Annotated in this window: 222 protein-coding genes, 3 tRNA genes, 1 other RNA gene and 5 pseudogenes (2 of these 231 running past the window's edge); 137 read left to right on the top strand and 94 right to left on the bottom strand. The window is 58.3% G+C overall.

The window, feature by feature from the left end; genetic code table 11:
- Together VW41_02475 and VW41_02470 are read left to right on the top strand one after the other, a co-directional pair.
- Positions 1-413: the 3' end of a peptide ABC transporter ATP-binding protein gene (locus VW41_02475; protein ID AJZ87994.1), read on the top strand. Its footprint begins 421 nt before the window's first position; 413 of the gene's 834 nt are visible here — the last part of the coding sequence; its start codon lies beyond the left edge, outside the window; the stop codon is at positions 411-413.
- Positions 400-1,122 (top strand): peptide ABC transporter ATP-binding protein, encoded by a 723-nt coding sequence (locus VW41_02470; protein AJZ87993.1) that lies wholly within the window; start codon positions 400-402, stop codon positions 1,120-1,122. The genes VW41_02475 and VW41_02470 overlap by 14 nt, the downstream gene beginning before the upstream one ends.
- Positions 1,123-1,126: 4 nt before the next feature.
- Here the strand turns inward: VW41_02470 and VW41_02465 are convergent, their stop codons facing one another.
- Positions 1,127-2,026, bottom strand: a complete 900-nt coding sequence (locus tag VW41_02465) for a GGDEF domain protein (protein ID AJZ87992.1) — start codon at positions 2,024-2,026, stop codon at positions 1,127-1,129.
- Between the two features lie 446 nt (positions 2,027-2,472).
- On the opposite strand from VW41_02465, the gene VW41_02460 reads away from it, so the two are divergent.
- On the top strand, positions 2,473-3,897 hold the full coding sequence (locus tag VW41_02460) for a putrescine--2-oxoglutarate aminotransferase (protein AJZ91824.1): 1,425 nt from the start codon (positions 2,473-2,475) through the stop codon (positions 3,895-3,897).
- 39 nt (positions 3,898-3,936) lie between these two features.
- Here VW41_02460 and VW41_02455 read toward each other — a convergent pair whose 3' ends face one another.
- The 6 genes from VW41_02455 to VW41_02430 are packed head-to-tail and all read right to left on the bottom strand — an operon-like array spanning position 3,937 to position 9,680.
- Positions 3,937-4,227: an autoinducer-2 (AI-2) modifying protein LsrG gene (locus VW41_02455; protein AJZ87991.1), complete on the bottom strand. Its 291-nt coding sequence runs from the start codon at positions 4,225-4,227 to the stop codon at positions 3,937-3,939.
- Positions 4,224-5,114: an autoinducer 2 aldolase gene (locus VW41_02450; GenBank protein ID AJZ87990.1), complete on the bottom strand. Its 891-nt coding sequence runs from the start codon at positions 5,112-5,114 to the stop codon at positions 4,224-4,226. Before VW41_02450 ends, VW41_02455 begins: the two co-directional genes overlap by 4 nt.
- 11 nt (positions 5,115-5,125) lie before the next feature.
- Positions 5,126-6,145 carry an autoinducer 2-binding protein lsrB gene (locus VW41_02445; protein AJZ87989.1) on the bottom strand — a complete coding sequence of 340 codons (1,020 nt, stop codon included), beginning with the start codon at positions 6,143-6,145 and terminating at the stop codon, positions 5,126-5,128.
- Between the two features lie 2 nt (positions 6,146-6,147).
- A complete protein-coding gene (locus tag VW41_02440) occupies positions 6,148-7,149 on the bottom strand; it encodes an autoinducer 2 import system permease LsrD (GenBank protein AJZ87988.1) in 1,002 nt (333 codons plus the stop codon).
- Complete coding sequence (locus VW41_02435) at positions 7,150-8,184, bottom strand: ABC transporter permease (GenBank protein ID AJZ87987.1); 1,035 nt, start codon at positions 8,182-8,184, stop codon at positions 7,150-7,152.
- Positions 8,181-9,680 (bottom strand): ABC transporter ATP-binding protein, encoded by a 1,500-nt coding sequence (locus VW41_02430; GenBank protein ID AJZ87986.1) that lies wholly within the window; start codon positions 9,678-9,680, stop codon positions 8,181-8,183. The genes VW41_02435 and VW41_02430 overlap by 4 nt, the downstream gene beginning before the upstream one ends.
- A 215-nt stretch (positions 9,681-9,895) precedes the next feature.
- On the opposite strand from VW41_02430, the gene VW41_02425 reads away from it, so the two are divergent.
- From VW41_02425 to fadH, 7 genes are all read left to right on the top strand, one after another.
- On the top strand, positions 9,896-10,867 hold the full coding sequence (locus tag VW41_02425; GenBank protein ID AJZ87985.1) for a transcriptional regulator LsrR: 972 nt from the start codon (positions 9,896-9,898) through the stop codon (positions 10,865-10,867).
- 41 nt (positions 10,868-10,908) lie between these two features.
- Positions 10,909-12,489, top strand: a complete 1,581-nt coding sequence (locus VW41_02420) for an autoinducer kinase (protein ID AJZ87984.1) — start codon at positions 10,909-10,911, stop codon at positions 12,487-12,489.
- A gap of 717 nt (positions 12,490-13,206) precedes the next feature.
- Positions 13,207-14,190 (top strand): alpha/beta hydrolase, encoded by a 984-nt coding sequence (locus tag VW41_02415; protein ID AJZ87983.1) that lies wholly within the window; start codon positions 13,207-13,209, stop codon positions 14,188-14,190.
- A 77-nt stretch (positions 14,191-14,267) separates the two neighbouring features.
- Positions 14,268-15,008 carry a chemotaxis protein CheY gene (locus VW41_02410; protein ID AJZ87982.1) on the top strand — a complete coding sequence of 247 codons (741 nt, stop codon included), beginning with the start codon at positions 14,268-14,270 and terminating at the stop codon, positions 15,006-15,008.
- Positions 15,005-16,306 carry an ATPase gene (locus VW41_02405; GenBank protein AJZ87981.1) on the top strand — a complete coding sequence of 434 codons (1,302 nt, stop codon included), beginning with the start codon at positions 15,005-15,007 and terminating at the stop codon, positions 16,304-16,306. The genes VW41_02410 and VW41_02405 overlap by 4 nt, the downstream gene beginning before the upstream one ends.
- 128 nt (positions 16,307-16,434) lie before the next feature.
- Positions 16,435-17,625: a cytochrome C biogenesis protein gene (locus VW41_02400; protein AJZ87980.1), complete on the top strand. Its 1,191-nt coding sequence runs from the start codon at positions 16,435-16,437 to the stop codon at positions 17,623-17,625.
- A 132-nt stretch (positions 17,626-17,757) separates the two neighbouring features.
- Positions 17,758-19,776: a 2,4-dienoyl-CoA reductase gene (gene fadH, locus VW41_02395; GenBank protein ID AJZ87979.1), complete on the top strand. Its 2,019-nt coding sequence runs from the start codon at positions 17,758-17,760 to the stop codon at positions 19,774-19,776.
- Here the strand turns inward: fadH and VW41_02390 are convergent.
- A complete protein-coding gene (locus VW41_02390; protein ID AJZ87978.1) occupies positions 19,773-20,909 on the bottom strand; it encodes a ribosomal RNA large subunit methyltransferase G in 1,137 nt (378 codons plus the stop codon). The two genes, fadH and VW41_02390, sit on opposite strands and share 4 nt — an antisense overlap.
- Positions 20,910-20,993: 84 nt before the next feature.
- Here VW41_02390 and VW41_02385 point away from each other — a divergent pair, with 84 nt between their 5' ends.
- The 4 genes from VW41_02385 (at position 20,994) to VW41_02370 (ending at position 25,265) form a co-directional block, all read left to right on the top strand.
- Entirely contained in the window at positions 20,994-21,494 is a 501-nt protein-coding gene (locus tag VW41_02385) for a metal-dependent hydrolase (GenBank protein ID AJZ87977.1), read from the top strand.
- Positions 21,495-21,543: 49 nt separating this feature from the next.
- Complete coding sequence (locus VW41_02380; protein AJZ91823.1) at positions 21,544-22,542, top strand: oxidoreductase; 999 nt, start codon at positions 21,544-21,546, stop codon at positions 22,540-22,542.
- 243 nt (positions 22,543-22,785) lie between these two features.
- Entirely contained in the window at positions 22,786-23,754 is a 969-nt protein-coding gene (locus VW41_02375) for a membrane protein (protein AJZ87976.1), read from the top strand.
- A 266-nt stretch (positions 23,755-24,020) separates the two neighbouring features.
- Positions 24,021-25,265, top strand: a complete 1,245-nt coding sequence (locus tag VW41_02370; GenBank protein AJZ87975.1) for a serine/threonine protein kinase — start codon at positions 24,021-24,023, stop codon at positions 25,263-25,265.
- 105 nt (positions 25,266-25,370) lie between these two features.
- Here the strand turns inward: VW41_02370 and VW41_02365 are convergent, their stop codons facing one another.
- Together VW41_02365 and VW41_02360 are read right to left on the bottom strand one after the other, a co-directional pair.
- A complete protein-coding gene (locus VW41_02365; protein AJZ87974.1) occupies positions 25,371-26,858 on the bottom strand; it encodes an altronate hydrolase in 1,488 nt (495 codons plus the stop codon).
- A 7-nt stretch (positions 26,859-26,865) separates the two neighbouring features.
- Positions 26,866-28,278: a glucuronate isomerase gene (locus VW41_02360; GenBank protein AJZ87973.1), complete on the bottom strand. Its 1,413-nt coding sequence runs from the start codon at positions 28,276-28,278 to the stop codon at positions 26,866-26,868.
- Between the two features lie 375 nt (positions 28,279-28,653).
- Here VW41_02360 and VW41_02355 point away from each other — a divergent pair, with 375 nt between their 5' ends.
- The 11 genes from VW41_02355 (at position 28,654) to VW41_02305 (ending at position 35,978) form a co-directional block, all read left to right on the top strand.
- Complete coding sequence (locus VW41_02355) at positions 28,654-29,955, top strand: hexuronate transporter (GenBank protein AJZ87972.1); 1,302 nt, start codon at positions 28,654-28,656, stop codon at positions 29,953-29,955.
- Positions 29,956-30,062: 107 nt separating this feature from the next.
- Entirely contained in the window at positions 30,063-30,839 is a 777-nt protein-coding gene (locus VW41_02350) for a transcriptional regulator (GenBank protein ID AJZ87971.1), read from the top strand.
- Between the two features lie 319 nt (positions 30,840-31,158).
- Positions 31,159-31,821 (top strand): membrane protein, encoded by a 663-nt coding sequence (locus VW41_02345; protein AJZ87970.1) that lies wholly within the window; start codon positions 31,159-31,161, stop codon positions 31,819-31,821.
- Between the two features lie 9 nt (positions 31,822-31,830).
- Entirely contained in the window at positions 31,831-32,208 is a 378-nt protein-coding gene (locus VW41_02340; protein AJZ87969.1) for a Modulator protein MzrA, read from the top strand.
- 174 nt (positions 32,209-32,382) lie between these two features.
- The gene (locus VW41_02335; GenBank protein AJZ91822.1) at positions 32,383-32,751 is read left to right on the top strand and encodes a hypothetical protein; all 369 of its coding nucleotides are present in this window, start codon (positions 32,383-32,385) and stop codon (positions 32,749-32,751) included.
- A gap of 50 nt (positions 32,752-32,801) precedes the next feature.
- The gene (locus tag VW41_02330) at positions 32,802-33,107 is read left to right on the top strand and encodes a hypothetical protein (protein AJZ87968.1); all 306 of its coding nucleotides are present in this window, start codon (positions 32,802-32,804) and stop codon (positions 33,105-33,107) included.
- Between the two features lies 1 nt (position 33,108).
- Complete coding sequence (locus VW41_02325) at positions 33,109-33,507, top strand: membrane protein (GenBank protein AJZ87967.1); 399 nt, start codon at positions 33,109-33,111, stop codon at positions 33,505-33,507.
- Entirely contained in the window at positions 33,504-33,794 is a 291-nt protein-coding gene (locus tag VW41_02320) for a membrane protein (protein AJZ87966.1), read from the top strand. The genes VW41_02325 and VW41_02320 overlap by 4 nt, the downstream gene beginning before the upstream one ends.
- Before the next feature lie 249 nt (positions 33,795-34,043).
- Complete coding sequence (locus VW41_02315) at positions 34,044-34,436, top strand: membrane protein (protein ID AJZ87965.1); 393 nt, start codon at positions 34,044-34,046, stop codon at positions 34,434-34,436.
- A 73-nt stretch (positions 34,437-34,509) separates the two neighbouring features.
- Positions 34,510-35,502, top strand: a complete 993-nt coding sequence (locus VW41_02310; GenBank protein AJZ87964.1) for a glutathionyl-hydroquinone reductase YqjG — start codon at positions 34,510-34,512, stop codon at positions 35,500-35,502.
- Positions 35,503-35,606: 104 nt separating this feature from the next.
- Positions 35,607-35,978, top strand: coding sequence for a membrane protein (locus VW41_02305; GenBank protein AJZ87963.1), 372 nt, complete (start codon positions 35,607-35,609; stop codon positions 35,976-35,978).
- A gap of 51 nt (positions 35,979-36,029) precedes the next feature.
- Here the strand turns inward: VW41_02305 and VW41_02300 are convergent, their stop codons facing one another.
- On the bottom strand, positions 36,030-37,415 hold the full coding sequence (locus VW41_02300) for a UDP-N-acetylmuramate:L-alanyl-gamma-D-glutamyl-meso-diaminopimelate ligase (GenBank protein ID AJZ87962.1): 1,386 nt from the start codon (positions 37,413-37,415) through the stop codon (positions 36,030-36,032).
- Between the two features lie 175 nt (positions 37,416-37,590).
- Between VW41_02300 and VW41_02295 the strand changes: the two genes are divergently transcribed.
- Positions 37,591-38,589 carry a fructose 1,6-bisphosphatase gene (locus VW41_02295; GenBank protein ID AJZ87961.1) on the top strand — a complete coding sequence of 333 codons (999 nt, stop codon included), beginning with the start codon at positions 37,591-37,593 and terminating at the stop codon, positions 38,587-38,589.
- Positions 38,590-38,631: 42 nt separating this feature from the next.
- Here the strand turns inward: VW41_02295 and VW41_02290 are convergent, their stop codons facing one another.
- Together VW41_02290 and VW41_02285 are read right to left on the bottom strand one after the other, a co-directional pair.
- Complete coding sequence (locus tag VW41_02290; GenBank protein AJZ87960.1) at positions 38,632-39,129, bottom strand: hypothetical protein; 498 nt, start codon at positions 39,127-39,129, stop codon at positions 38,632-38,634.
- A 137-nt stretch (positions 39,130-39,266) separates the two neighbouring features.
- Positions 39,267-40,820, bottom strand: a complete 1,554-nt coding sequence (locus tag VW41_02285; protein AJZ87959.1) for a chemotaxis protein — start codon at positions 40,818-40,820, stop codon at positions 39,267-39,269.
- Between the two features lie 283 nt (positions 40,821-41,103).
- Here VW41_02285 and VW41_02280 point away from each other — a divergent pair, with 283 nt between their 5' ends.
- Positions 41,104-41,634: an inorganic pyrophosphatase gene (locus VW41_02280; protein AJZ87958.1), complete on the top strand. Its 531-nt coding sequence runs from the start codon at positions 41,104-41,106 to the stop codon at positions 41,632-41,634.
- A gap of 123 nt (positions 41,635-41,757) precedes the next feature.
- Here VW41_02280 and VW41_02275 read toward each other — a convergent pair whose 3' ends face one another.
- From VW41_02275 to VW41_02265, 3 genes are read right to left on the bottom strand one after another with little or no spacing between them, the layout of a single operon-like run.
- Entirely contained in the window at positions 41,758-42,102 is a 345-nt protein-coding gene (locus VW41_02275) for a gamma-glutamylcyclotransferase (GenBank protein ID AJZ87957.1), read from the bottom strand.
- A 2-nt stretch (positions 42,103-42,104) separates the two neighbouring features.
- Positions 42,105-45,881, bottom strand: a complete 3,777-nt coding sequence (locus tag VW41_02270; GenBank protein AJZ87956.1) for a translocation and assembly module TamB — start codon at positions 45,879-45,881, stop codon at positions 42,105-42,107.
- Positions 45,878-47,614 carry a membrane protein gene (locus tag VW41_02265; protein ID AJZ87955.1) on the bottom strand — a complete coding sequence of 579 codons (1,737 nt, stop codon included), beginning with the start codon at positions 47,612-47,614 and terminating at the stop codon, positions 45,878-45,880. Before VW41_02265 ends, VW41_02270 begins: the two co-directional genes overlap by 4 nt.
- 214 nt (positions 47,615-47,828) lie before the next feature.
- Between VW41_02265 and VW41_02260 the strand changes: the two genes are divergently transcribed.
- Entirely contained in the window at positions 47,829-48,464 is a 636-nt protein-coding gene (locus VW41_02260) for a methionine sulfoxide reductase A (GenBank protein ID AJZ87954.1), read from the top strand.
- A 47-nt stretch (positions 48,465-48,511) separates the two neighbouring features.
- Here VW41_02260 and VW41_02255 read toward each other — a convergent pair whose 3' ends face one another.
- Together VW41_02255 and VW41_02250 are read right to left on the bottom strand one after the other, a co-directional pair.
- Complete coding sequence (locus tag VW41_02255; protein AJZ87953.1) at positions 48,512-49,360, bottom strand: hypothetical protein; 849 nt, start codon at positions 49,358-49,360, stop codon at positions 48,512-48,514.
- Between the two features lie 404 nt (positions 49,361-49,764).
- A pseudogene (locus tag VW41_02250) lies at positions 49,765-50,568 on the bottom strand (hypothetical protein).
- A gap of 500 nt (positions 50,569-51,068) precedes the next feature.
- On the opposite strand from VW41_02250, the gene VW41_02245 reads away from it, so the two are divergent.
- The gene (locus VW41_02245; protein ID AJZ87952.1) at positions 51,069-52,406 is read left to right on the top strand and encodes a membrane protein; all 1,338 of its coding nucleotides are present in this window, start codon (positions 51,069-51,071) and stop codon (positions 52,404-52,406) included.
- Between the two features lie 58 nt (positions 52,407-52,464).
- Here VW41_02245 and VW41_02240 read toward each other — a convergent pair whose 3' ends face one another.
- The gene (locus VW41_02240) at positions 52,465-52,671 is read right to left on the bottom strand and encodes a hypothetical protein (GenBank protein ID AJZ87951.1); all 207 of its coding nucleotides are present in this window, start codon (positions 52,669-52,671) and stop codon (positions 52,465-52,467) included.
- A 325-nt stretch (positions 52,672-52,996) separates the two neighbouring features.
- Here VW41_02240 and VW41_02235 point away from each other — a divergent pair, with 325 nt between their 5' ends.
- Complete coding sequence (locus VW41_02235; GenBank protein ID AJZ87950.1) at positions 52,997-53,554, top strand: hypothetical protein; 558 nt, start codon at positions 52,997-52,999, stop codon at positions 53,552-53,554.
- Here the strand turns inward: VW41_02235 and VW41_02230 are convergent.
- Positions 53,544-54,290: an adenosine-3'(2'),5'-bisphosphate nucleotidase gene (locus VW41_02230; GenBank protein AJZ87949.1), complete on the bottom strand. Its 747-nt coding sequence runs from the start codon at positions 54,288-54,290 to the stop codon at positions 53,544-53,546. The two genes, VW41_02235 and VW41_02230, sit on opposite strands and share 11 nt — an antisense overlap.
- Before the next feature lie 201 nt (positions 54,291-54,491).
- On the opposite strand from VW41_02230, the gene cpdB reads away from it, so the two are divergent.
- On the top strand, positions 54,492-56,423 hold the full coding sequence (gene cpdB, locus VW41_02225) for a 2', 3'-cyclic nucleotide 2'-phosphodiesterase (GenBank protein AJZ87948.1): 1,932 nt from the start codon (positions 54,492-54,494) through the stop codon (positions 56,421-56,423).
- A 5-nt stretch (positions 56,424-56,428) separates the two neighbouring features.
- Here the strand turns inward: cpdB and VW41_02220 are convergent, their stop codons facing one another.
- Positions 56,429-56,824: an HxlR family transcriptional regulator gene (locus VW41_02220; GenBank protein ID AJZ87947.1), complete on the bottom strand. Its 396-nt coding sequence runs from the start codon at positions 56,822-56,824 to the stop codon at positions 56,429-56,431.
- A gap of 92 nt (positions 56,825-56,916) precedes the next feature.
- Here VW41_02220 and VW41_02215 point away from each other — a divergent pair, with 92 nt between their 5' ends.
- The 3 genes from VW41_02215 (at position 56,917) to VW41_02205 (ending at position 59,711) form a co-directional block, all read left to right on the top strand.
- Positions 56,917-57,765 (top strand): quinone oxidoreductase, encoded by an 849-nt coding sequence (locus tag VW41_02215; protein ID AJZ87946.1) that lies wholly within the window; start codon positions 56,917-56,919, stop codon positions 57,763-57,765.
- A 78-nt stretch (positions 57,766-57,843) separates the two neighbouring features.
- Entirely contained in the window at positions 57,844-58,665 is an 822-nt protein-coding gene (locus tag VW41_02210) for an AraC family transcriptional regulator (GenBank protein ID AJZ87945.1), read from the top strand.
- A gap of 80 nt (positions 58,666-58,745) precedes the next feature.
- A complete protein-coding gene (locus tag VW41_02205) occupies positions 58,746-59,711 on the top strand; it encodes a membrane protein (protein ID AJZ87944.1) in 966 nt (321 codons plus the stop codon).
- A 63-nt stretch (positions 59,712-59,774) separates the two neighbouring features.
- On the opposite strand, the gene VW41_02200 is transcribed toward VW41_02205, so the two are convergent.
- Entirely contained in the window at positions 59,775-61,430 is a 1,656-nt protein-coding gene (locus tag VW41_02200) for a chemotaxis protein (GenBank protein AJZ87943.1), read from the bottom strand.
- 244 nt (positions 61,431-61,674) lie between these two features.
- On the opposite strand from VW41_02200, the gene VW41_02195 reads away from it, so the two are divergent.
- Positions 61,675-62,340, top strand: coding sequence for an iron-sulfur cluster repair di-iron protein (locus tag VW41_02195; protein ID AJZ87942.1), 666 nt, complete (start codon positions 61,675-61,677; stop codon positions 62,338-62,340).
- 69 nt (positions 62,341-62,409) lie between these two features.
- On the opposite strand, the gene VW41_02190 is transcribed toward VW41_02195, so the two are convergent.
- Positions 62,410-63,822 (bottom strand): amino acid permease, encoded by a 1,413-nt coding sequence (locus tag VW41_02190; protein ID AJZ87941.1) that lies wholly within the window; start codon positions 63,820-63,822, stop codon positions 62,410-62,412.
- 278 nt (positions 63,823-64,100) lie between these two features.
- Positions 64,101-64,721 carry a peptidylprolyl isomerase gene (locus tag VW41_02185; protein ID AJZ87940.1) on the bottom strand — a complete coding sequence of 207 codons (621 nt, stop codon included), beginning with the start codon at positions 64,719-64,721 and terminating at the stop codon, positions 64,101-64,103.
- A 271-nt stretch (positions 64,722-64,992) separates the two neighbouring features.
- On the opposite strand from VW41_02185, the gene VW41_02180 reads away from it, so the two are divergent.
- Positions 64,993-65,586, top strand: a complete 594-nt coding sequence (locus VW41_02180) for a hypothetical protein (protein AJZ87939.1) — start codon at positions 64,993-64,995, stop codon at positions 65,584-65,586.
- A 69-nt stretch (positions 65,587-65,655) separates the two neighbouring features.
- On the opposite strand, the gene rplI is transcribed toward VW41_02180, so the two are convergent.
- From rplI to rpsF, 4 genes are read right to left on the bottom strand one after another with little or no spacing between them, the layout of a single operon-like run.
- Entirely contained in the window at positions 65,656-66,105 is a 450-nt protein-coding gene (gene rplI, locus VW41_02175; protein ID AJZ87938.1) for a 50S ribosomal protein L9, read from the bottom strand.
- A gap of 41 nt (positions 66,106-66,146) precedes the next feature.
- Positions 66,147-66,374 carry a 30S ribosomal protein S18 gene (gene rpsR / locus VW41_02170; protein AJZ87937.1) on the bottom strand — a complete coding sequence of 76 codons (228 nt, stop codon included), beginning with the start codon at positions 66,372-66,374 and terminating at the stop codon, positions 66,147-66,149.
- Between the two features lie 4 nt (positions 66,375-66,378).
- Positions 66,379-66,693, bottom strand: coding sequence for a primosomal replication protein N (locus tag VW41_02165; GenBank protein AJZ91821.1), 315 nt, complete (start codon positions 66,691-66,693; stop codon positions 66,379-66,381).
- Between the two features lie 8 nt (positions 66,694-66,701).
- Complete coding sequence (gene rpsF, locus VW41_02160) at positions 66,702-67,097, bottom strand: 30S ribosomal protein S6 (GenBank protein ID AJZ87936.1); 396 nt, start codon at positions 67,095-67,097, stop codon at positions 66,702-66,704.
- A gap of 347 nt (positions 67,098-67,444) precedes the next feature.
- On the opposite strand from rpsF, the gene VW41_02155 reads away from it, so the two are divergent.
- Positions 67,445-67,720, top strand: a complete 276-nt coding sequence (locus VW41_02155; GenBank protein ID AJZ87935.1) for a membrane protein — start codon at positions 67,445-67,447, stop codon at positions 67,718-67,720.
- Between the two features lie 88 nt (positions 67,721-67,808).
- Here VW41_02155 and VW41_02150 read toward each other — a convergent pair whose 3' ends face one another.
- Positions 67,809-68,537 carry an esterase gene (locus VW41_02150; GenBank protein AJZ87934.1) on the bottom strand — a complete coding sequence of 243 codons (729 nt, stop codon included), beginning with the start codon at positions 68,535-68,537 and terminating at the stop codon, positions 67,809-67,811.
- A 166-nt stretch (positions 68,538-68,703) separates the two neighbouring features.
- On the opposite strand from VW41_02150, the gene VW41_02145 reads away from it, so the two are divergent.
- Both VW41_02145 and VW41_02140 read left to right on the top strand, forming a co-directional pair.
- Entirely contained in the window at positions 68,704-69,033 is a 330-nt protein-coding gene (locus tag VW41_02145) for a biofilm stress and motility protein A (GenBank protein AJZ87933.1), read from the top strand.
- Between the two features lie 157 nt (positions 69,034-69,190).
- Positions 69,191-69,466 (top strand): membrane protein, encoded by a 276-nt coding sequence (locus tag VW41_02140; GenBank protein ID AJZ87932.1) that lies wholly within the window; start codon positions 69,191-69,193, stop codon positions 69,464-69,466.
- A gap of 15 nt (positions 69,467-69,481) precedes the next feature.
- Here VW41_02140 and VW41_02135 read toward each other — a convergent pair whose 3' ends face one another.
- From VW41_02135 to VW41_02065, 15 genes and pseudogenes are all read right to left on the bottom strand, one after another.
- A complete protein-coding gene (locus tag VW41_02135) occupies positions 69,482-71,116 on the bottom strand; it encodes an isovaleryl-CoA dehydrogenase (protein ID AJZ87931.1) in 1,635 nt (544 codons plus the stop codon).
- 108 nt (positions 71,117-71,224) lie between these two features.
- Positions 71,225-71,956, bottom strand: coding sequence for a 23S rRNA methyltransferase (locus VW41_02130; protein ID AJZ87930.1), 732 nt, complete (start codon positions 71,954-71,956; stop codon positions 71,225-71,227).
- A gap of 124 nt (positions 71,957-72,080) precedes the next feature.
- Positions 72,081-74,528: pseudogene (locus VW41_02125) on the bottom strand (exoribonuclease R).
- A gap of 38 nt (positions 74,529-74,566) precedes the next feature.
- Positions 74,567-74,992 (bottom strand): transcriptional repressor NsrR, encoded by a 426-nt coding sequence (locus VW41_02120; protein ID AJZ87929.1) that lies wholly within the window; start codon positions 74,990-74,992, stop codon positions 74,567-74,569.
- A gap of 177 nt (positions 74,993-75,169) precedes the next feature.
- Positions 75,170-76,468, bottom strand: a complete 1,299-nt coding sequence (locus tag VW41_02115; protein ID AJZ87928.1) for an adenylosuccinate synthetase — start codon at positions 76,466-76,468, stop codon at positions 75,170-75,172.
- A 102-nt stretch (positions 76,469-76,570) separates the two neighbouring features.
- Entirely contained in the window at positions 76,571-76,768 is a 198-nt protein-coding gene (locus tag VW41_02110) for a membrane protein (GenBank protein ID AJZ87927.1), read from the bottom strand.
- A gap of 62 nt (positions 76,769-76,830) precedes the next feature.
- A complete protein-coding gene (locus VW41_02105; protein ID AJZ87926.1) occupies positions 76,831-77,835 on the bottom strand; it encodes a cell division protein FtsH in 1,005 nt (334 codons plus the stop codon).
- A gap of 2 nt (positions 77,836-77,837) precedes the next feature.
- The gene (locus VW41_02100; protein ID AJZ87925.1) at positions 77,838-79,097 is read right to left on the bottom strand and encodes a cell division protein FtsH; all 1,260 of its coding nucleotides are present in this window, start codon (positions 79,095-79,097) and stop codon (positions 77,838-77,840) included.
- A gap of 210 nt (positions 79,098-79,307) precedes the next feature.
- Positions 79,308-80,588, bottom strand: coding sequence for a GTPase HflX (locus VW41_02095; protein AJZ87924.1), 1,281 nt, complete (start codon positions 80,586-80,588; stop codon positions 79,308-79,310).
- Positions 80,589-80,663: 75 nt separating this feature from the next.
- Complete coding sequence (gene hfq, locus VW41_02090) at positions 80,664-80,975, bottom strand: RNA-binding protein Hfq (GenBank protein AJZ87923.1); 312 nt, start codon at positions 80,973-80,975, stop codon at positions 80,664-80,666.
- A gap of 101 nt (positions 80,976-81,076) precedes the next feature.
- Entirely contained in the window at positions 81,077-82,021 is a 945-nt protein-coding gene (gene miaA, locus VW41_02085; GenBank protein ID AJZ87922.1) for a tRNA delta(2)-isopentenylpyrophosphate transferase, read from the bottom strand.
- Positions 82,014-83,891, bottom strand: a complete 1,878-nt coding sequence (locus VW41_02080; protein ID AJZ87921.1) for a DNA mismatch repair protein — start codon at positions 83,889-83,891, stop codon at positions 82,014-82,016. The genes miaA and VW41_02080 overlap by 8 nt, the downstream gene beginning before the upstream one ends.
- A gap of 9 nt (positions 83,892-83,900) precedes the next feature.
- Positions 83,901-85,241, bottom strand: coding sequence for an N-acetylmuramoyl-l-alanine amidase II (locus VW41_02075; protein ID AJZ87920.1), 1,341 nt, complete (start codon positions 85,239-85,241; stop codon positions 83,901-83,903).
- Positions 85,242-85,254: 13 nt separating this feature from the next.
- The gene (locus VW41_02070; GenBank protein AJZ87919.1) at positions 85,255-85,716 is read right to left on the bottom strand and encodes an ADP-binding protein; all 462 of its coding nucleotides are present in this window, start codon (positions 85,714-85,716) and stop codon (positions 85,255-85,257) included.
- 4 nt (positions 85,717-85,720) lie between these two features.
- On the bottom strand, positions 85,721-87,232 hold the full coding sequence (locus VW41_02065; GenBank protein AJZ87918.1) for a carbohydrate kinase: 1,512 nt from the start codon (positions 87,230-87,232) through the stop codon (positions 85,721-85,723).
- Between VW41_02065 and VW41_02060 the strand changes: the two genes are divergently transcribed.
- On the top strand, positions 87,231-88,370 hold the full coding sequence (locus VW41_02060; protein ID AJZ87917.1) for a [Fe-S]-binding protein: 1,140 nt from the start codon (positions 87,231-87,233) through the stop codon (positions 88,368-88,370). The two genes, VW41_02065 and VW41_02060, sit on opposite strands and share 2 nt — an antisense overlap.
- Positions 88,371-88,642: 272 nt before the next feature.
- Here VW41_02060 and VW41_02055 read toward each other — a convergent pair.
- A tRNA-Gly gene (locus tag VW41_02055) sits at positions 88,643-88,718 on the bottom strand.
- Between the two features lie 827 nt (positions 88,719-89,545).
- On the opposite strand from VW41_02055, the gene VW41_02050 reads away from it, so the two are divergent.
- The 11 genes from VW41_02050 (at position 89,546) to VW41_02000 (ending at position 99,668) form a co-directional block, all read left to right on the top strand.
- Entirely contained in the window at positions 89,546-90,298 is a 753-nt protein-coding gene (locus VW41_02050) for a hypothetical protein (GenBank protein ID AJZ87916.1), read from the top strand.
- A gap of 118 nt (positions 90,299-90,416) precedes the next feature.
- Entirely contained in the window at positions 90,417-90,629 is a 213-nt protein-coding gene (locus VW41_02045; GenBank protein AJZ87915.1) for a transcriptional regulator, read from the top strand.
- Between the two features lie 42 nt (positions 90,630-90,671).
- Positions 90,672-91,547: a cobyrinic acid a,c-diamide synthase gene (locus VW41_02040; protein AJZ87914.1), complete on the top strand. Its 876-nt coding sequence runs from the start codon at positions 90,672-90,674 to the stop codon at positions 91,545-91,547.
- Positions 91,531-91,779, top strand: coding sequence for a cobyrinic acid a,c-diamide synthase (locus VW41_02035; GenBank protein ID AJZ87913.1), 249 nt, complete (start codon positions 91,531-91,533; stop codon positions 91,777-91,779). Before VW41_02040 ends, VW41_02035 begins: the two co-directional genes overlap by 17 nt.
- The gene (locus tag VW41_02030) at positions 91,772-93,430 is read left to right on the top strand and encodes a hypothetical protein (protein AJZ87912.1); all 1,659 of its coding nucleotides are present in this window, start codon (positions 91,772-91,774) and stop codon (positions 93,428-93,430) included. Before VW41_02035 ends, VW41_02030 begins: the two co-directional genes overlap by 8 nt.
- Before the next feature lie 15 nt (positions 93,431-93,445).
- On the top strand, positions 93,446-94,006 hold the full coding sequence (locus VW41_02025; protein ID AJZ87911.1) for a coproporphyrinogen III oxidase: 561 nt from the start codon (positions 93,446-93,448) through the stop codon (positions 94,004-94,006).
- Between the two features lie 3 nt (positions 94,007-94,009).
- A complete protein-coding gene (locus VW41_02020; GenBank protein AJZ87910.1) occupies positions 94,010-95,242 on the top strand; it encodes a hypothetical protein in 1,233 nt (410 codons plus the stop codon).
- A gap of 318 nt (positions 95,243-95,560) precedes the next feature.
- Complete coding sequence (locus VW41_02015) at positions 95,561-96,340, top strand: conjugal transfer protein (protein ID AJZ87909.1); 780 nt, start codon at positions 95,561-95,563, stop codon at positions 96,338-96,340.
- Positions 96,337-96,864: an integrase gene (locus VW41_02010; protein ID AJZ87908.1), complete on the top strand. Its 528-nt coding sequence runs from the start codon at positions 96,337-96,339 to the stop codon at positions 96,862-96,864. Before VW41_02015 ends, VW41_02010 begins: the two co-directional genes overlap by 4 nt.
- A gap of 71 nt (positions 96,865-96,935) precedes the next feature.
- Positions 96,936-97,376: a single-stranded DNA-binding protein gene (locus VW41_02005; GenBank protein ID AJZ91820.1), complete on the top strand. Its 441-nt coding sequence runs from the start codon at positions 96,936-96,938 to the stop codon at positions 97,374-97,376.
- Positions 97,377-97,655: 279 nt separating this feature from the next.
- Complete coding sequence (locus VW41_02000; protein AJZ87907.1) at positions 97,656-99,668, top strand: DNA topoisomerase III; 2,013 nt, start codon at positions 97,656-97,658, stop codon at positions 99,666-99,668.
- Between the two features lie 255 nt (positions 99,669-99,923).
- On the opposite strand, the gene VW41_01995 is transcribed toward VW41_02000, so the two are convergent.
- Positions 99,924-100,187: a hypothetical protein gene (locus tag VW41_01995; protein AJZ87906.1), complete on the bottom strand. Its 264-nt coding sequence runs from the start codon at positions 100,185-100,187 to the stop codon at positions 99,924-99,926.
- On the opposite strand from VW41_01995, the gene VW41_01990 reads away from it, so the two are divergent.
- The 45 genes and pseudogenes from VW41_01990 to VW41_01770 all read left to right on the top strand — a co-directional run bounded on the left by VW41_01990 (position 100,186) and on the right by VW41_01770 (position 138,818).
- Positions 100,186-101,793, top strand: a complete 1,608-nt coding sequence (locus tag VW41_01990) for a DNA methyltransferase (GenBank protein AJZ87905.1) — start codon at positions 100,186-100,188, stop codon at positions 101,791-101,793. The genes VW41_01995 and VW41_01990 overlap by 2 nt on opposite strands.
- Positions 101,794-102,036: 243 nt before the next feature.
- Positions 102,037-102,594 (top strand): hypothetical protein, encoded by a 558-nt coding sequence (locus VW41_01985; protein AJZ87904.1) that lies wholly within the window; start codon positions 102,037-102,039, stop codon positions 102,592-102,594.
- 329 nt (positions 102,595-102,923) lie between these two features.
- On the top strand, positions 102,924-103,136 hold the full coding sequence (locus tag VW41_01980; GenBank protein AJZ87903.1) for a hypothetical protein: 213 nt from the start codon (positions 102,924-102,926) through the stop codon (positions 103,134-103,136).
- Positions 103,137-103,157: 21 nt separating this feature from the next.
- A complete protein-coding gene (locus VW41_01975; GenBank protein ID AJZ87902.1) occupies positions 103,158-103,550 on the top strand; it encodes a hypothetical protein in 393 nt (130 codons plus the stop codon).
- A gap of 174 nt (positions 103,551-103,724) precedes the next feature.
- Positions 103,725-104,411, top strand: a complete 687-nt coding sequence (locus VW41_01970; protein AJZ87901.1) for a hypothetical protein — start codon at positions 103,725-103,727, stop codon at positions 104,409-104,411.
- 80 nt (positions 104,412-104,491) lie between these two features.
- Positions 104,492-105,229 carry an ABC transporter substrate-binding protein gene (locus VW41_01965; GenBank protein AJZ87900.1) on the top strand — a complete coding sequence of 246 codons (738 nt, stop codon included), beginning with the start codon at positions 104,492-104,494 and terminating at the stop codon, positions 105,227-105,229.
- 96 nt (positions 105,230-105,325) lie between these two features.
- Positions 105,326-105,604, top strand: a complete 279-nt coding sequence (locus VW41_01960) for a uridylate kinase (GenBank protein ID AJZ87899.1) — start codon at positions 105,326-105,328, stop codon at positions 105,602-105,604.
- 283 nt (positions 105,605-105,887) lie between these two features.
- Positions 105,888-106,700, top strand: a complete 813-nt coding sequence (locus VW41_01955; GenBank protein AJZ87898.1) for a GTPase — start codon at positions 105,888-105,890, stop codon at positions 106,698-106,700.
- Positions 106,701-106,823: 123 nt separating this feature from the next.
- Complete coding sequence (locus tag VW41_01950; protein AJZ87897.1) at positions 106,824-107,177, top strand: hypothetical protein; 354 nt, start codon at positions 106,824-106,826, stop codon at positions 107,175-107,177.
- Positions 107,178-107,543: 366 nt separating this feature from the next.
- Positions 107,544-108,461, top strand: a complete 918-nt coding sequence (locus VW41_01945; GenBank protein ID AJZ87896.1) for a hypothetical protein — start codon at positions 107,544-107,546, stop codon at positions 108,459-108,461.
- Positions 108,462-108,518: 57 nt separating this feature from the next.
- A complete protein-coding gene (locus VW41_01940; protein ID AJZ87895.1) occupies positions 108,519-109,211 on the top strand; it encodes a hypothetical protein in 693 nt (230 codons plus the stop codon).
- Between the two features lie 94 nt (positions 109,212-109,305).
- A complete protein-coding gene (locus VW41_01935; GenBank protein AJZ87894.1) occupies positions 109,306-109,632 on the top strand; it encodes a hypothetical protein in 327 nt (108 codons plus the stop codon).
- Positions 109,633-109,733: 101 nt separating this feature from the next.
- Positions 109,734-110,141: a hypothetical protein gene (locus VW41_01930; protein AJZ87893.1), complete on the top strand. Its 408-nt coding sequence runs from the start codon at positions 109,734-109,736 to the stop codon at positions 110,139-110,141.
- A gap of 16 nt (positions 110,142-110,157) precedes the next feature.
- Positions 110,158-110,418, top strand: a complete 261-nt coding sequence (locus tag VW41_01925) for a signal peptide protein (GenBank protein ID AJZ87892.1) — start codon at positions 110,158-110,160, stop codon at positions 110,416-110,418.
- Positions 110,419-110,491: 73 nt separating this feature from the next.
- Positions 110,492-111,139, top strand: coding sequence for a hypothetical protein (locus VW41_01920; GenBank protein ID AJZ87891.1), 648 nt, complete (start codon positions 110,492-110,494; stop codon positions 111,137-111,139).
- A gap of 64 nt (positions 111,140-111,203) precedes the next feature.
- Positions 111,204-112,313: a methyltransferase gene (locus tag VW41_01915; GenBank protein ID AJZ87890.1), complete on the top strand. Its 1,110-nt coding sequence runs from the start codon at positions 111,204-111,206 to the stop codon at positions 112,311-112,313.
- 50 nt (positions 112,314-112,363) lie between these two features.
- Positions 112,364-112,684, top strand: a complete 321-nt coding sequence (locus tag VW41_01910; GenBank protein ID AJZ87889.1) for a methyltransferase — start codon at positions 112,364-112,366, stop codon at positions 112,682-112,684.
- A 90-nt stretch (positions 112,685-112,774) separates the two neighbouring features.
- Positions 112,775-113,080 (top strand): hypothetical protein, encoded by a 306-nt coding sequence (locus tag VW41_01905; protein AJZ87888.1) that lies wholly within the window; start codon positions 112,775-112,777, stop codon positions 113,078-113,080.
- 135 nt (positions 113,081-113,215) lie between these two features.
- Positions 113,216-114,250 (top strand): annotated as a pseudogene (locus VW41_01900) (DEAD/DEAH box helicase).
- Positions 114,251-114,867: 617 nt separating this feature from the next.
- Positions 114,868-116,586, top strand: coding sequence for a DNA polymerase (locus VW41_01895; protein AJZ87887.1), 1,719 nt, complete (start codon positions 114,868-114,870; stop codon positions 116,584-116,586).
- 46 nt (positions 116,587-116,632) lie between these two features.
- A pseudogene (locus tag VW41_01890) lies at positions 116,633-117,913 on the top strand (DEAD/DEAH box helicase).
- Positions 117,914-118,025: 112 nt separating this feature from the next.
- Positions 118,026-118,508 (top strand): hypothetical protein, encoded by a 483-nt coding sequence (locus tag VW41_01885; protein ID AJZ87886.1) that lies wholly within the window; start codon positions 118,026-118,028, stop codon positions 118,506-118,508.
- 160 nt (positions 118,509-118,668) lie between these two features.
- Positions 118,669-119,268, top strand: a complete 600-nt coding sequence (locus VW41_01880; GenBank protein AJZ87885.1) for an integrating conjugative element protein pill, pfgi-1 — start codon at positions 118,669-118,671, stop codon at positions 119,266-119,268.
- On the top strand, positions 119,265-119,906 hold the full coding sequence (locus VW41_01875; GenBank protein AJZ87884.1) for a membrane protein: 642 nt from the start codon (positions 119,265-119,267) through the stop codon (positions 119,904-119,906). Before VW41_01880 ends, VW41_01875 begins: the two co-directional genes overlap by 4 nt.
- A 14-nt stretch (positions 119,907-119,920) precedes the next feature.
- The gene (locus tag VW41_01870) at positions 119,921-120,646 is read left to right on the top strand and encodes a conserved protein, ly exported (GenBank protein ID AJZ87883.1); all 726 of its coding nucleotides are present in this window, start codon (positions 119,921-119,923) and stop codon (positions 120,644-120,646) included.
- Positions 120,628-121,233 carry a lytic transglycosylase gene (locus VW41_01865; GenBank protein ID AJZ87882.1) on the top strand — a complete coding sequence of 202 codons (606 nt, stop codon included), beginning with the start codon at positions 120,628-120,630 and terminating at the stop codon, positions 121,231-121,233. Before VW41_01870 ends, VW41_01865 begins: the two co-directional genes overlap by 19 nt.
- Positions 121,230-121,769 carry a hypothetical protein gene (locus VW41_01860; GenBank protein ID AJZ87881.1) on the top strand — a complete coding sequence of 180 codons (540 nt, stop codon included), beginning with the start codon at positions 121,230-121,232 and terminating at the stop codon, positions 121,767-121,769. The genes VW41_01865 and VW41_01860 overlap by 4 nt, the downstream gene beginning before the upstream one ends.
- Positions 121,770-121,773: 4 nt before the next feature.
- Positions 121,774-123,963, top strand: a complete 2,190-nt coding sequence (locus tag VW41_01855; protein ID AJZ87880.1) for a conjugal transfer protein TraG — start codon at positions 121,774-121,776, stop codon at positions 123,961-123,963.
- On the top strand, positions 123,960-124,709 hold the full coding sequence (locus VW41_01850; protein AJZ87879.1) for a membrane protein: 750 nt from the start codon (positions 123,960-123,962) through the stop codon (positions 124,707-124,709). The genes VW41_01855 and VW41_01850 overlap by 4 nt, the downstream gene beginning before the upstream one ends.
- 98 nt (positions 124,710-124,807) lie before the next feature.
- Positions 124,808-125,191 (top strand): RAQPRD family plasmid, encoded by a 384-nt coding sequence (locus tag VW41_01845; protein AJZ87878.1) that lies wholly within the window; start codon positions 124,808-124,810, stop codon positions 125,189-125,191.
- The gene (locus VW41_01840) at positions 125,188-125,421 is read left to right on the top strand and encodes a hypothetical protein (GenBank protein AJZ87877.1); all 234 of its coding nucleotides are present in this window, start codon (positions 125,188-125,190) and stop codon (positions 125,419-125,421) included. The genes VW41_01845 and VW41_01840 overlap by 4 nt, the downstream gene beginning before the upstream one ends.
- 16 nt (positions 125,422-125,437) lie before the next feature.
- Positions 125,438-125,797, top strand: coding sequence for a conjugal transfer protein (locus VW41_01835; protein AJZ87876.1), 360 nt, complete (start codon positions 125,438-125,440; stop codon positions 125,795-125,797).
- Positions 125,798-125,808: 11 nt separating this feature from the next.
- Complete coding sequence (locus VW41_01830; GenBank protein ID AJZ87875.1) at positions 125,809-126,207, top strand: hypothetical protein; 399 nt, start codon at positions 125,809-125,811, stop codon at positions 126,205-126,207.
- Positions 126,204-126,893, top strand: a complete 690-nt coding sequence (locus tag VW41_01825) for a hypothetical protein (GenBank protein ID AJZ87874.1) — start codon at positions 126,204-126,206, stop codon at positions 126,891-126,893. Before VW41_01830 ends, VW41_01825 begins: the two co-directional genes overlap by 4 nt.
- Positions 126,890-127,816, top strand: coding sequence for a hypothetical protein (locus VW41_01820; protein AJZ87873.1), 927 nt, complete (start codon positions 126,890-126,892; stop codon positions 127,814-127,816). Before VW41_01825 ends, VW41_01820 begins: the two co-directional genes overlap by 4 nt.
- Positions 127,806-129,236, top strand: a complete 1,431-nt coding sequence (locus VW41_01815; protein ID AJZ87872.1) for a conjugal transfer protein — start codon at positions 127,806-127,808, stop codon at positions 129,234-129,236. The genes VW41_01820 and VW41_01815 overlap by 11 nt, the downstream gene beginning before the upstream one ends.
- Positions 129,217-129,657, top strand: coding sequence for a conjugal transfer protein (locus VW41_01810; protein ID AJZ87871.1), 441 nt, complete (start codon positions 129,217-129,219; stop codon positions 129,655-129,657). The genes VW41_01815 and VW41_01810 overlap by 20 nt, the downstream gene beginning before the upstream one ends.
- Entirely contained in the window at positions 129,657-132,524 is a 2,868-nt protein-coding gene (locus VW41_01805; GenBank protein AJZ87870.1) for a conjugal transfer protein, read from the top strand. The genes VW41_01810 and VW41_01805 overlap by 1 nt, the downstream gene beginning before the upstream one ends.
- Before the next feature lie 13 nt (positions 132,525-132,537).
- Positions 132,538-133,302: a DSBA oxidoreductase gene (locus VW41_01800; protein AJZ87869.1), complete on the top strand. Its 765-nt coding sequence runs from the start codon at positions 132,538-132,540 to the stop codon at positions 133,300-133,302.
- Between the two features lie 175 nt (positions 133,303-133,477).
- A complete protein-coding gene (locus VW41_01795; protein AJZ87868.1) occupies positions 133,478-133,972 on the top strand; it encodes a DNA repair protein RadC in 495 nt (164 codons plus the stop codon).
- A 162-nt stretch (positions 133,973-134,134) separates the two neighbouring features.
- The gene (locus tag VW41_01790; protein AJZ87867.1) at positions 134,135-134,581 is read left to right on the top strand and encodes a hypothetical protein; all 447 of its coding nucleotides are present in this window, start codon (positions 134,135-134,137) and stop codon (positions 134,579-134,581) included.
- Positions 134,578-135,525 (top strand): conjugal transfer protein, encoded by a 948-nt coding sequence (locus VW41_01785; protein AJZ87866.1) that lies wholly within the window; start codon positions 134,578-134,580, stop codon positions 135,523-135,525. Before VW41_01790 ends, VW41_01785 begins: the two co-directional genes overlap by 4 nt.
- A gap of 9 nt (positions 135,526-135,534) precedes the next feature.
- Complete coding sequence (locus tag VW41_01780) at positions 135,535-136,929, top strand: conjugal transfer protein (GenBank protein ID AJZ87865.1); 1,395 nt, start codon at positions 135,535-135,537, stop codon at positions 136,927-136,929.
- Positions 136,926-137,282, top strand: a complete 357-nt coding sequence (locus tag VW41_01775; GenBank protein ID AJZ87864.1) for a hypothetical protein — start codon at positions 136,926-136,928, stop codon at positions 137,280-137,282. The genes VW41_01780 and VW41_01775 overlap by 4 nt, the downstream gene beginning before the upstream one ends.
- Before the next feature lie 15 nt (positions 137,283-137,297).
- The gene (locus tag VW41_01770) at positions 137,298-138,818 is read left to right on the top strand and encodes a membrane protein (protein AJZ87863.1); all 1,521 of its coding nucleotides are present in this window, start codon (positions 137,298-137,300) and stop codon (positions 138,816-138,818) included.
- 11 nt (positions 138,819-138,829) lie between these two features.
- Here the strand turns inward: VW41_01770 and VW41_01765 are convergent, their stop codons facing one another.
- The 3 genes from VW41_01765 to VW41_01755 form a co-directional block, all read right to left on the bottom strand.
- The gene (locus tag VW41_01765) at positions 138,830-139,195 is read right to left on the bottom strand and encodes a hypothetical protein (GenBank protein AJZ87862.1); all 366 of its coding nucleotides are present in this window, start codon (positions 139,193-139,195) and stop codon (positions 138,830-138,832) included.
- Between the two features lie 85 nt (positions 139,196-139,280).
- Positions 139,281-139,913: a hypothetical protein gene (locus VW41_01760; GenBank protein AJZ87861.1), complete on the bottom strand. Its 633-nt coding sequence runs from the start codon at positions 139,911-139,913 to the stop codon at positions 139,281-139,283.
- A 12-nt stretch (positions 139,914-139,925) separates the two neighbouring features.
- Positions 139,926-140,552, bottom strand: a complete 627-nt coding sequence (locus tag VW41_01755) for an integrase (GenBank protein AJZ87860.1) — start codon at positions 140,550-140,552, stop codon at positions 139,926-139,928.
- 317 nt (positions 140,553-140,869) lie between these two features.
- On the opposite strand from VW41_01755, the gene VW41_01750 reads away from it, so the two are divergent.
- Positions 140,870-142,708 (top strand): relaxase, encoded by a 1,839-nt coding sequence (locus VW41_01750; protein AJZ87859.1) that lies wholly within the window; start codon positions 140,870-140,872, stop codon positions 142,706-142,708.
- An 80-nt stretch (positions 142,709-142,788) separates the two neighbouring features.
- On the opposite strand, the gene VW41_01745 is transcribed toward VW41_01750, so the two are convergent.
- The 12 genes from VW41_01745 to VW41_01690 form a co-directional block, all read right to left on the bottom strand.
- Positions 142,789-145,440: an excinuclease ABC subunit A gene (locus tag VW41_01745; protein AJZ87858.1), complete on the bottom strand. Its 2,652-nt coding sequence runs from the start codon at positions 145,438-145,440 to the stop codon at positions 142,789-142,791.
- A 25-nt stretch (positions 145,441-145,465) separates the two neighbouring features.
- Positions 145,466-147,331 carry a sodium:proton antiporter gene (locus VW41_01740; protein ID AJZ87857.1) on the bottom strand — a complete coding sequence of 622 codons (1,866 nt, stop codon included), beginning with the start codon at positions 147,329-147,331 and terminating at the stop codon, positions 145,466-145,468.
- A 60-nt stretch (positions 147,332-147,391) separates the two neighbouring features.
- Positions 147,392-148,705 carry a recombination factor protein RarA gene (locus tag VW41_01735; protein AJZ87856.1) on the bottom strand — a complete coding sequence of 438 codons (1,314 nt, stop codon included), beginning with the start codon at positions 148,703-148,705 and terminating at the stop codon, positions 147,392-147,394.
- Positions 148,706-148,756: 51 nt separating this feature from the next.
- A complete protein-coding gene (locus VW41_01730; protein AJZ87855.1) occupies positions 148,757-150,064 on the bottom strand; it encodes an NADH dehydrogenase in 1,308 nt (435 codons plus the stop codon).
- A gap of 18 nt (positions 150,065-150,082) precedes the next feature.
- On the bottom strand, positions 150,083-150,913 hold the full coding sequence (locus VW41_01725; protein ID AJZ87854.1) for an S-formylglutathione hydrolase: 831 nt from the start codon (positions 150,911-150,913) through the stop codon (positions 150,083-150,085).
- 58 nt (positions 150,914-150,971) lie between these two features.
- A complete protein-coding gene (locus VW41_01720; GenBank protein AJZ87853.1) occupies positions 150,972-152,306 on the bottom strand; it encodes an Egg lysin in 1,335 nt (444 codons plus the stop codon).
- A 182-nt stretch (positions 152,307-152,488) separates the two neighbouring features.
- Positions 152,489-152,887, bottom strand: a complete 399-nt coding sequence (locus VW41_01715; GenBank protein AJZ87852.1) for a glyoxalase — start codon at positions 152,885-152,887, stop codon at positions 152,489-152,491.
- 43 nt (positions 152,888-152,930) lie between these two features.
- Complete coding sequence (locus VW41_01710; protein ID AJZ87851.1) at positions 152,931-154,040, bottom strand: S-(hydroxymethyl)glutathione dehydrogenase; 1,110 nt, start codon at positions 154,038-154,040, stop codon at positions 152,931-152,933.
- Positions 154,041-154,099: 59 nt separating this feature from the next.
- Positions 154,100-154,375 carry a regulator gene (locus tag VW41_01705; GenBank protein AJZ87850.1) on the bottom strand — a complete coding sequence of 92 codons (276 nt, stop codon included), beginning with the start codon at positions 154,373-154,375 and terminating at the stop codon, positions 154,100-154,102.
- Between the two features lie 282 nt (positions 154,376-154,657).
- Positions 154,658-155,548: a nitrilase gene (locus tag VW41_01700; protein ID AJZ87849.1), complete on the bottom strand. Its 891-nt coding sequence runs from the start codon at positions 155,546-155,548 to the stop codon at positions 154,658-154,660.
- Positions 155,545-156,153, bottom strand: a complete 609-nt coding sequence (locus VW41_01695; GenBank protein AJZ87848.1) for a GNAT family acetyltransferase — start codon at positions 156,151-156,153, stop codon at positions 155,545-155,547. The genes VW41_01700 and VW41_01695 overlap by 4 nt, the downstream gene beginning before the upstream one ends.
- 1 nt (position 156,154) lies before the next feature.
- Positions 156,155-156,562: an isopropylmalate/homocitrate/citramalate synthase gene (locus VW41_01690; GenBank protein AJZ87847.1), complete on the bottom strand. Its 408-nt coding sequence runs from the start codon at positions 156,560-156,562 to the stop codon at positions 156,155-156,157.
- Between the two features lie 154 nt (positions 156,563-156,716).
- Here VW41_01690 and VW41_01685 point away from each other — a divergent pair, with 154 nt between their 5' ends.
- Complete coding sequence (locus VW41_01685; GenBank protein ID AJZ87846.1) at positions 156,717-157,622, top strand: LysR family transcriptional regulator; 906 nt, start codon at positions 156,717-156,719, stop codon at positions 157,620-157,622.
- Positions 157,623-157,772: 150 nt separating this feature from the next.
- Here the strand turns inward: VW41_01685 and VW41_01680 are convergent, their stop codons facing one another.
- Positions 157,773-159,749, bottom strand: coding sequence for an excinuclease ABC subunit B (locus tag VW41_01680; GenBank protein AJZ87845.1), 1,977 nt, complete (start codon positions 159,747-159,749; stop codon positions 157,773-157,775).
- 375 nt (positions 159,750-160,124) lie between these two features.
- A complete protein-coding gene (locus VW41_01675; GenBank protein AJZ87844.1) occupies positions 160,125-160,556 on the bottom strand; it encodes a hypothetical protein in 432 nt (143 codons plus the stop codon).
- Positions 160,557-161,041: 485 nt separating this feature from the next.
- On the opposite strand from VW41_01675, the gene VW41_01670 reads away from it, so the two are divergent.
- Positions 161,042-161,983, top strand: coding sequence for a LysR family transcriptional regulator (locus VW41_01670; protein AJZ87843.1), 942 nt, complete (start codon positions 161,042-161,044; stop codon positions 161,981-161,983).
- Positions 161,984-162,449: 466 nt separating this feature from the next.
- On the top strand, positions 162,450-163,664 hold the full coding sequence (locus tag VW41_01665) for an aldehyde dismutase (GenBank protein ID AJZ87842.1): 1,215 nt from the start codon (positions 162,450-162,452) through the stop codon (positions 163,662-163,664).
- Between the two features lie 31 nt (positions 163,665-163,695).
- Here the strand turns inward: VW41_01665 and VW41_01660 are convergent, their stop codons facing one another.
- On the bottom strand, positions 163,696-163,920 hold the full coding sequence (locus VW41_01660; protein AJZ87841.1) for a hypothetical protein: 225 nt from the start codon (positions 163,918-163,920) through the stop codon (positions 163,696-163,698).
- A gap of 228 nt (positions 163,921-164,148) precedes the next feature.
- On the opposite strand from VW41_01660, the gene VW41_01655 reads away from it, so the two are divergent.
- The 3 genes from VW41_01655 to VW41_01645 all read left to right on the top strand — a co-directional run bounded on the left by VW41_01655 (position 164,149) and on the right by VW41_01645 (position 167,214).
- Positions 164,149-165,039 carry a D-alanyl-D-alanine endopeptidase gene (locus tag VW41_01655; protein ID AJZ87840.1) on the top strand — a complete coding sequence of 297 codons (891 nt, stop codon included), beginning with the start codon at positions 164,149-164,151 and terminating at the stop codon, positions 165,037-165,039.
- 434 nt (positions 165,040-165,473) lie between these two features.
- The gene (locus tag VW41_01650) at positions 165,474-166,127 is read left to right on the top strand and encodes a LysR family transcriptional regulator (protein ID AJZ91819.1); all 654 of its coding nucleotides are present in this window, start codon (positions 165,474-165,476) and stop codon (positions 166,125-166,127) included.
- A gap of 118 nt (positions 166,128-166,245) precedes the next feature.
- Complete coding sequence (locus tag VW41_01645; GenBank protein AJZ87839.1) at positions 166,246-167,214, top strand: peroxidase; 969 nt, start codon at positions 166,246-166,248, stop codon at positions 167,212-167,214.
- A gap of 37 nt (positions 167,215-167,251) precedes the next feature.
- Here the strand turns inward: VW41_01645 and VW41_01640 are convergent, their stop codons facing one another.
- The 4 genes from VW41_01640 to VW41_01625 form a co-directional block, all read right to left on the bottom strand.
- Positions 167,252-169,195, bottom strand: coding sequence for an integrase (locus VW41_01640; protein AJZ87838.1), 1,944 nt, complete (start codon positions 169,193-169,195; stop codon positions 167,252-167,254).
- A gap of 226 nt (positions 169,196-169,421) precedes the next feature.
- Positions 169,422-169,497 (bottom strand) — tRNA-Gly (locus VW41_01635).
- Between the two features lie 36 nt (positions 169,498-169,533).
- Positions 169,534-169,609 (bottom strand) — tRNA-Gly (locus tag VW41_01630).
- A 185-nt stretch (positions 169,610-169,794) separates the two neighbouring features.
- Positions 169,795-170,340 carry an oligoribonuclease gene (locus VW41_01625; protein AJZ87837.1) on the bottom strand — a complete coding sequence of 182 codons (546 nt, stop codon included), beginning with the start codon at positions 170,338-170,340 and terminating at the stop codon, positions 169,795-169,797.
- 113 nt (positions 170,341-170,453) lie between these two features.
- Between VW41_01625 and VW41_01620 the strand changes: the two genes are divergently transcribed.
- From VW41_01620 to VW41_01610, 3 genes are all read left to right on the top strand, one after another.
- Complete coding sequence (locus VW41_01620; protein ID AJZ87836.1) at positions 170,454-171,509, top strand: GTPase RsgA; 1,056 nt, start codon at positions 170,454-170,456, stop codon at positions 171,507-171,509.
- Positions 171,510-171,586: 77 nt separating this feature from the next.
- Positions 171,587-172,546, top strand: a complete 960-nt coding sequence (gene psd, locus VW41_01615) for a phosphatidylserine decarboxylase (GenBank protein AJZ87835.1) — start codon at positions 171,587-171,589, stop codon at positions 172,544-172,546.
- 145 nt (positions 172,547-172,691) lie between these two features.
- Entirely contained in the window at positions 172,692-176,030 is a 3,339-nt protein-coding gene (locus VW41_01610) for a mechanosensitive channel protein (protein AJZ87834.1), read from the top strand.
- A gap of 47 nt (positions 176,031-176,077) precedes the next feature.
- Here VW41_01610 and VW41_01605 read toward each other — a convergent pair whose 3' ends face one another.
- Positions 176,078-176,968, bottom strand: a complete 891-nt coding sequence (locus VW41_01605; protein AJZ87833.1) for a LysR family transcriptional regulator — start codon at positions 176,966-176,968, stop codon at positions 176,078-176,080.
- Between the two features lie 105 nt (positions 176,969-177,073).
- Here VW41_01605 and VW41_01600 point away from each other — a divergent pair, with 105 nt between their 5' ends.
- The 6 genes from VW41_01600 (at position 177,074) to VW41_01575 (ending at position 185,901) form a co-directional block, all read left to right on the top strand.
- Positions 177,074-177,775, top strand: coding sequence for a pirin (locus tag VW41_01600; protein ID AJZ87832.1), 702 nt, complete (start codon positions 177,074-177,076; stop codon positions 177,773-177,775).
- 1,160 nt (positions 177,776-178,935) lie between these two features.
- Positions 178,936-181,602, top strand: a complete 2,667-nt coding sequence (locus VW41_01595) for a glycosyl transferase (GenBank protein ID AJZ87831.1) — start codon at positions 178,936-178,938, stop codon at positions 181,600-181,602.
- Complete coding sequence (locus tag VW41_01590; protein AJZ87830.1) at positions 181,602-183,050, top strand: coproporphyrinogen dehydrogenase; 1,449 nt, start codon at positions 181,602-181,604, stop codon at positions 183,048-183,050. Before VW41_01595 ends, VW41_01590 begins: the two co-directional genes overlap by 1 nt.
- A 3-nt stretch (positions 183,051-183,053) precedes the next feature.
- Entirely contained in the window at positions 183,054-183,845 is a 792-nt protein-coding gene (locus tag VW41_01585) for a hypothetical protein (GenBank protein AJZ87829.1), read from the top strand.
- Between the two features lie 81 nt (positions 183,846-183,926).
- Complete coding sequence (locus tag VW41_01580; GenBank protein AJZ87828.1) at positions 183,927-185,090, top strand: MFS transporter; 1,164 nt, start codon at positions 183,927-183,929, stop codon at positions 185,088-185,090.
- Between the two features lie 16 nt (positions 185,091-185,106).
- Entirely contained in the window at positions 185,107-185,901 is a 795-nt protein-coding gene (locus VW41_01575) for a hypothetical protein (protein AJZ87827.1), read from the top strand.
- A gap of 41 nt (positions 185,902-185,942) precedes the next feature.
- On the opposite strand, the gene VW41_01570 is transcribed toward VW41_01575, so the two are convergent.
- On the bottom strand, positions 185,943-187,040 hold the full coding sequence (locus VW41_01570; GenBank protein AJZ87826.1) for a RecF/RecN/SMC N-terminal domain protein: 1,098 nt from the start codon (positions 187,038-187,040) through the stop codon (positions 185,943-185,945).
- A gap of 280 nt (positions 187,041-187,320) precedes the next feature.
- On the opposite strand from VW41_01570, the gene VW41_01565 reads away from it, so the two are divergent.
- Complete coding sequence (locus VW41_01565) at positions 187,321-187,689, top strand: hypothetical protein (GenBank protein AJZ87825.1); 369 nt, start codon at positions 187,321-187,323, stop codon at positions 187,687-187,689.
- A gap of 81 nt (positions 187,690-187,770) precedes the next feature.
- Complete coding sequence (locus tag VW41_01560; GenBank protein ID AJZ87824.1) at positions 187,771-188,247, top strand: hypothetical protein; 477 nt, start codon at positions 187,771-187,773, stop codon at positions 188,245-188,247.
- Between the two features lie 125 nt (positions 188,248-188,372).
- Here VW41_01560 and VW41_23690 read toward each other — a convergent pair.
- Together VW41_23690 and VW41_01555 are read right to left on the bottom strand one after the other, a co-directional pair.
- Positions 188,373-188,749: bacterial RNase P (locus tag VW41_23690), an RNA gene on the bottom strand.
- 59 nt (positions 188,750-188,808) lie between these two features.
- Positions 188,809-189,618 carry a transcriptional regulator gene (locus VW41_01555; protein AJZ87823.1) on the bottom strand — a complete coding sequence of 270 codons (810 nt, stop codon included), beginning with the start codon at positions 189,616-189,618 and terminating at the stop codon, positions 188,809-188,811.
- A 251-nt stretch (positions 189,619-189,869) separates the two neighbouring features.
- Here VW41_01555 and VW41_01550 point away from each other — a divergent pair, with 251 nt between their 5' ends.
- The 9 genes from VW41_01550 to VW41_01510 are packed head-to-tail and all read left to right on the top strand — an operon-like array spanning position 189,870 to position 198,066.
- The gene (locus VW41_01550) at positions 189,870-191,162 is read left to right on the top strand and encodes a tagatose-bisphosphate aldolase (protein AJZ87822.1); all 1,293 of its coding nucleotides are present in this window, start codon (positions 189,870-189,872) and stop codon (positions 191,160-191,162) included.
- A 24-nt stretch (positions 191,163-191,186) separates the two neighbouring features.
- A complete protein-coding gene (locus tag VW41_01545; GenBank protein ID AJZ87821.1) occupies positions 191,187-191,660 on the top strand; it encodes a PTS system N-acetylgalactosamine-specific transporter subunit IIB in 474 nt (157 codons plus the stop codon).
- A 10-nt stretch (positions 191,661-191,670) separates the two neighbouring features.
- On the top strand, positions 191,671-192,453 hold the full coding sequence (locus VW41_01540; protein ID AJZ87820.1) for a PTS system N-acetylgalactosamine-specific transporter subunit IIC: 783 nt from the start codon (positions 191,671-191,673) through the stop codon (positions 192,451-192,453).
- Positions 192,443-193,312 carry a PTS system N-acetylgalactosamine-specific transporter subunit IID gene (locus tag VW41_01535; GenBank protein AJZ87819.1) on the top strand — a complete coding sequence of 290 codons (870 nt, stop codon included), beginning with the start codon at positions 192,443-192,445 and terminating at the stop codon, positions 193,310-193,312. The genes VW41_01540 and VW41_01535 overlap by 11 nt, the downstream gene beginning before the upstream one ends.
- Before the next feature lie 12 nt (positions 193,313-193,324).
- The gene (locus tag VW41_01530; protein AJZ87818.1) at positions 193,325-193,759 is read left to right on the top strand and encodes a PTS N-acetylgalactosamine transporter subunit IIA; all 435 of its coding nucleotides are present in this window, start codon (positions 193,325-193,327) and stop codon (positions 193,757-193,759) included.
- Positions 193,760-193,803: 44 nt separating this feature from the next.
- Positions 193,804-194,097, top strand: coding sequence for a hypothetical protein (locus VW41_01525; GenBank protein ID AJZ87817.1), 294 nt, complete (start codon positions 193,804-193,806; stop codon positions 194,095-194,097).
- 10 nt (positions 194,098-194,107) lie between these two features.
- The gene (locus VW41_01520) at positions 194,108-195,265 is read left to right on the top strand and encodes an aldose isomerase (protein ID AJZ87816.1); all 1,158 of its coding nucleotides are present in this window, start codon (positions 194,108-194,110) and stop codon (positions 195,263-195,265) included.
- 10 nt (positions 195,266-195,275) lie between these two features.
- On the top strand, positions 195,276-196,154 hold the full coding sequence (gene kbaY / locus VW41_01515; protein AJZ87815.1) for a tagatose-bisphosphate aldolase: 879 nt from the start codon (positions 195,276-195,278) through the stop codon (positions 196,152-196,154).
- 22 nt (positions 196,155-196,176) lie between these two features.
- A complete protein-coding gene (locus VW41_01510; protein AJZ87814.1) occupies positions 196,177-198,066 on the top strand; it encodes an enterotoxin in 1,890 nt (629 codons plus the stop codon).
- A 50-nt stretch (positions 198,067-198,116) separates the two neighbouring features.
- Here VW41_01510 and VW41_01505 read toward each other — a convergent pair.
- Together VW41_01505 and VW41_01500 are read right to left on the bottom strand one after the other, a co-directional pair.
- A pseudogene (locus VW41_01505) lies at positions 198,117-198,733 on the bottom strand (hypothetical protein).
- A 142-nt stretch (positions 198,734-198,875) separates the two neighbouring features.
- The gene (locus VW41_01500; GenBank protein ID AJZ87813.1) at positions 198,876-199,742 is read right to left on the bottom strand and encodes a 16S rRNA methyltransferase; all 867 of its coding nucleotides are present in this window, start codon (positions 199,740-199,742) and stop codon (positions 198,876-198,878) included.
- A 61-nt stretch (positions 199,743-199,803) separates the two neighbouring features.
- Between VW41_01500 and VW41_01495 the strand changes: the two genes are divergently transcribed.
- Genes VW41_01495 through VW41_01480 form a run of 4 tightly spaced genes read left to right on the top strand, consistent with a single transcriptional unit; the run spans position 199,804 to position 203,470 of the window.
- Positions 199,804-201,897, top strand: coding sequence for a penicillin-binding protein (locus VW41_01495; protein ID AJZ87812.1), 2,094 nt, complete (start codon positions 199,804-199,806; stop codon positions 201,895-201,897).
- Positions 201,855-202,250 carry a hypothetical protein gene (locus VW41_01490; GenBank protein AJZ87811.1) on the top strand — a complete coding sequence of 132 codons (396 nt, stop codon included), beginning with the start codon at positions 201,855-201,857 and terminating at the stop codon, positions 202,248-202,250. Before VW41_01495 ends, VW41_01490 begins: the two co-directional genes overlap by 43 nt.
- Positions 202,251-202,271: 21 nt before the next feature.
- Positions 202,272-202,862, top strand: a complete 591-nt coding sequence (locus VW41_01485) for a DnaA initiator-associating protein DiaA (GenBank protein ID AJZ87810.1) — start codon at positions 202,272-202,274, stop codon at positions 202,860-202,862.
- 32 nt (positions 202,863-202,894) lie between these two features.
- A complete protein-coding gene (locus VW41_01480) occupies positions 202,895-203,470 on the top strand; it encodes a membrane protein (GenBank protein ID AJZ91818.1) in 576 nt (191 codons plus the stop codon).
- Between the two features lie 60 nt (positions 203,471-203,530).
- On the opposite strand, the gene VW41_01475 is transcribed toward VW41_01480, so the two are convergent.
- The 10 genes from VW41_01475 to VW41_01430 all read right to left on the bottom strand — a co-directional run bounded on the left by VW41_01475 (position 203,531) and on the right by VW41_01430 (position 212,286).
- On the bottom strand, positions 203,531-205,441 hold the full coding sequence (locus tag VW41_01475; GenBank protein ID AJZ87809.1) for a transcription antiterminator BglG: 1,911 nt from the start codon (positions 205,439-205,441) through the stop codon (positions 203,531-203,533).
- 46 nt (positions 205,442-205,487) lie between these two features.
- Positions 205,488-206,639, bottom strand: a complete 1,152-nt coding sequence (locus VW41_01470; GenBank protein AJZ87808.1) for a 6-phosphogluconolactonase — start codon at positions 206,637-206,639, stop codon at positions 205,488-205,490.
- Between the two features lie 124 nt (positions 206,640-206,763).
- Positions 206,764-207,504, bottom strand: coding sequence for a 2-dehydro-3-deoxyphosphooctonate aldolase (locus VW41_01465; GenBank protein AJZ87807.1), 741 nt, complete (start codon positions 207,502-207,504; stop codon positions 206,764-206,766).
- Between the two features lie 2 nt (positions 207,505-207,506).
- Positions 207,507-208,619, bottom strand: coding sequence for an L-seryl-tRNA selenium transferase (locus tag VW41_01460; GenBank protein AJZ87806.1), 1,113 nt, complete (start codon positions 208,617-208,619; stop codon positions 207,507-207,509).
- Positions 208,603-209,736, bottom strand: coding sequence for a dihydroorotase (locus VW41_01455; protein ID AJZ87805.1), 1,134 nt, complete (start codon positions 209,734-209,736; stop codon positions 208,603-208,605). Before VW41_01455 ends, VW41_01460 begins: the two co-directional genes overlap by 17 nt.
- A gap of 55 nt (positions 209,737-209,791) precedes the next feature.
- The gene (locus VW41_01450; GenBank protein AJZ87804.1) at positions 209,792-210,433 is read right to left on the bottom strand and encodes a membrane protein; all 642 of its coding nucleotides are present in this window, start codon (positions 210,431-210,433) and stop codon (positions 209,792-209,794) included.
- Between the two features lie 11 nt (positions 210,434-210,444).
- Positions 210,445-211,221, bottom strand: coding sequence for a membrane protein (locus tag VW41_01445; protein ID AJZ87803.1), 777 nt, complete (start codon positions 211,219-211,221; stop codon positions 210,445-210,447).
- A gap of 83 nt (positions 211,222-211,304) precedes the next feature.
- Positions 211,305-211,601, bottom strand: coding sequence for a cytoplasmic protein (locus tag VW41_01440; GenBank protein ID AJZ87802.1), 297 nt, complete (start codon positions 211,599-211,601; stop codon positions 211,305-211,307).
- A gap of 2 nt (positions 211,602-211,603) precedes the next feature.
- Positions 211,604-211,966 carry a hypothetical protein gene (locus tag VW41_01435; protein ID AJZ87801.1) on the bottom strand — a complete coding sequence of 121 codons (363 nt, stop codon included), beginning with the start codon at positions 211,964-211,966 and terminating at the stop codon, positions 211,604-211,606.
- A 17-nt stretch (positions 211,967-211,983) separates the two neighbouring features.
- Entirely contained in the window at positions 211,984-212,286 is a 303-nt protein-coding gene (locus VW41_01430) for a glycine dehydrogenase (protein AJZ87800.1), read from the bottom strand.
- A 494-nt stretch (positions 212,287-212,780) separates the two neighbouring features.
- Between VW41_01430 and VW41_01425 the strand changes: the two genes are divergently transcribed.
- A complete protein-coding gene (locus VW41_01425; protein AJZ87799.1) occupies positions 212,781-213,413 on the top strand; it encodes an antibiotic acetyltransferase in 633 nt (210 codons plus the stop codon).
- 37 nt (positions 213,414-213,450) lie between these two features.
- On the opposite strand, the gene VW41_01420 is transcribed toward VW41_01425, so the two are convergent.
- Both VW41_01420 and pmbA read right to left on the bottom strand, forming a co-directional pair.
- Positions 213,451-213,837, bottom strand: coding sequence for a cytochrome b562 (locus tag VW41_01420; protein AJZ87798.1), 387 nt, complete (start codon positions 213,835-213,837; stop codon positions 213,451-213,453).
- A 183-nt stretch (positions 213,838-214,020) separates the two neighbouring features.
- Positions 214,021-215,373: a peptidase PmbA gene (gene pmbA, locus VW41_01415; GenBank protein ID AJZ91817.1), complete on the bottom strand. Its 1,353-nt coding sequence runs from the start codon at positions 215,371-215,373 to the stop codon at positions 214,021-214,023.
- 100 nt (positions 215,374-215,473) lie between these two features.
- Here pmbA and VW41_01410 point away from each other — a divergent pair, with 100 nt between their 5' ends.
- Positions 215,474-216,028 (top strand): hypothetical protein, encoded by a 555-nt coding sequence (locus VW41_01410; GenBank protein ID AJZ87797.1) that lies wholly within the window; start codon positions 215,474-215,476, stop codon positions 216,026-216,028.
- A gap of 58 nt (positions 216,029-216,086) precedes the next feature.
- Here VW41_01410 and VW41_01405 read toward each other — a convergent pair whose 3' ends face one another.
- From VW41_01405 to VW41_01395, 3 genes are all read right to left on the bottom strand, one after another.
- A complete protein-coding gene (locus tag VW41_01405) occupies positions 216,087-216,716 on the bottom strand; it encodes a lysine transporter LysE (GenBank protein ID AJZ87796.1) in 630 nt (209 codons plus the stop codon).
- Positions 216,717-216,788: 72 nt separating this feature from the next.
- Entirely contained in the window at positions 216,789-217,319 is a 531-nt protein-coding gene (locus VW41_01400; protein ID AJZ87795.1) for an acyltransferase, read from the bottom strand.
- 47 nt (positions 217,320-217,366) lie between these two features.
- A complete protein-coding gene (locus VW41_01395; protein AJZ87794.1) occupies positions 217,367-218,329 on the bottom strand; it encodes an AraC family transcriptional regulator in 963 nt (320 codons plus the stop codon).
- A gap of 139 nt (positions 218,330-218,468) precedes the next feature.
- Between VW41_01395 and VW41_01390 the strand changes: the two genes are divergently transcribed.
- The gene (locus tag VW41_01390) at positions 218,469-219,170 is read left to right on the top strand and encodes a cysteine hydrolase (GenBank protein ID AJZ87793.1); all 702 of its coding nucleotides are present in this window, start codon (positions 218,469-218,471) and stop codon (positions 219,168-219,170) included.
- A 33-nt stretch (positions 219,171-219,203) separates the two neighbouring features.
- Here the strand turns inward: VW41_01390 and VW41_01385 are convergent, their stop codons facing one another.
- From VW41_01385 to VW41_01375, 3 genes are all read right to left on the bottom strand, one after another.
- Positions 219,204-220,181: a poxB regulator PoxA gene (locus VW41_01385; protein AJZ87792.1), complete on the bottom strand. Its 978-nt coding sequence runs from the start codon at positions 220,179-220,181 to the stop codon at positions 219,204-219,206.
- A 104-nt stretch (positions 220,182-220,285) separates the two neighbouring features.
- Positions 220,286-221,332 carry an XRE family transcriptional regulator gene (locus tag VW41_01380; protein ID AJZ87791.1) on the bottom strand — a complete coding sequence of 349 codons (1,047 nt, stop codon included), beginning with the start codon at positions 221,330-221,332 and terminating at the stop codon, positions 220,286-220,288.
- Positions 221,319-222,092, bottom strand: coding sequence for a carboxyvinyl-carboxyphosphonate phosphorylmutase (locus VW41_01375; GenBank protein AJZ87790.1), 774 nt, complete (start codon positions 222,090-222,092; stop codon positions 221,319-221,321). The genes VW41_01380 and VW41_01375 overlap by 14 nt, the downstream gene beginning before the upstream one ends.
- A gap of 332 nt (positions 222,093-222,424) precedes the next feature.
- Between VW41_01375 and VW41_01370 the strand changes: the two genes are divergently transcribed.
- From VW41_01370 to VW41_01355, 4 genes are read left to right on the top strand one after another with little or no spacing between them, the layout of a single operon-like run.
- Positions 222,425-224,215, top strand: coding sequence for a fumarate reductase (locus VW41_01370; GenBank protein AJZ87789.1), 1,791 nt, complete (start codon positions 222,425-222,427; stop codon positions 224,213-224,215).
- Complete coding sequence (locus tag VW41_01365) at positions 224,208-224,942, top strand: fumarate reductase (protein AJZ87788.1); 735 nt, start codon at positions 224,208-224,210, stop codon at positions 224,940-224,942. Before VW41_01370 ends, VW41_01365 begins: the two co-directional genes overlap by 8 nt.
- A 10-nt stretch (positions 224,943-224,952) precedes the next feature.
- Entirely contained in the window at positions 224,953-225,348 is a 396-nt protein-coding gene (locus tag VW41_01360) for a fumarate reductase (protein AJZ87787.1), read from the top strand.
- Positions 225,349-225,358: 10 nt separating this feature from the next.
- Positions 225,359-225,718, top strand: coding sequence for a fumarate reductase (locus VW41_01355; GenBank protein AJZ87786.1), 360 nt, complete (start codon positions 225,359-225,361; stop codon positions 225,716-225,718).
- 41 nt (positions 225,719-225,759) lie between these two features.
- Here the strand turns inward: VW41_01355 and VW41_01350 are convergent, their stop codons facing one another.
- On the bottom strand, positions 225,760-226,617 hold the full coding sequence (locus tag VW41_01350) for an AraC family transcriptional regulator (protein AJZ87785.1): 858 nt from the start codon (positions 226,615-226,617) through the stop codon (positions 225,760-225,762).
- A gap of 124 nt (positions 226,618-226,741) precedes the next feature.
- On the opposite strand from VW41_01350, the gene VW41_01345 reads away from it, so the two are divergent.
- The gene (locus VW41_01345) at positions 226,742-228,067 is read left to right on the top strand and encodes a pyridine nucleotide-disulfide oxidoreductase (GenBank protein ID AJZ87784.1); all 1,326 of its coding nucleotides are present in this window, start codon (positions 226,742-226,744) and stop codon (positions 228,065-228,067) included.
- A gap of 25 nt (positions 228,068-228,092) precedes the next feature.
- Here the strand turns inward: VW41_01345 and VW41_01340 are convergent, their stop codons facing one another.
- Positions 228,093-228,971 (bottom strand): LysR family transcriptional regulator, encoded by an 879-nt coding sequence (locus tag VW41_01340; protein ID AJZ87783.1) that lies wholly within the window; start codon positions 228,969-228,971, stop codon positions 228,093-228,095.
- Positions 228,972-229,103: 132 nt separating this feature from the next.
- On the opposite strand from VW41_01340, the gene VW41_01335 reads away from it, so the two are divergent.
- Together VW41_01335 and VW41_01330 are read left to right on the top strand one after the other, a co-directional pair.
- Complete coding sequence (locus VW41_01335) at positions 229,104-230,252, top strand: beta-lactamase (protein ID AJZ87782.1); 1,149 nt, start codon at positions 229,104-229,106, stop codon at positions 230,250-230,252.
- A gap of 107 nt (positions 230,253-230,359) precedes the next feature.
- On the top strand, positions 230,360-230,686 hold the 5' portion of the coding sequence (locus VW41_01330; protein AJZ87781.1) for a membrane protein. It continues 207 nt past the right edge of the window; the window shows 327 of its 534 coding nt (coding positions 1-327); it begins with the start codon at positions 230,360-230,362; its stop codon lies beyond the right edge, outside the window.

Raw genomic sequence — 230,686 nt, 5'->3', positions numbered from 1 at the left:
TACAGCGCTACCCCGGCGAGCTGTCCGGCGGCATGGGCCAGCGCGTAATGATAGCCGTTGCTCTTGCCAATAATCCCAAAGTGCTGATCGCCGACGAACCTACCTCGGCGCTGGACGCCCGCCTGCGCAACCAAATCCTTGAGCTGCTGGTGGCGCAGTGCGAACAGCGGCAAATGGCACTGCTGCTAATAAGCCACGACCTGCCGCTGGTGGCTGAGCACTGCCACCGCGTGCTGGTGATGTACCAGGGCCAAAAAGTCGATGAAATGGCCGCAGGCGAGCTGGCACAGGCCACGCATCCTTACACCCGCACGCTCTGGACCTGCCGTCCAAATGCCGGCACCTACGGGCAGATGCTGCCGACGCTGAACCGCGGCGAATTCCAGCAAGGAGAAACCCATGGCGATCGTTAAGGTTGATACTCTGAACGTGCAGTTTGCCGCCAAAGGCGGGGTCAAAACCGCCGTCGCCGGGGCCAGTTTCGCCATTGAACAGGGCGAAACATTTAGCCTGATTGGCGCTTCCGGCTGCGGAAAGTCGACCATCCTGCGCGTGCTTGCCGGGCTACAGCGTGACTGGAAAGGTGACGTGGAACTGCTGGGCAATAGCATTGCAGCAGGGAAACGCTTCCAGGGGGCGCTCCGCCGCGAAGTGCAGATGGTCTTTCAGGATCCGTACGCTTCGCTGCACCCCAACCATACGATTTGGCGCACGCTGGCCGAGCCGCTGAAAATTCACGGCGAAAGCGAGATTGAAGCCCGTGTGGCGGAAGCCTTACGGCAGGTCGGGCTGCCGGCAGACGCGGCGAAACGCTACCCGCACCAGCTTTCCGGCGGTCAGCGCCAGCGAGTGGCAATTGCCCGTGCGCTGCTGTTGCGCCCGAAGATTCTGCTGCTCGACGAACCGACCTCCGCGCTGGATATGTCGGTACAGGCTGAGATCCTCAACCTGCTTAACCGCCTGAAACAGCAGCACGGCATGACCTATCTACTGGTCAGCCACGATGCCGACGTGATTGCGCATATGTCAGACCGGGCGGCGTTTATGGCCAACGGGGTGATTGAGCGCAGCTTCGATCGTGCTGCGCTGGTGAACGGCGAACACAGAATGGCGCACGCGTAGCGTATTATTCCAGCGTCACCATCTCTGCATCAGACAAGGCCAGAATACAGCGATTACGACCCGTGTTTTTGCCGTAGTACATGGCTTTGTCTGCCCGACCAATAGCGCTGTGCAGGGAGTCGTCGGTACTGACGAGGGTCAACCCACCGGTCACCGTCACGCGAATAGCCTGGTCGTCCACGCTGACCGGGTGGCTGGCTAAGTGCCTGCAAATGCGTAGCCCGGCCCGCTCGGCCTGCTCGCGGCTGGTCGCCTCAAGCAGCATGATGAACTCCTCGCCTCCATAGCGATAAATGCGCTCTTCGTTGCGCGTGGCCTCTTTTAGAATGGAGGCAACATTACGCAACACATCATCGCCGGCGTTGTGGCCCCAGGTGTCATTGATCGTTTTGAATCGGTCAATATCCATGATCAGCAAATAAAGGCTGCGCTCCGCCCGTTCGCAGCGGGTGCGTATTAGTGGAAACTCCTGGTACATTAAATGTCGGAGCGGCAGGCCCGTTAAAGCGTCGTACAAATTACGGTAGGAAAAAAGGTATTCTTTATATTGATCGATACTGGAAATAAACTTTTGTTGCGCTTCATTGTAATGATTCAGTAATTCTTCGCTAACCTGTCTGGCGATAATAGATAACATTAATGCCCGGGCGGCATCATGCATAGCCGTGTGATATTTATCGATCTGCAGAATCAACTCCCGGTCCAGGCTCGCACCTTGCATACGCTGGTTCAGCCAGCGGCTGAAGCGACAATGCCGGTGGGAGTGTGAATCGTTTATTTCTTTATCGGGCTCACCGCCCAGCAGGCTGAGACGCAGGCATTTATTTGCCCAGTTATAATGATCGCGGATGGCAATATTCAGCTCTGATAAAGAGCTATCGATGTCCTTTATATTGATAGTCACGCTGTGCTCGCCTTATGTTTAACGGGTCAAGTTAATATCCACCACCTGATGATAACGAACATCCAGGGTTAATTTTCACGCCAGACTATAACTTAAACGAATCATAAACGGAGAGCTCATATTAAAAACTTTACGATTAAAGACATTTATTGCCACAGGCTAGCCGCAATAAATAAGCATCTATTAACCATTAAGAAATATTAAACAATAATATGTGCCGCTTTTATTTTCCTTTTGCGCCAGAGGGAAACATTTCGCCCCAAAACGGTGCACGACTCTTTTCAGCCAGGCGGTGCTCATCCGACGGGCCTTCAGCATTAAAACACGCAAAATGTAATCTATTGTGATTAATTATTGCACAGATGCAGTCCTGCGGGCGTTTATCCCGATTTCACTTACGGAGCGCTACCTGGCGCAATCCCTGCAATACTTATTTTGTGTATCGCGTGATACGCCACACCCAGGAGCACATTTTGAACAGGTTACCTTCCAGCGCCTCGGCCCTTGCCTGTACGGCGCACGCACTGAACATTATCGAAAAGAAGTCACTTACCCATGAGGAGATGAAGGCGCTAAACCGGGAGGTTGTGGATAGCTTCCAGCAGCATGTTAATCCAGGTTTTCTTGAGTACCGCAAGTCCGTTACCGCCGGCGGGGATTACGGAGCCGTAGAGTGGCAAGCGAGCAGCCTGAATACGCTTGTCGACACCCAGGGGACAGAGTACATTGATTGCCTGGGTGGGTTCGGCATCTTTAACGTGGGGCACCGTAATCCAGTCGTTGTTTCCGCCGTCCAGCATCAGCTAGAAAAGCAGCCCCTGCACAGCCAGGAACTGCTCGACCCCCTGAGGGCGATGCTTGCCAAAACGCTTGCCACACTTACCCCGGGTAAACTCAAATACAGCTTCTTTAGCAATAGCGGCACCGAGTCCGTCGAAGCGGCCATCAAACTGGCAAAGGCGTACCAGTCACCACGAGGGAAATTTACCTTTATTGCCACCAGTGGCGCATTCCACGGCAAGTCTTTGGGTGCACTTTCCGCCACGGCGAAATCCACCTTCCGCAAGCCGTTTATGCCGCTGCTGCCGGGCTTCCGCCACGTACCATTTGGCAATATCGAGGCATTGCGCACGCAGTTCAGCGAATGTCGCAAAACCGGTGATGATGTCGCCGCGCTGATCCTGGAGCCTATTCAGGGGGAAGGTGGGGTGATTCTGCCGCCTGCGGGCTACCTGCCTGCGGTACGTCAGCTTTGCGATGAATTTGGCGTGTTGCTGATTCTGGATGAGGTGCAAACCGGGATGGGCCGTACCGGCAAGATGTTTGCCTGCGAGCACGAAAACGTGCAGCCAGACATTCTCTGCCTTGCCAAAGCGTTAGGCGGCGGCGTGATGCCGATTGGCGCCACGGTCGCGACGGAAGAGGTGTTTTCCGTTCTGTTCGATAACCCGTTCCTGCACACCACCACGTTTGGCGGCAACCCGCTAGCCTGTGCGGCGGCGCTGGCGACCATTCATTACCTGCTGGAAGAAAACCTGCCTGCGCAGGCGGCGCAAAAAGGGCAGTTGCTGCTGGATGGCTTCCGGGCGCTTGCCCGTGAGTTCCCGGACCTTGTTGTTGAGGCGCGCGGCCAGGGGCTGTTAATGGCGATTGAATTCCGCGATAACGACATTGGCTACGACTTTGCCAGCCAAATGTTCCGCCAGCAGGTACTGGTGGCCGGGACGCTGAATAACTCGAAAACTATTCGCGTGGAGCCACCGCTGACGCTGACCATTGAGCAGTGTGAGCATGTGCTTGAGTGCGCCAGGCGCGCGCTTTACAGGCTGAGAGTGACGCAGACTGAGACGGCAGAGGCGCAGGAAAGCTGATTAACCCTCCCCTCTCCCTAAAAGGGAGAGGGGCAATCCCTACGGCAGCAGCCCAATAAAATTTTGCTTCTTACGCGGCTCAGACATCATCTCATCCAGCTTCTCAACGCAGGCAAGATAGTGCGGCGTTTTCTTGTGCGCCAGCACCGCAGCCTCATCCTGATATGCCTCATAAATAAAAAATCGCGTCGAAATATCCGGGTCCTGCAGTACGTCAAAACGTAAATTACCCGGCTCTTTGATGGCGCCTTCATGATTCGCCCGAAACACGCCCAGAAACTCATCGACCCGTTCGGGCTTAATGTTGATCTCCACCAGCGTTACGTTCATGCCTTACCTCCCTGATGTTTCGCTTCAAGCCAGAACTGATAAGCCTCGCGGGCAGACACATTCTCATGCACCACCTTCTTCACCGCCTGCAGCATCGCCAGTGGCGCTTCAGACTGGAAGATATTGCGCCCCATATCCACACCGGACGCACCCTGGTCTATCGCCTTAAAGCACATCTCCAGCGCCTCCTGCTCGGGCAGCTTTTTACCTCCGGCGATAACGATCGGCACCGGGCAGCTGGCGGCAACTTTCTCAAACCCTTCCTCGACAAAGTAAGTTTTTACAAACTGCGCCCCAAGCTCGGCGGCGATACGGCTGGCCAGCGAGAAGTAGCGCGCGTCCCGGGCCATTTCTTTGCCCACGCCGGTGACCGCAAGCGTAGGAATGCCGTAGCGCGTCCCCTCGTCCACGAGCTTGATGATGTTGTTGATTGACTGGTGCTCATACTCACTGCCGATGTAAATCTGCGCGGCTACCGCGCAGGCGTTGAGGCGTAAAGCATCCTCCATCGTTACGGCGACGCTTTCGCGTGAGAGTTCGCTGAGGATCGAGTTACCGCCGGAGGCGCGCAGCACGACTGGCTTGTTGGTCGCGGGCGGAACCACGCTGCGCAAAATGCCACGAGTACACATCAGCACATCGGTTTCAGGGAACAGCGGCGCAATAGAGAGATCAATGCGCTCCAGCCCGGTGGTCGGCCCCTGGAAATAGCCGTGGTCGAAGGCCAGCATTACGGTGCGCCCGGTATTGGGATGAAAGATCCTCGCCAAGCGAGACTGCATGCCCCAGTCCAGGGCTCCGCTTCCCTTCAGGTAAAACGCCCGGTTTTCCTGCGGCTGGCCAATACCGAAGTCTTTTCCATCTTTAATATCATCCAGATCTGCCATGGTTTCCTCCCTCAGAAATCGTAGTTACCGATATTGTCTTTCGTGAACACGACGCGCTCCGGCAGCAGCACAATCCCGTTGCCTTTCGCTTCATACTGGTAGCCCTGCACGCTGTTTGGCTCGACTTTTAGCGGGCCGATTTTCGCCACTTCCACGCTGTCCCCGACGTTAAGATCGCCTTTCTTCAGCAGCGCATTGGCGACGTTGACCGCAATCTCGCCCTGTTGCACAACGTCCCACAGGCCAAAAGCTTTTACCGTGCCGCGCTCAACATACGGGCGCATTACGTTCGGCGTACTAAATCCAACAATGGCCACATCGCTGCGCTTCAGGTTCTCTGCCGCCTGAGCCGCGGCGGGCAGCGCATTAGCATCCGGCGCAATAATCGCGTCCAGATCCGGGTAAGCTTTTAAAATCCCTTCGGCGGTTTGCAACGACTTGGTGGCATCGTTATAGCCAAACTGCGTGGTCACGATTTGCCACTGCGGATGCTCTTTTTCGATCTTCGCTTTCGCCTCTTTGACCCATTGGTTCTGGTCAGTCACCGTTGGGCTGGAGTAGAAAAAGGCCACCTTAGCCGCCGGTTTCGTGACCTGTTTTGCCGCCATTTCGACCAGCATGCCGCCAAGCTGCTGGGGCGTACCCTGGTTGATATAGATGCTGCGGCAGTCCGGCTTGGTGTCTGAATCCCAGGTCAGCACTTTCACGCCCCGCTGCATCGCGCGCTTCAGCGCCGGGCACAGGCCGTCCGGCGAAACGGCGGAGACGATAATGGCGTTATAGCCCTGGTTGACGAAGTTGTTGATCAGCTGCACCTGCCCCGCCACGCTGGGCTCGGTCGGGCCGTCATAGGTCACCGGCACACCGAGATCCTTCCCGGCCTGCTGGGCACCGTTACCGCCGCTGGTAAAGAAGCCCACGCCCACCAATTTTGGAATAAAGGCAATACGGTCTGCCGCCTGAGCCGCAGCGGCGCTAAGCACCAGCGCCAGCGCGCTCAGCTGCAGGATGCGTGTTGTTGCATGCTTCATACTTAAACCCCCGTTAGTTTTTTCTGCCCGCGCAGACGACGCCAGGTCACCCGGATCATTTCGCGGTGTAAACTCAGCGAACGGCCAATCACCACCACAATCAACAACGCACCGGACAACGCGCTCGATACCTGATTGGGGATACCAACCATCTGTAATCCCTGCTGCAAATACCCCACCAGCAGCGCGGCCAGGGCGGTTCCCAACATCGAACCTGACCCGCCGTAAATATTCGCGCCGCCTAAAACCGCCGCCGTCAGGGCCGGCATTAATAAATCCCGCCCGAGATCGGAGCGGGCAGAGCCAAAATAGGAAACCAGCACCACCGCAGCGATGGCCGAGGCCAGCCCAACCAGCCCATAAACGCCGTACAACATGCCGTTGACCGGCATAGCTGCATACCGAGCCGCGCGTGGGTTCTGGCCGATTAAGAAGACGTGGCGGCCAAAGCGAGTGCGGTGCGCAAGCAGCCAGAACAGCAAAGTAATCACCGCGAATAGCACCAGCGGCACCGGCAGCCCGAACAGCGTTTGGTTGGCAAAGTTAGTGAAAGCGTCCGGGAAACCACCTATGCCTTCATAGCCCGTCGCCCCCGCCATGCCGGAAAGCAGCAGCGCTCCGCCGCCGTAGAGGTAGAGGGTGCCCAGCGTGATAACCAGCGGACTAATGCCGGTGTAGTGGATCAGCGCCGCGTTCAGGGCTCCGCACAGCAGCCCCAGCGCCAGCGTGAGCACCACGGCCAGCGGTACGGGCAGCCCCGCCTGCATCATGACCCCAAGCGCGATAGCACATAGCCCGATAGTTGACCCGAGTGAGATATCAATCCCACCGCTGACGATAGCCAGCGTGAGCGGCAAGGCGACGATGCCAATACAGATAAAATCGCTGGTACTGAACAGCAGCATGTTGATGTCCAGCATCCGCGGGTTCAGAGCACCAAACAGCAGGATTTCTGCCACCAGCAGCAGGAGTAAAACGCTTTCCCAGCTAAGACGCAGCTTCATTTAAGCGACCTCTTTCTTTTTACGCGGAGGAAAGGGGGCCACGTTTTTACCCCCGTGCGGAGGAGGAACAAAACGCGCATATTTCTGCGCGCGCTGGTGGCGCATCAGCGCCTGCCGCAGGCGGCCATCCAGCACCAGTACCCCCAGCAGTACCAGCCCGGCGATAAAATCGTTCCACCAGGCCGGGAGCTTAAACAGCACCAGCACGGTGTCGATTTGGGTCAGGAAGAAAGCCCCCAGGCACGCGCCTATCAGGGTGCCGGTGCCTCCGAGCAGCGAGATGCCACCCAACACGCAGGCGGCAATGGCCTTCATCTCCAGGCCGCTGCCGGTTTGATTGGGCACAAAGCCTATCTGAGAGGCAAAAAGCACCCCGGCCAGCGCGGCCAGCACCCCGTTGAAGGTAAAGGCCAGCAGTCGGGTACGATTCACCGACACGCCAAGTTGCCGGGCGGCGGCGAGGTTGTCCCCCACGGCGTAAAAATCACGCCCGAACGCGGTTTTCGCCAGCCCCCACGAGCCGAACGCCAGCAGAGCGATAACCAGCAGACCAAAGAAAGAAACGCCGAGAACAATCGGTTCAGACAGCGATTTGAGCGTGGCCGGCAGCCCTTCAATCCACTTCCCGCCCGTCCACAGCAGCATGCCTCCGCGATACAGCCCCAGGGTGCCGAGCGTGGCAACAATCGCCGGAATACGTAACCAGACCACCAGCACGCCGTTAAAGAAGCCCGCCGCCGCGCCCATCGCCAGAGCAAAGAGGATAGCCAGCGGCAGGCTGTAACCGGCGTTCAACGCCACACCGACGGCAATCGCACAAAGCCCCACGGTTGAGCCCACGGAAACATCAATATTTCGCGTCAGCATCACAAGCGTAGCCCCCATCGCCAGCAGGATCAGGATCTGCGCGCTGGTAAAGATCATGCTGACGGTTTGCAGGCTAAAGTAGGCGTGGTTTAGCGTCACCAGCCCCACAAACAGCGCCAGGATCGCCAGCAGAGCGCTTAGTTCGCGGTTTTTCAGCAGTTTCCTCATGGTTTCCCCCCGCCAAATGCCATATTCATCATGCGATCCACGCTGATCGCCGGCCTGCGGATTTCCCCGCCGATCTCCCCCTGATGCATCACCAGCACTCTGTCTGCAAGCGGCGCAAACTCATCCAGATCGCTGGAGATCATCAACACCGCCACGTTTTGCTGCGCCACGCTTTTGATCAGCTGATAAATATCCGCCCTCGCCGCCACATCAACGCCCCGCGTCGGTTCATCCACGATCAGCAACAGAGGATTAGCCTCCAGGCACCGGGCCAGCAGCACCTTTTGCTGATTGCCGCCGGACAGCGTGCGTACAGCCTGATCGGCGTCGTTCAGCTTGATCCCCAACGCGCGGTGGTAGCGCTCCACCACAGCCGCTTCACGCTTCGGCTGAAGCCAGAGCCCGGGTTCATTTAACGCCACCGTGTTCCAGCGGATGGGGGCGTCAAGAAATAGTCCGGAAACCTGCCGATCCTCAGGCAAATAAACCAGCCCGCGATCGAGCCGAGATTTCGTGCCGCTTTCGGTGATGTCAGTGTTTTCGAGAAAAACTCGCCCCCCTCGCGCCGGGCGCAGGCCGTACAGCGTCTCCGCCAGCTCGGTTCGCCCGGAGCCAACCAGCCCCGCAAGGCCGACGATTTCTCCGGCATAAATCTCAAAGCTCAGGTCGATAAAGCCTTCCCCGGTTAGCCCGTCCACGCGCAGCACCGGAAAGTCCTGCGGCTGAGTGCGACGGTTTCCGGGGAGCGACAGCCAAAGCTTCTGGGTATCACTCAGCGTGTGCTCGCGGCTGCCCGGCGTCATCGCCGTAATCAGTTCGTGGTCGGTAAACGCCAGCGTTTCTCCCTGCAGCACGACCGCGCCGTCCCGCATCACGGAGATATGGCTGGCAATCTGGTGGATTTCCGGCAGCTTGTGGGAAATGAATATAATGCCCACCCCCAGCGCCTGAAGGGCGCTGATTTGGCGAAAAAGACGCGCCGTCTCTCCCGGAGTTAAAGAAGCCGTGGGCTCGTCGAGGATCAAAATTTTGGCCTCATGCATCAGGCCACGCAGGATCTCCACCATCTGCTGATCGGCCACTTCCAGCGTGTTCGCGGCGGCAGAGAGGGGGATAGTGCAGTCCAGCTGCTGCATTTTTTCCGCCAGTTTTGCCAGCAGGCTGTCCGTGCGAGGCAGGCGGAACAAAATGTTTTCCTGCACCGTTAAGTTAGGAAACAGCATCGGTTCCTGCGGCACCAGGTATACACCCAGCTCATGCGCCTGAGCGGGCTTCAGCCTGCCATAGCGCTTGCCGTGCAGCTCAAGCTCGCCGCCGTCGGGCGTTTCAACCCCGGCGATAATTTTCATCAGCGTCGATTTGCCCGCGCCGTTGCCTCCCATCAGGGCGTGCACCTGGCCGGGCAGCAACGTAAAGTCGATGCCTTTCAATACGCTAACGCCGGAGAATTGTTTCCGGATCTGATGAACCTGCAGCAGCGGCGTGGCGTTTGGCATCGGGACTCCACATTTGAACAAAAGAGAAATTGAATTAATAATGTTCAAAAGCGTAGACGGGGATATATGATTACAACCGGGCGGCGATCACAAAATTTTTAAATAGATCGGCTAAATCATCCGGGAGTAATAAATGATCTGTTTTGCCGGGCGCTTCACATTTTATTTCCGGGTGACCGCGAACATCTGATCTAAATTTTAATAAGAGTTCATCTATGAGCGAGAAACGTTCGACAGAAGAAAGTCAGTTCTCCGGGCTGCCGATGGCGGAAGAAGAGCTGCTGGCGCGAGTGGCCTGGTCCTATTACCACGACGGCCTGACTCAGAATGATATCGGCGAGCGGCTGGGGCTGCCGAGGCTCAAAGTCTCGCGCCTGCTGGAGAAGGGCCGCCAGTCCGGGGTGATTCGCGTCCAGATAAACTCCCGCTATGAAGGCTGCCTGGCGCTGGAAACGGAGCTGCAGTCGCGCTTTAACCTGAAGTTAGCGCGTGTCCTGCCGGCCCATAGCGCGCCGCCAATGAGCACGCGTCTGGGCATTGGCGCCGCACAGTCGCTGATGGGGCTGTTAACGCCGGGGCAGTTATTAGCCGTAGGATTCGGTGAAACCACCATGAGCTGTCTGCAGCACCTGAGCGGCTTTATTAGTTCTCAGCAGATTGGGCTGGTCACGCTTTCCGGCGGCGTAGGGCCGTATATGACCGGCATCGGGCAGCTGGATGCCGCCTGTAACGTCAGCCTGATCCCGGCGCCGCTGCGCGTGTCTTCGCCGCAGGTTGCTGAGATTTTAAGGATGGAGTCCAGCGTGCGGGACGTGATCCTTGCGGCGATGGCGGCAGATGTCGCGGTTGTCGGGATCGGCGCGATCAATCAGAAGCGCGACGCCACCATCATGCGCTCCGGCTACATCAGCGAAGGCGAACAGCTGATGTACTCACGCAAAGGTGCAGTCGGCGACATTCTCGGCTACTTCATGCAGGCCAATGGCGAGATGGTCGCAGGCCTGGAGATCCACCGCGAGTTGCTTGGGGTCCGCCTTAACGATCTGGCGCAATTGCCCACCATCGTTGGCGTCGCGGGCGGAGAGGATAAAGCAGAGGCGATTTACGCCGCACTGTTGGGCCGCCACATTAACGGCCTGGTGACGGAAGAAGAGACCGCGCGGGCGGTGTTGAAACTGGCGAGTTAGATTTAACCCGTCGCCGACCGCGCTCACAATGAGGAAAGGCGATGAGTTATCTACTTGCACTGGATGCCGGAACGGGCAGTATCCGCGCCGTAATCTTCGATACTTCAGGCCAGCAAATAGCCGTTGGCCAGGCCGAATGGAAGCACTTAAGCGTGGCCGACGTGCCGGGATCGATGGAGTTCGATCTCGCCGTTAACTGGCAGCTCGCCTGCCGCTGCATCCGTGAGGCCCTGCACAAGGCAAACCTCTCCTCTTCGGCGATTAGCGCCGTTTCCTGCTGTTCTATGCGTGAAGGGATTGTGCTTTACGATCGCCACGGCGAGCCTATCTGGGCCTGTGCAAACGTGGATGCCCGCGCCAGTCGTGAAGTCAGCGAGCTGAAAGAGATCCACGACTTCCAGTTCGAGTCCGAGGTGTACCACGTTTCAGGCCAGACGCTGGCGCTGAGCGCCATGCCGCGCCTGCTTTGGCTGGCGCACCATCGCCCGGACATTTACCGCAAAGCCGCCACCATCACCATGATCAGCGACTGGCTGGCGGCTAAACTGTCCGGCGAACTGGCGGTTGACCCGTCTAACGCCGGCACGACCGGCATGCTGGACCTGGCAACCCGCGACTGGCGCCCTGCTCTGCTGGATATGGCGGGATTACGTGCCGACATTCTTTCTCCGGTCAAAGAAACCGGCACCGTGCTGGGCGGCATAACCCCGCAGGCGGCCGAAGAAAGCGGGCTGCTGAAGGGCACGCCGGTGGTGATGGGCGGTGGCGACGTACAGCTTGGCTGCCTTGGACTGGGCATCGTCAGGGCCGGGCAGACGGCGGTACTGGGCGGCACATTCTGGCAGCAGGTGGTGAACCTGCCGGCAATCAAAACCGACCCGGACATGAATATCCGCATTAACCCACACGTCATTCACCACATGGTGCAGGCGGAGTCCATTAGCTTCTTCACCGGCCTGACGATGCGCTGGTTCCGGGACGCCTTCTGCGCGGAAGAAAAGCTGCTGGCCGACCGCCTCGGCGTGGATACCTACGCGCTGATGGAAGAGATGGCGGGCCGCGTACCCGCAGGCTCCCACGGGGTGATGCCTATTTTCTCTGATGCCATGCATTTCAAGCAGTGGTATCACGCCGCGCCATCGTTCATTAATCTTTCCATTGACCCTGAGAAGTGCAACAAAGCGACGTTATTCCGTGCCTTAGAGGAGAATGCGGCGATTGTCTCCGCCTGTAATCTGGAGCAAATTTCCGGCTTTTCTGGCGTGAAGTTCGACTCGCTCGTTTTTGCCGGGGGAGGATCAAAAGGCGCGCTGTGGAGCCAGATTCTTAGCGACGTAACCGGCCTGCCGGTGCGGGTGCCGGTGGTAAAAGAAGCGACGGCGCTGGGCTGTGCCATTGCCGCTGGCGTTGGCGCCGGGCTTTTTGATTCGCTGGCCAATACCGGCGAGCGTCTGGTGCAGTGGCAGCGAGAGTTCACGCCGAATCCGGCGCACCGCGAGCTTTACGACGAGATGAAGCACAAATGGCAAAAAGTGTATGCCGACCAGTTAACGCTGGTGGACAGCGGCCTGACGACGTCGATGTGGCAGGCACCGGGGCTTGCACCGAGAGTGGCAGGGTAATTTCCCCCTCACCCCGACCCTCTCCCCAGAGGGGAGAGGGGGAAAACAAACAACCTGGAATATTCGTCATCCCCTCTCGCTGAAAACCAAGGAGAAAACAAACAGCTCGGAATATTTGTTATCCCCTCTCCCTGAAAACCGAGGAGAAAACAAACAGCTCGGAATATTTGTTATCCCCTCTCCCTGAAAACCAAGGAGAAAACAAACAGCTCGGAATATTTGTTATCCCCTCTCGCTGAAAACCGAGGAGAAAACAAACAGCTCGGAATATTTGTTATCCCCTCTCCCTGAAAACCAAGGAGAAAACAAACAGCTCGGAATATTTGTTATCCCCTCACCCTGAAAACCGAGGAGAAAACAAACAGCTCGGAATATTTGTTATCCCCTCTCCCTGAAAACCAAGGGGATAACAAACAGCTCGGAATATTTGTTATCCCCTCTCCCTGAAAACCGAGGAGAAAACAAACAGCTCGGAATATTTGTTATCCGCTCTCGCTGAAAACCAAGGAGAAAACAAACAGCTCGGAATATTTGTTATCCCCTCTCCCTTCCAGGGAGAGGGTTAGGGTGAGGCTCAAACAAGCCACTTTGTATCACACTGTATCTGCAACACCTCCAGATACGCCGCCATGCAAAAAAGGCGGTTTGGAAAACACCCCGCCTACAATCCCGTGATGTGATACCCGAACATTTTCTAATGGCTTCGGAGAAAACATCATGTTCAACAAACTGACTCGGTCTGCACTGATAGCCCCTCTTTCCCTCTCGGTGGTCTTCGCCTGCCAGGCTGAAGCGGCGGGCTTTGATGCCGGGCAAATAAAACAGATAGACGCGGGCGTGCTGAACGTCGGCTATGTCGATATGGGCCCGAAAGACGGGCAGCCGGTTATTCTGCTGCACGGCTGGCCTTACGACATCAACAGCTTTGATACGGTGGCGCCTGAACTGGCAAAACAAGGTTACCGGGTTATCGTGCCTAACCTGCGCGGCTTCGGCAGCACCCGCTTCCTTTCCTCTGCCACGCCCCGCAACGGCGAACCTGCCGCGCTGGCTCAGGATACGGTTGCGCTGATGGATGCGTTACACATCAAACAGGCCATTTTCGCCGGCTATGACTGGGGAGCGCGCACGGCGGATATCGTGGCTGCTCTGCACCCTGAACGCGTGAAAGCCCTGGTGTCGGTCAGCGGCTATCTGATTAGCAGTCAGGAAGCAGGGAAAAAACCGCTGCCGCCGCAGGCCGAGCTCCAATGGTGGTATCAGTTCTATTTCGCGACCCCACGCGGCGCGGCGGGCTACGAGAAGAACACGCATGACTTCGCCAGACTTATCTGGCAGCAGGCTTCACCGGGCTGGAAGTTCAGCGATGAAACTTTTAACACCAGCGCCAAATCGCTGGATAACCCGGACCACGTCGCCATTACCCTAAGTAACTATCGCTGGCGGCAGGGGCTGGAAAACGGCGAACAGAAGTATGCGGCAGATGAGAAAAAGCTGGCCGCACTGCCGAACATCACCGTGCCAACCATCACGATTGAAGGCGACAACAACGGGGCTCCACACCCTGCACCTGCGGCCTATGCTGCAAAATTTACCGGCAAATATGAACACCGAACCTTCAGCGGAAATATCGGCCATAACCCGCCGCAGGAAGCGCCGGAAGCCTTTGTGAAGGCGGTGGTAGATGCGGGTAAGCTGTAGTAAAAAAAGAGGCATAGCCGTTCACTCACGAGCGGCTATGCTAGTTTTACCCTTCACTTTAGCGCCGGGAGCCCCAGGTGGAACATATCGATCATATTCTCGTGGTGGACGATGACCGCGATATTCGCGAGCTTATCGTCAGCTATCTGGAAAAATCCGGCTATCGGGCCAGCGGCGCAGCCAACGGCAAGGAGATGCGCTCGGTTCTGGATAAGCAGCACGTCGATTTGGTGGTACTGGACGTAATGATGCCCGGCGACGACGGGCTGACGCTGTGCCGCCAGTTACGCAGCGATAAGCACAAAGATCTGCCTATTTTGATGCTGACCGCCAGAAACGAAGATAGCGACAGGATCCTGGGCCTCGAAATGGGCGCGGACGACTACGTAGTAAAACCTTTTGTCGCCCGCGAACTGCTGGCGCGGATCAAGGCGATCCTTCGTCGCTTCCGCGCGTTGCCGCCCAATTTGCAGGTGACCGAAGCCGGCAGAATCATCGCTTTTGGCGAGTGGCAGCTTGATACGTCGGCCCGGCATCTGATTGATTTACAGGGCACGATCGTCGCCCTGAGCGGCGCGGAATACCGCCTGCTGCGGGTGTTTTTGGATCATCCGCAGCGCGTGCTGACCCGCGATCAGCTACTGAACCTGACGCAGGGCCGCGATGCCGAGCTGTTTGAGCGCTCGATCGATTTGCTGGTCAGCCGCGTGCGTCAGCGTTTAAACGAAGATGCCCGCACCCCGGCCTACATCAAAACCGTGCGTAGCGAAGGCTATGTGCTTTCCGTTCCCGTGACGATCGTCGAGGCGAGAGAATGAGGCTGTGGCCCCGCTCCCTGCTTTCCCGCCTGTTTCTTATCGTTCTTGTCGGCTTGCTGCTGGCTAACGGCCTGACCCTGGCGCTAACCACTCTTGAGAGAATGAACAGCGCCCGCAGCGTGATGCTGGATAACCTGCAAAACAACGTCTCTACCAGCGTCGCGATACTCGACAAGCTGCCGGCCGCCGAGCGCCCGGCCTGGCTGGACCGGCTCGCCCGGGAAAATTATCACTACATTCTTGGGTCAGGTACGCCGGGCAAACCGCCTGCCGACGAACGTTCGAAAGATGCCATCGCGTCCCTGAAAGAGGCGCTGGCCGAGCGCTACAGCCTGACTTTCACCGCCATTCCCGGTATGCGCTCCCATATTCAGGCTCATTTGACGCTGGCTGACGGCTCGCCGCTGACCATCGATCTTACGCCGCGCATGCCACCGATTGAAAGCTGGCTACCGGTGGTCATTGCTATTCAACTTGTCCTGCTGGCGCTTTGCGCGTGGTTTGCCGTGCGCCAGGTGGTGCTGCCATTTACCCGTTTTACCCGCGCCGTTGAAGCGCTGGAGCCCGCCAGCTCCAGCCCCGTGGACATGCAGGAAAGCGGCCCGGTTGAGGTGGAGCATGCGGCCAAAGCCTTTAACGCGATGCAGGCCAGAATCCAGGGGCACCTGAAAGAACGCACGCAAATTCTGGCGTCTATTTCACATGATTTGCAGACGCCCATCACCCGCATGAAACTGCGCCTGGAGATGAGCGATGAGCCGGAACTGCGCGATAAACTAATGCAGGATTTGGACAACATGACGCACCTCGTCCGCGAGGGGATCGCCTATGCGCGGTCGTCAGAAAATCTGGAAGAAACAGTGCAGCGTATTGAGCTTCGGGCCTTTGTGGACAGCATTACCTGTGACTACCAGGACGTCGGTAAAGCGGTGACGTTTGCCGCGCCGGAGGTAGCACTTCCGCTTTCAACCCGCCCCCAGGCGCTGCGCCGCATCCTGACTAACCTGCTGGATAACGCCCTGAAATTCGGCTCCGCCGCAGAAGTCAGCCTGACTGCAGGGGCCAGCCAGATAACGCTGGCAGTTGGCGATAACGGGCCGGGGATCCCCGAAGAGGAGCTGGACGCCGTGTTGCAGCCTTTTTACCGCGTGGAAAGTTCCAGAAACCGCGACACCGGGGGCACCGGGCTTGGTCTGGCGATTGCCGCCCAGCTTGTCGGCCAGTTAGGCGGAAAGTTAACGCTGGCCAACCGGCCGCAGGGCGGTTTGAAAGCCAGCATCACGCTGCCCGTAGCCTGATTGTATCGCTCTGTATGCGGCCAGGTAGCCGACAAACAAACTGACAATCAGGACGGTTTTCCCACACATCACGAACACATCAGGCGGGTTAAATAGCCAGAAATCATCCTGTAACCGTGAGGTGTGTTATGCCCGTTCTGATTGCCTTTCTTGGCGGTATTCTCAGTTTATTAAGCCCCTGTACGCTGCCCGTCATTCCTCTGCTTTTCGCTGCATTTCGTGGCAAAAAACGCCAAATCCTCGCCCTGCTTGCCGGCATGGTGACGATGTTCACAACCGTGGCTTTGCTGGTCGGCGCTGCCGGGGAATGGATCGTGCGCGCCACGCTGGTTGGCCGCTGGCTGGCGCTGGCGATGCTGGCACTTGCCGCGCTCACGCTCATCTTCCCCGGGCTTGCCGAGCGGCTGATGCGCCCGGCGGTGCAGGTGGGGAATGCAATCAACAATCAAAGCTACCGCACTCACGGCACGCTGTCGGCTTTTCTGGCCGGGCTTGCGGTGGGGCTGCTTTGGTCGCCCTGCGCGGGGCCGATTCTGGGGGCTATTCTCGGCATTGGTTTGTCCGGCCCTTCGGCAGTCACCACCGGCGTGCTGCTGGCGGCCTACGGCAGCGGCTGCGCGCTGATGCTGGCGCTGCTGTGGTTCTGCGGTCACCGGTTGCTGGCCAGCCTGCGTGAGAAAATGGCGCTGATGGCGCAGCTTCGTCGCGCGGCGGGCGTGGCAATGCTGGCCACGGTGGCGTTTATCGCCTCCGGCACCACGGCGGTGCTGCAAAACGCCAACGGCTTCGGCGCGAAGCTGGAACAGCATCTGCTGGCCTTCTCCCCCACCGCCACGCCAGCCCCGAAGCTGCAGCCTATTGTGGATCCCGCGCCCACCAGCGCAATGCCGCCACTTTCCGGGGGAACCGCATGGATTAATAGCCCGCCGCTGACGCCAGAGTCGCTGAAAGGCAAAGTCGTGCTTATCGATTTTTGGACCTTCGACTGCATTAACTGCCAGCACGCGCTGCCGCACGTCCGGGAATGGGCCAACAAGTATAAAGATCAGGGCCTGGTGGTGATTGGCGTGCATACGCCGGAGTACCCGTGGGAAAAAGATCTCAACTCGGTGAAAAAGGCGGTAGGTAAATGGCAACTGCCGTACCCGGTCGTCACCGACAATAACTACCAGATCTGGAATGCCTTCGGAAATCAGTACTGGCCAGCGCATTACTACTTCGACGCTCGCGGGCAGCTACGCAATGTCTCTTTCGGCGAGGGTAATTATGAACAGCAGGAGCAGGTTATTCAGAGGCTGCTGAAAGAGGCGCGCGCCTGATTCACCTTCCGGGGAGGCGGGAATATGACTCTCATCACATTCGCCGCACTCCCCTTTTCCCTTTTGCCCCGCGACGGCTAAATTAGAACTCATCCGACCACATAACAATAAAATTACATTTTGGACACAATCATGAGCTACTCGTCGCTGCTTGCCCCGCTGGATCTTGGCTTTACCACTTTGAAAAACCGCGTGCTGATGGGGTCGATGCACACCGGGCTGGAAGAGCTGCCGGACGGCGCTGAGCGCCTCGCCGCTTTCTATGCCGAGCGCGCCCGACACGGCGTGGCGCTAATTGTGACCGGTGGGATTGCCCCTTCGGCCTCCGGGGTCACCGTCGCCCACGGCGCGGTGCTGAACGACAAAAGCCAGCTGGCGCATCACCAGATTGTGACCGGGGCGGTGCACCGCGAAGGCGGCAAGATTGCCCTGCAGATCCTGCATACCGGGCGCTACAGCTACCAGCCTAAGCTGGTCGCCCCGTCGGCCATTCAGGCGCCGATCAACCCGTTTAAACCCCACGAACTGAGTCACGAAGAAGTTCTCACCCTGATTGAAGACTTTGCCCACTGCGCCAGCCTGGCGCGGGAGGCCGGGTATGACGGCGTAGAGGTCATGGGTTCGGAAGGCTACCTGATAAACCAGTTTTTGGCCGCGCGCACCAACCAGCGCGATGACGAATGGGGCGGGGACTACGCGCGCAGAATGCGCTTTGCCGTCGAAGTCGTTCGCGCCGTAAGGGAACGCGTTGGCAAAGAATTTATTATTATTTACCGCCTGTCGCTGCTCGACCTTGTCGAAGGCGGCGGCAACTTTGAGCAGGCCGTCACGCTCGCCAAAGCGATAGAAAAAGCGGGTGCAACGCTGATTAATACCGGCATCGGCTGGCACGAAGCCCGTATTCCTACCATCGCGACCTCCGTGCCGCGCGGCGCGTTTAGCTGGGTAACCAAAAAACTGAAAGGTCATGTTGCGCTCCCGCTGGTAACCACCAACCGAATCAATACCCCGGAAACCGCCGAGCAGATCCTGGCCGACGGCGATGCGGATATGGTGTCGATGGCGCGTCCTTTCCTGGCTGATGCTGAGTTTGTCTCTAAGGCCGCCGCGAACCGCGGCGATGAAATCAATACCTGCATCGGCTGTAACCAGGCCTGCCTGGATCAGATATTCGTGGGCAAAGTCACCTCTTGCCTGGTCAACCCGCGCGCCTGCCATGAAACCACAATGCCGGTTGTGCCCGTAGCACAACCGAAACGCCTTGCGGTGGTTGGCGCCGGCCCCGCCGGGCTGGCTTTTGCGGTCAACGCCGCCGGGCGAGGCCATAGCGTCACGCTGTTTGACGCTGCGGCGGAGATCGGCGGGCAGTTTAATATCGCCAAGCAGATCCCCGGCAAAGAAGAGTTTTTCGAAACGCTGCGCTACTACCGTAGGAAGCTGACCCTCACCGGCGTGGACGTTCGCCTGAATCAGTACGCCACCCCGGAGATGCTGCACGACTTCGACGAAGTTATTCTGGCCTGCGGGATTGAGCCGCGCCTGCCGGAGATAGACGGCATCGGGCATCCGAAGGTGTTGAGCTATGTCGATGTGCTGCGCGACAAAGCCCCGGTGGGCAAGCGCGTGGCTGTCATTGGCGCGGGCGGGATTGGGTTTGATACTTCGATGTACCTGAGCCAGGAGGGCGCATCCACCAGCCAGAGCATCGCCGAGTTCTGCGTGGAATGGGGGATTGATACCAGCCTGCAAACTTCAGGCGGCCTGCGCCCGGAAGGGCCGCATCTGCATAAAAGCCCGCGCAGTATCTTCCTGCTGCAGCGTAAAACCAGCAAACCGGGCGAAGGCCTGGGGAAAACCACGGGCTGGATCCACCGTACTACGCTTGCCGCGCGCGGCGTGAAAATGATAGCGGGCGTGAGCTACGAGCGTATTGACGATGCCGGGCTGCACATCACCGTTGGCGGGGAACCGCAGTTGCTGGCGGTGGATAACGTGATTATTTGTGCCGGGCAGAATCCGCGTCGCGAACTGGCTGAGCCTTTACAGGCTATGGGTAAAACCGTGCATTTGATTGGCGGGGCCGATGTGGCAATGGAGCTGGATGCCCGGCGCGCGATTGCGCAGGGCACCCGTTTAGCGCTGGAGATTTAGCGGCGACGGCCTAACTTCACCGCTTTAAGCACCACGAACTTGTTGTTCGTTGCCACCGTGGTGCAGTTGCCGAAGATCTTCTTCAGCTTGCGGAAGTAGTCCAGGTGGCGGTTGGCCACGATGTACAGCTCGCCGTTGATTTTCAGGCAGCGGCGAGCGTGATGGAACATCTCCCACGCGATCTGATCCGTCAGGGCATGCTGCTGGTGGAACGGCGGGTTGCAGAGTACGGCATTAAAGCGGAAAGGCTCCACGCCGGACAGCGCGTTGTTAATCATGAACTCACAGCGGTCGATGTCGCCCGGTAGGTTGGTTTCAACGTTCAGGCGCGCGGAGGCCACCGCCATCGGCGACTCATCCACAAACACCACCTGCGCCAGCGGGTTTTTCTCCAGCAGCGTCAGGCCAATCACGCCGTTACCGCAGCCGAGATCGACAATCTCGCCTTCCAGATCTGACGGCAAACTTTCAAGGAAGAAGCGCGCGCCGATATCCAGCCCGGTGCGGGAGAAGACATTCGCGTGGTTGTGAATCGTCCACTCGGTTCCCTCCAGCTTCCAGCTCAGCGTTTCCGGCACGTCCGCCAGGTCTGGCCTGGTGAAGGTCGGGTTAATCAGGCGCGCTTTTTTCCACGCCAGCGTGGTCGTGGTTGGCCCTAAAATCTTTTCAAAAAGCTCCAGCGTGGAATTGTGAATATCCCGCGCTTTCGCGCCCGCAATGATGCGGGTTTCCGGCGTGACCACTTTACGCAGCGCACGCAGCTGCTGCTCTAGCAAGGCCAGCGTTTTAGGAATTTTAATCAGCACCAGCCCCGGCGCCTGCGGGTAAGCCGCGGTGCTGTCGAGGAAGGTGACGCTATTTTCCGGAATTTCGTTCTCGCGCAGGTTTTCCCGCGTGGCCAGCTCGCTTAAGTACGAGTCGCCAATGCTGTAAGGCTTGTGTTCGGCCAGCACGCAGGCCAGCGCACCGAACGTATCGTTAAAAACAAGAACGGGGCCGACTGGCTCAAGTTCGTCTACCTGCTGCAACAGGTAGTCATCTGCCGCTTCCCACGCCTGCAGCGGGTTTACGTCGTCCGTTTCCGGAAAACGCTTCAGCGTCAGTGAACGAAAACCGTTGTCTAATTGGCTCATCGGCCCTCCTGGATGGTAAAGTTTGGTGATATCCCCATAGCGGGGGCGAGAGTATACCTTTTTTTCCTTCAACCTGAGACAAGCATGAGCGAACTGATTTATTTAAGCGGCTATCCGGAGCATTTGCTCTCGCAGGTGCGTACCCTGATTAGCGAGCAGCGCCTCGGCGCGGTGCTGGAAAAACGCTACCCGCAGGGGCACAACATCGCGACCGATAAAGCGCTTTACGCCTATACTCAGGAGTTGAAAAACCAGTTTCTGCGCAATGCCCCACCGATAAATAAAGTCGCTTATGACAGCAAGATCCACGTTCTGAATAACGCGCTGGGGCTGCACACCGCGATTTCTCGCGTGCAGGGCAACAAATTAAAAGCCAAGGCGGAAATTCGCGTAGCGACCGTGTTTCGCACCGCCCCTGAAGCCTTTCTACGCATGATAGTGGTCCACGAACTGGCGCATCTTAAGGAGAAGGATCACAACAAAGCGTTTTACTCCTTGTGCTGTCATATGGAACCGCAGTATCACCAGTTAGAATTCGATACACGACTTTGGCTTACGCAGCTGGCGCTTAGCGGCACGGCCTGATAATGCCCCCGATTTATTGATTATCGACTTCCGGAGAATGCACCCGTTTATGATACGTTTCGCTGTGATTGGAACCAACTGGATCACCCGCCAGTTCGTGGATGCCGCCCATGAGAGCGGCAAATATAAGCTGACTGCGGTGTACTCCCGTAGCCTCGAGCAGGCGCAAAGCTTTGCCAACGATTACCCGGTCGAACATCTGTTTACTTCGCTGGATGAGCTGGCGAAGAGCGATGTTATCGACGCGGTGTATATCGCCAGCCCGAACTCGCTGCACGGCCCGCAGAGCCTGCTGTTTCTGAGCCACAAAAAACACGTCATTTGCGAGAAGCCGCTGGCGTCTAATCTTGCGGAAGTTGAAGCGGCCATCGCCTGCGCCCGCGAAAATCAGGTGGTGCTGTTCGAGGCGTTTAAAACCGCCAGTCTGCCGAATTTTATCGCCCTGCAGCAGGCGCTGCCGAAGGTGGGTCAAATCCGCAAGGTGCTGCTCAACTACTGCCAGTATTCTTCCCGCTACCAGCGCTACCTGGACGGCGAAAACCCAAACACCTTTAACCCGGCGTTTTCTAACGGTTCGATCATGGACATCGGTTTCTACGTGCTGGCCTCGGCGGCCGCATTGTGGGGCGAACCGCACTCCGTTCACGCCACGGCTTCCCTGCTGGACAGCGGGGTGGACGCCCACGGCACCGTTCAGCTGAACTACGGTGATTTTGACGTCACCCTGATGCATTCCAAAGTGAGCGATTCAACGATCCCAAGCGAAATTCAGGGCGAAGCCGGATCGCTGGTGATCGAAAAAATATCCGAATGCCAGCGGGTAACCTTTATCCCGCGCGGCGGCAAACCTCAGGATCTGAGCCAGCCGCAGCATATCAATACTATGCTGTACGAAGCGGAGACGTTTGCCCGCCTGGTGGAAGAGAATGCGGTCAATCACCCCGGGCTGGTGACCTCATGCATCACGTCGGCGCTGGCGACCGAGATTCGCCGCCAGACAGGGGTTAAGTTCCCGGCTGACGATGTGGGCCAGCCGGCCACGGCATAAGGTATTTTGCAGAAAACCAGGTGGCAGATATTGACCAAAGCTATTGCTTGTCATATTTTGTTACCTGCAAAGGGGAGTAACTTCATTGCCGGTTAATCGTCATTACGATGCGCAAGCATCCGGTTGCCGGGCGACGTGAAAACGTCGTAAGTGAGACCTTGCCGGAAGGCGAGATCCCTGTTGCAAGCGAAAGCGGCTGGCGTCTTCTGATGTTGGCCGTTTTTGTTTTCAAGGAATCTCATTATGCATACTGTCGGTACTCCGCTGCTCTGGGGCAGCTTCGCCGTCGTGGTCGCCATTATGCTGGCGATCGATCTGCTGGTTCAGGGCCGCCGTGGCTCGCAAACCATGTCAATGAAACAGGCAGCCGTCTGGTCGCTGGTCTGGGTTTCACTTTCTCTGCTGTTTAACCTCGCCTTCTGGTGGTACCTCAGCGGCACCGCCGGGCGCGAAGTCGCCGATACCCAGGCGCTGGCCTTCCTCACCGGTTACCTGATTGAAAAAGCGCTGGCGGTCGATAACGTCTTCGTTTGGCTGATGCTGTTTAGCTACTTTGCCGTGCCTGCGGCGCTGCAGCGGCGGGTGCTGGTTTACGGCGTGCTGGGCGCAATCATTCTCAGAACCATCATGATCTTCGGCGGCAGCTGGCTGATTACCCAGTTCGAGTGGCTGCTTTACGTGTTCGGGGCTTTCCTGCTGTTCACCGGTGTGAAAATGGCGCTGGCAAAAGAGGATAATACCGGCATCGGTGATAAGCCGCTGGTCCGCTGGCTGCGCGGCCATCTGCGAATGACGGACAAGATTGAGAACGAGCATTTCTTCGTGCGTCAGAATGGCCTGCTGTATGCGACGCCGCTGCTGCTGGTGCTGATTCTGGTCGAGCTGAGCGATGTAATTTTCGCAGTCGACAGTATCCCGGCGATCTTCGCGGTCACCACCGATCCGTTTATCGTGCTGACGTCTAACCTGTTCGCGATCCTCGGCCTGCGTGCCATGTACTTCCTGTTGGCGGGCGTGGCGGAGCGCTTCTCGATGCTGAAGTATGGCCTGTCGGTGATTCTGGTGTTTATCGGTATCAAGATGCTGATAGTCGATTTCTACCATATTCCTATCGCCGTTTCGCTGGGCGTGGTGGGCGGTATTCTGGCGGGCACGCTGATTATTAACGCCTGGGTGAACCACCGTAACGACCAGAAGAAGTCGGCGGAATAAGCCAACATCTCACCACCAAAAAAGGGGCGTAATGCCCCTTTTACGTTCTGGCAATCCGCCATCGCATCAAACTGCTGAATATGTCACAAGAATGTTAATGATCAGTTACGAAATCTAACACTGAACGCAATTCCAGCTTGAAATGCTTTTTCCTTCACCACTTTTCCTTATACTCACCGGGCAAACACATTTTCTTACAACCGCAAAGACGTAGCCCACTACGCACGCGGCACAGCACGACATCACTGAAACACAGGAAGGTATTCATGAGTTCGCAAGCTTCTGGACTACTGCAGCGCTTTGCCCGCGGCAGCCTCGTAAAACAAATTCTCGTTGGCCTGGTGCTGGGCATTCTGCTCGCGCTGGTCTCAAAACCTGCTGCTATCGCAACCGGCCTGCTCGGCACGCTGTTCGTCGGTGCGTTGAAAGCCGTGGCGCCGGTGCTGGTACTCACGCTGGTGATGGCTTCCATCGCCAATCATCAGCACGGCCAAAAAACCAATATCCGCCCAATCCTGGTGCTCTATTTGCTGGGGACCTTCTCCGCCGCGCTGACCGCGGTCGTCGTTAGCTTTATCTTCCCCTCCACGCTTCACCTGACCAGCAGCGCCACGGACATTTCGCCTCCATCAGGTATCGTCGAAGTCATACACGGCCTGCTGATGAGCACTATTGCCAACCCGATACACGCCCTGTTGAACGCCAACTACATCGGAATTCTGGTTTGGGCGGTAGGCCTGGGCTTTGCGTTGCGCCACGGAAACGAAACGACCAAAAACCTGGTGAACGACCTGTCTGACGCGGTGACCTTTATCGTGAAGGTGGTGATCCGCTTCGCCCCTATAGGGATCTTTGGCCTGGTCGCCTCCACGCTTGCCACCACCGGTTTCTCCACGCTCTGGAGCTATGCCCAGCTGCTGCTGGTATTGCTGGGCTGCATGTTCGGCGTGGCGCTAATAATCAACCCGCTGCTGGTGTTTATAACCACTCGCCGTAACCCGTATCCGCTGGTGCTGGCCTGCCTGCGCGAAAGCGGCGTGACCGCGTTCTTTACCCGCAGCTCCGCGGCCAACATTCCGGTCAACATGAGCATGTGCCAGAAGATGAACCTGGATCGCGATACTTATTCGGTGTCGATTCCGCTGGGGGCAACGATCAATATGGCCGGGGCAGCCATCACCATTACGGTGCTGACGCTGGCGGCAGTTCATACCCTGGGCGTGCCGGTGGATCTCCCGACCGCTCTGCTGCTGAGCGTGGTGGCTTCACTTTGCGCCTGCGGGGCTTCTGGCGTGGCGGGTGGCTCGCTGCTGTTGATCCCGCTGGCCTGCGGCATGTTTGGTATCCCGAACGAGATTGCCATGCAGGTGGTGGCGGTCGGCTTTATCATCGGCGTATTGCAGGATTCCTGTGAAACCGCGCTGAACTCTTCTACCGACGTTATCTTTACCGCTGCCGTTTGCCAGGCAGAGGATGCTCGCCTGGCGAAGACCGATTTGTTACGCGGCTAATATTAACGAGCCCCGCTGTGTGTTCGGCCCAGGCTTAAGCCACAGCATCGTTTCTGGTTTTTACCCTCACCCTCTCCCTAAAAGGGAGAGGGTGAGGCCGGGAATTCATAGCGTGACCCCACTCTTAAACAGCGCCAGCTCGCGAAAATCATTTTTTTCGTTGCAGGTTGGCGCGCCGTTCACTTTCTCAACGAGAGTCTCAATAAACTGCGCCAGCAGCTCGGGCATGGTACTGCCATGCAGCAGCCTGCCCGCGTCAAAGTCTATCCAGTGCGGTTTCTTCGCGGCCAGTTCGCTGTTGGTGGCGATTTTTAGCGTCGGCACAAAGCCGCCGTAGGGCGTCCCTCGCCCGGTGCTGAACAGCACCATATGGCAGCCCGCTCCCGCCAGGGCGCTGGTGGCCACCGCATCGTTGCCCGGTGCGCTCAGCAGGTTTAGGCCGGCCTGTTTTAGTCTTTCGCCATAGCGAAGAACATCCACCACCTGGCTTTCACCGGCTTTTTGCGTACAGCCGAGGGATTTCTCCTCAAGCGTGGTGATCCCGCCCGCTTTATTCCCCGGGGAAGGATTCTCATAGATTGGCTGCCGGTGTTCGATAAAGTAGCGTTTGAAGTCGTTGACCATTGCCACGGTTTTCTCAAACGTGGCTTCGTCACGGCAATGGCTCATCAGCAGCCGCTCCGCGCCAAACATTTCCGGCACTTCCGTCAGCACGGTCGTGCCGCCGTTGGCCACCATATAGTCCGAGAACCGGCCCAGCATCGGGTTCGCGGTAATGCCGGACAGGCCGTCCGAACCGCCGCATTCCAGCCCGAATTTCAGCTCGCTCAGTTTGCCCGGTTCGCGCCTGTCGTGGCGCATGGCCTCATACAAAGCACGCAGATGCTCAAGCCCGGCTTCAATTTCATCGTCCTGCTGCTGCAGCGCCATGAAGTGGACGCGACCGGGATCGTATTCCCCTAAGGTTTCGCGGAACGCGCTAATCTGGTTGTTCTCACAGCCCAGCCCCACCACCAGCACAGCCCCTGCGTTCGGATGATGCACCATATTTTGCAGCATGGTGCGGGTGTTGAGATGGTCATCCCCCAGCTGGGAGCAGCCAAACTGATGGCTGAACAGCCAGGCACCGTCAATATCTGGCGCGTTACTGGTTTCCTGCAGGAAGCGGCTCAGCATCTGCCGGGCAATGCCGTTCACACAGCCGACGGTCGGCAGGATCCATAGCTCGTTACGCACGCCAACCGCGCCGTTGCTGCGGCGATAGATGCTGACTTCACGGTCGCCGAAAGATTTCGCCGCGGGCACAACTTCAGGCTGATAGCGATATTCATCGACATCGTTAAGGTTGGTGCGCAGATTATGGGAGTGGAGGTGCTCCCCGGCGGCAACATTGCAAAGCGTGTGTCCAATGGGCAAGCCATACTTCACGACGTTTGCCCCTTCGGCAATCGGCTGGATCGCGAACTTGTGGCCACGGGCAATAGGCTGTCGCAGCCTGAAGGCTTCCGCCGCAACACTCACCTCTTCGCCCTGCGCAAGGTCCACCAGCGCGACCGCAACGTTATCCAGCGCATGGATCCTGATATATCGCATCCCGGCCTCAGTTCAGCTCAATGGCAAAGTAGTCGCGGGCGTTGTTGAAGCAGATGTTTTTCACCATCTCACCCAGCAGCGGGATATCTGCAGGCACTTCCCCCGCCTGAACCCAGTGGCCAAGCATGCGGCACAGAATACGGCGGAAGTATTCGTGGCGCGTGTAGGAGAGGAAGCTGCGGCTGTCGGTCAGCATACCGACGAAGCGACTCAACAACCCAAGCTGGGCAAGCTGAGTCATCTGCCGCTCCATGCCGTCTTTCTGATCGTTAAACCACCAGCCGGAGCCGAACTGCATTTTGCCCGGCATGCCTTCCCCCTGGAAGTTCCCGACCATGGTGCCAATCACTTCGTTGTCCCGCGGATTGAGGCAGTAGAGAATGGTTTTCGGCAGCAAATTTTCTTCATTCTGCTTGCTCAGTAGCTTCGACAGCGGCTCGGCCAGCGGGCGATCGTTGATGGAATCAAAGCCTACATCCGGCCCCAGCAGGCGGAACTGCCGCTGGTTATTATTGCGTAACGCCCCGATATGGTACTGCTGCACCCAGCCGCGACGGGCATATTCGGTGCCGAGCCAGGCCAGCACAGCCGTTTTAAACTGTGCCACTTCGGTGTCGTTAACCGAGCCACCCGCCAGGCGTCGGGCAAGAATGGTATCCAGCGTTTTTTCATCCGCTTCGGCAAACACCACCACGTCCAGAGCGTGATCGGCAACCTTGCAGCCGTGGGCAGCAAAATGGTCGAGTCTTTTGCTCAGCGCCGCCTGGAGGTCGCTAAAGCGACGAATATCGGTATCAGACACGGCGGCCAGCGTCGAAATGTAGTCGCTGAATGTCGCCTGCTCGATATTAAAGGCTTTGTCCGGCCGCCAGCTCGGCAGCACTTTAATGTCGAAGCCGCCCTCTTTGGCTACGGCGGCGTGGTGTTCCAGAGAGTCCACCGGATCGTCAGTGGTGCCGACCATTTTCACGTTCATTTGCTGCATGATGCCGCGGGCAGTGAACGCATCTTGCTCCAGCAAGGCGTTGCACTGCTGCCAGATCTCCTCCGCCGTTGCCGGCGAGAGCAACTTCCCGGTAATGCCAAACGGGCGGCGCAGCTCCAGATGCGTCCAGTGATAGAGCGGGTTGCCGAGGGTATGCGGCACGGTGGCGGCCCAGGCATCAAACTTTTCACGGTCGCTGGCGTCACCGGTACAAAGCCGTTCGGCCACGCCGTTAGTCCGCATCGCACGCCACTTGTAGTGATCCCCTTTCAGCCAGATGTCATACAGATTTTTAAAGCGATAGTTGTCGGCAATTTGCTGCGGCGGCAGGTGGCAGTGGTAATCAAAAATGGGCTGCGATTTCGCGTAGTCATGGTACAGGCGGCGAGCGAATTCGGTATCCAGAAGAAAATCGTCAGTCATAAAGGGGGTCATAGGGGCATCCTCTGCAGATAACGGCACCAGGTATTCGAATCATAATTGCACAAAGTTATCACACCAATTTTTATGCAACGACCTCAATTTTGCGTCAGTGGTCACAAAACCAACACGTAATCATCTCCTACATGCACATAAAACGGGCTAAACCCCGCGCCAATACTGGCCTGAGAGCAAGGTACCGCCCGGCATTACGCGAAAATGCTTTTGTGATATCACTCAACTTATAAAGCTGTATGACAAGTTATCGTTCAAGCCGTCGAAGTCCCTCTCGCCCGGCAGCGTGCGCCGAGGCCTATGGGTGACAAGAGAAGGAACGGAAGCCGGTTTATCGGGAACAACGTTCACAATAAAGACGGGATGGGGTTAGAAATGCGAAAAATAAAAGGTTTACGCTGGTACATGATAGCGCTGGTGACGCTGGGCACCGTGCTGGGCTATCTGACCCGCAATACGGTGGCCGTTGCGGCCCCAACTCTGATGAGCGAACTGAATATCACCACGCAGCAATACTCGTGGATCATCGCCGCCTATTCGGCTTGTTATACCGTTATGCAGCCTGTTGCGGGCTACCTGCTTGATGTGCTGGGTACCAAAATTGGCTATGCCGTGTTCGCTGTCGCCTGGGCAATTTTCTGCGGAGCAACTGCGCTGGCGGGCAGCTGGGGCGGTCTCGCACTTGCCCGCGGTGCCGTGGGTGCTGCCGAAGCAGCGATGATCCCCGCCGGATTGAAAGCCAGCAGCGAGTGGTTCCCAGCCAAAGAACGTTCCATTGCGGTGGGCTACTTTAACGTCGGCTCTTCCATCGGGGCGATGATTGCTCCCCCGCTGGTTGTCTGGGCCATTGTGATGCACAGCTGGCAGATGGCGTTTATGTTAACCGGCGTGCTGAGTTTTATCTGGGCAATGGTATGGCTGTGGTTTTACAAAAATCCGCGTGACCAGAAAAAGCTCTCCAGTGAAGAGCGCGAGTACATCATTAGCGGGCAGGAAGCCCAGCATCAGACCGATAACACGAAAAAGATGTCGGCCTGGAAGATCCTGCGCAATCGCCAGTTTTGGGGCATCGCCCTGCCGCGCTTCCTGGCCGAGCCCGCGTGGGGGACGTTCAATGCCTGGATCCCGCTGTTCATGTTTAAAGCCTACGGCTTCAATCTGAAAGAAATCGCGATGTTCGCGTGGATGCCCATGCTGTTCGCCGACTTTGGCTGCGTCCTTGGGGGCTATTTACCTCCGCTGTTCCAGCGCTGGTTCGGTGTGAATCTGATTGTTTCGCGTAAACTGGTGGTCACCATGGGAGCCATCCTGATGATTGGGCCGGGCACGATAGGCCTGTTTACCAGCCCTTATGTGGCTATCGCTCTGTTATGTATCGGTGGGTTTGCTCATCAGGCGCTCTCCGGAGCATTAATTACCCTGTCGTCCGACGTTTTTGGCCGGAATGAGGTCGCCACCGCCAATGGTCTGACGGGCATGGCGGCCTGGACTGCCAGCACGTTGTTTGCCCTGGTCGTTGGTGCCCTGGCTGACACGATGGGCTTCAGTCCGCTTTTCGCGGCGCTTGCCGTGTTCGATCTTCTGGGCGCGATAGTTATCTGGACGGTGCTGAAAAACCAGTCTGCCAGCGAACTCGCAGCCGTTGCCCCCGCCCCAAATGCCGTGACACAGTCTTGAAGGAAAAGCCGCCTTCGGGCGGCAATTCTCACTTGGGTTGCTAGAGCGCTACCGGGAAAAGTGGTATAACAAATTTATTCACGTACAGCCTTCTCCCGGAGCAACTTATGGATGCCGTAGAACCCCGCCGCCTTTATCAGCAGCTTGCCGCCGAATTAAAACAGCGTATTGAATCCGGTGTTTATCAGGTCGGGGAAAAACTGCCTGCGGAGCGGTTTATCGCAGAAGAGAAAAATGTCAGCCGCACCGTGGTCCGCGAAGCGATTATCATGCTGGAGGTTGAAGGTTACGTTGAAGTTCGTAAGGGCTCAGGCATTCACGTTATGTCTAACCAGGCAAAATACATGACCGTGCCGGATGAGCGCTTTGAGTTCGCCAATTATGGCCCTTTTGAGCTGCTGCAGGCGAGGCAGCTTATTGAAAGTAATATCGCAGAGTTCGCCGCAACCCAGGTCACCAAGCAGGATATTGTGAAACTGATGGAGATCCAGGAAAAAGCGCGAAAAGAGCAAACTTACCGTGATTCTGAGTGGGATCTACAGTTTCACGTTCATGTTGCGCTGGCGACGCAGAACGGCGCACTGGCCACCATCGTCGAAAAAATGTGGAGCCACCGCATCTACAACCCGTACTGGAAAAAACTGCACGAACACATTGATATGCGCCCGGTAGACAACTGGTGTGATGATCACGACCAGATTCTCAAGGCACTAATTCGTAAAGACCCACATGCAGCCAAACTGGCGATGTGGCAGCATCTCGAAAACACCCGCCAAATGCTGTTTAACGCCACCAGCGATGATTTCGAATTCAATGCCGACCGCTATTTTTTTGCAGAAAATCCCGTCATTCACCTTGATCCAGCCGCAAACGGTCAAAAATAGTCATTTTTCCGGCCGAGGGTAAGCAAACCATAAATAGTGTCAGCGTTTGTAAATACCCTCGCCAGCCTCCCCCCCAGTAAGCAAAATCATTGCTCAACAAACTGCAAATACTATGACGTGTAACGCGTAGTTTTGTTACAATTAGATGCAATTTCACCGCCTGTGTGGGCTCAGCGCTCTCCCGCTGCCGTTTCACATAATGTTAGTCCGATACAGCAGCACGGGCAGTGGGTTGTAGCCAGCAAATGAGAATAAAAACAATGCTGCATTCTGCTCACCCGTTTCACCGGCGGCCCAAACGAAGTGCCAGGAACCCTGAATGGAACTACTGACTCAACTGCTTTCCGCTCTCTGGAGCCAGGATTTTGAAACGCTCGCCAATCCGTCGATGATTGGCATGCTCTATTTTGTACTGTTCATGATTTTATTTCTTGAGAACGGCATACTGCCGGCGGCGTTCTTACCCGGCGACAGTTTGCTCGTGCTGGTTGGCGTTCTGATTGCTAAAGGCGCGATGGGTTTTCCGGAAACCATCGCGCTGCTGACCATAGCCGCAAGCCTGGGCAGCTGGCTGGGCTATATCCAGGGGCGCTGGCTGGGAAATACCCGCCTCGTCCAAAACTGGCTCTCACACCTGCCGGCCCATTATCACCAGCGCTCACACCAGCTTTTCCATAAGCACGGGCTGTCGGCGCTGCTCGTAGGCCGCTTTATTGCTTTTGTTCGTACCCTGCTACCAACTATTGCCGGATTATCAGGTCTTAATAGCGCACGCTTTCAGTTCTTCAACTGGATGAGCGGCCTGTTGTGGATATTGATTCTGACGACCCTGGGCTATTTGCTGGGCAAAACGCCGGTCTTCCTGAAGTATGAAGACGCTTTGATGTCGTGCCTGATGCTGATCCCGGTGGTGCTCCTGGTCATCGGTCTGGTCGGTTCGTTAATCGTGCTTTGGCGTAAAAAACGCAGCCAAAGTCGCTAGAGGGATTCGATGAAATTAGCTTTCACCCGCCGCCTCAGGGCGGCGCTGCTTGTTGGTGCCCTGGCGATTGCGTCGCTGATGGTGTGGTCCGGCATGCAGAATAAGGATTCCACTCTCGAAATTCGTGCCTCACGGCAGGGCGGGAGTATTCCCGACGGCTTTTATGTCTGGCACCATCTGGATGCTAACGGTATTCGCTTTAAAAGCATTACGCCGCTCAATAACACGCTCCTGGTCACGTTTGACTCCAGCGCGCAGAGTGAGGCGGCAAAAGAAGTCCTCAATCGCACCCTGCCCCAGGGGTATGTCATCGCCCAGCAGGAGGGTGATAAAGACGCGCTTGCCTGGCTTTCTATTCTTCGCCCAGACCACAACCACCTGGGTTAATCCCCTTCTTTCAGTCTGAATTTGCTATCATCTTCTGGGTTTTTAGCAGATTCATGACTATGCTTTAGCTGTTTTTAGCACTCTCTATCTGCGCTTTTTCGACACTCAGGAACGACGCATGGAGTATGATCGCCTGATACTTTTATGATTCGTCTTACAATGGAAGCTTTAACCATGAATTACCGCACCGTACTGGCACTTGCTTTACTCACGCTAACCTCTGTCGCACAGGCAAACACCTTGTGTAGCGAGAAAGAGCAGGATATTCAACGCGAGATTGGCTATGCGGAAAAACACAATAATCAGCACCGTATTGATGGCCTGAAAAAAGCCCTGAGTGAAGTGCATGAAAACTGTAGCGACGCTGGCCTGCGCGCTGAACACCAAAAGAAGATAGCCAAACAAAAAGCTGAAGTCGAAGAGCGTAAAGCCGATCTGATCCAGGCCCGTCAGAAGGGCGATCCGGACAAAATCACCAAACGCGAGAAGAAACTTGCGGAAGCAGAAGATAGCCTCAAAGCTTTAGAGAAGCGTGATTACTGATTGTGTAGTCGCAGACTTTAAGGATCCACCTCAAACACTCGGAGAGAACTATGTCAAAAGATACTACGTCAGAACATTTACGCGCTGAGTTGAAATCCCTGGCAGATACGCTTGAAGAAGTCCTGAGTGCGTCCACGGATAAGTCAAAAACTGAACTGGACAAACTGCGTGCCAAAGCGGAAAAAACGCTAAAAGAGAGCCGCGATCGCCTGGGTGAAACCAGCGAGGCCATAGCCAAACAAACCCGTGAGGCGGCCGCTAAAGCGGATGATTATGTTCGCGAGAACCCGTGGACCGGCGTAGGCATTGGTGCGGCGGTCGGCGTCGTACTGGGTGTGCTGCTGGCACGTCGTTAAGATGGCAGACTCTCACCAAAGCCAGGGGCCGGGCAAAAGCGTGCTCGGCATTGGCCAACGGCTGGTGACTATTCTGGTCGGCATGGTCGAAACGCGTGTGCGTCTTGCGGTTGTCGAACTGGAAGAGGAAAAAGCACACATCGTTCAGCTGCTGCTGATGCTTGGGCTGACCATGCTGTTCGCCGCCTTTGGCTTAATGAGCCTGATGGTGCTGATTATCTGGGCCGTTGATCCGCAGTATCGTCTTAACGCCATGATTGCTACCACGGCCGTCCTGCTGTCGCTGGCATTGATTGGCGGTATCTGGACGCTGCGGAAGTCCCGTCAATCAACCCTGCTGCGCCACACCCGGCGTGAGCTGGAAAACGACAGGGCTCTGCTGGAAGAGGATAAGCGATGAGCGACGCAGAACGTGTCAAACGTAAAGCGTATCTGCTCAGCCAGGTTCAGCAGCAGCGGCTCGATTTAAGCGCTGCAAAACGCGACTGGCTGCAAGTCACCAGCCCCTACGATCGCGGCTGGAACACCTTAGTCAGCCTGCGTAGCTACGCCATGATAGCCAGCAGCGTGTTGGCTATCTGGACGGTGAAGCATCCCGGTAAGCTTATGCGCTGGGCAAAACGAGGATTTGGCGCCTGGAGCACCTGGCGGCTGATTCGCAATACGCTTAACCCACCCGTACGCTAATGTTCAAACACCGCCTCTGGCGGTGTTTTTATTTGCTGACGCCGCCCTTCAAAACCTCGTGTTTTTACTTTTCCCACTTAGTTCGCTCAGGATATTTGAAGAACTTAGACAGTTTTCCTTGCTAACAATCTTTTTCCACCCCGTCTATTATCCTCCCCATCGACAGCAAACATCGGTAATTACTGGAGTTTGCGCACCTTTTAAGCCCTGGCCGAGTAAGCCGGAAAAGAAGAACCGCTGGAGAGTAAAATGAAAAAATTAGAAGATGTTGGCGTACTGGTTGCTCGTATTCTGATGCCAATCCTGTTTATTACCGCTGGCTGGGGCAAAATCACCGGTTATGCAGGCACACAGCAGTACATGGAAGCGATGGGCGTGCCGGGAGCACTGCTGCCGCTGACCATTCTGCTTGAGTTCGGCGGCGGTCTGGCCATTCTGTTCGGCTTCCTGACCCGCACGACCGCGCTGATTACCGCGCTGTTTACCGTGCTGACCGCGTTCCTGTTCCACAGCAACTTTGCGGAAGGCGTGAACTCCATTATGTTCATGAAAAACTTCACCATCGCGGGTGGCTACCTGTTGCTGGCGGTCTTCGGCCCAGGCGCAATCAGTCTTGACCGTGTACTGAATAAAAAATGGTAAGCGTTCTATACTGATGAACACTGAGAAAGCGAAGACACCGTCTTCGCTTTTTTGCTATTGAGGAGGAGAAAAAATGGGACAACTCATCGACGGCGTCTGGCATGACGTCTGGTACGACACCAAATCGACCGGCGGCCGCTTTAAACGCTCTGAATCCGCCTTCCGCAACTGGCTGACTGCCGACGGTGCAGCGGGCCCCTCAGGAAAAGCGGGATTCGCCGCAGAGAAAGATCGCTATCATCTGTATGTGTCTCTCGCCTGCCCCTGGGCGCACCGGACGCTTATCGTGCGTAAACTGAAAGGCCTCGAGCCCTTTATCTCCGTATCCGTCGTTAACCCGCTGATGCTGCAAAACGGCTGGACGTTTGCGGAGGATTTCCCGGACGCAACCGGCGACACGCTTTACCACCATGAGTTCCTCTACCAGCTTTACCTGCGGGCCGATCCTCATTACACCGGCCGTGTGACGGTCCCCGTGCTTTGGGATAAGAAAAACCAGACCATCGTCAGCAACGAGTCCGCCGAAATCATTCGTATGTTTAATACGGCCTTTGATGCCCTTGGCGCACGAAGCGGAAACTTTTACCCTGACGCGCTAAAGCGCGAGATTGATGAGCTAAACGGCTGGATTTACGACACGGTAAATAACGGCGTGTACAAAGCGGGCTTTGCCACTTCTCAGGAAGCCTACGATGAAGCCGTTGAAAAAGTCTTTATCTCCCTGGCACGTCTGGAGCAAATTCTTGGTCAACATCGCTACTTAACCGGCCCGCAGCTAACCGAGGCAGACATCCGCCTGTGGACGACTCTGGTGCGTTTTGACCCGGTGTATGTCACCCACTTTAAGTGCGATAAATACCGCATCAGCGACTTCCCTAATCTTTACGGCTTCCTGCGCGATATCTATCAGTTACCCGGCATCCGTGAAACAGTGAGTTTCCCGCATATCCGCACACACTATTATTGCAGCCACAAAACGATCAACCCAACCGGCATTATTTCCATCGGCCCTGCACAAGATTTAGACGAGCCGCACGGGCGCGATGAGCGGTTTAGGAAGAGTTAAGAATATTCAGCACAACAACGATTTACGGCCTATGCATTCACGACTATTCTTGAATCGATCGCTTACCGTTCAGGTGATTGTCGGATAATCAAGGCAGGCCTTAAATGGATTGGTATTTCAAAGTATTAAGAAATTACATTGGGTTTGGTGGGCGAGCCCGCCGCAAAGAGTACTGGATGTTTCATCTGGTGAACTTCATCCTGGCGGGTGTGCTGAGCGTGCTGGATAAAATCCTTGGGCTGCACATCGCCAAGGATGAAGGGGCGCTCACCACGATTTATACCGTTTTGGTTTTACTGCCGCTTTGGGCAGTCCAGTTTCGTCGCCTGCACGACACCGACCGCTCAGCCTGGTGGCTGTTGCTGCTGTTAATCCCGATTGTCGGCTGGCTGATTATTCTGGCATTCAACTGCCAGGACGGCACGCCGGCAACCAATCGCTTCGGGCCAGATCCTAAAGCCCCTGAGCTCTACTAAACAAAAAGGGCGTACCGTAAGGCACGCCCTTTTTCTCATCAGACTCTGCGCTTAAAGCGCATGTTCACTCTGCTGTTCTGCTTTCTTTGCCAGGCCATCCAGCAGTTTTTGATGAATACCGCCGAAACCGCCGTTGCTCATAACCAGAATATGGTCCCCAGGCTGCGCCGTTTTCACGACCATCTCCGCGAGCGTGTCCACGTCTGCGCTCCAGTGGGCCGGCTGCACACAGGCTTCGGCCACTTCTGCGACCTGCCACGGAATGTGCTGCGGCTGAAGCAGAAAGACTTCGTCCGCGCGTCCCAAAGAAGGAGCAAGATCGTCTTTGCAGACGCCCATTTTCATGGTGTTAGAGCGAGGCTCCAGCACGGCCAGAATGCGAGCGGTGCCGCCCACTTTCCCACGCAGAGCAGCAAGCGTCGCCAGAATCGCCGTCGGATGATGCGCAAAGTCGTCATAAACGGTGACGCCATGCGCCTCACCGCGCAGTTCAAGACGGCGACGAGCGTTCACAAAACTACCCAGCGCCTGAGCAGCATCAGCCGGCGTGACGCCAACGTGGCGAGCCGCGGCAATCGCCATCAGCCCGTTATGCATGTTGTGTTCACCGACCAGCTGCCAGTTCACGGTGCCCACGCATTCGCCGTCCAGATAAACTTCCCACTGCGAAGCATCGGTCGTCAGCTTCTTCGCTTGCCAGTGCCCCTGGTCGCCCACCAGCTCCTGCTCACTCCAGCAGCCCATTGCCAGCGTTTGTTTCAGATTAACGTCATTTTCCGGCCAGATAATTTTGCCCTGACCCGGGACAATGCGTACCAGGTGATGGAACTGCTTCTGGATCGCTTTCAGATCGTCAAAGATATCCGCGTGATCGAACTCAAGGTTATTGAGGATCAGCGTCCGCGGGCAGTAATGGACAAATTTGGAACGCTTGTCGAAGAACGCGCAGTCATATTCATCGGCTTCAATGACGAAGAAGGGGCTATCGCCCAGGCGCGCGGAGACCTCAAAGTTGCCCGGTACGCCGCCGATGACAAAGCCAGGCTTATAGCCACAGGCTTCAAGGATCCAGGTCGCCATACCGGCGGTTGTGGTTTTCCCGTGCGTCCCCGCCACCGCAATCACCCAGCGGTCGCGCAGCACAAAGTCATGCAGCCATTGCGGGCCGGACATATAGGGAATGCCCTGCTCCAGAACGGCTTCCACGCACGGATTACCGCGCGTCATCGCGTTACCGACGATCACCAGATCCGGGTGTGAGTCGAGCTGGCTTGCGTCATAACCTTCGATTAACGAGATCCCCTGCTCTTCGAGCAGCGTACTCATCGGTGGGTAAACATTGGCGTCCGAGCCAGTCACTTCATGCCCTAAAGAGCGTGCCAGCATCGCCAGGCCGCCCATAAAGGTGCCACAGATCCCTAGAATATGAATGCGCATACGAAACTATCCTTTCTTTGTTTGGCGCACATTCTAACCGCATGACTGCGGAGGCGAAACGCATTTCAGGATATTCCTTATCTTGCTGGCGCGATTCACCTGTGCGCGACAATTTGAAAATTTGTTAAGATTGTTGCGATCGCTTTATCCAACATAATGATGCAGGGAAAGTGTTATGAAAACGTTAGGTGAATTTATTGTCGAAAAACAGCATGAGTTTTCTCATGCTACCGGTGAGCTCACGGCTTTACTGTCGGCAATAAAGCTGGGCGCTAAAATCATCCACCGCGATATCAATAAGGCCGGACTGGTCGATATCCTGGGGGCGAGCGGTGCCGAAAACGTACAGGGCGAAGAGCAACAAAAACTCGACCTGTTCGCGAATGAAAAACTGAAGGCAGCGCTGAAAGCACGCGGTATTGTGGCCGGTATCGCCTCCGAAGAAGAAGACGAGATCGTGGTCTTTGAGGGTGCCGAGCAGGCAAAATATGTCGTGCTGATGGACCCGCTTGACGGCTCTTCTAACATTGATGTCAACGTGTCCGTTGGCACCATTTTCTCTATCTACCGCCGCATTACGCCGGTCGGCACGCCGGTCACCGAAGAAGACTTCCTCCAGCCTGGCAATCAGCAGGTTGCCGCCGGTTACGTGGTTTACGGCTCATCCACGATGCTGGTTTACACCACCGGCTGCGGTGTACACGCCTTCACTTACGATCCTTCTCTCGGCGTGTTCTGCCTGAGCCAGGAACGTATGCGCTTCCCGGAGAGAGGCAACACCTACTCCATCAACGAAGGCAACTACATTAAATTCCCGAACGGTGTGAAGAAGTACATCAAGTTCTGCCAGGAAGAAGATACGGCCAGCAAGCGTCCTTACACCTCACGCTACATTGGTTCCCTGGTGGCGGACTTTCACCGCAACCTGCTGAAAGGCGGGATTTATCTCTACCCAAGCACCGCCAGCCACCCGGAAGGCAAGCTGCGTTTGCTGTATGAAGGCAACCCAATGGCGTTCCTCGCGGAACAGGCCGGCGGTAAAGCCAGCGACGGGAAAGAGAGAATTCTGGATATCATCCCAACCACGCTGCACCAGCGCCGCCCGTTCTTCGTCGGCACGAAACACATGGTCGATGACGTAGAGCGTTTTATTCGCGAATACCCGGACGCCTGATGAGAACAGCGTGCCGCAACCCCGGTAGCGGCACGCTGAAAATCAACGAACAAAAGTGCGCTTAACGCGTTCTGAAACGCAGAAATAAGGCACCCAGATACAAGCCCCCAGGAAACTACGCATCAGCGCTTTTGCGTTGTCAAAATCGAACGGCACATCGAATAAAACTCTGGCGAGATAGAGATCCAATACCTGGAAAACGATCCCAGCCACCATAAAAACAATGTAGTAACGTGGTAACTGACGTTTTTTGCGGAAAAAGAGGCTGGAAACGTAAATGGCCGCGACAAACAACCCCGCAAATCCTACGACCTCGAAAAGCACGGTCCACCAGGCTTCCCCGGTTAAAACACTATAATTATTTATCAATATTTTCAGTGTATTAACGAAAGCGATAAAGTTAAACAGCACCGAAAGCACCAAACCCAGCGCCGGGACATAAAGCCAGCCACGGATGCGTTTAAACTCTTTCTCTTCACACGCAGGGCAGTAATCACTGCCTTTTATCGCTTCGTTATCGCATTGAATACAGGTAGCCATAGATCCCTCTCAATTATCCTTGAAGATTTTTATCGGTTTGTTTTTTATGTTAAAGCGAAACGGGGAGATGGAACACCCCCGCTCAAATGGGTAGCGGCGACGCCAGACGGCCGTTCACCGCTACGAATGCCCGCTGATTAATATCGGAAGGAGGCCATGGCTGCGACCAACTGCTGCGACTGCTCTTCGAGAGAGTGCGTTGCCGCGGTGGACTGCTCAACTAAAGCCGCGTTCTGCTGTGCCGCCTCATCCATCTGGCTTACCGCAATATTCACCTGCTCAATACCGTGGCTTTGCTCGTTAGACGCGTTGGCAATTTCGCGAACCAGTTTGGTCATGCGCATAATTTCTTCGGCGATTTCATCCATGGTTTCCCCGGCCTGCTGCGCCAGCTCGCTGCCCTCACCCACATGAGTTTGCGAATCGGAAATCAATGTGCGGATCTCTTTTGCCGCTTCGGCGCTGCGGCTTGCCAAAGTACGAACCTCTCCGGCAACCACGGCGAACCCACGGCCTTGCTCACCCGCGCGAGCGGCTTCTACCGAAGCATTAAGCGCCAGAATATTAGTCTGGAACGCAATGCCGTCGATAACGCTCAGAATATCAGCAATTCGCCCTGCGCTACCGGATATATCACGCATTTTTTCAATTACGTAGCACACCATCTCACTGCCGCGGTCGGCGGTATCGGAGACGACTTTCGCCAGCTTGTGCGCCTGCTCGGCGTTATCAGCGTTTTGTTTCACCGTTGCGGTAATTTGCTCCATGCTGGCCGCAGTTTCCTCCAGCGAGGTTGCCGTAGACTCCGTGCGCTGGGAAAGATTAAGGTTGCCTGCAGCCAGTTCACGACTGCCGGTATCAATCTGGGAAGAAGCATCCCGCACGCGGCTGACCGACTCCACCAGGGAGGTTCTCATCGCCACAATCGCGCTGGCAAGACGGCCAAATTCGTTGTTACCCGTCTGAGGGAGCGGTTGGGTTAAGTCGCCATCGGCCACGTACTCCAGTTGGTGAATCGCCTCATCCAGCGGCTTCAACAGCAGGTGACGCAGCGCCAGCCAGACCAGCACAATAATCGCGGCGGTCAGCAGCGCAGCGAGAATAATAAAGCCCAGGACAATTTTCTTGTGCAGTTGAACGGCGGCCACTTCGCTATTACCGCGCGTTTCACCCCAGCGCTGGAAAGCCTGCACGTCATTATCAAACTTCAGCCCCAGCGGGATCAGACTTTTTTCCAGCAGGTCGTAATAGTCGTCCGGGCTTTGTTTTTGCAGCGCGGCTAACATCGGCGTAATACCCTGCGTCTGATAGGCACCAAAGCTTTGCGCCAGGCCAGCAAGCAGGGCGTTGCCCTGGTCGTCATTTACGCCGCCGTCGATAACGGACTTCAGGTTTTTCTGCGCCAGCCCAACTTCACCCACGATCTTCTGCGTGGCTTTTGTCGCGTCGTCCAGCATGCCAATTTCCATCTGGCGTACCGCCTGGCTTGCCTCGTTGCGGGCACGAAGCAGCAAAATATAGCCATCGCTAATACGCACCATTTGCTCCCCCTGCAGGCGGTTGATGCGCTCAAGAGAGGTGGAACTTTGCTGCAGGGCATAAATGCCGATGCCGCTTACAACCAACAGCAAGAACGTCATAACCGCTAACAGCGTCAGCAGCCCCGTGCGAATCGACAAATTTCTCAACATGCTTAATTCCCGGTTTAACGATGGCTCATGAATAAAGTAGTGAGCGTGTTATCGGCAATTTTCGGAAAATGTTTAATCAATTTGCGTTATTTACGTTCGTTAAGTGCTTGTTGCCGTGGTGTTTAACCCAATTATGACAATGAAATGACTCAAGATTTGAATAGCCTAAAGCAGGACATTTGGCCCATCGGGGGGCTAGCGTTCAAAAAACAGCAAAAGACATTTAACCGCAGTTGGCTATAATATCGGGCACTTGAAATACACCAGGTTAAAGGAAACAGACATGAGCTTACTCAACGTCCCTGCGGGTAAAGATCTGCCGGAAGACATCTACGTTGTTATCGAAATCCCTGCTAACGCCGATCCAATCAAATACGAAGTAGACAAAGAGAGCGGCGCGCTGTTTGTTGACCGTTTCATGTCTACCGCGATGTTCTATCCGTGCAACTACGGCTACATCAACCACACCCTGTCTCTGGACGGTGACCCGGTTGACGTGCTGGTTCCAACGCCATACCCGCTGGAGCCAGGTAGCGTGATCCGTTGCCGTCCAGTTGGCGTTCTGAAAATGACCGACGAATCTGGCGAAGACGCAAAACTGGTTGCGGTTCCGCACACCAAACTGAGCAAAGAGTACGATCACATTAAAGATGTGAACGACCTGCCAGAACTGCTGAAAGCGCAGATCACTCACTTCTTCGAGCACTACAAAGATCTCGAGAAAGGCAAATGGGTGAAAGTTGACGGTTGGGATAACGCCGAAGCAGCTAAAGCTGAAATCATCTCTTCTTTCGAACGCGCTGCTAAGAAGTAAGTTAGCTCGCCTGAAAGAAAAAAACACCGCCTGAGGGCGGTGTTTTTGTTTCTGCCTCTCACCTCACCAGGCGGCAGGCAGGCAAAAAAACGGCCACGTGTTGGCGTGGCCGCTTGGGTGTACTTAATACTTTTCTCGATCCAGCCAGTTCCCGCTGTCGATACGGGTTAACCCCTCGACAGGACGCTGATACACATACATCCACGCGCCGCCGTATGGGGTCTGAATCAGCTGACGGCTGTACTCTCCCCCTTTGGTGCGCAGCGCGTCGAGCTCAGAGAGCGTAGAGGCGTCTATCCGGTAAACTTCACCCGAGACCACGCCATCACCCGGCACGGCGCCTGGATAATGCCCAAGGCTATACAACACGTAGTTTTCCTGCGTGTGGTCGCCCAGCCACTGAGCGTTGGTCATCCAGTGGCTGTTGCCTTGTTTGCGTCGTAAACTGCCGTAAACAAATATTCGCATTGCTAAAACTCAAACTGATAGAGCAGATCTAGTGCCTGATCTACGCCAGACACCGCTTCCAGATATAGCTTAGGCATCAGACGATAACGCAAAGTTAGCGTCGCCAGAGAGTCAAAAATACCTACGCCATATTTAACCTGTAGACCCGGCAGTACATAGCCGCTGACCACCACCTGAGAGGAATCACCCACCCCCGCGGTGTCGAGCGCCAGATTGCTTACGCCAAACGTCTCGCCGATTTTACCCACAACCTGACCACTTTGTGCAACCCCCAGGCCCACAAGCATTGACGTCATTGCATCACCATCGTTGCCGGAAGTGTCTAAACCCTGGCCGCGAAGCAGGTAGGACAAGGCCTGCTGCTGCGACATCGCCGGATCGGAGAATATCTCAGCCTTTGGCTCATCGGCAGGGCCGGTCACACGCACGCCTGCCGTGACGTTATTTTCAGTCGCCTCTGGATTACGGATAGCTTCAATATTCAGATACGGGTTATCCGGTGGACCGGAGAACAGCAGCTCGCCTTTGCGGACGATAAGATCCTGGCCGTAAGCGTGGAAACGCCCCTGCGGGATACTTATCTGGCCGTTCAGGCCCAGCCCTTGCTTATCCTGAACCATTTTCAGGTCGCCGGTCAGGCGCGCTTTCAGGCCAAAGGCATCAAGCCGCACGTTGTTGCCGACATGAATAGTCAGGTTGCTGTTGATAGGGATCCCGGCTGACTTAGGATTCACCGGTTTCAGATCTTTATCCAGCATAACTTCATCACTGGAGACGCCCACGGCGCTGTCCGGCACATCGTGCACCACAATACGCGCCCACGGTACATCGACGTTCCCGTTCAGGGTAAACAGACTTGGCGTTGCCACAAATTCAATATCCGGGGAAACGTCCAGGCGCACCATCGGCGGCACGGTAATGCGCACTTTGCTGCCCTTCGCGGCTATACGCGCCCGCCAGTTGTCGATTTGCGTCCAGTCGGCATCGCCGCTTAACACAATCTGCCCCTGCTTCGTGCGCACCACGCCCTGCAGGGTGGAGTTCATCCCGTTGAAGTTCATGGCAATCTGGCTCGGCTGCATGTCGAACGGCATAAAGTTACCTGAAACGTCTACGCCGTTAAGCTGCATTTGCCCGAACATCTGCGGCCGCTCGAGGTTGCCACCGAGGCGCAGGTTCGCGTTCAGCGTACCGTCTGCCTTTTCACCTTTAGAGAAGATGGCGTTGGCAATAGCCAGGGAGAAGTTGCGAATATTGACGTTGCCGCCAAGATTCCGTCGCCCCTGCGGATCGGTGATTTGAACCTGGCCGTCAAACTGCCCGTTATTGGCCACCTTAACCAGCCAGCCAAGCTGGGCACGGTTATTCTTCAGTTCGGCATTGAGGTTCAGCGTGTCGAAGGCAACCGGCAAGGTATTACCGTTGACTACCTGCGCTACCTTCACGCCGCGCCCGCTGAGCGTCACCTGCCCTTGCGGCAGGCCGCCGGCTTCGCTGTCCCAGCTAACGTCTGCTTTGCCGGTAAACACGCCGCTAGCCTGAGTCTCCTCAGGCATCACCGGTTTCAGCATGGCAAGATCGAAGCGGTTGAGGTTAACCAGCGCCCGGCCTTTCGCCCCGGCGTCGATAGTTTGCGGCACGCAAAGCTCGGCGTTCGGGTTCACCCAGCAATGCGGGCCAATCGCGATTTTCTGTTCTTTGTTGCGGAAGTCCAGCGTCAGCTCACGGGTAAGCGCCCACGGCCCCACTGGGGTATCAAAGCGGGTGTCGCTTAGCTTGCCGCGCCAGCGCTCTTCGTTGCGGTCAAAGCTGCCGCTCAGGTTCAGACGCCCGGAAACCGGATCGCCCTGAACGCGCAGCTGAAGCTGGTGCTGTTTCTCATCGCCCCTGGCGTCGAGCGTCACAAGGTCAACCTTCACCCCCGGCTGAGCCACTCGTTCTACGCGCAGGTTAAGGTTCCCGGCAATTTGGTCGCTCGATTTCACATCGCCCTTCAGCAGGACACGGGCAATCGTCAGCTCCTGCCAGCGCAGGCCATTTGCGGTCAGGTCAGCCAGCAGCTGCGGCGCTTTCACGTCGCCGCGAACCTTGACGATACCTTTCGCCGTGCCGCCGAGTCCCGGCAGGGCGTTGTCCAGATTCGGCGCATTAATATTGGCATCAAGGTTAAGATCTTTTTCGCCCAGCTCGCCTTTCACCTCCACCGTATTGCGACCCAGTTCCAGATGCAGGTTTGGCACCTTCCACTGCATATAGCTGTTGCCCTGCAGCGTCCCCTGCACATTAACCTTATTCTGCTTCACATTACCGGCAAGCTTCAGCTCGGGAATATCCAGCTGCCAGCTGCCGCCATACAGGCTGCCGCGGGTTTTGATATTGCCGTCCAGTTTCGCAGGCCAGTCCGGGAATTGCTTCGCGGTGTTGATTCCGGCAAGCGTTAATTCGCCCTGCCAGCTAATGGCTTTGCTCCAGTCCACCAGCGCTTTCAGGTCAGTATTGCCCTGCAGCGCGGCCACGCGCAGCTTATCGAGGCTAAACTGCTGTTCGTTGCCTTTGCCGTCCAGCGTGATGGTGGCAGGTGGTACCTGGTCGCCCTTCACGGCGGTGCTAAAGGCGAGTTTGTAGTCGGTTACTTTGCCGGTCAGGCGCAGTTTAAGATCGTCGGCCTGATACTGCTTCGCGCCGGTCAGCGGCCAGGAAAGCTGCTTGCTGTCCAGCTCAACATTCAACGGCAGCCCGGCTTCGGCCAGACGGGTTTGGGCATTAAGCTGCATGCCTACTGGCCCCGAAAGATTGACGCCCACTTTCAGCTCGTCGCGCAATGCGCCGCCAACCGTCATCTTCACTTTTTCGCCTTTCAGCGGCTCGATGTTCAGTGTGCTGTTGAGCGTTAAATCAACCGGCCAGTTGTCGCGCAGTTGGGCGCTGCCGGTGGCGTTCACCAGCCCCTGAGAGGAGTCCACATCCAGCGCATCCAGCTTGAGATTGCCGTCAATACTGCTCACTTTCAGCAGCAGCGAGTTGACCATCAAATCCGTATCGCCGGTCAGGCGCAGGCGCGCGCCGCGAAACTCCTGAATATTCAGATTCACCGGCAGGTTAACGTCGGTCATTTCCGGCAGCAGCGGCTTCTCAAACAACGTTTTCAGCGTTTCCCCGAGCGGAGCTTCTTCCGGCTGAGGGTTTTGAATTTTCGGCTCAACAATCTCTTCTTTTGCCACCTGCGCGGCTTTTGGCAACGCAATCAGCAAGCCTTCCAGCGATGTCGGGGTCAGCGTCAGATTGCGCTGCTCCCATGTCAGGCCGCTGGTGAAGTCCATCACCGAGACGGTGGTATCGTCGATTTTCACATTGACGTTGTTCAACGCCACGCGACTCAGGGTTATCGGGTACGGCGTGGAGAGGTTCAGCGGGCCGCTGTCCTCTTCCTGCACCGGGGCAGACGGCGGCATTTTTTTCGTGTCGACCGCAACATCCACATCCTTCAGCGAGAAATCATTGACGCACAGGCTGCTGTGCCACAGGCAGTTTAGCTGCACGGCAAGGTGAACCTCACCCGCACGTACCGCGACGCCAGGCTGCTCATAGCGCAGGTTTTTCAGCGTCAGATTGCGCCAGCCGCCGTCAACCTGAGCGATATTCAGCCCCGGTACCCAGCGATTAGCGCCTTTAAACAGTAAATGCAGGCCAGGCGTAGTCCCCACCAGGAAACCGACTGCCGCGATCAGCAGCACAATCACAGCCAGCACCGCGAGGCTTATTTTCTTCCAGCGACTCATAGTTCAGGCCCCAAACCGATGTAAAACTGTAAACCGTGCTCTTCCTTGTCACCCACCGGTACCGCGAAGTCGAGCTTGATAGGCCCAACCGGGGACTGCCAGCGCACGCCAACGCCTGCGCCGGTTTTGAAGTTGCTTCGTTTGATGTCGTTCACCGCTTCACCGGAGTCAACGAACGCCGCGCCCCACCATTTGCCGGTCACGTTGTACTGATACTCCAGCGAGCCGGTCGCCAGTTTGGAGGCCCCGGTTAACTTGCCGTTGCTGTCCTCCGGCGATATCGACTTGTATTTATAGCCGCGAATACTGCGGTCGCCCCCGGCGAAGAAACGCAGATCCGGCGGCACTTTTTTAAAGTCGTTGGTTTCGATCCACCCCACATTGCCGCGCACCACAAAACGGTGTTTTTCATACAGCGAACGGATCCAAACGTTTTGTGCCTGGAAAACGCCGAAATCGACGCCAGAACCCCAGGCCGTATTAGAAACATCGATTGAGTAGCGCTGTGAGTCACCCCACGTTGGCATCAGGCCCCCGCGTGAGCGGGTACGGTTCAGGCTAACGCCAGGGTAAAGCAGCATTGTCGTGTTGGTAACGTCGGCCTGAGTAAAGTGGTCGAGGCTCCAGCGCAGGTTAACCGCGCGTTGCCAGCCGCTCGACATGTCCCAATAGCGGGACAGCGCCACGGTGGTGGAGTCTGATTTGGTGTCGTTAAGATCGGTTCGCTTAAAACCGCCCTGCACAAGGTAATACTGCTCCAGCGGGCTCTTCAACAGCGGCATTTTGTAGCTGAAGTCGAGCGTCTGTTCAGGGCCAGAAAGGCTCGTGCTGGTTGTCAGGCTATGGCCGTAGGAGTTCATCCACGGTTTTTTCCAGCTAGCCTTCACTCGCGGCCCTACGTCCGTGGAGTAGCCCACGCCGGTTTCAATGGTGTTTTCGGTGCGCGGCGTCACCACCCCCTGTAGCGGCAACACTTTGGTCTGGCGTGATTTATCAAACTCGGGCGCTACCACCACGGAATTAAACCAGCCGGTGGCGGACAGGCGGCGGTTCAGCTCGGCCAGGTCGCTCGACTGGTAATAGTCCCCCTGCTTAAATGGCACAAGGTTTTGCAAATACTCTTCGCGAATTTGGGAGCCCTGAAAAGTCACTGCGCCAAAGCGGTAGCGCTCCCCGCTGTCGTAGTCGATATCCCAGAATGCCTGATGTCTTTCCAGAGAGACGCCTAGCTGGCTCTTACGGAAATCGCCGTCAAAGTAACCCTTACGCAGCGCAATACTGGAGAGGCTTTTTTTGAAGTTATCGTAGTCAGCGTGATCGAGCACGGTGCCGATTTTTGGCCGCTTGGGCAGCAGCGCCAGATAGTCTTTATCGGTCCGTGCGCCGCCGCGCAAAATCACGTCGGTGCCGCCAATTAACACCGGCTGACCGGCATCGACTTTTACCAGCAGAACCTGCCGCCCTCCGTTCTGCGGAGGCGGTTTAAGCGTAAAACCGATGGTTGGCTCGTAGTAGCCCAGCGCTTTTAGCCCTGCGCGAATAGCATCATCAACGCGCGCCTGGAAGCGACGATCCGGCGTCACTTCATCGCTTTCGATGGTTGAAAGCTGAGCACGTACGTTTTTTTGCAGTTCGCCGCTGAGTCCTTCAACCTGCAAGCGCACGCTCGCGGCGTTTGCCCATGTACTCGCCACACACAGGCCTGTGATACATAAAGTACGGATTCCTGGCACGTTTTCTCCTGAATATCCTTGTTCCCACCCCTGGAAGGAAACGTCATTACCGCTCCGCGGATTAACAAAACCCTAACATCTAGGGTTGAAAATAACTCACTAGCCTAAATCTTTCTTATATGTAATGTAGTCTGTAACTCGGATGTATTGTCTGCAATTGCAGGTCTGATGACAACCGCTCGCTTTTTTGCCGATTTTCGGGAGATCCAACACCATGTCATTCTTCGACAAAACTCACACTGTGACGCAGGCCGATGCCCTGCCCGGCCGCAACACGCCGATGCCCGTCGCCACGCTTCACGCGGTTAACGAACACTCAATGACAAATGTACCAGATGGGATGGAAATCGCGCTGTTTGCGATGGGATGTTTTTGGGGCGTCGAGCGCCTGTATTGGGAGATCCCTGGCGTTTACAGCACGGCCGCTGGCTACAGCGGCGGCTACACGCCAAACCCAACCTACCGTGAAGTTTGCAGCGGCCAGACCGGCCATGCGGAAGCCGTGCGCGTCGTTTATGATCCGAAAGTCGTTAGCTACGAGCAGCTTTTACAGGTGTTTTGGGAAAATCACGATCCGGCTCAGGGGATGCGCCAGGGCGGGGACGTCGGCACCCAATACCGCTCGGCAATTTACCCGCTAACGCCGGAACAGGACAAAGCCGCCCGCGCCAGCCTGGAGCGTTTCCAGGCCGCAATGGATGCCGCCGGTGATAAACGTCAGGTCACCACTGAAATCGCCAACGCAGGTCCATTCTACTACGCGGAAGACGACCACCAGCAATACCTGTTCAAGAACCCGCACGGCTACTGCGGCATTGGCGGCATCGGCGTTTGCCTCCCGCCCCAGTAAGCGCTCCCTAAAAGCCAGTCAACCGACTGGCTTTTTCTTTGGCACCGTTAGCCAAAGCCAACCCAGGCTCTCTGATTATTCACATCCAGCGTCGCGGAAGTATGACCATTCCCGAGACTTGCCATGCAGATGTTATTTGCCACGCCATGCTTGTTCAGCGCCGCCAGCATCGCCCGCACGTTACCCGCCGCCCCCTGATCGTTAGCCCCCACCAGGAACACCTCGGTTTTATGCGCTGACGGATGCAAATGCCGGGACAGCATATCCTCCAGAGGAATTCCCCCTGAGCCGCTGCGCTGCGGGTTATCCATATGCAGCGCCAGGCTTTTCCCATCCTGGACAATCATCGCCGCCAGGCAAGGTGCCAGATCGGTTGTGAACAATGCGGTTTTCTGGCGAGGCGGCTGGTGAATCACCTGCGCACGGTTATTGCCCTGGGCAAAAAACTGCAGTTTGTATCCCTCATCCGCAAAACGCTCGTGTGAACGACGGAACGGCACGCCCTGGTTTTGCTGATTCATCGCCAGCTGCAGCGTTTGCAGGGAACCCAGCTGTAAAAGCGCTTTGGCCGGAAAGGTCTGCAGCGGGTTGCCGGACACATTCAAATGTTTGAGATGCGTCAGCGCGCCCAGCGATTCGGGCAGCGCCGTCAGGCCTCGTTCGCTCAGATCTAATGTTTCCCCCCGGCACTGAAAGTTATTCATTATTTCACTGCTGGCAGCCGCCCTGGCCTTGCTTTCTTCCGCCGAAGGAGCCGCCGCGGCCCAATTTTTGAGATCGCCGTGTAAATCACTGGCGTGCAGGCCAGAGGAAGCGACCTGAACCGACGCCGTTGAAGGTGTGCTGGTAAGAGACGGCATGCCCGAAGGCCGCGCCGCCGTAGAATTAATATGCATAATCAGGCTCCGACATAAACTGCCAGTATGTGGCCGTAACTCCCCTATCGGTTCCTTTACACCTGCTGCTCAGCGGCATTAAGGGTGGTTACCGGCCGACGATTTAAGGCCGCCTGGAGCTGATGCCCTATCCAGCCTGCCGCGGAGTTCACGGCCGCCGGAACGCTTTCCTGCAGCGTTTGCGTCATTTTATCCGCCACCGAGTCAGCGAGAATTTCTGCCGCAGGAACGGCGAAAAACACCGGGGCAGAAGCCACCACGTTGGTCGCATGGCTGATGGCGCTTAGCGAAGCGGCATTCACTCTTGGAAAGGCGCTCGCCACAGCGCCGCTAATGGCGCTGCGCAGGCTTATCACACCGGCAAAACCACCGGCCAGCATCGCCGTTTTTCCCAGGCTCGGCGCAGAGAGAACGCTGGCCGTCGCTTTCAGGCTGTCCGTTGCAATATCCAGGGGCAGTTTTGCCACGCGCTGAGCCGCATTTTTTAGCGTATCGCCCACCACATGCGTATTTTTTAACTCCGTGAACCGCGACTGCCAGTCATGGCGCCCCAGTAAAAACTCCGGCCCGGTTCGGCCTTTGCTTTCATCCACCGCATGCAAAATGGCGCTCATCGCGCCGCCCGCCACCAGCCCACCCGCCGCAGACAGCCACGTATCGGCTTCACCGGCCACTTTCGCCCCGGCAAAATGCGTCAATGTTGCCGCCGTCGCCAGGCGCGCAAGATTGCGGGCCGAATAGGTCTGGATGGCTAACCCGGTTTCTGCCACCGTCGTCAGCAAGCTCGCTTTTACCTCTTTTACCGCTTCGCGCATGGCCGGATGCAGGTCGCTGTCTTTGGCGGACAGCCACTGATTAGTTGCCGTGGCGCGGTTAAGCAGCGTGGTGCCTATCGTGTCGGCGATGCTGGACTGCAGGCCAGCATGGAGGCCAATTTCCGCCGCTGTGTGGGCAAAGGCGCTCAACAGCGGGACTTTATCGTAGGCGACCGAAGCGGCAGCAAACGGAATCGCTCTTACCGCCCCTCGTGCGATTTGTCCCAGCCTGTCCAGCTGGTGCCCTTTCGTCAGCACCGCCTCAACGGAGGCCGGCGTTTCCCCCATTTTATGTAATTCCCGGGTTCTCGACTCAATCAGGTCATGCATTTCAGCATGGTTATCGCCGTTAATGTGCTTGCCGAATAACGCCCCAAGCTGATGATGAATAGCGGCTTCATTGGCCGAGCCATAAACGCTGTCTCCCACAAAATGCAGGCTTTCATGCGCGCTTACGGCGGCAGAAGTGGCCACAGATGAGCGGGAAGCAATCGACGCAGGCCGCTGACCGCTGTGTTCCGGTAATGGAGGAAGTTCCGCCGCATGCCTGTGCGCGGAAGTAACGGAATTGACCATGTGAACGCTCTCCTGATAGTGGGCTAACCGGTCAGGTGAGTGGCCAAAAGAGAAGAAAAGTTCCGGGGATAAAAAGATGCAAGACAGCTTATACAGCACGCCAAACGTTAAGTGCATTAATCAAAAAACAGATCAGTTAAAAGGCGGCTTACCGCCGGTTAAATTACAACCTCTGGTAGCACATCCCATCCTTACGCTATACTACTCCTTGAATTTGCTGGCTCGTTCACAAAAGCGGCCAGCATTTCTTGTGTTTGACCCCTTAGATTTATCCACTTTTCCCTTCCGAGGACCTGGCCACAACAGCCAGATAAATTATGTTAAACAGTATTTTGATAATACTTATCCTTATTGCTATTAGTGCCTTTTTCTCAATCTCTGAGATCTCGCTTGCCGCCTCTCGTAAAATCAAACTTAAGCTGTTGGCCGATGAAGGCAACGTAAACGCGCAGCGCGTGCTGAAGATGCAAGAAACGCCGGGCACCTTCTTTACCGTGGTGCAAATAGGCCTGAACGCCGTGGCAATTCTCGGCGGTATCGTCGGGGATGCGGCCTTCTCTCCAGCGTTTAAAACGATGCTGGAGCGCTTCCTGTCGCCGGAGCTGGCCGATCAGCTCAGCTTTATTTTGTCGTTCACCCTCGTGACCAGCTTGTTCATTCTGTTTGCTGACCTTACGCCGAAACGCATCGGTATGATTGCGCCTGAAACGGTCGCTCTGCGTATTATCAACCCGATGCGCTTCTGTCTGTTTGTTTTCAGACCTTTGGTGTGGTTCTTCAACGGCCTGGCTAACGTTATTTTCCGCATCTTCAAGCTGCCGATGGTGCGTAAGGACGACATTACTTCTGACGACGTTTACGCGGTATTTGAAGCCGGTGCGCTGGCGGGCGTGCTGCGTAAGCAGGAACACGAACTGATTGAAAACGTCTTTGAGCTAGAATCCCGTACCGTACCGTCTTCCATGACCTCCCGCGAAAACGTGATTTGGTTCGACCTGCATGCCGACGAACAAAGCCTGAAGTCCACCATCGCCGAACATCCGCACTCCAAGTTCCTGGTCTGTAACGGCGATATCGATCACGTCGTTGGCTACGTTGATTCCAAAGAGCTGCTGAACCGCGTGCTGGGCAACCAGAGCATGGCGCTGAACAGCGGCGTGCATCTGCGTAACGCCCTGATTGTACCGGACACATTGACGCTCTCCGAAGCACTGGAAAGCTTTAAAACCGCCGGGGAAGACTTCGCGGTCATCATGAATGAATACGCGCTGGTGGTGGGCATCATTACCCTGAATGACGTGATGACGACGCTGATGGGTGACCTGGTCGGCCAGGGCATGGAAGAACAAATCGTGGCCCGTGATGAAAACTCATGGCTGGTGGAAGGCGGCACGCCGATTGATGACGTCATGCGCGTGCTGGATATCGACGAGTTCCCGCAGTCCGGTAACTATGAAACCATCGGCGGGTTCATGATGTTTATGCTGCGTAAAATCCCGAAACGCACCGACTCGGTGAAGTTCTCCGGCTATAAGTTCGAGGTGGTGGATATTGATAACTACCGCATCGACCAGCTGCTGGTGACGCGTATCGACAATAAGCCTGTCGCGCTGTCGCCAAAGCTGCCTGATGGCGAAGAGCCTCAGGAGCAGTAAGCTAGCTGCAGAAACACTAACGGCCCCTTCGGGGCCGTTTTTTTTACAACTTTTGGGCCTAACCCATATCCGCCTGTAAGCGCATTACCTGGCGGTTAACCTCGGACATCACCGAGTAGTGCTGCTTATCCTTAACTTTCGGGACAAGGATTTTGCCCTTATCAAATTCGAAAGCGCCAACGTCCTTGATATACAACCGTCCACGGAACAGGATCTTCACGTACTTCGCCACCTGAAGGGGGTTGTAACGTTGGAAAATTTTCATTGTTCTTTACTCCTGCATGTTAACGCCTCTGCGAGCTACATTTGGCCCGACAAAATGAGGCGAAAAAGTTTGGTGCTCGAAAACTATAGTCCAGATATCGAAGGTCACCTAGTGTGTAGAAGTTTTTTTACTAAAAGATTACAAAGTTGCAGAACAATATTTTTAATTGTAAAAAACGGCAGCGTAAGCCTTCAAATTTCAGGGTTATGTGCGTCAGCCCGCAAACTGGCACTTTGCTTGCGGGACAGATGCTTATTCAGCACATATGCTTAAAACATCGACCCAAGTGGTCGGATCACCTGCTAACAACAATAAGGAGTCACCGATGACCCTGCGCAAAACGCTGGCGCTGTCTTTGCTGCTGCTGCCGCTCATGGCCTCAGCCCATAACTTTGAAAATAACCAGCGAGTTTCCCCTATTGGCATAACCGACAAGGGCGAGCTGGTGCTGGATAACAATAAGTTTAGTTATAAAAACTGGAATAGCGCGCAGCTCCCTGGGAAAGTGAGAGTCCTGCAGCATATTGCCGGCCGCTCGAGTGCCAAAGAAGAAAATGCGGCCATGGTCGAAGCCATCAAAGCGGCAAAATTCCCGCACGACAAGTACCAGACCACCACCATTGTGAACACCGACGACGCGATTGTGGGCACCAGCATGTTCGTGCGCAGCAGCATCGAAAGTAATAAGAAAGAGTTTCCGTGGTCGCAGTTTATCGTCGACAGCAACGGCGTAGCGGCGAAAGCCTGGCACTTGCAGCAGGGCGGCTCAGCTATTGTGGTGCTGGATAAAGAAGGCAGGATTCAGTTCGCCAAAGATGGCCCGTTAACCCAACAGGAAGTGCAGCAGGTGATTAGCCTGCTGCAGGGGTTACTCAGTAAATAGAAACGCGGAAACCGGGATTCAGGAACGACTCGCGCGGGGTATAGTCCAGCGGCTTACCCTGCCAGTCATGAACGTGCGCTCCGGCAGCGACCGCCACGGCGTGTCCTGCCGCAGTGTCCCAAATGTTGGTTGGCCCAAAGCGTGGATAGAGCTGGGCCTGGCCGTCGGCCACCAGACAGAACTTCAGCGATGAGCCAATGGCCGTGGTCTGGTGCTCGCCCATCTGCTGGAGATACTCTTTCAGCTCGCTATCGTTGGCGGCATGGGACCGGCTAACCACCACGCGCGGTGGGCGGGCATCACGGACATGAATCTGATTTCGCACCCCGCACTCTTCCTTCCAGGCCTTCCCATCTGCGGCGCTGTACATAATCTTCAGCACCGGCGCGTAGACAACGCCCATCACCGCTTTCCCACCTTCAATGAGCGCGATATTCACCGTGAACTCGCCGTTACGCTTCAGGAACTCTTTTGTGCCGTCCAGCGGATCGACCAGCCAGTAGCGCTGCCAGCTTTGACGGGTATCCCACGACTGGGGATCTTCCTCTGACAAGACGGGGATATCCGGCGTCAACGTCTTCAGCCCTTTCAAAATAATGTCGTGGGCGGCGAGATCCGCCGCCGTCACCGGAGAGTCATCAATCTTATGCGTCGCTTCAAGCGGCTTCTCTCCCTCATAGACCTGCATGATAGCGGCCCCGGCCTCGCGGGCCAGCTGGCAAATTTGTTCTAACATTCTCCACCTCGTGTTGTGTCTCAGCGCTACATCGAGCGAATAACTTATTGTTTTACTTATATCTCATTGCACCACGATGCGCTATCTGTGAAGCATTTCTGGTTTACCGGACTCAATTTCTGGCAGACTTCACAAAATTGTAAGCAACAGTCTGTATATACATTGCCCTTTGTGGCGTACCTCTAAAAAGGACATTTAAACATGATTAAGTTTAGCGCAACGCTTCTGGCGACGCTGATAGCCGCCAGCGTCAATGCGGCCACCGTTGACCTGCGGATCATGGAAACGACCGATCTGCACAGCAACATGATGGACTTCGATTACTACAAAGATACGCCTACTGAGAAGTTCGGTCTGGTACGCACCGCAAGTTTGATCAATGCCGCGCGCGGTGAAGTCACCAACAGCGTGCTGGTGGATAACGGCGATATTATCCAGGGCAGCCCGTTGGGCGATTATGCCGCCGCCAGGGGGCTGAAAGCCGGGGAAATCCATCCTGTCTATAAGGCGCTGAATACGCTCGACTATACCGTTGGCAACCTGGGCAACCACGAATTCAACTATGGCCTCGACTTCCTGCATAAAGCCCTGGCAGGTGCCAGGTTCCCGTACGTGAACGCCAATATCATCGATGTAAAAACCCAAAAACCGATGTTCACGCCGTACCTGATTAAAGAAACCGAAGTCAAAGACAAAGACGGCAAAACCCAGACGCTACGCATCGGCTACATCGGCTTTGTACCGCCGCAAATCATGACCTGGGATAAGGCCAACCTGAGCGGCAAAGTGACGGTGAACGACATCACCGAAACTGCGCGGAAATACGTGCCGGAAATGCGCCAACAGGGTGCGGATGTGGTGGTAGTGATTGCCCACTCGGGGCTTTCCAGCGAGCCTTATCAGGCGATGGCCGAAAACTCCGTTTATTACCTCAGCCAGGTGCCAGGCGTGGACGCCATTATGTTCGGCCATGCCCACGCCGTATTCCCTGGGAAAGATTTTGCCAACATTAAAGGGGCCGATATCGAAAAAGGCACCCTGAACGGCGTGCCTGCCGTGATGCCGGGCATGTGGGGCGACCACCTTGGCGTGGTAGATCTGGTGCTGAGCAACGACTCCGGCAGCTGGAAAGTCACCAGCAGCAAGGCAGAAGCACGGCCAATTTATGACAGCGTAGCCAAAAAATCCCTGGCGGCAGAAGACCAGAACCTGAAGAAAGTGCTGGAGCACGATCACACCGCAACCCGCGAATTTGTCAGCAAGCCAATCGGTAAATCGGCGGATAACATGTACAGCTATCTGGCGCTGGTGCAGGACGACCCAACCGTTCAGGTAGTGAATAATGCGCAGAAAGCCTACGTTGAGAAATACATCCAGGGCGACCCGGACCTTGCGAATCTGCCGGTGCTCTCCGCCGCCGCCCCGTTCAAAGTGGGCGGACGTAAAAACGATCCGGCCAGCTTCGTTGAGGTCGAAAAAGGCCAACTGACCTTCCGCAACGCCGCCGATCTCTACCTTTACCCGAACACCCTGGTGGTCGTGAAAGCGACCGGTAAAGAGGTCAAAGAGTGGCTGGAATGTTCCGCCGGGCAGTTCAACCAGATCGACGTAAACAGCACCAAGCCTCAGGAATTAATCAACTGGGACGGCTTCCGTACCTATAACTTCGATGTGATCGACGGCGTAAATTATCAGATCGACGTCAGCCAGCCGGCCCGCTACGACGGCGAATGCCAGATGGTGAACCCGAAGGCAGAGCGCATCAAAGATCTCACCTTCAAGGGCAAACCTATCGACCCGAACGCCATCTTCCTGGTCGCGACCAATAACTATCGCGCTTACGGCGGCAAGTTTGCCGGAACCGGCGACAGCCACATCGCTTTTGCTTCACCAGATGAGAACCGCGCGGTACTGGCCAACTGGATAGGCGCCCAGGGCGAAATTCACCCAGCGGCAGACAACAACTGGCGTCTGGCCCCCATCGCCAGCCAGCAGCCGCTGGATATCCGCTTTGAAACCTCCCCTGGCGACAAAGCCGCCGCCTTTATCAAAGAAAAAGGCCAATACCCAATGAAAAAAGTCGCTAACGACGACATTGGTTTTGCTATCTATCAGCTTGATTTAAGCAAGTAACTCTCTCAGGCGTCCCGTTTCTCTCGGGACGCCATCACCTGCGGCAAATTCTCTTCTATCCAGTCGGCTAGCGAGGCCACTTTATCGGCAATTTCATGGCCCATCGGCGTCAGCGTGTACTCCACGTGAGGCGGCACAACCGGGTAAGATTTGCGATCCACAAAGCCGTCCGCCTCCAGCCACTGCAGCGTCTGCGCCAGCATTTTCTCGCTCACGCCGCCCATCTTGCGCCTTAAATCGCTAAAACGATGAGTGCCATCCTGTAATGCCACTAAAATTAAGACACCCCAGCGGCTGGTCACATGTTTCAGCACATCCCGGGAGGGACATTTTTCGCTGAACAGATTGCCGTTGCGCAGTTGTTCGCTCAGCGTCATGGGCGCTTCGATGATTTCACTCATTTAATACTTACCTTTTTGTACGTACTTACTAAAAGTTAGTTAGGGTGCTAGTGTGGCACAACTTGTTCGAAACATCACTCAGGAGATTGATCATGATTGCGATTACCGGCGCATCCGGCCAACTGGGCCGCCTTGTCATTGAAAATTTATTGCAAACGGTGAAAGCCGAAGAGATCGTGGCCGTTGTGCGTAACCCGGCCAAAGTTGACGATTTTGCCAGCCGTGGCGTACAGGTTCGTGCGGCGGATTACGGGGATGTAGCTGCGCTGGCAAAAGCTTTCTCCGGCGTGGAAAAAGTGCTGCTCATCTCCTCCAGCGAAGTTGGCCAGCGCGCCGTTCAGCACAGCAATATTATTACCGCGGCGAAGCTTGCGGGCGTGAAACTCATCGCCTATACCAGCCTGCTGCATGCCGATAAATCGCCTCTGGCCCTCGCCGAAGAGCACATTGTCACGGAGCAACAGCTCAAGGCCTCCGGTGTTCCGTTCACGCTGCTGCGTAACGGCTGGTATACCGAAAACTATCTGGCCAGCGTGCCGCCTGCAATTCAGCACGGCGTGTTTATCGGCAGCGCCGGTGAAGGCAAAATTGCCTCAGCAACGCGGGCTGATTACGCGGCGGCGGCCGCTAAAGTGCTGACGCTGGATAATCAGGCGGGCAAAGTTTATGAGCTGGCGGGAGACCACGGCTGGACGCTCGCAGAACTGGCGGCGGAAGTAAGCCAGCAAAGCGGCAAGCCCGTGGTTTATCAGAACCTGAACGAGGCCGATTTTAAAGCTGCCCTGCAGGGTGCTGGCCTGCCGGAGGGCTTCGCCGCGCTGCTGGCGAACTCAGATGCAGGCGCGGAAAAAGGCGGACTGTTTGACGACAGCCACCAGCTTAGCAAGCTGATTGGTCGCCCAACCACCTCGCTTCGCGACAGCGTGAAAAGCGCCCTTTAATTGTTAAAAACTGGTTAATAACTAGCCCTGTACGCGGACATCTCTATAATAACGGGAGTATCCGCGTGGAGAGAAAGCGTGCAGGGAGTTCCCGAGCAGTTTAGCGATGAGAGAGACAGCGCCCAGTTCCGGCATTTGCCGCACCTGCCGGGCGTTGAGCTTTATCATGCCCATATTGCGAAATACGCCTTTGAGCCACACACCCACGAAGCCTTCGGCATCGGCGCCATAACCTGGGGCGCAGAGCGCTTCCGCTACCGGGGTGAACAGCTGGTTGCCCCCACGGACTCGCTGGTGCTGATGAACCCGGACGAGCTGCATACCGGCGAAGCCGCCAGCGAAGATGGCTGGCAGTACCGCATGATTTACCTGGATCCTAATCTGCTGGAATCGCTGACCGGGGAAAGAAGCTGGTGGTTTAACGCCGCCGTCAATCACGACCCCGCCCGCGCCCGCCAGGTTTCGCAGTTTATCGCGGGCCTTTGGCAAGCCGAAGACACGCTCACCCAGCAAGGGCTGCTGCTAAATCTCGTCGAGGCTTTTCGCCCCTACGCCCGTCACCTTCCTGGGCTTCACGAGGCGGCAAACCGCTTCGCTCTCGTGCGCGAATACCTTTACGACAACTATATGCATACCATCACCCTTGAAGATTTAGCGGCGCTGGTCTCCCTTAGCCCTTACCATTTCCAGCGGCAGTTTAAAGCCTGCTACCACGTCACTCCCCACCAGATGCTGATGGCGATTCGCCTGTGGCACGCCAAACAGTTCCTCACCAGCGGCATGCCGGCCGCCCAGGTTGCCGCCGCCAGTGGCCTGACGGATCAGGCGCACCTGACCCGTGCGTTTGCCCAGCGCTACGGCATTACCCCCGTGCGTTACCAAAAGCAGGTTACCCGCTAACAAGACAGCAACCTCGTACAATACTCTGCCGCGCTGCCCCCCTACACTGCGGCTAAATTGTGCTGTTGCAGGAAATGAAGATGTTAAGTGGTGTGCTGTATGCTCTGCTGGCGGGGCTAATGTGGGGATTAATTTTCGTTGGGCCAATCATCGTTCCGGATTACCCGGCGGCCCTGCAGTCGACCGGGCGTTATTTGGCCCTCGGGCTGATTGCCCTTCCCATCGCCTGGCTTGGGCGAAAACGCCTGCGCGAGCTGAGCCGCCAGGACTGGTTTACCGCCCTAAAGCTTTCGAGCGTGGGGAATCTGATTTATTACGTCTGCCTGGCGAGTGCCATTCAGCGTACCGGCGCGCCTATTGCGACGATGATCATCGGCACACTGCCGGTGGTGATCCCTATTTTTGCTAACCTGCTGTACAGCAAAAGGGATGGGAAGCTGCCGTGGCGCCGCCTCGCCCCAGCGCTGGTAGTGATTGCCGCCGGGCTGATCATGGTGAATACCGCCGAGCTGCGCGGTGAGCAGGCCGATTTTAGCTGGTGGCGCTATGTCAGCGGCATCCTGCTGGCGTTTGTTTCGGTCGCCTGCTGGGCCTGGTATGCCCTGCGCAACGCCCGCTGGCTGCGGGAGAACCCGGACAAAAACCCGATGATGTGGGCGACGGTTCAGGGGCTTTCCACGCTGCCTTTCTCGCTGATCGGCTATATCGGCGTGTGCATTTGGATGGGGAGTCAGGATGCGGGCTTTACCCTGCCCTTTGGCCCACGCCCGGCGGTGTTTATCACGCTGATGCTGGCCATTGCCATTCTCTGTTCGTGGCTGGGGAATCTGTGCTGGAACATTGCCTGCCAGCGCCTGCCGACGGTAATTGTCGGTCCGCTGATTGTCTTTGAGACCTTAGCTGGCCTGGCTTATACCTTTATGATTCGCCAAAACTGGCCCCCGCTGCTGACGCTGTGCGGAGTGCTATGCCTGACAACTGGGGTGGTGCTGGCGGTGCGCTCTAAACCAGAAAAAGAGACAGTGGTTCAGGTTTCCGAAGCGTAAAAAAGCCGGGGCTTAGCCCGGCCTGAGAGAATGAGATCCCGGCCTAATATAGCCGGGATTTTTTTAGAAAGTTTCCCAGTTTGCATCCGAAACCGGCATTGCCGGTTTTGTTTTCAACTGCGGCGTTTGTACCTGCGTGGCTTTTGCCAGTGCCTGCGCGCGGCGGTGGATTTTAAACACCGCTACCGCTTCATTGAGGCGCGAGGCCTGCTCTTCAAGCGCAGCCGCTGCTGCCGCAGATTCTTCGACCAGCGAGGCATTCTGCTGGGTGACGCGGTCCATCTCCGCCACGGCCTGTCCAACCTGATCGATACCCCGGCTTTGCTCGTCCGATGCGGATGCAATTTCACCCATAATATCGGTAACCCGGGTTACGGCGCTGACGATTTCCGCCATCGTTTTACCGGCCTCATTCACCAGGTCCGAGCCCGCGTTGACACGCTCGCCGGAATCATCGATCAGAGCTTTAATCTCTTTTGCCGCCTGGGCGCTGCGCTGGGCAAGCGTACGCACTTCCCCAGCGACCACCGCAAACCCGCGGCCTTGCTCACCCGCTCTTGCCGCTTCTACCGCTGCGTTCAGCGCCAGAATGTTAGTCTGGAAGGCAATACCGTCAATCACGCTGGTGATTTGGGCGATTTTGCTTGAGCTGGTGGCGATTTCATCCATCGTCCGCACCACGCCGGCCACCACATTGCCGCCTTTTTTCGCGGTTGTGGAAGCGTCCAGCGCAAGACGAGAAGCCTGGCGCGCGTTGTCGGCGTTTTGCTTCACCGTGGCCGTCAGTTGTTCCATGCTGGCCGCCGTTTCTTCCAGCGAAGCCGCCTGCTGTTCGGTGCGGGAAGAGAGATCGTTGCTGCCGGCAGAAATTTCACCGGCGCCGGTGTAAATGGTATCGGCCCCATCGCGTACCACGCTGACGGTATTCGCCAGTGCGGTTTGCATTTCTTTCACGCTGTTAGCCAGCCGGGCCATTTCGTTTTTGCCTTCTGCCTCAATGGGCCGGGTCAGGTCGCCTGCGGCAATGGCACGAATATGATCCATCACATCACGCAGCGGCATCAGCAGGACGCGACGCATCGCTACCCAACTCACCACAATCACGCCGATTACGCCAAGCATGACGATGCTAAGAGTCCACAAAATCCGCTGGTAGTCGGCCTGGTTATCGCGAACGCCCTGGCTGGAGAGTTCGGCCTGCTCATCGCGCCATTCGCGGTAAACCTTCTGCATCGCCACCTGCTTTTGTTCCGCATTTTGCTTGAACATTTGCTCCAGGTCGCTCTGGGCCAGGAAGGTGTTCATTTTGCTGAGCGTAGAAGCGTAGTTATGGTACTGCGCTTCCAGTTCATCGCTCAGGTGCGGCCGTAAGCCAGGCGTATCGGGTAACGCCCGGTACTTTTCAAAATGGCTTTGGGCTTCCGCCAGCAGCGAATTAGCCGTGGCGACTAACTCCTGGAGCTGGCCGCCGTTAATCTGATTCGCCATGCTGCCCTGAATACGCAGCATGCCGCGGTTCAGCGTGACGCGAGCCTGGTTGAGGCCGATCCAGGCATCGGTAAATTCGGCCACATTCTGGCTGGAGAGCTGGGAGACAGTGAAGTTGTTCTTATCGTTATTGAGGGCATTGATGAAAACCGTGGCTGACAGCAGTTGCATGAGCCCTAGCGCAATCAACACGGAAACCAGTAAGGTGATAACTTTCATTCTTTTAAACATATATAGCCCTTTATTATGCAGATATTGTCCGACGTCTAACTATCGGCAGCGCCTCCTGGTTATTTATGCTTCGTCCACCAAAAACCACCATTTTTGGGGATTTTTTGTAATCATTCAGTATGTTAAGTGGAAAACATTTTTTGTGATCTACATCTCGCTATGATCGCTGCCCCGAAAGGGTTATAGTGCGCACATAAAGATGCATTTAGAATACATCTTATATTTCATTGTGAGGAATCAAGCTATGGCCTACCGCGATCAACCTTTAGGTGAACTGGCGCTGACTATTCCACGCGCTTCCGCGCTGTTTCGTAAACTGGATTTAGATTTTTGCTGCGGCGGAAAACAAACGCTGCTGCGCGCGGCAACGCGTAAGGAACTGGATCTGGAAGAGATTGAAGCTCAGTTGGCCGCCCTGGCCACAGAACCGGCAGAGAAAGACTGGCGTGCTGCGCCGCTGGCAGAAATCATCGATCACATCATTGTGCGCTTCCACGACCGCCATCGCGAGCAACTGCCGGAGCTGATTCTGCAGGCAACCAAAGTCGAGCGCGTCCATGCCGATAAGCCCAATGTGCCGAAAGGGCTGGCGAAATATCTCACCATGCTACATCAGGAACTGAGCAGCCACATGATGAAAGAGGAACAGATCCTGTTCCCGATGATTAAGCAGGGCATGGGCGCTCAGGCGGGTGGCCCGATTAGCGTGATGGAAAGCGAGCATGATGATGCGGGCGAACTGCTGGAAGTGATCAAGCACACCACCAATAACGTAACGCCGCCGCCGGAAGCCTGCACGACGTGGAAAGCGATGTATAACGGGATTAATGAACTGATTGAAGATCTGATGAACCACATCAGCCTGGAGAATAATGTCCTGTTTCCACGGGCGTTGGGCGGGGAAAAATAAGCACTTGGCCTTACAAAAATGCCCTCTCCCTTTGGGGAGAGGGCATTTTTTCACGTATACACTGCCCGCTTACTTGCCGATATTCGCCAGGCGTTTTTTGCCCACGAACAGCCAGCCAGCACCCAGCACAATGAACCACAGCGGCGTCACTATCAGCGCCTGACGGGTATCATCTTCCAGCGTCAGCAGGACAATCACAAAGACGAAGAATGCCATGCACACCCAGCACATCAGCTTGCCCAGAGGCATCTTATAGATCGACTTCTCATGCAGGTGAGGACGCTGTTTACGGTACACCAGGTATGAGCAAAGAATGATGGTCCAGACGAACATGAACAGAATCGCGGAAACCGTCGTGATCATAGTAAAAGCCGCAATCACGTTCGGGTTGACATAAAGCATCACCACGCCGCCCAGCAGGCAGATACAGGAGAAGGTTAACCCTTTCGCCGGTACCGCACGTTTGGAAAGCTTAGCGAAGGCTTTAGGCGCCACACCGTCCTGCGCCAGGCCGAACAGCATACGGCTGGTGGAGAACACGCCACTGTTGGCAGAGGAAGCGGCGGAAGTCAGCACCACAAAGTTGATGATACTCGCCGCCGCCGGTAGGCCAACCAGCACGAAAAGCTCTACGAATGGGCTCTTGTTTGGCACAACGGAGCTCCACGGCGTCACCGACATGATAACTATCAGCGAAAACACGTAGAACATAATGATACGCACCGGGATCGAGTTAATCGCCCGCGGCAGTGATTTTTCAGGATCTTTGGTTTCCGCGGCGGTGGTGCCCACTAGCTCAATACCCACGAAGGCAAAGACCGCTATCTGGAACCCGGCAAAGAAACCGCTGATGCCTTTCGGGAACCAGCCGCCATCGTTCCAGAGGTTATTGAAGGAGGCCTCAACGCCGGACGGGGAATGGAAACTGGTCAAAACCATCACCAGGCCGATGACGATCAGCGCGACAATGGCGACAATTTTGATCATCGCGAACCAGAACTCCATCTCACCGAACATTTTCACGGTTGCCAGGTTCAGGCTCAGCAGCACCAGCACAACGGCCAGAGAGGCGACCCAATCGGAAAGTCCGGGGAACCAGAACTGGGCATAGGCGGTTATCGCCACTACGTCCGCCATGCCGGTCACCACCCAGCAGAACCAGTACGTCCAGCCGGTAAAATACCCGGCCCATGGCCCCAACAAATCTGCGGCAAAATCGCTGAACGACTTATATTCCAGATTCGATAACAGCAGCTCACCCATCGCACGCATCACGAAGAACAGCATAAAGCCGATGATCATGTAGACGAAGATGATGGACGGCCCCGCAAGGCTGATGGTTTTTCCTGACCCCATAAACAAGCCGGTGCCGATGGCACCCCCAATGGCAATAAGCTGAATATGACGGTTTGTTAAATTACGCCGCAGCGACTGCTCGGTCGGAGCCTGAGCTTCGTCCGCGACTTTGACCTGATCTACCATGTTTGTATTTTCCTGTACCTGTCTGTTTTTTCAGGCTCTACTGGCCCGTGAACTGTTTTTACGTGATGTTGTTTTGTGTGATACGAGGTAAGAATCGGCGGGATAAATAATAAGCACAAGGGTAATGTTAATTTTTTGTTTAATTTGAGTGTGAAATCGCATTCACAGCGGGATATGGCTCACAAAAATACCCGTAAAACAGGTTAATGCAAGATAAAATCACGCTAGTTTATTATTAGGCAATGCAAAACCCCGCACCTGGCGGGGTTCGGGATTCTTTACAGAATTTCCAGCAGCTCGACTTCAAAGACCAGGGTGCTGAATGGTGGGATAGAGGCACCGGCACCGCGCTCGCCGTAAGCGAGGTTGTGTGGAATAGTCAGTTCCCATTTGGAGCCTACTGGCATCAGGGTCAGCGCTTCGATCCAGCCAGCAATAACGCCGCTTACCGGGAACTCTGCCGGCTCGCCACGCTGTACGGAGCTGTCGAAGACAGTCCCATCGATAAGTTTGCCGGTGTAATGCACGCGAACGTGATCTTTACGCGCAGGAATTGGGCCAGTGCCCTGAGTGATAACGCGGAACTGCAGGCCAGATTCGGTGCTGCTCACGCCTTCTTTCTCTGCATTTTCAGCCAGGTATTTCTGACCTTCTACGGCCAGCTCTTTCTGACGCTCACGACGCACTTCGTCCGCACGTTCGTGAACTTCACGCAGAGCGCGGTGAACAACGTCAACAGGAACGGCCGGGGCATTCCCTTCCAGCGCATCACGGAGACCAGCGACCAGCGCTTCTGGCAGTAAACCTTGCAGGCCGGATTCGCTCAGCTGCTGGCCTACCTGTAAACCAATACCGTAACTTGCTTGTGCTTCGACGCTGTCAAAAGAAGGGGTTGTCATGGATTTTCCTTTCATGATGTTTAAAAGCAAGCCCGAAGCATAACAGCGTCAATCCGCAGGGTAAATGACAATGGAGGAAAGGTGACAAATGCAAACGAAACGGGAACAATAGCTTAAACGGGCGCAAAACTGCGGTTTACCGTCACGGAAACCAGGATTGCTTAAGGCATCAGACAGTTAGCGTTTACACTCTACATAGTTCGAGTTACAGCAACAACCTGCGGTTTGAACTATGACGAGTCTATACTGGAAAGTATTCTTTTGAGGAGGGTTGCCCATGCAATTCGCAGTTAAACCATGGCTTACGCGGATTTGGCATGCACCGGATCATTTCCGCTTGATGGATCCGTTACCTCCCCTGCACCGCCGAGGCATTATCCTTGGCTTTGCGTGCGTGATTCTCGGCTTTCTCCTGCCGGGGGCAGATAACGAGAGTCGCCCGGTCACGCGCGATGCTCAGCTCTCCGTACAATCCCAGTCTCCGATGCAGGCCGAGCTGACGCCTTCGGCTAATAGCAATGTCCCCGCGACGCCGGTTGAGCCTCCTCGTGTAGAAGAGCAAACTCAGGCCCCCGTCCCCCACGATAACAATGATATCGAGCAGCAGTGGCGTTCCTACCGTGTAGCGGCCGGCCAGACGATGGCCCAGCTGTTCCGCGATCATAATTTGCCGCCAGCAGACGTCTACTCCATGGCGCAGGTAGAGGGTGACAGTAAGCCGCTGAGCAACCTGCAAACCGGGCAGATGGTGCAGATCAGGCAAAATGCCAACGGCGTAGTGACGGGCTTAACCATTGATATCGGTAACGATCAGCAGGTGCTGTTTACCCGCCAGCCGAACGGCAGCTTTATTCGCGCGCAGTAAACCCGTCCTGCCTCATAAAAGCAAAACGCCAGCACGAGGCTGGCGTTTTTACGAGCAGTGAATAAAAACTTATTCAGCTACAACGTTTACAGTCAGTTTAGCGAATACTTCGCTGTGAACCTGGAAGTCCACTTCGTGCTCACCGGTGGTGCGCAGAACGCCGTTCGGCAGACGAACTTCGCTCTTAGCAACAGCAACGCCAGCTGCAGTTACAGCGTCAGCGATGTCGCGAGTACCGATGGAACCGAACAGTTTACCTTCGTCGCCAGCTTTGGACGCGATGGTTACGGTTTCCAGTGCGTTGATTTTCTCAGCGCGAGCTGCAGCAGCAGCCAGAACGTCAGCCAGTTTAGCTTCCAGTTCTGCACGGCGTGCTTCGAAGAACTCAACGTTTTTCTTGGTAGCAGGAACAGCTTTACCCTGTGGTACCAGGAAGTTACGAGCGTAGCCCGCTTTAACGTTAACCTGATCACCCAGGCTACCCAGGTTTGCTACTTTATCAAGCAGAATAACTTGCATTACCTTATCCTCTCAAAGTCGTATTAATGGACCGTGACCGATTACTGATGACGATCAGTGTACGGCAGCAGAGACAGGTAGCGAGCGCGTTTGATAGCGCGAGCCAGCTGACGCTGGTATTTTGCACGGGTACCGGTGATACGGCTTGGGACAATCTTACCGCTTTCGGTGATGTAGTTTTTCAGCGTAGCGATATCTTTATAGTCGATCTCTTGAACGCCTTCCGCGGTGAAACGGCAGAACTTGCGACGACGGAAATAACGTGCCATATGGCTAGTCTCCAGAATCTATCAATTCAATCTGCTCGGCATGCAAGACCACTTTGTTCAGGCCATTTTTCATCTGATGACAAGTAATGAACCCGTGAACCGTGATTTGCGTACCGACCGTTATACTGTGAGTAATGGCCTGGTTCGCGTGCCCGCTAACAATCACTGGCATTCGACACCACGCCTGCCGGTTAAGACCGGCTTCCTCTTGCACAGAACGGTGCTCAAGCACGAACTGGCAGTGAGGAATTCCTGAGGGGCTGACCTTGCGAAGGGGCGTCTTGCACACAGTGCCAGACAACGCCAGGCGGTTGGCCATCATCAGAATTACTCTTCAGAATCCCCAGCATCTGCATCATCAGCGGTTTCGTTAGCGAAATCATCGCGACGCTCACGGCGCTCGTCTTTCGCTTTAACCATTGGAGATGCTTCGGTAACCGCGTGCTTAACGCGCATAACCATGCTGCGGATAACGGCGTCGTTGAAGCGGAAGTTAGTTTCCAGCTCATCGATCGCTTCCTGCGGAGCTTCAACGTTCAGCAGAACGTAGTGAGCTTTGTGCAGTTTGTTGATCGGGTAAGCCAGCTGACGGCGGCCCCAGTCTTCCAGACGGTGGATCGTACCTGCTGCTGCAGTGATTGCACCAGTGTAACGTTCGATCATGCCCGGAACCTGTTCGCTCTGGTCAGGATGGACCATAAAAACGATTTCGTAATGACGCATCGAATTGCTCCTTACGGATTATTCAGCCTCCTGTCAGGGTCAGCCGCGGCCCATGGAAGCAAGGAACGTGTTTGAATTGCGGCTGAAAAATTGACGCGTAATCATACTTACCCAGGCCGCTAAACTCAAGGCCGCAAGCAAATAAATTATCTTTGTGACAGGGGGAATAGCTAAGCCTGTGAATTTCAAAACAAACCCGCAGATTGCCAAAATATTTTGAAAGAGACCATCAGAAATGGTCACTTTTTATTCAGCCATCAGGAATTACACTTATTGATAACAGGCCGCCACAGCCATTAACAGGAGCGACGACCACGGATTACAGGTTTGTTGTAGTGGAGCGCATCATGAAAAATATCGTTATTGCCCTTGCCGCTGTACTGCTCTTTAGCGCAAATGCGGCCGCAGCTATAAAAATCGACGCCCGCCAGGCCAGAAATATGGACGATGTTCAGAGCCTGGGCGTTATCTACATCAACCATAACTTCGCCACCGTTTCTGAAGCGGAATCGGCCATCCAACAGGATGCTGACCAACACAACGCGAAGTTCTACCACACGATAATCATGAGAGAACCGGGCAGCAACGGCAATATGCACGTCAGTGCTGATATCTACCGGTAGCTTGAGAGTACGCGTAAACACCAGAGAAGACACCACGACCTAAAAATCCATGTTTGACTTGCCCCCGCTTGCGGGGGCTTTTTTTCGCTTACAGGTGCCGGGCAAAAAACTGACTCGTGGCCTCTAACGCTTCGGGCGTAATGCGGTGTTTAACGCCCGCTTCCCATACACAGGTCAGGTTTTGGTCCAGCTTGTTAGCCACCAGCGCCTGCTGCAGCCTGAACGTTTCGACGGCGGGCACAACGTCATCATCCTCTCCGTGCCACAACAACAGCGGCCTGTCGCCCAGCCGCTCAAGCTGTTTACCGACGTCGTAATCCACCAGCCCGGCAATCACCTTTTCACGCACATCCACCGGAGGTGGGAACAGCGTCTGGGCGAGCGTTGTGAAATAGCCCGATCCCATCAGGCTGGCGACGCACCGCACTTCAGGATGCCGCGCCATAATCCCCAGCGCCGTCATGCCCCCCATGGAAGCCCCGCCCACCGCAAGCCTGTCGCCGGCAACGCCGCCGGTGTTTCTTAATGCCTGACAGAGAGCCGGGAATTCATCAATGCTGTTTTTTAAAATCGGCCAGAACTGCTGCAGGCGGGCGGGCGCATCGCCGCCGTAGCGGGCGCCATGATCGAGAGCGTCCGGCATCACAACGCGAAATCCCTGCTGCGCCAGCGCCACAGCGAAATAGCTATATACCAGCTTTGAAGAAGTAAACCCGTGGTAGAAGATAACCGTCGGCAGCGGGGATTGTTTCATTCCGGCAGGCACCGCGTGCAGCACTTCAACATCGGCTAACCGCTCAGTATAAATTTCGATCATCTTCTCTTCTCCTCCGGTGAAATATCAGGGAAAGTAACGCAAATTAGGGATTATTGTAACGATGAGATCTAGTTAGCGATTTTCATTCGAAAGTCAGCCAAAAGCGCGCCTGAGATAACAAATCGGGAACATTCCCCCTTTGCAGAGCCAACCCCGGAACTACACTATGATTGTCAAGAAACGAGAAACCATCATGCCCCGGCTATCCGTACTATTTCTGGCGGCCTTACTCAGCGCCTGCAGCGTGCTTCAGGGCACACCGCAGCCAGCGCCGTCGCCGACGAATTACCCGCAGGAAGTACAGCGCTCTCAGACTGCGGAGTTAACAAAAATAGGTACAGTGACCGCCGTGGTACGTGGCTCTCCAATGGACTCAGAAGCCATTATTAAGAAGAAAGCCGCAGCAGCGAAAGCCGATTATTATCTCATCATTATGAATGATGAGACGGTCATCCCGGGCCAATGGTATTCGCAGGCTATTTTGTATCGAAAATAGCCCGGTCCGATAGCCGTTATTTATTGATATTTACACAGCTTTTCGCCGCTTGATCGTTTCTTATGCACAATGGACCTCGCCCTCAGGAAGCGGGGTCAGCTTTGAGTAAGCGAAGGATTGCCCTGTAACTTCGGGGTAAAATGATAAGGAACTGACAATGAAACGATCTCTTGCCTTAACGACACTGCTGTTATCTGTTGGCCTCATTCCGACTCTGGCGCAGTCCGCCGAGTTTGCCAGCGCGGACTGCGTAACGGGCCTTAATGAAATCGGATTAATTTCGGTAAATGACATTGCCGGCAGCCCGCAGGATGTCGAACGTATGATCGCGCTGAAAGCTGACGAGCAAGGTGCTTCCTGGTACCGCATTATTCAGATGCAGGAAAACTCTCTGGCAGATAGCTGGCGAGCGCAGGCCATTCTTTACGCATAAAGGCCTGCCATTTTATTAAGCCACGCCTCCCGTTGCCCGCAGCAGCGCATCATTGATGACCTGCTCGGGCAGAAGCGATTCTCCCCGTTCGTCCAGCATCATGCGACACCAGGCTTCTGCTGCCGGTGGTGAAATTGATTTGAGCAATTGCGCCCCACAGGCAAGATTCGCCAGTTGCTGCGTGATTTCTCTGCCCCGCGCCTCCAGGGGCTTGCGCAAACGCTGCTGTAGCTGTCGCCAGCTGCGGTCGAAATGTCGGCTCTGCCCTTTAACCTCATCAAACTCCCTGGACAGCATTTCCATCACCGCAGGCTGTTTGGCGAGCACGCGCAGCACATCAAGGCTCATAATATTGCCCGATCCTTCCCAAATGCTGTTCACAGGCATTTCACGATACAGCCGCGGAAGCTCGCTCTCTTCGCAGTAGCCCACGCCGCCCAGGACTTCCATTGCTTCGGCCACAAAAGGGATCCCCGCTTTGCAGAGGCTGAATTTCGCGGCCGGGGTAAACAAGCGGCTGTAGGCCAGCTGTTCAGCGTCCCCCGGCGACTCCCACGCCCGCGCCAGGCGGAAGAGAAAGGCCGTCTGACCTTCAAGCCGCAGCGCCATTTTCCCCAGCAGTTGGCGCATCATCGGCTGCTCAATAAGCGTCTTGCCAAAAGCCTGTCGCTGAAGGGCGTGGCACAAGGCCACCGACAGCGCACGTCGCATCAGGCCATGACTGCCGAGCGCACAGTCAAAACGGGTAAATCCCCCCATCTTCAGGATATGGCGAACGCCCTCGCCTTCCTCACCAATAAGCCAGGCGGTAGCCTCACAGAATTCTACTTCACCGCTGGCGTTGGAACGGTTACCCAGCTTGTCTTTGAGTCGTTCCAGACGAACGGCGTTGCGCTGGCCGTCCGGCAAAAAACGCGGCAAGAAGAAGCACGACAGTCCTCCTTTAGCCTGAGCAAGGACAAGGTGGGCATCACTTTGCGGCACGGAGAAAAACCATTTGTGCCCCACCAGCCGGTAAGCTTCACCGGCCCCTCTGCCTGCCAGCGGTTCGGCGCGCGTGGTGTTACTCAGCACGTCAGAACCGCCCTGCTTCTCCGTCATCCCCATGCCAATCAGCAAACCACGTTTTTGGGCACCCGGCAGCAGGTGCGCGTCATAGCGATCGCTCAGCAAGGGCCGACGCCATGCTTCAAACACCCTGGGTAAATGCTGGAGCAACAGCGGCGTTGCCCCAAACGTCATAGTAATCGGGCAAAGGGTTCCGGCTTCCACCTGGGCATGCTGAATGAATCGGGCGGCGCGCGCGACAAAGGCTCCCTGCCGCATGTCCTCTTGCCAGGCCAGGTTGTGCACCCGGTTAGCAAACAAGCCTTGCATCAGCAGATGCCAGGCGGGATGAAAGCGAACGTCGTCCAGGCGCTCTCCGCTGGCGTCAAACCGCAGCAGCTCAGGTGGATTGGTGTTTGCCAGCCGGCCTAGCTCCAGAGATTCTGCAGAACCCAGCTGTTGGCCGATACTGGCCAGCAGTTCGACGTCCCAGCCAGCGCCCTCACGGACTACGGCTTCTCGCAACGGAATGTCTGAAAGAAAAAGATTGCTGTTGCTGAGGGGTTTGGGTTGATTAAAAACGGTGTGAGTTTGCCAGCGCATGCTGTTCCCTCCATCTGTGGCAATGCCAGTAAGTATGGACGGAGATGCGGGTTCTGCGCGGAGGGGGATCACAAACGGGGTGTTTCCACCCCATTCAGATAACGCGGCTTAACCGCGCTGACGCACGATTTCAAACAGGCAAACGCCGGTGGCAACGGACACGTTCAGAGAAGAAACGGTACCGGCCATTGGGATACTGACCAGCTCGTCGCAGTGCTCGCGAGTCAGACGACGCATACCTTCACCTTCTGCGCCCATCACCAGCGCCATCGGGCCGGTGAATTTGCTCTGGAACAGAGTATGGTCCGCTTCACCGGCGGTGCCGACAATCCAGACGTTCTCTTCCTGCAGCATACGCATGGTACGGGCCAGATTGGTGACGCGGATCAGCGGCACGTTCTCCGCTGCGCCACAGGCAACTTTTTTTGCCGTCGCGTTCAGCTGCGCGGAACGATCCTTCGGGACGATAACCGCATGAACGCCGGCGGCGTCAGCGCTACGCAGGCAGGCGCCAAGGTTATGCGGATCGGTTACACCGTCCAGGATCAGCAGGAACGGACGTTCGTGTTCGGCGATCAGGTCAGGCAGATCGTTTTCCTGATACTGCCGGCCCGGCTTCACGCGGGCGATGATGCCCTGATGTACTGCGCCCTCGGCTTTCTCGTCGAGCCACTGGCGATTTGCCACCTGCACCGGGATCCCTTGCGCTTCCACAGCGTGGATCAGCGGCAGCAGGCGCTTGTCTTCGCGGCCTTTCAGGATAAAGACTTCCTGGAAACGCTGCGGAGCACGTTCAAGCAGGGCCTGGACGGCGTGAATGCCGTAAATAATTTCACTCATTGATGTCACTCATTGCGGACGAGGGGTCGCCCGTGTTGGTTTGTTCATGGTCTGGATTTAGCCCCTCACCCCGGCCCTCACCCCACAGGGGCGAGGGAGAAAATACATCAGGGTGAGGGTAATATCAGCTCGCCTGCTTCTTCGCCGCGCGCTTCGCCTTCGTTGCTGCCGCTATTTTACGGGTTTTATCCGACGGCGCTTTGGCTTTCTTCGGTTTCTTTCCGGCCTTTTCTTTCTTCGCTTTTGTTCCGTCTTTCTCTTTACGGAAAGCATTGTCAGGCTCGAAGTTTACGCGCTTGCCTGCCTGACGGCGCTTAGACGGTGCGCCACCATTCCCGCCTCGCTTCGCTTTGTCTTTTGCCGTTTTGCCTGCGCCGCGCGGCGCGCGTGAGCTTGAGATAAGCGCGAAGTCGATTTTACGCTCGTCCATGTGCACGGCTTCCACCCGCACCTCAACACGGTCGCCCAGGCGGTAAGTCTGCCCACCGGATTCGCCTATCAGGCGCTGACCAATCTGGTCAAAGCGGTAATAGTCGTTATCCAGCGTCGAGACGTGAACCAGGCCATCGATAAACAGATCGTCCAGGCGGACGAAGAAACCGAAGCCGGTTACGCTGGCAATAATGCCGTTGAACACCTGCCCGACCTGATCCTGCATGAAGTCGCACTTCAGCCAGTCCGCTACGTCGCGAGTCGCTTCGTCGGCGCGGCGTTCGGTCATTGAGCAGTGCTGGCCCAGCTGCAGCATCTCTTCCATGCTGTAGTGCCAGCCGCCGGATTCAGTGCTGTTCCCGGTATGTCCCTGTTCTTTCGCCAGTAAGTATTTAATGGCGCGGTGCAGGGACAAGTCCGGGTAACGACGAATTGGCGAAGTAAAGTGCGCATAGGACTGCAGCGCCAGACCGAAGTGGCCGCGGTTTTCCGGATCGTAAATCGCCTGCTTCATCGAACGCAGCAACATGGTTTGCAGCATTTCGTGGTCAGGGCGATCGGCAATTGATTCCAGCAGATCGGCGTAATCACGCGGCTCTGGTTTTTGCCCACCGGGTAATTCCAGGCCCAGCTCCGCCAGCACAGAACGGAACGCGGTGATCGCATCGTTGCTTGGGCGATCGTGATCGCGGAACAGCGCGGGCTCGTTATTCTTCTCGACAAAACGCGCCGCCGAGATGTTAGCGAGGATCATGCACTCTTCGATGAGCTTATGTGCATCGTTACGCACGGTCTACTCCACACGTTCAATACGACGCTCAGCGTTGAAGATAAACTTCGCTTCTTCGCTTTCAAACGAGATCCCACCGCGCTGGGCACGAGAAACTTCCAGCACTTTATAGAGGTTATGCAGTTCTTCGATGTGCTTAACCAGCGGTGCATACTGCTCGCGCAGTTCCTGGTCGCCCTGCAACATATGCCAGACCTTGGTATAGGTCAGGCGCGCATGGGAGCTCATCACCGCTTCATAGAATTTGTAGCCGGTCAGACGCCCCGCGGCGGAGATGGTCATCTCACACACCATACACAGGCGGTCAACCTGCGGGTTCAGGGAACACAGGCCGTTTGAAAGCACTTCCGGCAGCATCGGTACTACCTGCGACGGGAAGTAAACCGATGTCCCACGGTTGCGGGCTTCGTTATCCAGCGCCGTTGGCGGACGCACGTAGTAGCTTACGTCGGCAATCGCGACCCACAGGCGCCAGCCACCACCGCGTTTTTTCTCGCAGAATACGGCGTCGTCAAAGTCACGCGCGTCTTCGCCGTCGATGGTCACCAGCGGCAAGTCTCGCAGATCAACGCGGCCAATCTTGGCCTCTTCCGGCACTTCTTCTTTCAGGTTTGCAACCTGAGCTTCAACCTCTTTCGGCCAGACGTGCGGGATTTCATGGGTACGCAGCGCCATATCCACGGCCATGCCGGTGTCCATGTTGTCGCCAAGCACTTCAACAATTTTACCGATAGCTTTGGTACGGCGCGTTGGACGCTGGGTCAGCTCGACCACGACCACAAAGCCCATACGGGCGCCCATCAGCGCTTCAGGCGGGATCAGGATATCGAAGCTCAGACGGCTGTCGTCCGGCACCACAAAACCTACGCCAGCGTCGGTAAAGTAGCGGCCAACAATCAGCCCGGTTCTTGGCTCCAGCACGCGCACGATACGCGCTTCGCGACGGCCCTTACGGTCAGCACCGAGCGGCTGCGCCAGCACCAGGTCACCGTGCATGCACATTTTCATCTGTTCGGATGAGAGATAGAGATCGTCTTTACGCCCTTCTACGCGCAGGAAACCAAATCCGTCGCGGTGGCCGATCACTTTACCTTTCAGCAAATCCAGGCGTTCCGGCAGCGCGTAACACTGACGGCGGGTGAATACCAGTTGGCCATCACGCTCCATCGCGCGGAGGCGACGGCGCAAAGCTTCAAGCTGTTCTTCACCGGAGATTTTTAGTTCTTCCGCCAGCTCTTCGCGGCTGGCCGGTTTTTCACGTTTAGAGAGATGGTCGAGAATAAACTCCCGGCTTGGGATCGGGTTTTCGTATTTTTCGGCTTCTCGTTCCTGAAAAGGATCTTTTGACATTTCGGGTCCTCCGTTGTCATCCGCAGGTGGAATCGTGATTATTCCACCAGCAGTAATTTGTAGAGCGGTTGGTTTTGGTCCACCAGGTCGGCCAGCGTGTGCTTGTCCAGTTCCTGAAGGAAACTCTGCACCGCCTCAGCCAAAGCCTGTTTGAGTCGGCAGGCGGGGGTGATATGACAAAACTCACTGCTACAGTTCACCAATGAGAGCGGCTCCAGCTCGCGCACCACGTCGCCAATGCGGATCGTTTCCGCAGGCTTACCAAGACGAATGCCGCCATTTTTTCCTCGCACGGCCATGACATAGCCCGCGCGGCTGAGTTGATTGATGATTTTCACCATGTGATTACGGGACACACCGTACACCTCTGTGACTTCAGAGATATTGGTCATCCTCCCTTCGGGAAGAGAAGCCATATAAATCAAAGCACGTAAACCGTAATCAGTAAAACTCGTTAACTGCACATCAACCTCATGGGTGGGAGGGGAAACGCTTTGCGCAAGGCAAGTTGCACCTTAAAGCAGGTACATATTGATGATAAACCAGCCATATGGCTGCCAGCTAATTTATTTGATTGGAATGATGAATAAAGCGGCGGGAAGAAAACAAAACGGGGCGTGATACCACACCCCGTGACATCATTATGCGTCGAACGGATCGCGCAGAATCATAGTTTCAGTACGGTCTGGGCCGGTTGAGATAATATCAATCGGCACGCCGGTGACTTCTTCAATGCGCTTGATGTAGTTCAGCGCTGCCTGCGGCAGACCGCTGCGCTCTTTCACGCCGAAAGTAGTTTCAGACCAGCCTGGCATCACTTCGTAAATCGGTTCGATACCTTCCCAGTCATCCGCTGCCATTGGGGTGGTGGTCACTTCGCGACCATCCGGCATACGGTAGCCCACGCAGACTTTCACTTCTTTCAGGCCGTCCAGGACGTCCAGTTTGGTCAGGCAGAAGCCGGACAAGGAGTTAATCTGCACGGCACGACGCACGGCAACCGCATCCAGCCAGCCGGTACGACGACGGCGACCGGTGGTAGCGCCGAATTCGTTACCCTGCTTGCACAGGAATTCGCCGATGTCATCAAACAGCTCAGTTGGGAACGGACCTGCACCCACGCGAGTGGAGTAAGCTTTGATGATACCCAGAACGTAATCCACATAGCGCGGACCGATGCCGGAGCCGGTCGCAACGCCACCAGCGGTGGTGTTAGAGGAGGTTACGTACGGATAGGTACCGTGGTCGATGTCCAGCAGCGTACCCTGGGCACCTTCAAACATGATGAAGTCGCCGCGTTTACGCGCCTGATCCAGCAGATCGGAGACATCAACAACCATACTGGTCAGGATGTCGGCAACCGCCATCGCATCGTCCAGCACTTTCTGGTAGTCAACGGCTTCAACTTTGTAGAAGTTCACCAGCTGGAAGTTATGGTATTCCATCACTTCTTTCAGCTTGTCTGCAAAGGTGGCTTTGTCGAACAGGTCGCCAACGCGCAGGCCACGACGAGCCACTTTGTCTTCGTAAGCAGGCCCGATGCCGCGACCGGTAGTGCCGATAGCTTTCGCACCGCGAGCTTTTTCACGCGCAACGTCCAGCGCAACGTGGTAGTCAAGGATCAGCGGGCAAGCTTCAGACAGCAGCAGACGCTCACGTACCGGAATACCGCGGTCTTCCAGACCTTTCATCTCTTTCATCAGCGCAGCTGGAGACAGCACAACGCCGTTACCAATGATGCTGGTTACGTTTTCGCGAAGAATGCCTGATGGAATAAGATGAAGAACGGTTTTTTCACCGTTAATTACGAGAGTGTGGCCTGCGTTGTGACCGCCCTGGTAGCGCACAACATATTTAGCCCGTTCAGTCAGAAGATCGACGATCTTTCCTTTACCTTCGTCACCCCATTGGGTGCCCAGTACGACGACGTTGTTACCCATTTTTCAAAATCACCGTTTGCTTAAAAATGGATTCTACCATCGGTTTCTCAGATGAACAGCCCTTTTAGTATACAAAATCAGTTTCTGCCGGATAAATTTCACTCAGCTACTAGCCCGACTCAACATGTAGTAGATCACGATGCCAGCAACCACAAGACCGCCGCCAAAACGACGCAACAGAGTGTCCGGCAATTGCGCCATAGCCAGAATCATACGCCGCCAGATCCGCGGATAAAGCATCGGTCCCAGGCCTTCGAGTACCAACACCAGCGCAAGCGCCAGCCAGATTGTTGAATTCATAATCATCCTTTTCGGGCATAAAAAAAGAGCCGGTAAACCGGCTCTTTTACACTGTTCAGCAGTTAACGTGAGCTATTTGCTGGCGTTTTCATGTAGCGGAAGAAGTCGCTATCCGGGCTCAGAACCATGATGTCCTGGTTAGACTGGAAGCTGGCCTCATAAGCACGCAGGCTACGGATAAAGGCATAGAAGTCTGGATCCTGGCTAAACGCATCGGCAAACAGCTTCGCGGCTTCTGCATCGCCTTCACCACGAGTCATACGGCCCTGGCGCTCAGCTTCTGCCAGCGTACGGGTCACTTCGTAGTCAGCGGTAGCGCGCAGCTTTTCAGCCTCTTCCTGACCCTGTGAACGGTGGCGACGGGCAACCGCTTCACGCTCGGCGCGCATACGGTTGTAGATAGCCTCGGACACTTCGGTAGGCAGGTTGATCTGCTTGATACGCACATCGACGACTTCAATACCCAGCGCGGCCATACTGTTCGGGTTAACCACCGGCACTTTGCCGTTGGTCTCTTCGGTAATACGCGCTGCTGCGGAAGCGATAGCATCATCCGCTGCCGGCGTTGCCACTTCATCATCAGTGCCCGCTGAACCGGAGTTCAGCGCGTCTCGGACGTCCAGCGTCAGGCGACCACGGGAATCGGTCACGATGTCTTTCACATCCAGACGACCAATTTCAGAACGCAGACGGTCACTGAACTTACGTTTCAGCAGCACTTCCGCCTGAGAAACATCGCCACCGCCGGTGGCCAGGTAGTAACGGCTGAAGTCGCTGATGCGCCACTTGATGTAGGAGTCAACGATCAGGTCTTTCTTCTCTTTGGTCACAAAGCGATCGGCCTGGTTGTCCATCGTCTGGATACGCGCATCCAGGGTTTTCACGGTTTCAATGAACGGGATCTTGAAGTGCAGACCCGGCTCATACACTACCGGTTTGTTTTCGTCATCACGCAGGACTTTGCCGAAGCGTAATGTAATGCCGCGCTCGCCCTCATGCACCACGAACAGCGAGGTGTAGATCACGACCAGCACGATGATAATTACTGCAATGAAAGACTTACGCATCGTTATTCACTCCCTACGCGCTGGGTATCGTTGCGCAGTGCGTTGGCACGACGCTGATCCATGATATCGCCGCTCGAGGAGGACGAAGAGGTGCTGGCACTGCTGCCTGAGCTGGACGCTGGTGGCAACCGCAGCAGATTGCTCGCTGCGCTGTTATCGCCCTTCGCGGCCGGCTGCTGAGCGCCGCCCTTCAACATCTGATCCAGCGGCAGCACCATCAGGTTGCCACCTTTGTCGTTAACCAGCACTTTGCGGGTGTGGCTAAGAACTTTTTCCATAGTTTCGATATACAGACGCTCGCGGGTGATTTGCGGTGCGGCTTTATATTCCGGCAGCAGTCGGGCAAAGCGAGAAACCTCACCCTGCGCTTCCAGCACGGTCTGCACTTTATAAGCACGAGCCTCTTCCAGAATACGCTGAGCCTGGCCGTTAGCGCGCGGCTGGACTTCGTTGGTGTATGCCTCAGCCTCACGGATGTACTGCTGTTCGTTTTCACGAGCAGAGATAGCATCATCAAATGCGGCCTTCACCTCTTCCGGCGGACGCGCCGTCTGGAAGTTGACGTCCAGCAGGGTGATGCCCATGTTGTAAGGCTTGATGGTTTCTTCAAGCTCACGCTGGGTATCGCTACGAATCACGGTACGACCCTCAGTGAGGATCTTATCCATGGTGTATTTACCGATAACACCGCGCAGCGCGCTGTCGGTGGCCTGACGCAGGCTGTCATCCGCACTGGTCACGCTGAACAGGTAACGCTGTGGATCGGTAACGCGGTACTGCACGTTCATCTCAACGCGCACTACGTTTTCGTCAGAGGTCAGCATCACGCCGGACGCCGCCAGCTCACGTACCGATTCAACGTTCACTGCCTGAACGCTGTCGATAAACGTTGGTTTCCAGTTCAGACCCGGCTCAACCAGGTGGCTGAATTTACCGAAGCGGGTCACAACACCGCGTTCGGCTTCTTTAATGGTATAGAACCCGGTTGCTGCCCAGATAATGACCGCTGCAGCGGCAACGATACCCACCACGCGACCGCCAATAGGATTGCCCGGCCCCTGCGATGCATTACCACCGCCACTGCCGCCGCTTTTCCCGCCGCCAAGGCCGCCGAGTTTTTTACTCAGCTTGCGGAAGATATCATCCAGATCAGGTGGCCCCTGATCGCGCCCTCCTTTGTTACCCCCAGAGTCGCCGCCAGGCTTGCTGCTTCCCCACGGGTCGCGGTCCTGTCCGTTATTACCGGGCTGATTCCACGCCATGTTTATGCTCCATATTTGTTGTGCGGTGATATCCCCCTAGGGGGAAATAGTCTTCAGGACATTTATACCCGTCATATTTCAAGCCGCAGGTGCGTTGGCTCCGCCCGCTCACCCCAGACACACAGTTAGGCTATGTTCCTGGGAACTCTCGGCGTTGTCGCCTGCCTGCAACTCGAATTATTGACGGTATTTGAACCGGTTTGATGACATCTAAACGATGTAATCCGCGAGTGCCGGTTCTTGCTTACAAAGGCGACGCCAGTCCACGATAGGCATACGGACTTCTAGCCCCACGCAGCCGTCTTCCTCTGTCCACTCTTTTTCTATTGCCTGAAGCTGATAAAAACGGCTCCGTAAACGCCCTGCCTGAGGGGGTAAACGCAGCGTATGCTGCGCAATTTCACCAGACAAACGCTCCGTCAGAGCCTGGAAAAGCAGTGGGACACCGGCACCGGTCTGTGCGGAAAGCCAGACGCGGATCGGCACATTCTCATCGTTACGATCGATGCGCGGTTCAAACTCATCCAGTGCATCGATTTTATTCATGACCAACAGCGCTGGGATTTCATTCGCCTCAATCTCTTCCAGTACGGTATCGACTGCGGCAATGTTTTCCTGCATCCGGAAATCGGCTGCGTCAATCACGTGTAACAACAGCGTGGCCTGACGAGTCTCCTGCAAAGTGGCTTTAAACGCGGCTACCAGGTCATGCGGCAGGTGGCGAATAAAACCGACAGTATCCGCCAACACGGTTTCGCCCACATCGGCGACGTCAATACGTCGCAATGTAGGATCGAGCGTGGCAAATAGCTGATCCGCGGCATAAACATCGGCCGCGGTAATTCTATTAAATAGCGTGGATTTACCGGCGTTGGTGTAGCCCACCAATGAAATCGTCGGCACATCTGCTTTATTACGTGAACGTCGCCCCTGCTCGCGCTGTTTTTCTACACGTTCTAAACGCGAGAGGATCAGCATAATACGGTTGCGCAGCAAGCGACGGTCAGTCTCGAGTTGGGTTTCCCCTGGACCGCGTAAACCGATCCCGCCTTTCTGGCGCTCAAGGTGGGTCCAGCCGCGTACCAGGCGCGTAGCCAAATGGCGAAGCTGGGCTAGCTCAACCTGCAACTTACCCTCATGGGTACGTGCACGCTGGGCAAAAATATCTAAAATTAACCCGGTGCGGTCAATAACACGGCACTGGCACAGGGCTTCCAGGTTACGTTCCTGGGCGGGGGATAACGCATGATCAAACAGCACAACCGACGCCCCAGTGGCCTTAACGGCCTCGGCAATCTCAACGGCTTTGCCTTCACCAACGAAATACTTTGGGTGCGGGGATTTGCGGCTACCGGTTACCACCTGCAGTGCTTCGACACCGGCTGAAGAGACCAGGGATTCAAACTCCGCCAGGTCTTCCATGTCTTTGTCTTGCGAAAAATAGATGTGAACCAGTACCGCCTGCTCACCGGCATCATAACGGTCAAACAAGCGTATAACCTCTCAAAAAGACCAGCGGGGAACGCAGTTGAACTGGTCCCCCGACCGGGAAAACAGCAAGCAACCTTATTCGGTTTCTTCGCTGTCTTGTTGCGGCGCAGAACCAGCCTGCGCGCTGCCGCCGTGATGGTAGCCGCCAGAACCGCCGGTGCCGGTGTTATTGCTATGATGAGAAACCGGACGAGACGGAACAACGGTAGAAATCGCGTGCTTATAGACCATCTGGCTGACCGTGTTTTTCAACAGGATCACGAACTGATCGAAAGACTCAATTTGCCCTTGCAGCTTAATACCATTCACCAAATAAATAGAAACTGGAACACGTTCACGACGCAGTGCGTTCAAGAACGGATCTTGTAAAGATTGCCCCTTAGCCATTCTATCTTTTCCTTATATGTTTGTTGTTTGTCACTCAAGAGCGATTAGCTCTGAAAAACTGCGTAAAAATTTGCGCACGCTGACGCTTCAATTGTACACATTCACCCATGCTTCGCACTAACAACCTGTAGCACTTCGCTGTATGCCTGTTCCGGTTTTTCACTGTCTAACCAGTGAACACCTTCCCAGCCACGCAGCCAGGTCATCTGGCGCTTAGCCAATTGACGTGTCGCGCAAATACCTCGATAAACCATCTCATCGTATGACGTTTCACCTGCCAAATAAGACCACATCTGGCGGTAACCCACACAACGGATGGAAGGCATCTCCGTATGCAAATCTCCGCGAGCAAAAAGCGCCCGCACTTCTGCTTCAAAACCTGAAGCCAACATCTGATGAAAACGCTGCTCAATTCGCTGATGGAGCAGTTCACGGCTCGCCGGGGCGATGGCGAACTGATGCACCTGATACGGCAGAGCCTCTCCTGACGTTTGCGTCAGTTCCGTTAAAGTTTTACCCGAAATGAAAAAAACTTCCAGTGCCCGGGAAAGCCTTTGCGGATCATTTGGATGAATCCGGGCAGCGGCAACCGGATCGATCTCTTCCAGTTGACGATGCAGCGCATTCCACCCTTGCTCTGCCGCCTGTTGCTCTATCTGTGCCCTGACGTCCGGGTTCGCCGACGGGAGCGGCGAAAGCCCTTCCAGCAGCGCTTTAAAATAGAGCATAGTCCCACCGACCAGCAGCGGGATACGCCCGGCGGCGGTAATGTCAGCCATCTCGGCCAGGGCATCGCGGCGAAAATCTGCCGCTGAGTACGCCTGAGCCGGGTCAAGCAGGTCCATTAACCTATGCGGTGCCTGGGCTTGCTCTTGTTCCGTTGGCTTAGCGGTCCCGACATCCATTCCACGATAGATGAGGGCCGAATCCACGCTTATCAACTCTACCGGCAAAGTTTTACGCAAATTAATAGCAAGTGCCGTCTTGCCTGAGGCCGTGGGCCCCATTAAAAAAATCGCCTGTGGCCTTTTTTTATCTTCAGTCATCTTTCAGGGCGTTCATCGCCGATTGTAAATCAACAGGTTGTAGCAAACCGCCCGGGGGCGATTTCACCAACTGCGGGCAAAGACGTTCAACGTCTGCCAGCAGAGTAATGGCCTGAGCCTGGCTCCACTGTTCGTGGTCGCTTGCCAAATGACGAGCAATCCACAAAGCCAGCTGGCCCGCCGAAACGTCCGCCTGTTGCGCCAGGTATCCTGGCAGTTCGTGAATCAAGATTTGTAAATTTTGTTTCCGTAAAGGTAAAGGTACCGTGCGAATTGTTATCTGCCGGGCATCGGTATCAAATTCAATGCCCATTTCTTTCAAAAGCGATTGATATTTAACCAATACATCGTGCTCTTCGCGACTGACTTTCAGCCGCAGAGGTATCAGCAGCGGCTGAGCCCTAAGACCTTCACTCCCTGGCGCCAGTTGAGCCTGTTTTAGCCACCGCTCGGCAACCACCAGAGAAAGCAGAGAAAGTTTGCCCTGCCGTTCCAGTAAAGCCTTATCCGGAGGTAAAACCGTTAACACCCGGCCAAAACTTTGCGAGTGGCCCTCTAACGCCGCGGGTTCTTCAGCGCGAACGGCAGGCTTTGGCTCGACGTCAGGCGTCTCAAGCAACTGGTGATAAAGTACGCCCTGCTGCTTCTGATAGCCTGGCGCTGCGTGTGGCCAAAGCGGCGTCCCCCCGGCCCCGGCAGGACGGCCACCGCTGGCCGGTGATGGCGAAGCCTTGCCTGGCGAAGCATCACGAGGCTCCCGCGCGACGGCCGGCGTGGCAAACTGGTTGCGCCCGGCGGCAACACGGTTTTCCGGCTGCCAGCGCTCAGCGGGGGTTTCCGCCGTTTCTTCCAGCGCCAGGGCATTCTCACCCTGCTGCTGAAGCACGCTAATCACCCCCTGATAGATAAAATCATGTACCAGACGTGACTGATGAAAACGTACCTCGTGCTTGGCCGGGTGAACGTTAACGTCCACCTGATGAGGGTCTATCTCCAGATACAGTACAAAGGCCGGCTGCTGATCCACCCCCAACTTGTCTTCACAGGCCTGGCGAATCGCATGGTTAATTAAGCGGTCACGCATCATGCGCCCGTTAACATAACAATATTGGATCTCCGCCAATGCCGAAGTGGTTGCAGAAGGTTCAGCCACCCAGCCTCGTAGCGTTAAATCGCCGTGCTGCCACTCAATGGCCAGCGCCTGTTCAAGAAACGGCGTACCGCAAATTGCCCCTAGACGACGCTCGCGCGGGGCACCGTCTTGCACTGCGCGGTACTGGCGGATCATTTTTCCATTGTGATTGAGCGTAATAGAAACGTCGAAGCGCGCCAGCGCAATGCGGCGCACCACTTCATCAATATGATTGAATTCGGTTTTTTCAGTGCGCATAAACTTACGGCGCGCGGGCGTGTTGTAAAACAGATCGAGAACTTCAAGCGTCGTCCCAACGGGATGCGCTGCGGGCTTCACCGTCACAGCCTGATCGCGCCCTTCGGCATAGGCCTGCCAGGCTTCGTTTTGTTCTGCCGTACGTGAAGTCAGAGTCAGGCGGGAGACGGAGCTTATACTCGCCAGCGCTTCACCGCGGAACCCGAGGCTGATAATGGCCTCCAGATCGTCGAGAGAAGCGATTTTACTGGTGGCATGGCGAGCCAGCGCCAGCGCCAGCTCCTCCTGCTTAATGCCACAGCCGTTGTCCCGAATACGGATAAGCTTTGCGCCACCGCGTTCAATATCGATGTCGATCCGCGTGGCGCCGGCATCAAGGCTGTTTTCAACCAGCTCTTTTACTACCGACGCAGGGCGCTCTACAACCTCGCCAGCGGCGATCTGGTTCGCAAGCTGCGGCGGCAGAACCTGAATCGGCATATTGTCTCCTTAGTTGGTCACCGCGACCTGCTGCGGTGAACCCAGTTGGGCACGAGCCGTTTGCTCATTTGACGGAGCAGACTGCAGCGGGTGCTCGCGGAAATAGTTACGCAGCCCTTCATAAATGGCCTGCGCAATTTGCTGCTGGTAATTGTCACTGCCAAGCAAACGCTCTTCGGAGCTGTTGCTGATAAAGCCCGTTTCAACCAGCAATGAAGGAATATCCGGTGAGCGCAACACGCCCAGGCTCGCATGTTCCGGGCGGCGTTTATGCAAAGAGCCTACGCGCTGAAGCTGGGCCAGCACTTTGGTCGCCACATCATACCCGACACGCTGAGAATGACCGAACTGCAAATCCAGTACCGCCTGGCTTAGATAAGGATCGGCCTGGCTGTTTGCCAGCACATCCCCGGCCCCGCCCAGCAGCTCAGATTGCTTCTCATGCTGTTCCAGCCAGCCCGCCATTTCGCTGTTCGCTCGACGGTTAGACAGCACCCAGACGGACGCGCCGGTAGCATCACGGTTCGGCGCGGCATCCGCATGAATTGAAACCAGCAGGTTTGCATTCTGCTTGCGCGCCACGTCGGAACGCCCCATCACCGAGATAAAGTAATCCCCATCGCGGGTGAGTACTCCACGGAACATCGGGTCATCGTTCAACAGGGCTTTCAGCTTCCGCGCGATAGAAATAGTGACGTTCTTTTCCTGAGTACCACCGGGACCAATCGCCCCGGGATCCTGGCCGCCGTGACCGGCATCAATGGCGACCACAACGGTATCCGACGGGCCACTGTTTTTCGCACGAGCCGCCGGGCGAGTCACGGTATTCGATCCTATGACGCCGGTGACCTGCTGAGGCTTAAAGGGATTACGGGCCGGATCTGGAGCCTGGACCGGCGCAACAGGCTCAACGCGCTTAGCCACAACCGGAGGAGGAGGAGGCGGCGGCGGCGGCGGCGGCGCATCAGCGTTGATCGTAAAAATAACGGTATAGTTAGCACCGTTTTGCTGTTTCACTGCACGCGTTTTACCGGGCTGGGTTAAATCGACAACCAGGCGCAGGGATTGATCGTCTTTTGGCTGCCCGGAGCTGATGCTTTTCACCAGATTACTGCCGCTAAACTGCAGGGGTAGCCCGCGAATCACGCCAGTTTGTTTGATATCCAGCGCAACGCTTCGCTTGTTGTCCTGCGAAAACGTATATTCCGGGTCGCCCATAAAACTAAAAGTGATACGCGCCTGATTTTCACCGTTAGAAACCTGAATATCCGACAGCGCCGCCGCTCCCGCCTGTACACAGCACAGCAGCAGGAACCCGGCCATCAACCAACCTTTCACGCGATAGATCATCCCGTCATCCTTGCTATTTGGCTAACCGCGCCAGTAACGCTTCACCAGATGAGGAAACGGCGGCAATTCGCGCTTCGCGACCTTGCGCCTCGTAGCTCAGGTGAATTTCGACATCCGGGTCCGGGAGCACACCTGTCCCCTGCTGTGGCCACTCCACCAGGCAAATTGCATCGTTGGTGAAATAGTCACGGATCCCCATAAACTCCAGCTCTTCCGGGTCAGCCAGGCGATACAAGTCAAAGTGATAAACCATCAGGTTATCAAGCTGATACGGCTCAACCAGTGTATAGGTTGGGCTTTTAACGTTTCCCTTGTGCCCCAGCGCCTGTAAAAAGCCGCGGCTAAAGGTGGTTTTGCCCGCGCCGAGGTCGCCATAAAGGTAAATCACCGTCGCGCCTTCACAGGCCTGTGCCAGGCGTTCGCCCAGCGCTAACGTTGCCGCTTCTTCAGGTAATGCAATAACTCGATTCATCATGGCTTCAGGTATTCAAATCCGGGTTAACAAACAGGTAAAGCGTTGAAAGCAGGTCGCTCGCCAGCATACCGCGCGTGCCTCGCTGGCTAGCTAATACATCAGCCGCAGCGCCGTGGGCCACGCAGCCTGCACAGGCAGCATCATAAGGGTTAAGCTTCTGTGCCAGCAATGCGGCAATGATCCCCGACAGCACATCCCCCATTCCACCGCTTCCCATCCCGGCATTGCCAACGTCGATAATGCCCAGCCGATCGTGGCTGGCAACCAGCGTGCCGGCACCTTTTAAGACCACGGTTCCGCCATAACGTTTAACCAAACGTCTGACTGCAAGTAAGCGATCGCTCTCAATTTGTGACACAGCGCAATTTAGCAGCCTTGCCGCTTCGCCAGGATGGGGCGTAATCACGCGATTCTGACGTTTATCCGGGTTGATTGCCAGAAGGTTAAGCGCGTCCGCATCCCAAAGCATCGGTTTACGGCTGTTTTCGACTTTTTGCAGCGTTTTCCTGGCCCATGCCTGCTGCCCGAGCCCCGGGCCAATCGCCACGACATCCGCCCATTCCAGAGCCTCATCAAGCGATTGCGGCGTAAGCTCATGCACCATTAACTCGGGGCAAGCGGTAAGCAGTGGAGCAACATTCTCAGCACGAGTAAGTACCCGAACAAGGCCAGCGCCTGCACGAAGCGACGCTTCGCCGGCCATACGAATTGCACCGGCGGTGCCGCTGTCGCCACCAATCAGCACCAGCCGCCCGTTATCCCCTTTATGCGAGGTAGGCCGCCTCGGTTTAAGCCATCCGGCAAGCTGCTGAGTGTCAAAGCGCGAAATAGACGCCACCTGGCCCTTAAGCCAGGTTTCAAGCCCCAGGGTGGAACAGTGCAGTCTGCCCACAACATCTCGCGCCTTCCCCGTGAGCAGCCCAGGCTTGAGCGCGATAAACGTCACCGTATCCGCCGCCTGAACCACCGCCCCGGGCACGGCGCCCGTTTCTGCCAGCAGGCCAGAAGGAATGTCCAATGCGACAACCGGCGAAGGGTGATCGTTCATCTGCCCAATAAGCTCAGCGATGTCATCGCGCGGGGCGCTGCTTAAGCCGATCCCGAGCAGGGCATCAACAATCAAATCAACGCCCGCGGGCCAGGCTTTCCCGGGATCGTGCGGAACGCCGCCCGCATTAAGCCACGCTTCGCGGGCCTGACTCGCCTCTTCGGGTAAAGGCTTATCGCTTTCGACAGCCAGCAGCGTCACCTGAAGGCCAGCGGCCTGAGCCAGCCGGGCAACAACATAACCATCCCCACCGTTATTTCCATGCCCACAGGCGATTAGCCAGTGGCGAGCCTGCGGATAACGCATGCGGGCAATCTGAAATGCCGCCTCACCGGCACGCAGCATCAACTCATAAAGCGTGATGCCCAGGCTGTCGGCCGCTTCCCTTTCGGCTTTACGCAGCCAGTCCGCCGGCCAGACCGAATGTGGTATACTTTTGGCGTACTTTTTCAGGTTATGGTCCGTCATGTCACAGCCCCTCGATTACAATCAGTTAGCGCAAAACATTAAACAATGGGGCAAAGATCTTGGCTTCCAGCAGGTCGGCATTACCGATACCGATCTCACCGCCAGCGAGCCACAGCTGCAGGAATGGCTCGACAAGCAGTATCACGGTGAAATGGACTGGATGGCCCGGCACGGCATGATGCGCGCCCGCCCGCACGAACTGGTGCCCGGTACGCTCAGGGTCATTAGCGTTCGCATGAACTACCTTCCAACCAACGCCGCCTTCGCCTCAACGCTGAAAAACCCGCAGCTAGGCTACGTCAGCCGCTACGCGCTGGGCCGTGATTACCATAAAGTCTTGCGTAACCGCTTAAAAAAACTTGGGGAAATGATTCAGTCCCACTGCTCCACGCTGAATTTTAGACCTTTTGTCGACTCCGCGCCGCTTCTTGAGCGCCCGCTGGCCGAAAAAGCCGGGCTGGGCTGGACAGGTAAGCACTCACTTATCCTTAATCGCGAGGCAGGATCGTTCTTCTTTCTCGGCGAGCTGCTGGTCGATATTCCCCTGCCGACTGACTCCCCCGTCGAGGAGGGCTGCGGCCGCTGCGTAGCCTGCATGACAATTTGCCCGACAAACGCCATCGTCGAGCCCTACACGGTGGACGCCAGGCGGTGTATCTCCTACCTGACCATAGAACTCGAAGGCGCAATCCCGGAAGAATTCAGGCCGCTAATCGGTAACCGCATCTACGGCTGCGATGACTGCCAGCTTATCTGTCCGTGGAACCGCTACTCGCAGCTTAGCGAAGAAGATGACTTCAGCCCGCGGAAGGCGCTCCATTCTCCGCCGTTGACCGAGTTGTTTGCCTGGAGTGAGCAGTATTTCTTGCGCGTGACCGAAGGCTCAGCGATCCGCCGTATCGGCCACCTCCGCTGGCTGCGTAATATCGCCGTTGCCCTGGGCAATGCGCCCTGGGATGAGGCGAACCTGGCCGCGCTCGAACAAAGAAAAGGTGAGCACCCACTTCTGGACGAGCACATTGAATGGGCGATTGCGCAACAATTAACCAGACGAAACGAACAGGCCGTCGAAGTTCAGTTACCGAAGAAACAGCGTCTGGTGAGGGTGATCGAGAAAGGGCTTCCGCGGGACGCCTGATATGTCCACAGCGTGTGCATAACATTCAAAAACACGTTGTCATTCAAGTGTCAAAATTTCTGCAAGCATTACATTAATATTTTGACATTAAATTAATTTATTAATTATCAAATAATTAAAATATTGATGTAATAAACATTACATTTGTAGAAGGCGAGTGAACGGGCAGATAGCTGTGGATAAGTCTGTTTATAGTTGTATTGCAGGAAAGCAAAATACCACCAGCGACGCTTGCTGAGCGCTGTGGATAATTTGTACTTGAAAGGAAGATTTGGAGCGGGAAACGAGACTCGAACTCGCGACCCCGACCTTGGCAAGGTCGTGCTCTACCAACTGAGCTATTCCCGCTTGGGTGGTGCGTGGCTGTAAAAGCCAATCAAATTTTGGAGCGGGAAACGAGACGTGTACTAGGACAGTAAGTCGTTGTTTCCCAAACACTTTCTTCGTTGGGCTGGCCAGCGAAGACCTCAATTGTAGCCTTGTTTTTCGTCCTCGGCAACAAATTCGTCCAAAGAGTTCCACGGACGTCCATAGAGCTGCACTCAGCACACCACACCCACGATCGGTACATCGTCGTAGGCGACTGCCTCGAACTCATCACCCACGCCCGGTTGTCTGCCCGCATCCATCATCGCGAAGACAACCCAGGTAGATGGTTCTGGTGATGGCACAAGTCGGATGCCACCTGGAAGCGCCAGCACCACAACTCACAGGCGACCTTCTGTCCAAGCTCCTTTGGAAGAACGCTCACGCTGGCCACCGCGTTCCCACACACGATTCTTTATCGATATATCAGGATGACGGGGCAAGCATGACAGGTGCGGGTTTGCTGCGTCCGGCTGGACATTGGGCGACGATTGCGGCCCCCTCGCGCTTCCTAAGACCGCTGGCATATCAGGTCATACCTAGACGGTTTTGCAGAAACCGTAACTTCTCACGACCCTGATAGCGTGAGCGTCGCTGTCGAGCCTACGTCCCGATGCTCGACCTTCTAATCGATGATTTTTGCACATCGAACACACGACGACTACCAGTTGCGCGAACTGGTGAGAAGTATTCAAACCACATGACGAAGCGGCCTTCGGGACCCACTTCCTACACAAGCGACAGGCCGACCATGAGGTCGGCGACAAAGGAGTCGGTCATGTAGTTCTTCTCCTGGAAGGAGACGGAGCATGCACGAGAACAAGAATGATGCACCAACATCAAAGGTGTTCTATCGCCCGATCGAAGCGTCCATCCGCTGGGCCGGGCTGCTGCGATACGAGCAGGTGATCCTGGCTTCGATTTCGTCGCCAAGGCGCCTGCCGCAGTCGTTGGACTGTCCACGTTGTGACGAGCTGCGGCTTTGCACCGAACGCATCTTCGACGGCATCCTCAATGGAGAACTGCCCTTCGGACGGAACGGCATCACGACGCGCGATTCCGCGCTGATCGACTCCCCTGATCTGACGGTGCGCCACGTCGATCTGAAGAGCTGGATGCGCCAGCACTATCCCGAGCAACGACCGTGCTTCCTCTTCTCCCGGAGCGAGCGCATCGCCCATCCCTTCATCTCGGTGGAAACTGGGCAGGCGATGCTAGTCGAGCGCCTGGCCCTGAAGTCCACCTTGGACCAGTACAAACGCCAACTGCATGAGTTGCAGGAAAAGCACGGGGCGCTTCTCAAGCAGATGGCGCCCTCTACTGGCGCACAGTGCCTGATCAGTGATCGCGCCGAAGCCACCTACCTGAACATTATCGGCAGCATGCTGGACCTGATGCTCGGCCAGTCGCCTTCGGGCGTGCCGTACTCCAGCTTCAAGACGCAGGAGGCGGTGGTCAGTGCATTGGTCGCCCATCACAGCGGCGCAATGGGGATCGCGGAGCGGACGCTAAACGGCAAGTTCGCCACGGCCAGACGCCGGCTGCGTAGCGCAACAGTCTGAGGTTTTCCATCTTGTATGTGCAATCGCGGAGATTGCATTTGCAATGTCTTTTCCCATCCATGTCTATTGAATGGAGGTCACGCCAACAAACGCCACTGAGCGTTCAGGAGTGACCGCCATGTCGCAAACACCTGCACTGCCCGCAAGCGAGCGCCGCATCCTGCGGCTTGATGAAGTCGAAACCAAGTCGGGTTTCAAACGCGCCCACATCTACAACCTGATGCGCAAAGGCCTGTTCCCGAAGGCGCTGCGCCTGGGCGTGCGCGCGGTCGGTTGGGACTCCATCGAGATCGATCAGTGGATCGCCGAGCGCGTCAACAACCGGGCCTGACCCGTTCTCCAGCGGACTTCCCATCCTCACACGGAGAACGCCATGCAGGTCGTATCCATCATTTCAACCAAAGGTGGCGTCGGCAAGACCACCACGGCCGCGAACCTCGGCGGGCTTGCCGCGGACGCGGGGCTGCGTGTACTGCTGCTCGACCTCGACGTGCAGCCCACCTTGTCCTCGTACTACGAGCTAGGCCACCGCGCACCTGGTGGCATCTACGAGTTGCTGGCCTTCAACGAGCGCGACCTCGGGCTGCTTGTGTCCCGCACGATCATCGAGGGCCTGGACTTGGTGCTCTCCAACGACCACCGAGGCGAGCTGAACACTTTGCTGCTGCACGCGCCGGATGGGCGCCTACGGTTGCGCCATCTCTTGCCGGTCCTGGCGCCTCTCTATGACCTGGTGCTGATCGACACCCAAGGTGCGCGCTCGGTGCTGCTGGAGATGGCGGTGCTCGCCTCCAACCTCGCGCTGTCGCCCGTGACCCCGGAAATTCTCGCGGCGCGCGAGCTGCGGCGCGGCACCATGCAGTTGCTCGAAGACATTGCGCCCTACCGGCACCTGGGCATCGAGCCTCCACCTCTGCATCTGCTCATCAATCGTGTCCACCCTGTGTCAGCCAATGCACGGCTGATCCAGCAGGCCCTGCGCGATCTTTTCCAGGACCACGCCGGCATCCGCGTGCTGGCTACCGACGTGCCGGCCATCGAGGCGTATCCGCGTGCAGCTACGCGCGGATTGCCAGTGCATCGGGTCGAATACCGCCAGCCGCCGGGCAGAGTCGCCCCCGCCGCGCTCGACACCATGCGCGGCCTCGCAGACGAACTATTTCCGCAATGGCGGCACCGATTTGCCATGGTGTCCGGCCGTCCGCCACACCCTCTTGATGCCGGGAGGTCCCATGGCGAACGCACATGAGCTTGCCCGTGGCCACAAGCGGCTTCGCGCCCTGATCGAGTTCGCGGTTGGCGAAGGTTGGCACGTCAAACGCACGCCTGGCGGCCACCTCAAGTTCACCAAGCCTGGCTGCGCCGCGATCTACACCAGCTCGACGGCCAGCGACCACCGGGCGACCCTGAATGCCCGTGCGCAAATCCGCCGCGCCGAGCGCGAGGCCCGATACCAAGCGCAGGGAGGCGGCCATGGCTGAGATCACCTCCCAGCAGATGGCCGGCAAGCTGCTCGCGGCCGGGTTCGAGCGTAGCGGCCCGTCAGCCTCGACCTTGAGCGACCCGATCGCCGACACACCCATGGTCGTGACCCTAGATCAGTTGCGCCCCTACGACCACGATCCCAGGAAAAAACGCAACCCGGCCTACGAGGAAATCAAGGCGTCCATCCGCGAGCGCGGTCTGGACGCGGCGCCGGCCATCACTCGCCGACCAGGTGAGGACCACTACATCATTCGCAACGGCGGAAATACGCGGCTGGCGATCCTGCGCGAACTATGGTCAGAGACCAAGGACGAGCGGTTTTTCCGTGTATCGTGCCTGTTCCGGCCGTGGCCCAGCCGCGGCGAAGTCGTCATGCTGACCGGCCACCTGGCCGAGAACGAATTGCGCGGGGGCCTCACGTTCATCGAGCGCGCCCTCGGCGTCGAGAAGGCGCGCGAGTTCTACGAGCAAGAAAGCGGCACTGCCTTGAGCCAGTCCGAGCTGGCCCGCCGCCTCGCCGCCGATGGCTTCCCGGTACAACAGTCGCACATCAGCCGCATGAACGACGCGGTGCAGTATCTCCTGCCCGCGATCCCGACCGTGCTCTATGGCGGTCTCGGTCGCCATCAGGTCGAACGCCTGTCGGTCATGCGCAAAGCCTGCATGCTCGCGTGGGAGCGCTACGCCAAGGGCCACCCACTGGTTCAGGACTTCGACGAATTTTTCCAGGACGTGCTGTCGCAATTCGACGTCCAGGCCGACGAGTTCTCCGCGCAGCGTGTACAGGACGAGCTGATCGGCCAGATGGCCGAGATGCTTGGTGTCGATTACGACGTGCTCGCCCTGGACATGACCGAATCCGAGAGCCGGCAGCGCGCCTTGGTCAGCGACCCAACGCCGCCCTCGACGCCGCCTGCGTTGCCGGAGCCGGGAACCATCGCGCGCCCACCTGCCAACACTGCGCCACCCATCGCAGGGGCTGCATCCGCAGCGCCGCCTGCAGGCCGACCTGCGGCAACGCCCTCGACGCGCGAGAGCGACACGGATGCCAGTCAGGCAAGTCCGGCCAACCCTGCGGTGGGTGGCGATCTGCTTCGGGAGCACATCGTCTCGCCGGCACCGACGACCGAACGGCTCCAGTCCATTCAGCGTATGGTCGCCGACCAGTTGGGTGATGCGCTGCCGCCAGACTTCTCGGTGAGCGTCTTGCAGTCCATCCCTGTGCAGGCTGGCGGGCTCTATCCGATCTCCGATGTCTGGTACATCGATCCCGGCCTGGACACAGCCGAGCGCCTGCGCATCCACATCGCACAGTTCGCCCGCGAAATCGCGGGCGAGGCAGACCTGGACGAGTGCATTGATGACCGTGCAGAGGGTATCGGTTTCGTCTGCCGGGCCCGCACCCAAAGCTCGGCGCCGCTGGGCCGTGCCGTCCTCGCGCTGTTAGCGTGCCTGGCCGGTCAGCGGCCCGCCGACGTCGGCCTGCACGACGGGCAAATCGTCATCGAACTGCCGGCGCTGCTGCACGGCCAGGGTGATGCGGCCCAGCGATTGAGCGATACCTCGCTGGTCAAGCTGTTCCGGCTGCTGCGGTTGGCCCGGCACCTGCTCGACCTTGAAGCCGGCGCTGCAGGCGTTGGAATTTGAGCGAGGGAGGCCAGCATGTCCGCACCACACCCACTCAACCAGGCCGTCATCGCCCAGGCCCTCTATGACTTGCGTAATGGGCAACTGCGCCGGTGCAAACTGATGGGGTTTGGCGAGGAAGAACTGGACGCCCTCAAGCATCCCGCGCTGATCAGCGTGCTCGCCAACGCTAACGTCTCCTGGTGCTCGGTGACGGTCAACCGCGAAGTGCTCCGGCGACTGCTCAAGCAGGCGCAGGACGTGGAGAAGGAAATCGCCACGGTCGATCGCATGCTCAGGCTGGGCGCGAGCACCGAGATGGTCAGTCGGTTCTATGGCCTGACCCATCAGGAGGTGGCGCTTCGCCGCGAAATCCTCGGCCTGCCGAAGCGCAAGGGCCGCCACCCCGTGCTGGATGAGAAACAGGACACGGAGCTGTGGCGGCAATGGAAGGCCGTGACCGGCAGCAGAAATGTCGATCTCGAAGACGAAACCTCCATCCTCGACGCCACCATGGACTTGGCCGAAGGCATGTCGCTGCCTCTGTCGGTGGTCTGGGCCTCGATCAAGAGCTGGGTCGATCAGGGATTGGGTTGAGCCATGGCCGTGGACAACACCACACCACGCCGTGGCCCCGTCGCACTCGCGGACCTGTTCGACGCCGCCTTGAAAGACCTCGTGCCCAAGCCCAGCCCCAGTGCGCCAGCACCCATGCCTGCGCCGACGCCCGCCACGTCCGGCGATGCCTTCCTCTTCAGCGGCAACCGGCATGAGACCGTGCCGCGGCGGCTGTTCCTCGACCGTCGCCTGACGCCGCTGGAGCGCAACGCCTGGCAGGTGTTCCGGCTGATGCTCAACGACGATGGCGTGACCGCCTTCCCGACTTATGAGCAGCTTCGCCCCTGGCTGGCGTCGATGCCCTGCGCCGGGCAGGCCTCGCATGAAACCGTGGCCCGAGCGTTGACACTGTTGCGCCTCACCAGATGGTTGAGCCTGGTGCGGCGACGGCGTGACCCCAAGACCGGCCGCATCCTCGGCAACCTCTATGTTCTGCACGACGAACCACTGACGCCCTTCGAGGCCATGCAGCTCGACGCCGACTACCTGGCACTGGTCAGCCAGTCCCTTGGCCATTCGGCCAAGGCCGTCCAGATGGTCGGCCTGAACACCCTCAAGGAGATCGCGGAAGATCCGCTGCTCTCTGGGCGCACACTGCCGTCGCGGCTGCAAGTCCTGGCAGAACGCCTCGCCAGCCAAGGCATCACGGCCGCCGAGAGTTATCCACAGGAGGATGCCGCCCACGAATCCGAAGAAGGAGCATCGAGCCTTCTTCGGAATGCGGATGACCCATCTTCGGAATCCGAAGCAGGGGCGAAACCCGCGCCAGACGCCTCTCTTCGGAATCCGAAGCAGGCCCGTACAGTACGTAGTAGTCGTATTAATGAAGTACGTACTACCGCGCAGGCGCGCGCGCTGGGCGATTTGCAATGGCCCAAGCGCTTCACGGAACTGAAGGCAGAGCAGCAGACAGGTGCCAGGGTGGCATTGCAGCAGGTCGATGCCGCGCTGAGACAGGCCGTGCTGGACGAATGGGCCACACGATGCAGCAATCATGGCATCCGCAATCCTGCGGGGTATCTGTTCGGCATCATCCAGCGCGCCATCCATGGCGAGTTCAATGCCTGGGCCAAGAAAGACGCGCCATCGGCATCCGTCCCGCCAAACGAGCGGCCACCACCAGCACCGCCACCTCAGCCGCAGGGTAAGCCAGTGCCACCGGAAGTCGCCAAGCAGCACATCGAGCGGCTACGCAATCTGCTCGCCAGCAATTGAGTCGGCATGCAAGGTGGTGAAAGTAGATGTCCATGGCCGCCAGTAGAGCTATCCCCTGGGGATAGTTCCGCTGCTGGGCACAACACCAGGCTGTCGCAGGCCTGGGATCGACCCTCTGCCGCAGCATCGGTGTTGTCCCCCCTGATCCCGGCGTGCAGCGTTCGTTGGCGCTCCATGGAGCTATCCCCAGGGGATAGCTCATGCCGCATGCAACCGCCACGCCCTAAACCGGGGCCGGCCGGGATTCGGATTCTTGACTGACTGCCTTCCGCTTCCTGCCGAAGCTGGCCGCTCCTTTTCCAACAACGAGCGGACACCATGGCAACCAATGAACCTCTGCAACTGAATCTCGGCTCCCTGCGCAGTGCGATGTCGCTGACCCTGCACACCCACCACGCTTCCCGCATCTGGCACGGCCGCGCCGCCACCGAGGGGCGACCGGGCATCGTCGGCCTGAACGGCTACATCGCTCAGATGAACAAGATGCGGCGGGGCTCGGAGCAGGACGACCCGTACAGCGACTTCTGGATGCTGCGCATCGAGGAAAAGCTCGACCACACCAAGGCCACGCTGCAATCGCTGCGCGAGCAGGTGGACCAGGCGCTGGCGAGCGTGCCGCCAGCGCTTAGCCTGGGCGAAAACCTCAACGTGCAGCCGGTCAAGCTGCCGCTCTTCGTCAACGCGCAGCTCGGCTTTGCCGCGGTCTATCTTCTGGCCGACTACGACGACATCGCCCGCAAGCTGATCCTCGCCCATCACACCGCGCTCATTGACCGCAGCACCTTGGAACGCTGGCTCAACGAGGGCGCACATTCACTGCGCAGCCTGTTCTCGCTGGCCCAGCAGTACCGCTATTCGGGCTGCACACGCGATGATTTCGCGTCGAAGAATGCCGCAGCGCGGGCCGCGCTGGAGAAGTACGGCGAACTGCCGCAGGACGTGCTGGAAGGCACTCGCCGCTCGAAGTTTGCGCCGCCCATCGTGCGCCGTGGCCTGCAGCAGCGCAGCGACGGTCCTGCCGAAGCACCTCCGCCCGGAGATGAAGCCACCACCGCAGAGCCGCCCGAAACCGCAGCCGACGAGGACGAGCCGGCATGAGCGATCCGAACCAACCGACCCGCTACTTCCGAGGCCTGCAACAGGGTGCCTTCATGCGGCTGGAACACGCAGCCTCTCTAAAAGGCCTTTTAAAGCCTTTTAAGGGTAAAGGGGACTTCGAGGCCTGGGCCAGCCAGTGCTTCGCCATGCGCGACGAGTTGATTGCCCTGGCACAGCGACAGGTGCTGGAGCAGGCATGCGGGCACCCCTTCCACCTGCTGTCCATCGAACTGGCCCAACAGACCACCGGCGCAGGAACCGTCTTCTTGCGCTGGCGCAGGCACGACAGGTCGGCCATGGGCGTGGCGCTGTGGCGGGAGCTGATCGCCAGCACCAGCACGCCCGTCAACCTGCTGGCCGACCTGCACGCGATCGAGCTGCAGCGCATCACGTTGAACATGCAGATCAGCCTGCTGCACACCTTGGGCAGGCAGGCGCAGGAATGCGCCAGCAAGGCGGCCCAGGCGGACGACGCCTACCTGCGCCGACTCACGCCCATTCCCGCCGCAATGCGCGATCGATGATTGCGCCGGGCATCCAGCACGCTCCCGACGCCGACGAGGCACGGGTATTCAACCACCACGGAGATCACACCATGAGCACGCATTTTTCCGGCGAAGGCAACATCGGCTCGCCACCGGAGTACCGCGAATTCCCCAACGGCAACGACGAACCCAGCCGCCTGCTGCGCCTGAACGTCTATTTCGATAACCCCGTACCCAAGAAGGATGGCACCTTTGAGGATCGGGGCGGCTTCTGGGCGCCGGTGGAAATCTGGCACCGCGACGCCGAGCACTGGAAGGACCTGTACCAGAAAGGCATGCGCGTGCTGGTCGTCGGCCGCATGGAGCGCGAACCCTGGACGGACAACGAGGATCAGCCGCGCGAGACCTGGCAGATCAATGCGCGCAGCGTCGGCATCCTGCCGTTCCGCATCGAATCCGTGACCCTCAGCCCAAAGCTGCAGGAGGCAGAGCCCAAGCCCCAGGCCGCGCAGGAACCGGCTGCGCCGAAAGAATCCAAACGCAGGAAGTGAACCAGCTTGGAGGGCGGTGGCACGTCTTCGCCGCCCTCCATGCGCTGGTGGAGCTATCCCCAGGGGATAGCTCCACCAGCGTCCACTGAATTCCACGCGCTCCCGCAAATCGCGGCTCCCGATCCGCACACCTGCGGCCACGCGCGCCTCCCGTACAAGCGATTCCATCCCGTGAAAGCGGTCGCCGCCGCATGCGGCTTGTTTGCTGCTGCCCCAGGCGGCGCTCGGCATCCTCGATTCCAGCAACTCCATGAACAACGGGAATCGGGATGGACGGACATGCGGCTGTTCTTGTGCGAGAAGCCCTCCCAGGGCAAAGACATTGGCCGGATTCTCGGTGCCACGCAGCGCGGTGAAGGCTGCCTCAACGGTTCCGGCGTCACCGTCACCTGGTGCATCGGCCATCTCGTCGAAGCGGCAGCCCCCGAGGTCTATGACACGGCGCTCAAGCGCTGGTCGCTGGAGCAGTTGCCCATCATTCCTCAGCACTGGCGGGTCGAGGTCAAACCGAAAACCGCCACGCAGTTCAAGGTCGTCAAGGCGCTTCTGGCGAAGGCGACCCAGCTTGTCATCGCCACTGATGCCGACCGCGAAGGCGAGTTGATCGCCCGCGAGATCATCGATCTGTGCGGCTACCGCGGTCCCATCGAGCGGCTGTGGCTGTCGGCGCTCAACGATGCGTCCATCCGCGCCGCGCTCGGCAAGCTCCGGCCGTCGGCCGAGACCCTGCCGATGTACTACTCGGCACTGGCGCGCTCTCGGGCGGACTGGCTCGTCGGCATGAACCTCAGCCGCTTGTTCACGGTGCTGGGACGACAGGCCGGCTATGACGGCGTGCTGTCGGTCGGCCGCGTCCAGACCCCCACGCTCAAACTGGTCGTGGACCGCGACCGCGAGATCGCCGCCTTCGTGTCCGTGCCGTACTGGGCCATCGACGTGTCCCTGTCCGCTGGTGGCCAGACTTTCACCACGCAATGGGTTCCCCCGAAAGCATGCACCGACGACGCCGGCCGCTGCCTGCAGCAGCCCATCGCGCAGCACGCCGCGCAGCAGATCCGCGTCGCGGACAGCGCCCAGGTGGTGTCGGTCGAAACTGAGCGCGTGCGGGAAGGCCCGCCGCTGCCGTTCGACCTGGGGACCTTGCAGGAGGTGTGTTCCAAGCAGCTTGGGCTGGATGTGCAGGAGACCTTGGACATTGCTCAGGCCCTGTACGAGACGCACAAGGCCACGACGTACCCGCGCTCCGATTCGGGATACCTGCCCGAAAGCATGTTCGCCGAGGTGCCAACGGTTCTCGACAGCCTGGTCAAGACCGATCCGTCGCTGCGACCGATCATGGACCAGCTCGACCGCACTCAACGCTCACGCGCCTGGAACGACGCAAAGGTATCCGCGCACCACGGCATCATCCCGACGCTCGAACCGGCGAACCTCTCGACCATGAGTGAGAAGGAACTGGCAGTGTATCGGCTGATCCGGGCGCACTACCTGGCGCAATTCCTTCCTCACCACGAGTTCGACCGCACCGTGGCGAACCTCTCCTGCGGCCAGCAGACGCTGGCGGCCACCGGCAAGCAGGTCGTCGTCAAGGGTTGGCGCCTGGTGCTGGCCGAACCGCAAATTGAGGAGGATGGCGCCCCTGCGGCGCGCAGCCAGGTACTGCCCGCGCTGCGCGAGGGGCTGGCATGTCAGGTGGCCGACGTCGATCTGAAGGCGCTCAAGACGCTGCCCCCTCGGTCTTATACGCAAGGCGAGTTGGTCAAGTCCATGAAGGGCGTCGCCAAACTGGTCTCGGACCCGCGCCTGAAACAGAAGCTCAAGGATACGGTCGGCATCGGAACCGAAGCGACGCGGGCCAACATCATCAGTGGCCTGCTGACGCGGGGCTACCTCGTGAAGAAGGGCCGCGCCATCCGTGCCTCGGATGCGGCCTTCACCCTGATCGACGCGGTACCCACAGCGATTGCCGACCCAGGGACAACCGCCGTCTGGGAACAGGCGCTGGACATGATCGAAGCTGGGCAGCTCACGCTGGACGTATTCATCAGCAAGCAGGCTGCATGGATCTCACAGTTGATCGCGCAGTACGGCAACACGTCCCTGTCCATCAAGGTTCCCCAAGGGCCGGCTTGCCCGCAGTGCGGCGCGCCCACGCGCCAGCGCACCGGCAAGAGCGGCCCGTTCTGGTCGTGCAGCCGCTACCCCGACTGCAAAGGCACTCTGCCGGTCGAATCCGGCACGTCCAAGCGTAGTGCCTCGCGTCCGCGCAGTGGCGGCCGCAAAGGCTCCTGACCGACCCCGTTCCCCGTGAGCCGTGCCCGCCATCGGCGGCGCGGCCTGTGTCCCGCATGCCCTGCGGGACGCCCAGCGCGCAACGCCTTCTTGTCCGTGTGCGCGTCCCGCTTGGTCATCCCCGGCCGCGGGACCTGAAGGTAGCTTCTCCGCGAACCGCCTCCCGCGTTCTGCTGATCTGCATTTCTCCCGCCTCTGCGAAGGGTCCCCCGATGGCTTGCCAGGCTGCGCGAGCCACCCGGAGACCCTTCGTGGTCAGCGGTATTCGGTGCCGGTGCCCGCCGGCGCAAAAACGGGCTCCCTTTGTGCGCGGATGTGCGCCAGACGATGCCGGCGCGAACCACGACATGCGCCGGGTGTGATTGCTGATGAGCAGACGGTTCTAGCGACGACCGGGCCTGCACCAGCCCACGGGTGGTTCTTTCCTCCCGAGCCGAAGGCCGCAAGGCCTTCGGCGCCTTTCTCCTGCCTATCAACGTCCCGGCCCGCCCCGGGCCACACGAACAGGAGACCCGACATGAACCCGCAACCTTGCACCCTTCGCGGTGCGCCCCAGGCCGCGCCACTGCTGTATGGCAGCGTGTGCAGCGGCATCGAGGCCGCGAGCCTCGCCTGGCAACCCCTCGGCCTTGAAGCCGCGTGGTTCGCCGAGATCGACCCGTTCCCGAGCGCCGTGCTCGCTCACCGTTACCCCCACGTGCCCAACCTGGGCGACATGACCGCGATCGCCCGTCAGGTGCGCGCCGGCACCGTGCCGGCGCCCGACATCCTGGTCGGCGGCACGCCATGCCAGTCGTTCAGCGTTGCCGGCGCCCGCCAGGGACTGGATGACCCGCGCGGCGCCTTGACCCTTGCCTATGTGGAGCTTGCAAATGCCATCGACCAAACCCGCCACCAAGACCGCCGCCCGCCGGCAACGCTCGTCTGGGAAAACGTCCCCGGCGTCCTCAACGACCGCAGCAATGCCTTCGGACATTTCCTGGGCGCACTGGCCGGCGAAGGCCGTGCGCTCCAGCCGCCAGGGGAAAAATGGGCGCACGCTGGTTGTGTGTCTGGACCCCGCCGCCGCATCGCCTGGCGCGTGCTCGACGCTCAATATTTCGGTGTCGCCCAACGCCGCAAGCGCGTGTTTCTTGTGGCAAGTGGTGGAGATGGTCTCGATCCCACCGAAGTACTTTTTGAGCGCGCAGGCCTGCTCGGGGATTCTTCTGCGGGCCGCGCGCCGTGGCAAGAAGCTGCCCGCGCTACTGAACCGGGTGCTGCAGCAGCAGGCGGATACGCAGGATTCGCCGGGCTGACGCAGCCCTACGGCAAGGTCACCACGATGTTCGGATTCAGCGGCGGCACCGGCCCCGTCGATGTTGCGGCATGCCTGATGGCCGCGGGTCCCAAGCACGACATCCGCACCGAGACGTTCATGGTGCAGTCCGTCGCCGGCAGCATCGCCCATACCCTCGACACCGCCAACAACGGCAAGGGCAGCAGCGAGGACGGCACCGGCAAGGGCGTGCCGATCATCGCCTTCACCGCCCAGGGCAGCGGCGCGGATGCCACGATCGACCTGACGCCAACGCTGCGTGCCGGCGGGCATCGCAACAGTCATGCAAACGCCGGCGTCGTACCCGCCATCGCCTTCGCGCAGAACAACCGCGGCGAAGTGCGCTTCGAGTCAGGCCATGGACAGGTAGCTTGCACCGTCCTGTCCAACGGCAAGCCGGGCTACGGCGTGCCCATGGTGACCTGCGTTGCCCTCCGGGGACGGCCGCAGGGTCTTGCCGCCGAGCTGGGCGGCAGCGTAGCGGCCGCGCTGCGTACCAGCGGCGGCGGTGCTGACAAGCCCCATGTGCTGGCCCCCGACTTCGAGGCCCATTTCCGCTACGACTGGAACGACCCCGGCCCCGGCGACTGGTCGCAATGGCGGGTGCGGCGGCTGATGCCGATGGAGTGCGAGCGGCTGCAGGGCATGCCCGACGACTACACGCTGATCCCGTATCGCGGGAAGCCTGCCGCTGACGCTCCGCGCTACAAGGCGATCGGCAACTCCATGGCCGTCCCATGCATGGCTTGGCTGGGCAACCGGCTGGTGCAGTGCCTGCACAAGACGGGCTCGACCGCTTCGGATTGATCGACGACGCAGCCTGCGCGCCGCGCCATTCTCGTCCCTGCATTGCCGATGTATCGGCAGCAGCCCGCAGCCAGGGTGTCAAGGCTGCCGTGGGTTCCGCCCACGCCACCCGCCAGTTCGCTTCGGCATCTCACCGGCGAACGCTGCCCACCGGGGCATCGATGCCTCCTTTCTCTAACCCACGGGATGGTCGCCACGTCCCGTCAGGGGCATGTCGCCACCCGGTCGATTTCAGGACTTTCCATGGACACCATCACCAAGCAAGACCGCATCATGCTGAAGAACCTCAAGGTCGCCGACTTCGCCAGCGAGGAAACGCTGTGCTTCACCGCGACCGTCGTGTTCGACGGCACTCCCATCGCCGAGGCCCGCAACGACGGGCATGGCGGCTCGACATTCCTCCGCGCGCTCAATAACAAGACGACGCTGCTGGCTCAGGCCGAAGCCTTCGCCAAGGAACTGCCGCCTGCGCCGCTCGATCTCGGCCAGGAGGGTGAAGACCCCCATTACATCGACATGACGCTCGACTTCCTGGTCGATGAGCTGGCCGATGCCATGCACGCGGAACGCAAGGTGCGAGCCGCTTTCAACCGCGACATCGGCAACAAGGTGCTGTTCATCAAGGACGGCAAACTGCTGTTCATCAAGGGCATCAAGCTCAAGGCCATCGCCGACCGCAAGGCGTACTTCGCTTCGCTGCGCGCCCGGCAGGCCCAGCCCATCGTCATCCTCGCCGAGCTTCCGCCCGAGCAGGCATTCGACCTGTGGAAGCAGCATGTCCTGGGCGACAAGCCCGATTGACCCAGCGCCACCGCACCCTCCTGACAGCCCCGCACTCGATGCGGGGCTTTTCTTTTCTGCGCCCATCAATCGGGGCTGGGTCGGATGCCGTTTTCCCACTGACGCCGAGCGGCCCTCGCACGAAGCTGCCCGCATGTTCGCTGATTCGTCAGCACATGCCAGCAGCCAGGGTTCCAGGCTGCCGCGGGTCCCTCCCGCGTTGCCCACCAGTCCGCATCGCATCAAGTCTGCGGACGCGCGTCCTCGTGACGTCGATGCCTTTTATCAACCGCGTGCGGGAGCTGCCATCCCGTGAGGGACAAGGCCCCGCTTTTCAAAGGAGTCCGTCCATGTCCCAGCAAGCCTCTTTCGGCCAACTGGCCTCGACCTACTGCGGCAAGTTCCTGCCGCTCGAAGTCCTGCAAAGCGCCGCCGGTCACTACATCGGCACGCGCGATACCGAAGGTCCCGTTTCGCGGGAATCCCGCGAGTACTTCCGCAGCTACGCCGCGGCTCAACGTGCGCTCGAAAGAGGCGGCTGGACCCAGCTCGCCACGCCCTGATCCAACTGGAGGAATCACGTCATGAACCAGCTTCTGCCACAGGAAGTCGTCGATCAGATCATGCGGGAAGAGCAGCATTTCGCTGCCGCGCCCCAAGCCTTCTTCGAGGCCTGGAAGCGTGGTGTCGAGATCGCCGGCCCGCAATGGTTCGGCGACGGCACCCGCGAAGGCCTGAACCAGGCCAACACCAAGTGGGATTTGCGTCCCGACATGCTGCGGCTCAACGATGCCCTCGGCGTCCTGAGCAGCGGCGAACGCATGTTCCTGTCCGCCATGGTCAGCTTCTACAACGCGCGCGAGGGCGGTGCCATGCTCAAGCGCTGCCACTTCGACGGGCTGTCGGACTTCGACGGTCTCGACCTGGAACGCCGCAAGGTCATCGCCGACCTGCTGGTGAACTACAGCGGCTGGTGAGCCGGTCTCCGGCACGCCACTGTCCTCTCGATCCCACGTGAGGGACATGCGCCCATGAGGCCATGTCCCTCAATTTTTCTTACCCATCGCCCGGCGCCAACGGCCTTGGGCTATTCCCGCGGATGCCATCGTCCGCATGGGCTGGCTCCGCTCACTTCCCCGAAAGGAGCCACCATGGCAAACAACTACTACGAAGGCACGGGCGTTCTCGTGCTCGACCGCGTTACTCCCGTCATCAAGGCGCTGTTCGGCGCCTTTGCGCTGGATGAAAACCATCCCGGCAATGGGCAGGCTTACATCGCCCAGATCGCCGAGACCAATGACCCGCGCTGGACGGATGTGCTGGATGGCCTGGAAGACCTGGCCACACAACTCGGCATCCCCATGCCCGACGACGAAGAACTGTCGATTCCACCTCTGCTTGAACGGCTGGCCGCGCACTTCGGTGCTGACCAGGACTGGGAGCTGGAGAACCTCATCGAGCACCACCAGTTCGAGGACAGCGCCGACCTGGAAGCCTTGTTTCTGATCGCCTCCTGCCTCGATGACGGTCATCACCTGACCGCCATCCAGTTCGAGGGTTGCTGGCATTGCAGCAAACCGAGGCTGTTCGAGTTCGGCGGCAACGGCTGCTACCTGAGCCGCGAGGCCCAGGTCTTCAGAACGTCCTCGCAGGCACTCCAACTCGGCGACCAACTGCGCAAGACCATCGTGGCCACCGACATCGAAGAGGCCTCGGCGTTGATCGCGCTGGAGGCCGCCAACCTGCTTGCCGGCATCACCGACGAGCATTTCCGCCTGAATGTGCGCCATCGCATCGCCGAACGGCTGGCCCAGACGCCAACGATCAGCGCCGACTGACGCATTTTCCACTTTCAACCCACCGGGTCCAATTCCCGGTGGCGGGGATTGGCTCCATTATTCAAATCTGGAGAGTTGCCATGTCCCTGAAACCCAATCCATTTCTCCGCGGCTACTGGAATCTGAAAATCGTCCGCACGCTGTGCATCAGCTACGAGGACGGAAGCCCGCATGTTTGGCGAATCGTCCACGCGAGCCAAAAGCACTTTTCCGACGAGGAACTGATTTCATCCTCGTGCATCATCACCAGCGATTTCGCCGTGGTCAAAAATGGTCCCCAACCCGTGAATGCCGAGGTACTGGCCGAATGCGATGCCGGAGAAGGTGTCAGCGGTGAAGGCGTAATCGGCGCCGTGGTCTATGCCATCCATGGCGACGACTTCGACGGCCGCCCCATCCACGTCGGCGATACCTATTCGGCTGAAGCGGCACGGGAAGTCGTGCAGCGCCTGAGTTTCGAGACCGGCTACTACAGCCGGTGCTGGGAAATCAGCAGTGCACACATAAGCGAGGAAACCGGCCAATACCTCGCCAACCTGGCAGACCTCGCCACGCCGGAGGCATTCCTGTTCATCGCGTTCCGGGTTCCTTACAGCCCGGCGATCGGCATCAAGCTGATCTCCACCCCCTGGACGGACAAGAACCTGGAGCGCGTCGAGGGGATCAGTGCGGAGCAGCTTCGCCAGGAGCACCGAAGCAAGGGCATGCCGGATGACCTGGCGAACGTCATTGAACTGGCCGGCCAGGCCGATGTGCGCATCCTGATTCTCGACGCCGACGCACCCGTGCTGTTGGGCCTGCCGTTGGCCGAGTCCTAGCAGCCACGCGACACAACATCCTTCCTCTTTGTTCTCCCCATACCAGCCCGTCTCCCTCCCGGAGCCGGGCTGGTTCATTTTCATAGGAGCAACCTCATGTTCCCCAACCTCATCCCTAGCACGTCCGACTTCGAGTACCAGCTCGGTTCCTGCGTCAATGCCATGGGCCAGGACGACGCCATCGGCCAGATCCTGGTATTCGAGCGCATGAGCGGCACGCTGCACATGCGCCATGTCGCCAGCGTCGAACTGGTGGACACCGACATTGACGACTACGAAATGGTCGTCTTCGACGGTGGCAACACCAGCGGCGATACATGGAAACATGTCTTCTTCCCACGTCAGCGAGAACACTACTTCGTGTACGAAGCCTGACCCAACCAAGCCCCTTTCGAGGGGCTTTTTCTTGTCCGAAGCGCTGGAAAGCGGGTGCGACGCTGTGCGATTTCTTGCGGGCAGGCCGCCCATTTCAGAGCCATCCTTGCTCCATGTTCGTCGGCGTTGCCGACACATGCCCTGGCAGCCGAGGCCTTCAAGGCTGCAAGTGCGGGACACCGTGCTGGTCGATTCTTCCTACGGACGTACCGCGTCCATCCACCCACAAGGGACCTCTCCCTTGTGGGCGGGGAATCCCTTGTTCTTTCTCAAGGAGATTCCCATGGATCGCTCTCTCATCAAGACCCTGATGCCTTCGCTTGTCGCAGGCCATGTGCCCCGCAACGTGCGGTCGTTCAAGTACCGCGTGTTCGATGATCAGCCGCAATCCTCGACGCTGGGCTTCGCCATCGATCCCCAACCCTTCGACGGCAAGGTGGTCGCGGCGAATGACGATGCCATCGTCGTCAAGCTCAAGCCCAGCGAGTTCGCGGTGCTCGACCCCAACCTGGTGACCACCGTCCCGAGCGAGGGCGCCAAGGTTCATGTCCAACCCTACGCCCGGCGACGTTTCGACGGCCTGCGCGCGGACACCCCGGAAGTCGTTACCGAGAAGACTTCGGATGGCACGCCTTACACCATCACGAGGCATATCCTCGGCAAAGCGCCCGCCAAGCTGCCCATTCCCGAGCCGCAGTGCATGGAACTGGGCCAACTCATCGAGCAGTTGGAGGAGATGCCCGCGCCCGACGGGTTCCGGTGCATCACCCACATGCTGGTCGATGCAGGTGCCCGCGACTTCGTCTGGGTCGATCCCAAGCCCTCCAAGATCATCGAGACCCCGCCGGCGATCAGCTTCACGGTTTCAACCACCAAGTTCGAGGGTCAGGTGACGATCCTCTACGACCGTGGCGGCGACACCTACGTGGTGGAGCTGCATCGCGACGGTGAATTGATCGATCGGCACGACGAGGTGTATTTCGACATGCTCGGTGACGTGCTGGAGCGGCTCATCGACGACGGGCGCTGGCGCCTGATCGACGTCAGCGTGATCGACGCCAAAGCTCCTCGGCGACGTCAGGCGGTTCCAGCCTGACATGCCAGACAGGAAGCCCAGCGGCACGACTGACCAGTCCATAGCCTACCGGCGACTGCCCCACAAGCCTTCCATCCGTTTGGGTGGAGGGCTTTTTCTTAATCCATACAGGAGATTTCAACCATGTCACTGCGATTCAGAGGCTCCGACCTGCGCCCCGTGCTTGCCGAGGCCATCGCCAACCAATGCCGCGTCGCCCTGGCCAAGGACCAGGGCGTGTACTTCCTCGCCGAGCGCGGAGAGCGCCGCCCCGATGGCCGCGTGAAGCTGCTGGCCTATGCCGTCGGCTGCAACCCGGATATCGACCCGTTCGATGACTGGTGGGAACTGGCACGCGCCGAACTTGGAGGCGACGACTTCGGCGAGTTCTTCGACCCGAAAGACAGCGTTTTCACTCGCATTCTGCAAAGCTCAGATGATCTGGAGCTGTCCGCCACCGCTACGCATCTGTCACTGGCGGCGGTGGAATCGGCGTAGTCAAAAATGTCCGCATACCCTTTGAAGCCCCCATTTTGGGGGCTTCTTTTTGGGCGGAACTGGGCAGCCTGGAAAAAATGGGAAGCGCCCGGATGCCGATTGATTGCTGTCGCACGCGCGAGGCCCGGCGATGCTGCCCCCATGCCTGCTGACGTCGTCAGCGACATGCCAGGCAACCATCGGTCTTCGAGGTTGCGGCGCAGTTTCGACTGCGTGACCGAGCCAGCTCGCACCGCATCCATTCGCGAGCGGCCACCAGTCTCTGGTGGCGGATGCTTTCGCCTTATCAACCCACCGCGGGGTTACGCACCTCTCCCCGCATGCGTGGGCTGGTGTGTCTCCGCTTCATCCCTATGGAGATTCACCATGAACACCACTTCAAACGAGAAATCGTATTTCGACCTCCACACTTCGGGCATCGGCTACATCCAGCGTGTCCGTGAAGTGCCCGTCAGGGGCGGCCGCCGAGCGCAGCCTTTCCTGGCATGCACCATCGCCGCGCTGGTCGGCCCTGCCAGGGACCCCAGCTACCGCTACTTCGACGTCAAAGTCTCGGGTGCCGAGGCCAAGAAGCTCGTCCAGCGCTACATCGGCGTTGACGATCCCAAGCAGCGCCCACTGGTGCGCTTCCGTACTGGCGATCTGCGCGCCGATCCCTTCATCCGCGACAAGGGTGAACGCAAGGGCGAAGTAGGCGGGTCTCTCAAGGCCCGGCTGCTCAAGACCGAACTGATTGACCGGGCCGAACTGGCCTCGATCAAGCAGCACGAGCTGATCACCCGCGGCATCGGCTACCTCAGCCGCCCGAAGGACGTCACTCCCAAAGACGGTGATCCCTTCCTGTCGTGCTGCATCGCAGCGCTGACCGGCCCTGTCGATGAACCGGAGTATCGGTATTTCGACACGATCGTCGCCACCCCTGAAGCCGAGCACCTGGTTCGCCGGTGCGTGCAGGCCATCGAAGCGGATCGCAAAGTGCTGGTCGCCTTCCGTCTGAACGACATGAAGATCGATCCGTACATCCGCACCAAGGGCGAGCACGCCGGGGAACCGGCCGCGAGTCTGGAATCGACGCTGGTCCACATCGGTCTGATCAAGATCGATGGCACCCAGGTCTATCCCACGAGCCAGGCGCAAGCCGAGGCACCGCAGGCCCAGGACGCATCCGCGCCCGAAGCCGAGGACGCTGCCGACACCGCTGCCGAGCAGCCTGCCGAGTCCGCCGAGCGCGAGCCCGCAGGTGAAGTCGAGGAGCAGGAGCCGGCATTGGCTGCTTCGTTCTGATCCGGCATGGCCCCTCACGGGGCCTTGCCTTTTTCCTATTTCTCAAGGAGAAGCATCATGGCAGTCACATCGGCACCCGAGAAATCGGCCACGCCCATTATCGTCCCGGGCCAGCTCGCGCTGCGCACCATTCACGGCCGCAACGGAAAGTTCAACGTTGGCAAGCTCGAATGCCAACTCGGCAAGTTCACGATAAAAGATGCCGAACTGGAGCAGTACCCCGAGGGCAAGTACCAAGGGGAATTCGTCCTCCGCTACATCTTCCTCAAAGGCTATCCGATCAGCGACGGCAGCATGCGTTTCGAGATGCGCGCCAACCTGGACGGCATGACACTTTTCGGCATCGACAAGCTGAGCAAGGCCGAAGCACATAGCTTCGCCCCACAGGAAGTCGATCCGCTCGATGAAGAGCAAGGGCCGCCGCCTGCGGCAACGCCGGTCAAGGCCTCCAAGGCATCCAGGTCCGCCAAATCTGCACCCGTGCAGGCCTCCGCGGACCCGCTGATCGATACGACGCCCTTCGGCGTGGACGCGCCGCCGCCTGCTACGGCTGCTGCCCCCGGCAGCACCGAGGATGGCGACGCCGCACTGTTCGGCCTGTTGTGGCCGCTGGGCGAGTCCGTGAAGCTGGATTCGACCATCGACCGCCGCGCCCTGCGCGCGCAGATCGCCCGCCTGGACGAACTGGGCTACGCGCTGGACTTCAAGACGCAGGAGTGGAGCCGCCGGGCCGAACTGCAACCTGCGTAACCATGGGCGCCGCATCCGCGGTGTCCTTCATCCACCCGCCGGGGTTCCTTCCCCATGCGGGGGAGGCCTCGGCTCCTTTTTGGAGGTCTCCATCATGTCCACCATCGCTTGCGATTCCCCTCGCTCCGCTCTGGATGAACCCGCTTGGCGGGCTCTCTGCGAGACGGAAGCCGCACAAGCCACCAAGGGGTGCGGACTGTCTCACGACTACTACGTCGAACGCTTCAGTTCCGCGATCGACGAGCAAGTTGCTCGATTGCCCGAAGACCAACGCGCACAAGCGCTGCAGATCGCACAGGAATGGGACTACGCGACACCGGCCGAAAGGCAGGAAGCCCAGGACTGGAACGCTGAACACGGCTATTGCTCGCACGGAATCGAACTGGGTTATTGCCCGGCCGGTTGCGATTCGGACTACTGAGGTCCGGCACACGTCATCGCCGCTTGATCGGCTTTTCACCACCCGTCGGGGTTCTCCCCCTGCGGGAGGCCTCCGACTCTACTTTTTCCAGGAGGCCTCTCATGGGCTGGTATTTCTCTCCCCAATCGCGGTCTGAGCTGATCGCGGAATTGATCGCACCGCAGCAGACCGAGCGCGTCAGCGCGAAGGTCATCGCTCACGCACTGCGCGGCAACGTGCTGTGGTCCGTGGTCGAAATGACCGCCAAGGTCGAGGGTGTGCATCGTGATCTCGCGCCGGGCCAGTCCCTGCGCTACATCCGCTGCGATCTGCTGGAACGCAGCGGCAACCAGTGGGGCTACAAGCCGCTGGAAGAGTCCATGCACCCGTACTACTACTCGTGCCCGCTGTCCTATCTGGACCTCGCACCGGAGCAGTCCGCCGACTGGCGTGCAGGCGTTCGCGCCTACCACGCACGGCGACGCACACCCACGGCTGTCACGGCTCCCGCCGCGACGCTGATGGCCTGAGCCAGGAGGAACCAACATGGACCCGATCCTGGCTGCGCTCTCACCCTCGCTGCTGGCACTCGTTGAAGGAAGTTTGTCCAACGACGAAGTGTCCTCCGACGAGGAGATGCTGGAGTACTTCATCAGCAACGGCCTCACCGAGGAACAGGCACGGCAGGCACTGACCTACCGCGACCAGTACCTCAACAACATCTACCTGGACGGCTTCACGCCGATCACGGCGGTGGACGAGGCGCTTCACTTCAACCCGCACACCCGGCAGTTCGAGCCGGACTGAGCGATTTTCTTCCCACTGGGGCAGTACTTGCCCCAGGGGGCGGTGCTGTTCCCGTTCATCCGAGGACACCACCATGCCCGCAAACACTTCTTCCACGCTGTACCGCATCGACGAATGCCCGGACGTGATGGCCGACGCCTGTGTCGGCGATGACCAGGGCAACCTGATCTTCCTGTCCATCTGGGCGCGCGACACCGCCGTCCAGCAGTTCCTTGCTCGCCTGACCCTCGGGCGCGACGAGCAGGGACTGGACCAGTTCCACATCATCACCGATCAGGGCGGCAGCGTCCCGGTGTTCGTCGGCAACGTCGATCGCCTGGAAAAGCGCATGACCCGCGCTTACCGGCGAACGCTGTTCGGTTCGCTGTCCAACGTGTGGCTGTTCGACCGGCGCTGCGTCAAGCCCGACAAGGCCAACGCCAGCGCATTGGCATTGCTGCCACGCGACAGTGCCCACCGGCTTGACCGCCTGTGGATGCTGGTGCGGGACACCTGCCCGTTGCCGCTGCTCGACCACTGGCGCGAGACCGTGCTGGAACTGCTGCAAAGCCGCGAGATGCTGGCCCGCCTTCCGTTCGCCCTCGGGCCGCTGGAAGGCCATCGGCTCGCCATCGACGTGCCGGCGCTGACCTTGGCGCTGGGTTCCCTGATCCGCAGTGACGTGCTCACCGCCTATCCATACCCGGCCAAGATCTGGACGCCGGAAGTGGTAGCGGCCTGACCCACCCACGGAGGCACGCCTTGGCGTGCTTCCGTGTTTCATCCCCGCCAACCAGGAGACTTCCATGGCCCTCATGTTCCCGCGGCTCGCCCGCAATTTCGCCAAGAACGGGTACTACCCGACCGACGAACCCACGCTCGAAAGAGCCCTCAACGCACTGATGCCCAGCGACGGGCCGATGTGCATCCTCGATCCCTGCGCCGGCGAAGGCGTGGCGATCGCCGAAGCCGCCCATGCCCTCGGGCGCGAGCAGGCCAAGGCGTTCGCCGTCGAGTTCGACGCGGAGCGGGCACGCCATGCCCGAGGTCTGGTCGATCACTGCCTGCACGCGGACCTGATGGACACGATGGTCTCCAAACAGTCCTTCGGGTTGCTCTGGCTCAACCCGCCGTATGGCGACCTGTCCAAGGACGTCAACGGCAACATCGGATACCAGGGCCAGGGCCGTGCCCGCCTCGAAAAGCTGTTCTATCAGCGTTCGCTGTCGCTGTTGCAGTACGGCGGCGTGCTGGTCTTCATCGTTCCCGGCTACGTGCTCGACGCGGAGCTGGTCGGCTGGCTGACACGTCACTACACCGATCTGCGGATCTACCGAGCGGTGGAGACGCAGTTCAAGCAAGTGGTGATCTTCGGCCGAAGGGTGCGCCAGCGCGAGCAGGCCCCCGATGGCGTCAAGGCCGTGCGCAGCCTGCTGCTGCAGGTTGGGCTTGGCGAAGTCGAAGCCGAGGAACTTCCGAGCGAGTGGCCGTTCTTGCCATACATCATCCCCGCCAGTCCGGCCGAGCCGGAGCATTTCTTCCGCGTGACGATGGAGCCCGAACAGTTCGCCGACGAGGTTGGCAGGCTGCAAGGCCTCTGGCCGTCGCTGGACACGCACTTGGGGGCCGCGCAGCAGTCGCTGCGTCCACCGGCGCGAGCCTTGTCCCACTGGCATCTCGCCCTGGCCTTGGCCGCGGGCGCGATCTCCGGCGTTGTGCGCTCCCAGACGGGGCGCGTGCTCGTCGTCAAAGGTGACACCCACAAGGACAAGACGCTCCAGCGGGAATTCACCGAACGCGAAGACGGCTCCATCGCCGAGACCCGCATCCTCACCGACAAGTTTGTGCCCGTCATCCGCGCGTGGGACATGACGCCTGGCTCCGCGACACGGGGCGAGGTGTTAACCATCCGCTGATCCACCGGACGCGCTGCCGTCCTGCTGTACCACATCGAAGGAGAAACACCATGTTCCCCAATCCGTTCAAGCGGCCAGCGCCGCACAAGCAACCGTTGTTCGCACCGAGTACGTTGAAGTTGAGCGAGAAGGTGCATTGGCTGGCCCGAAGAGGCCTGATCGACCCCTTAGCCTATGTCCAGCGCCATGTGCGCGGGGACTGGGGCGAGATCGATGAGGCCACACGCCAAGCCAACGACGTGGCGATCCAACAGGACAACCTGATGATCTCGCAGTTCAGGATCACGCCGGACCTGGCGCTAATCGTCAAGACCAGCGAGGACCACGAGACCACGGTGATCCAGCTTCCCGAAGAGCGGGACCTGATCTGACGTCCCCACATCGTCATCCTCATTTTCCTGACGGAGCCACTTCACTCCGGCAGGGGTGTCGTGGCTCAATGACTCATCAAGGAGGAGCCCATGGCATCACATCGCATCGAAACCTACTGTCAGAGCCTGGCGTTCCCCATCGGGGCGCTTATCTTCAGCAAAGGCATTGACCGCCTGGTCCGCTCGGGTCGCCTCGACCCGATCCCGTACTTCAGGCGCCACACCCGTGGCGACTGGGGCGACGTCAACGTCCAGCAATGGCAGGCCAACAGCACCGCGCTTCAATCAGGCGCATCGCTGGCATCGCACTACGTGATCCATCCGGGGCTGGCCATTCGCATCGTTACCGACGCGGAGCGCCACGCCACCGTCATCGTTCTGCCGTCCGAGGACTGAGCACGGTTCAGCCGCTGGCCACCCAGGCCAGCACCTTCAACCACCGTCGGCCACGCGTCGATTTACTTCCCACCACGGGGCATGCCACTGCCCCGCTGGGGGTGGTGCATGCCCCTTTTTCTTTGGAGCATCACCATGTCCCTCGATCTCGAAACCAATGCCGCTGAAGCCGCGCCCGTACAGGGCGAACTGCTCGACGCGGAATCCTCCCCTCTGACCCTGAGCCTTCAGGATTTCGTCGGCGAGTTCGGCGACGAACTGCTCGACGCCCTCAACAGCGCCAACCCGCCGGTCTATACCGGCCAACCGCAAGCACATCGCCAGCTCATCGTCGCCAGCCTCAAGCGCAAGCTATTCCAGGCCCAGGCCGAAGTCGTCCACGCCGCCGCGGAGCTGCTGATTGACCGTGGCGAGCGCGCCGCGATCGTCAATGGCGAGATGGGCTGCGGCAAGACGACCGTCGGCATCGCCACGGCAGCTGTGCTCAACGCCGAAGGCTACCGCCGGACCTTGGTTCTCTCGCCCCCGCACCTTGTTTACAAGTGGCGGCGCGAGATCCAGGAGACAGTAGCGGGCGCGAAGGTCTGGGTGCTCAACGGCCCCGATACCTTGGTCAAGCTCATCAAGCTGCGCGAGCAGTTGGGTGTGCAGCCGACCGGCCAGGAGTTCTTTGTCCTGGGGCGCGTCAGGATGCGAATGGGGTTCCACTGGAAGCCTGTCTTCACCCAGCGGCGCACCCGCCACGGCGACGTGGCGGCCTGCCCGGACTGCGGCACGGTCATCACCGACCTCGACGGCGAGCCGGTCAACCCGGTCGCGCTTGAAGCCGAGGAGTACCGCAGGAAGTGCAGCCATTGCGCAGCGCCCCTGTGGACGCTGATCCGCCCACGCAGCCTGTCCGGCAACGACCAGTCCTCGGCCGTGCTGAAAGCCTTGAAGCGCATCCCGACCATCGGGGCAGTCACCGCGCAGAAGCTGATGCAGAAGTTCGGAGACGGCTTCCTGGCCTCGATGCTCGGCGACAACATCCATGAGTTCATCAATCTCATGGACGGCAACGGCGAGCTGGTGTTTTCCGACCGTCAGGCCACCCGCATGGAACGTGCGATGGCCAACATGGAGTTCGGCTTTGGCGAAGGCGGCTACCAGCCGTCCGAGTTCATCAAACGCGTGCGACGTGAAGTCGCCTGAGTAATTGTTCCAACGGGGGCAACCCCGACGAGGAACCTGATGTTCCGTCATCAGTAGCCTACCGGCACATGCAGGACTGGTAACGGTCTTGTGTGAAGCTGCCGGGACAATGTAGCTGGGCCTTCGGGCCGCGCCGCTGCCGTGAGGCAAGGCGTTACCTGCGAGCATCAATGCGGGTACGGCGCTAGGCTGGGTGGTATGACCAACGCAAGTGAACTGCTGTTAAACACCGTTATGAATGACAAGCCAAAGATGCTGACAGGCTTGAACCAAAAGGTATGCGGTCGGTTGCTCTTTATCCGTTTTGGGGGCACACGGACATCATGACCGCCGGTGGAAAGGCAGGGTCTAACCCATCTCGTTACTCAAGCGAAACACGGTAAGCCCGTATCGCTGCCCTTCGGGGCAGGCAGACCGTAAGGAATGCTGTTGGTGGTGCGGGTAAAGGAATGTGGAGAAAGCGAATGCCGTCCTGTAATGGGACGGATAGGGGTTGAGCCGTAAGGCGACATCATCCCACGCGAAAGCGGGCAGACTTCCACTTGGTCTTTCTCTACGAGAAAACTTGTCCAACCTTCTACAAGAGGGAATTGCAGATGACTACGCAAGAAATTGCTTGCGCGGGTGCGCCCTCACACGAATCGGTCACATGGCACAGCATCGACTGGGCTGCGTGTCACCGTGAAGTGCGAAGGCTCCAGGCGCGTATCGTAAAGGCGACTCGGGAAGGAAAACACGGCAAGGTGAAAGCCCTGCAGTGGATTCTGACCCACTCGTTCAGCGGCAAAGCATTGGCCGTCAGACGAGTCACCGAGAACCAAGGTAAGAAGACGCCGGGCGTGGATGGCATCACATGGTCCACCCCGGAAGCCAAGTCTCAAGCCATGTTGTCAATCAAGCGGCGCGGGTATCGTCCCCAACCGCTGAAGCGTGTCTATATTCCTAAAGCCAATGGGAAGATGCGGCCGCTGGGTATCCCGACCATGAGAGACAGGGCGATGCAGGCGCTATACCTGCTGGCTCTTGAACCCGTGGCCGAGACCACAGCGGACGGACGCTCGTTTGGGTTCCGACCGGAGAGGTCCACGGCGGACGCCATCGAACAGTGCTTCACGGCACTGTCCAAGAAGGTGGCACCGCAGTGGGTTCTCGAAGGCGACATCAAGGGCTGCTTCGACAACATCAGCCATGACTGGCTCATGGGTCATGTACCGACGGATCGCGAGATTCTGAGGAAGTGGCTCAAGGCCGGATACATGGAAGATCGGCAACTTTTTCCAACAGAAGCTGGTACCCCGCAAGGGGGCATCATCTCGCCAACTCTGGCGAATCTCGTCCTCGACGGGCTGGAAGCCAAACTGGATGCTGCGTTCGGAAGAAAGCGGTACGCCAACGGTGTACAGACCCGTTTGATGGTCAACTATGTGCGGTATGCGGACGACTTCATCGTGACAGGACGCTCGAAAGAGCTACTGGAACAGGAGGTCATGCCGATCATCGAGGACTTCATGCGGGAACGGGGGCTCACGCTCTCACCCGAGAAGACCAAGATCACGCACATCGACGAGGGCTTCGATTTCCTCGGGCAAAACGTGCGCAAGTACAACGGCAAGCTGTTGATCAAGCCGTCGAAAGCGAACGTGGCGACCTTTTTGGAGAAAGTGCGCTCGGCGGTCAAAGGCAATAAGGCGCTGGATCAGCCTCGGCTGATTCGGATGCTCAACCCAATGATCCAAGGCTGGGCGAATTATCACCAGCACGTCGTGTCCAAAGCGACGTTCGCGCGTGTCGATCATGAGATTTGGCGTGTGTTGTGGCAGTGGGCCGTTCGTCGGCATCCGCAGAAAAGCAGCGTCTGGATCAAGCAGCGCTACTTCCACTCCGTAGGCACCCGTAACTGGGTGTTTGCGGCGGCGACGGGTGAAAGGTTCCCTGATGGGAACCCCATCCTGTCGTCACTGCGGAAGGCAACGGATACGCCCATTCGGCGACACCGGCCAATCAAGTTGGAAGCCAATCCATTCGACCCGACGTGGGAGACGTACTTTGAGGAGCGTGTAAGCCTCAAGATGCAGAACTCACTGCGGGGCAGGAAGAAGCTCATCAACCTCTGGTTGGCACAGGATCGTCGTTGTCCGATCTGCCAAGAGTTGATCACGCAGGAGACGGGGTGGCATGTCCACCACATCATTCGGCGGGTCGATGGCGGAAAGGATGGGAACACCAATCTCATCATGGTGCATCCAAACTGTCATAACCAGATTCACGTCAATGGTCTCAAGGTGGTGAAGCCGGTCCGCGAAAGCGGGCTTTGAAAGGCTTGAGCCGTATGAGGGGAAACTCTCACGTACGGTTCTTAGGGGGGGATGGGCCAGCAATGGCCTGTCCCTACCCGACTACCTGCCGCAAGGCACGTTCGACCTGCTCATCGCCGACGAGGCGCACGAGTACAAGAACGGCGGCAGTGCCCAAGGCCAGGCCATGGGTGTGCTGGCAGCGAAGGCTCGCAAGACCTTGCTGCTGACTGGCACGCTGATGGGCGGCTACGGGGACGACCTGTTCTACCTGCTGTTCCGAGCCCTTCCGGGGCGGATGATCGAAGACGGCTACCGCCCGACCACGAGCGGCAGCATGACCTCGGCCGCGATGGCGTTCATGCGCGATCACGGGGTCTTGAAGGACATCTACTCCGAGAGCACCGGCACGGCGCACAAGACGGCCAAGGGCACCAAGGTATCGGTGCGCACGGTCAAGGCCCCGGGCTTCGGCCCCAAGGGCGTCTTGCGCTGCATCCTGCCGTTCACGATCTTCCTCAAGCTCAAGGACATCGGCGGCAACGTCCTGCCGCCGTATGACGAGGAGTTCCGAGAAGTCGCGATGGACACGGCGCAAGCCGCGGCCTACCGCGATCTGGCGGGTCGGCTGACCGCGGAGCTGAAACAGGCTCTTGCACGACGCGATACGACTTTGCTGGGTGTGGTGCTCAACGTGCTGCTGGCCTGGCCAGATTGCTGCTTCCGGTCGGAAACCGTGGTGCATCCGCGCACGCGCAACACCTTGGCGTTCGTCCCGGCTCAGTTCAACGAGTTCGAGTTGACGCCGAAAGAGCGCGAGCTGATCGACATCTGCAAAGAGGAGAAGGCGCAGGGGCGCAAGGTCCTGGCCTACACGGTCTATACCGGCACACGCGACACGACCAGCCGGTTGAAGGTGCTGCTAGAGCAAGAAGGTTTTCGGGTGGCGGTGCTGCGCGCAAGCGTGGATGCCAGCCGTCGCGAGGACTGGATCGCCGAGCAACTGGACCGTGGCATCGATGTGCTCATCACCAACCCCGAGCTGGTTAAAACGGGACTGGACCTGTTGGAGTTTCCGACGATCGTGTTCATGCAGTCGGGCTACAACGTGTACTCGCTGCAGCAGGCGGCACGCCGCTCCTGGCGCATCGGGCAGAAGCTGTCCGTGCGCGTGATCTACCTCGGCTACGCCGGTTCCTCGCAGATGACCTGCCTAGAGCTGATGGCCAAGAAGATCATGGTCTCGCAGTCCACCTCGGGCGACGTGCCCGAATCGGGGCTGGATGTGCTCAACCAGGACGGTGATTCCGTCGAGGTCGCACTGGCCCGGCAATTGGTCGCCGCCTGACCCCCACGCCATCGCCGGCCTAGTGCCGCCGGCTTTCTGTTGTTCCTACCTCGTAGCCATGCCCGTGTTCTTCGCGGGCATGGCTACGCATTTTCATTTCAAGGAGATTTCCATGAACACCAACACCCCTTCGATCGAACCCGCAGACGGCGGCGAGATCGAGATGCAAGTCGCTGTTGCCTGCGTCGATGTTTCCGGCACCCCCGACATGCCGGTCTTCAAGGTCAGAACCACCCAGGAGGAATACGATCAGGGTGCCCACTACTACAAAGCCAAGGATCTGGCCGAAGAAGCCCGGTACGAAGGGCCGTTCGTCTGCTTCGACGCTGCCGAATATGGCCCCATCCTGTCGGCCGCCCGCGAACTGGGCCTTGCCCCGCAGGTCGTCGTGGTCGATATGACCGACGGCCAGATCCACTCCATCCGCTGCGACACCGGCGAGATCAAGGTCGTCTGCTACGACACCAGCGACACCGACGAGTACTCGGCGGCGGTGGCGGACCGGCCGCTCGGCGAGAACGGCCAGCTCGTGCGCTGCTGGGCGCATGCCCAACTGGCACAGGTCGATCCCGGCTTGAAGCTGGCTCGGGATTGATTCGGCAGAGTCCGATCTGCGCTTTCACTGGCCCCTTCGGGGGCCTTTTTCTTTGGAGTGAGGCTGTCGGGAAATCGGGCGCTGCCTGGTTCGCATTGTTTGCTGCTGCTCGTGACCCGAGCGGCGATGGTGAGGGCTCGATGTTTCAGGACGACGCGCCATGTGCCCCTCTCCACCGTGGTTTCACCATCCCGAACGCCGCCTGCTGGCGGGATTTCTCGGCCTGCTTTGGTTGGTACTGGCTGGCGGCTGCGCGACAACGACTGCACCGCACGCACCCGATGCCTTCGAGGAAGTCTCGACCGCGCCCGAACCCGAAGCACCCGAGTACATCCCCGTTGTGCGCTACGGGCGCTACACGTTGGTCGAGCTGGCCCCCACGGCGGCGCAGCGCGACCTGCTGTTGCAGACCATCGATGTTTCGATGCCGGCGGATGCCCGCGTCACGGTCGGCGATGGGCTGCGGCATGTGCTCAAACGCAGCGGCTACAGCCTGTGTCAAACAGCACATGCCGTGATCGAGTTGTATGCACTGCCGCTGCCGGCGGCGCACCTGCATCTCGGTCCCATGACTTTGCGCGACGCGCTGCTCACCCTGGCTGGTCCGGCCTGGGAACTGCACGCGGATGACCGCGCACGACAGATTTGCTTCGAGCGGCCCGGCGACAGCGTGGCCATCGAACCAATGCCCGAACCGGCCGCCGCCGATGCGGTGCAGACCTTCCCACTGATGCCCTCCATTCCAGGCGGCCAGCCATGAACACTCCCCAATCTTCGCGGCGCCCGGCTGTCGCCGTGGTGATGCAAAGCCTGCTCTGGCTCTGGCTGCTCGGTCTCAGCGTCATCGTGGCCCTCGGCTACCAGGCGATGAGCGACCAGGCCGACGAGAAACGGCTCGACTCCCGTTTGCAACGCCTCGAAGCGCAGACGGTGGCCCTGGCTGAGACCATCGGAACCATCCAGCAGCGTCCGCCTGTCGCAACGGCGGCGGACCTCAAAGAAACCCGCCAAATCCTGGAAGCACGCGCTTCCCAGGTTGAGAAAACATTGAGCAGCTACGCAGCCGCCGACGACCTTCAGGCGCTGCGCGCGGAGATCGAGCAGATCAAGACGCGCCAGACCGCCGCGCGTGCAGCAACACCCACCCAGCCGCGCACATCGAGCAAGCCCGCCGCCAAGCCTGAACCGCCGCCACTGCCGTTCCGCATCGTCGGCGCCGAACTGCGCGCCGGCCAGCTCAGCGTGTCCGTCGTGCCGAGCAGTGGAAACTCTACGCCCGACCAGCTACAGGTGCTGCTGCCCGGTGATGCGGTCGGTCCATGGCGCTTGCAGGCAATCGATGGCAGCGCCGCGGTGTTCCAAGCCGGCGACCAGACCCGTCGCGTGGCGATTCCCTGATCGGAGCACACGACATGAAGCCGTCGATCATCCTTTCCGCACTCCTGCTGGCTTCAGTCCAGTGGCCCGCGTGGGCGCAGCAGCCAGCCACAGCTCCCGCCCGCAATGCGCAGAGCCAGGAGCGCCCGCTGGCCGCCCGCGTCCTGGACGACCGAGTAGCAAGCAACTGGGGCCTCCAACCCCAGGAATGGGCGCGCTACCGCGAGCTGATGGATGGGCCGCTGGGCATCTACTCGCCCAACCTGGACCCGCTGTCTGCCCTAGGCATCGAGGCACGCACCGACGAAGAACGGCGGCGCTATGCAGAGCTGCAGGTGCAAGTCGAGGCACGCCGCGTCGAGAAGCTGCTCGCCTACCAACGTGCCTACGACGAAGCCTGGCAGCGCCTGAACCCCGGCATGCAGCGCGTGAACCTGCCCGACGACGGGCCGGGCACCGGCACCGCGCGCGGCAGCGGTCGCATGGCGGTGTTCGTCAAGGACGGCTGCGCGGTCTGTGGGCAGCTCGTGCAGCGGCTGCAATCCTCGGGTGCCGAGTTCGACCTGTATATGGTGGGCAGCCGCCAGGACGACGCACGCATCCGCGACTGGGCCAAGCGCGCGCAGATCGACCCGGCACGCGTGCGCAGCGGCAGCATTACCCTCAACCACGACGGTGGCCGCTGGCTGTCGCTGGGCCTGCCCGGTGACTTGCCCGCGACTGTGCGCGAGGTGAACGGCCAATGGCAGCGCCAGCCGTAGCGGCCACCTCCGTCTCGCAGCTCTTGCGCGCACTGGTGCTCGCTACCGGCCTGTGCGCCTGCGCCGCCCATGCCCAGGAGATTCCGCCACCCGCCTACCAGCTCGCCGCCCAGCGGGCGGGCATCCCCTCGACCGTGCTCTACGCCGTGGCCTTGCAGGAGAGCGGAGTTCGACGCAACGGGCGCATCGTCCCGTGGCCGTGGTCCCTCAATGTCGCCGGCCAGTCGCGCCGCTTTGCCACGCGCGCCGATGCCTGCTCGGGCTTGCAACAGGCAATGCGCGCCACGCCTCACACGCGCATCGATGCAGGCCTGGGCCAGATCAACCTCGGCTACCACAAGCACCGCTTCACCAGCGCGTGTGACCTGCTGGACCCGTATCGCAACCTCGCCATCGCCGCTGAAATCCTGAACGAGCAGCACACGTCCGGCGAAGACTGGCTGCTCGCGATCGGCCGCTACCACCGTCCTGCGGGCGGCGAACCCGCCGCCCGCTACCGGCGCAGCGTGTCGCGCCATCTCGCGCGTGTGCAGGGCGCACGTCCAAACGCGGCGGTGCTCGCCGCGCGCCAGGAGACTTCCCCATGACGAAATCCCATCTGGCCCTGCGGGGCCTGCTTGTGCTGCTGGCAGGACTGCCGCTGGCATCGCGTGCCGGCGATCCGCTGATCGTGGTCGAAGATCGCGGTGGCACGTCGGCGCTGCCGTACTACGAGGCCCTCAACCTCCAGCCGCGCGCCGATGTCCCGGCCCGTCCCCCCATTCCGACGCCACAGGTTCCCGCCACACCCGCGGACGAGACAGCGATGCTGCCGGTGCGCAGCGCCAAGCTCACGCCCGGCACCGTCGCGCGGCGCGTGATCGAAGCGCCCGGCCTGCGGCCGTTCGTGGTCATCGGCGACGACGACGCCTCCCGGGCCTGGTTGCAGCGCCGCAGCGTTGCTTTGCGCGAACGCGGCGCGGTCGGCTTGGTGGTCAATGTCGAGACCGCGCAGGGCCTGGCACGGCTGCGTGCCCTGGTGCCGGGCGTGCCGCTTGCGCCCGTAGCCGGAGACGACCTGGCCGATCGCCTGGGCCTGCGGCACTACCCGGCGCTGATCACGGCCACCGGCATCGAGCAATGAAGCCATGTCGGGGAAACAGCCGGTCGAGGTTCTGCTACGCCCAGCGGTGGAGCTATACACCGTCGCAGCGTGTGCAGGCGCCGCGTTTCTGTCCCTGGTGGCCCCATGGTCGCTCGCGCTGAGCCCGGCCATGGGCGTCGGCAGCGCCTTGGCGTTCGGCGCCTATGGCGCGATCCGCTACCGCGATGCCCGCGTGATCCTGCGCTACCGGCGCAACATCCGCCGCCTGTCGCGCTACGTGATGACGAGCAAGGACGTGCCCGTCAGCCAGCAGCGGCTTTTCATCGGGCGCGGGTTCCTGTGGGAACAAAAACACACCCATAGGCTGATGCAGACGTACCGGCCGGAGTTCCGCCGATACGTCGAGCCGACGCCTGCCTACCGGCTGGCACGGCGACTGGAGGAGCGGCTGGAGTTCGCGCCGTTCCCGCTATCCCGGCTGTCCGCGCTCACGGGCTGGGATGTGCCTTTCAACCCGGTGCGTCCGCTGCCGCCTGTGGGCGGCCTGCCACGCCTGCACGGCATCGAACCGGACGAGGTGGACGTCAGCCTACCGCTCGGCGAGCGTGTCGGGCACTCGCTGGTGCTGGGCACCACGCGCGTGGGCAAGACGCGACTGGCCGAGTTGTTCGTGACCCAGGACATCCGCCGCAAGAGCGCTGCCGGCGAACACGAAGTCGTGATCGTCATCGACCCCAAAGGGGATGCGGACCTCTTGAAGCGCATGTATGTCGAGGCCAAGCGCGCGGGCCGTGAAGGCGAGTTTTACATCTTCCACTTGGGCTGGCCGGAGATTAGCGCCCGCTACAACGCGGTGGGCCGATTCGGTCGCATCTCGGAAGTCGCCACCCGTATCGCAGGGCAACTCTCCGGTGAAGGCAATAGCGCGGCCTTCAGGGAGTTCGCGTGGCGCTTCGTCAACATCATTGCCCGTGCCCTAGTGGAACTGGGACAGCGCCCGGACTACATGCTGATCCAGCGGCACGTCATCAACATCGACGCGCTGTTTATCGAGTACGCCCAGCACTACTTCGCCAAGACCGAGCCCAAGGCCTGGGAGGTGATCGTCCAGATCGAGGCCAAGCTCAACGAGAAGAACATTCCGCGCAACATGATCGGGCGCGAGAAGCGCGTGGTTGCGCTGGAGCAGTATCTCTCCCAGGCGCGCAACTACGACCCGGTGCTCGACGGACTGCGCTCGGCAGTTCGGTACGACAAGACCTACTTCGACAAGATCGTCGCGTCATTGCTGCCGTTGTTGGAAAAGCTCACGAGCGGCAAGATCGCGCAGCTCCTGGCACCGAACTATTCCGACCTGGCCGACCCGCGCCCGATCTTCGATTGGATGCAAGTCATCAGGAAGCGCGCCATCGTCTATGTGGGACTGGACGCGCTGTCCGACGCCGAGGTTGCCGCAGCGGTCGGGAACTCCATGTTCTCCGACCTGGTTTCGGTGGCGGGCCATATCTACAAGCACGGGATCGACGATGGCCTGCCGGACGCCTCTGCTGGCGCGCGCGTGCCGATCAACGTCCATGCGGACGAATTCAATGAACTCATGGGTGACGAATTCGTGCCGCTTATCAACAAAGGCGGCGGCGCCGGGCTGCAAGTCACCGCGTACACGCAGACCCTCTCGGACATCGAGGCCCGCATCGGCAACCGCGCGAAAGCTGGCCAGGTGATCGGCAACTTCAACAACCTGTTCATGCTGCGCGTGCGCGAGACGGCCACCGCCGAACTGCTGACGCGGCAGTTGCCGAAGGTCGAGGTCTATACCACTACCATCGTCTCAGGGGCAACCGACAGTTCGGACATCCGCGGCGCGACGGATTTCACGTCGAACACCCAGGACCGCATCAGCATGTCCAGCGTGCCGATGATCGAGCCATCGCACGTAGTCGGCCTGCCCAAAGGCCAGTGCTTCGCGCTGCTGCAGGGCGGCCAGCTTTGGAAGGTTCGCATGCCGCTGCCGATACCAGACCCGGATGAAGTGATGCCGGCGGACCTGCAACAACTGGCGGGGTACATGCGCCAGAGCTACAGCGAGGCTACGCAGTGGTGGGAGTTCACCAGTTCCCCGACCTTGCAGAATGCGGCCTTGCCCGATGACCTGCTGGATGATGCGGCTCCAGCCGAGTCTGCTGCGGTGGCCACCGCCACCGACCACAATGCCGACGAGGCCGCGCCATGAAGGACGCCGCATCGACCGCGCAGCGGGAGCAGAACCAGCGCCAGGGCCTGATCGTCGGCACCGTCACCTTGCCGTTTCGCTTGCTTGGAGTGCTGATCGGCTCGCTGCTGTTCTCGATCGTGGTGGAGTGCGTCGGCATGCACCTGTTCTGGAAGGACCAGGGCTGGCGCCATTCCCAGCAGATGTTGCAGTACGAGCTTGGACACCTGTCCAGCCACTTCACGCGCAGCGTGGTCGTGCAGGAGCCGGGGCGCACAGCGCACGAGTTGGTGGATACAGGCTACGAATGGGTGTTTGTTCGCTCCGGGCTGCTGGCGCGCATGAGCCAGACCGCCGAGCGCGTCCGCGCACCCAGCCACGAGCAGGCGCGCAACTTCCGCTACTACATCAGCCAAGTCTATGTCTGGGCCGAGAGCTACCTGATCGCCGCGGCCTTCACGACGCTGACCTTCCTAGTGCGCCTGCTGGTCCTGGTGCTCACGCTGCCGCTGATCTTCACGGCCGCTTTCGTCGGTCTGATTGATGGTCTGGTACGACGCGACGTGCGCAGGTTCGGCGCGGGCCGCGAATCCGGGTTCATCTACCACCGCGCGAAAGCCAGCCTTATGCCCCTGGCCGTGCTGCCGTGGATCACGTACCTGGCACTGCCGATCTCGGTGCATCCATTGCTGATCCTGTTGCCGAGCGCCGCCTTGCTGGGACTGGCCGTGAGCCTGACTGCGGGCAGCTTCAAGAAGTACCTCTAGCCGATCAATCCGGTCATCCGCAGGTTCCTATTGTTTGCGGCCTGAAACAGCCCTGATCTCCACGATCTAGCCATTGCTGATCACACAGGAATGGCGCGATGTTGGCTCCGATCTGGCTGCGCGCCGCGCATCGCGGCGTGCCCACTTTTCTCGTGACGGTCCTTGTGTTGGGCCAGTCCTCGATGGCGTTGGCCGAGTCCCCAGCGCAGCGTCAGGAGCTGGTCGCAGCGCTGCGCCAACTCGACGCGCTGGAGCACACGGTCACCGACAGCGCCGCGCATGCCCCCATCCAGCCGGGCGAGCGCTACCACTTCGACTACCCGAGGCTGCTGGCTGACCTGGCGCGCGTGCGCGCCGGCATCCAGGCCCATCTCACACCGTCGCGCGCCCAGCCGCGCGACCCGTCCGAATTGACCGGCGACTACCGCACGGAGCGGGTCGTCCCGCCATCACCGCCGACGACCGCGGAGGGCAAGCCATGAACGGCGCCCAGGTCTCGGCATTTCAAGCCAACAGCGGCATCGCACCTTCAGCGATGGCGACCGTCCTGGTCGGCGTCGTGTTCGCGGTCCTGCTCGTCTGGGGCGTTTGGGCCATGCGAACGGCCTACGTGGGGTGGTCCGAGAGCCGCCTCAACCAACGCCAGTTCCTCGGCGTCTGCATCCGATTCGTCGCGATGTACCTCGTCCTGACTTTCTTCCTCCTCTCCTGACCTGAAAGGCATGACCATGCACAACCGCATCCTCACTTCCCGTCTTGCCCAGCGCGCCGCCGTGGCCTTGGGCGCCGCTGCGCTGCCCGCGCTGTCGTTCGCGCAGGGTCTGCCGCAGTTGGAGAACCCGACCCGCGGCACGGGCAACGGCATCATGGAAACGATCCGTAACTACGGCTACGACATCATCATGCTCGTGGCCCTCCTGGTCGTGGCGTCGATGTTCATCGGCGTCTGCTACCACGCCTACGGGACCTACGCGGAAATCCACACCGGCCGCAAGACGTGGGGCCAGTTCGGCCTCACGGTCGCCATCGGCGCCGTCCTGCTCGTGATCGGCATCTGGCTGCTCACCGAAGCCACCGGCATCCTGTAAGCGAGGCTGGTATGTCCGAGCAGCAGCACGTCCGTGCGGATGGGACCGTGACGTTCCTTCCGCACCGGCTCAACCGCCATCCCGTTGTCGTGCGCGGCCTCACCGCCGACGAGCTGTGGATCTGCTGCGGCTTGTCCGGCGGCGCCGGCCTGCTGGTCGGCGCGCCGCTGTCGTGGGTGTTCCGCACGATCGCGCTAGCTCCCACGTTCGTCGTCCTGGGCGTGGCCTTGGGCGTGTTTATCGGCGGCGGCATTCTCCGCCGCCTCAAGCGCGGGCGTCCCGACACCTGGCTGTATCGGCAACTGCAATGGCGCATTGCGACACGTCATCCACTGATGGCGGGTTGGGTGGGCGGCCATGTGCTGATCTCACGTTCCGGCTTCTGGACCACCCGAAGGAGCGCGCGATGAGCCGCTTCAAGAACGAGATCACCCACCTGCAGGCGCACATCAAGACGCTTCGCCTGGGGACTGGTGCCCTGATCATCGTCGCCCTGGTCATGGGTGGCGGCTGGTGGAGCGCTCCGCGCGATCTGACCATCCACGTTCCGCCTGACCTGCGCTCCGGCAGTACCAGGAAGTGGTGGGAAGTGCCGCCCGAATCGGTCTATGCGTTCACGTTCTACGTGTTCCAGACGCTCAACCGCTGGCCGACGAATGGCGAAGAGGACTACGCGCGCAACCTCCACACGCTCTCGCCGTACCTCACCCCGTCCTGCCAGGCCTTCCTGCGCGCGGACTACGACTACCGCCGCAGCACGGGCGAGCTGCGCCAGCGCGTGCGCGGTATCTACGAAATCCCCGGCCGCGGCTACGGCGACGACCCCACGGCCCGCGTGCGCGTGGTTTCCGACCGCGACTGGGTAGTGACGCTGGACATCACCGCCGACGAGTACTACGGCGCCGAGCAAGTCAAGCGCGCTCTGGTGCGCTATCCCGTGAAGGTCACGCGGGTGGACGTCGATCCTGCCCGCAACCCGTTCGGCCTGGCGCTCGACTGCTATGAGGGCGCGCCCCAGCGCATCAGCACGCCGGAGCCGACGCGCCCGGCGTCTGGCGGCCTGTCTCCGCAAGCGCCTCAAGGAGAAATCCCATGAAGCATCCTGTACTCACGTTGCTGGGGCTGTTGGCAGTGGCCGCGGCTCCCGCTGTCCAGGCGGTGGAGATCCTGCGCTGGGAACGCATGCCGCTGGCGTTGCCGCTGAAGGTCGGCCAGGAGCGCGTCGTGTTTATCGACCGCAACGTCCGCGTGGGCGTGCCCGCGGGCGTCGGCGAGCGCCTGCGGGTGCAGAGCGCGGGCGGTGCGGTGTACCTGCGCGCCAGCGAGCCGATCGAACCCACGCGGCTGCAATTGCAGGACGCCGACACGGGCGCGCTGATCCTGCTGGACATTGCGGCGGAGCCAGCCAAGGACGGGGAAGCCGAGCTGGAACCAGTGCGCATCGTCGAGGGCAACAGCACCCCGGCGCGCTATGGCGATCAGCCCGGCGATGACAACGAAGCTCCGGCGCGCGCCCAGGACCAGGCCGGCGCGCGAGCGGCGCGACGCGAGACCCCGGTGCCGGTTGTCCTGACGCGCTTCGCCGCACAGAACCTCTACGCGCCGCTACGCACCGTGGAGCCGCTGCCGAGCGTCATGCGGGTGAACCTGCGCCGTGACCTCGACCTCGGCACGCTGATGCCGACGCTGCCCGTGCGCGCGGTCGCGCTCGCGTCGTGGCGTCTGGAAGACCAGTGGGTGACCGCCGTGCGCCTGACCAACAGCAGCAGCGGCTGGATCACCCTGGACCCGCGCGTGCTGCAAGGCGATTTCCTCACCGCCACCTTCCAACACGAGGCGCTTGGTCCCCGCGGGACGCCCGAGGACACGACCGTCCTGTACCTGGTGACGCGCGGGCGTGGCCTGGCGCAATCGCTGCTACCAGCGGTCAACCGCTTCGACCCGGCCGTGCATCTCCCACAACCGGAAGCCAGTTCCCAGGATGGCACCGACCGCAAGGAGGTCCGCCATGCGCAGTAATGGACTCCTGAAGTGGCTGATGATCCCGGTTGCCGTGCTGGTGCTGTTCGTCGCCATCCGGCTGTTCTCGGGTGGCAGCACTTCGGCACCACCGACCGCGGATGCCGGCGCCAAGCTCACTCCAGCGGAAATGAAGGCGCTGGGCATCGAGGGCGATACCCCGCGCGACACCGTGGCGACGCTCGTTGCTCAAGTGAAGCAGTTGCGCACCGAGCTTCAGACCGCGCTCTCGGACAACAAATCCCAGCGCGAAGAAAACCAGCGACTGCGCCAGCGCGAGAACTCCATTGACCAGCGCATCAATTCGGCCCTCGACTCCGAGCGCACTAACCTACGTCGCGACCAAGAGCAGGCAGCCAGCGCGCGCCAGCAGACCGAAGGGCTGCTTGCCGACCTGCAACGGCGCCTGGACAGTATCGGGGGACGTGGCGGCGGCCATGCCGACCTGCCGGTGGGTCTGGGGCTGCGTGACGGCGACGAGGCCGGCATGGAAGGCGGCGTGCGCTGGGTCGAACCCGACGATGCGAGGAAAGTCGAGGGGCGCAACAGCAGTCGTGGCACGGGTAGCGGCATGAGCTTCCCGACGAGCTTCGGCCCCGCACAGAGCACGTTGGAAACCACGGCGGAAACCGTGGCGAACGCAGGCGCACGCGCCGCAGGCGTGAAGAGCGCCAAGGCGGTCTATACCGTACCGACCAATTCGACGCTGATGGGGTCGGTGGCGATGACGGCGCTGATCGGCCGCGTGCCGATCGACGGAACCGTCAACGATCCGTACCCCTTCAAGGTGTTGGTCGGATCGGACAACCTGACCGCCAATGGCATCGACATTCCCGACGTGGCCGGTGCCGTGTTCAGCGGCACCGCATCGGGCGACTGGACGCTCTCGTGCGTGCGCGGCCAGGTACGCAGCATCACCTTCGTCTTCCACGACGGCACGATCCGCACCATCCCCGAAGACCGCGACGGCAACCAGCAGAACAACCAGCAGCAGAACTCTCAAAGTGGAGGCCTGGGCTGGATCAGCGACCCATACGGCATTCCCTGCGTCAGCGGGGAGCGTCGCAGCAACGCCCAGCAGTACCTTGGCTCGCAAGCCCTGATTACCGCCGCCGGTGCCGGCGTCGCCTCGCTGATCGACAGCGACAGCGGCCAGATGTCCTACGTCGGCGCCGACGGCTCCATCGGCAGCGTCGGCATCTCGGGCAATGAAGCCGTGGGCCGCATCCTGGCCGGTGGCGTGCGCGACATGGCCGACTGGGTGAACAAGCTATACGGCCAGGCCTTCGCCGCCGTCTATGTCCAGCCCGGCGCGAAGGTCGCCGTCCACCTCGAAAAGCCGCTTGCCATCGACTTCGATCCCGAAGGCCGCAAGGTCGATCACCGCGCAGGAGAAAGCCATGCTCTCGAACTTGAATAAGGGCCTGGCGCTGGCCCTCGCCGTCGCGGTGCTCGGCGGCTGTGCCACCAGCAAGGAAAAGCTGCTCCCGCACGGCGATAGCACGATGATGGACATCTGGCAGCAGAACGCCGGCGACGGCAGCGGTGGCGCCGGCCAGGTGGCGCGCAGGCAATTGCTCGATGCACGCCAGAGCCTGCGCCGGCCGCTGACCGAGGCCGACGTGGAGGCCGCACCCGCCGAACAGATGCGCTACACGCGCACGGCGCGAAACGAGGTCTATCGCCAGTTCCACCGCCTGCCGAACCCCGACCTTGTCATGTATGTGTACCCGCACCTGGCGGGTACCGACCCCGTGCCGGTTCCGGGCTACACGACAGTCTTCCCCCTGTACCAGCGCGTGCAGTACGCCATGCCGGGCGAGCGCGTGGAGGACTACTGATGCGCTGGAAACTCCCTTGGCCGAAGCTGGCTGCATCCGATGGTGGCAATGACGAGCAGCCGGACGGCTGGCAGCGCCACGTCGAGGCGTTGCGCCAGGCCGGCATCGCCGAACCCGGAGCGACGATCCAGGGCCGCAAGCCGGCGACCGTGGCGGACGAGCAGGCGCTGTACGACGTCGCGCAGTCGTTCGCGGAGCTGCTGCCGTGGGTGGAGTTCCTGCCGCCGTCGAAGTCCATGCTGCTGGAGGACGGGCAATCGGTCGCAGCCTTCTACGAGCTGGTCCCGCTGGGCACCGAAGGTCGGGAGCCTGGCTGGCTCGCGCATGCCCGCGACGCGCTCGAAAACGCGCTCCAGGATTCGTTCGATGAGCTGGACGAGAACCCCTGGGTGCTCCAGCTCTACGCCCAGGACGAACCCAGCTTCGACCAGTACATGCAGACCCTGCGCAACTACGTGCAGCCGCGCGCTCGCGGCACGGCCTTCACCGAGTTCTATCTTCGCTTCTTCGGCCACCACCTGCGCGCGGTGGCCAAGCCCGGCGGCCTGTTCGAGGACACGGTGGTCACGCGGTTGCGCTGGCGCGGCCAGACGCGGCGCGTGCGCATGGTGGTCTATCGCCGGGCCACCGGTCAGGCGAACCGCCGTGGCCAGACACCCGAGCAAATGCTGAACATCGTCTGCGATCGCCTTTGCGGCGGCCTGGCGAACGCCGGCATCCAAGCCCGGCGCATGGTCGCGGCCGATGTTCACGACTGGTTGCTGCGGTGGTTCAACCCACGCCCCACGATGCTCGGGCCAAGCGCTGAGGATCGAGAGCGCTTCTATGCGCTGGCCCGCTATCCCGACGAGGTGGAGGAAGGCGAGATCGAGCTGGCGAGTGGTCGGGATTTCAGCCAACGGCTGTTCTTCGGTCAGCCTCGCTCCGATGCCGGGCACGGCACCTGGTACTTCGACGGCATGCCGCACCGTGTGCTGGTCACCGACCGACTACGCATGCCGCCCGGTACGGGACACCTGACTGGCGAAACCCGCAAGGGGGATGCGATCAACACGCTTTTCGATCAGATGCCCGAAGACACCACGATGTGTCTGACCATGGTGGCGACGCCCCAGGACATCCTCGAATCGCACCTGAATCACCTGGCTAAGAAGGCTGTCGGCGAAACACTGGCATCGGAGCAGACGCTCAAGGATGTGCAGGAGGCGCGCTCGCTCATCGGCAGCGCGCACAAGCTCTACCGCGGCACGCTGGCCTTCTATCTGCGCGGACGCGACGAAGCCGAGCTTGACAGGCGCGGCCTGGACCTCGCCAACGTGATGCTCAACGCGGGGTTGCAGCCCGTGCGCGAGGACGATGAAGTCGCGCCGCTCAACAGCTACCTGCGCTGGCTACCGTGCTGCTACAACCCTGCGCAGGATCGGCGGAACTGGTTCACCCAACTGATGTTCGCCCAGCATGTGGCGAATCTCTCGCCGGCGTGGGGTCGCAGCCAGGGTACGGGCCATCCGGGCAACACGTTCTTCAACCGCGGTGGCGGGCCGATCACGTTTGATCCGCTGAACCGCTTGGACAGGCAGATGAACGCCCATCTGTTCCTATTCGGCCCCACCGGCTCGGGCAAGAGCGCAACGCTCAACAACCTCTTGAATCAGGTCACGGCCATCTACCGGCCGCGGCTGTTCATCGTGGAAGCCGGCAACAGCTTCGGTTTGTTCAGCGACTTCGCCAAGCGCCTGGGTCTGACCGTAAACCGAGTCAAGCTGGCTCCTGGCTCAGGCATCAGCCTGGCGCCGTTCGCCGACGCTCGCCGGCTGATCGAAACGCCCAGCAACGTGCAGACGCTTGATGCCGATGCACTGGATGAAGAATTGCCAGCCGATTCCTCGGTCATGGAGGAGGACGAGCAGCGCGACGTGCTGGGTGAACTGGAGATCACGGCACGGCTGATGATCACAGGCGGCGAGGACAAGGAAGAAGCTCGGATGACGCGGGCCGATCGCTCGCTGATCCGCCAGTGCATCCTCGATGCCGCCGAGCACTGCGTGGCCGAGAAACGCACGGTGCTCACGCGCGACGTGCGCAACGCGCTGCGCACGCGCGGCCAGGACCCGACGCTGCCCGAGATGCGGCGCGTGCGGCTGCTGGAGATGGCGGACGCGATGGACATGTTCTGCCAAGGCACGGACGGCGAGATGTTCGATCGCGATGGCACGCCGTGGCCCGAGGCCGACATCACGCTGGTGGATCTCGCGACCTATGCTCGGGAGGGCTACAACGCGCAGCTCTCCATCGCCTACATCAGCCTGATCAGCACGGTGAACAACATCGCCGAGCGCGACCAGTACCTGGGCCGTCCGATCATCAATGTGACCGACGAAGGCCACATCATCACGAAGAACCCGCTACTCGCGCCCTACGTCGTAAAAATTACAAAAATGTGGCGCAAGCTAGGGGCCTGGTTCTGGCTGGCTACACAAAATATCGACGATCTGCCGCGTGCCGCGGAGCCCATGCTCAACATGATTGAGTGGTGGATCTGCCTGTCGATGCCGCCCGATGAGGTCGAGAAGATCGCACGCTTCCGCGAACTCTCACCCGCGCAGAAAGCGCTGATGCTTTCTGCGCGCAAGGAGGCGGGGAAATTCACCGAGGGCGTCATCCTCTCCAAGAGCATGGAAGTGCTGTTCCGCGCCGTGCCGCCCAGCCTGTACTTGGCGTTGGCGCAGACCGAACCCGAAGAGAAGGCCGAGCGCTACCAGCTCATGCAGCACTACGGCTGCACCGAACTGGAAGCGGCCTTCAAGGTGGCCGAGAAGATCGACCAGGCGCGCGGCATCGAGTCGCCGGCCCTGGAACTGTCGTAAGACGGAGAACGCCATGGAACAGAAACGTCCTTCCATTCCGATGCAGGTCCAGGCGTTCCGCCGCCGCAACGGGCGGCCCCGCTGGCCCTGGGCATTGGCTGCTGTGCTGGTCGCGCTGCTGCTGATCTGGCTTGTGTCGAGGTCGCCCGGCGAATCCCCGCCGCAGCCGCCCACGCCGGTCAGCATGGCACCGGTGGCCGGGCCGCCCTGGCTAATGGGCAACCCCAAAGGCCGTTTCACGCTGACGCTCTATGCTGACCTGGAGTGCCCGTTCTGCCGGGAGTATTTCCCGCAGCTCAAGCGGTGGGTGGGCACCAACGCCGACGTGGCGCTGCAATGGCACCACCAGCCGCTGGCCGCGCACGAGCCGGCTGCGTCGGCCGAGGCACGTCTGGCCGAATGCGCAGCCGAATCTGGCGGGCATGCCGCGTTCTGGCAGGCGGTCGAATGGGTCTATGCCCACACGCGCAGCGACGGCCAGGGCTTGCCGGATGGCTTGCGCTACCCCGAATCGACGCCAGCCATCGAGCAGTGCATGTCAAGCGAAAGACCCAGTGCGGCTATCCGCGCCCAGGCTGCGGAAGCCACCAAGAGCGGCGTAACCGCCACTCCATCACTGCGCCTGCTCGATCGCCAGACGGGCCAGGCCATCCTGCTGCAGGGACCGATCGAGGGCGACGCCTTGTTGTCTGCCATGGACATGCTGGCGGCTGATGGTCCGACCGGCACACCCCCATCCGAAATGCCTGCCGACGTCGTCGGCGACATGCCCAGGTAGCCCCGGTCTTCATGGCTACGGCGCAGTCCGCTGCGCTGACCGCAACCCGTTCGCCTCGCATCCTGGTCGCGAACGATCACCGCTGCCGCGGTGATGGATGCACCTTGTTCGTTCCCCAGGAGGGCTTGCCCTCCCAGGGCGCGCGCCCTCCGATCTCACCGTCTGGAGGTTCGCCATGTCTTTCGTCGTCAACGACTCCTGCCTGGAGTCGCTTTCCGCCACCGCTGCCCAACACGAGGACTGGATCATCCAGCAAGCCATCGTGCTGCTGGAGAGGCGGGTTTTCAAAGCTGGACCGTGCCTCAGCCGACCGGCCGCTGTGCGGGACTACCTGCGCCTGAAACTGGTCGCTGAGCCCAACGAGATATTCGCCGCTGTGTTCCTGAACAGCATGAACCAGGTGCTGGCCTACGAGCCGCTGTTCAAGGGCACGATCAACGCGACTTCGGTCTATCCACGTGTCGTCGTACAGCGTGTGCTGGAGCTGAATGCCGCCGCGGTGGTCTTCGCCCACCAGCACCCCTCGGGCATCTCCGAACCGTCGAGCGCGGATCGCATGCTGACCCAGCAACTGCAGGCCGCGCTGGCGCTCATCGATGTGCGGGTACTGGACCACATCATCGTCGGCCAGGGTTCCCCGTTCTCCTTTGCGGAGTCCGGCCTGCTGTAACGGTCGCATTGCTTCATTGATCCTCGCGGAGGCTTCGGCCTCCGTTTTTTTATTGGCGCGGGACAAGCAGGTATGCGGGCAGCCCGCGATGCGCATTGTTTGTTGGGGTGGCATGAGGTTCGCGTTTGACTATGGCCCTGATCAACTTTCGGGGCACGCGACATGCCGGCATCCTTTTCCACGTTCGCGTCGGGCTGGCGAACCCTTGGCCTGGTTGTGGCGCTGCCGGCGTCCCTGGCCGTGTTCAGCCCCGTCATCTTCGCGGCCGACGTATTGGTCGTCACCGACAGCCACCACCCGGTCAAGACCATGGGCGGCGAGCGGCTGATCGAGCTGGACGAAGCCCGCCGGATTGAAGCGGAGCTTTCTGCTGAACTGCCCGCCGCCCCCGAACAGGCGGCGGCCACCGTCAAGCGTCGGCTGAACCAAGGCGGCGCCGACCTACAGCGCCGCATCGCTTCCGCATACCAAGGCGTCACCGACGCATGGAGCCTGGGCATCACCAGCATCCCGGCTGTCGTGGTGGATCAGCGCTACGTGGTCTATGGCGAGCCGGATGTGGCGCGCGCCGTCGCGCGCATTGAGCAGCGTCGGAGGGCCCAGCCATGAAGCGGCCATTCGACCTTATGCGCCGCATGCGGGCTGGCGTGGCTTCCTTGCTGCTGCTCAGCGCCACGGGTAGCTACGCCTTGAACACCACCGCCATCGTTGCCTCGGTGGCCTCGCCCGATTGCTTGGAGTACCGGGTGGTGGGTATCTGCTACTGGCTCTACTGCACCTGGGGAGGCTGCACGGTGCGCACCTCTGTCAAGGTGCGCCACTACATTCCCGATGCGGTCGTCTCCAGCTACAGCAACACGGGCGAGAACCCGTGGGTCGAAGTCCGGGCGATGAGTACGGCCAACCCGTCCGCCCAAGCGGGCGGCGATGGAACGACGAACGAGGATCACGAAAACAATCTCGCGAAATTCAAGAACGCCGACGTGATCGGCCATCCCGGCGTCGAGGTGTTCAACCAGTTTGTTTCGTCCTCGGGCTACTTCTGCGAGGGCGCGGGAACGGCATTCATGCCGTATCTGCTCAGCACCTTGGACACGCTTGCCTGGCGCTACAACGTGCCCGAGATGGCCTACCCGGAGGCATTGATTCCCGGCATGCGCGAGGTCGGCGCACGCACCACGATGAACCTTTGGGGCAACGTGTATCCCCGCGGCGGCTTCCTACACCAGACCGACGACCACAAATCGGGAGCCGTGGTGGCCCAGCGTGCGGGCGATGTCGTCACGCGCCGCGGGCAGTTGCACGTGTACCAGCCGCTGCTTGCCAATGCCCGCGATGGCTACTGGCCCGCCGGCGCGCTGATGGAGGGTGATGCCTCGACTGGCAAGTGGCAGGAACTCACGCCCGTCCTGTCCTCGTCCTGCACGGTTTTCCCACGCACCGGCTTCCTGACCCAGGCCCAGCAAGGCGACTACGCCTGGGCGCTGTGGCGGCCGTATGCCTGCTGCGAACGCCGTGGACAGGTGTTCCTTGGCAGCGTTGATTTCCTTTGAGGTGTCGCGATGAAGCGTTCCGAATCTATGCAGTTCTCCCCACCGGCTCGTGGCAAGAGGATCTGTTTGGCGCTTACCGGCGCGTTGGTTCTGGCAAGCGGCGTGGCCTGGGGCCAACTGGGCTACCAGACCAGCGGCAACGTCATCGGCGATGACGTCATGTATTCCATCGGCGGCGGCAGCGCCGTTTCGATGGGTCGCGCAGCCGGCATGCGCTCGCTCGGCGTGGGTGTCGGCTGGAACAGCAATCTGATCTGCGGCGACATGAGCATCCAGACCACGTTGAAGAATCAACTCAACGGTGTCACCAATGGCTTTCAGCAGATCATGTCCTCGGTGATCCAGAGTGCTACGAGTGCTGTGGCGTCCCTGCCGGCGTTGATCATCCAGCGGGCAGATCCAGGCCTCTACAACCTGCTCACCAACGGCGTTCTGCAAGCGCGGCTGGATTTCGACCGCTCGAAGCTGACGTGCCGCGCCATGGCCGAAAAGATGGCCGAAACGGCGGGCGGCCAACTCGGCTGGAGCCAGATGGCCGAAGGCATGGCGTTGCGTGATGCAGTGTCGAGCACGGATGCCGTCTCGGCCATCGAGCAGGCCGAGACGCGCCGTGGCAACGATGGCGTGCCCTGGGTCGGGGGAAGCAATGCCGGCGGCTCCGGTCAGCCCGCGATCAAGGTGGTCGGTGACGTCACCCGCGCGGGCTACAACCTGGTCAATGGCCGCGGGGTGACCGACACGTCGGCAATCGCTCCGGCCAGTTGCACGAGCCTGTCGTGCCAAACCTGGACCACGCCGCAGGCGGCCATCGAGTGGGCAACACGGGTGCTCGGCGAGAAGGAGCAGCGCACCTGCGACGCCTGCACCAAGACGGAGACGGTGCCCGGCGTCGGGCTGACGCCCCTGATCCAGGAGGAGTACGACGCCAAGCTGCAGGCGCTCCAAGACCTGGTATCCAAGGCGAAGAACACGACGCCCGAAAACCTGCGGGAGGCCGGCAGTGCGTCGCTGCCCATCACGCGCGGCGTGGTCGAGGCACTGCGCGACGAGCCGGATCAGCACCTCCTGTCGCAGCGCCTGGCGTCCGAGGTTGCGCTGGCGTCGGTGCTGGAGAAGGCGCTACTGCTGCAACGCACTCTGCTGACCGGCAAGAAGGAACCCAACGTGGCGGCCAACCAGCTCGCCGTGGAGGCGGTGAACCACGAGAGCGACACGCTCGATCGCGAGATTCGCAACCTCAAGACCGAGCTGGAGCTGCGCCGGGAGCTGGCGAACAACTCGCCCATGGCGATCATCCAGCGCCACGGCACGCGCGCGGCGGGCTCGCGTGGCATCTACGAAGGCGATCCAGTGCCTGACCGCCTCGATCAGTTGCAGAAGGGCAATCCGGGAGGCCGGCCATGAGCCTGATGCGTGCGACCTGGCTGCGCCCGCGCTGGCTGTTCAGCCGGCGCGCAGCGAAGGCGCTGCTGTGGACGGTGGTACTCGCGGCCGTCGCCGTGAGCGCCAACATCGTTGGCATCTACCTCGTCGGAAGCGTCGCGGGCTGGGAGCGTTGGCTGGCGGCAGCAGCGGGCTACTTCCTGGTCTGGCGGCTGTGCCTGTATGGCGCGACGGCCTACGGCTGGGTCTGGATGCGTCGCCGGCTGCTTGCGCGTGAGGACGACGCGCAAGCGCGGCGCCGCCTGGTGCGCAGCGAGATCGCCGGCGTCGTTGCCATCGTGGCGCTTGAAGCCAGCCTGTTGATGCAGGGTTGAGGGGAGGGCCGAGCCATGACGCTTTTCACGACCGACTACCTGGAGTACTACCTGACCCTGGTGTCCTGGATCGTCAACAACGGCATCTGGGCGGTACTGGTATCCAGCGGGGTATTCGCACTGCCCTTCGTGACGATCATCGTGCAGGAATGGCTCAAGGCCCGTGCGGAGGGTGCCGACGAAGGCAACAAGGGCGTGCTCTCGGCCGCACGCATCGAGAACCGGGTGTTCGTCGCCATCGTAGTGGTGATGTTCGCCGGCATCCCCTTCATCGACGTGGATCTCAACACCATTCAGTACGACAGCTCGCGCTCGGCCCAGTGCCAGGTCAACGTGCCGCAGCCCACGGATACCGGCTGGTCCCAGTCCTTCAGCACCATCAACAACCAGAGTGCCAAGGTGCCGGTCTGGTGGGCCTTCATGCACGCGCTCTCGCGCGCCGTCACCAGCGCCTCGGTGGCGGCAATTCCGTGCGGGACAGACCTACGACAGATGCGCATGGAGATCGACGCTACCCGCATCAACGACCCAGTTCTGGCTCAGGAAGTGGCCGATTTCACACACGACTGCTACGGACCTGCACGCGCTAAATTGTTCATGGCGCGGCCGGAGCTGGACGAAGCTCAAATGAACGACGTGACCTGGATCGGTTCGAGGTTTTTCACGGATACCGGCGGCTACTACGACAGCTACCGTTCCAGCACGGCGCGCGAGTCATGGCCCTATGACGACACCCGCGACGCAGGGCTTGCGCAGGTGGCCAGTGGCGGCGGTTACCCGACCTGCAGGCAGTGGTGGGCCGATGGCAGCAACGGCCTGCGGGCACGGCTGCTGAGCCAGGTGGACCCCAGCCTGTTGAATCGCTTGGCGGGCTGGGCCGGGTTCCTGAGCCGTACCGAGGTGGACGATTCGGTGGTCCGTACCATCGCGTCACCGCGACAGCAGAAGCTCAACCAGGGTTCGGTCTATACCGACTACGGCGGCCAGATCGACAAGACCCTGCCGAACATCGTGACGCGGGCCACGGGGGATGTAGGAATGGCGGTCGGGGCACTTGCCGCATTTCCCGCCATGGACGTGGTGCGCCAGGCGCTGCCCATGGTGCTTGCCTTGCTCAAGATGGCACTGGTCATCTGCATCCCGCTCGTACTGGTCGTCGGAACCTATGACCTGAAGACGGTCGTCACCGTCAGCGTCGTGCAGTTCGCGCTGTTCTTCACCGATTTCTGGTTCCAACTCGCACGCTGGATCGACAGCACCATCCTCGATGCGCTCTATGGGTGGGGCTTCGGCTGGAACCGGCCACACACTAACTTCGATCCACTGGTGGGGCTGAATAATGCCTTTGGCGACCTGCTCCTGATGTTCGTCATGGGCACGATGTTCCTGGTCTTGCCGGGCTTTTGGCTTGCGAGCCTTACCTGGGTTGGGATTCGGGCCGGGCACGTCATCCAGGGGCTTTCAGATGGCAGCAAGAGCGCCGGCCAAGCAGGCGGTAAGGGCGCTGGGGCCCTTACCGGAGGTAAGCTGAAGTAGCGCGGTGCCGATCAGTCGTCGGTGTACAACTCGTGCGACGTATCGTTGTACAGATTGGGATCGTAGCCGGGTGTCTTGCGCAGTTCGGTGAGGTCGGTGAACGGCCACTCGTCTTCTTCCGAGGTATTGGCAGCCGCCGCCCATCCCGCCACCACGACTCCCAGCAACACGAGTGCGAACCAGAAGGCGGCGTAGAGCAGCGCGCCCAGCACAGCCAGCTTGACCGCCCACAGCAGCACTGTGACACCAACCGAAGGCACCCCTGTGGCCACCAACCAATTCGATACCCGCCGTTCGCCACGCGCATAGGCACGCCATCCACGGCCAAAGGCGCGGCCGATACGTTCTGCGGTGCTGGTGCGGGTTGTGGTGTTCATGGTCGTCTCCTGCTACTGAGGAATGCCTATTCCAGTGTGCTCCACTTCATTCCGTTTCGGGCTTCCAATGTGTCTTCTCGCTGCTTCAGGACGCTTCGTCATCCGGTTCTATCGGGCCGGGGTCGGGTTCCACGCCGATGCGGTAGGTGGCAACGAAACGCGGCCAGTCCACATGGTCAACCAGATCGATGTCCTCGATGACGCTGACCTTCGTTTCCGCACGCTCGAACAGGGCGATGCTCTTGGCGGGATAGTTGTTGCGCGACGGATAGAGTACCCCGTCAAACAGAGGTTGGCCGTCGTCGCCGACCATCGCATGCACATGAGCGGACACCTGCTGCGTGTGCGTGTAGCCACGGCTGGCCAACTGCTCCAGGTTCAGGCCAAAGTAGCCCGCCATGACGCCTGGTGCCGTGAGATCGGCCAGAAGCACGTCGGCCATCACCCCTACGGCGCGCACCATCCTGCCCTGGACTTCTTTCAATGCGATCGAGCGCTTCGCGTCATCAAGCCACTGATGCTTGTGAAACACCGACTCCATCAGCGCCGTGGGCAGGTCGCGCCCCAGGTAGAGCACGCCGTAGGTTCGGGCAGGGTCGTCGTAGCGATTGGTGCTGCTGCGACCATAGTACAGCGGGCTGCCCCGATAGACGACGCGGCTCACATGCTGGAGCAGTTCACCGGCATCGATCAGGAACGAAGGCAGCTCGTGGCTCATGGCAGTCTCGCTTCAATGCACCTGAACGCCCAGCACGTTGAACACGGCCTCGGCCACGTCGTCGATCGTGCCATGCGTCACCGCATCCACCGGCGAGCGACCGCCCAAGCCTTCGAGCGGTTCGGACAGTGCGCGGTAGATCGTCCAGTGATCGATACCCTCGACCTCCTGAAGCACGGTTTGGGTCAACTGCTGTTTCACCGGGTCGAGCTGCCAGTCGGGCAGCTTCTGACCGCGTGGCCCCACGTTCAGCGCCAGCAGCCGACGCGCGAGGATGTCCTTGTAGATCTGCTGGCGCGACTTGTCCGCCAGCTTGGCGAACTCCGCGGGCGGCAGGTTGTGCGGCTGGTTGAAGGTTTCCAGCAGCACGGCACGGCCTCGCTGGACGTCGGTTTCATTCGGTGCCCAGCGCGTGTCGGCGCGCAGCGCGGCCGCCTTGCGTGCAAGGGCCTGCCCAACGGTCTCCCCCTGCAAGTTGGCGGGCAGTGTCACCGCTTCCACGCGCTCGTGGACGAACGCCTGCAACTCGGCCGCGAAAGCCGTGGCATCCCGGATTTCGACGGTATCCGCGAAGCGGCGTACATCTTCCACCGTGACGCGCGGCAGACGGTCGGCAATGAATTCAATGGCAGTGGGCATGGTCATCTCCCGAGTAGGTTTGAGACAGGCTTCACTCTAGTCGCCTTTGTCGCGTTTGTCAACTTTGACGCCTAGAGAGCAACGTACCCGGCGGAAGCAGCGCCTTCGCAGCATAGACCGAGGCCAGCGCCTGGTCGCCGTCCAATGCATTCGAGCGGGTTCCACATTGACGGTGGAGCCGCGGTCCAGGCCCCGCTATACCGAAACGGTTAAAGGCCAAAGGGTCGAAATGGCAAGGGAATGGGGTGCAAGGGGAAAGGCCCTACCTCGAAAAGGCCAAAAGGCCTCCCGGTCGGCCCGTCATTAGGACACCTCACATGCTCTCCCTGTTCCAGCGAAAACGGCCCCCGGTCGCTGCCGCACCGACGCCACCACCCGTCACCGACCTCCCGAAAGGGCTGCTGCGTCCTGAGTCGGCCGCATCGCTGCTGGCCACCCCACGCCGGCAGAAGCTGCTGGAGCACATCTGGCAGCGCACGTCGCTCTCACACCGGCAATTCGCCACCCTGTACCGCACGCCCCTGGAACGCTACGCCGAACTGGTCCAAGCCTTTCCGGCCTCCGAGGCGCATCACCATGCCTATCCGGGCGGCATGCTCGACCACGGCCTGGAGATCGTGGCCTACAGCCTGAAACTGCGGCAGTCCCATCTGCTGCCCATCGGTGCCAGTCCCGAAGACCAGGCGGCGCAGTCCGAAGCCTGGACCGCCGCCGTCGCCTATGCTGCGCTGCTCCACGATATTGGCAAGATCGCCGTCGATCTACACGTCGAACTGGCCGACGGCAGTACTTGGCATCCGTGGCATGGCCCGCTGCACCAGGCGTACCGATTTCGCTACCGTGACGACCGCGAATACCGCCTGCACAGCGCTGCAACAGGCTTGCTCTATCGCCAACTGCTCGACCGCCACGTCCTGGACTGGCTCAGCGACTATCCGGCTCTCTGGGCACCGCTGCTCTATGTGCTGGCCGGTCAGTACGAACATGCCGGTGTACTAGGGGAACTCGTCGTGCAAGCAGACCGGGCGTCGGTGGCCCAGGAGCTGGGCGGCGATCCGGCGCGCGCCATGGCCGCGCCCAAGCACGCACTGCAACGCAAGCTGCTGGACGGGTTGCGCTACCTGCTCAAGGAACAGTTGAAGCTGAACCAGCCGGAAGCCTCCGATGGCTGGCTCACCGAGGATGGTTTGTGGCTGGTGAGCAAGACGGTCTCGGACAAACTGCGCGCACACCTCCTGTCTCAGGGGATCGATGGCATTCCTGCGAACAACACCGCCGTGTTCAACGTACTGCAGGACCACGGCATGCTCCAGCCCACCTCGGACGGCAAAGCGGTCTGGCGCGCGACCGTCACCAGCACGACCGGCTGGTCCCATTCGTTCACCCTGTTGCGTCTCGCTCCCGCGCTGATCTGGGAGTCTGGCGAGCGACCAGCACCTTTCGCAGGCACGGTAGAGATCGACGCGACGCCCGCGGAAAACGACGCCAGCATGTCGGCTCCCGCGCCAACCGTCTCGGTGAACCCAGCGCAGGGAGGTCAAGAGCCTCCAATTTGGGAGGACGACAGCACCACCATCGTTTCACCGCCCGCGGCCCAGCCCGTGCCCGACGTCATGGAGGACTTGCTCGCGATGGTGGGCTTGGGTGAGTCGGCCGGCGTTGGTCAGGATGCCGAAGAGTTCCTCCACCCTCCCGCGCCAGCAACAGCCGCGACGTCCATTCCATCACCTGTACCCGCGCCTACGCCTGGGTCATCGGCAACGAAGCCATCCGCGGAACAGTTCATGGTTTGGCTGAAGCAGGGAATCACCTCACGACGGCTCATCATCAATGACGCGAAGGCGCTCGTGCATACGGTGAATGACACGGCCTACCTGGTCAGCCCGGGTGTGTTCCAACGCTATGCGCAGGAGCATCCCGAAGTGGCCGCGCTCGCCAAGCAGGAGAATCAACAGGATTGGCAGTGGGTGCAGAAGCGCTTCGAGAAGCTGCAGCTACATCGCAAGCACCCCAATGGCCTGAACATTTGGACCTGTGAGGTCACGGGCCCGAGGAAGTCCCGCCGACTGCATGGCTACCTCCTTGAAGATGGGTCCTTGGCATTCCCCGAAATACCGCCCAACAATCCCTATCTTGCTCTGACTCAGGAAGGATGACGCGATTCGGGCATTGATCGCCACCGTCGTTTGGCGACGATCAATACCCCGCGAAAGCTGGCAACATTTGGCGAACTGAGCTACTCGGCCCGCGCCAACTCCTGCGCAAGGAACGGAGCGGTTCGGCTGCCAGACGTTCGGGCCACCTGCTGAGGGGAGCCCGCCACCACGATGCTGCCGCCGGCAGCGCCTGCACCAGGCCCCACGTCGATCACCCAATCGGCCTGAGCCACCGCGCGCATATCGTGCTCGATCATCACCACGGTGTTGCCGGCATCGACCAGGCGCTGCAACTGCACCAGCAGCCGGTCGGCATCCGATGCATGCAGCCCGGTGGTTGGCTCGTCGAGCACGTACAGGCTTCGGCCGCGCTGGCTGCGCTGAAGCTCGGTCGCCAGCTTGATGCGCTGCGCCTCGCCACCGGAAAGTTCCGTGGCCGGTTGCCCCAGGCGCAGATAGCCCAATCCGATATCGCGCAGCAATTGCAGGGGCCGGGCCACGGCGTCTTCACCCGCAAAGAATTCGCTGGCTTCGTCCACGGTCATCTGCAGCACCTCGGCGATGTTGCGCCCGTTCCATCGCACCTTCAGCGTGGCCTCGTTGTAGCGTGCGCCATGGCACGTCGGACACGGGGCGTACACGCTGGGCATGAACAGCAACTCCACACTGACGAAGCCCTCGCCCTCGCAGGTCTCGCAACGCCCCTTAGCCACGTTGAACGAGAAGCGCCCGGCGTCATAGCGGCGGCGTCGCGCATCGGGCGTGGCGGCGAACAGCTTGCGCACGTGGTCGAACAGGCCGGTGTAGGTGGCCAGGTTGGACCGGGGCGTGCGCCCGATCGGCTTCTGGTCCACCTGCACCAGGCGCTGTATGGCGTCCACGTCGCCCGCCAGATGACCGCCAGTCGCTTCGATCACTGCCGGCCCTTCGCTGGTGGCGCTTTCGGCCGCGTCGTCCTCGGGCTCGTGGCCCAAGTGCAGTAGCACCAGCTCCGGCAGCGCCTGCGCGACGAGGCTGGACTTGCCCGAGCCGGAGATGCCGGTGACGGCCGTCAGCACGCCCAGCGGAATGCGTGCGTCCACGCCATGCAGGTTGTGACGATGAATGCCCTGAAGCTCCAGCCAGCCGGTCGCTTCGCGTGCCCGGCTTCCCGGCGCGGCGATTTCGTCGAACAGATAGCGGGCGGTGCGCGATTCGGCAATCTTGCGCAGGCCGTCCGGCTCGCCGCTGTAGAGCACGCGGCCGCCACGCTCCCCGGCATCCGGCCCCACATCCACCAGCCATTGCGCGCGGCGCATCAGGTCCAGGTCGTGCTCGACCACGAACACCGAGTTGCCGGCGTCACGCAGCCGGTCGAGCGCGTCGTACAGCGCCTGGCTGTCGGAGGGGTGCAACCCCGCCGAGGGCTCGTCGAGCACGTACACAACACCGAACAGCAGGGAACTCAATTGCGTGGCCAGCCGCAGGCGCTGCAACTCGCCGGCCGAAAGCGTCGGCGTGGCCCGGTCCAGCGTCAGGTAACCCAGGCCCAGCCCACGCAGTTGACGCAGGCGCGCCATCACACCGCCGGCCAGGCGCTGCGCGGCGAGGCGCTTTTCTTCCGACAGCGCGGAGGTGCGGCGCACGTCGGGCGATACCGCATGGACGGCACGGCCGGAGGCCGCGCGTTCGGCACGGTCGCGTCGGGTCGCTTCCTTGTCCGTAGCCTCCCCCGCTGCATGGGCGCGGAAATCGCCCTGGGCAATGGGTTCGAGCAAGGCAGCCAACTGGTCCAGCGGCATCTGCATGAACGCGCCGATGTCCACGCCGGCGAAAGTGACCGACAGCGCCTCGGGCTTGAGCCGCTTGCCGTGGCAGGTGGGGCACGGCTTGCCCTCCATGAACCGGGACACGCGCTTTCTCATCAGTGCGCTTTGGGTATTGGCAAAGGTGTGCAGCACATACCGCCGGGCGCCGGTGAAGGTGCCCATGTAGCTCGGCTCCATCTTGCGCTTGAGCGCGACGCGAGTTTCGGCGGGCGTGAAGCCGGCGTACACCGGCACTGTCGGTGTTTCCTCGGTGAACAGAATCCAGTCGCGATCCTTCTTCGGCAGGTCCTTCCACGGTCGGTCAACGTCGTAGCCCATGCTGACCAGGATGTCGCGCAGGTTCTGGCCTTGCCAGGCGGGGGGCCAGGAGGCGATCGCCCGCTCGCGGATGCTCAGGGAGGGATCGGGCACCATGATGGCCTCGGTCACCTCGTACACATGGCCCAGGCCGTGGCAGGTCGGGCACGCTCCCTGCGGCGTGTTGGGCGAAAAATCCTCGGCGTACAGCATCGGCTGGTTGGCTGGGTAGGCGCCGGCGCGCGAATACATCATCCGCACCAGGCTGGACAGGGTGGTCACACTGCCCACGGAGGAACGCGCGTTGCTGGAGCCCCGCTGCTGTTGCAACGCCACCGCCGGCGGCAGGCCGTCGATCGCATCGACGTCCGGCACGCCGGCCTGGTCGATCAGGCGCCGCGCATAGGGGGCCACCGACTCGAAGTAGCGCCGCTGCGCCTCGGCGTAGATGGTGCCGAAGGCCAGCGAGGACTTGCCGGAGCCGGAAACGCCGGAGAACACCACCAGCGCGTTACGCGGGATGGAAACGTCCACCTCTTTGAGGTTGTTCTCGCGCGCGCCGCGCACTTCCACCATGCCGCTGGCCGCAGCCGTACAAGAGGATTCACCGAAAGAATTGTTTGGCATGTTTTTATCCTGTAGTTCGTCCCGCTCAGGACGGGACTTCCTGAGTTCGGGGGCCGCGGCGACTGGCTTCGAGCGCCGCGGTGACAGTGCGGGCGTCGTAGCTGCCGCGCAGACGACGACCCTCGACGAAGAACGTCGGCGTGGCGTGCGCACCGCTGGCGACCGCACTGGCGAGGTCGCGCTCGACACGCTCGATCACCGCGGTGCTGTCGAGATCCGCGATGAACCGTTCGACGTCGAGCCCAAGCTCGGCGGCGTAGCCGATCAGATGCTCGCGCTCCAGCGCATGCTGACGGGTGAACACGAAGTCCAGCCACGGCCAGAACATCCGCTGATTCGATGCCGCCTCGGACGCACGCGCGGCGATCGGCCCATGCGGGTGGTGCGGCAACTGGCGCACCACATACCGCAGGTCGTCCCCGAAGTGGGCGCGCAGATCCTCCCAAGAACCGGTAGCGTGCGCACAGTACGCGCACTCGAAGTCCACGTACTCCACCAGCGTGAGCTGCGCGTCCTCTGGCCCGCGAATGTGATCGACCTCGGGATCGACCGGCGGCTCAAGCAACATCGGCAGATCGGCGGTCTCCTCACCCCACCTGCGAGCGGCAACCTTGAAGATGAGCCGCCCGAGCAACGTGGCGAGCATCATCGACACGAGCACGCCGACCGTCGCCCGGCGGCCCAGGTCGGAGGTCGTGCCGAACGCGAGCCCGATGATGAGCAGCGACACGGTGAACCCGATCCCGGACAGTGCCGCACCACCGAACACGCTCCCCATTCCGACACCCGCCGGCAGGCGCCCCAGGCCGAGGCGGACCGCGGCGAGAGTGATGAGCCCGATGCCCAGGAGCTTGCCGAGCACGAGCCCCGCGATGACGCCCCAGGTCACGGGCGAGCCGAAGGCCTCAGCGAGCAGCCCACCACGCAGGTCCACCCCGGCGTTCGCCAAGGCGAACACCGGCACGATCAGCAGCGCTGTCGGCAGCCGCAGGAACTCGTGCAGCCGCTCGTTCACCGAGATACCCCGGGACAGCCCGCAGTCCACTGCGCGGGCCGATGCGGCACTCGGAGACTGCCAGAAGTCGCGGAACAGTTGTTTTGCCGCGACGACCTTGTGACGTTGCGTCGCGTAGGCGGGGATCAGCAGCCCCGCGGCCATCCCGGCGAGAGAGGCATGGATGCCGGAGTACACGGTTGCGAGCCACAGCACGATCACGATCAGCACATACGGCATTGCCCGCCACTGGCGGGTGCGCCCTAGCCACCACAACGCAACGAGACTGGCGAGGGCGATCAACAACGGGACGATCCGAATCTCCTCGCTATAGACGATGCCGATGATGGACACGGCGAGGAAGTCATCGACCACGGTCAGGGTGAGCAGGAACACGCGCAACTGACCGGATAGCCGCGGGCCGACGATCGCCAGGGTGCCCAGCATGAATGCCGTATCGGTGCCGACCACCGCCCCCCACCCGTGCAGGCCCTCACTTCCGGCCAGCCCCACGATCAGGACATACACCAGCGCGGGAAGCACGACACCTGCGACACCCGCGATCAGAGCGAGACGGGCACGGCTGCGGTCCCTGAGCGATCCGTGGGCAAACTCCTGACGCACCTCCAGGCCGATCAGGAAGAAGAAGACCACCATCAGGCCGTCGTTGACCCAGTGATGCAGATCCATGTGCAGGCCCAGCGGCCCGAAGTCAAACCCGACGTCCAGGTGCCACAACGCGAAATAGGCATCGGATAGCGGCGAGTTCGCCCACGCCAGCGCCACGACCGTGACGATCACCAGCAGCACCGCAGCACCAGACTCCGTGCGCAGATAGCGGGCAACGCGTCCCCGGCTGATATTCGCCGAGGATGCACCGAAAGAAGTGGCTGACATGTTCTTATCCTGTTCCTGTAGTTCGTGAAGTCGCGATGAGCCGGTTTCGGAGGCGACCGGTCAGGCGTCCGCCTCTGGCAGCGTCCCATCATCCAGCGAGCGCAGCCAAGTAAGCCTTTCTCCCAGCCTGCGCTCAACACCTCTGTCCGTTGGCTGATACCAGCCCGGCCGCGCCACGCCCTCGGGAAAGTAGCTTTGCCCAGCGGCATAGCCGTTGGGCTCGTCATGGGCGTAGCGGTAGCCTTCGTGATACCCCATCTGCTGCATCAGCTTCGTCGGCGCATTGCGAAGATGGAGAGGCACAGGCAGGGAGCCGCTGTTCTTGACGAAGGCCTTCGCCTTGTTCCAGGCGGCATAGGCAGCGTTCGACTTGGGGGCGGCAGCAAGGTAGGTCGCTGCGTGGGCAATCGGTATTTCGCCTTCGGGGGAACCCAGCCTCTCATAAGCCAGCGCGGCATTGAGCGCCAGTTGCAGCGCCTGCGGGTCGGCATTGCCGATGTCTTCGCTGGCCACTACCACCATGCGGCGGGTCACCTGGCTGACGTCGCCGCTACCGTCGAGGATGCGGGCCAGCCAATACAGGGCCGCATCAGGGTCGGAGCCCCGTAGCGACTTGTGGAAGGCTGAGAGCTGCCAGTAGAACTCGTCGCCGCCCTTGTCGAACCTGCGCAGCGATGGACTGGTGGACAGCCTGGCGAACTCGCCATCGACCACGGTCTTGCCAGCGCCCGACGCAGCATTCGTCACCTGCTCAAGCAGATTGAGGAAGCGCCTGCCATCGCCATCGGCAAAGCCCTTGAGCAGATCCAGCGCGTCCGCGTCCAACGTGACGCCCTGGAGATGCGGCAGTGCGCGTTCGTAGAGCTGGTTCAGTTCGTCGCCGGACAGCGGTTCGAGGGTATAGACCTGCGCGCGCGAGAGCAGAGCGGAATTGACCGCCAGCCCCGGATGCTCGGTCGTCCCCCCCACCAGGGTCAGGAGCCCCGACTCGACATGGGGCAGTAGGGCATCCTGCTGCGCCTTGTTGAAGCGGTGGATCTCATCGACGAAAAGCACCGTCGATCGACCATGGTTGTCCAGTTCTGCCTGGGCCTCGTCGATGGCTTGCCGGATGTCCTTCACCCCGGCAAGCACGGCCGAGATGGCGATGAATCGGCTGTCGGTCGCACTGGCGGCCAGGCGCCCCAAGGTGGTCTTGCCCACGCCTGGCGGCCCCCAGAGGATGAACGAGTGCAACTTGCCCGCCTCGAACGCGAGACGAAGCGGCTTGCCGGGGCCGAGCAAGTGCCGTTGCCCGACGAATTCATCCAGCGTCTTGGGCCGCAGGAGTTCGGCCAAGGGAGGCTTGGGCTTTGTCGTGAATAGATCGGTCAAGTTCCTCTCCCTGGCATTTCTAATAGTTGACGTTCCGATAAGGTGGGCACCTCAATCCAGAGAGCCGGATTTATCCAACGCCGTGGGCTCTTTGTCGCTAATCGCATGCATGATGATGCGAGAGCCGCGGTAGCCGATGCTATGGTTCCATACCCAGCTCAACGCGACGCTGAGACGATTTCGCGTACCGATCAGAAAGTAGATATGCGCGAGCTTCCAGATCCACCACGCAAAGGCTCCACGCAGCTTAACCCGCCCCATGTCAATTACGGCCAGGCTGCGGCCGATGGTGGCCAGGTTCCCCTGATGCCGGTATTTGAAAGGCCCGTCAGCGAGCTTGCCTTTCAAACGCCGTCCAATGAGGTTGGCGACGTACTTGCCTTGCTGTTTGGCGGCGGGGGCGATGCCCGGTACGGACTTCCCATCGGCCATGGTGCACGAGGCGGTATCGCCGATGGCGAAGACCTCCGGGCGGCCGGCCACCGTCAGGTCGGGACCAACGACCACTCGACCCGCACGATCAGACGCAGCACCCAGCCAGCGGGCCGCGGGAGACGCCTGGACCCCGGCGGCCCAGACGATGGTCTTGGCCGAAAGGGGCTTGCCGCCATACACCACGCCGTCGGCCGAGCATTCGGTGACCGGCGTACCCAGCACGACCTCGACCCCGAGCTTTTCGAGTGCTTGGCGCGTATAGGCCGACAGATCCTCTGGAAAGACGGACAACAGACGCGGGCCCGCCTCGATCAGTACAACCCGCGACGTGCTCGGGTCAATCGAGCGGAAGTCACGCGCCAGCGTGTCTCGCGCCAGCTCGGCGATGGTTCCGGCCAATTCAACCCCGGTGGGACCACCACCGATGATGACGAACGTCTGCAGCGCGGCACGCTGCTGAGGATCGCTCGTGCGCTCGGCCTCCTCGAAGGCCGCGAGAATTCGGCCTCGAATGGTCGTGGCATCTTCCAGCGTCTTCAACCCCGGCGCGAAAGCCCCCCATTCGTCGTGTCCGAAATAGGCATGGGTAGCACCTGTCGCGAGTACGAGCGTGTCGTAGGTTTGGCGCGAGCCATTGTTGAGAATGACCTGACGCGCGTCCTGGTCGATACCTTCCACTTCCGCCATCAAGGTGTTCACTTCCGGGCGATTGCGGAAGAGATAGCGAATAGGCCAGGCGATCTCGGATGTCGAAAGTGACGCCCCTGCAACCTGGTAAAGCAAGGGTTGGAACAGGTGATGATTGCGCCGATCGATGATCGTCACATCGACCTCGGCACCAGCAAGCTGGTTGGCAACCTCGATCCCGCCGAAGCCCGCTCCGATAATGACGAAGTGATGTCGATTTTTGGAGGTCTTTGTCATGACCTGATCTCCTCTCTCTCAGCGTTTCAGCGCCGATGCGTGGTGTGCCATATGCTCGCCAATGAAACTGGCAATGAAGTAGTAGCTGTGGTCGTAGCCCGGGCGCAGATTCAACGTGAGCGGGTGTCCCGTCTCGTCGCAGGCTTTGCGCAGCAGATCGGGCTGAAGCTGACTCTCCAGGAACTCGTCGCCCAAGCCCTGATCCACCAGCAGCGGCAGACGCTCCTGCACGGTGCGAATCAGCTCCACGGTGTCGTACTGCTTCCACGCCTCCCGGTCGCTACCCAGATACGCCTCGAAGGCCTTGTGTCCCCAGGGAACCTGGGTGGGAGCGACGATGGGCGAGAAGGCCGAGACGCTGCGATAACGGCCCGGGTTTCGCAGGGCGATGACCAAAGCACCGTGTCCCCCCATGGAGTGGCCGCTGATGCTCCGCTCCGCTGTCACGGGAAAGTGGGCCTCGATCAGCGCCGGTAGTTCCTGCACGACGTAGTCATACATCCGATGATTCGCAGCCCAGGGTTCCTGTGTGGCGTTGACGTAGAAACCCGCCCCCTGTCCGAGGTCATAGGCGGGATCGTCGGCAACGCTTTCGCCGCGAGCGCTGCTATCGGGCGCGACGACGGCAATGCCATGTTCGGCTGCGTAGCGCTGGACGGCGGACTTGGTGATGAAGTTCTGCTCGGTGCAGGTGAGGCCTGAAAGCCAGTACAGCACCGGCACCTTGCCGTGCTGTGCCTGCGGAGGCAGATAGACGCCGACTTTCATCGTGCAACCGAGCGTCGTGGATTCATGCTGATAAACGTCCTGCCAACCATCAAAGCTGGCGTGATGTTCGATGCGTTCCATGGTGTTCTCCTATGTTCAAAGGAACGGCGCAGCTCTCGCGCGCCAGGACGGCAGCTCGTCAGGAAGATTTCTCTTCCGCTGCCGTGTCGCCGTGGGCGTGTCTGATCCTGCGCACGATCCACCAGATCGTCAGCATCACCGCAGGCACCAGAACCGCCATCACCGGCGCCACGCTGTCGTGAACCATCGGAATGCCCTTGAGCAAGTAGCCGAGAAGACTCACGACGTAATAAGAAATTGCCGCGACCGAGAGGCCTTCGACGGTTTGCTGAAGGCGCAATTGCATCTTGGCCCGGTTGTTCATCGAAGCCAGCAGATCGCGGTTCTGGCGTTCAAGCTCGACGTCGATCCAGGAACGCAGCAACGCGATGGCCCGGGTCAGCTTGTCGGAGAGCTTGGTCTGGCGCTCCTTTACGGATTGGCATGTCCGCATGGCGGGAGCGATGCGACGCTGCAGGAAATCCGCCCAGGTGCAGTACCCGGATACGGCCTCTTCCGCAAGCGCTGCCAGCCTTTCCTCGACGATCTCGTAGTAGGCACGGCTGGCGCCGAAGCGATAGAGATTCGCCGCAACGCCAGCTTCCAGCTCGGCAGCCAGGCCGGTCAATTCGGACAGCAGCACGTCGCTGTCGCGCCGTTCCACCAAGCTCGTACACATCTCGTCGGTGATCGCCGCAAGGCGCGACTCCATGCGTCGCAGTTCCGACGTCATCGATCGTGTCAACGGCAGGGACAGCAACGCCAAGGTGCGGTAAGTCTCGATCTCCAGCAGACGTTGAGCCAGCGCACCCGCCCGCGCCGGGGTCAAATCGCGGGCCAGGACGAGGATCTGCGTCAGGCCATCCGCATCCTGTCGGAAATCGGTCAGGATGGCGGCAGAGCCGTTCTCCACCAGCGAGTAGCACAGGCTGGCAGGATCGAAGCGATCGACCTCCTTCTCCGTTTCCGGCGTCCACGGAAGAAGTCTCAAACGGATGCCGGATACGACCGGGCCGGGAGGAACAAATCCATGCTTGAACGGATTTTCGCCGCACGGCTCTCCCGTCTCGGAATCTAGGGAAGCGCACCAGAGATACGTCGAGAACTCGGTGTGCTTTTCGCAGTGCAGGTCTCCTTCATCCCATGTCACACCGTGGAGCGGCGTAGCATGGTCGGGCTCGGCAACGCCGAAGCGATGAGACAACTCGCTCATCGCCATCTGATCCCTGGCCTGGTCGCCTTCGGTCATGAAAGCGAGCTGCAATATGCCGCGAGGGGCCTGAATCAAGAGATGCGGGCGCGCATGCACTTCCCCCACGGCGGCAGCACGATCGGTGTAGGCCGGCATGCCGTACACGGTGGCGGTCGGGGCAGGTTGTACGGTCGTCGTATTGATGTTGGCCGGCTCTTTCATAACGACCTCATTTCTTCTTGGTTGAAAAACACGCTTCAAAGCAAATGCCCGCAGCCATGCGTTTCGCACATGGCTGCGGGCCGATCTTCATGAGTAGGCACCGCTCTACACGGTCCGTCTAATAGGCTCGCCGTGTAGAGGCTTGTGCTGACCCTTTCAGAACGCCCTCAGCTTCCTAGCTTTCAGACGAAGGTGTACGAGCAGACCTTGTTGCCCGCCGGATCACGCAGGTAGGCCGCATAGGCACCCGGCAGGTGACCACGTGCGCCAGGCTGGCCCTCGTCGGTGCCGCCTGCGGCAAGGCCGGCGGCGTGGAAGGCATCCACTTCGGCGGGAGTGGCGGCAGCAAAGCCGATCGTCACGCCGTTGCTGGAAGGCGCTTCACCATTGCCCGGACGGGCGATGATGAAAGCCGGCTTTTCGCGACCGAAAAGCACCCATCCGTTGCCGAAAGGACCGAGGTTCTTGATGCCGAGAGCACCCAGAGCGGCGTCATAGAACGCGGCCGACTTCTGGACGTCGGCGGCGCCGATGAAGACGTGCGAGAAGATGCCGTCGCCGGAAATGACAGGATTGGACATGGTTAATTTCCTTGGTGGTTGGTTTTGAATGGAGAGTGGGCGATCAGTAGTGGATCACCGTGCGAATCGACTTGCCTTCATGCATCAGGTCGAAGGCGTGGTTGATCTCGTCGAGACCCATGGTGTGGGTGACGAACGGGGCGAGATCGATCTCGCCTTTCATTGCGTCTTCCACCATGCCCGGAAGTTGGGTACGCCCCTTGACCCCGCCGAAAGCAGAGCCCTTCCAGGTCCGGCCGGTGACCAACTGGAACGGACGGGTCGAGATTTCCTTGCCGGCACCGGCGACGCCGATGACGATCGACTGGCCCCAGCCACGGTGGGCAGCTTCCAGAGCCGAACGCATGACGTTGACGTTGCCGATGCACTCGAAGGTGTGATCGACACCCCAGCCGGTCATCTCGATCAGAACCTCGTGAATCGGCTTGTCGAAGTCCTTCGGGTTGAGGCATTCGGTCGCGCCGAAGGTACGAGCCAGCTCGAACTTCGCCGGATTGGTATCGATGGCGATGATGCGGCCCGCTTTGGCCTGGCGCGCACCCTGAATCGCAGCGAGACCGATGCCGCCGAGGCCGAAGATGGCCACCGAGTCGCCGGGCTGTACCTTGGCCGTGTTGTGCACGGCGCCGATGCCGGTGGTCACACCGCAGCCCAGCAGGCAGACGTGCTCGGGATTGGCGTCCGGGTTGATCTTGGCCAGCGAGACTTCGGCGACGACCGTGTATTCGCTGAAGGTCGAGCAACCCATGTAGTGGTAAAGCGGCTGACCGTTGTACGAGAAGCGAGTCGTACCATCGGGCATCAGCCCCTTACCCTGGGTTGCGCGAACCGCGACACACAGGTTGGTCTTGCCGGACTTGCAGAACAGGCACTCGCCGCACTCGGCGGTGTAGAGCGGAATGACGTGATCGCCAGGCTTCACGCTGGTCACACCTTCACCCACCTCCACGACGATACCCGCACCTTCATGACCCAGCACGACCGGGAAGAGACCTTCCGGATCGTCGCCCGACAGGGTGAAGGCGTCGGTATGGCAAACGCCGGTGTTCGTGATCTTGATGAGCACCTCGCCCTTGCGCGGCGGCTCGACGTCGATCTCGACGATTTCCAGCGGCTTTCCTGGCCCGAAGGCAACTGCTGCACGTGATTTCATGATGTCGCTTCCTTTACTAGCTAACTAAATTTGCCCTCACCGAGGGCACCCTGGTGCCTCTACCGCAGATAGGAGCGGACGATAGAGATGGTCTCGTCAATGGACTTGTTCTGCGAATCGCTCCTGATGTCACTACGGGGAAACTCTTCCCGCAGATAGCTCTCCAGAACGGTCGCCATCAATCCGTTGACTGCCCCACGAACGGCCGCAAGCTGCTGAAGAATTGCAGGGCATTCCGCACCTGCATCGAGCGCTTGCTCAAGAGTCGCGACCTGACCTTTGATGCGCCGGATGCGCGTCAGGGCTTGCTTCTTTTCTTCCGGGCTATGTGGCATCGAACACCTCTCAACTTGGGTACACCGCCGCATTATACAATACTCCCCCATAGTATATGCGGCCGAACTTCGCCACAAATTCTGTGCTCTTCGAGCACTCTTACAGGCTAGTACAGGTTTGTTCCCAAGAAGCGCAAAATATTCAAATCAATGAATATTTCTTGCATGTACCGACAGCATCGGGGCAAGTTCAAAACTGGTCAAACTGGAAAAATCTATGCGCAGATAGACATGATCTATCTAAGCCGACTCATCGAGCTGAAGCTATCAAGATGAGACCGGCTAGGCGACCTGACGACCCGAGTACCGAGCCTTCCGCAGTGCAGGCAACATCTGGCCGTCCCAGTCGCGATCGACGGCAACCTGGGCCTGTTCCTGGTTTCGTTCGAGCGCATCGACGTCAAGATCTGCGATTGCCCATGCCTGCGTGCCGCACGTCGTCGCGAGAATGCCGTCCTCAGGGAATCCGCGATCCATGGGTGCATAGATCGTGGCCTCGCCAGTATTCGTGTCCAGCGCCGGACTCCAGTCAGCAGCTCCGGTCGTCACGGCCTGCGCGATGAACATTCGGTTCTCCAGTGCCCGCGCCATGCAGCCCACACGGACCCGGGTTGCACCTGCTTGGGTGTCGGTACAGCTCGGAACCAGCAGCAGGCGCACTCCCGCCTCTCGCTGGGCTCGCACGGGCAATGGAAACTCACTGTCATAGCAAACAGCGATGCCGGCACGCACGCCTTTCAAATCGAACACCTTGAGTTCGTCGCCACCCTCGATGACGCCGGCGTCTTTCTCGAACCCCGTCAACTGCAATTTGTCTTGGTAGTCGCGTGTGCCGTCAGGCGCAAACCACCAAGCCCGGTTGCGGTAGCGGTCCAATCCAACCTGGGTCAAAAACGTACCGGCCTGAATGGTCATGCACAACTCGCGCGACAGGTCGGCATACAGTGCCAGCCACGCAGGCTGCAAGGCCTGCAGCGCGGCCAGAGAGGCGTTGAAATCATGGCGGATGCCAGGCTCGAACGTTGCAGCCAGTTCGAGGGATAGATACTCGGGCAACACGGCCAGTTCCGCCCCGCCACGGCGCGCCTCCTCCAGAGCCAGCCGCTGCCGCGCAGCAAATGCCTCGAAGTCCGCGGGCTGACCCACTGAGTATTTCGCAACTGCTACTTTCATTTCGCGTTCTCCAGGGAGTGCAGCCACATCGTGAGCGTCTGCTCGGTTTCGCTCGGCTCACCCACCTGCTTCCAGGGCAGCGTAACCTTCATGTCCGACTGCCGCACGTAGCCGCGACGGGTCCAGAAGGGGTCATTACTGCGGTAGTTGGAAGGACGCCGGAGATCGTCGTCTGCACGATCCACCGACGCGAACGATGCCCACTGCATGCCGCCCAACGAACGGGCATGCGCTTCGCGCTCGTCAAAGAAGCGATGGCCCAGGCCAAGGCCCCGGAAGGCCGGGAGCAGGACTGATTCGCCACAGTAAAACACTGCCTCCACCGGGATTCCTCGATCGGCGAACGGCACATGGAAGGCCGGCTCCGCATCGCCGAGCGGCAACCCCGTGGACGCACCCACGACCACATCATCAGCGAGCGCGAGTACCAGCAGGCTGTCTGCCGAACGGGCGTACATGGCGAGGTAGTGCTTCTCGTATTCGGTGTCGCCCTCGTATAGGTAAGGAAAGCTGCGGAAGACGCTCGCCCGCAGGCCTGCCACGGCATCGAACCATTCGGCAATGTCCGCGCCACGACGAACCAGCACCTGCACGTCGCTGGTCATTTCAGGCGTCCCCTCCAACCTGTGCGATCCAGTCGCCGAGGTTGTAGTAGTTGGTGACACGAGCGATCTTGCCATCGCGGATCTCGAAGAACGCGCCGCCCGGCAGCACGTAGCGCTGGCCCTGGGCTTCCGGCAGCCCGTCGTCCGTCACCTTGTATTCGCCATGCACCACGTACTCCGCGCCTGCACGCAGGCCGTCGGCGCTGACCATCACCACGATCCCGCGCAGTTGCTCGCCATAGCAGCGGTCCATGCGCTGCAGGAAGGCGCGGAAGGCTTCGCGACCGACCTCACGAGCGCCCTGGTTCAAGTCGTGCGCGACGTCATCGGTCAACATTGACAGCATGGCCTCGCGGTCGCCGCGGTTGAAGGCGTCGTAGTAGGCAGTGATGAGAGTCTCAGCGTTCATTCGCGTTCCTTGTTGGGTTGTTCGGAGCGGAGCATTCCGGGGTGTTGTCAGTCTGGGCAACCGCGCTCCCCTTGTATATGGAATTGTTGCGATTTTATAATTCCACAATCTGGAACAATTAACGAGCAGCGAAACCGGCCATGAGGCGTGCGTCATGAACAAGGAAATGGAACTACTGCGCATCTTTCGGGTGGCGGCCGAAAGCAGCAGTTTTCGCGATGCGGCCGTCCGGCTGGGGACTTCTCCGCAAGGTGTAACCCGTGCCATCCAGCAACTGGAGCAACACTACGGCGAGGTGTTGTTTCATCGAAGCACGCGCCAGGTGCGCATCACCGCCTTCGGCGAAGGGCTGCTAGACCAAGTGCGCCCCGCATTGGAGCGGTTCGAGGATCTGTGGCGACCGCCTGGCTCCGACCAGCAGGCCTCTCTGTCCGGTACGGTTCGCATCACCGCACCGCACAGCTTGGGCGCCAGAGCGGTGCTACCGGCACTGGAGCGCGTGGCCGCGCGTCATCCAGGCATCACGCTGGATGTGCGCCTGTCCGATCGCATCAGCAATACGGTTGACGAAGGGATTGACGTCGGGATCAGGGTCGGATTCATGCGCGATAGCCGCTTCGTCGCACGCAAGGCCGCCGACATGAGACTCCCCATCGTTGCCGCTCCGCGCCTGATCAAGAAAGTGGGCGTACCTGCAAACATCGATGCGCTAAGCAGCCTGCCAGTTACCGTGGCCTTGGATATCAATACCGGCCGTCCCTGGCCTTGGCACTTCAAGGCGGGACGCCAGTGGACACCTACCGCACCCACTCTCGTCGCCGACAATGCCGACATGGAAATGGGAGCGGCGCTGGCCGGGATCGCGTTCGCGCAACTGGCGGACTACATGGCCGCCCCCTACATTGCCAGCGGGAAGCTCGTGCGAGTGCTGGAGAACGAAGAACCTCCGGCATGGGGGTTGTACGTCTATCGGCCTCAGCGTGGCCCCATTCCGGGAAGGGTTCGAGCGGTATTTGATGAAATGCTGGTCGCCGTTGGATCGTTGCCAGCTTTGCGCTGACACGTCGCAAGACGCTGTAGGGCAAACACCTTGGAAAGCGGGGCACTGAGCCTCGGCGGCTCACCCCTCCGGTTGAATGATGAGCCGACCGTCTGCCCGCTTGCCCCAGGTGCAGATCGGTCGGCCATGCAACCCAATGCCGGCGAACGATTAGATGTAAATGAATTGCCGGTACAACCCATCCAACTGACGACGAATGTCTTCGACGCGCTGCTCGTCACCGGTATCGGTAAATTCGAGTAGCTGCTGTTCCTTGGCAGTGATCTGATCGCAAAGGTCGGACAAGTTCTCGCAGAAAGCCTCGGAATGAACGGTGGGCTCCTCCGTATTCGTCTCTTCCCCTGCTAGTTTTCGCACAGACGAGGCTGGAGAAATCCCATTTTCCTCGTTAAAGGCAATTTGAAGCTGCCTGCGCCTATTGGTCTCATCGATCGCCTGCTTCATCGCCGGCGTCACCGCGTCGGCGTACAAGATCGCCTTGCCGTTTTCATTCCGAGCGACTCGACCGATCATCTGAATGAGCGCATGGGCCGAACGCAAGAACCCTGCACGGTCTGCATCGAGAATGGCAACCAATGATGCCTCTGGAATATCCAGCCCTTCGCGCAAAAGACTAATCCCAATCAAAACATCGAACTCTCCTGCGCGCAGGCCATTGATGATCTCAACACGATCCTCCGCTTTTATGTCCGAATGCATGTAGCGCGCTCGAATCCCGTTGTCCGTCAAGAAATCCGTTAGCTCTTCTGCACTGACCTTCGTCAGCGTAGTCACAAGCACTCGATTCTTTCTCTTCACGCACTTCGATATTTCGGCAAGCAGGTCATCTATGTATCCATCCGCTTTCCGCACTTCAACCTTGGGGTCAAGCAGTCCCGTTGGCCTGATAACCTGTTCGACAACCCTGCCTTTCGACACCCTCAGCTCGTAGTCGCCCGGAGTAGCGGAAACAAAGATGGTCTGAGGCTTGACCTTCTCGAACTCGTCAAAGTTCAATGGCCGGTTGTTCTTCGATGAAGGCAAACGGAACCCGTAATCGATCAGCGTGTCCTTGCGCGCCTGATCCCCCCGGTACATTGCGGATATCTGTGGCACCATGACATGAGATTCATCGACGAACAGCAGCCCGTCTTTCGGCAAATAATCCAGCAACGTGATCGGAGGAGAAGCTGCGTCTCGGTCGCTGAAGTAGCAGGAATAATTCTCCATCCCCGAGCAATAGCCGACCTCGCGCATCATTTCCACGTCATGCGTGATCCGCTCGTACAGCCTGTTTGCCTCGACCAAGCGATTATTCCTGTTCAGCTCGGCAACCCGCTCTTCCATATCAGCGAGTATCTTTTTGGACGCGGAATCTATTTTGTTCGTGGGCGGTGCGAAAAGCGTTTTTGGCGAAACCAAATAATGGTCTATCTCTCCCAACGTCTTGCCGGTAACAGGGTCCATCCATTGGACAGACGCAACAGTGTCATCCAACAGTTCCACCCGAACCGCCCTGTACTCGGAATCAGCGGGGAAAATGTCAATCACATCACCTTGGACGCGGAACGTTGCACGCTTGAGAGTGCGCTCCGTGCGATCATATTGCAGCAAAGCCAAGCGACGAATTAGCTCTCTCTGGTTTAGTTTGACCCCAGGGGACAGAGCGATCTGTAGCGCTCGGTATGCATCTGGATCACCCAGGCCGTAGATTGAAGACACCGAAGCGACGACGATCACGTCACGACGCTCAATCAAGGATTTGGTCGTGGACAGGCGCAGGCGCTCAAGGTGGTCATTGATGGCCGAGTCCTTTGGAATGAAACGATCGGTGCCCGGCATATAGATTTCGGGCTGAAAATAATCGTAGTAGGAAACGAAGTACTCGACCGCGTTCTCAGGAAAGAAGTGCTTCATTTCACCATAAAGCTGCGCGGTCAACGTCTTGTTAGGAGCCAAGATCAACGTAGGCCGCTTCAGACGATGAATCACATTGGCCATGGTGAAGGTCTTACCTGAGCCGGTGATACCTTTCAGCGTCTGGTGCGTCGCACCGTCTTCTATGTCCGACAGCAGGCGCGCTATCGCCTCTGGCTGGTCCCCCGCCGGCGTATAGTTGGAGTGCAGAATAAACATACCGGTTGACATTAGATATCTCCTAATTGAGCTACTTCAATTTGTCCTGATGTATCGGCTATTTCAGAAGACCTATAGCAGTACCAAACTGGGGTGTAAATGACGGCGATCCTGCCGCGCCCCACCTGGGCGCAGGCGTCGCCAACATGATAGCCCAACACATGGGCGGGCTTCCCAGTGCATATCCGCCGATCGCCACGACGTCAGCCAACGGCCCGTCTGCCAATGCACCTAGAGCCACTCGCCTCGTTGAGCGCCGACATCGAGCCGTGGCGGGCGAGGTTGCTCTGTACGCCCAATGTGTGGCGCCGGCTCCCGCCGATACGCGCCTTTGTCTCTCTTAGCCCTCCAGACGAGGCGTTGGAAACGTGGAGCTACGTCGCCCCTCTAAAGATGCACGATCTCAACATTCGGCCATTTGCCTGCAAGGTACTCGGCCACTAGCCTCCGATGGCAGTGATGGGGCTTGTCTTCGCTGCAAAGCAGGCAACTGTTATCAATCTTTTCTTTATCGATTGACTCAATCCTTCGGGACGACATTAAATCCAGAAATTTCCTGGCGTAGATATCCCAATCTCCCCCTTTTATTTTATATTCCTCGAACATGTCTTTGGTTGGAGCAAGTGCTGGTAGATGTTCATATTCCATCCCACACAACGCCTCGGAAAAATATCGAAGATCCTCGCGTTTAGCGAAGCCGGCCAATTGCGAAACATTATTCAGGCGAACATCGACAAGGCGCTTGGCACCAGAAGCACTTAACTTGGTGAAGAAGGACCGCGCGGAGGTCTTAGTGAATCCAATCGTGAATATTTTCATCTGCCTTATTCCCCTCGTTCCTTCATCCATAAATGGCTGTTATTGAGCTACCGCCAGGCATGCCCGTCAATCGCAGCTAAGGAAACGCTGGGGGCATGGTGTACTAGCTGCGCCACAACGGCCATGGCAGGCTCCATTTTCTCGCCGCTTCAACGGCCACGACCCGAACAGTTCAAGAGCTTAGCACCGCCTTTTGCGGTTGCGTGCCTCACCACTCACGCTTACTCCCTTCCAGAACGCGCCAACTGCTAAGCTACATGAGGACGACTCGCCCCACAGCGCAAAGCACCTGTGTTCGCGCTATTGGCTGTCCCGTGCGTTGTGGTGCTGACCGTCGATGACGAGTCGAACCTACAGTATGGGCACTGCGCGCGGCAGCCTTTCATGCGTGCCAGCTACGTGCCCAAGGTTGGACGCGGATCGAAGCGTGCGCAGGGTTTTTCGTGAAAGTATAAAATCTAATCAACTTTATCAGAAGAAAATCTATGATCGTAAGAAACTTTGAATACTTGCTTGCTTTGCACCGTGAAGGCCATTTTGGCAACGCGGCCAAAAGCTGCAATGTTTCTCAGCCGACACTCTCCGCGGGCATTAAGCAATTGGAGGAAGACATGGGTGTCGAGATCGTGCGTCATGGGCGACGCTATGACGGCCTCACTTCTGAAGGGATGCGCGTACTGTCTTGGGCTCAGCAGATGTATGACGACTGCAAAGGGCTGGAGCGAGAACTCTCCGCATTACGGCGAGGTATAGAGGGGCAATTCCGGCTAGGGATACTCCCAGGAACTGCCGGTGTAGCGCCCACATTAAGCATCGCCCTTGCTGAAAAAACACCCTTACTTCAACAATCAGTTCTGGTTTCCGGCGCTTCTTCCCTGCTACAGGCGATTCGAGAAAACAATTTGGATATCGCACTCATGCATTTGGAGGATATCCCAGGGGAAGACTTCGATACTCACCTTCTGTACCGTGAACGCATTTTCCTTTTTCACGCCGCGAGAACACAGCAACCCCGAAGCACAACGTGGGACCATGTTCTCAATAGACAACTCTGCGTGCTGAACTCGGCAGTACCTGAACCCATTCAAGATAGGCTGATGCAATGTACCGCGCAGACTATTCGCACTGATTCAATTGACGTGCTATCGGCACACGTGGCGACAGGAAAATATTCGGCAGTTCTTCCGCAATCTCTCGCCGGCCAACTCGCGCACATTCCAAATCTCCACGCAATCGCAATCAATGGACCAATGTCGCACTCAAATGTCGGATTCGTTGCCGGGAAAAATGCGTTCGAGGCACCGTCATCGCGTGCATTGCTCGAAATGGTGCACACCCCCGAACTCGCCGCCACTCTTCAATCCGTTATATCGATCCATCGTCGGTTCCAGCCCAAAGCAGACTCATCTCAAAGCCCCCTGAAATAGCGAGTCTTGAAGAGCAACTCTGTATTGCTTCAACCAGGCGAAGATTGCAGGCATGCCGTGTGCGCCGCTAACAGGCGCCACGTGCTGAGCAACCCATCGAAGGCCACCAGGTCCAGGGGCAACTCGGGGGACAGGAGTACCTGCTGCATGCGGCCTCCTCATGTCTCGCTGGGTCGAGCTGACTGTTCCTAGATCAAGCTAGGAGGCGCGATGTAGCCATGATCGTTGCCCTCTCCCGGCTAGGAGACGAGCACGGCTCGACGATCCCGCGTAGATAGATCGTGCCTATCTGCACATAGATTATTCCAGTTTGACCACTTCTGAGCTTGATCCGATGCTGTCAAGACCGCAGAAGGAGACGCGGCCAACGGCTAGGCAGTACCACGATCGTTCTTCTTGACAGCGGTAAGTCTCGTTTCCCACTTCGATTTAGAAGATGGAAACATTAACGCACAGAGGTGACGAAATGACTCCGACCGGTAACCGAATCGTGACTTTCGAGAAGCCCTTGGAAATGAAGGTCAACACCTTCAAATTTCCAGAGCTGATAACCCCTCAAGGGAAAAGCGCACCCCATGGCGCTATCCTCAAAATAGTTACCACAAATATCTGTGGCAGCGACCTTCACATTTATCGCGGTTCGTTTGCTGTTCCCAAGGGAATGACCATGGGCCATGAAATGACCGGCGAAGTGATCGAAGTGGGATCAGACGTCGAAGTCGTGAAGAAGGGCGACATCGTTTCCGTTCCCTTCAATGTGGGGTGTGGGCGTTGCTACAACTGCAAGCATATGCGCTCCGATGTATGCGAGAACACCAACCCCGAAATCGACTGCGGAGCCTACGGGTTCAACCTCGGTGGCTGGACGGGGGGGCAAGGTGATTATCTCTTCGTACCGTATGCGGATTTCAATCTCCTTCGCTTCCCTGACAAGGATGCCGCCATGGAAAAAATCCGCGACCTGACCCTTCTCTCTGACGTATTACCCACAGCTTTCCATGGGTTCGCTGGCCCGGACTGGCCAGCCGCACCGGCCTACGTCGTCGGCGAAAACATCCTGATCTTCGGTGCCGGGCCGGTCGGCAGAGCGGGTGCCGCCTGCGCCAGACTTCTGGGTGCAGGCGCCATCATCGTTGCCGATTACATTCAAGAGCGGCTGGACCTTCTCAAGCCACACGGCGTGGAAACCATCAACCTTTCCGACGGCGTGCCGATCGAGGAGCATCTCGAACGCATTACCGGGCACAGGGAGGTGGATCGCGTCATCGACTATGTTGGTGTGGACTGCCGCGGGTTTGGCGCGGAGGCTGACAAGATCGTGGAGAGCGCTGTTACCAACGCAATGCTCAAATATGTCCGCTTCGGCGGAATGACCAGTACGGTCGGTGTGTACTGCGCAAACCCGATCTCGAAAGACCCGAAAGCCAAGAAAGGCCATATGGATCTGGAATGGTCCAACGCCTGGATCAAGTCGCCGCGAATGTCGGCTGGTCAATCTCCGACGGCCAACTACAACCACGCGTTAATGCGGGCGATACTGAACGATCGCATGCCTTACCTTTCGCCGATGATGAACACTAAATTCATCAAGCTCGAAGACGCGCCCGCCGCGTACAAAGAGTTCGACGCGGGTTCTGCATACAAGTACGTCATCGACCCGCATGGTTCAGTGCGGCATTAAGCATCCGGCGCGGGCTAAGCATCAGGATGTCTCACACTTTCTGGTGAGAGGCATTCTGGTCCCGCCAGTCTCCGGGCAGCAACTTGAGCCGGCGAATATTTTCGCCGGCATTTGCCGTCTGCCCCAAGGTACTTGCCTTGGCTCGGACCAGGAGCAGAGCCTCAGCAATCCGCAGGTGATGATCAACCGCAAGCGTGTTCAAGCGCTTGGTTCGCAATCGGCCAAGGGTCAGACGGGGACGATGCACGGCATCCATTGACGTGCGTGGCTGGAGATAGCCTTCGTCTGATCCTTATCACCCCACGGACTTGATCAGGCTCGCCTGGTGTTGTGCCTGCCTCGGGCCATCGCACGGTCAACCCAGCCCTGGCTCATTCAGCCAGAAGTTTCCAATGATGTGGCCGAACTCGCCGCCGCCAGAATGGCAGTCACTTCTATAGGGAGATAGCACAGTGTTGGATAAGTCGGAACGGGAGGGTGGCCTATGGAGCTGCGCCATCTTCGCTGCTTCGTAGTTCTTGCTGAGGAGCTACATTTCACGCGGGCGGCTGAGCGCCTGCATATCGAACAACCACCGCTATCACGAGCCATCAAGGAACTTGAGGACGAGTTGGGCGTAGTGCTCTTCGACCGAAACCGACGAGGAACAGTTCTAACGGCGGCGGGCGCGGTCTTCTTGCAAGATGTTCGCCGTCTATTCACAGTGCTGGAACAGGCTCGTGAAAATGCCAAGGCTGTGGCATCGGGCTTGCGCGGTAGCCTGCGCATCGCTGTATCAGATGGGGCTATCGATCCACGGCTGTCGGCATTTCTGGCTCGTTGCCGCGCCGAGGAGCCGGAGATCGAAATACGCTTGTCAGAAGTGCCTCTGGCAGAGCAAGTGCGTGGCTTGCGTTCGGGCGACTTCATGATCGGGTTCGCGCACACGGCCGATGTCGGCGACGGTATCGCTGCCGAACCAATCTGGCATGACCCGCTGGTGATTGCGGTGCCAGCTCGTCACTCATTGCTCACCTACAAGGAGGTGCCACTTCAAGAACTTCAAGGCCATCCACTTGTCCTGTGCGACCCGCAGGTATGCGAGGGCTATTGCCGCGAACTCAAGCGGCTGCTCAACACGTTGGAGCACAAGCTGAATGTTGTCGAGGAAGTGTCCTCGCTAGACATGATGCTCACGTTGGTCGGCGCCGGCTACGGCATCGGCTTTATGACGGCGACCAAGATTCCCATCTCCCAACGGCCGGATGTGGTGATCCGCCCCTTGGCGATGGATTCCGCCGTGATCACCACCTACCTGCTTCGGCCCGACGGCGGCAATTTATCGGCTTCGGTGGAGCGTTTTATCGTTCGCCTTCGCGACTCTTCGGACGGTTGACGGAGCTGGCAGGCTAGACACTCAGGGATCAGTGTCGGCACGCAGATTGCGTTCGGTCGCCGTCATCAGGTCAGCCGCGCTTATTCCAAGTGCCGTAGAAATTTTCAGTATGAGCGGAAGCGTGGGCACGTGCTCACCACGCTCGATCTTACCCATGTGAGAACGCGAAATGCTTGCCCGAGATGCGAACTCGTCTTGCGCGACTCCTTGAGCGACGCGCGCAGCGCGCACGGCCTTTCCGAAGGCTGACGCCGACTCGGATTCATACGTCGATGTGCCAGAAGGACGGCCTGGCTGAATTGTTGATTTCTGCATTAGCAGAAGCGTCAAACAATCTGCCACAATTAACCACGTTAAAGATAACGACGTTAAACTTCACTCTTTCCTGCAACGCTGGTTTGCCTTTCTGGACAGATCGCTTATTGGGGGCCCTCATGCATGACGCCACCAGCCAGTTTTCCCATTTCAGGCTTGCTATCGCGCCCGGAGTGCCATCCTCTTGCCTCACAACGCTTCTTGCCCTACAGCGCGCGGAGGAACCAGAAGTCACCATCACGTTCTTTGAGACCTCAGCCGATGATCTGTTGACGGGCCTTGAGGAAGGCCGCTACGACGCTGGAATGTCGCTTCGGAACGCTGGTGCTCCGGCCGTGAAAAGCCAACCGCTCTGGGTGGAGAACGTGGCTGTTGCAGTGCCGCTGGGGTCCCCCTTAGTTGCCCAGGCGAAGATCACGCTTGCCGAGCTTCTGGACTATCCGGTGTTTCGCTGGCCGGCGGAGACTTGCCTACTGCTGGATCAGCGACTGTCCTTTCTTCCGTTGAGCCAGCAGAGCATTCAGCATGTGACTTCGTTCGAGATGATGGCGCTTTGGGTGACCGCTGGCTACGGAGTGGGGCTCTCCGCGCAATCGCGCATTGAGCGTGCCCATGCGTGGGGGATCACTATGCGACCGCTTTCAGACGGCCCCTACGAGATCGTGACATACCTGCAGCGGCCCCACGGACGAGCCAATGTTGTTTCTGAGCGGTTCGAGCACAGGGCAATGCTGGTTGCCAGGGACAGCGCGGCTTGCTCGAACAACCCATAGCCCGCTCTCGCCGAGGCTGCGTGCGGGTAGTTACAGCGGCACGCGCCTGTTAGCGCGCCAGTGATAGCACTTTCATCTCTGGCAATATGATGAATGAACATGGTCTTTGGAGGCACGAATGGTTGGAAGTGGTTGGGACCGAGTACCAATTGACTCGCAAAGCATCGATGCGCCGCTGTCGCGCGCGGCGGTGTTTCTCACGTTGACGGTCGCCGAGGGCCACGAGGCCCTTCAGGTGGTCGCCGGCGTCTTGGACGGGCTGGACGACCTGATCAAAACGGTGGGCTTCCGCGATCTCAACGGCCGGCTGTCGTGTATCACTGCACTGGGATCGGCGCTATGGGACCGTTTCCAGACCGGGAAGCGCCCGAAGGAACTACGGCCCTTCCTGCCCATCGAGGGTGCTAAGCACACCGCGCCTGCCACGCCCGGCGACCTGTTCTTTCACATCCGTGCCGAACGTGAGGACCTCTGTTTTGAATTCGAGCGCCTGCTGCTGGACCAACTGGGCAGCAGCGTGACGGTGGCCGACGAGGTGGTCGGTTTTCGCTACTTCGACTCCCGCGACCTGCTTGGCTTTGTCGATGGCACGGCCAACCCGACCGGGCACGACATCGGCGCCTCGACGCTGGTCGGCAGTGAAGATCAGGCGTTCGCCGGCGGCAGCTACTTGGTGGTGCAGAAGTATCTGCACCAAATGCAGCCGTGGGCTCGGCTCGCCAAGGACGAGCAAGAGCGGATCATCGGCCGGGAGATCGTCAGCAATGTCGAATTGCCCGACGCGACGAGCGGCCAGAAATCGCACAAGACCCTCGCCACGATCGTGGACGACGACGGCACCGAGCACGACATCCTGCGCGACAACATGCCCTTCGGCCGCCCCGGCCAGGGCGAATATGGCACCTACTTCATCGGCTACTCCAGGCATCTGTGGGTGACGCAGAAGATGCTGGAGCGCATGTTCCTCGGCGATCCGCCAGGCATGCACGACCGCCTGCTCGATTTCTCGACGGCGCACACCGGCGCCGTGTTCTTCGCTCCCGCACCGCGCACGCTGAGCGAACTCGTGGAGGCGGTGCAAGCGTAATGCAGGGGCCACAAGGCCCCTGCAAGGTTTGAGAGCCCTATGCTCCGTCTAGAACTACTGCGCTATCCACCAGCCGACGAACGCTTTGCCGCACATCCTCGGGGATGGGGTACGGGGCAATGGCCTCGGGCATATCCGCATGGTGCTGGTAGTCGCCCATGATGACCCGGATGATTGCCGGCACGTTGGTCGGCGTGACCGCATCAATGGCCGCGCGATCCCCCAGGTCAGTGTGCGGCTGGGTCAGCATGCGGTACAGATCCCACGAATCCGCGTGCGGGCACTGGTTCATGAGCACCTGGGCCAGCTTGTGCTTGAGCGGCACCAGTTGCCAATCGGGAACACGCTGCCCCCGATTGCCCAAACTGATGGACAGCAACTTGCCCGCTTTCAGTTCGCGGTTGATCTGGTCCTTGGACTTTCCGGCCAGCTTGCCGAACAGCGGGACCGGCAAGCTGCTTGGAGACTCGTAGATGGTCAGCATTTCCTCGCGCTCGCGCTGGATCGCGGACACTTCCGGCTCTGGGGCATGCGTCGGAGGCGGCGGCACCTGAGACAGCCGCTGGAACGTGATCCCGCCGCCATTCGAGGTCACGACAATGGGTGTTGCTACAACGGGCGAGACGCTGGTGAGAGTGGGCTCGGCCACCGTGGGGGCCGTCTCCACCGCTTCCTCCGCTTCCGCCATCGCCGGCACTCCGTCGATACGGATGGTCAGGTGCGCGCTCGCGGCTTCCACTTCGCCCTGTTCGAGCAGGTCGAGCCGATCGGCCCAGTCCTGCATCATCCGACGGCGCGGCTCAACGTACTTGGCGTGGTTGTAGGACGAACTCACCTTGTTGGGGTCGGAATGGGAAAGCTGCGCGTCCACCCAAATCTTCGGGTAGCCAATCTCGTTGAGCGCCGTCGAGATGGTGCCGCGGATGCCGTGGCCGGTCAGGCGCCCCTCATAGCCCATGAGCTGCACGGCCTTGTTGAGAGTGTTCTCGCTGATGCGCTTCTTGAGTTCGCTGCGGTGTGACAGCAGGTACCTCTGCGCCGGCCGCATCACCCCCAGAAGATAGCGCACGATCTCGATGGCCTGCAGGGATAGCGGCACGATATAGGGGGGCACATCCTGCGGCCGCTTCCCTGCCTTGCGCATTTCATCCTGGAGCTGCTTGACGATCTGCGGTGGGATGATCCACAAGCCGCGGTCGAGGTCGAACTGTTCGGGTTCGGCCAACCGCAGTTCGCCGGTGCGCACCCCGGTCAGGAACAGCAGCCGGACGCCAAGCTGGGTCTGCCAGCCACGGGGGTTGTAGAGCCGGAGCTTCTGGAGGAACTCGGGCATCTCGGGCAGGTGCAAGTAGGGATTGTGGGCTACCGGGGGCTTGGGTTCGGCTACCACGTCCAGGTCTGCGGCCGGGTTGACCTCCAGCCCCTCGGCGATGACCAGGGCATAACGGAACATCTGGTTGAACCAGGTGCGGACCTTTTCCGCAGTAGTGAACGCCTTGCGCTTCTCGATCGCCGCCAGGACGCCCAGAAGCTGAGGGCGGCGAATGTCATAGATCGACATCTTCCCCAGAGTGGGCAGCACGTCTTTGTTAAAGATGCGTAGGATCTGGGAAAGCGTGCTCTGACGGCCTTCCTTGAGTTCCTTACGGCGATGCTCGACCCAAGCATCGAAGACGGTCTTGAAGGTGTATTCGCCTGCCAGCTTGGCCGCGTGCCGTTTCTGGTCGCGCTCGACCTGGGGATCGATCCCCCTGGCAAGCAGGGCCTGGGCCTTGTCTCGCTCGGTCCGGGCTTCACGCAGGCTGAGGGCAGGATAGCCGCCTAGGCACAGGCGCTTTTGCTTGCCCAGCCAGTAGTAGCGGAATTGCCATGACTTGCCGCCTGCGGCTGAGACCATCAGGCCCAGGCAGTCGTTGTCGGAGAGGGTGTAGCGTTTTCCGGTGGTCTTCGCCTGCCGGACGGTCAGATCAGAGAGCGCCATTTCGAGACTCCTAAGTAATGACTTAGGCCCTATGCTCGTCATGGTTCCCGCTCAGCCCCAGCAACTATCCGGTAGCCGACCCACCCGTATTCTTGTGCCTTATTTGGTCACTCAAAAACGGTAGCTGTGGGTGGATTTCCGTGGCACTCGCTGGAATGAAAAAAGGAGCCGAAGCTCCTTTTTTCAATGACCTACAGACCCCAGTAGAAGTCTGTAGATCAAAATTTGGAGCGGGAAACGAGACTCGAACTCGCGACCCCGACCTTGGCAAGGTCGTGCTCTACCAACTGAGCTATTCCCGCTTGGGTGGTGCAGGCTGTAAAAGCCAAATCAAATTTTGGAGCGGGAAACGAGACTCGAACTCGCGACCCCGACCTTGGCAAGGTCGTGCTCTACCAACTGAGCTATTCCCGCTCTGTGTAACGCTGCAAATTCTGCATCGGTACGGGAGGCGCATTATACGAGAATTCGTTTTTGTCGCAAGTCCTCAAACGTTTTTTTTCACGATTTTCGTCTGACTGCTGGTTAAATCGCCATGATGACTATTTTATCGTCGCCATTGATTATTTTCCCCTCACCTTTCGGTAAGGGGATTGTTTTTAAAGCTTAATAAAATTCTCGCGATAGTAAGCCAGCTCCGCCACGGACTCGCGAATATCGTCCATCGCCTGGTGAGTCCCTTGTTTTTTAAAGCCCGGCAGAATTTCCGGCTTCCAGCGGCGCGCCAGCTCTTTCAAAGTGCTCACATCGAGGTAACGATAATGGAAGTAAGCTTCCAGCTCGGGCATGTACTTAAACAGGAAGCGGCGATCCTGCCCAATACTGTTCCCGCAAATCGGAGATGTATTCGCCGGCACCCACTGCTTCAGAAACTCAAGCGTTGCCAGCTCCGCAGCGCGATCGTCAAGCGTACTTGCCTTTACGCGTTCAACCAGCCCGCTTGCGGTATGGGTGCGAACGTTCCAGTCGTCCATTAACGCCAGCTGTTCATCAGACTGATGTACCGCGATGGTTGGCCCTTCTGCCAGAATGTTCAGGTTGGCATCGGTCACCAGGGTAGCAATCTCAATAATGCGATCCCGCTCGGGATCCAGACCGGTCATTTCTAAATCAATCCAAATCAGATTGTTTTCGTTTCCACTCATGCTATTTTCCACCCTTCTTGTGCGTCGCCCACCCTTGACGATGGGTTAATTCGTATAAAATAGTGTGTATCATAGAGGTTTTGCCCACCAGGGGCGACCAGGAGCCAGTACGCTTGAGCAAAAATAAACTCTCCAAAGGGCAGCAGCGCCGCGTCAACGCGAACCACCAGCGTCGTCTGACAAAAACCGTGGAGAAAGCCGACTATGACGATGCCCAGTTTGGTGAACCGCGCGAAGGCACGGTCATCAGCCGCTTTGGCCAGCATGCGGACGTCGAGTCGCATGAGGGCACGGTACACCGCTGCAACATTCGTCGCACCATTCGTTCGCTGGTCACCGGCGACAAGGTGGTCTGGCGCTTAGCGAAAGAGGCCGCCGAAGGCGTCTCGAAAAAAGGGATTGTGGAGGCCGTACATGAGCGCACCTCAGTTCTGACTCGCCCAGACTTTTACGACGGCGTAAAGCCGATTGCAGCCAACATCGACCAAATCATTATCGTTTCGGCTATCTTGCCGGAACTGTCGCTGAACATCATCGACCGCTACCTTGTTGCCTGCGAGACTCTCGACGTTGAGCCGTTGCTGGTGCTGAACAAAACCGATCTGCTGGATGATGAAGGCCGCGCCTTCGTTAACGAGCAGATGGATATCTACCGCAAAATTGGCTATCGCGTGCTGATGGTGTCCAGTTACAAAGCGGAAGGGCTAAAAGATCTTGAGGCCGAACTCGTGGGCCGTATCAGTATCTTTGCGGGCCAGTCTGGCGTGGGCAAATCAAGCCTGTTGAACAACCTGTTAGGCTTCACCGACAAGCAAATTCTGGTTAATGACGTTTCCGACGTCTCCGGGCTTGGCCAGCACACCACCACGGCTTCCCGCCTTTATCACTTCCCGGGTGGCGGTGACGTCATTGACTCCCCCGGCGTGCGTGAGTTTGGCCTCTGGCATCTGGAACCTGAACAAATCACCCACGGGTTTGTCGAATTCCACGATTACTTAGGCCGTTGTAAATATCGCGACTGCCGCCACGACAACGATCCAGGCTGCGCCCTGCGAGAAGCCGTGGAGCAAGGCAAAATCGCTGAAACGCGCTTCGAAAACTATCACCGTATTCTGGAAAGCATGGCGCAGGTAAAAACGCGTAAAAGCTTTTCTGATACTGACAACTGACAATTAAGCTGGGCGTCGCTAGAATCGCCCCTTTTCTGTATCGGCCCACATACAGGGCATTTAGCCAGGAGGCTATTTTGTTAGACAACATTAAACTTTCGCTGCAGTACATTCTGCCAAAACTGTGGCTGACTCGCCTGGCGGGCTGGGGCGCGAGCAAACGTGCTGGCTGGCTGACCAAACTGGTCATCGACCTGTTCGTCAAATACTACAAAGTTGACATGAAAGAGGCGCAGAAGCCGGACACCGCCGCTTACCGCACCTTCAATGACTTCTTTGTGCGCCCGCTGCGTGATGACGTGCGCCCGGTGAATACCGATCCGAACGTGCTGGTGATGCCGGCCGACGGCGTGATAAGCCAGTTGGGCCGCATCGAAGAAGATAAAATCCTGCAGGCAAAAGGCCATAACTACAGCCTGGAAGCTCTGCTGGCAGGCAACTACCTGATGGCCGACCTGTTCCGCAACGGCAGCTTCGCCACAACCTACCTTTCACCTCGCGACTACCACCGCGTGCACATGCCGTGTAACGGTATTCTGCGTGAAATGATCTATGTGCCAGGTGACCTGTTCTCCGTGAACCACCTGACCGCGCAAAACGTCCCTAACTTGTTTGCCCGTAACGAGCGCGTTATCTGCCTGTTCGACACCGAGTTTGGCCCAATGGCGCAAATTCTGGTTGGTGCTACCATTGTTGGCAGCATCGAAACCGTCTGGGCGGGCACCATTGCGCCACCACGCGAAGGCGTGATCAAACGCTGGACATGGCCTGCAGGCGAAAGTGAAGGCGCCGTTGCGCTGCTGAAGGGCCAGGAAATGGGCCGCTTCAAGCTAGGCTCTACGGTAATTAACCTGTTTGCACCGGGCAAAGTAAACCTGGCTGAACAGCTGAAAAGCCTCTCTGCGACGAAAATTGGCGAAGTGCTGGCTATCTCAAGCGAACCCGTCATCGAACCTCAAGTTCCGGTGAGCGAAGCCCCTGTCGAGGTGCTGGACACTAAAGCAGACGCACCCGAAGAGCCAAAAACCGCAGAATAACGTCTAAAATCAGGCGACGGGCAACCCCAAAGCCTGAAAGACAACGGCACTAAACCACGAAAATCAACTCATTGATTTTCTGCTCAAACACCTAAGGGGGAAACATTGCTTTCCCTCTTTTCCAGCAACGTTATAGGTAACTGACGTGCGCCTGATTATCACTTTCCTGATGGCCTGGTGCCTCAGTCTGGGGGCATACGCAGCAACGGCTCCCGATGCAAAACAAATCTCGCAGGAACTGGAGCAGGCTAAGGCCGCCAAAAACACGCCTAACCAGGCTGAGATTGTGGAAGCGCTTCAGTCGGCGCTAAACGCGTTAGACGAACGTAAAGCCTCGCTGGAACGCGCCGAACAATACCAGCAAGTTATTGATAATTTCCCTAAGCTGTCGCAAACCCTGCGCAAACAACTCACTAACCTGAGTGATGAACCTGAAGAGGTGTCGCCGGGCATGAGCAGCGATGCGTTAAACCAGGAGATCCTGCAGGTCAGCAGCCAGCTTCTGGATAAAAGCCGCCTTGCCCAGCAAGAACAGGAAAGAACCCGCGACATCAGCGATTCGTTAAGCCAGCTCCCTCAGCAGCAAACGGATACGCGTCGCCAGCTCAACGATATTGAGCGTCGCGCCGGTGCTCAGCAAAGCGGCAGCACTCCGCTAGCCCAGGCCCAACACTTCCTGCTTCAGGCCGAGTCCGCACGCCTGAAGGCTCAGGTTGATGAACTCGAACTGGCACAGCTTTCCGCGAACAATCGCCAGGAGCTTTCCCGCATGCGCGCTGAACTGGCGCAAAAGCAAAGCACCCAGTTGGATGCCTATCTTCAGGCCTTGAGAAATCAACTCAATAGTCAGCGTCAACGCGAGGCGGAGCAGGCGCTGGAGAGCACCGAACTGCTGGCGGAGACCAGTGCCAACCTGCCGCCGGAAATCGTCGAGCAGTTCAAAAATAACCGTGAACTCTCCCAGGCACTCAATCAGCAAGCCCAGCGTATGGATCTCGTCGCCTCCCAGCAGCGTCAGGCAAATAACCAAACGCTGCAGGTGCGCCAGGCGCTGAATACGCTGCGGGAGCAGTCCCAGTGGCTGGGCGTTTCCAACGTTCTGGGCGAAGCGCTTCGCGCCCAGGTCGCCCGGCTGCCGGACATGCCCAAACCGCAACAGTTAGATACTGAACTGGCGCAGTTGCGCGTAGAGCGCCTGCACTATGAAGATTTGCTCAATAAACATGCTCAACTGCGGCAGGTTCGCCAGGCCGACGGCAGCCCGTTAACGTGTGAACAAAACAAGATCCTGCAGGCGCAGCTTCGCACCCAGCGTGAGCTGCTGAATTCGCTGCTGCAGGGCGGCGATACCCTGATCCTCGAGCTAACCAAGCTGAAAGTGGCGAACAGCCAGCTGGAAGATGCGCTGAAAGAAGTGAACGAGGCGACCCACCGCTACCTGTTCTGGACGTCTGACGTCAGCCCGATAGGCATCAGTTGGCCGCTGGAAATTGTCCAGGATCTGCGGCGTCTGGTTTCGCTGGATACCTTCAGCCAGTTAGGGAAAGCGGCGATCATGATGGTGACCAGCAAAGAGACCCTCCTGCCGTTCTTTGGCGCACTGATTCTGGTCGGGTTTAGTATTAGCTCGCGCCGCCACTTTACCGCCTTCCTGGAACGCTCCAGCGCCAAAGTCGGAAAAGTGACGCAGGACCACTTCCGCCTGACGCTGCGCACGGTGTTCTGGTCGATTTTGGTCGCCTCTCCACTCCCCGTGCTGTGGGCAACTCTCGGCTATGGTTTACAGGAGGCATGGCCTTACCCTATCGCGGTAGCGATTGGCGACGGCGTTACCGCAACGGTTCCCCTGCTATGGGGGGTGATGATCTGCGCGACCTTTGCCCGCCCTACCGGGCTGTTTGTGGTGCACTTCGGCTGGCCGCGCGAGCGCGTAGGCCGAGCCATGCGCTACTACATCATGAGCATCGGTCTGATTGTGCCGCTGATCATGGCGCTGATTATGTTCGATAACCTCAACGACCGGGAGTTTTCAGCCTCGCTGGGCAGGCTTTGCTTCATCATGATTTGCGGGGCGCTTGCCATCGTGACGCTCAGCCTGAAACGCGCCGGGCTGCCGCTCTATCTCGACAAGCAGGGCGATGGCGACAACATCGTCAACACCATCCTGTGGAACCTGCTGCTCTGTGCTCCGCTGATGGCGATTCTGGCGGCTATCGTCGGTTATCTGATGACGGCTCAGGCGCTGCTGGCACGCCTGGAAACCTCCGTAGCCATCTGGTTCCTGCTGCTGGTGATTTATCACATCATCCGCCGCTGGATGCTTATCCAGCGCCGCCGTCTGGCCTTTGACCGCGCTAAACACCGCCGGGCCGAAATCCTCGCCCAGCGAGCGCGTGGCGAAGAAGATACGGCGCATGCCAACAGCACAGAAGGCTCAGTTGAAACCGTGGACGAGCCGGAAGTGGATCTGGATACCATCAGCGCCCAGTCTCTGCGTCTGGTTCGCTCTATCCTGACGCTGATCGCCCTGCTGTCGGTCATCTTTCTGTGGTCGGAAATTCATTCAGCCTTTGGCTTCCTCGGCAACATTACGCTGTGGGACGTGACCTCCACGGTTCAGGGGGTGGAAAGTATCGAGCCGATAACGCTTGGCGCGGTGCTGATTGCCATTCTGGTGCTGATCATTACCACGCAGCTGGTGCGTAACTTACCCGCGCTGCTTGAGCTGGCGATTCTCCAGCACCTGAACTTAACGCCCGGCACCGGTTATGCGATCACAACCATTACGAAGTATCTGCTGCTGCTGATTGGCGGGCTGGTTGGCTTCTCGATGGTGGGGATTGAGTGGTCCAAGCTACAGTGGCTGGTGGCGGCACTCAGCGTGGGGTTGGGCTTCGGTTTACAGCAAATCTTTGCCAACTTCGTCTCTGGCCTGATTATTCTGTTCGAGAAGCCGATACGTATCGGAGACACGGTAACCATCCGCGATCTGACGGGGACCATCACGCGAATCAACACCCGTGCGACAACCATCAGCGATTGGGACCGAAAAGAGATCATCGTGCCGAATCAGGCCTTTATTACCGAACAGTTCATCAACTGGTCGCTTTCGGACTCGGTCACGCGCGTGGTGCTCACCATTCCTGCGCCGACAGAAGCGAATACGGAAGAGGTCACCCAAATCCTGCTGGAGGCCGCGCACCGCTGCACGCTGGTGCTTGATACACCGCAGCCGGAAGCTTTCCTGGTCGATCTCCAACAGGGAATCCAGATGTTCGAGCTGCGTATTCACGCGGCGGAGATGGGCCACCGAATGCCGCTGCGCCACGAAATCCACCAGTTGATTCTGCAGGGCTTCCGCGAGCACAACCTCGAGATGCCGTTCCCACCGTTCCAGATGCGTCTGGAGAGCCTCGGCGGGCAGCGTAGCAGTAAGACGATTAAATCCGCGGGCAGAGCCGCCAGAACGCCTGGCAGCCTGTAATTTCGAGGAAGGGCAAAAACGCGTTGGCAAAAAACCAACGCGTTTTTTTATTTCAGCAGTTTAGGCAGTTCACGCAGGCACCAGGCTTTGGCCTCGCCCATGCTGTCGCGCCGCCACGCCATGATGATATCAATCTCGTTGGTGTATTCAGGACTAACCACCCGCAGGCGGCCTTCGGCAATATCCTGCTCAACCAGCGGATACGGCATTGTCGCCACGCCAAGCCCGGCCAGCAGAGCCAGCCGCTTCTCTTCAATAGAGCTCACCGTCAGGCGCGGCTGTTTGTCCAGCAAGCGGACCGTTAACACCGGTCGTTCACGGGCGGTATCGGCCACCGCCACACCGCGATACTTCACGCGGGTCACCTCAGAAAGCGGCTCCGGCTCCTGATGAATCGGGTGATCCGGCGCGGCAACATAAACGCTCATCACTTTGTACAGTTTGCGGGAGTTAATCTCCGAGGAACTACGGAAGTGCATATCCGGGGCGATAACAATATCGGCCCTGCCCTGCTCCAGGCGCTCCCACGCCCCGGCCAGCACTTCGGTAAAAATAGATAATTGAGTGTCGGCTTTATCGGCCAGCTTATCCACCAGCGGGAACAGTTTTTCCGTCGGCACCAGCGCTTCGGTGACGATGGTCAGGTTTGCCTCCCAGCCCCGCGCCAGCGCTTCAGCATCGGTCGTCAACTTATCCGCCGCCTCAAGCAGCACTCGCCCTCGCTCCAGTAACATACGCCCGACGTTGGTAAATTTGGTGCGGTGGCCCGATCGGTCAAACAGCACCACGTCCAACTCTTCTTCCAGTTTTTGCATGGTGTAGCTGAGCGCAGAGGGCACCCGCCCCAGCTCGTCGGCCGCAGCGGCAAAACTTCCCCGCCGGTCGATCGCATCCATGACCCTTAACGCTTCCAGCGTCAACGCCCTTTCTTTCGCCATTTCGTTCTCATTCAGGAAATTTGAACATACCGAGCAGATTAACTGGCTAACAATGCAGCGTCCAGACCCTTAACATGGGTTTAGTGTAAAGAGAGGTCAAGAATTATGATTACGACAAGAACAGCCAAACAGTGTGGTAAAGCTGACTACGGATGGCTGCAGGCTCGCTACACCTTTTCTTTTGGACACTACTTCGACCCGAAACTGCTGGGCTACGCCTCCCTGAGAGTGCTCAACCAGGAAGTGCTGGCCCCCGGAGCCTCGTTTCAACCACGCGGCTACCCGAAAGTAGACATCCTCAACCTGATTCTGGAAGGGGAAGCGGAATACCGCGACAGCGAAGGCAACCACGTCCAGGCCAGCGCCGGCGAAGTCCTGCTGCTTTCCACCCAGCCGGGTATCAGCTATAGCGAGCACAACCTCAGCAAAGAAAAATCGCTGACGCGTATGCAGCTGTGGCTGGACGCCTGCCCGGACCGTGAAAACCCGCTGGTGCAAAAGATCCCGTTAGCGGGATCGTCGCATCAGCTGATTGCCTCGCCTGATGGCGGCAATCACAGCCTGCAACTACGCCAGCAAGTGTGGATCCACCATATTGAGATGGAAAAAGGCGAGCAGTTAAGCTTCCAGCTCCATGGCCCACGAGCTTACCTGCAGTCGATTCACGGCACGGTGCATGCTGTGACCTCCGCAGAAGAGAAGGAAGCGTTAACCTGCGGTGACGGCGCGTTTATTCGTGATGAAGCAAACATCACCCTGGTGGCAGACACGCCTTTGCGCGGCCTGCTGATCGACTTACCGGTCTAGTTTCACCCTCTGCCTCTTTCCCTCAGAAAGAGGCAGCATCACTCTCATTCCTGGGTATTTCCCCACTGAATTCATTCTGTAGAAAATGATGCAAACCTCTGCTCATCCTGGCCACGCACCTTATACGGCGAAATATTGCCCTGCCTACGAATAACGCCCCCGATATATTCTCGTCAGTTTCGGCCCTTAATGGCTTCGGCAACTGGCCATCTGCGCGGTGAACATAACCACTAACTCATTCAAATATTTCGATAAATTGCCATTCAGTCTTTCAATCAGCGCGCGCGTAGACTATTGGCTCCGACTCTGTAAAAGCCCCATATGGTAAGTAAATATTTAATGGCTGCCTTTCCTTTACCCCCTACTATTTGTCATGACTTAAATAATAATCCAATATTTATAATGAGTTACGAAGACCTGGTGTGAGTTTTACTCTTTCCAGATCAAAATTTAGGGCTCATTATATTTGGGAGCGCTCTTTTTTTATTTTAAACCGGAAAATCGCCTTAAATATTTCGCAAATCCCAGTCTTGCTGAGCGTAAAAATATCAGACTCAGAATGCGTAAACTCGCGCCAAATTGGGAACATTCCCAATTTTTACTAAAGTTTTAAAACTGACATCTAAACGCTTACGCAACTCATTATTTAAAAGGCCTGAAACAAATATTAACCACCACCCGGTTATTAAAAATCCAGCTTTAAAAACAAAAACAGAATGTGTGATAACGCTCACCAACTGGAACGTTCCCGCTTTACGACTAAAAAAAGAGACGTTTAAGATTGCCCGGTCTTTTGAACCACTTATCTGGAATCTGAAACCAGTGAAAAAAATCAATGACTGACAACTAAAAATCAGAAAAATGCCAGACAAAGCGAACCGGATAAATTAATAAAACCGGCGAATACTCTCGGCTAAAAAATAAATAAAAATATTACACTGATAAACGCCACTGCGTTTAGCTATCCCGCGAGCTTATTCTTGCAGGCACTTTGATACATACAGCACTTGAAAGTCAGCGCCGGCACGGGCGCTGACGATGCTTTCTGATTTTGCCGGTTCTGAATGACTTCGAGCGCCACCGCAAACGAAGTCATTCGGAATGTATCAATTGCTTACAACAAATAAGCGTAGCAGTTTCGCTTAAAAGGGGTAGTCGCCATGGACGTTAATGGTCAAAGGTATGCAATGTTTATCTCTTTTGATGCCGTCGCCGTATCGGGTATTACGGTGGAAGCATTAAAAGTTTCACAAAACCTTAAACAAAAAGGTATTAACTCTTATCTCGACCTTGGGTACGACATTAAAGTCGACAAAGGGAATTTTAATAAGCCTTACGATCATGAGCCCGAAATTTATCGCGATGCGTTTACTTTAACGCGCATCACCGGGATTACATCAGTCCCCCATTACTCACCAGAATTTATTGAGAAAGCGCATGCTGTACTTATCAGTGAAAGGCTTTCCGTTTCATTTGAAGAAAAAGAAAAAATAATCACCGCCGTTGAATATTCTGCCCAAAACCTGGCAGAAAGAATTTTACTTCAATGGGAACAACTGCGTATTTGTACGGTGATTGTCGAAAACGGCACACTGCCAGAAAATATTATTTACACCCGAGCGCTTTATCTCGCTATCGAGCAATACGGCCATCGTCACCAGCTAGGTAATTTTGTTATCTGGCGCGATCACGACCTTATGTGGAACAGCGAGAAAAACATCATGAAGTATGGTTTACCGCCGTATAACCATGCCATTAAACCTGTCAAATCCCCTTTTATTAGCTACGTTACGCTGAATAACGACCTCAAAGAAAAGCTGGAACACTGGTGCCAACGGGAAGTCGATATTCACGTAGTGAAAAATACCTACAGCTTTACCGGGCAACAGGCGCTGAAAAACATCCGGGCCTCCCTCAACATTCCCGCCCAGGACATTGTCATTGCCCGAACGACGCGCATCATTCCGCAGAAGCGCCTGGACCGCGATGTGCTGTTGGTTCAACGTCTTAACCACCTGTTCAGACAGCAGAATATTGATAAAACCGTCTGGCTTTTGATTGCCGGTGATACCCGAGAGCACGCCACACATGCCGGTGAACTGGAACACCTGGCGCAGGAGCTGGATATTGCCCCCTGCGTGAAGTTTCTTGGCCCGCTGCACCATAACTTCATGCCCATGAGTCAGGGAAAAATCACCATCGAGGATCTCTACCATTCCTGCGACCTGGTTTCGTTCCTGACCTCATGGGACTACGACAGCTACGGTAACCCGATTGGTGAGGCGATCAGCAGCCAGCGCTGCTACATCACCACCCGCTATGAATACTACCCGGAAGTCTACGGCCAGCACGGCTTTGAAGCCCCGGTCATGCCTATCTCAGACGGGCAGGACGGCCTGCCTGACGAAGCCTTTATCAACGAAGTCTTTTTGCTGCTTACCAACAAACCTCAAATGGAGCGTATAGCCGCCAAAAACTTCGCCATCGGCAAAAGCATCCTTTCTAACAACGTGATGGACATTCTGAATATCACCGCCCCAGGAGTAGATATGCGCGATAACATTTTCGTCTCGGTAGTGCTGCCTGTTTACAATGAAAGCGACCGAATAGATGAAGTTCTGGCCTCGTTATTTGACCAACAGACTCATGGCCGATTGATAACCCATGACGCTTATGAAGTGATTATCGTGGACAACAACTCCCGCGATGATTCCGTGGCAAAGATAAACCACTTCAAAGAAAAACATCCGGCGATGGATGTGCATATTATTCAGGAGAAAATTCAGGGCGTCTCTTCAGCCCGTAAAAGCGGTATGGATTATGCCGCCCTACGCTCAAGGGCGCGTGATGCCCGGCTCGGCAAAAGCAATAAACACTATATTGTTTCCGCCGATGCCGACTGCACCGTGGACCCTTACTGGCTGCATACCCTGATTGAAAAAATGATTGCCGACAACGGCGATCTCGGCACCTGCAATTACTACTACAACCGCGACGCATTCCAGCAGCGTCCCAACCTCTTCCGCGAAATTCAGAAAACCCTGCGCTGCCGCGACGTGTCATTCTCGCTGTTTGGCGGCTTCCCGGATGGCAAAGGTTTCGCCGTGGAGCGCGGCCTGTACGAAAAAATTGGCGGCATCGAGATCTTCTACCAGCTGGAAAAAGGCCGCTTCGTCGAGCACCTTTCCGACGACTGGGATTTCGGCATCAAGATCATCGCCTGGGGCGGCAAGCCGGTTTACGCCAAAGAATCCTTTGTGGAAATCAACAGCCGCCGGGTAGACACCATCATTGAAGATGTGATCAACGGCATCGCCTACGGCAGCGACGGCATCATCATCATGAAAGACGTGCGCCCGGACGTCGCAATCCAAAAAAACACGCTGATTGACCTCACCGAGGAACAGGCCAAACAGGGCTGGGAGTACTCCATCAAGGACTACATCCCGAAAAACATCGTTCTTCCGGCTCTGCTGAATCCGCACATTTTGCTGGAGAACGAGCGGGTACGAGCCTTTTTCTCTCCGCAGGTTGCAGAGCGCCTCTACCAGCGCATTCACGCCATTAAGCGTGAGATGAGCATCATCGACTTCAAGCCGATTCATAGCTACAAAACGCCGGCCTACCGACTCTATTTCGAGTTCCGCCACGAGATATTCACCGCGCTGCGCAACGCCGTCGGGGAGGACATTGGCTTTGCGCCACCGCTTCCGGCCTGTTTTGACAACGTTGCGGAAAACGATTTCGAACGCTTTGTCTGGTACTTCTGTGAAGATCGCGAATCCGGAGAAGCCCATAACTACTTTGCCAACGGAGGTGTTTTCTGATGAATACCGAAGCTATCGCGTCATTAAAAGATCTCGACCCGGCTTACCCGGTTCCGGCGGTTTACGGCTTCCTCTCCCAGCCGGAGAACGAGGCTTTTCTGGACTACGTCCACAAAGATCCTTTTGGCTGCCATGTTTTTCCCGGTGACATTGAGAACTACCCGCTGGCGTCGTTCTTTGCCGATATGGAGCACGACATTCGGGCTGCGAAACAGATCCATCTGTGGGCCTATATCCCAACCTGCCGCTACCGCTGCCACTTCTGCCAGTATCCAACGGTGATCCTCAACCCGAAATCGCCTTCGGCGGAAGGCGTATTCCGGGATCTGGTGGACTACAACATTAAAGAGGCGAAGATGTGGCTGGAAAAAGTGCCCAGCCTGTCTAAAGCGGAAATTGGCGAATTCAACATCTTTGGCGGCACGCCCTCCCTGCTCCCGGAGCCGGAACTGCGCCGGCTGATGGACTTCTATTACACGCACTTTAATTTCTCGGCGGCAACGCTCCGTTTTGAAGGTGAACCTGGGACATTAAACCGCGAATACATCGGCATTCTGAAAGAGCTGGGCTTCAGCAAAATCAGCTTCGGCACCCAATCCTTTAACGACGCCATTATTGCCGCCTGTGGCCGCCAGCACACCGCCATTGAGTGTGAAGAGACGATTCGCAGCGCACGGGAACAGGGCATCGATTGGGTCAGCGTCGATCTTATCTACGGCATGCTGGGCCAAACCGTGGATGACGTGAAGTACGACATGGAGCGCACTCTGGAGCTTGATCTCTCCCACGTAGTCTGCACCAAGCTGCACATGGAAGAGTTTATGAAAACGCGAACCGGCGTATCCGGCGAACGCGAAAGCCTTTGGCAGAAAAAAGGGCTGATCAACATGAACAACATGACGTTCCCTGGGCTGGGCAAGCAATACCAAATGCGCGAACTGGTCGAAAAATATCTCAACCAAGGCTATCGCGAACACCCCACGATGTATTTCCACCAGAATCACCTGGAAGCTGAAAAGTGGAAGGGCTTGATTACGGACCTCGATAAACAATACCCCGAGGTAGCCATTGGCCTGGGCGGCAGCTCGAAATGCACCCGCGCCGAAGCCATCAATATTACCGGCTATAAGCAATATAAGCAGTACCTCGATGAAGGCCGCCTGCCTATCGAAGAAAGCCACGGCATCTCGCCGGAACAGCGCGAAGTTAACGCCTTCAAAATGGCGCTATCCACGCTAATCCCGGTTGATGACGCCGTGTTCTCCCGGCGCTTCAACGGCAAGAGTTTTTTTGAAAACCGCATCATCAAACCGACGCTGGAAAAGCTGCAGGCAAAAGAACTTGTGGTCATTGAGCAGGGTGTGGTCACGCTGACCCCCATCGGCGTCACGCTGGTTGAAGCCATCATTAACACCCAATTTATCCCAGCCGACACGGAGCAGGAGTAAGCCATGAACCACTCTTCAACCACGCCGGTTTTCAGCCTGTTTTACATCGCGATCGACACCGAAGCGGGCATTACCCAGCAGGCGTTTGAGACCTTTGTGCAAAACAAAGGCGTGCATATTCCATGCTATCCGGGCTGGCGCTGGACGCTACTTCGCGGGCTACGCGGCGAACGTGCCGGGCAATATTTGATGCTGTTCGAAATCGAAAATGCGGCAATGCGGGATCGCTATATGGCCGCAGACGGCAACCAGACTGAACAGGCCCGCGAGTTCTGGCGGCAGCATCCTGAAGCCGAAGCGCTGCTGGCCGAATGGCGCCGCTACGGTACCTTCAGCGAACTGCCTACGCTGTTCACCGATTATCGTCTGCTGGCCGAAAATCAGAAAAGTACCGTCCAGCCTGGCCCCCGCTACCAGACACAGCCCCCCGTTGCTCGGGTGATTGGCATTCACAACCTCGCGCTACGCCCTAACGTCAGCGCCGAACAGTTTGAACGCTTTATCGAGGAGAACCATCACCGGATTGAAGATTACCCGGACTGGAAGTTCCGGCTGTTAAAAGGGGAGCGCGGTAACCGACTCGATCAGTATGTGGTGCTGATGGAAATCGCCAGTCTGGAGGCGCTGGATGTCTTTTACCCTGAGCCGGATATCGCCACCGACGAAGCGGCCAAATTTGCCCGGGCCCACCGAGACACCAAACAAATGTACGAGGAATGGAAAAAACTCGCCTCGTTTTCCGGGTCGCCGCAAATCTATACCGATTACCTCTCGGTAGCAGCAAGCCTCAATTAACCCTTGCCACCGCGCGTGCCCGAAGGACCGGGCACGACGAATACAGGCGAGTGAATCCACACCCTGAGTCACGAACTTACTATGACCATAAACTCAACCCCAACCCTGGCGGACGTACAGTCGCGGGAACAGCATGCCACACGCGCCATATTTTTTATGGCCGGTTTAGCCATGTCGTCGTGGGCCCCGCTTATTCCTTTCGCCAAAGCGCGGCTGGAGATTAACGATGGCGCTTTAGGCCTGCTGCTCTTCTGCATCGCCGCAGGCTCAATGCTCATCATGCCGTTTACCGGCCGCCTGATTACACGATTTGGCTGCCGCCGGCTGATGATCTTCAGCGTCCTGGGTCTTGCCGCAGATTTACCGCTGCTGATGCTGTTTGACCAGCGCGAAGCCATGGCGCTGGCTTTGCTGCTGTTCGGCACCTGCAACGGCATGCTCGACGTCGCAATGAACGCCCACGCCGTGGTGGTAGAACAGGAAAGCGAGCAGGCAAAAATGTCCGGCTTTCACGGCTTTTACAGCATCGGCAGCATTGCCGGCGCCGGCAGCGTCAGCTTCTTTCTGTGGCTGGGGGCAACACCGCTGCTTGCCGTGTGCGCCATTGCCATTTTTCTGGCTTTGCTGCTCGCCGCGTCTGCCCGGAACATTTTGCCCAAACAGAAGGGAGCCACAAGCGGCAAAGGCGGGGCGTTACGTGCCCTGAGCCATCCGCCCGTGCTGGTCATCGCGGTACTTTGTTTTTTTGTCTTTATGCTTGAAGGCGCCATGCTGGACTGGTCGGCGGTATTTATGACCTCAGAGCGGGGCATGAGCGCTTCGCTCGCGGGCTTCGGCTACACCTTGTACTCCATCACCGTCACCCTTGGGCGCCTCAGCGGCGATCGTCTGGTCAGCTCCCTGGGTAGCAAACTCGTGCTTCTCCTCGGCTGCGCCATTGCCGGCGCCGGGATTGTCCTGTTGGTCTTCACCCATTGGGGCACCTTACCGGGGTTTATCCTGGTCGGGGCCGGGCTCGCCAACATTATTCCCATTCTCTTCACCTCTGCCGGTAACCAGCCGGGGATTTCAGCGGATTTCGCTATCCCTGCCGTCACGCTTTTCGGCTACAGCGGCCTGCTCGCAGGGCCTGCGCTGATTGGCTTTATCGCCCATCACATTGGGCTCAGTTTGACCTTCAGCGGTGCGCTGTTGCTGCTTTTGCTTGTGGCTTCAGGATCGCCGTTTATTTCTCGCCAGCGTTAATCAAACAGGAGTTTGTATGAGTCAATCATCACCGGCAGTATTCAGTCTTCACTATGTGGGCCTTAACCTGAAAAAGGGCGTAACCGAAGAGACGTTTGAAGCCTTTGTTCAGGCCAAAGGCGTGCAGATCCCAGCCTATCCGGGCTGGCGCTGGACCCTACTGAAAGGCCTGCGCGGCGAGCGTCAGAACCAATATCTGATGCTGTACGAAGCAGACAATGCCGACATCTACTCACGCTATATTGATAGCCAGGGGGAACAAACAGAGCAGGCTCGTGCTTTTTGGCGTGACCATCCTGCGGGCGTCGAGCTTATCAACACCTGGAAAACCTTTGCGACATTTGGCGAGCTGCCAACGATTTTCTCTACCTATCAGCAGTTGGCTGAAAACGAACATAGCTCTTTGCCGGACGGGCCAAACTACCGGCTGCGGGACGGGCAGGAACCGATTAAACGCGTCGTGGGGTTACACAATCTGGCACTGCGCTCGGGCGTCTCAGCGCAGACTTTTGATGCTTTTATCCGCGACAACGTCCACCGCATCGACGACTATCCAGGCTGGAAATTCCATATGCTGAAAGGCACCGGGGGCAACCGCATGGAGCAGTATCTGGTGATGCTCGAGATAGAAAGCCTGGCCTCACTGAACTCTTTCCACCCGGAACTGGACGTCTCCACGGAGAAATCACTGCAGTTCGTGAAGGATCATCAGGAAAGCGAAAGGATGTACGACGAATGGCGCGAACTGGCTTCGTTCTCCGGCGCTCCGCAGCTTTATACCGACTACATCACCATCGCCGGTAGCCTTTAACGTTACGTTTCCCTTCTCCTTACGGGGAAGGGAAAAAGGCGCTATGCGAGCTGGGTCATCGTAGTTTCCCCTTTCTCAATACCCAACTCGTATAGCGTAAACGCCGTATGTTTTTCGAGAAGAGTAGCCAGTTCGGGCGAATGGCTGGTGAGCCAAATCTGGGTGTAACGGCTTGCCTCAGCAATCAGACGGGCAAGCGCCGGGAGCATTTGCGGATGCAGGCTATTTTCCGGCTCATTGAGGGCGATAAACTGCGGCGGCCTCGGGCTAAGCAGCGCCACCGTCAGGCAGAGAAAACGCAGCGTGCCGTCTGAAAACTCAGCGGACTCCAGCGGGCGATTAATCCCCTGCCGGTTCATCATCATCTGGAAGCGTCCGCCGCTGTTATCACAGAAAAACGTACATTCCGGAAAAGCCTCATCCAGCACGGTAAACATCAGCTCGCTGTCGCCAATTTCGACGATGGTCTGAAACGCCGCGGCCAGATTCAAGCCATCACCGGACAGAATCGGAGAGCGGTAGCCCACCTGCGGCAGCCGCAGGCCAGCCCCTTTGGAAATATCGAACTCGTGATAGAAACGCCAGTTACGCAGCGTCTCCCTGGCACTGGAGACTTCCGGGTACAAATGCGGCTCGCCGAGCTGGCCAAAGAGGGATTCATTTTCATACAGCGTGGCGGCGTGAGTTACCTTTTCGCCGTTGACGTTATTAAGAAAAACAGTCTGATTGCGCCGCTGCATTATCGACGAAGAAGGGCGCCGCCGGTAGCCACTGAGCCAGATTTGCTCCTCTTTAACGATAGGGTCGAGGCCAAACATCGTCGGGTACGGAAGCGGCTCGGGGAAACCCACCTGCAGCTCATATTCAAACGTGTCAGTTTCTACCGCCAGCGTCAGCCTGCGCGGCGCGCTGGCGTAACCCCGGGCACGTTCTCCCGCCCACATGGCTTTCTGGATCCCACCTTCATCAGAAAGCCAGTGAGACAATTGTCCACTCCCTGCGCCGTGGATCAGGTGGATCGCCTTGTAAATATTAGACTTCCCGCACCCGTTTGGCCCAAACACCACGTTCAGCCTGCCCAAATCAATGGAAAGCTTGCGTACGGAACGGTAGTTGTCGATGTACAGGGATTTGATCATGATTTTTCGCCGCCGTGAAACTTGAGGGTCATTATGGCAAATACCCGGTAAAGCGCACTTGTTTGCCGCCAAATGCTCAAAGCGATCCCACCGCAACCGCAATATAAAAGCACAGCACCGCAACGATCGTGCCGATCACAATTCTTCTGTCCGTCGTGTCGGGTTCTCTGTTTTGCATCCTGCCCTCCTGGTCACTTGCCCACCTGCTTAATTTCGGTATGATACACAAACTAGTTAACAGTGTTAACCAAATAAGTTTCCCTCAATGATGTGAGTTGTTATGCATACCAATGAAATTGAAGAATTCCGCTCCGCGCTGCGTGAGATGGTGCGAGAGCTCGGCATGCTGAACCGGAAAAGCAGCGGCACCGATCTGTCGCCGTTACAAAGCCATATTTTGATCGAGCTCGATCGCGAACCGGCCGGGGTAACCGAACTGGCGCGCCGGCTATGCGTGGAGAAATCCAGCATCAGCAGAACGCTTCGCGGTCTTGAAAACGCCAATCTACTGGCAAGAACACAGGATGAAAGCGACGGGAGAGCCGCGGTGTTCAACCTGAGTCATGAGGGGGCTGCCGTACTTAAAGATCTTACCGAACACGCTAACGACTTCACCGCTCAGGCCCTATCCCTGGCATCAGACAGTTAAAAACCACAGATTTATCAGTCGGTCAAATCGCTCACTCGCGCGCTGACAAATGCCCGCCGCCAGCGGGATCTTCAGGTTCAGATCAGGCCAATTTGCCCCGGGGACAACCTCGCTATCGCCGAAGTTATCCGCCAAAGCTTCCGCGATAACAAAATCGATCATCTCGAAGGCGTCAGCCTGCACGATCCGGCGCTGAATGACCTGACCGGCGCCTACCAGAAGCTCGGTTCTGGCTACTGGGTGGTTGAACACAAAGGCAAAATTTTGGGCGGCGTTGGCATCGCCCCCCTGCAGGGCGCAGGTGAAGAATATTGTGAATTACAGAAACTGTATCTGGACAGCGGCGTGACGGGCATGGGCCTGGGCAGACGCCTGATGGCGCTGGCGATAGCGCGGGCCGAAGCATTCGGCTATCGTTACTGCTACCTGGAAACGCTCGATGAACTCGGCTCAGCGGTCGCCCTCTACGAAGCATTCGGTTTCAAACACCTCGATGGCAGCCTGGGCAACACCGGCCACAACAGCTGCGAAATCTGTATGCTTAAAACGCTAAAATAGCCCGCGTTGAAGCTGACCGATAAGCCGCTTTCTTTCTATGAAGAGCGTCGTGGACAGTCATTCATCTTATTGTCTCTGAATGCAAAACGCCCCGCCAGCTGTCACTGTGCGGGGCGTTTCTGAATGGTTGAAGCTGACCGATAAGCCGGGTTCTGTCGTGGACAGTCATTCATCTAGGCCAGCAATCGCTCACTGGCTCAAGCAGCCTACCCGGGTTCAGTACGGGCCGTACCATGTGAACCCCTATTTGGCCTTGCTCCGGGTGGAGTTTACCGTGCCACGGACTGTTACCAGCCGCGCGGTGCGCTCTTACCGCACCCTTTCACCCTTACCTGATCCCGCTTGCGCGGGCCATCGGCGGTTTGCTCTCTGTTGCACTGGTCGTGGGTTTCCCCCCCAGGCGTTACCTGGCACCCTGCCCTATGGAGCCCGGACTTTCCTCCCCCTCGCCCGTCTCCCCCGAAGAGGACGACGACGAAGCGGCGACTGTCTGGTCAGCTTCGGCGCGCAGTATAGAGGGTTTCATCTCCCCTGTCACGCAGGCCCGCCAGAAACGAAAAGCTAGTCGCCAACCAGCACCACATCAATCCCGCTTTTGCGCAGCGCGCTCAGGCTATCCGCCGGAATACCTTTATCGGTAATCACCCGGTTAATGCGCTGGATATCGATGATTTTATGCAGGCTGGAGCGGTTAAATTTGCTGGAATCAGTCACCACGATAACCCGCTCAGCGACTTCGCACATTTTGCGGTTGAGGCGCGCTTCATCCTCGTTATGGGTGCTCACGCCGCGTTCCGGATCGATAGCATCCACCCCGAGGAACAGCATGTCGAAATGATAATTTTGCAGCGACTGTTCCGCGCTATCGCCATAAAACGACAGCGACTGACGGCGCAGATGCCCGCCGGTCATCAGTACCTCGACCCCTTCCGCTTCCAGCAGGGCGTTAGCCACGTTGATGCCGTTGGTCATGGCGATCACTTCTTTATGCTGGCGCATCAGCCGGGCGATTTCATACGTTGTGGTCCCGGAGTCCAGAATTACCTTATCCCCGGGCTGGATCAAATCCGCTGCAACGCGCGCAATGCTGCGCTTCAGGGAAGTGTTAAGCGAGCTTTTATCCTCCACCGAAGGCTCTGCTACCACGCTGCCGGGCTCACAAATCAGCGCCCCGCCGTAGGCACGAACCGCAATGCCCTGCTTTTCAAGAAACGCGAGATCGTTGCGGATGGTAACGGTAGAAACACCAAAAAAAGAAGATAAATCATTAACCTGCACGCTTCCCTGCTGGCGAAGGCGCTGGATAATCTGCTCGCGTCTTTCGCTGGTACCCGGAATACGTTTGTCCGTTGCGGTATCGCTATTGCTCATAGGGTAACCTTTCAATATATCTTTCGTTTCATTTCTATTTGCCTATTAACACCTTTCTTTTAGCAGAAAGCAAGCCCCTGGAATCGGCGTGCTAAAGGCGTTATACGCTCACCCATGACTTTCATTATGTTTCTTTTGCGAAACAGATCCCAATTCCAGTATCTTTCTTTTTATTCTCAAAGATCATTCGTGCACGATAAAATGAAATGAATCGAAAGACAATATTTTAACCTATCGCCGTGGAGAGGAAAGTGAAACAGTTGATAGAATTTGTCGATAGCCACAAACGGAACAACCAGCGCGGGATCTTTGCGGTGTGCTCCGCACATCCGCTGGTGCTTGAAGCAGCCATGCGCCACGCTCGTGAAGCCGGCACCAGCTTGCTTATTGAAGCGACCTCTAACCAGGTCGACCAATACGGCGGCTATACGGGGATGACGCCTGCAGATTTCTGCGGTTTCGTTTATCAGCTCGCGGAACAGCACCGCTTTCCTTATGCCAACTTAATACTTGGCGGCGATCATCTTGGCCCTAACCGCTGGCAAAGCCGGACAGCCGAAGAAGCGATGTCCCATGCAGAAGAGCTGATCCGCAGCTATGTCGCCGCAGGCTTCAAGAAAATACACCTCGACTGCAGCATGTCTTGTGCAGACGACCCGGTACCGCTCACGGATAACGTCGTTGCCGGGCGGGCGGCCAGGCTGGCGCTGATTGCCGAGCAAACCTGTATCGACCACTTTGGCCATGCCGATCTGGTGTACATCATCGGTACCGAGGTGCCGGTCCCAGGCGGCGCCCATGAAACCCTTGCGGAACTCGCCGTTACTACGCCGCAGGCGGCAAACACCACGCTGGAAGCTCACCGCCGGGCCTTCTCTGAACAGGGGCTGAGCGAGATCTGGCCGCGAATTATTGGCCTTGTTGTTCAACCCGGCGTCGAGTTCGACCACACCCAGGTGATTGACTACCAGCCGGAAAAAGCCCGCGCGCTGAGCCAGCTGATTGAGGCTTCGCCCACGATGGTTTATGAAGCGCATTCAACGGATTACCAGACTACACAGGCGCTGCATCAGCTAGTGGAAGATCACTTTGCGATACTGAAAGTCGGCCCGGCCCTGACTTTTGCTCTGCGTGAGGCCCTTTTTTCCCTCTCAGCTATAGAGCGAGAACTTCTCCCGGCACACAAATGCTCCGGTCTGAGGGACGTCCTGGAAAGCGTCATGCTCGACCATCCGGAGCACTGGCAGCAGCACTATCACGGGAACGGCGATGCTCTGCGGCTGGCTCGCGGCTATAGCTACTCTGACCGGGTGCGCTACTACTGGCCAGATCGTGACATCGATGAAGCTTACGATGTGCTGGTCAAGAACCTTGCCCATGAACCAATTCCACTGCCGTTAATCAGCCAGTATCTGCCGCTTCAGTACGCCAAAGTGCGAGAGGCACAGCTGGCCGCTAAACCTCATGAGCTGATTATCGACCATATTCAGGATGTGCTGCGCCAGTATCACGCGGCCTGTCACGGTGAGCTGTCTCCTCATTAACACAATGATAATAAGGGAAATACCATGCCAAATATTGTCTTAAGCCGCATTGATGAGCGCCTGATCCACGGTCAGGTTGGCGTGCAGTGGGTCGGGTTTTCCGGCGCAAACCTGGTGCTGGTCGCGAATGATGAGGTGGCCGAAGATCCCATCCAGCAGAACTTAATGGAGATGGTGCTGGCAGAAGGGATTGCGGTGCGTTTCTGGCCGCTGCAAAAAGTCATCGACAGTATTCACCGTGCGGCGGATCGCCAGAAGATCCTGCTGGTCTGCAAAAATCCGCAGGATTTCCTCACGCTGGTGAATGGCAACGTACCGGTAACGCGCATCAACGTCGGCAACATGCACTACGTCGAAGGTAAAAAGCAGGTTGCTAAAACCGTGTCGGTTGATGAACAGGACATCGCTGCCTTCGCCGGTCTGAAGCAGGCCGGCGTCGAATGTTTTGTACAGGGTGTACCGACGGAATCAGCTCAGGATCTCTATAAACTTCTCTGAGGTATTTGCTATGGAAATCAGCTTACTGCAAGCGATAGCTCTGGGACTGCTGGCCTTTGTCGCCGGTCTGGATATGTTCAACGGCCTGACCCATATGCACCGTCCCGTCGTTCTTGGCCCTTTGGTTGGCCTTATTCTGGGTGATTTACATACCGGTATTCTAACCGGCGGCACGCTGGAGCTGGTGTGGATGGGCCTGGCCCCCCTCGCCGGAGCACAGCCACCTAACGTCATTATCGGCACCATCGTCGGCACCACTTTTGCCATTACCACCGGCGTGAAGCCAGAAGTGGCCGTTGGTGTCGCGGTGCCTTTTGCGGTTGCGGTGCAGATGGGCATCACCTTCCTGTTCTCCGTGATGTCCGGCGTAATGGCTCGGGCCGACCGTATGGCGGCGAACGCCGATACCAAAGGCATTGAGCGCATTAACTACCTGGCGATGCTCGCACTCGGCATCTTCTATTTTCTGTGCGCCTTCTTACCCATTTATTTTGGGGCCGAACATGCCAAAACGGCCATCGATATGCTGCCTGCCCGGCTTATTGATGGGCTTGGCGTCGCCGGGGGCATCATGCCGGCTATCGGTTTTGCGGTGTTGCTGAAAATCATGATGAAAAACGTTTATATCCCCTATTTCATCATCGGCTTTGTCGGCGCAGCCTGGCTGAAACTACCGGTGCTGGCGATTGCCGCCGCCGCGCTTGCGCTAGCCCTGATGGATTTGATGCGTAAAGACCCGACGCCACCGCAGCCCGCTCGCGTCCAGAAAGAGGAATTCGAAGATGGCATCTGATACCCAAACCCTTTCACAGGCCACTGAGCCTGAGAACATCATCACCAATGACAATATTTATGAAGATCAGACAATTGGCGCGGAGCTAACCCGGAAAGACATCAACCGCGTGGCATGGCGTTCAATGTTGCTGCAGGCCTCGTTTAACTACGAGCGTATGCAGGCCTGCGGTTGGCTCTACGGCTTACTGCCTGCGCTGAAAAAAATCCACACCAATAAACGGGACCTCGCCCGGGCAATGCAGGGGCATATGGGGTTCTTCAATACTCACCCGTTTTTGGTCACCTTTGTGATCGGCATTATTCTGGCGATGGAACGCTCAAAACAGGACGTGAACAGCATCCAGAGCACAAAAATCGCCGTTGGCGCACCGCTCGGTGGCATAGGAGATGCGATGTTCTGGCTGACGCTGCTGCCAATCTGCGGCGGGATCGGCGCCAGCCTGGCACTTCAGGGGTCAATACTCGGTGCCATCGTCTTTATTGTGCTGTTTAACGTGGTGCATTTGGGCCTGCGTTTCGGCCTGGCGCACTACGCTTACCGTATGGGCGTGGCGGCCATTCCGTTAATCAAAGCGAATACACGCAAGGTCGGTCATGCCGCTTCCATTGTCGGCATGACCGTTATCGGCGCTCTTGTTGCAACCTATGTTCGCCTGTCCACTACGCTTGAAATTACCGCCGGGGATGCGGTGGTTAAACTTCAGGCTGACGTCATCGACAAGCTGATGCCTGCGTTTTTACCGCTGGTGTATACCCTGGCAATGTACGCCCTGGTACGGCGCGGCTGGAGTCCTCTGCGCCTGATTTGTATCACTGTCGTTTTAGCCGTCGTCGGGAAGTTCCTTCACTTCCTCTAAGGAGAAAAGCAGATGTTGAGCATCATTTTGAGCGGCCACGGGGGTTTTGCCAGCGGGATGGAGCTGGCGATGAAACAGATCCTCGGCGAACAGCCGCAGATTATCGCCATCGATTTCCCGGAAACCTCCTCCACGGCACGGCTTACGGAACAATTTCAGGCAGCTATCGGCCAGCTTGATGAACGCGAAGGATTAGTCTTTCTGACGGATTTGCTGGGTGGTACGCCGTTCCGGGTTGCCTCCACGCTGGCGCTTGAGAAGCCAGGACGCGAGGTAGTCACAGGCATCAATCTGCAGCTACTGCTGGAAATGGTACTGGAGCGGGAAGGCTTAAACGGCAGCGAGTTTCGCCAGATGGCGCTGGAGTGCGGGCACCGCGGCCTGACCAGCCTGGTCGACGAAATGGCGCGTTACCGGGCAACGGAACCCAGCGAAGAAGGTATCTGAGGCAAATAACCGGGGCATTTCTACCCGGTTTCGAATCCCGTTTAATGCCGGCGGCGCCCCCTGCCGCTTTCATTATGTATCACTTTGGCCCGTGGCTGGCTCCGCCACTGGCCTTTCTTTTTCTTTTCTTAATTTCCCCTTGTTTTAATAAACACTTTAAAAACATTGCATTAATGCAAAACAAAGATCCACCTCATGGTTTTCGTTTTATTTCATTTTGCATGTTGATCTTGCCCAACCCTTTCTATACATTTTTATTAAGCACCAACCCCCATCAAATGAAACAAAACGAAAGGATGATGGCGATAAAAAGCCGACACCTGACGCTGCAATGCTAAGGACTTAGTCATGAGTGAAACTTCCGCTGCCGTAGATCGCAGCCACACGACCTGGACTGAAAGAGAGATCCGCCAGCAGCCCGTAAGCTGGGTCCGCTCCCTGCAACAGATCGACCGCACGCGCGACGAGATAGCCGCCTTCCTTGCTCCGATACTTGCGACCGACAAGTTGAAAATTATCCTTACTGGAGCGGGAACCTCGGCGTTCATCGGCGACATCATTGCCCCCTGGCTGTCTCGCCATACCGGCAAACAGTTTGTTGCCATCCCCACTACCGATCTGGTGACCAATCCGCTGGATTATCTTTCCCTGGACCAGCCCACGTTGCTGGTTTCCTTTGCCCGCTCCGGTAACAGCCCCGAGAGCGTGGCTGCGGTGACACTTGCCAACCAGCTCGTGAAGTCCTGCTATCACATGACCATCACCTGTAATGAGGGCGGTAGCCTCTACCGCAGCGCGCTGGAGGACAACCGTTCACTGCCGCTGCTGATGCCTGCAGAAACGCACGATCGCGGTTTTGCCATGACGAGCAGCATCACGACCATGATGGCCAGTTGCCTTGCGGTTTTCGCCCCGGACGTTATCAACACGCAGTCATTTCAGGATGTCGCGCACCGTTGCGCCCAAATCATTCACTCGCAGGGAGATTTCAGCGAGCTTCCCTTTGGCGATCTTCCTTACGAACGCGTGGTCTACCTGGGCAGCGGTGGTCTGCAGGGCGTGGCGCGGGAAGCCTCTCTGAAGGTGCTTGAACTCACGGCCGGCAAGCTGGCGGCGTTTTATGACACGCCAACCGGCTTCAGGCATGGCCCAAAATCCCTGGTCAATAATAAGACGCTGGCGATCGTGCTGGTCTCAAGCGATCCGTACACTCGCCAGTACGATCTGGATCTCCTGGCGGAGCTGCGCCGCGACGGCCTGGCCATGCAGACAATCGCCATTTCGGCCTCCACCAGCCCCGAGATAGCATCAGGCCCGCATATCCTGCTGCCTGCCGCAGACCGCACGTTCCTCGACGTTGAACAGGCTTTTTGTTTCCTGATGTATGCCCAGGTCTTCGCGCTCACCTCTTCCGTTAAAGCAGGCATTACGCCGGACACACCTTCCGTCAGCGGGACGGTTAATCGCGTAGTGAAAGGCGTCGTCATTCATCCCTGGAAAGGCTGAGAGGTTCATCATGAGCATTATCTCCACGAAATATCTGCTTCAGGACGCGCAGGCCAAAGGCTATGCGGTACCGGCTTTTAATATTCACAACGCCGAAACCATCCAGGCGATTCTTGAAGTATGCAAAGAACTGCACTCCCCGGTGATACTTGCCGGTACACCGGGCACCTTTAAACACATCGCTTTTGAAGAGATCTACGCGCTGTGCCACGCCTATTCCGAAAGCTACGGCATGCCGCTGGCGCTGCACCTCGATCATCACGAAAGCCTGGCGGACATCAGCCGTAAGGTTAACGCGGGCGTGCGCAGTGCCATGATTGACGGGAGCCACTTCCCCTTTGCTGAAAACGTGAAACTGGTGAGATCCGTGGTCGAGTTTTGCCACCGCAACGACTGTAGCGTCGAGGCTGAACTGGGCCGCCTGGGCGGGGTGGAAGATGACATGGACGTGGATGAGGAAAGCGCTTTTCTGACCGATCCGCAGGAAGCCCGTCGCTTTGTCGAACTCACCGGCGTCGATAGCCTGGCGGTTGCCATTGGCACCGCGCACGGCCTGTATACCAAACGTCCGAAAATAGACTTCAAACGGCTGGGTGAGATCCGCGACGTCGTCAGCGTCCCGCTGGTGCTGCACGGCGCAAGTGATGTGCCGGACGAGTTTGTTCGCCGGACCATCGAGCTTGGCGTATGCAAAGTGAACGTGGCGACGGAATTAAAAATCGCTTTCGCCGCCGCGGTGAAGGAATGGTTTGGCACTCATCCGGAAGGCAACGATCCTCGTTACTACATGCGCGTTGGCATGGACGCGATGAAAGAGGTCGTACGTAGCAAAGTCGCGGTATGCGGCTCGGCAAATAAATTGCTGCCGGAGTCAGAAGCGGCGCTATAACTCCCCGGTGTAAGGACCTCTGATGAAGACAATAATAAAAAGCTCCCTGCTGCTGATGTTCATGAGCAGCGCCGCACTGGCGGCTCAGTACCAGTTGGAAAACGCTAACCTTGCCGTCTCTTTCGATGATTCAGGCTCAGCGGTCGTCGTAAAAGACAGACTCTCCGACCATAAACTGGCTCCCGTCGAGCTGTTTTTCCTGACGCTGCCGGACGAAAAAGTTATCCATACCGCCGACTTTAAAATCAAAAACGTCAGCAAAACTGCAGACGCCATTCAGATTGATTACGAGCGGGACGATTTCTCGGTAAACGTGACCCTGAAGCTGCTGAAGGGAAAATACGCGGCGGTGGACTACAGGCTCCAGGCAAAAGGCCAGCCTCGCGAAGTCGCGAAGATCACCTTCTTCCCGACCAAAGGCCAGTCTCAGGCGCCCTATGTCAACGGCGCCATCAACAGCTCGCCAATCGTGGCGGACAGTTTCTATATGCTGCCGCAAAAGCCGATCGTGAATACTTACGCCTACGAGACCACCACCAACCTGAACGTTGAACTTAAAACGCCGATTAAAACCGACGCGCCGGTGACCTATACGGTCTACTTCGGGACATTCGAAGCCACCGACCAGCTCCGCCGAAGCTTTAATGAGTTTATCAACGCCATGCGGCCGCGCCCTTACCAGCCCTACCTGCATTACAACAGTTGGATGGACATCGGCTTCTTTACGCCCTACACCGAGAAAGACGTGCTGACCCGCATGGATGAATATGCCAGCGAGTTGATAAGCAAGCGGGGCGTGAAGCTCGACGGCTTCCTGCTGGATGACGGCTGGGATGATTTAACCGGAAAATGGCTGTTTGGCCCGGCGTTTAAGCACGGCTTTGGCACCATCAAAGAGAAAGCCGACGGCCTGCATACTTCCGTGGGGCTGTGGCTGTCACCGTGGGGAGGTTACAACAAACCCCGCGACGTACGCGTTTCACACGCCAAAGAGAACGGCTTTGAAACCGTAGACGGCAAATTTGCGCTCTCAGGCCCAAATTACTTCCACAATTTTAATCAGCAAATCATCGGGCTTATCAAAAACGAACATATCACCTCGTTTAAGCTCGACGGCATGGGCAATGCGAACTCGTATATCAAAGGCAGCCCCTACGCCTCTGACTTTGATGCCTCCATTGAGCTAATCAAAAACATGCGTGCCGCCAACAAAGACCTGTTTATCAACCTGACGACCGGCACCAACGCCAGCCCGTCCTGGCTGTTCTACGCCGACTCAATCTGGCGTCAGGGGGATGATATCAACGTCTACGGTAAAGGTTCGCCGGTGCAGCAGTGGATAACCTATCGCGACGCGGAAACTTACCGCTCCATCGTGCGTAAAGGCCCGCTGTTCCCAATCAACTCGCTGATGTACCACGGCATCGTCAGCGCCGAACATGCCTATTTTGGGCTGGAAAAAGTACAAACGGACCAGGATTTTGCGGACCAGACCTGGAGCTACTTCGCCACCGGCACGCAGCTACAGGAGCTCTACATCACACCGTCAATGCTGAACAATGCCAAATGGGACACACTTGCCGACGCGGCGAAATGGTCCCGGGCGAACAGCAACGTACTGGTCGACAGCCACTGGATTGGCGGCGACCCGACGCAGCTTGAGGTTTACGGCTGGGCATCGTGGAGTAAAGAGAAAGCGATATTGGGTCTGCGTAACCCGTCGGATAAGCCGCAAAGCTACTATCTCGACCTGAGTAAGAGCTTTGAAGTGCCGAACGGCGAGGCGACGCGCTTTACACTGAAACAGGTTTACGGCCAGAACGAGACATTAGCCAAAGACTACAGCCAGCCGCTGGTTGTGACGCTGAAACCGCTGGAAACGCTGGTGATTGAGGCAACGCCGGTAAACTAAACTGCTCGCGAGCGAAGAGATCAGATTGTCTCTTCGCTCCTTAACCCGGTTTATTGATCGGATATGAGCGCAGCAACACGTCTTTTATCTTCGGCAATCAGCACAATGCCAAACTGCTCTGTATCAGGATGCGTGCTCCAGATTTTATCCTCCGGAATGCGGGTACCGCCGTAGGCGACCTTCGTGCCATCAAAAGGGTAGGATCGTCCAGAATCAGAATCCAAAACAAAAACGGAAAGTTGGGCAGAGTTTCTGGCTATTTTCTGCCAAAGCGCCTAACCCCTGCATAGTGAACAGTATCGCTCATTAAAATCACGCCACACTTGAGGACTAGCACCCCGTAGAGCTGTGTAGCGAAACCAGCTTCCTGGAGCGGCTTCTTGACGCAGACACCTTCCACCTGCAAAACACGTTGATCCTCTCAAAAACGATCCACAGAAATAACGTTATCGCCAATCGCCTTTTGATTTTTGAGTTCCAGCATGGCCACTACGGTGTGTCGGAGATCGTTCCCATTCACTTCTGACTCGGCCTAAATGATTGCAGCCCTTGGGGTCAACCTGTCAAAAATGATAAGGAAATGCCGACCGGCAAACGTCAGCGCTTCAATTCCCTCGAAAGAACGTTTCCCCGCCGACGTGCTGTAGGAAAAAGGCATCACGACCATGTTCGAATCTCCTGGTATCAATACCGGCATAAACTTTGACTCCCTTAAAGTCATTCAGTCATGCATAAATTAACACCAGGGAGTTCGTTTTTTAAACGCTAACCGCGTTGCGGTGTGAAAACCAGAGGCCGGCTCGAGAAAACTACTTCTCGCCGTTTTCTAACGCATATTTATATAAGGCATTCTTTTTCACGCCGTGAATTTCAGCGGCCAGAGCAGCGGCCTTTTTCAGCGGCAATTCGGCCTGCAGCAGCGCCAGCGTACGCAGCGCCTCAGCGGGTAGCTCATCGTCACTCTGGGCCTTAAAGCCCTCAACAATCAGTACCATTTCGCCTTTACGGCGATTTTCATCTTCTTTCACCCATGCCAGTAGTTCGCCAACGGGCGCCCCGTGAATCGACTCCCAGGTTTTGGTCAGCTCGCGCGCCAGCACCACGTAGCGGGATTCACCCAGCACCGTGCAGATATCGTCGAGGCTATCGAGCAGGCGGTGGGTGGATTCATAGAAAATCAGCGTTCTCGGCTCCTGCTCAATCGCTTTCAGCGCATCGCGACGGCCTTTTGATTTTGCAGGCAGAAAACCTTCATAGCAAAAACGGTCAGACGGCAGACCGGCGGCGCTGAGCGCAGCAATGGCCGCGCATGGGCCAGGCAACGGCACAACGCGAATACCCGCTTCTCGGCAGGTACGTACAAGGTGGTAACCCGGGTCGTTTATCAGCGGCGTACCGGCGTCGGACACCAGCGCAATGCTTTGGCCTTCCTGCAGCTTCGCCAGTAGCGTTTCAGCTTTTTGTTGCTCATTGTGATCGTGAAGTGCGAAGAGTCGCGCATTAATCGCAAAATGCTGCAGCAAAAGTCCGGTATGACGGGTATCTTCTGCGGCAATCAGATCAACGCTTTGCAACACAGAGAGGGCCCGCTGGGTGATATCCCCGAGGTTGCCGATAGGCGTCGGGACGATGTAGAGCGTACTGGCTGAAATCGCCGCCGTTTCGTGTTGTTTCATTGTTTCATCCGTATTGCCGATTTAATATTGTACATTGGGAAATAAAACCACTGGATACAGAATGCTACCCTCAACCTTGAATCGTTCAAAAGCCGGGCGCTGCCTGCCTGTGTTGCTCGCGGCACTCATGTTTGCCGGCTGCTCAACGCAGGCGCCGGATCAGTCCGCCACGCTGCTGCAGGGCGACACCACCGCCGGGTCCGCTTACTATCTGCAGCAAATGCAGCAAAGTGCAGATGATAGCAAGACCAACTGGCAATTACTCGCCATTCGTTCCCTGCTAAAGGAAGGCAAACCTCAGCAGGCCGTGGCGTTGTATAACCAACTGCCGCAGCAGCTCAACGATGCTCAAGCTCGTGAACAGCAACTGCTGGTGCCGGAAGTGAAGATTGCGCAGAAAGATTTCAGCGCCGCATCCGCCCTGCTGGAAAAGATTGACCCGAGCGCACTCGACAAGGGCCAACAGAGCCGTTATTACCAGGCTGTGATTGACGCTTCTCAGGGACGCCCGTCTTTAGCGCTGCTGCGCGCATACATTGCTCAGGAACCGCTGCTGAAAGGCGATGCCCATCAGAAAAACATTGATGGTACCTGGCAGGTTCTGTCGCAGTTTTCCCCGGAGCAAATGAACAGCCTGGTGATTAACGCCGACGAAAATACCCTGCAGGGATGGCTGGATCTGCAGCACGTCTGGAGCGACAACCGTAACGATCCTAACATGTTGAAAGCCGGGATTCAGGACTGGCAAAAGCGCTACCCGAATAATCCTGGTGCAAAAACGCTGCCGACTCAGTTGGTGAATGTTCAAAACTTCAAACCCGCCTCAACCGGTAAAATCGCCCTTCTGCTGCCGCTCAACGGCCAGGCAGCGGTGTTTGGCCGCGCTATTGAGCAAGGGTTTGAAGCGGCGAAAAACAACGGCGTCGCGCCGGTTGCCGCCGTTCAGCCTGCGGCTCAGCCCGTAGATCCTAATGCACAACAACAGGCTGCTCCACCTCAAGAACAGCCTCAGCCCCAAGAGTCCCAGGCACCCGCAGATCCTAATGCGGCAGTGAGCCCGGCAAGCGCATCGGTCAGCGACCTGACGGACCAGAAGGCACAGGCCGCAACAACACAAACCGCAGCGCCTGCAGCCCAGTCAGACGTGCAAACTGCGCCATCCGCTGCCGCGAACCCGACAGCGGAAATTAAAATCTACGACACCAGCAGCCAGCCGCTCTCTCAGGTTCTGGCTCAGGCCGAGCAGGACGGTGCCACGCTGGTCGTTGGCCCGCTGCTAAAAAACAATGTTGACCAGTTGGCCAGCACCAACAGCCCGTTAAATATTCTGGCGCTTAACCAGCCTGAAAACGTGCAAAGCCGCCCTAACATCTGCTATTTCGCACTTTCTCCAGAAGATGAAGCCCGCGACGCCGCGGACCACATCTGGCAACAAAGCCATCGTAATCCGCTGATGCTGATCCCGGCTAACGCCCTGGGTGACCGCGTAGCGAAAGCCTTTGCCACCGAATGGCAGAAGCTTGGCGGCGGTCTGGTACTGCAGCAGAAATTTGGCTCAGTGAGCGACCTGAAGCGCGGGATTAACAGCGGTTCCGGCATCGCCCTGACCGGTACCCCGGTCAGCACCCCGTCCAATACGCCTCCGGGCGTGACCATTGGCGGGCTGACCATTCCCGCAGCGCCTACTGATGCACAAATTACCGCAGGCAGCAGCGGCAACGTCGATGCGGTCTACATCATCGCAACGTCTGAAGAAGTGGCGCTGATCAAACCGATGATTGCGATGCGTACCGGCAGCCGCAGCGGCGCCCAGCTGTATGCCAGCTCGCGCAGCTCGCAGGGCGTGAACGGCCCGGACTATCGCCTGGAAATGGAAGGGTTGCAGTTTAGTGAAATCCCGATGCTTTCCGGCGGCAATCCGCAGCTGATGCAGCAGGCGTTAAGCCGCGTCAACAATGACTACTCGCTGGCACGCCTTTATGCCATGGGCGTTGACGCCTGGACGCTGGCAAGCCACTTCTCGCAGATACGCCAGGTGCCGGGCTACCAGGTCAACGGCAACACCGGGCAGTTGACCGCCAGCCAGGACTGCGTCATTAACAGGAAGTTAAATTGGCTGCAGTTCAGTCAGGGCCAGATCGTTCCGGTATCCTGAGCCGCAGGCAACGCGGCGCGCGCTATGAACAGCAGGCGCGTCGCTATCTTGAGCGCCAGGGACTGCGCTTCGTGGCCGCGAACGTCCATGTTCGCGGCGGCGAAATCGACCTCATAATGCAACAGCAGCAGGTTGTCGTCTTCGTAGAAGTGCGTTTCCGGCGGAACGATAAGTTTGGCGGAGCCGCCGCCAGTGTGACGCGCAGCAAGCAGTTGCGCCTGTTGCATGCCGCCCAGGTTTGGCTTAGCGGCAAAGGTAAAAGTTTTGATACTGTAGATTGCCGGTTCGATGTGTTAGCTTTCACCGGCAATGAAATAGCGTGGCTGACCAACGCGTTTGCCGCCGATATCTAAAAAACTCCAGGTAGAATCAACGTGCTCGAAAGAATCAAAGTCTGCTTCACGGAAAGTATTCAAACTCAGATTGCCGCAGCGGAAGCCCTGCCGGATGCCATCTCCCGTGCCGCGATGACGCTGGTTCAGTCTTTGCTGAACGGCAACAAAATCCTCTGTTGTGGCAATGGCACCTCCGCCGCCAACGCACAGCATTTTGCTGCCAGCATGATCAATCGTTTTGAAACGGAACGCCCTAGTTTACCGGCCATTGCACTTAATGCAGATAATGTGGTCTTAACCGCGATCGCTAACGACCGTCTGCATGAAGAAGTTTATGCCAAGCAGGTTCGTGCGCTGGGCCACGCTGGGGACGTTTTGCTGGCAATTTCCACCCGAGGTAATAGCCGTGATATTGTCAAAGCGGTTGAGGCCGCTGTCACCCGCGACATGACCATCGTCGCGCTGACGGGCTATGACGGCGGCGAACTGGCAGGACTGTTGGGGCCACAGGATGTTGAAATCCGAATCCCTTCTCATCGCAGCGCCCGCATCCAGGAGATGCATATGCTGACGGTGAACTGTTTATGCGATCTGATCGACAATACGCTATTTCCCCACCAGGATGGCTAATAGCTAATTTTGAGAAAGGAGAAGGAATGAACATGAAGGCCATTACGCCACTCGCAGTTCTTATTTCCGCGCTGTTGCTGCAGGGCTGCGTCGGTGCCGTTGTTGTGGGAAGCGCCGCCGTGGCGACAAAAACCGCGACCGACCCACGTACAGTCGGGACTCAGGTTGATGACGGCACGCTTGAATTACGCGTGAACAGTGCGCTCAACAAGGATGAGCAGATCAAGAAAGAAGCACGTATAAACGTGACAGCTTACCAGGGCAAAGTCCTGCTGGCTGGCCAGTCCCCTAACCCGGACCTCGCTTCCCGTGCTAAGCAGATTGCGCTGGGCGTAGACGGCGCAACCGAAGTCTATAACGAGATTCGAATTATGGCTCCGGTCGGCCTGGGTGTAGCGTCGAGCGATACGTGGATCACCACAAAAGTTCGCTCTCAGTTGCTCACCAGCGACCAGGTGAAATCATCGAACGTGAAAGTCACCACCGAGAATGGCGAAGTGTTCCTGCTCGGCCTGGTGACCGAACGTGAAGGTAAAGCCGCAGCGGATATTGCCAGCCGAGTTAGCGGCGTGAAGCACGTAACCACCGCGTTCACCATTCTGAAATAACGGCCCTTCACCCTACCCTCTCCCCATCAGGGGGAGGGCCTGGGTGAGAGTCAACTACATTTACAGCTTACTCAGGCACTCCATCGCCACCGCTTTAAAACTGTCAAAATCCTTGCTTTCACGCAGCCGGACCATCGCCCGCTCGCGCAGGAACGTCACAAACAGGTCGTAAATCGCCATCGCCTCTTCGTATTCGCTTTTGCTAATCGCGAGCAAGAAGATGACATACGCCGTCTCATCACCCCAGCTGATACCATGCGGAGCCAGCACGGTGTAAACCACCGTTTTTTTCGCCAGCAGGCCCAGCGAGTGCGGCAGCGCAATGCCTTCGCCAAGCATGGTGCTGACAATGGCTTCACGCTCTACCACCGACGGGTGAAAATCTGAAGCCACCACGCCTTCCCGTTCCAGTTGCTCGCAGAGCGTCAGGAACAGCTGCTGCTGAGTCATTGGCTGGTCGATAATGCGGAAATGGCCGGCATCAAAGAATTTTTCCAGCATGTAAGGCCGAGTCCTGTCCACCAGCACCAGCTTGCCAAGCTGTTCGAGCTGATAGTCCGTCGGGAACGGCGCCATCACTACAACCGGCTTTTCTTTCTCGCTGATACGCGCCGTGCTAATCACGAAGTCCTCGTCCACTGTTTCGAGCTGTTCGTAGTCGCGCAGGGAGATAATGTTGGTCACTTCCACCTGCGGATATTTACGTAACAGCATGGCCTGCAGCATACGCACCGTCGAATTCCCGGTGTCGCAAACCAGCAGCACGCGAGGATGGCGCTGGTAGCCGATGTTGTAATGGCGTTCCAGACCCACGCCGATGTGCAGCACCAGAAAACCGATTTCATTTTCACTGATGGCGTACGGGGTATATTTCCCCCAGCTTGAGACTGCCGCCAGCGTCATGTCATAAGCCAGTGGGTAATGCTGCTTAATATTGGCCAGCAAAGGATTCGGAATGTTTATCTGATAGCGTACCCGGGTGATCATCGTCTTGATGTGGGTGAGCAGGTCGGCGTGCAGCTGCTCGTCGCCAAGCAGGTTGTAGTTATAGTGGGTATTGATGTAGCGCAGGATGTAGTTGACCAGCGCCTCATCATCGTCGGCGCTAATCGCGCTCGGCGCAACCTCCTGCACCTGCCGCGAAGCGATATGCACCTGCAGCCATTGCTCTTCGGCCTCTGAAAGCGGCTTGCCCGCCAGTTGCTGAAGGAGAGCGGCAATCTGTCTGGCCGCCTCTTTCACCTGGGCATCAACGTTATCCGCCGTGAATTCCGGCAGTGGATAGCCCTCGCTGATGCGGCGAACCGCCACCGAACAATAAAGACGGATAAACTGCTCGCCCTCATCGGTGAGGCGAATGTGACAGCGGGTAAAGCAGTCATGCAGTAAGCCCACAAGCTGCTCTGGTACACCCGCGTTCAGCACTTCTTCCGTGAGCAGCGGGTTTTCGCTGTCCTCTAAGGTTAGCTGCCACAGCAGGTCAGTCAGGCAGGTGCGGATAGCCGTTTCGCTGCCGAACAGCTTCATGCCGTGACGCGGGCGCGTCTCAATGGTCAGGTGATAGCGGTTAAACCACTCTCGCACTTCGGCCATATCGCTTTGCAGCGTGGCCCGGCTGACAAACCACTCTTCGGCTAAATCTTCCAGCTTCAGTGAAAATGCCGCCGTCAAGAAACGCACCACCAGGTAATGCACACGCTCTGGCGAAGTACGCGGGATACGAAGCTGGCGCGGACGGTGCTGAACCAGCTCGCCGTAACGATCGGCATCCTCAATATTCAACTGGTAGCCCGCGCCGCGGGTAAGCGTAAACTGAGCCCCGAAACCTGACATCAGCGCATTTAGCGCCGTGATATCGGCCCGAACCGTACGAGTAGAAACGGACAAACGCCGCGCCAGTTCATCCTGGGGCAGCGTTTCGTTTTGCAGCATCTCAAAAAGCTGAGCCAGCCGTTGATTGGGGAATCTCACTACCGTTTCCTTTGGTTATCGGGGCGCTAAAACGCCCCGTCCTGCTTTACTTAAACGGGGTGAAGACCATCTGGGACGGGCTTCCCACCGCCGTATAATCCTCGATAAAGGTTAATTTACCGCTGCCAGGAGCCACGCTGAAGCGAGTGATATTGTCGCTGCGCTGGTTCAGGGCATAAAGGTGTCTGCCGGTACTGTCCAGCGTCAGGCCGCGTGGATAGTCGCCTCGCGTCCAGATATCGTCCTGATGCGTAAGCTCGCCGTCAGCGCCCACGCTGAAATGTGCAATGCTGTTATGCAGGCGATTGGCCACATAAAGTTGCTTACCGTCGTGGCTCAGCACCAGGCCCGCCGCAAAGCTAGTGCCCTTATAGCCTTTTGGCAGCGAAGAGACTGTCTTCCCTTCCGTCAGCGTGCCTTTCTCACGGTCGAGCTTGTAGTGGGTAAGCGTAGAAGCTTCTTCGTTAATCAACCACAGGCTCGCGCCGTCTGCGGCAAAGACAAAGTGGCGTGGCCCCGCGCCTTTTGAGGAGGCGGCGATAAACGGCGGATCGTTCGGCTCCAGCACGCCTTTGTTTTGATCAAAGCGATACTGGTAGATCCTATCCAGGCCAAGATCGGTGGAGAAGACAAACTTGCCGCTCGGATCGCCGGCGATCATATGGGCATGCGGACCGTTATGATCGCTGGCGGCGAAGCTGCCTTCTACCGCGGCTTCAGGTTTTGCCGCTCCCGGCTCGCCGCTGTCCTGATGCTTATCGCTGGCTTCCTGCAGACTGCCGTCGGGGTTAACCGGCAGCACGGCGATTGAACCGCTCACATAGTTAGCCACCAGCAGGTGCTTGCCCTGCGGCGTCAGGGACAAATAGACCGGGCCAGCGCCCCCGGAAGAGACCTGGTTCAGCTCGGTCACACTCCCGTCATCGCCCACACGCAATGCCGCCACCACGCCTTTCTCGGCTTCGCTGGCCACGTACAGCGTCTTCCCGTCCGGCGATGCGGTAAGCTGCGCGGCGTTCGGTAGCGAACTGACCAGCGTTTTCTCGCTAAGCGCGCCGGTTTTGGCGTCAACCTGGAAGCGGTAAAGCCCTTCGCCGTTCGGGTTGTAGGTACCGACCCAGGCGTAGTGACTTTGTGCCGCGCTGTTGCCGGCGGCGAGTAAGGCAAATGAAGCAACAAGCAGAGTGCGTGCAGACATGCGTTTGTCCTCAAAGTGTGGTTGATGAGGATTATACCCTCATCGTCCCCCTCGCCCTAAAAAGGAGAGGGGCTCTTTCTTTTCCCCCTCTCCCTACAGGGAAGAGAGGGAAACAGCGGGTGCTTTATCTCACCAGCTTCTTCGTCATCGCCAACAGCGTGGCAACATCCGCCGGGCGAGTATTCCCGCTGGCCTTGTCGATAATTGAGCTGTAAATATGTGGGATCACTTTGCTGACGCCAGCATCCAGCGCAATCTTCAGGATCTCCTCGTAGTTTTCGAGATCGATGCCGCCGGTCGGCTCCAGCCAGAAGTCATGCTTCGCGCATGCTTCCGCTACAGCCTGGTACTCTTCGCGGCAGTCCAGCCCGCCCATCGGGAAATATTTGATTGAGCTGCCGCCCATATCCTTCAGCAGCGCAATCGCGGTTTCGACCGGCACGATGCCATCCTGCACGCCGGAACTTAACGGGCCGGTGGAGATTTTTACCATCCCAACGGTACCGGTCGGTGAGACCAGGCCGTTAACTACGCTATCGCTTTGGCCAAGCAGCGCGCGGCTGGTGCCCACGCCGGTAAACACCTGATTGACGTGCTGAGGCTGAATCTGGCCGGAAATTTCGCTCACCATTGCAGATTGGTTCGGATCGCCTGCGCCAAGGCCAACGGACAGCGCGTTGTCGATAAGCGCCGCGTAATCACGCATGTCGGCAACCGCGCTTTCTACGTCCGGGTAGTTTTTAGATAACACGCCGACCAGCACATGGCCTTCCGCCGCCTGGTAAATCTCTTTGGCGTTCTCTTTCGAGCCGGCCAGGACGTTCAGACACACGCGGTCGTGGTAAAAATTCGGGGTCAGTTTCATGCTTATTTCTCCTTGCTTACCAGCGCTTTGATGCAGCGGTAAATAATCTCCAGCTGTGCCGCGCTTACGCTGCGCACATCCGCCTCAATAATGCCTTCGTTGGCTTTGTAGCCTCGGAAGTAGATAGCGTATTCGCCCTGCTTCAGCGCGCTGACCAGCTCGCCGGTGCTGATGCCGACGGTCGCTTCGTCGAACTTGATTTCGCTCCGGGCGATGTCACGACCAGCGGTATCCCACACTACACGGGCGGTTACGCCATTCAGGGTGTTCAGGCTATCGATAAACGGCGTCATTTTGGCGACCATTTCGGCCCCGCTCTCTTTGGCCGCGCTCAGGTAATGTTCAATCGCGCAGGTCAGGCCGAGGATGCCCTCTTTGCCGACTTTCATTGCGCGCCCGATGCCACCGGTTTGCAGCTTCACCCACTCGACGTACTGCTCTTTGCCGATCACCAGCCCGCTGGTTGGGCCTTCGATAGCCTTCGCTCCGCTGTAAATCACCAGGTCGGCCCCGGAGCGGTAATAGTCCTGCAAATCCTCTTCTGCGGCAGCGTCAACGATCAGCGGCAGATTGTGTTTACGCGCCACCACCACGGCCTGCTCTACGCTGAGCATGCTCTTCTGCACCGAATGGTGGGATTTGATATACAGAATGGCCGCCGTGCGCGGAGAAATGGCTGCAGCCAGCTGGTCCGCCGAACATTCGTTGGCGTAGCCCGCTTCAACGATTTTGCCGCCGCCCAGGTTCACCATCGTGCCAACGGGTGCGCCGAAGTTAACGTTGTGGCCTTTAGGCAGCACAATCTCGTTGTTCTCCAGCGGTACGGCATGCAGGTTCTCGATCAGCCATTGGTTGTCTTTCACCAGCACAGCGGCTACGGACTGGGCTATCCCTGCGGATGCACAAGACACCACGGTCGCCGCTTCAACGTCGAGCAGGCCGGCAATGTAGGCACCGGTCTTGTTCACCAGATCCTTCATTTCGAAGTAGTGATTCATGCCGGTGGTGACCGCGTCCACCACTTCCGGGCGAGGCGTAGACACGCCGAGAGCGGTCATGCGGCCAGATGCGTTAATTACCTGCTTTAAATTGTATTTTTCATAGATCGAAGACATGTTCAGCTTTCCCTTGTTCGGTAGTAAACCATTTCCCGGCGCGCACAGCGGCCAGCGCCACCAGCGCCTGGTCTCCCGTCAGCGTTTGCTGCTCTGCATCGGTAAATATCGTTGGCTGACGGCGCAGCTCAAAGACGGTCAGATCGCCATCCAGCCCCACGGCCAGACGACCTTTGTTTTTCAGACGTAGTCCATCCGCAGCGTGAGCGGTCACGCAGTCGATCACCTGAGACAATGACAGGCCAATGGAGAGGAATTTCGACATCACTGCGCCGAGTGAGTGCACCGGGCCGCTGATGCGGTTGCGGCAATAAATATCCGAACTGATGCTGTGCGGCAGAATGCCCTGCTGAATAGCGACACGCGCCACGTCAAAACTGAAGCTAGCAGTGCCGTGCCCTACATCCAGACGCACCCCGCGCTGAAGCGCCTGCGCCACGGAGGCTCTCAGTTGCCCGGCCGGGTTGAGAATGCGGTTTGGCTTGCCGTTGTAGCAGTGGGTGATGATATCGCCGCTGGTCAGCAGTTCGGCCACCTCATCGAGATCCGGCGGGTTGTTGCCGATGTGCACCATCAGCGGCAAATCACCGTTTTCTTTCTGAATAGCTTTGGCGCGCACCAGCGGCGTGATGCCGTTGTCGCCCACCACGCTGCTGCTCATGCGTGCTTTTAAGCCTACAATGAAATCCGGGTGGCGTTTCACCGCGCCGCGCACCGCGTCAGCGTCGATATTCGCCATATTGGACAGTTCGTTCTGGGCAATCAGCCCCACGCGGGAGATGTTCAGCAACGCATAAACTTCCGTCACTGCGCTGCGGGTGATTTGATAGAAATCGTCGACATCATCGGCACCGGTACTGCCGGCGTCGACCACCGTGGTCACACCGGTATCAATACCTACGCTATCAGGTTCGTCGTGGTAGATAGGGGACTTGGGGTAACAGTGAACGTGGGAGTCAATCCAGCCGGCGCTGACGTAGTACCCACCGTTCAGCTGGCGTTCTTCAGTTGCCTCGCCGGTTATCTTGCCTAAGGCGGCAATTTTGCCGTCCTTCAGGGCGATATCGATCACGGTATCGTCCACCAGCCGCGCCTGGCGCAGGATCAGGTCAAACATATTTTTCTCCTTAACTGGCGGGCGAGCCGCAGCCCGTCCGCCCTGGAAATACTGCTTACAACGCTACCGGGAAAATGGAGCCTAAAATCATTGCCCCCAGGATAGCCCCGCCGGTGATCGGTTTGCCCCAGAGGTAAAACAGCAGAGATCCAATCAGCGAACCGGTGCCGATAGGAATCGAAGCCGTCATGGCGCTGAGGATAATCAACGGCCCGAGGAAGCGGCCGGAGGCGTTACCCGCGCCCATCATGACGTCCGCCCCGTAGGTCGAATCGCTCTGATTGATGGTGAACTTACGCGCCAGAATGATGATGTAACCAATGGCGAGGCCAATCACCAGGCCGGTTACCAGCGATGCCGCAAAGTTTGCTACCGGGAAGACAAAGCCCGCCCCCAGCAGCAGTGCCGGAACGCCGAGGCCCACGCCGGTTTGAATCGCCCCGCCGATATCCAGGATCCCCACCAGGGAACCTTCAATGATGCGGGCAAACAGGAAGCTGGCGCCGAACGCCGCCACAGCGCCGTAAACGCCGGTATCAATCCCGGACTTCAGCATCGCCACGAAGGCCACTTCGTTAAAGGCGCCAATGCCGTACAGGTAGTACATGTGTGTCCCGGCAAATACGCCGGAGGAGAGCAGGCCGACAAAGATCGGGAATGACCAGTCCGCGTACCAAAAGCCTTTATTCTGTTCCATGCGTTATCCCCTTATTTGCCGCTCAGCGAGTTATGCAGCAGATCCAGCCAGTTCGGCACGGTCATGTGGAAAGACTCGATCATCTTCATGTCGAACCCGCGGAAGAAGGCACTCAGCACAAACAGGGCCACGATAGCCGTCATCATCACTTTGGTGACGCGGTGCCAGCCGCTCTCTTCAACGCCTTTACCAATCAGGATACCCAGTACCAGACCCGGCACGGCGTTGCCCATGATCAGCTGCGCTGCGCCGCCGAAAATCGTTGCCCAGAAGCCGGATTTTTTACCTGCGTCGATAGCCGCCAGCCAGAAAATAACCGGCATCACGGTGTTCACCAGCAGGTTAGCCGCGGGTACCAGCACTTTGACTGCCGTTACCTGAAGCGCCGCCGGCACCGCAGAAGCCGTAGAGTTCAGGAACGCCACCACGATCATGCCGATGACGCCGCAGGCGATCGCCATTTTTTTCGGGTCGTGGAGGGTTTCCGCCACGTTACGGTTCTTCACCATCAGTGCCGCCGCGCCCCAGTTAGGGATGATGCGGTGGTCAACGTCCTGAGTGAATGCCCCCGCCGCCACGGAAGATGCCCAGGCGTTAAAGAAGAAGCCAAGCCCAAAGGAGAAGTGAGAAGCCGGGTCCCCTTCGCAGGAGTTCAGTTCGCCGAGTGTACGAAATGCGCCCATGCCCTGTGAGGTTGGCGCATGGAACATACGGGCGGCCCCGGCACCAACGCCCACACCGACGAGGCCGCCGATAATGAGTGATTTTATTAATATAATTAAGAACATGAGTCTGCCCTTTTCTACCCTGCTTATCTGTCGCCGTAGCCGCGTTAGCTACACCACCAGCTAATTGGGTATAAATGTTTGAATTAATTAGAGACGAAATCCACCTCATCGAGGTTAAGAGCCGTCACGTTGACGGAAACATCCAGCTCCACGCTGTAGCTCCGCCTTTCCCGGCGCAGGAAGAAGAACAGAAAAGCTTCTTTGCGCACCCTGACCTGCGCCTGAACAACCTGCACGTCCTGTGGCTCAATGCGCAGAAGAATGTGGTTGGTGGATTTGAGCACCGTGCCCTGAACGTGGTTCAGGGCGTCGGAAAAGGCTTTGGCTTTGGTATCGCCGCGCCCGCTAACTCGCACCGTGGTAGCGAATTTTTCTTTCATACTTAACTGCCGTACTTCTTGTTCCACGCCTGCACCAGGCGCTCACCCAGCTCTTCTTTGTCCATAAAGCCAAAGCCAAGCACGTTGTTGCCTTCGTTAATCGCGGTTACGCCTTCATCAACGGAGCGCATCCCGTACTTGGCTTTGTAGCCGTGTTTGGTTTGTGCAGTGATGGCGCCTGCGCCGCCGCTGCCACAGAAGGAAATACCAAAGGTGGCATTTTCTGCTTTCATCACGTCACCCAGCTTCATGTCGGCGGCGACGCCTGGAATAACCACGGCGCGACCGCCCGCTTTTTCGATCCCTGCTGCAACTTTCTGGCCTTTGCCCAGACGGTCACCAATGACTACGGTAATTTGTTCCATTGTTTTCTCCTGATTATTCAAAGATTGTCTTTCGCCACTTCGAAATGTACTGACAGCAACCACGCTTCTTCTACCGGCAGATTTCCGAACTGATCGACCACCGCCTGTGCCATTTCCATCGACTCCGCGGAGATCTCCTCGAACAAGCTCTCTTCCACTTCTGGTAACGGCTCTCCGGTCAGAGAGCGATGAATCATTGCCTTAACGTGAGAGGCCAGCATTTGTTCCTGTACCGCGTTAGGCGTGATGTGCTTACTTTTGAACAGCGCGTAAATAAAATCCTGAATACGCGCCGTTAATTCCTCGGCTTCATTAACCATTACCGCTCCGTTATTCACCCTGGGTACCTCGTTAACTAATCTGTTTTTTAAGCTACCTGGCGGGGAGAAAGGTTTGTAGCGAGTTGTTTTCCACTTCGAAGTGGAAATCGCGGCGGCAATAGTGATCTGTTCCACATAACGCCACGGAATGGCGCTTTTCCGCTGGCTTACCGTGAATTAGCTCACATAACTGAGTGATAAAAGGCCGCTTTTCCAGCGGCGTTTTTTGTTGGAAAGTGTGATGAGAGGACTGTTTTACCGTCATCATTGGCGTTGCTTATGACGAACAAAGAGGAAAAAAGTTTACTCTGCGGCTCGTGGTGTTAAGGTTGGCGGGTCTTAAATATGAGTTTTAATGCCATGTCACTCACTACACCGCTCAGCAATCCCTTGCTGAAACAGCCTTGCATCGCTTAGCGCGCTCACACAGATTCCCGTCTGCAGATTGAAACGGAACGTTGTTCCGTGGGCACATTTTTGTTGTGAGAAAAAACATGTCAAAGACTGAAAAACACTGGTCCCAGGTCGAGTACCTGCACGAAACGGTGACCAATCCCAATATTCATATCAAAGGCCGGCACAGTTATTACAGCGACTGCTGGGATAACGGTTTTGAACGAAGCGTGGTGCGCTACCTGCAGGGTGACGCGGTGAGCCGGGAGTGGCCCCCCATTGGCAAACTTGACCAGCTATGGGTAGGTGATTACGTCTGTATCGCCGCCGAGGCGGTGATTCTGATGGGCGGCAACCACACGCACCGCGGCGACTGGTTCTCCCTTTATCCTTTTATCGAAACCATCCCGGACGCTTACCGCGCCAAAGGCGACACCACGCTCTCAGACGGATGCTGGATAGGTATGAGAGCGATGATTATGCCCGGCGTGACCATTGGTGAAGGCGCGATTATCGCCGCAGGCAGCGTGGTAACGAAAGACGTCGCGCCTTACAGCGTCGTCGGCGGCAACCCGGCCAAACCTATCGCCCTGCGTTTCGAACCCGAGGTGATTGAGCGACTGCTGAAGCTGCAAATTTATCAGCTAAGCGACGAGCACTTTCAGGCTATTCAGCCTCTGCTGAGCAATAACGATATTGCTGCGCTGGAGCAGGTGGTGGGAGCACTGCGGTAAAGAGAAAGGGCGGGATTAACCCGCCCGTTTTTAAATCTTAGCGAAACTTCTTGTGGTAGGTATCGCGGGTGGTTTTGAAGTCAGCGGCAGCAGCCTGAGCTTCTGTCACTTTGCCTTCGTTGGCCAACTTCAGCGCACCGTCAATCTGGCCCACGAGGATATCAAACCCGTGGCGGTACTCTTTCATGTTGGCGCTGTCGGCGGCTTCATTTTCCAGCTTTGGCGGCGTGCCTTTCTGCGCATCCAGAGCCGCTGCACGCATATTGCCCAGCGAAGTTTTCAGCTCGGCGGCGTCTTTGGTACTCAGGACGGTCTTGTAGTTTTTCGCGATAATGTCCATGTCGTCGCCAACGTCTTTGGCAAACGCAGCGCCGGACAGTAACACGGATGATACGGCTAACATTGCAATCAGTTGCTTACGCATTCACTCACCTTATCTTTTTTCTACTCGTCATACTTCAAGCTACAGCGGTGTTGGCTGCTTTGGCTCACCCCAGTCACTTACCCAAGTAAGCTCCTGGGGATTTACTCTCTTGCGGCCTGGCTGTAACTCGAATTATTTAGAGTATTTTTTAGAGGTAGGCGCGGCAGGGCGCGCCACATTGCTTTACTGACCGGCTATCTTCATCTCCGGAAGTAAGACTGAACCACACTGAATGTTGCTACGTGTTTCTATATCGTTGCCAATAGTAACTATCTCGCGCCACATGTCCTTCAGGTTGCCGGCGATGGTGATTTCGCTCACCGGATATTGGATCTCACCGTTCTCAACCCAGAAGCCTGCCGCTCCGCGAGAATAGTCGCCGGTAATGCCGCTCACGCCCTGCCCCATCAGCTCGGTTACCACCAGCCCGGTGCCCATCTGTTTCAGCATTTCCTCAAAGCCAAGGCCCTGGCCCGCAATGCGCCAGTTGTGGATCCCGCCCGCATGACCGGTGCTTTTCAGCCCAAGCTTACGCGCGGAATAGTTGGTCAGCAGCCACTGCTGCAGCACGCCGTCTTTGATGATGTCGCGACGCTCTGTACGCACGCCTTCGCTGTCGAACGGCGTGGAGGCCAGGCCTTTCAGCAGGTGCGGATGTTCTTCAATGGTCAGCCAGTCCGGCAGGATTTGCTTGCCGAGGGAATCCAGCAGGAACGTCGATTTGCGGTACACCGCGCCGCCGGCAATCGCGCCCACAAGATGACCGAACAGCCCGGTCGCCACTTCATTGGCGAAAATCACCGGCGCTTTCATTGTGGAGAGTTTCCGCGGAGACAAACGTGACAATGTGCGGCGCGCGCAGTCGGCCCCTACCCATTCTGGCGATTTCAGGTCTTCCATCGCCCGACCGATGGTGTAGGCATAATCCCGCTCCATATCACCGTTTTCTTCGGCGATTACGCAGCTCGAAAGAGAATGACGGGTGGAGCAGTAGCTCTGCAGCATGCCGTGGCTGTTACCGAAAACCTTGATGCCGTAATGGCTGTTAAAGCTGCCGCCTTCGGTATTGGTGATACGTTTGTCCACGTTCAGAGACGCATTTTCCGCTCGGGCGGCAAGCTCAATGGCACGCTCGGGGTCAATTTCCGTTGGGTGGAAGAGATCCAGATCCGGCGCATCAAAGGCCAGCAGTTCTTTATCCGCCACGCCAGCATAAGGATCCGGCGAGGTATAGCGGGCGATGTCCAGCGCGGCCTGTACGGTACGCGCTATCGCGTCCGGGCTCAGGTCGGTGGATGAGGCGCTGCCCTTGCGGTTTTGGTGATAAACGGTGATGCCCAGCGCACCATCACTGTTGAATTCGACATTCTCCACCTCACCGTAGCGGGTGCTGACGCTGATACCGGTAGTTTTACTGACCGCCACTTCCGCGCCGTCTGACTTGCCCTTTGCCAGCTCCAGCGCCTGTGAAACCGCCTGCTCCAGAACCTGACGTTGTTGTGCTACTTGCGTGTTTACTTTCATCGCTACTGCCATAATGTAAGGTGAGTCGTTCAAGTCTAACAGGATCAGAACAATTTCGCAGTGCAGGCCCATTGCTGGTAATATCCGCGTCAACTTTTTTAAGGAGCCTAATATGACCAAGCAGCCCGAAGACTGGCTCGACGACGTGCCCGATGATGAAAATGAAGACGAAGATGATGAAATTATCTGGGTCAGTAAAAGTGAGATTAAGCGCGACGCCGAAGAGCTAAAACGCCTCGGCGTTGAGCTGATGGAACTGGGCAAAAACGCCCTGGAAAAAATCCCGCTCGACGATGATTTACGTGCCGCCATTGAGCTGGCGCAGCGCATCAAGAAGGAAGGCCGCCGCCGCCAGGTACAGCTGATCGGCAAGATGATGCGATCCCGCGACATGGATCCGATCCGCCAGGCGCTCGACAAGCTGAAGAACCGCCACAACCAGCAGGTTTCTCTGTTCCACAAGCTGGAAGCTTTGCGTGACCGCCTCGTTGAAGAAGGCGATGATGCGATGAGTGAAGTCCTGAGACTCTATCCGCAGGCTGACCGCCAGCAGCTGCGCGTGCTGATCCGCAATGCGCAAAAAGAAAAAGCGGCCAATAAGCCGCCTAAGTCTTACCGTCAGATCTTCTCTTACCTTCGCGAACTCGCCGAAGAACAAGAAAGCTAAGACGCTAGCGCTGGCCTGGGGTTCTCCCCGGCCAGCGCTCAATTTCTTCTGGCCTTTTTCAGGTCAAATTACTGCGCCGATATAGCGCCACGCCTACCGCCAGCACGGCGAGCATTCCCGCACAGCTGCGGTTCACCCAGCGCATAACGTTGGCAGAGAACTTACGCATCGCGTGGCGGCCACCCCAGGCGTAAATCGTCATCATAATGCAGTCGATAATCGCGCTAACCAGCGCCAGAATCATATACTGCATCGCTACCGGCTCCTGCGGGCGAATGAACTGCGGTAAAAAGGCCGAGAAGAACAGCAGACCTTTCGGGTTGGATAAGCCGACCATCAGCGAACGTAAAAAAGCCGTTTTGCCGGTCGCGACCGCCGCCGAAGCGCTCACGCTCAGCGCCTTAGCAGGCGCGCGCCACAGCACGAAAGCCAGATACACCAGGTAAAGCGCACCGCCCCACTTCACCACCGCAAACAGCTGCTCGGACGCCTGCAACAACGCCCCCAGCCCACAGCCTACCGCGCCAATCAGCAGCAGGTCGGCCAGTACCGCACCGAGAAAACCGTAGCCCGCAATACGCATCCCGTAAGTTGCCCCGTTATTCAGCGCCAAAAGCATCGACGGGCCGGGCGTCACCATAACCGCGCTAACGGCGATGACGTAAAGAAACAGCGTGGTGATATCCATCAATCAAGTCCTGGTAAAAATACATCAGCACCCGGTGGTAAAAGCCCATCGGGTACTTTAAAAACGTTCGAATTAAAGTGAGCGTTCCATCACGACGCGGCAGAGATCGTCAAAAAAGCGACCATACCGGGCTTCACCGATGGGCTGGGGATAGCTCAATACAATCAGATGATGATCGGGAATGTCCGCATGGTATGTCGGGTGGAAATGCGAATAGTCGTTTTCACAGAAACCGAGGCTTTGGTAAAAACGCAGCCGCTTATGGGCAATCTCGGTGGTGAGCGGATCGATTTCGAGGATGGTTTGTGGGTAGAGCTGCAAAAACTGGCTTAGCATTCGCTTGCCATAGCCCTGCGCACGCAGTTGGCCGTTCACGGCGAGGTGCTCAATATAGGCGTAGTCGCCAAAATCCCACGCGCCGATCATGCCCACAAACTGCTCGCCGTCAAACCAGGCCTGCAGGCTGTAATTGGGGTGAGTAAGCGCGCTGACCTTTGCGGCTGGCTGGCGTTTTTCGTGACGTGGAAAAGCGCTTTCATACAGCTCATCCACGCTTTCAAAATACGGGGAGCTGCGGTCGGTAATTCGTTTTATCGTTAGCATGACGCGTAGTTTACCAAATGCAGGCGGAGAAATAACCTGGCGACGGGCTACTTCCCTTTGATCTGAAATGCCTTCCGGTACAGCGAAGGGGTGGTTTTAAACTGCTGCTGAAAATGCCTGCGCAGCGAAAGCGCGGAGCTAAAACCAGACGCCATCGCCACCTGCTCCACCGGCTGATCGGTTTTTTCCAGAAAGCGCTGCGCCAGCGCCAGGCGCTGATTAAGCAGCCACTGCGTGACGGTTGTGCCGGTCGTTTGCTGGAAGCGGCGGGTAAATGTCCGGCGGCTCATGCAGGCTCTGCTCGTCAGTACATCAACCGAAATGGCCTCCTGCAGATTTTGCGTCGCCCAGCCGAGCGTCTGCATAAAGCGATCCCCGCCGTGGGTGTTATACACCGGCTGCTCGATAAACTGCGCCTGCCCGCCCTGCCGCTGCGGGGGCACCACCAGCAGGCGAGCAACGTGGTTAGCCACTTCGGCACCGCACTGTTGCCGGACCAGATGCAGGCAGCAATCAATACTGGCCGCCGTCCCCGCCGAGGTCACCACATCACCTTCATCGACATAAAGTACGTTTCGGTCAAGGGCGACGGAGGGGTAAAGTTGGCTGAAAGCCTGCATCCAGTTCCAGTGGGTGGTCGCCGGGCGGCCATCAAGCAGTCCGCAGGCCGCCAGCACAAACGCGCCCATGCACAACCCCACCACTTTTGCGCCACGGCAATGGGCACGTTTTAGGGCAACCAGCAGCTCAGCGGGAGGCGCTATGGCGGGATCGCTCCAGCTCGGCACAATAACCATGTCCATCTCGTCCAGCGCCGTCAGGCTGTGTTCAGCGGCTATAGTAAAACCGGCATTAGTTCTCAACGGCCCCGGCTGCGTCGCGCATACCGCAAGCTGATAATAAGGCAGGCCCGCCGCATCGACGGCTTTTTCAAACACCGCACAGGGCACCGAGAGGTGAAAAGGAATGATGTCAGGAAACACGACAATCCCTATTTTAATCGCTGACATCCTGCCTCCGACAATTTGGCGCAATACGCTCGTTTTTGGGTATCACGATGGCTATTTTCAATCCGGCTAGCGCGGCAAACTTTATCTCGTCCACGGCGCAGACCGCGCCACCTAAGTAACATACCCAAGGAAGAGCGAAATGAGAAAATTAATTGCCAGTAGCACCTTAGCCCTGTCAATGGCCGCCGCCAGCCTGAGCCTGCAGGCAGAAACCAAAACCGCCGAACGGGCCCCGACTATCCGTACCATGAGTGGTGCAGAGAAAACCCGCACGCTGGATGCCAAAACCACGGCGCTCGTTGTCATTGATTTCCAGAACGAATATTTCAGCGGGAAAATGCCCATTCCAGAGGGAAAAAAAGCGCTGGATAACGCTAAACGACTGGTGAGCTTTGCCCATAAAGAAGGGATGCCGGTTTACTTCGTGCAGCACCTTGGCCCTGCGAACGGCCCGCTGTTTGCCAAAGGCAGCCGCTTTGCCGAGTTCCATACAGACCTGCAGCCAACAAAGGCTGACTATGTCATTACCAAAGAAACGCCAAGCTCGTTTGTGGGCACCACGCTCGACAGCCAGCTAAAAGCCAAAGGGATCAAGCAGCTGGTCATCACCGGCCTGATGACCCACATGTGCGTCTCTTCGACCGCTCGTGATGCGGTTCCGCTGGGTTATCAGGTGATTATTCCTGAAGATGCCACGGCCACGCGTGACCTTGCGACCTGGGATAACAAAGTTGTCGATCATAAAGTGCTGCAGGAAGCGGCGCTGGCGGGCGTAGCGGACGTGTTTGCAGAGATTAAAACCACGGATGAAGTGCTGAAGATGCCCGTGACGAAGGGCTAAAAAAATGGCCCCTGAAGGGGCCATTTTTTCACGTTAAGCGCGGTCCACCGTAAAGGCCAGGACCTCTGCGAGGCTCTCTGCCCCCAGCGCGAGCATGATCAGGCGATCAACGCCCAACGCCACGCCGGAGCTGTCCGGCATTCCGGCCTCCAGCGCTGCCAGTAGATTCATGTCCACCGGCTGCTGCGGCAGGCCAAGCGCCGCGCGTTTGCGGTTATCCTGCTCGAAACGTTGCTGCTGTTCACGGGCGTCGGTCAGCTCGTGGAAACCGTTCGCCAGCTCGATGCCTTTAAAGTACACCTCAAAGCGCTCCGCCACGCGGTGATCTTCGGTGCTGATCTGCGCCAGAGAAGCCTGGCTTGCCGGGAAGTGGTACACGAAGGTTGGCTTGTCTTTCCCAATCTGCGGCTCTACGCCCATGGCGAACAGCAGCTGCAACAGCGTGTCCCGGTCTTCTTCTTTGTCGGCGATGTTGCTCAGGTCGAGCTTCGCCGCCGCTTCACGCAGCTGCGCTTTGTCCGCAGACAGCGGATCGATATCCAGATGGCGCTGGAAAGCCTGTTGATAAGAAAGGCTTTCTGCGGCGCCGCATTCCAGCACCTGCTGCAACAGGTCATCCACTTCATTCATCAGGCGGTACATGTCGTAGTGTGGACGATACCACTCCAGCATGGTGAATTCCGGGTTGTGGTGACGCCCCATCTCTTCATTACGGAAACTGCGGCACAGCTGGAACACCGGGCCACAGCCCGCCGCCAGCAGGCGTTTCATGTGATATTCCGGACTGGTCATCAGGTACAGGTTCATGCCCTGAGAGTGGCCTGGACCGACGAAACGGGTTTCAAACGGCACCAGATGAATATCGGTTACCGTCGCCTGGCTCATGCAGGGTGTTTCCACCTCCAGAACGCCGCGGTCGGCGAAGAAGCGCCGAATTTCCGCCATGATGGCGGCGCGTTTTAACAAATTGGGGATGGATGCGCTCGGCTGCCAGGTGGCCGTTTCGCTCATGAGAAAGTCTCCGTATTTATGCAAGGCCGAGAAGTCTACCCGCATCACAGAAAGGAGACAAATTTTGCGCAGAGAATTTTATTTCGAGCGTTTTGCGACCAGGGTTAGGCAAATTTTTTCTCATGCTCCAACAGCCATTTTTTCCGCGCAATTCCGCCGCCGTATCCCGTCATGGTCCCGTTTTTACCGATAATTCTATGGCAAGGGATCACAATCGCCACCCGGTTGGCACCGTTAGCACCCGCCACCGCGCGCACGGCATCGGGATTTTCTATTTTTATCGCCAGCGCCTGATAGTGGGAGGTTTCTCCATAAGGCACGGTATCAAGCTGCTGCCAGACTTTCTGCTGGAATGCGCTGCCCGGCGTATGCAGTGAAAGGGTGAACTGCTGCCTTTTTCCGGCAAAGTATTCACCGATCTCTTTCTCCGCCTGCCGCGTGTGATCGTTTTCCCCGGCGATGATGCGGGCGTTGAGCCGCGCCTGCAGATCGTCGAATTCACGCTCCAGCGCACGCCGGTCAACAAACTCCAGCAGGCAGACGCCCTGCTCTGTGGCACACACGAACATCGGGCCGATGGGCGTGGTAAAACGATGAATGACGATGATGTTTGCCGCCCGGCTGGGGGCATCGCCAGTGAGTTTTTTGCAGGTATAGCCAAACCCGCTCAGCGAATCGTAGCCGCTGCTAAACGCCGCATCCGTAGCACTTTTCCCACGCCTGAGTTCCTGCAGCGCCATATTTACGCGCAGCATTCTCTGCCAGGCCTGGAAAGTCATCCCGTGGTGTTGCACAAACCAGCGGCGGAGACGTTCGGGGCTGATGTTATGCTGGCGAAGTTCACCATCGCTGACCCGGTGCTCACTGCTCGCTCTGAAAAGACCAATAGCCTGCTCGACTATCGGTGGGGCAGAGAATGCGTTTTCGGTAGGACGGCAAATCTTGCAGGGACGAAAGCCCGCGTGAAGCGCGGACTTGAAATCGTCATAAAATTCAACGTTATCCCGCTTAGGTTTACGGGCGCGACAGTTGGAAATGCAGAACACGCCGGTGGTTTTTACACCCACGAAAAAAACGCCAACATGCTCAGTAGAACGCGCCACCAGCGCCTCGTACCAGGTATCGCACTGCGCAGCATCAAGGATTTTCATCGGCAAAGACCTCGTCAAATGAGCCCTGTCGGAGAAGGTTAAACAACAGATGCTGTAACTTGCGGTTAAGGGCTGCGTGCACAAAATTCCCCATCGATAAACGTTTTACCCCAAGTGCCGCCAGTTGAGTAAAGTCGGGCAGACCCGGCATGCACATAACATTCAGCGGCAGATCAACCACGCTGGCAATCGTCTGGATGTCTTCCGGCACGGTCACGCAGGGTACAAAGAAGCCGTCAGCCCCCGCCTGTTGATATAGCCTGCCGCGGGCGAGAGTTTTATTCAGTGCATCCTGCTCACCAAGCAAAAAAACATCGGTTCTGGCATTGATAAACAGCGGTGTTTTCGCGGCATCCAGCCCTGCTTTTAACGCACTCAAGCGGGCAGCAAAGCGTTCGGCATCCAGTAAACGACGTTCCCGCAGTTCAACTTTGCTGTCCTCAAGGTTAATGCCGACAACACCCAGTTCTGCCAGATGAATCGCCTGGCGCACCACCGTTTCGATATCTTCCCCGTAACCGGCCTCCATATCGACAGAGAGCGGCAAATTGACGCGCTCACGTATGCGGGCCACCAGATCCAGGAGTGCAGAAAATGGCATCTCCTCACCATCCGTGTAGCCCAGCATGTCGGCGATTGCCGCACTTGAGGTACCCAGCGCCTGATACCCCGCCGCCTGCGCCGCCTGAGCGCTGGCGACGTCCCAAACGTTAGCCAGCAACAATGGCGTACGCTGATAATGCATCTGCCTAAAACTCATTTTCTTCCCCTGCCTTTATAGAATGGGAAAGATTCTGTGCTCCAGCCGGGGCCGCAACAACCGAAAAACAGACGACTATTTTTCGCCGCTTTGTCTTCGCATTACACCATTTAAGCATTCATTTTTGTGACGAGATTCATTAACAGCAGTAATTAATCGACCTGTAGATCAGCAAAAAAATCGAACAAATCAAATTTCCCTAAAATCCCTCCGGTTATACTTCATCTACCTAAAAAGGAGCAGGGATACACCTTTCGCAGCCACCGCCTTTCAGGCCGTGAATACCCTTTGGTCGTATAGCTTTGCGAATTACTAAAATCTGGAGGAATGTCGTGCAAACCTTTCAAGCCGATCTCGCCATTATAGGCGCCGGCGGAGCAGGCCTACGAGCAGCCATTGCGGCGGCCCAGGCTAATCCACAGGCAAAAATCGCTCTGATTTCCAAAGTCTACCCAATGCGCAGCCACACGGTTGCCGCCGAAGGGGGTTCCGCAGCCGTCGCGCAGGATCACGACAGCTTCGACTACCATTTTCACGACACCGTAGCCGGAGGCGACTGGCTGTGTGAACAGGATGTGGTTGACTACTTCGTTCACCATTGCCCCACCGAAATGACCCAGCTTGAGCAGTGGGGTTGCCCGTGGAGCCGCCGTCCGGACGGCAGCGTCAACGTCAGGCGCTTCGGCGGGATGAAGATTGAACGTACCTGGTTCGCCGCCGACAAAACCGGCTTCCATATGCTCCACACGCTGTTCCAGACTTCTCTTCAGTTCCCACAAATTCAACGCTTCGACGAACACTTCGTGCTCGATATTCTGGTCGATGACGGCCAGGCGCGCGGCGTCGTCGCCATGAACATGATGGAAGGCGAGCTGGTACAGATCCGCGCCAACGCGGTGGTGATGGCCACCGGCGGCGCCGGGCGTGTCTATCGCTACAACACCAACGGCGGTATCGTCACCGGTGACGGCATGGGCATGGCGCTGAGCCACGGCGTGCCGCTGCGCGACATGGAATTTGTGCAATACCACCCAACCGGGTTACCGGGTTCCGGCATCCTGATGACCGAAGGCTGCCGCGGCGAAGGCGGTATTCTGGTGAACAAAAACGGCTATCGATACCTGCAGGATTACGGCATGGGGCCGGAAACTCCGCTCGGCGAGCCGAAGAACAAATACATGGAGCTCGGCCCGCGCGACAAAGTCTCTCAGGCCTTCTGGCACGAGTGGCGCAAAGGCAACACCATTTCCACCCCACGCGGGGACGTGGTTTACCTCGACCTGCGCCACCTCGGCGAGAAAAAGCTGCTTGAGCGCCTGCCGTTTATCTGCGAACTGGCCAAAGCCTACGTGGGCGTTGACCCGGTCAAAGAGCCGATCCCGGTTCGCCCAACGGCGCACTACACCATGGGCGGCATCGAGACTGACACCCAGTGTGAAACCCGTATTAAAGGGCTGTTCGCGGTGGGCGAATGTTCCTCCGTTGGCCTGCACGGCGCCAACCGCCTGGGCTCTAACTCGCTGGCAGAACTGGTGGTCTTTGGCCGCCTGGCGGGTGAACAGGCAATGGAGCGCGCCGCACAAGCGCAGCCCGCGAATGATGCCGCGCTGAACGCCCAGGCAGCCGATGTTGAAGGCCGCCTGAAGCAGTTGGTCAACCAGGAAGGCAACGAGAGCTGGTCGAAAATTCGCGACGAGATGGGGCTTTCCATGGAGGAAGGCTGCGGGATTTACCGCACCACGGAATTAATGCAAAAAACCGTCGACAAGCTGGCGGAGCTGCAGGAACGCTTCAAGCGCGTGCGCATTACCGACACCTCCAGCGTCTTCAATACCGACCTGCTGTACACCATTGAACTGGGTCACGGCCTGAACGTTGCCGAATGTATGGCGCACTCCGCCCTCGCGCGCAAAGAATCACGCGGTGCCCACCAGCGCCTGGACGAAGGCTACACCGAACGCGATGACGTCAACTTCCTTAAACATACTCTGGCCTTCCGCGACGCCGACGGCACCACGCGCCTCGACTATAGCGATGTGAAGATCACCACGCTGCCGCCAGCGAAACGCGTCTATGGCGCTGAAGCGGAAGATGCTGAGAAAAAGGAGAAGGCAAATGGCTGAGATGCAAACCCTGAAGATTGAGATTGTGCGCTACAACCCGGAAACGGACAGCAAGCCGCATAGCGCAATCTACGAGGTGCCGTTTGACGAGCAAACCTCGCTGCTGGACGGGCTGGGTTATATCAAAGATAACCTCGCGCCTGACCTCAGCTACCGCTGGTCGTGCCGCATGGCGATTTGCGGCTCCTGCGGCATGATGGTCAACAAAGTGCCGAAGCTTGCCTGTAAAACCTTCCTGCGCGAATACACCAACGGCATCAAAGTTGAAGCCCTGGCTAACTTCCCGATTGAGCGTGATTTAGTGGTCGACATGACCCACTTCATCGAAAGCCTGGAGTCGATTAAGCCTTATATTATCGGCAACACCCGCACGCCGGATCAGGGGCCAAACAAGCAGACGCCCGCGCAGATGGCGAAATACCATCAGTTCTCCGGCTGCATCAACTGCGGGCTGTGCTATGCCGCCTGCCCACAGTTTGGCCTCAACCCTGAGTTTATCGGCCCGGCGGCGATTACTCTCGCTCACCGTTACAACCTGGACAACCGTGACCACGGCAAGAAACAGCGTATGCCGCAGCTCAACGGGCAAAATGGCGTGTGGAGCTGCACCTTTGTCGGCTACTGCTCCGAAGTTTGTCCAAAACACGTCGATCCGGCCGCGGCCATCCAGCAGGGCAAAGTCGAAAGCTCGAAAGACTTTTTGATTGCCACCCTGAAACCACGCTAAGGAGTGCACCATGACCACGAAACGTAAGCCTTATGTCCGCCCCATGGCGCCAACCTGGTGGCGGCAACTGGGCTTCTACCGTTTTTATATGCTGCGTGAAGGCACTTCGGTTCCGACAGTCTGGTTCAGCATCGTGCTGATTTACGGCCTTTTCTCGCTAAAACACGGTGTAGAAGGCTGGGCGGGGTTTGTGGGTTTCCTGCAAAACCCGGTGGTGATCATCCTCAATCTCGTTACCCTGGCCGCCGCCGTGCTGCACACCAAAACCTGGTTTGAGCTGGCACCGAAGGCCGCTAACGTCATCGTTAAGGGCGAGAAAATGGGACCGGAGCCGGTCATCAAGGGATTGTGGGTCGTCACTGCGCTGGTGACTGTCGTTGTGCTGCTTGTAGCACTGTTCTGGTAAGGAGGCTGAGGTGATTAACCAAAATCCAAAACGTTCCGACGAGCCGGTATTCTGGGGCCTGTTTGGCGCAGGCGGTATGTGGGGGGCGATTTTCGCACCGGTTATCGTGCTGCTGGTCGGTATCATGCTGCCGCTCGGCCTGTTCCCGGGCGATGCGCTGAGCTTTGACCGCGTTTATGCCTTCGCCCACAGCTGGATTGGCCGCCTGTTCCTGCTGCTGATGATTGTGCTGCCGCTGTGGTGTGGCCTGCACCGCATCCACCATGCGATGCACGACCTGAAGATCCACGTTCCGGCCGGGAAATGGGTGTTCTACGGTCTCGCTGCCATTCTGACGGTGGTGACCATTATTGGCCTGCTGACGCTCTAAGCCCTCGGCACACAAATGAGCCCGCCATCGCGCGGGCTTTTTTATTCCGTCTCCAGCGCCCTCACCCTCTTTCTGTATTCCCCTGGCGTGCAGCCAAATTCTCGCATAAAAGCCTTATGGAAAGACGATTCGCTGGCGTAGCCCACGGCATCAGCGATGGCGATAACCGAGCTTGCTTCCCGGGAGAGTTGCTGCGCGGAAATTTGCAGCCTTATGCGGGTGAGTACCGCCAGCGGTGTGGTCCCGCTCACTTCGCGAAATAGCAGCGCAAAACTGGCGCGGGACATATGCACTTGCTCAGCCAGCGAGGCCACAGTCCAGGGCATTTGCGGCGCATTCAACATGCTTTGCACTGCCGCACCCAGTCGCGGATGCAGCAGCAGGCTCAACTGGCTTTTATCCTGCGCATGGGTGCGCAACCACTGGCGCAGACCCAGCGCGATCATCGTGGCACATTGCTGGCTACATACCGCCGCCATACCAGCCTGTGGCTTTTCCGCCTCTTGTTGCAGCAGCGCAACGGCCGCCAGCAGCCATGTGTGTTCGGGGCTGCCTTGTTCGGGTGCCATCCGCAGAGCTTCGGGCAGCGCCGTCAAAAAATGGCGGGAAGCCGAAGATAATTGCAGGCTGCCGCAAACGACCCAGGTCTCTCCCGGTCCTTTCTGCCGCAGCCGGTGCGCGGAGTTTTGTGTCAGCACAATGACCTGCCCGGGAAGCAGCGTGAATGTCTCTCCGGAAGGCAACTCCAGCCACGCGGCACCTTGCGTAACGGTATGCCAGCGAATGGTCGCCAGAGAACCCGCCGCATGAGGCAGGCTCCAGCCCGCACTTAGCAGGCAATTTTTATCAATCGAGCCCTGCGGGTCGCTGAACGCCAGCAACTGACTGAGAGCATCCATTATCCACCCCAGCAAATCAGACGATAAGACAGGATTTAAAGATACCTGAAGAAACCACGTTCCCGCCATTAGAGCAGAATAGAGATCGCCCACACAATGACTGGCTCACTGACGGAGAACACCCATGCAAACGTATCAGGCAATCATCATTGGCTTCGGTAAAGCGGGGAAAACCCTGGCGGCAACCCTGGCAAAACAAAACTGGAAAGTCGCCATCATCGAACAATCGCCCACAATGTACGGCGGCACCTGTATTAACATTGGCTGCATTCCAACCAAAACGCTGGTTCATGACGCGGAACGCCACCAGGACTTTACGACAGCCATCGCGCGTAAGTTCTCGGTCGTCAGCTTCCTGCGCGACAAAAACTACCGTTTGCTGGCCGACCTGGACAATGTGGACGTTATCGACGGCCACGCGGAGTTTGTCGACCAGCACAGGGTGCGCGTGATGCAAAACGGTGAAACGATTGAACTGCGCGGCGAGAAAATATTTATCAATACCGGGGCGCAGTCCGTTCTGCCGCCGATTGACGGCCTGACCACGACGCCAGGCGTGTATGACAGCACCGGGTTGCTTAATCTGACCACCCTTCCGCCTCATCTCGGTATTTTGGGTGGCGGCTACATCGGGGTTGAGTTTGCCTCAATGTTTGCAGGCTTTGGCAGCAAGGTCACACTATTCGAAGCCGCAGCCGATTTCTTGCCGCGAGAAGATCGTGACGTAGCCGCCGCCATCGCCAATATACTGCGGCAACAAGGCGTGGAGCTGATCCTCAACGCACACGTTCAGCGCGTTGAATCGCATGACAACACCGTGCACTTGCATACCAGTGATAGTCTCCACAAGGTTGACGCGCTGCTGGTTGCCTCGGGGCGAAAACCCGCCACGGACCCTCTGAATCTGAAAAACGCCGGGGTTGATGTCGATGCTCGCGGTGCCATCGTGGTGAATAAATACCTGCGTACCTCGGCGGACAACATCTGGGCGTTGGGGGACGTGACCGGGGGACTGCAGTTTACTTATATCTCGCTGGATGACTTCCGCATCGTGCGTGACAGCCTGCTGGGCGAAGGTAAACGCAATACCGGGGACAGGAAAAATGTCCCTTATTCAGTGTTTATGACGCCCCCGCAGTCGCGCATTGGCCTGACCGAGGCACAAGCCCTGGCCTGTGGTAAACCCGTTCAGGTAGTTACGCTTCCCGCGGCGGCAATTCCGAGGGCTCGAGTCATGGGCGACACGCGCGGCATGCTCAAAGCCATCGTGGACACCTCAACGCAGGAGATCCTCGGCGCGTCGCTGCTCTGCCCTGACTCTCATGAGATAATTAACCTGATTAAAACGGTAATGGATGCCGGGCTGCCCTACACCACGCTACGCGACCAAATCTTCACGCATCCCACCATGAGCGAAGCGCTTAACGACCTGTTTGGGCTGGTCAACTAACTTGTCGGGGCCGGGTAACCAGGCCCTACGCTTTCTCACACTCTCCGGCTAACCAGCCGGAGAAGTCGCGCATGGCAGGCGTTTCCGGCCTGGACTGCAGCTTTGTCAGCCAGTAGCTGCCCAGACTGATTTCTGTCTCAAACGGGCGCACAATCCGCTCGCTGTTCAGCAAGTGGGTGAACATATTCACCGGGGCAAGGGCAACCCCTGCTCCGGCCTGCGCGGCTTCGAGCATGGTTATCGAGGAATCAAAAACCATCACCAGATGCGTTGGCGATGGCGGTGCTTCACCGGCAGCCTGTAGCCACGCGGCCCATTCGTCACGCCTGTAGGAGCGCAGCAGCGTGGCGTTCAGTACATCCTTCGGTGTCTGCAATTCAGCGGCCAGCGCCGGAGAGCAAAGCGGTGACAGCGGGGCGTCACACAGGTATATCGCGTCCGTCCCGTGCCAGGCTCCGCTGCCAAATCGCACCGTATAGTCCAGCCCCTCTGCCGCCGGATCCACCCGGTTGTTGTGCGTCGAAAGCTGAAGATCGATATGCGGATAGCGCCGACGAAACGCCTCAAGGCGCGGCAGCAGAAAGCCCGTCGCGAAAGTACCCACCACGCCTAGCTTCAGTTTTTCTCTCGCCTGCGTGCCGGAAAAGCGATCCAGTACCCCGGCAATGCGGTCAAATGAATCGTTTAGGACAGGTAACAGATTTTCACCTTCCGTGGTCAACATTAATCCGCGAGAAACGCGCACAAACAGCTGACAATGCAGATGTTCTTCCAGCGCTTTCACCTGCTGACTGATGGCGGAGTGAGTGACATTCAGCTCAATGGCGGCATGGGTAAAGCTAAGATGCCTGGCGGCGGCTTCAAACGCACGCAGAGAGTTAAGCGGGATATAGCTCCGGGTCATGACAATACCTGTTAGAAAATCTTAAACCTAATGCCAAATTTAATCGTTTGTCATCGGGTGTCAAATCCAACAAACTTGCCTCGTCTGACGGGCCCGGACTGCTATCATTCTCTCTAAGGAAGGTTATCCATCATGAAAAAATCCCTTTGCCTGACGCTGCTGCTCGCCGCCTCATGCTCAAGCTTTGCCGCACAAAAAGAACTGACTGCACCGCAGATTGAAAGGCTCGTGAACCGCACTATTGCCCCGCTAATGAAAGAGCAGGCGATCCCTGGCATGGCGGTGGCCGTTATCTACAAAGGCTACCCGCTGTATTTCACCTGGGGAAAAGCCGACGTACAGCGCAATGTGCCGGTAACGCAGCAAACGTTGTTTGAACTGGGCTCGGTCAGTAAAACCTTTACCGGCGTGCTGGGCGGAGATGCTTTGGCTCGCGGCGAGGTTAGCCTTAGCGATCCGGCGCAAAAATACTGGCCTGAGCTGAATGGCGACCAGTGGAAGGGGATCACCCTGCTTCAGCTTGCCACCTACACCGCCGGAGGCCTGCCGCTGCAGGTGCCGGACAGCGTGACCAACAGTGAGGCACTGCTTAAGTTCTACCAGGACTGGCAACCGCAATGGGCACCGGGCACGCAGCGCCTCTACGCCAACGCGAGCATCGGGCTATTTGGTGCCTTGATGGTGAAGCCGTCAGGGATGAGCTTTGAACAGGCGATGTCAAAACGCGTCTTTGAGCCGCTGAGCCTTACGCATACCTGGATTAACGTTCCGGCCACGGAAGAAAGCCACTACGCCTGGGGCTACCGGGATGGTAAAGCCGTGCGGGTCTCGCCGGGCATGCTGGATGCGGAAGCCTATGGCGTGAAATCCAGCATCGAAGATATGGCCCATTGGGTGCAGGCGAACATGGCTCCCGATCGCCTGGAAGACAAAACGTTAGCTCAGGGTATTCAGCTCGCTCAGTCACACTACTGGCGGGTGGGCAGCATGTATCAGGGGCTTGGCTGGGAGATGCTGAACTGGCCGGTGAAGGCGAAAACGGTCATTGACGGCAGCGACAACAAGGTCGCCCTGGCCCCGCATCCCGCAACGCTTATTGAGCCGCCGGTCTCTAAGGTCAAAGCCTCATGGGTGCATAAAACCGGTTCTACGGGCGGCTTTGGTAGCTACGTGGCCTTTATTCCGGAGAAACAGCTTGGCATCGTGATGCTGGCAAACAAAAGTTACCCGAATACCGAGCGAGTAAAAGCTGCTTACGCCATTCTTGAAGCGCTGAAATAGAGATAACAACGACCTGCTTTACGCAGGTCTTATTATTTCCGGCTTCGCTCACACTTTATTTCCTGCCGCCATCTACACTTAGCAAAAAAACCTGGAAGGAATCTGCTATGCGCATTTGGCCAGCTGTCACCGCGCTTGCGGTCGCATTATTCGTTGTCTCCTGTAGCACCCCAACCCCTCCCCCCAACGTCACGGTCGTACAAAACTTCGAGGCAAAACGTTTTATCGGCACATGGTATGAAATCGCCCGGATGGACCATAGCTTTGAAAGCGGCCTGAATCAGGTGACGGCCACCTACAGTTTTATGGATGACGGCGGCCTGCGCGTGATAAACCGCGGGTTTAATCCGGACAGGCAGATGTGGCAACAGGCCGAAGGGAAGGCTTACTTCACCGGGGACCCGAGCGTCGCCGCGCTAAAAGTATCCTTCTTT

It is taken from the genome of Klebsiella michiganensis (genome assembly GCA_000963575.1).
Lineage (GTDB): Bacteria > Pseudomonadota > Gammaproteobacteria > Enterobacterales > Enterobacteriaceae > Cedecea > Cedecea michiganensis_A.
The sequence above is the reverse complement of the archived record's forward strand: the minus strand, read 5'-3'. Positions and strand labels throughout refer to the sequence as shown.

Excerpts from the sequence above, each read along its gene's own strand:
- VW41_01945 (AJZ87896.1), top strand. The coding sequence starts at position 107,544 with ATGAACACCACTTCAAACGAGAAATCGTATTTCGACCTCCACACTTCG.
- VW41_02275 (AJZ87957.1), bottom strand. The coding sequence starts at position 42,102 with ATGCGAATATTTGTTTACGGCAGTTTACGACGCAAACAAGGCAACAGC.
- VW41_01680 (AJZ87845.1), bottom strand. The coding sequence starts at position 159,749 with ATGTCAACCGGTATGTTTATTCTGCACTCCAACTATACGCCGGCGGGG.
- VW41_02390 (AJZ87978.1), bottom strand. The coding sequence starts at position 20,909 with ATGAGCCAATTAGACAACGGTTTTCGTTCACTGACGCTGAAGCGTTTT.
- VW41_02205 (AJZ87944.1), top strand. The coding sequence starts at position 58,746 with ATGTTAAGTGGTGTGCTGTATGCTCTGCTGGCGGGGCTAATGTGGGGA.
- VW41_02470 (AJZ87993.1), top strand. The coding sequence starts at position 400 with ATGGCGATCGTTAAGGTTGATACTCTGAACGTGCAGTTTGCCGCCAAA.
- VW41_02420 (AJZ87984.1), top strand. The coding sequence starts at position 10,909 with ATGAGTTATCTACTTGCACTGGATGCCGGAACGGGCAGTATCCGCGCC.
- VW41_01980 (AJZ87903.1), top strand. The coding sequence starts at position 102,924 with ATGTCCCAGCAAGCCTCTTTCGGCCAACTGGCCTCGACCTACTGCGGC.
- VW41_01815 (AJZ87872.1), top strand. The coding sequence starts at position 127,806 with ATGCGCAGTAATGGACTCCTGAAGTGGCTGATGATCCCGGTTGCCGTG.
- VW41_01785 (AJZ87866.1), top strand. The coding sequence starts at position 134,578 with ATGAAGCGGCCATTCGACCTTATGCGCCGCATGCGGGCTGGCGTGGCT.
- VW41_02255 (AJZ87953.1), bottom strand. The coding sequence starts at position 49,360 with ATGCATATTAATTCTACGGCGGCGCGGCCTTCGGGCATGCCGTCTCTT.
- VW41_01460 (AJZ87806.1), bottom strand. The coding sequence starts at position 208,619 with ATGTCTTCGATCTATGAAAAATACAATTTAAAGCAGGTAATTAACGCA.
- VW41_01950 (AJZ87897.1), top strand. The coding sequence starts at position 106,824 with ATGTCACTGCGATTCAGAGGCTCCGACCTGCGCCCCGTGCTTGCCGAG.
- rpsF (AJZ87936.1), bottom strand. The coding sequence starts at position 67,097 with ATGCGTCATTACGAAATCGTTTTTATGGTCCATCCTGACCAGAGCGAA.
- VW41_02185 (AJZ87940.1), bottom strand. The coding sequence starts at position 64,721 with ATGACAACCCCTTCTTTTGACAGCGTCGAAGCACAAGCAAGTTACGGT.
- VW41_02240 (AJZ87951.1), bottom strand. The coding sequence starts at position 52,671 with ATGAAAATTTTCCAACGTTACAACCCCCTTCAGGTGGCGAAGTACGTG.
- VW41_01570 (AJZ87826.1), bottom strand. The coding sequence starts at position 187,040 with ATGATCAAATCCCTGTACATCGACAACTACCGTTCCGTACGCAAGCTT.
- VW41_02285 (AJZ87959.1), bottom strand. The coding sequence starts at position 40,820 with ATGTTGAGAAATTTGTCGATTCGCACGGGGCTGCTGACGCTGTTAGCG.
- VW41_01790 (AJZ87867.1), top strand. The coding sequence starts at position 134,135 with ATGCCGGCATCCTTTTCCACGTTCGCGTCGGGCTGGCGAACCCTTGGC.
- VW41_01500 (AJZ87813.1), bottom strand. The coding sequence starts at position 199,742 with ATGAAACAACACGAAACGGCGGCGATTTCAGCCAGTACGCTCTACATC.
- VW41_01995 (AJZ87906.1), bottom strand. The coding sequence starts at position 100,187 with ATGTCGGGTCTCCTGTTCGTGTGGCCCGGGGCGGGCCGGGACGTTGAT.
- VW41_02450 (AJZ87990.1), bottom strand. The coding sequence starts at position 5,114 with ATGGCAGATCTGGATGATATTAAAGATGGAAAAGACTTCGGTATTGGC.
- VW41_01760 (AJZ87861.1), bottom strand. The coding sequence starts at position 139,913 with ATGAGCCACGAGCTGCCTTCGTTCCTGATCGATGCCGGTGAACTGCTC.
- VW41_01435 (AJZ87801.1), bottom strand. The coding sequence starts at position 211,966 with ATGGAACAAATTACCGTAGTCATTGGTGACCGTCTGGGCAAAGGCCAG.
- VW41_02345 (AJZ87970.1), top strand. The coding sequence starts at position 31,159 with ATGGAACTACTGACTCAACTGCTTTCCGCTCTCTGGAGCCAGGATTTT.
- VW41_01360 (AJZ87787.1), top strand. The coding sequence starts at position 224,953 with ATGACCACGAAACGTAAGCCTTATGTCCGCCCCATGGCGCCAACCTGG.
- VW41_01685 (AJZ87846.1), top strand. The coding sequence starts at position 156,717 with ATGAACAAGGAAATGGAACTACTGCGCATCTTTCGGGTGGCGGCCGAA.
- VW41_01705 (AJZ87850.1), bottom strand. The coding sequence starts at position 154,375 with ATGCCACATAGCCCGGAAGAAAAGAAGCAAGCCCTGACGCGCATCCGG.
- VW41_02440 (AJZ87988.1), bottom strand. The coding sequence starts at position 7,149 with ATGAAGCTGCGTCTTAGCTGGGAAAGCGTTTTACTCCTGCTGCTGGTG.
- VW41_02350 (AJZ87971.1), top strand. The coding sequence starts at position 30,063 with ATGGATGCCGTAGAACCCCGCCGCCTTTATCAGCAGCTTGCCGCCGAA.
- VW41_02380 (AJZ91823.1), top strand. The coding sequence starts at position 21,544 with ATGATACGTTTCGCTGTGATTGGAACCAACTGGATCACCCGCCAGTTC.
- hfq (AJZ87923.1), bottom strand. The coding sequence starts at position 80,975 with ATGGCTAAGGGGCAATCTTTACAAGATCCGTTCTTGAACGCACTGCGT.
- VW41_01520 (AJZ87816.1), top strand. The coding sequence starts at position 194,108 with ATGAGTGAAACTTCCGCTGCCGTAGATCGCAGCCACACGACCTGGACT.
- VW41_01770 (AJZ87863.1), top strand. The coding sequence starts at position 137,298 with ATGACGCTTTTCACGACCGACTACCTGGAGTACTACCTGACCCTGGTG.
- VW41_01695 (AJZ87848.1), bottom strand. The coding sequence starts at position 156,153 with ATGACCAGCGACGTGCAGGTGCTGGTTCGTCGTGGCGCGGACATTGCC.
- VW41_01465 (AJZ87807.1), bottom strand. The coding sequence starts at position 207,504 with ATGAAACTGACCCCGAATTTTTACCACGACCGCGTGTGTCTGAACGTC.
- VW41_01345 (AJZ87784.1), top strand. The coding sequence starts at position 226,742 with ATGCAAACGTATCAGGCAATCATCATTGGCTTCGGTAAAGCGGGGAAA.
- VW41_01480 (AJZ91818.1), top strand. The coding sequence starts at position 202,895 with ATGAAGGCCATTACGCCACTCGCAGTTCTTATTTCCGCGCTGTTGCTG.
- VW41_01380 (AJZ87791.1), bottom strand. The coding sequence starts at position 221,332 with ATGAAAATCCTTGATGCTGCGCAGTGCGATACCTGGTACGAGGCGCTG.
- VW41_02010 (AJZ87908.1), top strand. The coding sequence starts at position 96,337 with ATGAGCGATCCGAACCAACCGACCCGCTACTTCCGAGGCCTGCAACAG.
- VW41_02035 (AJZ87913.1), top strand. The coding sequence starts at position 91,531 with ATGGCGAACGCACATGAGCTTGCCCGTGGCCACAAGCGGCTTCGCGCC.
- VW41_02300 (AJZ87962.1), bottom strand. The coding sequence starts at position 37,415 with ATGCGCATTCATATTCTAGGGATCTGTGGCACCTTTATGGGCGGCCTG.
- VW41_01870 (AJZ87883.1), top strand. The coding sequence starts at position 119,921 with ATGAAGCCGTCGATCATCCTTTCCGCACTCCTGCTGGCTTCAGTCCAG.
- VW41_02455 (AJZ87991.1), bottom strand. The coding sequence starts at position 4,227 with ATGAACGTAACGCTGGTGGAGATCAACATTAAGCCCGAACGGGTCGAT.
- VW41_01430 (AJZ87800.1), bottom strand. The coding sequence starts at position 212,286 with ATGGTTAATGAAGCCGAGGAATTAACGGCGCGTATTCAGGATTTTATT.
- VW41_02070 (AJZ87919.1), bottom strand. The coding sequence starts at position 85,716 with ATGATGAATCGAGTTATTGCATTACCTGAAGAAGCGGCAACGTTAGCG.
- VW41_01645 (AJZ87839.1), top strand. The coding sequence starts at position 166,246 with ATGGTTGGAAGTGGTTGGGACCGAGTACCAATTGACTCGCAAAGCATC.
- VW41_02385 (AJZ87977.1), top strand. The coding sequence starts at position 20,994 with ATGAGCGAACTGATTTATTTAAGCGGCTATCCGGAGCATTTGCTCTCG.
- VW41_02050 (AJZ87916.1), top strand. The coding sequence starts at position 89,546 with ATGCACGAGAACAAGAATGATGCACCAACATCAAAGGTGTTCTATCGC.
- VW41_01985 (AJZ87904.1), top strand. The coding sequence starts at position 102,037 with ATGGACACCATCACCAAGCAAGACCGCATCATGCTGAAGAACCTCAAG.
- VW41_01585 (AJZ87829.1), top strand. The coding sequence starts at position 183,054 with ATGAACCACTCTTCAACCACGCCGGTTTTCAGCCTGTTTTACATCGCG.
- VW41_01675 (AJZ87844.1), bottom strand. The coding sequence starts at position 160,556 with ATGAAAATATTCACGATTGGATTCACTAAGACCTCCGCGCGGTCCTTC.
- VW41_01795 (AJZ87868.1), top strand. The coding sequence starts at position 133,478 with ATGTCTTTCGTCGTCAACGACTCCTGCCTGGAGTCGCTTTCCGCCACC.
- VW41_01710 (AJZ87851.1), bottom strand. The coding sequence starts at position 154,040 with ATGAAATCACGTGCAGCAGTTGCCTTCGGGCCAGGAAAGCCGCTGGAA.
- VW41_02040 (AJZ87914.1), top strand. The coding sequence starts at position 90,672 with ATGCAGGTCGTATCCATCATTTCAACCAAAGGTGGCGTCGGCAAGACC.
- VW41_02375 (AJZ87976.1), top strand. The coding sequence starts at position 22,786 with ATGCATACTGTCGGTACTCCGCTGCTCTGGGGCAGCTTCGCCGTCGTG.
- VW41_01555 (AJZ87823.1), bottom strand. The coding sequence starts at position 189,618 with ATGAGCAATAGCGATACCGCAACGGACAAACGTATTCCGGGTACCAGC.
- VW41_02295 (AJZ87961.1), top strand. The coding sequence starts at position 37,591 with ATGAAAACGTTAGGTGAATTTATTGTCGAAAAACAGCATGAGTTTTCT.
- VW41_01840 (AJZ87877.1), top strand. The coding sequence starts at position 125,188 with ATGAACGGCGCCCAGGTCTCGGCATTTCAAGCCAACAGCGGCATCGCA.
- VW41_01845 (AJZ87878.1), top strand. The coding sequence starts at position 124,808 with ATGTTGGCTCCGATCTGGCTGCGCGCCGCGCATCGCGGCGTGCCCACT.
- VW41_02130 (AJZ87930.1), bottom strand. The coding sequence starts at position 71,956 with ATGAGTGAAATTATTTACGGCATTCACGCCGTCCAGGCCCTGCTTGAA.
- VW41_01595 (AJZ87831.1), top strand. The coding sequence starts at position 178,936 with ATGGACGTTAATGGTCAAAGGTATGCAATGTTTATCTCTTTTGATGCC.
- VW41_01800 (AJZ87869.1), top strand. The coding sequence starts at position 132,538 with ATGGAACAGAAACGTCCTTCCATTCCGATGCAGGTCCAGGCGTTCCGC.
- VW41_01765 (AJZ87862.1), bottom strand. The coding sequence starts at position 139,195 with ATGAACACCACAACCCGCACCAGCACCGCAGAACGTATCGGCCGCGCC.
- VW41_02025 (AJZ87911.1), top strand. The coding sequence starts at position 93,446 with ATGTCCGCACCACACCCACTCAACCAGGCCGTCATCGCCCAGGCCCTC.
- VW41_02000 (AJZ87907.1), top strand. The coding sequence starts at position 97,656 with ATGCGGCTGTTCTTGTGCGAGAAGCCCTCCCAGGGCAAAGACATTGGC.
- VW41_02445 (AJZ87989.1), bottom strand. The coding sequence starts at position 6,145 with ATGAAGCATGCAACAACACGCATCCTGCAGCTGAGCGCGCTGGCGCTG.
- VW41_01925 (AJZ87892.1), top strand. The coding sequence starts at position 110,158 with ATGGACCCGATCCTGGCTGCGCTCTCACCCTCGCTGCTGGCACTCGTT.
- VW41_02435 (AJZ87987.1), bottom strand. The coding sequence starts at position 8,184 with ATGAGGAAACTGCTGAAAAACCGCGAACTAAGCGCTCTGCTGGCGATC.
- VW41_01590 (AJZ87830.1), top strand. The coding sequence starts at position 181,602 with ATGAATACCGAAGCTATCGCGTCATTAAAAGATCTCGACCCGGCTTAC.
- VW41_01830 (AJZ87875.1), top strand. The coding sequence starts at position 125,809 with ATGTCCGAGCAGCAGCACGTCCGTGCGGATGGGACCGTGACGTTCCTT.
- VW41_01720 (AJZ87853.1), bottom strand. The coding sequence starts at position 152,306 with ATGAAAGAGCCGGCCAACATCAATACGACGACCGTACAACCTGCCCCG.
- VW41_02360 (AJZ87973.1), bottom strand. The coding sequence starts at position 28,278 with ATGACCCCCTTTATGACTGACGATTTTCTTCTGGATACCGAATTCGCT.
- fadH (AJZ87979.1), top strand. The coding sequence starts at position 17,758 with ATGAGCTACTCGTCGCTGCTTGCCCCGCTGGATCTTGGCTTTACCACT.
- VW41_01715 (AJZ87852.1), bottom strand. The coding sequence starts at position 152,887 with ATGTCCAATCCTGTCATTTCCGGCGACGGCATCTTCTCGCACGTCTTC.
- VW41_02165 (AJZ91821.1), bottom strand. The coding sequence starts at position 66,693 with ATGGCCAACCGCCTGGCGTTGTCTGGCACTGTGTGCAAGACGCCCCTT.
- VW41_01775 (AJZ87864.1), top strand. The coding sequence starts at position 136,926 with ATGAGCCTGATGCGTGCGACCTGGCTGCGCCCGCGCTGGCTGTTCAGC.
- VW41_01400 (AJZ87795.1), bottom strand. The coding sequence starts at position 217,319 with ATGCTAACGATAAAACGAATTACCGACCGCAGCTCCCCGTATTTTGAA.
- VW41_02145 (AJZ87933.1), top strand. The coding sequence starts at position 68,704 with ATGATTGTCAAGAAACGAGAAACCATCATGCCCCGGCTATCCGTACTA.
- VW41_01990 (AJZ87905.1), top strand. The coding sequence starts at position 100,186 with ATGAACCCGCAACCTTGCACCCTTCGCGGTGCGCCCCAGGCCGCGCCA.
- VW41_02220 (AJZ87947.1), bottom strand. The coding sequence starts at position 56,824 with ATGAGTGAAATCATCGAAGCGCCCATGACGCTGAGCGAACAACTGCGC.
- VW41_01445 (AJZ87803.1), bottom strand. The coding sequence starts at position 211,221 with ATGTTCTTAATTATATTAATAAAATCACTCATTATCGGCGGCCTCGTC.
- VW41_01955 (AJZ87898.1), top strand. The coding sequence starts at position 105,888 with ATGGATCGCTCTCTCATCAAGACCCTGATGCCTTCGCTTGTCGCAGGC.
- VW41_01860 (AJZ87881.1), top strand. The coding sequence starts at position 121,230 with ATGACGAAATCCCATCTGGCCCTGCGGGGCCTGCTTGTGCTGCTGGCA.
- VW41_02315 (AJZ87965.1), top strand. The coding sequence starts at position 34,044 with ATGAAAAAATTAGAAGATGTTGGCGTACTGGTTGCTCGTATTCTGATG.
- VW41_01545 (AJZ87821.1), top strand. The coding sequence starts at position 191,187 with ATGCCAAATATTGTCTTAAGCCGCATTGATGAGCGCCTGATCCACGGT.
- VW41_01405 (AJZ87796.1), bottom strand. The coding sequence starts at position 216,716 with ATGGATATCACCACGCTGTTTCTTTACGTCATCGCCGTTAGCGCGGTT.
- kbaY (AJZ87815.1), top strand. The coding sequence starts at position 195,276 with ATGAGCATTATCTCCACGAAATATCTGCTTCAGGACGCGCAGGCCAAA.
- VW41_02310 (AJZ87964.1), top strand. The coding sequence starts at position 34,510 with ATGGGACAACTCATCGACGGCGTCTGGCATGACGTCTGGTACGACACC.
- VW41_01920 (AJZ87891.1), top strand. The coding sequence starts at position 110,492 with ATGCCCGCAAACACTTCTTCCACGCTGTACCGCATCGACGAATGCCCG.
- VW41_01525 (AJZ87817.1), top strand. The coding sequence starts at position 193,804 with ATGCCGGCGGCGCCCCCTGCCGCTTTCATTATGTATCACTTTGGCCCG.
- VW41_01365 (AJZ87788.1), top strand. The coding sequence starts at position 224,208 with ATGGCTGAGATGCAAACCCTGAAGATTGAGATTGTGCGCTACAACCCG.
- VW41_02190 (AJZ87941.1), bottom strand. The coding sequence starts at position 63,822 with ATGGTAGATCAGGTCAAAGTCGCGGACGAAGCTCAGGCTCCGACCGAG.
- VW41_01530 (AJZ87818.1), top strand. The coding sequence starts at position 193,325 with ATGTTGAGCATCATTTTGAGCGGCCACGGGGGTTTTGCCAGCGGGATG.
- VW41_02030 (AJZ87912.1), top strand. The coding sequence starts at position 91,772 with ATGGCTGAGATCACCTCCCAGCAGATGGCCGGCAAGCTGCTCGCGGCC.
- VW41_02230 (AJZ87949.1), bottom strand. The coding sequence starts at position 54,290 with ATGTTAGAACAAATTTGCCAGCTGGCCCGCGAGGCCGGGGCCGCTATC.
- VW41_02195 (AJZ87942.1), top strand. The coding sequence starts at position 61,675 with ATGGCCTACCGCGATCAACCTTTAGGTGAACTGGCGCTGACTATTCCA.
- VW41_01510 (AJZ87814.1), top strand. The coding sequence starts at position 196,177 with ATGAAGACAATAATAAAAAGCTCCCTGCTGCTGATGTTCATGAGCAGC.
- VW41_01935 (AJZ87894.1), top strand. The coding sequence starts at position 109,306 with ATGTCCACCATCGCTTGCGATTCCCCTCGCTCCGCTCTGGATGAACCC.
- rplI (AJZ87938.1), bottom strand. The coding sequence starts at position 66,105 with ATGCAAGTTATTCTGCTTGATAAAGTAGCAAACCTGGGTAGCCTGGGT.
- VW41_01975 (AJZ87902.1), top strand. The coding sequence starts at position 103,158 with ATGAACCAGCTTCTGCCACAGGAAGTCGTCGATCAGATCATGCGGGAA.
- VW41_02150 (AJZ87934.1), bottom strand. The coding sequence starts at position 68,537 with ATGATCGAAATTTATACTGAGCGGTTAGCCGATGTTGAAGTGCTGCAC.
- VW41_02060 (AJZ87917.1), top strand. The coding sequence starts at position 87,231 with ATGTCACAGCCCCTCGATTACAATCAGTTAGCGCAAAACATTAAACAA.
- VW41_02340 (AJZ87969.1), top strand. The coding sequence starts at position 31,831 with ATGAAATTAGCTTTCACCCGCCGCCTCAGGGCGGCGCTGCTTGTTGGT.
- VW41_01850 (AJZ87879.1), top strand. The coding sequence starts at position 123,960 with ATGAAGGACGCCGCATCGACCGCGCAGCGGGAGCAGAACCAGCGCCAG.
- VW41_01390 (AJZ87793.1), top strand. The coding sequence starts at position 218,469 with ATGAGAAAATTAATTGCCAGTAGCACCTTAGCCCTGTCAATGGCCGCC.
- VW41_02155 (AJZ87935.1), top strand. The coding sequence starts at position 67,445 with ATGAAAAATATCGTTATTGCCCTTGCCGCTGTACTGCTCTTTAGCGCA.
- VW41_01865 (AJZ87882.1), top strand. The coding sequence starts at position 120,628 with ATGGCAGCGCCAGCCGTAGCGGCCACCTCCGTCTCGCAGCTCTTGCGC.
- VW41_01725 (AJZ87854.1), bottom strand. The coding sequence starts at position 150,913 with ATGGAACGCATCGAACATCACGCCAGCTTTGATGGTTGGCAGGACGTT.
- VW41_02270 (AJZ87956.1), bottom strand. The coding sequence starts at position 45,881 with ATGAGTCGCTGGAAGAAAATAAGCCTCGCGGTGCTGGCTGTGATTGTG.
- VW41_01540 (AJZ87820.1), top strand. The coding sequence starts at position 191,671 with ATGGAAATCAGCTTACTGCAAGCGATAGCTCTGGGACTGCTGGCCTTT.
- VW41_02235 (AJZ87950.1), top strand. The coding sequence starts at position 52,997 with ATGACCCTGCGCAAAACGCTGGCGCTGTCTTTGCTGCTGCTGCCGCTC.
- VW41_02335 (AJZ91822.1), top strand. The coding sequence starts at position 32,383 with ATGAATTACCGCACCGTACTGGCACTTGCTTTACTCACGCTAACCTCT.
- VW41_02020 (AJZ87910.1), top strand. The coding sequence starts at position 94,010 with ATGGCCGTGGACAACACCACACCACGCCGTGGCCCCGTCGCACTCGCG.
- VW41_01750 (AJZ87859.1), top strand. The coding sequence starts at position 140,870 with ATGCTCTCCCTGTTCCAGCGAAAACGGCCCCCGGTCGCTGCCGCACCG.
- VW41_01965 (AJZ87900.1), top strand. The coding sequence starts at position 104,492 with ATGTCCCTGAAACCCAATCCATTTCTCCGCGGCTACTGGAATCTGAAA.
- VW41_01805 (AJZ87870.1), top strand. The coding sequence starts at position 129,657 with ATGCGCTGGAAACTCCCTTGGCCGAAGCTGGCTGCATCCGATGGTGGC.
- VW41_01425 (AJZ87799.1), top strand. The coding sequence starts at position 212,781 with ATGTCAAAGACTGAAAAACACTGGTCCCAGGTCGAGTACCTGCACGAA.
- VW41_01450 (AJZ87804.1), bottom strand. The coding sequence starts at position 210,433 with ATGGAACAGAATAAAGGCTTTTGGTACGCGGACTGGTCATTCCCGATC.
- VW41_01940 (AJZ87895.1), top strand. The coding sequence starts at position 108,519 with ATGGCAGTCACATCGGCACCCGAGAAATCGGCCACGCCCATTATCGTC.
- rpsR (AJZ87937.1), bottom strand. The coding sequence starts at position 66,374 with ATGGCACGTTATTTCCGTCGTCGCAAGTTCTGCCGTTTCACCGCGGAA.
- VW41_02415 (AJZ87983.1), top strand. The coding sequence starts at position 13,207 with ATGTTCAACAAACTGACTCGGTCTGCACTGATAGCCCCTCTTTCCCTC.
- VW41_01580 (AJZ87828.1), top strand. The coding sequence starts at position 183,927 with ATGACCATAAACTCAACCCCAACCCTGGCGGACGTACAGTCGCGGGAA.
- VW41_02140 (AJZ87932.1), top strand. The coding sequence starts at position 69,191 with ATGAAACGATCTCTTGCCTTAACGACACTGCTGTTATCTGTTGGCCTC.
- VW41_02260 (AJZ87954.1), top strand. The coding sequence starts at position 47,829 with ATGTCATTCTTCGACAAAACTCACACTGTGACGCAGGCCGATGCCCTG.
- VW41_01880 (AJZ87885.1), top strand. The coding sequence starts at position 118,669 with ATGTGCCCCTCTCCACCGTGGTTTCACCATCCCGAACGCCGCCTGCTG.
- VW41_01875 (AJZ87884.1), top strand. The coding sequence starts at position 119,265 with ATGAACACTCCCCAATCTTCGCGGCGCCCGGCTGTCGCCGTGGTGATG.
- VW41_02280 (AJZ87958.1), top strand. The coding sequence starts at position 41,104 with ATGAGCTTACTCAACGTCCCTGCGGGTAAAGATCTGCCGGAAGACATC.
- VW41_02290 (AJZ87960.1), bottom strand. The coding sequence starts at position 39,129 with ATGGCTACCTGTATTCAATGCGATAACGAAGCGATAAAAGGCAGTGAT.
- VW41_02430 (AJZ87986.1), bottom strand. The coding sequence starts at position 9,680 with ATGCCAAACGCCACGCCGCTGCTGCAGGTTCATCAGATCCGGAAACAA.
- miaA (AJZ87922.1), bottom strand. The coding sequence starts at position 82,021 with ATGACTGAAGATAAAAAAAGGCCACAGGCGATTTTTTTAATGGGGCCC.
- VW41_01665 (AJZ87842.1), top strand. The coding sequence starts at position 162,450 with ATGACTCCGACCGGTAACCGAATCGTGACTTTCGAGAAGCCCTTGGAA.
- VW41_01970 (AJZ87901.1), top strand. The coding sequence starts at position 103,725 with ATGGCAAACAACTACTACGAAGGCACGGGCGTTCTCGTGCTCGACCGC.
- VW41_01625 (AJZ87837.1), bottom strand. The coding sequence starts at position 170,340 with ATGAGTGGAAACGAAAACAATCTGATTTGGATTGATTTAGAAATGACC.
- VW41_02370 (AJZ87975.1), top strand. The coding sequence starts at position 24,021 with ATGAGTTCGCAAGCTTCTGGACTACTGCAGCGCTTTGCCCGCGGCAGC.
- VW41_01340 (AJZ87783.1), bottom strand. The coding sequence starts at position 228,971 with ATGACCCGGAGCTATATCCCGCTTAACTCTCTGCGTGCGTTTGAAGCC.
- VW41_01455 (AJZ87805.1), bottom strand. The coding sequence starts at position 209,736 with ATGTTTGACCTGATCCTGCGCCAGGCGCGGCTGGTGGACGATACCGTG.
- VW41_02115 (AJZ87928.1), bottom strand. The coding sequence starts at position 76,468 with ATGGGTAACAACGTCGTCGTACTGGGCACCCAATGGGGTGACGAAGGT.
- VW41_01375 (AJZ87790.1), bottom strand. The coding sequence starts at position 222,092 with ATGAGTTTTAGGCAGATGCATTATCAGCGTACGCCATTGTTGCTGGCT.
- VW41_01930 (AJZ87893.1), top strand. The coding sequence starts at position 109,734 with ATGGGCTGGTATTTCTCTCCCCAATCGCGGTCTGAGCTGATCGCGGAA.
- VW41_01855 (AJZ87880.1), top strand. The coding sequence starts at position 121,774 with ATGTCGGGGAAACAGCCGGTCGAGGTTCTGCTACGCCCAGCGGTGGAG.
- VW41_01910 (AJZ87889.1), top strand. The coding sequence starts at position 112,364 with ATGTTCCCCAATCCGTTCAAGCGGCCAGCGCCGCACAAGCAACCGTTG.
- pmbA (AJZ91817.1), bottom strand. The coding sequence starts at position 215,373 with ATGGCAGTAGCGATGAAAGTAAACACGCAAGTAGCACAACAACGTCAG.
- VW41_02005 (AJZ91820.1), top strand. The coding sequence starts at position 96,936 with ATGAGCACGCATTTTTCCGGCGAAGGCAACATCGGCTCGCCACCGGAG.
- VW41_02245 (AJZ87952.1), top strand. The coding sequence starts at position 51,069 with ATGTTAAACAGTATTTTGATAATACTTATCCTTATTGCTATTAGTGCC.
- VW41_02215 (AJZ87946.1), top strand. The coding sequence starts at position 56,917 with ATGATTGCGATTACCGGCGCATCCGGCCAACTGGGCCGCCTTGTCATT.
- VW41_01495 (AJZ87812.1), top strand. The coding sequence starts at position 199,804 with ATGCTACCCTCAACCTTGAATCGTTCAAAAGCCGGGCGCTGCCTGCCT.
- VW41_01745 (AJZ87858.1), bottom strand. The coding sequence starts at position 145,440 with ATGCCAAACAATTCTTTCGGTGAATCCTCTTGTACGGCTGCGGCCAGC.
- VW41_02135 (AJZ87931.1), bottom strand. The coding sequence starts at position 71,116 with ATGCGCTGGCAAACTCACACCGTTTTTAATCAACCCAAACCCCTCAGC.
- VW41_02400 (AJZ87980.1), top strand. The coding sequence starts at position 16,435 with ATGCCCGTTCTGATTGCCTTTCTTGGCGGTATTCTCAGTTTATTAAGC.
- VW41_02075 (AJZ87920.1), bottom strand. The coding sequence starts at position 85,241 with ATGATCTATCGCGTGAAAGGTTGGTTGATGGCCGGGTTCCTGCTGCTG.
- VW41_01670 (AJZ87843.1), top strand. The coding sequence starts at position 161,042 with ATGATCGTAAGAAACTTTGAATACTTGCTTGCTTTGCACCGTGAAGGC.
- VW41_01600 (AJZ87832.1), top strand. The coding sequence starts at position 177,074 with ATGATTACGACAAGAACAGCCAAACAGTGTGGTAAAGCTGACTACGGA.
- VW41_01640 (AJZ87838.1), bottom strand. The coding sequence starts at position 169,195 with ATGGCGCTCTCTGATCTGACCGTCCGGCAGGCGAAGACCACCGGAAAA.
- VW41_02325 (AJZ87967.1), top strand. The coding sequence starts at position 33,109 with ATGGCAGACTCTCACCAAAGCCAGGGGCCGGGCAAAAGCGTGCTCGGC.
- VW41_02305 (AJZ87963.1), top strand. The coding sequence starts at position 35,607 with ATGGATTGGTATTTCAAAGTATTAAGAAATTACATTGGGTTTGGTGGG.
- VW41_02355 (AJZ87972.1), top strand. The coding sequence starts at position 28,654 with ATGCGAAAAATAAAAGGTTTACGCTGGTACATGATAGCGCTGGTGACG.
- VW41_01700 (AJZ87849.1), bottom strand. The coding sequence starts at position 155,548 with ATGAAAGTAGCAGTTGCGAAATACTCAGTGGGTCAGCCCGCGGACTTC.
- VW41_01335 (AJZ87782.1), top strand. The coding sequence starts at position 229,104 with ATGAAAAAATCCCTTTGCCTGACGCTGCTGCTCGCCGCCTCATGCTCA.
- VW41_02105 (AJZ87926.1), bottom strand. The coding sequence starts at position 77,835 with ATGCGTAAGTCTTTCATTGCAGTAATTATCATCGTGCTGGTCGTGATC.
- VW41_01885 (AJZ87886.1), top strand. The coding sequence starts at position 118,026 with ATGAACACCAACACCCCTTCGATCGAACCCGCAGACGGCGGCGAGATC.
- VW41_01960 (AJZ87899.1), top strand. The coding sequence starts at position 105,326 with ATGTTCCCCAACCTCATCCCTAGCACGTCCGACTTCGAGTACCAGCTC.
- VW41_01655 (AJZ87840.1), top strand. The coding sequence starts at position 164,149 with ATGGAGCTGCGCCATCTTCGCTGCTTCGTAGTTCTTGCTGAGGAGCTA.
- VW41_01730 (AJZ87855.1), bottom strand. The coding sequence starts at position 150,064 with ATGACAAAGACCTCCAAAAATCGACATCACTTCGTCATTATCGGAGCG.
- VW41_01755 (AJZ87860.1), bottom strand. The coding sequence starts at position 140,552 with ATGCCCACTGCCATTGAATTCATTGCCGACCGTCTGCCGCGCGTCACG.
- VW41_01535 (AJZ87819.1), top strand. The coding sequence starts at position 192,443 with ATGGCATCTGATACCCAAACCCTTTCACAGGCCACTGAGCCTGAGAAC.
- VW41_01395 (AJZ87794.1), bottom strand. The coding sequence starts at position 218,329 with ATGTCAGCGATTAAAATAGGGATTGTCGTGTTTCCTGACATCATTCCT.
- VW41_02065 (AJZ87918.1), bottom strand. The coding sequence starts at position 87,232 with ATGACGGACCATAACCTGAAAAAGTACGCCAAAAGTATACCACATTCG.
- VW41_02200 (AJZ87943.1), bottom strand. The coding sequence starts at position 61,430 with ATGTTTAAAAGAATGAAAGTTATCACCTTACTGGTTTCCGTGTTGATT.
- VW41_01835 (AJZ87876.1), top strand. The coding sequence starts at position 125,438 with ATGCACAACCGCATCCTCACTTCCCGTCTTGCCCAGCGCGCCGCCGTG.
- VW41_01690 (AJZ87847.1), bottom strand. The coding sequence starts at position 156,562 with ATGAACGCTGAGACTCTCATCACTGCCTACTACGACGCCTTCAACCGC.
- VW41_02365 (AJZ87974.1), bottom strand. The coding sequence starts at position 26,858 with ATGCGATATATCAGGATCCATGCGCTGGATAACGTTGCGGTCGCGCTG.
- VW41_02045 (AJZ87915.1), top strand. The coding sequence starts at position 90,417 with ATGTCGCAAACACCTGCACTGCCCGCAAGCGAGCGCCGCATCCTGCGG.
- VW41_01385 (AJZ87792.1), bottom strand. The coding sequence starts at position 220,181 with ATGAGCGAAACGGCCACCTGGCAGCCGAGCGCATCCATCCCCAATTTG.
- cpdB (AJZ87948.1), top strand. The coding sequence starts at position 54,492 with ATGATTAAGTTTAGCGCAACGCTTCTGGCGACGCTGATAGCCGCCAGC.
- VW41_01420 (AJZ87798.1), bottom strand. The coding sequence starts at position 213,837 with ATGCGTAAGCAACTGATTGCAATGTTAGCCGTATCATCCGTGTTACTG.
- VW41_01660 (AJZ87841.1), bottom strand. The coding sequence starts at position 163,920 with ATGGATGCCGTGCATCGTCCCCGTCTGACCCTTGGCCGATTGCGAACC.
- VW41_01350 (AJZ87785.1), bottom strand. The coding sequence starts at position 226,617 with ATGGATGCTCTCAGTCAGTTGCTGGCGTTCAGCGACCCGCAGGGCTCG.
- VW41_01810 (AJZ87871.1), top strand. The coding sequence starts at position 129,217 with ATGCTCTCGAACTTGAATAAGGGCCTGGCGCTGGCCCTCGCCGTCGCG.
- VW41_01820 (AJZ87873.1), top strand. The coding sequence starts at position 126,890 with ATGAAGCATCCTGTACTCACGTTGCTGGGGCTGTTGGCAGTGGCCGCG.
- VW41_01905 (AJZ87888.1), top strand. The coding sequence starts at position 112,775 with ATGGCATCACATCGCATCGAAACCTACTGTCAGAGCCTGGCGTTCCCC.
- VW41_02100 (AJZ87925.1), bottom strand. The coding sequence starts at position 79,097 with ATGGCGTGGAATCAGCCCGGTAATAACGGACAGGACCGCGACCCGTGG.
- VW41_01915 (AJZ87890.1), top strand. The coding sequence starts at position 111,204 with ATGGCCCTCATGTTCCCGCGGCTCGCCCGCAATTTCGCCAAGAACGGG.
- VW41_01565 (AJZ87825.1), top strand. The coding sequence starts at position 187,321 with ATGCATACCAATGAAATTGAAGAATTCCGCTCCGCGCTGCGTGAGATG.
- VW41_01650 (AJZ91819.1), top strand. The coding sequence starts at position 165,474 with ATGCATGACGCCACCAGCCAGTTTTCCCATTTCAGGCTTGCTATCGCG.
- VW41_01440 (AJZ87802.1), bottom strand. The coding sequence starts at position 211,601 with ATGAAAGAAAAATTCGCTACCACGGTGCGAGTTAGCGGGCGCGGCGAT.
- VW41_02080 (AJZ87921.1), bottom strand. The coding sequence starts at position 83,891 with ATGCCGATTCAGGTTCTGCCGCCGCAGCTTGCGAACCAGATCGCCGCT.
- VW41_01895 (AJZ87887.1), top strand. The coding sequence starts at position 114,868 with ATGACTACGCAAGAAATTGCTTGCGCGGGTGCGCCCTCACACGAATCG.
- VW41_01470 (AJZ87808.1), bottom strand. The coding sequence starts at position 206,639 with ATGTCTGCACGCACTCTGCTTGTTGCTTCATTTGCCTTACTCGCCGCC.
- VW41_02110 (AJZ87927.1), bottom strand. The coding sequence starts at position 76,768 with ATGAATTCAACAATCTGGCTGGCGCTTGCGCTGGTGTTGGTACTCGAA.
- VW41_01825 (AJZ87874.1), top strand. The coding sequence starts at position 126,204 with ATGAGCCGCTTCAAGAACGAGATCACCCACCTGCAGGCGCACATCAAG.
- VW41_02425 (AJZ87985.1), top strand. The coding sequence starts at position 9,896 with ATGAGCGAGAAACGTTCGACAGAAGAAAGTCAGTTCTCCGGGCTGCCG.
- VW41_01740 (AJZ87857.1), bottom strand. The coding sequence starts at position 147,331 with ATGTCAGCCACTTCTTTCGGTGCATCCTCGGCGAATATCAGCCGGGGA.
- VW41_01605 (AJZ87833.1), bottom strand. The coding sequence starts at position 176,968 with ATGGCGAAAGAAAGGGCGTTGACGCTGGAAGCGTTAAGGGTCATGGAT.
- VW41_02320 (AJZ87966.1), top strand. The coding sequence starts at position 33,504 with ATGAGCGACGCAGAACGTGTCAAACGTAAAGCGTATCTGCTCAGCCAG.
- VW41_01780 (AJZ87865.1), top strand. The coding sequence starts at position 135,535 with ATGAAGCGTTCCGAATCTATGCAGTTCTCCCCACCGGCTCGTGGCAAG.
- VW41_02330 (AJZ87968.1), top strand. The coding sequence starts at position 32,802 with ATGTCAAAAGATACTACGTCAGAACATTTACGCGCTGAGTTGAAATCC.
- VW41_01410 (AJZ87797.1), top strand. The coding sequence starts at position 215,474 with ATGACCAAGCAGCCCGAAGACTGGCTCGACGACGTGCCCGATGATGAA.
- VW41_02015 (AJZ87909.1), top strand. The coding sequence starts at position 95,561 with ATGGCAACCAATGAACCTCTGCAACTGAATCTCGGCTCCCTGCGCAGT.
- VW41_01575 (AJZ87827.1), top strand. The coding sequence starts at position 185,107 with ATGAGTCAATCATCACCGGCAGTATTCAGTCTTCACTATGTGGGCCTT.
- VW41_02405 (AJZ87981.1), top strand. The coding sequence starts at position 15,005 with ATGAGGCTGTGGCCCCGCTCCCTGCTTTCCCGCCTGTTTCTTATCGTT.